Genomic DNA, 227011 nt, shown 5'->3' on the forward strand with positions numbered 1-227011 from the left:
GGCAGGGAAACGCCCGGTCCCATCCCGAACCCGGAAGCTAAGCCTGCCAGCGCCGATGATACTACCCACACGGGTGGAAAAGTAGGACACCGCCGAACACACATTAAGCCCCGGGCCCCCAATCACATTGGGGGCCCGGGCATTTGTGCGTTCAATTCTATTAATCGAAAAGCGCCGGTTCTCGGCGGCTTTTCTCCAATTCCAATAGTGCTCTTTTGCGGTCCAGCCCGCCGCCATATCCGGTGAGGCTGCCATTCGCGCCGATTACCCGATGGCACGGCACCACAATTCCAATGGGATTGTGCCCATTGGCCAAGCCGACCGCGCGAAATGCGCCCGGCGATCCGATTTCGCGAGCGATATCTCCATATGTGCAGGTCTCGCCGTACGGAATCGATTGCAGAGCGGCCCACACGCGCTGTTGAAAAGCCGTGCCGACCATGTGCAATTCCAGGTCGAATACGGTGCGCTCGCCGGCAAAGTACTCTGCCAACTGTTCGACGGCGTCGGGAAAGGCTGAGTCGTCGACCTCCCAACCGTCTCGGCTCGGCTCGTAGGTCTGGTCGACCATTCGAAGGTGCATCAATCGGCCATCGCGTCCTGCCAAGGTGAGCGGCCCGACGGGGCTGTCCACAGACCGGCATTGCAGTGTGGTCATCGTGTCTCCTGAACTGTCAGATCCTGCTGTTGGTGAGTCAGCGGCCACTCGTTGACTGCGTGGTCGAGGGTGGTCCACAGGTGCTGCGTCGCGTACGCCCGCCAAGGCCGCCAGCGGGCGCTGTAACGGGTCAGGGCGGTCTGCTCCGACGGCAGGCCGAGTTGTTCAGCGGCCAATCTCACGCCGAGGTCGCGGGCCGGGAAGGCATCAGGATCGCCGAGCCCGCGCATGGCGATCACTTCGGCACTCCACGGTCCGATCCCGGGCAGCGCCAACAGCTGCTCACGGGCTGCCGTCCAGTCGCAACCGGGGTCAAGGGCCAGGCGTCCGTCGGACAACGCATGAACCAGCGCACTGACCGTCCGGCGACGCGCGGCGGGCATGGCCAGGTGGGCCGGGTCGATTTCGGAGAGCTCCGCGACGTCGGGGAAGGCATGGGTCAGTCCGCCGTTGTCGTCGCGGATGGGCTGCCCGTAGGCCTTCACGAGCCGGCTCACGTGGGTGCGTGCGGCTTTGATGGATACCTGCTGGCCAAGCACCACCCTGATCGCCAACTCGGCTTCGTCGACGGTGCGAGGGATGCGTTGGCCGGGTGCCTTGGCCACCACAGTGGCCAGGTCCTGATCGGTGCTCAGCGCGTCGACCACCGCCTCGGGATCGGCATCGAGGTCCAGCAGCCGTCGGCACCGCGCGATAGCGGCGGCCAGGTCGCGGAAGTCGTCGAGCACCAATTGGCATCGGACATGATCGGGCTGCGGTTGCAGGCTGACGACGCCGTGGCCGTGTGGCAACCGCAGCGAGCGGCGTAGCCAGCCGTCGCGTACTTCCTCCAGTCCGGGCACCGCACTGGCCGCCAGGTGACCGAACAAGCCCTCGAACGCGAACGGCATGCGGACCGGCAGCCGCAGCGAGATCACCCCGGGTGCGGTGGGCTCGTCGCGGGCGAATCGGGTCGCCGCACGCCGGCGCAGTTCGGTGGGAGTCAGATCGCACACGGCCCTGACCGTGTCGTTGAACTGGCGGATACTGGCGAAGCCTGCCGCGAAAGCGACGTCACCGAAAGGCAATTCGGTGGTCTCGATCAGCACCCGCGCGGTCTGGGCACGCTGCGCGCGGGCCAGCGCCAGCGGGTTGGCGCCCAGTTCGGCCTGCAAGATGCGTTGCAGCTGCCGCGTGGTGTAGCCGACGCGTGCTGCCAGACCCGTGACGCCCTCGCGGTCGACGGTGCCGTCGGCGATGAGCCGCATGCACCGAGCGACTGCGTCGCCACGCACGTTCCATTCCGGGGATCCCGGTGATGCGTCCGGCCGACACCGTTTGCACGCCCGGAAGCCGGCAGCCTGTGCCGCGGCGGCGGTGGGGTAGAAGCGCATGTTGCGCGCCAGCGGCGGACGCACCGGGCAGCTAGGGCGACAATAGATTCCCGTGGTGAGCACCGCGGTGACGAACCAGCCGTCGAACCGGGCATCCTTCGACTGGACGGCCCGGTAACAGCGTTCGAAATCCTCGTGCACACCTGCAACGATGGCACGAGAAGGCCGACGGAACTAGCGGAAAAACGACATCGTCGTGGCGGTTGGGACTGCCCGGTTCAGACCGGAACCGCCAACTGGGTCGGTTCATCGAGGCCACGCAGCGTGACGGTGTCGCCCAACGACCAACGTGCCTTCTCGGCATCGGTGGCATTGGCAATGGTGTCCGATGACGCGACGAGCCGACCAGGCACGGATTTGGACAACTCGCACAGCCGGGCCGCCTCGTTGACCGGCTCGCCGATGACCGTGTACTCGAAGCGTTCTTTCGCACCCACATTGCCGGCGACCACCTGGCCCGCCGCCACGCCGATGCCGGCGGAGAGCTCTGGCACCGCGCTGCGCAGCCGCTCGGCGATGGCGCGGGCTGCGGCCAGTGCTTCGTCCTCGGCGCGCTCGAGGCGCACTGGGGCACCGAACACCGCGAGCACCGCGTCGCCCTCGAACTTGTTGACCAAACCCTGATGGCGGTCCACCTCGTCGACGATGACAGCGAAGAACCGGTTGAGCAGGGTGACCACCTCGGTCGCCGGCCTGCTCGTCACCAGCTGACTCGAACCGATCACATCCACGAAAATGACTGCGGCGTGCAGTTCTTCGCCGCCGAGCACCGGCTTCTGTTTTTCCGCCAGCTCGGCCACCTCTCGGCCGACGTGGCGGCCGAACAGATCGCGCACGCGTTCGCGCTCTCGCAACCCCTGCACCATGGAGTTGAAACCGCGTTGCATCTGACCGAGTTCGGTGCCGTCGAACACCACCAGGTTGGTGTTGAGATCGCCGTCCTCGACGCGTCGCAGCGCGGCCCGGACCACGCGGATGGGCGCCGCGGTCAGCCAGGTGGCAATCCACATCAGGATGAAACCGAACACCAGCGCGAACATTGCGAGCACCATGACGGCGACCGCGAACTGGGTGGGGGTGAGGTTCTGCAGCACCAGCGCGAACATCGCGGCCAGCAGAATGCCGAGGATCGGTACACCGGAGCCCAGTGCCCACACCACCATGGTGCGGCCCATGATGCCCGAGGACAGCCGTATCGGTGGCGGGCCGGCCTCGAGCGCCTGAGCGGCTACCGGACGCAGCGCGAACTCGGTGAACATGTAACAGCTGACTGACATGACGATGCCGGGAAAACTGATGCCCAGCAGGAACTTCGGGATGTAGTTGCTGTCGACCAGACCGTAGAGCGTGGTGAGCAGCGCGGTGCCGACGCCCCACAGGATCAACAGGACCGTGGTCAGGCGGCCGGGAGCGAGGAAGGTGTTGCGCTGGTCCTCACGGCTCGGTGGCCGTCCTTGCAGCGACCACCGCACATAGTTGATCACCCGGTTGGTCGCCCACACCACGCCGACGACCAACGCTGCGGCGACGTACGCCGGGGCGACGACGAAGGTGATCAACCGGACCTCCGGCGCGAACACGCTCGGGGTCGGGAACACCAGCGTGACGATCAGCAGCGAAACCCCGATGCCCAGCAGGTTCGCGACGATGACGAACGTCGTCAGGATGACCTGGATCCGCACGCGGCGCCGGCGCTGGCTCTCCGACACCCGGCCCAGGATCCACGATCCGTACGCCGGCTCGTCCTGGAGTCTGCTGCTCTGCCGGGTCAGGGTTTCCAGGACCCAGCCCAGCCGCTTCGCCACGGATTTGTCGGCCATCATTGAGGCGTCAGCCTAGTTCGTTCGTCGTGCCCTTAAGGTGGTTCGGGTGCGCCTCGTGATTGCCCAGTGCACTGTCGACTATGTGGGTCGGCTGACCGCACACCTTCCGTCCGCCCGCCGGCTGTTGTTGTTCAAGGCCGACGGTTCGGTGAGTGTGCACGCCGACGACCGTGCCTACAAGCCGCTGAACTGGATGTCTCCGCCATGTTGGGTCACCGAGGAAGACTCCGGCGGGGCGAACCTGCTGTGGGTGGTGGAGAACAAGGCCGGCGAGCAACTCCGGATCACCGTGGAGGACGTCGAGCATGACTCCAGCCACGAGCTCGGCGTCGACCCGGGCCTGGTCAAGGATGGCGTGGAGGCACATCTGCAGGCTCTGCTGGCCGAACACGTCGAATTGCTGGGCACCGGTTACACGCTGGTTCGCCGCGAGTACCCGACCGCGATCGGGCCCGTGGACCTGCTGTGCCGCGACGAACTCGGCGGATCGGTGGCCGTCGAGATCAAGCGGCGCGGCGAGATCGACGGTGTCGAACAGCTGACCCGCTACCTTGAATTGCTCAACCGCGACAGCGTGTTGGCGCCGGTGGCGGGGGTGTTCGCGGCCCAGCAGATCAAACCGCAGGCTCGCACCCTGGCGATGGACCGTGGAATCCGTTGTGTGACATTGGATTACGACCAGATGCGCGGCATGGACAGCACCGAGTACCGGCTGTTCTGATGGGACGGCGACGCAGAGAGCCTCGGAGGCTGCCGCCGACGTTGTCGACGCGTCGAATCGAAACGGGCCCTGACGGTTACGACTACGAAGTGCGCGTCGTCACCGCGTCACGCGCGGTCAAGGTGTACCGCTGCCCCGGATGCGACCACGAAATTCGTTCGGGCACAGCACATGTCGTGGTATGGCCCGCGGACATGGGAGAGGCCGCCGTCGACGACCGCAGACACTGGCATACGCCCTGCTGGGCGAACCGGACCAATCGGGGTCCGACGCGCAGATGGTCTTGAGGTCAGTGATCCGAGTCGGCGGCCGGCTCGACCAACTCGACCAGCACGCCGCCGGCGTCCTTGGGATGGACGAAGTTGATCCGTGAGTTCGCGGTGCCCTTGCGCGGGGCGTCGTACAGCAGACGCACGCCCTGGCTGCGCAGCCGCTCGCTCAATGCGTCGATATCGCTCGTGCGGTAGGCCAGCTGCTGCAGACCCGGACCGCGCTTGTCGATGAACTTGGCAATGGTCGAGTTCTCGTCCAGCGGCGACATCAGCTGGATCTGGGCGCTGCCCTTGGGGGCGCCGCGGACCGAGAGCATCGCTTCGCGTACGCCCTGCTCTTCGTTGATTTCCTCGTGCAGCACGATCATGCCGAGGTTGTCGTGGTACCACTTGATCGACGCATCGAGGTCGGGCACCGCGATACCGACATGATCGATCGCGGTCACCAGTGCGCTGGAGAGCGCCGGACGGGTATCGACATGTTCGGTGGTCATAACGCAACGGTAACCTTTACTTGAATGTTCGCGGAATGTGTGATCGGCCACACAGCTCTTTCAACCACCCACTGGAGGTAACAAATGACAACGTCGGTGATCGTTGCTGGAGCGCGCACTCCGGTTGGGAAATTGATGGGTTCACTCAAGGATTTCTCGGGGAGTGACCTGGGTGCGATCGCCATTCGCGGTGCGCTTGAGAAGGCCGGCGTCGACGCGTCGCTCGTCGAGTACGTGATCATGGGGCAGGTGCTCACCGCCGGTGCCGGGCAGATGCCTGCGCGCCAGGCCGCGGTGGGTGGCGGCATCGGCTGGGATGTGCCTGCCCTGACCATCAACAAGATGTGCCTGTCCGGCATCGATGCCATTGCGCTGGCCGATCAGCTCATCCGGGCCGGCGAGTTCGACGTCGTGGTCGCGGGTGGCCAGGAGTCGATGACGCAGGCTCCGCACCTGCTGCCCAAGAGCCGTGAGGGTTACAAGTACGGCGACGTCACCGTGCTCGATCACCTGGCCTACGACGGGCTCCACGACGTGTTCACCGATCAGCCGATGGGCGCTCTGACCGAGCAGCGCAACGAGGTCGACAAGTTCACGCGCGCCGAGCAGGATGAGTTTGCTGCACAGTCGCATCAGAAGGCCGCCGCGGCATGGAAAGACGGCGTCTACGCCGACGAGGTGGTGCCGGTATCCATCCCGCAGCGCAAGGGTGACCCGATCGAGTTCGCCGAGGACGAGGGCATCCGCGCCAACACCACAGCCGAGTCTCTCGCTGGGCTGCGCCCGGCCTTCCGCAAGGACGGCACCATCACCGCGGGTTCGTCGTCGCAGATCTCCGATGGTGCCTGCGCCGTCGTGGTGATGAACAAGGCCAAGGCCGAGGAGCTGGGGCTGAACTGGTTGTGTGAGATCGGCGCGCACGGTGTCGTCGCGGGTCCGGACTCCACGCTGCAGTCTCAGCCGGCCAACGCCATCAAGAAGGCGATCGCCCGCGAAGGCATCACGGCCGACCAGCTGGACGTCATCGAGATCAACGAGGCATTCGCTGCGGTATCGCTCGCGTCGACCAAGGAGCTCGGGGTGGACCCGGCGAAGGTCAACGTCAACGGCGGTGCCATCGCCATCGGCCACCCGATCGGCATGTCCGGTGCCCGCATCACGCTGCACGCCGCGCTGGAGCTGGCGCGCAAGGGTTCGGGCTACGCCGTCGCCGCGCTCTGCGGTGCCGGTGGCCAGGGCGACGCGCTCGTGCTGCGCCGCTGACAGCTATCAACGACGCCGTGTAGTAGCTGGCGGGCCGCTCGGGCACAATGGCGGCCATGACACGCTCCTTCGACCTGCGTACCGTCTCGGGCTGGTTCCGGCTCATCGCCCTCGCGGAGGCGGTGAGTTGGGCCGGCCTGCTGGTCGGCATGTACTTCAAGTACCTGGGCACCCCGCGCACCGAGGTCGGTGTCAAGGTGTTCGGGCCTATCCACGGCGGCATCTTCATCGCGTTCGTGGTGGCCGCCGTGCTGGTCGGGATCGCGCATAAGTGGGGCGTCGGCACCTGGATCCTGGCGTTGCTGGCCAGCATCGTGCCCCTCGGCAGTGTGATTTTCGTCATGTGGGCTGATCGCACGGCCCGTCTCACGCCGGCCGGTGGCTCGGCCGTGGTGCTGCAACCGGGAGGCGCAGTCCCCGAAACGACGTGACAGACTTGATGCCGTGACACGTCCACGTCCTTCCATTGGACCGGCGCTGGCCGGTGCGGTTGATCTGTCGGCACTCAAGCAGCGGCCCGCTGAGGGCACCGCGTCCGCGGCACCCGGTGGGGTCGAGGTCACCGAAGCCAACTTCGAGGCCGAGGTTCTGGTCCGATCCAGCCAGGTGCCGGTGGTGGTGCTGCTGTGGTCGCCACGGAGCGAGGCGAGCGCGGCGCTGGGCGATGCGCTGGCCGGTTTGGCCGCCGCCGACGGCGGTAAGTGGTCCCTGGCGGTCGTCAATGTCGACACCACGCCACGGCTCGCGCAGATGTTCGGCATTCAGGGTGTGCCCACGGTCGTCGCGCTTGCCGGTGGGCAGCCGATCGCCAGCTTCGAGGGTCCGCAGCGGCCCGAGCAGTTGCGTCGGTGGGTCGACTCGCTGCTGCAGGCCACGGCAGGCAAGCTCGAGGGCGGGCCGGAGGGGGAGGCCGAACAGGTCGATCCCGAGCTGGCGGCGGCCCGCGACCACTTGGACAACGGTGACTTCGCCGCCGCACTGACCGCCTACCAGGCCATCCTCGACTCCAACCCGAACCACGCGGAGGCCAAGGGCGCAGTCCGGCAGATCGCGTTTCTGCAGCGGGCCAGCGTGCAGCGCCCCGATGCGGTGGCCGTCGCCGACGCAAACCCGGCTGATATCGAGGCAGCGTTCGCCGCAGCCGACGTCGAGATCCTGCAGCAGCAGGTCTCGGCCGCCTTCAACCGGCTGATCGCGCTCGTCAAGCGGACGGCTGGAGATGAGCGCACCGCCGTGCGTACGCGGTTGATCGAGCTGTTCGACCTGTTCGACCCCGCTGACCCTGAGGTGGTCGCCGGCCGTCGTAACCTCGCGAACGCGCTCTACTGATTTCACCCGCGAGCAGACACTGCGGTCCCCGACACGCCGCTTGGATTCAGGCGGTGGCTGCAGCGAATGTGGACGGGTCTGAGAGTAGTCGGTCGAGTTCTTCGGCGGGAGTACGCCATTTGAGGCGTTTGCGTGGCCGGGCGTTGAGTTCGGCGGCGACTTGGTCGAGCCAGCCCGGCCCGTAGAACGACAGGTCGGTGCCCTTCGGGAAGTATTGGCGCAGTAGTCCGTTGGTGTTCTCGTTGGTTCCACGCTGCCAGGGGCTGTGTGGGTCGCAGAAGTAGATCGGCAGCCCGGTGGCCTCGGTGATCTTGGTGTGCAGAGCCATCTCTTTGCCTTGGTCCCAGGTCAGCGAGCGGCGCAGCACCTCGGGAATCTCGGGGACCTTGGCGCTCATGGCGTCAGCCAGGGTTTCGGCAGTGCGGTCGCCGGGCAGGTGCAGCAGCATCACGAATCCGGTGGTGCGCTCCACCATGGTGCCGATCGCCGAACCCGAGGCAGTGCTGCCCAAAATGAGGTCGCCCTCCCAATGCCCGGGGATCGCCCGGTCCTTGGCTTCGACCGGGCGCTCACTGATATTGATCATGCCTTTGAGCTTGCCCCGATTGGTTTCGTTGCGGCCCTGCGGTTTTCGCTGTGTACGGCCGGTCCGCAACGCGCTCTTGACCAGCCGGGCCAATTCCCCGCGCGGCTGAACATACATGGCCTGGTAGATCGTCTCGTGTGACACCCACATCTCCGGATCGTCGGGGAAATCCTGCCGCAGCCGCGCCGCGATCTGCGCCGGACTGTGCCGCTTCTTCAAGCGTGCCACCACCTCGCCCAACAGCGCAGGGTGCTCGTCAAGCTTGCGTTCCTTGGGTCGCCGCCGGTTGGCCTCGGCGACATCCTGGCCCACCCGCGCCCGATACCCCGAGTTGGTCACCCCCCGAGCGATCTCACGACAAACAGTGTCCTTGTGCCGGCTCAATAATTCGGCAGCCTGCACCGGGGTATGGCCGTCCTGCAGGATCTGTTCCAGTCGGCACCGTTCGAGAAACGACAACGGTCCCTTCGGCGGGGACAGGTCGGGCTCGATATCGGCAGGTCCAACCGTTCTAGGCACGTATCCAGCTTGTTTCACCCACCGCTTACCAGCATGCTCTGACACACCGGCGGTGACCGCAGCCGCCGACACAGTGGCGCCGGCGAACATCTGCTCCCAGAACACACCGCGGGCCGCCTGGGAATATCGGATCCCGCAATACACACGGTCAGCGCGATAACCAGCCTCCTGGGCCCACTGCTGCCCCTTCCGCTGCGACACTCCCGCAACAGTGGCCGCCGCCGTCACCGACAGCCCCGACCCCACCGACTCCCAAAACCGCTCCCGCACCGACTCCGGCACCGCCGAACCAGGCTCCCGAAACCCCACCGAACAACACCTCCAAACACAACAGGTGCTGCAACCACCGATTGAGTCTGAGCCGATGTTCGGGGACCGCAGTGTCTGCTCGGCGGATGAACTAGGCGGGCTCGAACCAGAGCGCGGACAGTGGCGGCAGCACCATGACCGCCGACGCCGGACGGCCGTGCCATGGCTCGTCGGTGGCCTCTACCGCGCCGTAGTTCCCGATGCCTGATCCGTTGTAGAGCGTGGCGTCGGTGTTGAGCACTTCCTTCCAGGTGCCTGCGTGCGGCAGACCCAGCCGGTATTGACTGTGCTCGGTGCCTGCGAAGTTGATCACGCAGGCCAGGATGGAGCCGTCCGCGCCGAACCGCAGGAAGCTCAACACGTTGTTGGCCGAATCGTTGGCGTCGATCCACGAGTAGCCCTCGGGCGAGGTGTCGCGGCTCCACAGCGCCGGGTGGCTGCGGTAGATCGCGTTGAGGTCGTGCACCAACCGTTGCACGCCGCCGGAGAAGCCCTGCTCGTCGAGCTGGAACCAGTCGAGGCCACGTTCCTCGGACCACTCGGCGCGCTGCCCGAATTCCTGGCCCATGAACAGCAGCTGCTTGCCCGGGTGGGCCCACTGGTAGGCCAGCAGGCTGCGCAGGCCGGCGGCTTTCTCGTGATCGCCGCCGGGCATCCGCCCCCATAGCGTGCCCTTGCCGTGCACCACCTCGTCGTGGCTGATGGGCAGCACGTAGTTCTCGCTGAACGCGTAGAGCATGGAGAACGTCATCTCGTGGTGGTGATAGCTGCGGTATATCGGGTTACGGCTGATGTAGTCCAGGGTGTCGTTCATCCAGCCCATGTTCCACTTCATCGAGAAACCAAGGCCACCAAGGTTTGTGGGCCTGGTGACGCCGGGCCACGAGGTGGATTCCTCGGCCACGGTGACGATGCCGGGGGCGGCTTTGTGCACAGTGGCGTTCATCTCCTGCAGGAACTGCACGGCCTCCAGGTTTTCCCGCCCGCCGTAGATGTTGGGCGTCCAACCACCTTCCGGCCGCGAGTAGTCGAGATAGAGCATCGACGCCACGGCGTCCACGCGCAGGCCGTCGACGTGGTACTCCTGCAGCCAGTACAGCGCGTTGGCGACCAGGAAGTTGCGCACCTCGGCCCGGCCGAAATCGAAAACGTAGGTGCCCCAGTCCAATTGTTCGCCGCGGCGAGGATCTGAGTGCTCATACAGTGCGGTCCCGTCGAACCGGCCCAGCGCCCACGCGTCCTTGGGGAAGTGCGCGGGCACCCAGTCCACGATCACCCCGATCCCGGCCTGGTGCAGGGTGTCGACCAGGTACCGGAAATCGTCGGGGGAGCCCAGGCGTGCTGTCGGCGCGTAGTACGACGTGACCTGGTAGCCCCACGACCCACCGAACGGATGCTCGGCCACGGGCAGTAGCTCGACATGGGTAAAGCCCTGTTCGACAACGTATTCGGTGAGCTGCTCGGCGAGCTCCCGATACGACAGGCCGGGACGCCACGACATCAGGTGCACCTCGTAGGTGCTCATCGGCTCGAACACCGGATTGAGCTCGGCGCGCCGCGTCATCCAGTCGGTGTCGTCCCACTCGTAGGAACTGGTGAACACGCGCGACGCGGTATGCGGGGGCACCTCGGTGGCGAACGCCATCGGGTCGGCACGGTCGGAGACCGACCCGTCGGCGCCGTGCACCCGCAGCTTGTAGAGCCCGTCGACCGGGAAGTCCGGCCAGAACAGTTCCCACACGCCCGTCGAACCCAGTACCCGCATCTGGGCTTCGTTGCCGTCCCAGTGGTTGAAGTCGCCGATCAGGCTGACGCCCTTGGCATTAGGCGCCCACACCGCGAACGACACGCCGTCCACGACGCCGTCCGGTGTGGTGAACGACCGGCGGTGCGCACCGAGAATCTCCCAGAGCCGTTCGTGGCGTCCCTCGGCGAACAGGTGCAGGTCGAGCTCGCCGAGCGTCGGCAGGAACCGGTAGGCGTCGGCGGTGGTATGGACGTCGACGGTGTCGTCGGCGCCCGGGTAGCCGATCTCCAGGCGATAGTCCACCAGGTTGGTGTAGGGCACCGCCACCGCGAACAGCCCGGATTCCAGGTGCTCGAACGGAAATCGCTCGCCACCGATCAGCGCGGTCACCGTGACGGCATGCGGCCGGTAGGCCCGGATGACGGTGTGATCACCCGATTCGTGCGCGCCCAGGATCGCGTGCGGATCGTGGTGTTCGCCGGCGAGGAGCCGGTGCACATCCGACGGGTCGGGCCGCAGCTGTGCATTGGTGAGTTGATTGCTTCGCGTCATCGTGCCCTCATTCCCTGCGTAGCAAGTCGAGTCGTTTGTCCTGCGGTATCAGCGGCATGTTCAACACGTGTGCCACCGCTTTGGCCGGATCGATGCGGATGTAATTGGACTGGCCCCATTGGTATTCCTCACCCGTGATCTCGTCACGCACCCAGAACCGGTCGTAGGACTCCATCCCGAGCGCCTCCATGTCCAGCCACAGTGTGGATTCCTCGGGGCCGAATGCGTTGAGCGTCACCACCACCAGCACCGTGTCGCCGGTGATCGGGTCGAACTTGCTGTAGGCCAGCAGTGCATCGTTGTCGATGTGGTGGAACGTCACGTTGCGCAGCTGCTGCAGCGCCGGGTGCAACCGGCGAATCTCGTTGAGCCGCGTGAGAAATGGCTCGAGTGATTCACCCGCGGCCAGCGCTGCCTCGAAATCGCGGGGACGCAGCTGGTACTTCTCCGAGTCCAGGTACTCCTCGCTGCCCTCGCGCACCGCCCGGTGCTCGTAGAGCTCGTACCCGGAGTACACCCCCCAGGTGGAGCTCAGCGTCGCGGCCAGCACCGCGCGGATGGCGAACATGCCGGGGCCACCGTGTTGCAGGCTCGCGTGCAGGATGTCGGGGGTGTTGACCCACAGGCTCAGCCGGGCGCAGTCGGAGTATTCGGCGACCTCCTTGCCGAATTCGGTGAGCTCCCACTTCGATGTGCGCCAGGTGAAGTAGGTGTAGGACTGCGTGAACCCCAGCTTGGCCAGCCCGTACAGGCGCGCGGGCCGGGTGAACGCCTCGGATAAGAACAGCACGTCAGGATCGTCGTTCTTGACCTCGGCGATCAACCACGCCCAGAAGTTCGGCGGTTTGGTGTGCGGGTTGTCAACCCGAAACACCTTGACACCGTGGGATATCCAGTACCGCACCACGCGCAGCACCTCGTGGTAGAGGCCCGCCGGGTCGTTGTCGAAATTGAGCGGGTAGATGTCCTGGTATTTCTTGGGCGGGTTCTCGGCGTAGGCGATCGTGCCGTCGGGCAGCACGGTGAACCATTCCCGGTGGGCCTTGGCCCACGGATGGTCGGGTGCGCACTGCAGGGCCAGATCCAGCGCCACCTCCAGACCCTGATCACGTGCGGCGGCGACGAACGCGTCGAAGTCGTCGATCGTGCCCAACTGCGGGTGCACGGCGTCATGGCCGCCTTCGTCGCTGCCGATCGCCCACGGCGACCCGACGTCGCCGGGCGCGGCCGTGACCGAGTTGTTGCGGCCTTTGCGGTGCACTTTGCCGATCGGGTGGATCGGGGGCAGGTAGACGATGTTGAATCCCATCCGCGCGATCCGGGGCAGGGCGTCGGCGGCGGTGGCGAAGGTGCCGTGCACGGGATGCCCATCGGCGTCCCAGCCGCCGGTGGAGCGCGGGAACATCTCGTACCACGAGCTGAACCGGGCCAGCGGCCGGTCCACCCACACCCCGTACCGCTCACCGCGCGTGAGCAATTCGCGCAGCGGGTACTGCGCCAGCAGCCCGGTGACCTCCTCGGACAACGCGGCACCGGCGCGGGTGAAGGGATCACCGGGTTCCCATAGCGCAGCCGCGGCCGACAGCAGTGGTTCGCGCAGGTCGTGCGGCATACCCGCGGCCGCGCGCTCCAGCAGCCGCGCGCCGACCAGCAGATCGTTGGACAGTTCGCCTTCGCTCTGGCCGGCCTCGAGCTTCGCCTCTACCGCGTGGCGCCAGGTCGCGATGGGATCACCCCAACCATCCACCCGGAACGTCCACAGGCCGACCCGGTCGGGGATGAACTGGCCGTGAAACACATCAGGCGTGCGGCCCTGCGACATCGGAAGCGCCTGCGGCTTGATCCGCGCGGCAGGGGCCACGACGTCCTGGATCGGTACGGGCGGCGGTGCCGGGGTGGGTCCGTCGGCCAGTCGCGGATAGTCCGTGCCGTGATAGCGCACGACCAGGGTGGCCGCCACCTTGTCGTGGCCTTCACGCCACACCGTCGCGCACACCGGCACCACTTCGCCGACGACGGCTTTCGCGGGGAAACGCCCACCGGATATCGCTGGCGCGACGTCATCGATTCCGATACGACCGGCCACCCGTCACTCCTCACGTTGGATAACGCTGTTCCTTTGAACTGCCCTGTCGCGTCCAGTACCCACCGTAGTGTCCGGTCGAACCTGGCGGGGAAGAAGCAGTGCAGGTGTTGATTTCCCTTTGCGCAGGCCTGCACGGGTGTGGTTTTGTGTGGTCCAATACTCATCGCCTGCGAGATCGCGATTTGTCAGTAAGGTGATGTCGCGTGAAAGCCCTCCGACGGTTCACTGTCCGCGCCCATCTGCCCGAGCGGCTGGCGGCTCTGGAGCGCCTGTCGATCAACTTGCGCTGGTCTTGGGACAAGCCCACGCAGGATCTGTTCGCCGATATCGACCAGGCGCTATGGAAGACCGCCGGCGGAGATCCGGTCGCGTTGTTGGGCGCCGTCAGTCCCAAGCGGCTCGACGAGCTGGCCGGTGACGAGTCCTTCGTCAGCCGTCTCGACGGATTGGCCGCGGATCTGGACAACTACCTGACCCGCCCGTTGTGGTACCAGCAGCAGGCCGACGAGGGTGTGGAGATGCCGAAGGGCATCGCCTACTTCTCGATGGAGTTCGGTGTTGCCGAGGTGCTGCCCAACTACTCCGGTGGTCTGGGCATCCTGGCCGGTGACCACCTGAAATCGGCGTCGGATCTTGGTTTGCCGCTGATCGCCGTCGGGCTGTACTACCGGTCCGGCTATTTCCGGCAGTCGCTGACCGCCGACGGCTGGCAGCACGAGAACTATCCGTCTCTGGATCCCCAGGGCCTGCCGCTGCGACTGTTGACCGACGCGGCAGGTGAACCCGTGACGGTGACGCTCGCCCTGCCCGATTCGCGTGAACTGGCTGCGCGGGTGTGGATCGCGCAGGTGGGCCGAATCCCGTTGCTGCTGTTGGACTCTGACATCCCAGAGAACGAGCATGACCTGCGTGGGGTGACCGACCGACTCTACGGCGGTGACCAGGAGCACCGGATCAAGCAGGAGATCCTTGCGGGTATCGGCGGAATCCGGGCGATCCGGGCGTTCATCGAGGCAGAGAATCTGCCCGCGCCCGAGGTGTTCCACATGAACGAGGGCCACGCCGGATTCCTCGGGCTCGAACGCATCCGCGAATTGGTCGCTGCCGGACTGGACTTCGACACGGCACTGACGGTCGTGCGGTCTTCGACGGTGTTCACCACCCACACGCCGGTGCCCGCGGGCATCGACCGGTTCCCGGTGGACATGGTCAAGCGGTACTTCGGCAGTTCATCCGATGGACAAGGCGATTCGCGTCTGCTGCCGGGGGTGCCGCTGGACCGCGTCATCGCGTTCGGCGCCGAGGACGATCCGTCGAAGTTCAACATGGCGCACATGGGTCTGCGGTTGGCGCAGCGGGCCAACGGCGTCTCATTGCTGCACGGGCGGGTGAGCCGCGAGATGTTCAACGACCTGTGGCCGGGATTCGATCCGAACGAGGTGCCCATCGGGTCGATCACCAACGGCGTGCACGCCCCGACGTGGGCGGCGCCGCAGTGGGTGGCGTTGGGCCGCGAGCTCATCGGGTCCGATGATCTCGGGTCGCTGCGCGAGCCGGCCCTGTGGCAGCGACTGCAGGAGGTCGACCCGGGGCACCTGTGGTGGATCCGGTCGCAGTTGCGCGAGACGCTCATCGCCGACGTGCGTGACCGGCTGCGCCGGTCGTGGCTGGAGCGCGGTGCCTCTGATGCGGAATTGGGCTGGATCGCAACGGCTTTCGATCCGTCGGTGCTGACCATCGGGTTCGCCCGCCGGGTGCCGACCTACAAGCGGCTGACATTGATGTTGCGTGATCCGGAGCGGCTGCAGGCGCTGCTGCTCGATGAGCACCGTCCCGTGCAGTTGATCGTGGCGGGCAAGTCGCATCCGGCCGACGACGGTGGCAAGGCGCTGATCCAGCAGATCGTCAAATTCGCCGACCGGCCCGAAGTGCGGCACCGCATCGCGTTCCTTCCCGACTACGACATGTCGATGGCCCGGTTCTTGTACTGGGGCTGTGATGTGTGGCTGAACAACCCGCTGCGGCCGTTGGAGGCATGTGGCACATCGGGTATGAAGAGCGCGCTCAACGGCGGACTCAACCTGTCCATCCGCGACGGTTGGTGGGACGAGTGGTACGACGGCGAAAACGGTTGGGAGATCCCGACTGCCGACGGGCTGCTCGACGAGGGACGCCGCGACGACCTGGAGGCCGCCGCACTCTACGACCTGCTGGAGAAAGCGGTCACCCCGAAGTTCTACGAGCGCAACGAACATGGGGTGCCGACGCGCTGGGTCGAGATGGTCCGCCACACCCTGCAGGAGCTCGGTCCGAAGGTGCTCGCGTCGCGGATGGTGCGCGACTACACCGAGAAGTACTACCTGCCTGCCGCCCAGTCGCTGCGCAAGACCGTCCAACCGGCCTCGGGCGAACCGTTCGGTGCCGCAGCCGAACTGGCCGACTACCGGCGCCGCGCGCAGCTGGCCTGGTCCAAGATCGAGATCACCGACGTGGACAGCTACGGGCTGCCCGATACGCCGCTGCTGGGGTCACAGCTCACGCTGACGGCGACCGTGCAACTGGCGGGCCTGGCACCCGACGAGGTGGTAGTCCAAGCCGTGCTCGGCCGCGTCGACGCCACCGACTCGATCACCGAGCCGGTCACGGTGTCGATGACCCACACCGGGACGGCCGACGGCGGCAATGAGGTGTTCTCGACCACCACGCCGCTGCCGGTGGCAGGGCCGGTGGGCTACACCGTACGAGTGCTGCCGCATCACCCCTTGCTGGCCGGTGACAACGAACTCGGACTGGTGACGCTGGCTTGAGCTCAGCACTCAAATTCGTTGTCGACGGCGGTCCTTACGCGCTGACGGCAGGCCGCGACGGCGCCATGTGGGTGACGCTGGTGCATGCCGGGGCCGTCGCACGGATATCCGCCGACGGCGAGGTGACCGTCCATGCGGTGGGTGAGGGTTCGCGACCGTCGATCATCACCGCGGGGCCCGACGGGGCGCTGTGGTTCACCCGCAGCGGGGACGACCGGATCGGTCGGATCACCGCTGCGGGTGACCAGTCGGAGTTCGAACTGCCGTCCGGCAGCGCCCCTTTCGGCATAGTCACCGGGCCGGACGACGCTTTGTGGTTCACGGCGATGACGTCCGGGGTGATCGGCCGGATCAGCACCGCCGGTGAGATCACCACCGAGGCGACCGTGGGTGGCGTGCCGTCGATGATCACCCGTGGCCCCGACGACGCACTGTGGTTCACCCTCAACGAGGGGAACGCGATCGGCAGGCTGACCCTCGCCCGCACGCGAGGAGGGCAAGGTAGCGGCACGCTCACCAAGCGTCAATTGCCCACGCCCGCAGCGGGTCCGGTCGGAATCGCGGCGAGCCACGACGATGCGGTGTGGTTCACCGAGATCCGCGCCGACAAGTTGGGGCGAATCCCGATGGACGATGCCATCCAGGAACTGGATCTGCCCGGCAAACCGCATGCCGTGGTCGCCGACCCGTCGGGCGGCGTATGGGTAAGCCTATGGGGCTCAGATCAATTGGCGAGAGTCAGTGACGACGGCGAGGTGATCACTTTCGACCTGCCGTCGGGCAGTGAGCCCCACGGTCTGTCGATCGGCCCGGACGGCGCGGCTTGGGTGGCGCTGGAGTCCGGCTTCGTGCTGCGCATGCCGAACTGAATCGTTCTCGGCCGTCAGTCGAATCGCTTGAAGCAGCGCTCGGCGTCGCCGAGCACACCGAGCCGGAACGCGTCGATGCGGGAGAAACCCGACGGCACCGATTCGCCGTTGACGTCACTGGCCACCAGGCCGTTGGTGAGGATGCCCGACACCGCTTCGTCGATGTCGCCCGCCGTCAGCACGATGCTGTCGCCGTTGCTCAGCGTCAGGTTCTTGCTGAGCTTCGCGTTGGCCACACCGGTCAGGCATGCGGTCCGCAGGGCGGCTTTCGCGTTGTTCAGCGGTACGCCACGTGCGCTCTGCAGGGACAGCATGTACCGCGACGTCAGGACCGAGAAGGCGGTGTTGTCCCCGTTGGCCGGCGCCATGGCGCCGTCGTCCTCGCTCTTGACGCCCATCGCCGCGAGATCGTTGAGGTCGACGACGATGGTGTTGGTGGCCGGGCAGTAGGAGGCCGGTGGACTGGGCCTGGCGTTGGGGCAGGTCGTCGCGTCGTCGGCCGAGAAGCTGAGCTGCGGCGGTTTGGCCGGTTTGAATATCGTGTTCAGCGCGTCGACCATCGCGCGCACCCACTTCTCGGTGATCGGCAGCTCGCCGGTCTGATCCTCCGGTAGCAGCACCGGGAGGTCTCCGCGGCGCTGCTTGATCTCCTTGACGTCGATCGCGGCGCAGGCCGACGGGCCATCGGTGAACCCGAACTGGAACGCCGAGACCCGCTCGAAGGCCGAGCCGTGTTCGTTGACGCCGGCTTGCGCGTCGTCCTCGCTCTGCAGCGGATCGCGGAACGCGATCACCGCGGCCAGGACATTGTTGAGCCCGTCGCCGGTGTTGAGCGTGAAGCGGGGCGAGTTGCCCTCGGCCACCCACCGCATGTACGTGCCTGCCAGGCAGTCGGCCTGCTGCTCGGACACCAGCGTCGGGGTTCCTCGGGTGATGAGCTTGGCCTGTTGCTGCACCGAATGGCCGTATTCGTGGGCCAGCACCAGCACCGCGGCCATGTCGCCGCCGTCCTTGCGCAGCGACGGCATCAGCACGCCGCGGTCCCAGCCGATGCTGCGGTCGAGCTTGCAGAACGCGGCGTTGACCAGCCCGTAGGTGCTCTCGCCACAGAACTGCCCTTCGTATCCGTGCGCGTCCCATGAGATCAGTTCGGACACCGGTTCGAACGACCCGTCGAACGAGTCGGAGTAGGCGCTGTGCCAGAAGTCCTCGATGTCGCTGACGGCATCGCCGGCCAGCTTGTCGACGTCGCCGTTGTCGGTGCCGGTGACGTCGCGCGAACCCGCCTCGGCGTTGGGCCGCAGCCCGCTGGGCCCGTCGGTCGCGGGCATGCCTGCCACCGAGAACGGATCGGCGAACACCGAGACGGGATTGCCCTGCAACACCGTCGAGCAGGACAGGACCGGCAACACCGCGCACGCGGCGGTCGCGATGCGGGCCAGGCGCCGTCGACTCATGGAGCTACAGGATAGTGAAAACGCGCAATCTCAGCTGGCGCCACGCAATCGGCGCAGGGCCTGGCGCACCCGGTCGCCGTCGGTGGTGGACCAGAACGGTGGCAGCGACGCGCGCAGGTACCCGCCGTAGCGGGCGGTCGCCAGCCGGGAATCGAGCACCGCGACCACGCCGCGGTCGTCGGTGTGGCGCAGCAGCCGGCCCGCGCCCTGCGCCAGCAGCAACGCGGCGTGATTGGCGGCGACCGCCATGAAGCCGTTGCCGCCGCGGGCGCTGATCGCCCGTTGTCGCGCGGTCAGCAGCGGATCATCGGGACGGGGGAACGGAATCCGGTCGATCAGCACCAACGACAGCGAAGGCCCTGGCACGTCGACGCCCTGCCACAGGGACAGGGTGCCGAACAGCGAGGTTTCGGGATCGGCCGAAAACTGTTGCACCAGAGCGGAAGTGGTGTCGTCTCCCTGACACAGCACCGGGGTGTCGAGGCGCTCGCGCATGACCTCGGCGGCGGCCTTCGCGGCCCGCATCGAGGAGAACAGGCCCAGCGTGCGTCCGCCCGCCGCGGTGATCAAACCCTCGATCTCGTCGAGCATGTCGTCGCCGGTGCCGTCGCGGCCAGGTGGCGGTAAATGCTTGGCGACGTAGAGGATTCCGGATTTGGCGTGCTCGAATGGCGACCCGACGTCGATGCCGCGCCAGCCCGGCGTCGTAGCACCCTCGGAATCGTCCGGCTTGGCCAGACCCCACGCCCTTGCCATGGCGTCGAAGTTGCCGCCGAGGCTCAGGGTGGCCGAGGTCAGCACGGCTGTGGTGTGGTCAAAGAGTCTGGTGCGCAACAACCCTGACACCGTCAGCGGGGCCACCCGCAGGACGGTCCGGATGCTTCCGCGCGATTCTTCATGGTCCAGCCACACGACGTCCGTGCGGTCCGGGATGGCCGGGACGAATGACGACAGGATGCGGGTGGCGGTGTCGTCGACGTCGGTCAGCGCGGTCACGGCCTCGTTGCGGGCGACCGCGGCCTTCGGATCGCTCGGCGCGGTGTCGATCGCCATCTTGGCCTTGCTGGCAGCATCGCGCAGGGCCGTCAGATAGGTGGCCAGCTCGTCGTCGAGCACGTCGATGCGGCCGGGCTCGGTGTCGTGCAGCAGTGAGGACAGCGTCGCGATGGTGGCCTCGAGTCGTTCTGCGAGTTCGGGATCCACCAGCCTGGCGGCTCGTCGATGCGCCACGGCCATCGACGTCGGGGAGAGTTCGGCAGTGGCGACCCCGGTGACCCGGTCGGCCAGCTCGTGGGCTTCGTCGACGACCAGCAGTTCGTACTCGGGCAGCACCGCGAAATCGGAGAGTGCGTCGATGGCCAGCAGGGCGTGGTTGGTCACCACCACGTCGGCGGCGCCGGCCAGGCCGCGGGCCCGTTCGGCGAAGCAGTCGGTGCCGTACTGGCAGCGTGACACGCCGACGCACTCCCGCGCCGAGACGCTGACCTGGCTCCAGGAGCGGTCCGGCACACCCGGAATCACCTCGTCGCGGTCGCCGGTCTCGGTGTCCGACGACCAGTCCAGCAGGCGCTGCACGTCACGACCCATCGCACTGATGGCCATGGGTGAGAACAACTCGTCCTGCGGACGGTCCTCCGGTTCGCCGGCACCGTTGTGGATCTTGTTGAGGCACAGGTAGTTTCCCCGGCCCTTCAGCAATGCGAAGGTGGGGCGGCGGGGGAGCGCACCGGCCAGCGACTCCACGAGCCGGGGCAGATCGCGATCCACCAGCTGGCGCTGCAGCGCGATGGTGGCGGTCGAGACGACGACCGGCTGCTCGGTGGCCAGGGCGTGCGCGATCGCCGGGACCAGGTAGGCAAGCGATTTGCCGGTTCCGGTGCCGGCCTGCACCGCCAGGTGCTCACCGGATTCGAAGGCGCGGGCGACAGCCTGTGTCATCTCGATCTGACCGGTGCGGCGGGCGCCACCCAGTCCGTCCACGGCGACCGCGAGCAGGTCGGTGACGTCCTTGGAAAAGTCGGATTCCGGCGTGGGAGCTCCTAACGATCCTGGGCGGGCACCATGCGGGTGCCGATGGCCGGTTCGCCGCGGGAGAGTTTGAGCCCGTCCCACGGCAGGCTGTGCAGCCCGTCAGCGACCCGCTCGCGCGCGGCGATGAGTTCCTCGGCAGGCGTCGCATCGGACACCGGCTCGCCGCCCGTCACCAACGGCACGGTGAGTGTGCGTGCAGTCAGGCCTGATGGAACCGGCGGGGGCTGCCCGTACGGATAGATGACCTCTTCGACGATGGTTCCGGAGGTCTTGGCCAGCCGCAGTGCCTGTTTGCGGCCGCCGTGCGACTCTTTGTGGCTGCTGCGTTTGGCCACGCCGATGCCGTCGACCTCGACGAGCTTGTAGACCATGCTCGCGGTGGGTGCACCCGAACCGGTGACCACCGAGGTGCCCACGCCGTAGCTGTCCACGGGTTCGGCGCGCAGCGCCGCGATCGCGAACTCGTCGAGGTCGCCCGAGACCACGATGCGCGTCGAGGCGGCGCCCAGCCCGTCGAGCTGTGTGCGGACCTGGCGGGCCAGCACACCGAGATCGCCGGAGTCGATGCGGACGGCGCCGAGCTCGGTCCCGCCGACTGCGATCGCGTTGGCAACGCCTGTGGTGATGTCGTAGGTGTCCACCAGCAACGTGGTGTCGGTGCCGAGGGCGGCCACCTGCCCGCGGAACGCGGCCTGCTCGTCGGAGCCCGACGCGGTCGTGTGCAACAGGGTGTAGGCGTGCGCCGCGGTGCCCATCGTGGGCACGCCGTAGCGGCGCTCGGCCTCGAGGTTCGACGTGCCCGCGAACCCGGCGAGATAGGCAGCGCGGGCGGCGGCGACGGCGGCCTGCTCGTGGGTGCGCCGGGAGCCCATCTCGATCATCGGCCGGCCCTCCGCGGCGCTGGTCATGCGGGCCGCGGCGGAGGCGATCGCCGTGTCGTGGTTGAAGATTGACAGTACGAGCGTCTCGAGGATCACGCACTCGCCGAAGCTGCCGTGCACCGAGAGCACCGGCGAACCGGGGAAGTACAGCTCACCCTCCGCGTAGCCGTCGACGTCGCCGCGGAAGCGGTAGTCGGCGAGGTACGCCAGCGTCGCGTCGTCCAGGAAATCCAGCGTCGCCAATGCGGTGTCGTCGAACCTGAACTGCCCCAAGGCTTCGACGAAGCGTTGGGTGCCCGCGACCACGCCGTAGCGGCGCCCTTCGGGCAGCCGGCGGGCAAAGACCTCGAACGTCGTCTGACGGTGCGCGGTGCCGTCGCGAAGCGCGGCGGCGAGCATGGTCAGCTCGTACTTGTCGGTGAGCAACGCGACCGTCACAGCAGCAACCGTAGCCGTTTCCGGGTTTGGGGATCGCGCCGGTATTGTGAGCCCATGGTTACACCGGCGAAGGCCCGTCCGGGTACCCGGGAAGAAGTTGACGTCGCCGGGGCCGAGGCCACCGACAGTCCATGGGTGACCATCGTGTGGGACGACCCAGTCAATCTGATGACGTACGTGACCTACGTCTTCCAGAAACTCTTCGGCTACAGCGAGCCGCACGCCACCAAACTCATGTTGCAGGTGCACAACGAGGGCAAGGCCGTGGTGTCTGCGGGCAGCCGTGAATCCATGGAGGTCGACGTGTCGAAACTGCACGCCGCCGGGCTGTGGGCGACCTTGGCGCAGGACCGCTGATCGACGGTGCGCAAGTGGAAGCGGATCCAAACCGCTGACGGCCCGCGGTTCCGCTCGTCGTTGGCTGCCCATGAAGCCGTATTGCTACAGAACCTGGTGACCTCCTTGCTGGGCATGCTCGAGGAACGCGAATCCTCGGTGCCCACAGACGAACTGCACGCCATCACCGGCATCCGGACCGGCAACCCGCAGCCCCCGCAGGACGACACCCTGCGCCGGCTGCTGCCCGATTTCTACCGACCCGCCACCGAGCACCCGGCCGGCTCCGGCACCGCCGAGAGCCTCAACAGCGCGTTGCGCGGCTTGCACGAGCCCGAGATCATCGACGCCAAACGCGATGCGGCGCAACGGTTGTTGGACACGCTGCCGGACGGCGGCGGCAAGTTCGAGTTGACCGAGAGCGACGCGCAGGCCTGGGCCGCCGCGGTCAACGACGTCCGTCTGGCGCTCGGCACCATGCTCGACATCAGGCCCGACGGTCCGCACCGGCTGTCGCAGGAGCACCCCATGGCCGGGCACCTCGACGTGTACCAGTGGCTCACGGTGCTGCAGGAGTACCTCGTGCTGGGACTCATGGGCAAGTAGATGGGCTCGATCACCGACGTCGGCGGCATCCTGGTCGGCCACCATCACCGCATCGACCCGGACGTCACGCTGGGTGCCGGCTGGGCCTCGGGCAGCACGGTCGTCCTGGCTCCGCCCGGCACGGTCGGTGCCGTCGACGGTCGCGGCGGCGCGCCGGGAACGCGCGAGACCGATTTGCTCGACCCGATCAACACCGTCCGGCACGTCGACGCCGTTGTTCTCTCCGGCGGCAGTGCGTACGGCTTGGCCGCCGCCGACGGCGTGATGACCTGGCTGGAGCAGCAGGGTCGCGGTGTCGCGATGGACGGCGGGGTGGTTCCCATCGTCCCTGCCGCGGTGATCTTCGATCTGCCCGTCGGCGGATGGGCGAACCGGCCGACCGCCGAGTTCGGCTACGCCGCCGCGGCCGCGGCAGGCGCCCAGTTCGGTCTCGGCACGGTCGGGGCCGGGGTGGGTGCACGGGCCGGGGTGCTCAAAGGTGGCGTCGGCACGGCGTCGACCGTGCTGCCCGACGGGGTGACCGTGGGCGCCCTGGTGATCGTCAATGCCGCCGGCGACGTCGTCGACCCCGCAACCGGGCTGCCCTGGATGACCGCACTGACCCACGAGTTCGGCCTCGTCGCGCCACCGGCGAATCAGCTCGCCGCCTACGCCGATCTGCATACCGAACTGAGCCCGCTGAACACCACCATCGCAGTCGTGGCGACCGATGCCGCGCTGAGCAAGGCGGCATGCCGCCGGGTTGCGGTGGCCGCTCACGACGGGCTGGCCCGCACGATCGCACCGTGCCACACCCCGCTGGACGGCGACACGGTGTTCGCGCTCGCTACCGGCGCGGTGACGGTTGAACCGGCCCCGAAAACCCCGGCGGCGATGTCGCCCGAGACCATGCTGGTGGCCCGCATCGGAGCCGCCGCGGCGGAGGTGTTGGCCCGGGCAGTGCTGGTCGGAGTGCTGGCCGCGGATGCGGTGGCAGGAATACCCACCTACCGTGACATGTTGCCGGGAGCGTTCGGATGAAGGGAGCCGTCCAGTGTTGGTGATTCGCCGTGACCTCGTCGAGGCCATGGTGGCCCATGCGCGGGCGGACCATCCTGACGAGGCGTGTGGAGTGATCGCCGGGCCTGAGGGCTCCGATCGGCCCGACCGATTCATCGCGATGGTCAACGCCGAGCGCTCGCCGACGTTCTACCGGTTCGATTCGGGTGAGCAGCTCAAGGTGTGGCGCGCGATGGACGAGGCCGACGAGGTGCCCGTCGTCATCTACCACTCGCATACGGCGACCGAGGCATATCCGAGCCGCACCGACATCGCGTACGCGTCGGAGCCCGATGCGCACTACGTGCTGGTCTCGACCCGCGACCCGAACGAGCACGAACTGCGCAGCTATCGGATCCTCGACGGCGTCGTCACCGAAGAACCCGTCCAGATCGTCGAGCAATACCACTGAGCATCAACAAGACGTAGAAGGAGACCGCATGTCTATCTCTGTCTCGATCCCCACCATCCTGCGCCCGCACACCGGCGGGCAGAAGCGGGTCAGCGCCTCCGGCGACACGCTGGCCGCAGTGATCAGCGACCTGGAGGCCAACTATTCGGGTCTCTCCGACCGGCTCGTGGACAACGGCAAGTTGCACCGCTTCGTCAACATCTACGTCAACGACGAGGACGTGCGATTCTCCGGCGGCCTGGACACCGTGATCGCCGATGGCGATTCGGTGACCATCCTGCCTGCCGTAGCCGGCGGATAGTCGATGGCTCGGCACGACTCACTGCTGCAGGCTCTCGGCGACACCCCGCTGGTCGGACTGCAGAATCTCTCGCCCCGCTGGGACGACGGCGCCGACGGAACCCCGCACGTGCGGCTATGGGCCAAACTCGAGGACCGCAACCCGACCGGCTCGATCAAGGACCGGCCTGCGCTGCGGATGATCGAGCAGGCCGAGCGCGACGGGCTACTAGAGCCCGGGGCCACCATCCTGGAACCGACCAGCGGCAACACCGGTATCTCGCTGGCGATGGCGGCCCTGCTCAAGGGCTACAACATGATCTGCGTGATGCCGGAGAACACCTCCATCGAACGGCGCCAGATCCTGGAGCTCTACGGCGCCAGGATCATCTTCAGCCCCGCCGAAGGTGGTTCCAATACGGCCGTCGCCACCGCCAAAGAGCTTGCGGCACAAAACCCGTCGTGGGTGATGCTGTACCAATACGGCAACCCGGCGAACTCCGACGCGCACTATTACGGCACAGGGCCCGAGCTGCTGGCCGACCTGCCGGAGATCACGCACTTCGTCGCGGGGCTCGGCACCACCGGCACCCTGATGGGCACCGGCCGCTTTCTGCGCGAGCAGGTGCCCGGTGTGCAGATCGTGGCCGCCGAACCGCGGTACGGCGAGGGTGTGTACGCGCTGCGCAACATCGACGAGGGGTTCATTCCCGAGCTCTACGATCCGGCGGTGCTGACCACGCGGTTTTCCGTCGGCTCGTACGACGCCGTGAAACGCACCCGCGACCTGGTGACCCGCGAAGGGATCTTCGCCGGCATTTCGACCGGTGCCGTGCTGCACGCCGCGCTGGGCATGGCCGCCAAGGCGGACAAGGCCGGTGAGCGCGCGGACATCGCGTTCGTGGTGGCCGACGCCGGATGGAAGTATCTGTCGACCGGTGCCTACGCCGGTAGCCTGGATGACGCGGAGGACGCGTTGGAAGGGCAGTTGTGGGCATAGAGGTGTGGGCATGAGCAAACCGGGTTTGCCCGTGCCGACCACGCCGAAGAAGTCACCGGCGTGGAAGGTCGGCGGCGCCACCATCCTCACCTTTGTCGCACTGCTCTACGTGGTCGAGCTGGCGGATCAGCTCTCGGGTGGGCGGCTGGACCGCAACGGCATCCGCCCGCTGGAGACCGACGGCTTGTGGGGCATCCTGTTTGCGCCGCTGCTGCACGCCAACTGGCAGCACCTGATGGCAAACACCGTCCCGGCGCTGGTCCTCGGATTCCTCGTGACGCTTGCCGGGATGAGCCGGTTCATCTGGGCGACGGCGATCGTCTGGATCCTCGGCGGCTTCGGCACCTGGTTGATCGGCGATGTGGGCGGATGTGCCCTGCCCACCAACCACATCGGCGCGTCCGGCCTGATCTTCGGGTGGCTGACCTTCCTGATGGTGTTCGGGTGGTTCACCCGGCACGTCTGGCAGATCGTGGTGGGCATTCTGGTGCTGTTCATCTACGGCGGCGTGCTGTGGGGCGCCATCCCCGAACTCAACACCTGCGGCGGGGTGTCCTGGCAGGGCCACCTCTGCGGGGCCATCGCCGGGATTTTCGCGGCCTATCTGTTGTCCGGGCCCGAACGCAAAGCCCGGCAGTCGCGCAGGCGGCCCAACCAGCTGACCTCATGAGAGATCAGCTCGCGCCGATCGGGATTTTCGATTCCGGGGTCGGGGGACTCACCGTCGCCCGCGCCATCATCGACCAGCTGCCCGACGAGGACATCGTCTACGTCGGCGACACCGGCAACGGTCCGTACGGGCCACTGACCATCCCGGAGATTCGGGCGCACTCGTTGGCCATCGGTGACGATCTCGTCGCCAGGGGAGTGAAGGCGTTGGTGATCGCGTGCAACACCGCGTCGTCGGCGTGCCTGCGCGACGCCAGGGAGCGCTACGCGCCCGTACCGGTGGTCGAGGTGATCCTGCCCGCGGTGCGGCGTGCGGTGGCGGCGACCCGCAATGGGCGCATCGGCGTCATCGGGACTGCGGCGACCATCGCGTCGCGGGCATACCAGGACGCATTCGCCGCCGCGCGCGACACCGAGATCATCGGCGTGGCCTGTCCACGGTTCGTCGACTTTGTCGAGCGTGGTGTGACCAGCGGACGGCAGGTGCTCGGCTTGGCGGAGGGCTATCTGGAGCCGCTGCAGCGCGCTGAGGTCGACACGCTGGTGCTGGGCTGCACGCACTATCCGATGCTGTCCGGGTTGATCCAATTGGCGATGGGCGACAACGTCACGCTGGTGTCCTCGGCCGAGGAGACCGCCAAGGATCTGCTGCGGGTGCTGACCGAGCTCGATTTGCTGAAGCCGCACGGAGTTTCCGCGGCGCACCGCGTCTTCGAAGCGACGGGCGATCCGGAGGCGTTCACCGCGCTGGCGGCCCGATTCCTGGGGCCGAGTCTCGATGGCGTACGACAGGTGGGGCGTCACGCCGGCGCCGGAACATGATCTCCGTCGCCCAAACCGGCCATGTCTTGGCGACATGCATGCCAGGCATGGCAAGCTAGGCACTGTGCGTTTGACCGTCCTGGGATGCTCCGGCAGCGTTGTCGGCCCAGATTCTCCGGCGTCGGGGTATCTCGTCACCGCGCCGGACACCGTGCCGATGGTGATCGACTTCGGTGGCGGCGTTCTGGGCGCACTGCAGCGCTACGCCGACCCCAACGCGGTCAACGTGTTGCTGTCGCATCTGCATGCCGATCACTGCCTGGACCTGCCGGGACTCTTCGTGTGGCGGCGCTACCACCCGATCCCGGCCACCGACCGCGGCATCATGTACGGCCCCGCCAACACCTGGGCCCGGCTGGGAGCGGCCTCCTCGCCCGAAGGCGGCGAGATCGATGACTTCACCGACATCTTCGATGTCCGCAATTGGGTGGATGGCGAGGCCATCGAACTGGGCACGCTGAACATCACCCCCCGTTTGGTATGCCATCCCACCGAGTCGTACGGCATGCGGTTCACCGACCCGTCCGGGGCGACGCTGGTGTACAGCGGCGACACCGGCTACTGCGATGCACTCGTGGATCTTGCGCGTGGCGCCGACGTGTTCCTGTGTGAAGCATCGTGGACCGACGACCCGTCTCGCCCGCCGCGCCTGCATCTGTCCGGCGCCGAGGCCGGTCGTGCCGCCGCAGCCGCCGGCGTCGGCGAGCTGCTGCTCACCCACATCCCGCCGTGGACGTCGCGCGAGGACGTGATCAGTGAGGCCAAGGCCGAGTTCGACGGCCCGGTGCACGCCGTGGTGTGCGGCGAGGTATTCGACATCACCCGATAGGGTTGGCGGGTGTCCAGACGAGAAGACGGCCGCCTCGACGACGAGCTGCGCCCGGTAGTCATAACCCGCGGCTTCACCAATCATCCGGCCGGCTCTGTGCTGGTGGAATTCGGCCAGACCCGTGTCATGTGCACCGCCTCGGTCACCGAGGGCGTGCCGCGCTGGCGCAAGGGTTCCGGGCAGGGCTGGTTGACCGCCGAATACGCCATGCTCCCCGCCGCCACCCACGACCGCTCTGACCGGGAGTCCGTCAAGGGCCGGGTCGGCGGCCGCACACAGGAGATCAGCCGGCTCGTGGGCCGCTCATTGCGGGCCTGCATCGACCTCGGGGCGTTGGGGGAGAACACCATTGCCATCGACTGCGATGTGCTGCAGGCCGATGGCGGTACCCGCACCGCAGCCATCACGGGGGCCTACGTCGCGCTGGCCGACGCCGTGACATACCTGGCTGCTGCGGGACGGCTCTCGGATCCGCGGCCGCTGTCGTGCGCCATTGCCGCGGTGTCGGTCGGCGTGGTCGACGGCCGCGTGCGGGTCGACCTGCCCTACACCGAGGATTCCCGGGCCGAAGTGGACATGAACGTCGTCGCCACCGACACCGGAACGCTCGTCGAGATCCAGGGCACGGGCGAAGGTGCCACGTTCCCGCGCTCGACGCTCGACAAGCTGCTGGACGCGGCGCTCGGGGCCTGCGAGCAGTTGTTCGTCGTTCAGCGCGAGGCTCTGGCGTTGCCGTATCCCGGTGTGCTGCCGGAAGGTCCGGCGCCCAAGAAGGCGTTCGGAAGCTGAGAGCCGATGCCTGAGCTGTTGGTGGCCAGCCGCAATCCGAAGAAGCTGGCCGAGCTTCGGCGGGTGCTCGATGCCGCTGGGGTGTCCGGGCTTTCGCTGCTGTCCCTGGCCGACGTCCCGCCGTTCGACGAGGCACCCGAGACGGGTGCGACCTTCGAGGAGAATGCGCTCGCCAAGGCGACGGACGGCTTTCGGGCCACCGGCTTGGCGTGTGTGGCCGATGACTCCGGGATCGCGGTCGCGGCACTGAACGGTATGCCCGGTGTGCTGTCGGCGCGGTGGTCGGGCAAGCACGGGGACGACGCCGCCAACACCGCACTGCTGCTGGGCCAGCTCGCCGATGTGCCCGACGAGCGCCGCGGGGCGGCGTTCGTATCGGCCTGCGCGCTGGTGTCGTCCGCGGGTTCGACGGTGGTGCGCGGCGAGTGGCCCGGGACGGTCACCCGCGAGCCGCGCGGAGCCGGCGGGTTCGGTTACGACCCGGTGTTCCTGCCGGACGGATCCGCGCTGACTGCCGCCGAGCTGTCACCCGCCGAGAAGGATGCGGCGTCCCACCGCGGGCGGGCGCTGGCGTTGTTGGTGCCCGCGTTGCGGGAGCTGGCCGGCTCTACAGGCTGAAGCGCTCTTTGATCGCGATGGTGTTGAAGTGCTCGGCGATGATGCCCAGCAGCGGGATGGTGCCGGCGAGCAGTGTGCCGATGGTCTTGCCGAGAGGCCAGCGGATCTTGACCGCGAGGTTGGCCGTGAACATCAGGTACACGAAGTACACCCAGCCGTGCACGATGCCGATCCAGCTCGGCGGATTGTCCACCTGAACGATGTACTTGAGCACCATCTCGTAGCAGAGCGCGATCAGCCACAGACCGGTAGCCCACGCCATCACGCGGTAGCCCAGCAGGGCCTTGCGGATGGTCTCCTTGGGCGTGGTGACCTCGGTGTCCGGTTCGGGTGCGGTCATCTATCGGTCCTGTCTTCCTTCTCGGCATCGCTCTTGGCCAGTTCGGCGAGGTACCTGTTGTACTCACTCAAGGCTTGATCGTCGTCGTCTTGTGCTGCCGGCCTGGGCCTTTCGGGCAGCAGCCCGGCAGGGATCTCGGTCTGTTTGGCCACCGGCTGCGGCGGCGCGTCCTCGTAACGGACGAACTTGTAGTACGCGTAGAAGCAGAACGCGGCGAACATCGGCCACTGCAGGGCATAGCCGAGATTCTGGAAGGAACCGGAGACCGACTCATACCGCGTCCACTGCCACCAGGCCAGCCCCATACAGCCGGCAGCGCCGAGACAGACCAGTGCGATGAGCGCTGGTCTCCTACGGCGTGTAGTGGACATCAGTCCACGGTACCGCGCGGTGCTGGGTCAGCTCACATCCGTCAGACCTTCGGGCCGATGAACTCATCGAGACGTGCGGTCGCCGCTTTGCGGTACACCGCCACGTCGTACTGACTGGGGCGGGTCCAGGGAATGCCGAGGTGATCGAGGGCGGCGCAATAGAGGCTCCGGATGTCCTCGGACCTGTTCGAGAAGTGATAGCGGATGCTTTTGACTCCGCGGTCGTCGGCGACGACACGGCAGCCGTCACTGTGAATCAGACCTCGCACGAACTGCTCGGTGGATTCCTTGACGAGTACCTCTTGCCACTGCTCCAACTGAATCGGCCTCAAGTGTTTCTTTCCGGGACCGAGCTGAGGGAGTAGGCATGGCCGGTGCTTGGAGCTCAGGGAGACATCGGCGCAGCCGTCAGGACGGCGCACGACGGCTGCACGTTGCCCAGGCATGAGCACGTCGATCGCTTCGCGGCACTGGTCGATGATTCGTGGATACTTCGTATCGAGCGTGATCCTCAGACGCCACGTACGGGGATACTTGGAGATGCACCCGTCCCCGAGATACATGCCGAGCACGTAGCAGTACGCATCGGCCGGAAGTGCCGCGAAGTCGTGGCTGCTTCGACACACCAATTGTTCGGAGGGGAATCGCGGTCTACAACTCGGCCTACATCGCCATTCCCACACGGTCTTACGAGGGATGCCCGTTTGCCGCGCGATGGCGCAGTCGTTCAGGCCTGCGGCGATCAGGCGCTGCACATTGTCGAACTCTTCCGCAGACCTCACGTCGCCCCCTTCGACCGATGCAGTTCTCAAGGTAGCCGGGGCCACCGACACTTATTGCAGTTGTGTGGCGGTAGGATCGGCACGCTGCGGGCGTGATGAAATTGGCAAACATGCGGGCTTTAGGTGCCCGTGCTCGGAAGAGTTTGTGGGTTCGAGTCCCACCGCCCGCACTGTTTAGCCCGTTTGGGAGTCCACCGGAGCCGCATTGGCTTTGACGGTGTTGAGGATCGCGACGATGTTGTCGACGTCGGCGTCGGGGAACACATCGTCGGGTCCCGTCGGCGCGTGATCGGTGTACGGGGATTCGTAGAGCCTGGCAGGTTCGACGACGCCGTTGCGGGTGAGCTCGGTGACGATGAGGTCGATGAAGCGGATCTGGTCGGCGCTAAATCGGGTGCCGTCCAGGTAGGTTCCGAAGGCCTCGACGGCGGCCTCACGGTCCAGACCGACCAGCCCACGGATAAACAGGCCCAGCCCGTGTGACTCCTCTTTCGCCAACGCGATGTCGTCGTCGCCACCGGTCCCGCTGTCGATGAGCATCTTCTCCAGTGAGACCAGATCGTCGGGGGTGAGTGCCTTGTTGCGTCTCAGACGTTGCAACGCGATGTGGTCCTGGTGCTGCTTGAGATATGCGGCGGCCTTGAGCCGGAAGCGTTCCCAATTGGTGCCGGGGGTGACGCCGGGCAGGTCGACGAGCGTGGACTCGCCCAGCTCGTCCTGGAAGTCGGTGTAGACGACGACCTTCTTGACCTTCTCCAGGAAGCGTACGAGGCCGCGCAACTTACGGCGGGCCAGTTCGAGCATGGGCAGCGTGACGTCCAACCACCACTCGTCGCCGGCGACTTCGTCGAGAAGAGCCTGCTCGGCGGCGACCGACGGGATCGCCGTCTGGTTCAGCAGTCCCGACGCGATCAGCTGAATCTGTTCCCGTAGCCGTTCGGCGGCGACCGCGTCGCCTTCGAGCTGGGCGAGTTGACGGCGCAGGATGAGCAGGTCGAACCGTTTGGCGTCCTCGTCGTCGTCCTTGTGCGTCGAGGGCAGTCCGGCGAGGTGCTCGGCAACGTCGCCCGCGGCTTCGGGCGTGACCACAGGCCAGGCGTCCCAGTTCGCATACCGTTCGACCAGTCGCCGATGCGGTCGGACCAGAAAGTTCTCGAGGTTCATGCCGACGACAGTGCGGTGCAGCGACCACGCGGTGTCGACGCGCAGGCCGCGGTCACTTTCGACGCCCTGTCCCTCAGGCGGGTCGGGATCATGTGGTGGCGCCGCATGATCCAGCGCGGTGATCAAGCCGAGTCGGGTCTCAAATAGCCTCTGGTTCAACGACTTCTGGAAGGAACCCTGTGAGTCGGGCAGATCCTGGCTGAAGAATTCCAGGTTGCCGCAGAAGTCGAAGACGTAGAAGTTCTGCTTGTGCAGGCCCGGTCCGTACAGGTCGGGCCGCAGCCGGGTACCCCGCCCGATCATCTGCCAGAACTTGGTCTTGGACCGCACCAGCTTGAAGAACACCAGGTTGACGACCTCGGGCACGTCGATGCCGGTGTCGAGCATGTCGACCGAGATCGCGATGTGCGGTGCCTTGTCGGGGATCGAGAAGTCGTCGATGAGACTCTGGGCGTATGGCGTGCTGTGGGTGATAACGCGCGCGAAATGCCCGGCGTATTCGGGGTATTGGCGGTCGAAGCGCTGGGCAATGAACTCGGCGTGGGCCTGGTTCTTCGCGAAGATGATCGTCTTGCCCAGGCGATCTCCGGACGCGACGCGATGGCCCTTCGCCATCAACTCGGCGAGCACCTTGTCAACGGTGTCTTCGTTGAACAAGAACTTGTTGAGCTCCTCGGAGGTCACCGCGTCGGGTGTCTCCTCGTCGCCCCAATCCAACGCGTCCCACTCGTCTTTCTCTTCGTCCGATAGGTCGGCGTAGCGGATACCCTCCTGCAAGAACTTTGTCCCGCAAGAGATTCCGATGGCGGGGACGAGAAATCCCTCATTGACCGCGTCGTCGAGACTGTAGGCGTCAGTGGGCACGCCGTCCTCGAGCTGGAACAGTCGGTAGGTGTTGTGGTCCACCTCGTCCTTCGGTGTCGCGGTCAGTCCGACCAGCAACGAGTCGAACCATTCGAAGATCGCCCGGTACTTCTGATACACCGACCGGTGGGCCTCGTCGATCACCACGAGATCGAAGTAGCCCGCTCCGAATTTCCTTACCCCGGAACCGGTGTCGTTGATGAGGTTCATCATCGTGGGGTAGGTGCTGACGTACACACGACCATCTGAGGTCTTCTCGGTCACCAGGTTCACGGTGGTCGCGTCGGGCAGATGTGTCTTGAAGGCGTTGACGGCCTGAGTAACCAGCGCGGTCCGGTCCGCCAGGAACAGCACCCGCTTGACCCAGTTCGCCTCCATCAGCTGCTTGACGAGTGCGATGACGGTGCGCGTCTTACCCGAACCGGTGGCCATCACCAGCAGTGCTTCGCGACGTTTGGCGTCGAAGCTGTCGTCGATCGCGCGGATGGCCCGATGCTGGTAGTGCCGTTCGACGATCTCCGAATCGATCGGCGCCTCAGACAGCGATTGGCGCGTCTGGCGACGTTGGATCAGCAGCTCCAGTTCGTCACGAGTGTAGAAGCCTTGGACCTCACGCGGGGGATAGCCGCCTGCGTCATCCCAGATCCAGTGTTCAAAACCGTTGGTGTAGAAGATGACTGGACGTCGACCCGTCGTCTGTTCGAGGCAGTCCGCGTACAGTTTCGCCTGTTGCTCTCCGAGGTGAGGGCTCTTGGTGGTGCGTTTGGCTTCCACGATCGCCAGGGGCAGGCCGTCCGCGCCCCACAGCACGTAGTCGACGTAGCCCTTGCCGCCGCCGGGCATACCGGTGACTTCGAACTCGCGGTCGCGGGACTCGGTCAGCGGCCAGCCGGCCTCGTTGAGCAGCAGGTCGATGAACGTATCGCGGGTCTCTGCTTCGGAGTAGTCGCGGTCATCGGGCTGGGTATTCGCCGCCTGGGCCTGCCTGATCTGTTCGCGCAGCGCGGCGATTTCGGCATCCTTGGCCTTGGCGAGCTCGTCCTTCTCGGCCAGGGCCTTGGCATGTGCCTCATCCTGGGCGGCGAACTTGGCCGCAAGCTGGGCGACTTCCTGCCGGCTCAGTGGGGCGGCCTTGGCCGCGAGCTTGGGATCGAAGGCCAACTTCAGTGGCGCGGCCTTCGGGTAGGCCGAGTGGTGGTAGACCGCCCACACCATGACGTGGTGCAGTTCGCGGAGGACGGCGAGGGCGATGGCCGGAGCGATCGGCTTCTGTTCGTGTACGGCCGCATTTCCGGCTTTGCGGATCAGGTTGAGTTTCTGCACGATTGCCGGGGTAACTGCGGCGCGGAACGGTTGCTCGTTGATACGCGCCGACAGATCGTTCTTGTAGGGCATCGGCAAAGCCAGGATGTCGTAGAGCAGATCGACGAGGTGCTCGATCGCTCGACGGCTGTAGAAACATGCCGAACGGGGATCGGAGCTGAGATAGCCTTCGGCACGGGCACAGTCGGTATGGATTTCCGGCCAGTCAGCCGCGCCGACGAAGGCGAAGTTGCTCACGGCGCATCCTTCCTTTTCTGGCCTCCGGCCGATGGTGGTGAACTTATCAAGATTTCTCGGCCGCCTGAGCCGAACCCGACTGTCTACCAGTTGGCTCCGACAAGTCATCCGGCATTGCGCTGCCGGGGAAGATGGAATGTGTTGGAAGGCTCGTGTGAGGAGGACTGATGATCGAAGTACTGCCCGATCTGCCGGACGGGGTGTTCGGGATCCGGGTGTCGGGTCACGTCAGCGGTGATGACTTGCGGCAGTTCCGACCGACCATGGACGATCTCTCGAAGAACGGTGAGATTCGGATCGTCGAGGTCATCGCCCCGGACTATGCGGGCTTCGGTCCGGGCGGACTGGTGGAGGACCTCAAGCTTGGGCTCGGCATGCTGGCGCACCACCACTCGGAGTTCAAGCGCATCGCTGTTGTGTCGGATAAGGACTGGGTGGCCCACGCCGTCCATGCATTCGCCTGGATGATCCCCGGCGAACTGAAGGTCTTTGGCCTCGACGAACTCGATGCGGCCAAGAAGTGGGCGGCGGGCCGAATGTAAGTCGTACGATTTTCCAGTACGATACCCGTACGGTAAACATGTACAGTTAGGGAGTCTGTCCGATGTCTATCAGTGCCAGTGAAGCCCGACAGCGACTCTTCCCGCTCCTCGAGCAGGTCAACGTCGATCACGAGCCTGTACGTATCACCTCCAAGGCCGGGGATGCGGTTCTCATGTCGGCCGACGACTACGACTCGTGGCAGGAAACCGTCTATCTCTTGCGCTCGCCCGAGAATGCCCGGCGACTTATGGAGGCGGTCGCCCGGGACAAGGGCAGCCGCTCTGCGTCAGCGGAGTACAGCAAGTCGATTGAGGAACTCGAGGAGATGGCCGGCGGTCGGGAGTGAGAAGTATCAACTTCGATCCCGACGCTTGGGAGGACTTTCTGTTTTGGTTGGCCTCGGATCGTAAGACGGCCCGCCGGATCACCAGACTCATCGCAGAGATTCAGCGCGACCCGTTCACAGGGATCGGGAAACCAGAGCCTCTGAAGGGCGAATTGTCCGGGTACTGGTCGCGGCGGATCGATGACGAACATCGACTCGTGTACCGCGCAGACGACACGGAGGTCAAGATACTCAAAGCCCGATATCACTACTGACGGATGGATCTGCCTCCGCGCATGGGCACGACGTCATTCGTCCTCTCTCCCGTGGGTCGGCAGATCAATCCGGATGTCCCACAGGTGCACATGGCCAGGAATCTCTTGCTCCATGAACCATTCCCAATCCTCGTACTTGTCCGCGTCGGCCTGCCACTGGTCTGCTTCAGAGTCGCGGCCGGCGCTACGCAGGACGCCGGCCACGACTCGCTGAAGCTTCTGGCTACCCTTGTGGAAGCAGATTCCGTCGAGCATCTCGATCGCTTGCCGCGCTACACCGTCGATCGCGTGATCCATCCTGTGCTGTGCCACTTCGGCGAACTTCAACTCGGCTATCGCCCAGTGGTAGGCGGCGTCGGCCGCGCGCATCGGGTGGTACGTCTCGCGGCGGTCGATCAAGTTGGCCACCATCTCCTGGGCAAGGGCCACCGATTCCTCTGAGGGAGAAAGGAAGTGGATGAGAGAACTGAACGCTGCGAGCATCAACTCGGGGTCGTCTGCATCGACCTGTCGCGCGAGCACTACGGCGCGTCGATAGGCTGACTCGGCGCCCTCTCGATCATTCAGCTCTTCGAGCGTCTCGCCGAGCCGGAAACCCGCGTGCGACGCATCAGCAAGGTCTCCCGTTGCCATCGCCTCATCCACGTTGGCGCGTAGTTCTCCAGCTCGCTCTGCCGCCGACTTTGGTGGTGGCTGCAGTTTGCGCCAGAGGTCGTCGGCCTTCGTGCCGACCCGGCTCAGATTGTCGGTAACTGTGCCCACCAGGTCGAAATCCGCCTCGTGGATCAGCGCAGGATCGAGCACGTCGAGGATAAGCGAGTGCGCCGCGCGGTAGTGGGCGAGTGCCTGTTCAAACTCTCCGGCGGCGAGTGCCTCGTCGCCGAGCTGCTCGAGTTCCTCGGCCGACACTTTCGATTGCTCGCTCATCGGGCGACCTCCGTACCATCCACTCCTGCGGCGCCCGGACTGGAATACAAGTTCTTGCTGAGCGCCGCGATCACGCCGCCCAAATTCACTCGAAAGTTCTGCTGCTCAAGCCTGGCCATCTCCGTCCCTCCTACGTCGGTTCGTTCGAGAACCGCATAGCGTCGCATGAGGTACCGACATGTCGAGGATTAGAACGCGCAACAGGTGCGGCGGGTTTCCCTCTCCCATGACAGTAACCACAGACCGGTTCGACAAAGGGATATGCGGTCAAGTCTGTTCGCTCGTGCACACGCCCAACTCGGCTTCGAGGCTTGCGTAGGTGGCGCGGCCGTTCTGGGTCGGCGTATCGACGGCGTGCATGATTGTCACCGATCATGTTGGTTATCAACATGTTTGGTGAGATCGCGTCAGTGAACGCGCTACCCGTCGTCGGCCGCGTCGGGTGGAGCCAGCAGTTCCTCAGGGCGGAAGTGATGGTTGAGGGTGTCCTGACCCGTGTTCATCAGGGGAGGCGGATGCCAGCGGATGCGGCCGGTGTCGGGATCGACGCTGGTCGTCCAGCCGAGGCTGACGAGGCGGTTATCGGGTCCGCAGCTCAATCCGAGGTCCGGGGCGTCGGTCTGCCCGCCATGTTGCCAGTCGGTTTTGGCGTGGTGGACCTGGCAGTGGTCGGCCGCTGCGGTGCATCCCGGCCGCGTGCACCCGCGGTCGCGGTCGTACAACAGCAGTCGTTGTGCCTTGGTGGCCAGCCGTTTGGTGCGGGCCATGTACAGCGGCTCTGCTGTGTGGTGCTTATAGATGGTGAGGTAGTGAAAGCTGTGGGAGGCCAGCCGAATGAGATCCTTCATCGGCATCCGTATGCCTGAGCCGGTGACCGCAATGCCCGCTGCGGACTCCAACTCGGACAGCGTTGTGGAGACGACCACGGTGACGGGTAGGCCGCCGTGGCGGCCGAGTCGTTTGGACATGAGCAGTTCGCGTAGCGCCGCTTTGAGCGCGTCGTGGTTGCGCTGGGTCTGAGTGCGGGTGTCTCGGGCTGCAGCTTCCGCTTGGGCCTGCTGCTGCTCTTGCTGGGAGGCGTCTGCTTGCGGCTGATGGTCAGCGCTCACCGAATCAGCGGCGTCGGGGGCAGCAAGGTCGGCAGCAGTGTCGGCAGCGGTGTCGTCGGTGTTGGGAGTGTCGAGTGGGTTGGGAGTGGGGTTGTGGATGGGGTGCGGGTCGTCGGGATTGTTGATGCCGGGCCGGGCCCAGACACTGTTGATCGTGGCGACATACGCTGCGGTTTCGGGATCGAGCCAGCCCTCGACGTGTACGTATCCGTCGGCATCCTGTCGACCCAGACGCAACCCTCGACGATGCGCGGCGAGATCGGGACTGTCACCGTCCTGATTGAGCAGAAACAGGAGTTTTTCCGCACCGGCCTTCAGTGTTTCAGGAGTCTCGCGGGTCGCCGCCGCCACCAGGTCCATTTCGACTTCGGCCAGTTCCGTCGCGTTGAGGTAGCTCGCGACCTTTTTCACCGTGTCGCTGATGATCGCGATGTGCTCAGCGCTGATCGTCCCGTCCAATAACGCCTGCGCGCAGGCAGGAAGCTCGGGCTCCAACACCTCGCCGACAACGGTGTATCGCGGTGCCAACTCGGTCGCTGCAGCTACCCGGCGGGAGGCTTCCTTGCGGCTGATTCGCATCCGGGTAGCCAGCACATCAATCCAGGACTTGCCGCCGATCTCGTGCGGGGTGGCCTGAGCCATCAACGCCGCCTGGATGCGGTGATCAATGAGCGCATGAGTGCGGGCACGCTGTTCCCGTTCGGACTGGATCGCCAACAACTCTGCGGTGTCGAACGTCGTGAAATCGACATCGGCCAGCGCCGTGGTCGAAGCTTGGTGCCCCGCCAGTGCACGCTGCACTGTGTCTCGGGCCTCCGCAGCGCCAACCGCCATGGTTCGAACATACATTCGAACTCTGACAGAATTTGCCGCGTTGAGACTGATGTGACCACAGTGGCCAAAGTTTTTGAGCCAGGCATGGGCCGGTGCCGGTGACTGCGAAAGCGTGGGCACCCCAGTGTGATTGGGCCTGAGGGCGTCAGGCCCCGACGCATCCGGTTCCACAATGTCTATGTCACGACCGAGGCCTGGTGCGTAGGTGTCGGCCATCGTCGATATCGGCTCCCGATTGCCCGAATCTGCTCGTAGCAGGCGTCAGTCGTCTTTGTGACGATCGGACAGATCAATCCGGATATCCCACAGGTGGACGTGCCCGGGAATCTCTTGGTCCATGAACCACTCCCAGTCCTCATATTTGTCCGCGTCTGCCTGCCAGCCATCTGCCTCAGCGTCGCGGCCGGCGCCACGTAGGACGCTGGCCACCAGGCGCTGAAGCGCCTGGCTCTTGTCGTGGACACAGATGTCGTCGAGCATCTCGATTGCCAGCCGTGCGATGCCGTCGACCGCATGATCCACCCTGTGTCGCGCCACTTCGGCGAACATCAGCTCGGCGACCGCCCAGTGATAGGCCGCGTCGGCGGCGCGCATCGGGTGGTACATCTCCTCGCGGTCGATCAAGTTGGCCGCCATCTCTTGGGCAAGGGCCACCGATTCCTCTGAGGGGCTGAGGAATTCGCTCAGTGCGCTGAATGCCCACAGCATCAACTCCGGCATGGTGGCGTCGACTTGCCGCGCGAGTGCGACCGCCTGTCGGTAGGCAGATTCCGCGCTGTCACGATCGCCGAGTTCCACAAGTGCCTCGCCCAGGTCAATGCTGATTCTCGCGGCATGGGCGAGGTCACCGGAATTGGTGGCGTCGGCCGCCAATGTTCGTAGTTCAGCTGCGCGCGGGGCCGGAGGCAGTAGTCTGCGCCGGATGTCGAGCACTTTCGCTCTGGTGCGGTTGAGGACTTGGACGATCCTGACGGATGTCTCGTCATCGAAGACAACATCTATCAACGGCAAGAGCAGGTTGTTGACCTCCTCGTAGTGATCGATTGCCTCATCGAGCCGCCCCGAGCACAGCGCACGGTCGCCGAGCTGTTCGCTGGCTTCCACGGCGTCGGCGATCAGTGCCGGTTGCTCGGTCATCGGGCGACCTCCGTACCGTCGACGCCTGCGGCGAGCACGATGATGTCGTCTAGTGCCTCCGAGAGCAGGGCGCGGTCGTCCGGACCATCGCACTGGCCGGCCATCCGGGCTTGAACGAACAGCAGCTGCATGAGCCGGCTGAACACCAGATCGTCCGTTGTGCGGGTCAGCGCACGCACGGCCCGGTTGTCCCAGTTCACCACCAGATGCGAGAGGTCGCCGTATCCCGGTGATGTCAGGTCGATCTGCCCGTGACCGATGAAGACGGCGGGAAGGTCCGGGGATGGAAACTGGCGCGCGACAACGCGGCACCCTGATGCGAGGAGCGCCTGACTACCGCGCTGCTCGAATGTCGGCACCTCACCGGCGTCGAGGGACGGCATCGTGAGGGCCGCTACTTCGGATGCCGGATAGGCGCGGGTGACCGTCACGCCGGAAATCACCTGCGGCAGCATGAGCAGCACCTCTTGGTCGAGGGTGTGGCCGGCGTTGATGACGATTCGCCCGCCCGGGTTGAAACTGGCGATGGTGCGAAACTCCTTGACCGACACGGCATACAGGATGTTCGGGTTACGGTCGATGACGTCGATCAACCGCATCTGCCCTTCCGTCGTTTGTACCGTCAGCATGGGCAGCACCACTTCGGCCAATGCGAGATTCTCGGCGTCGACGCCCTGCGTCGCCGCGGATCTGAGCTCCAACTCGTTGTCGGCGACAAATTCGGCGAACCGTTCGGGATCGGTGTCGGCGAGGGAACGCAGCCACGTGAGTGCTGTTTGACCGAGTTTGCGCCGTGTCATGGTCAGCGCCACATTGCTCATGATGGCTTCGCGGCTGGCGGTCGGCTCAAGTTTGGTGGAATTGATTGCGGCCCAGGCGAAGAAGGCCCACCCTGGCATCAGGGCGGCGTCCGCATCGTCGACCAACATGCCATTGACGTAGACGCGGTTACGAGCGGAGGGCTTGGACCTCCCCGCGGAACCGATATATACGACGCCCTGTAATCCCAACTCGTGGTCGACGACATCGATGGCGTCGAACTGCCTGCCAACGCCCATGCCGCCGTAAACCGGTGAAACACCTTGCCGCACAGCGGAATGATGCGCACCGAAATCGTGTATCCACGGAAACCTGCGCGAAACACTCTGCGGTGATTGGTTTGTCAGCACTGTGATATCGACGGGGAGGAATTCGGCGTACTTCTGAACCAACGGGCTCACCTGCTCGGCCCGAGCCCACCCGATCATCTCCGGGCGCGGCCGTAACCGCACCGTGGTTCCCACGGCGACGTCTTCGGGGACCCTTCGGGTCGTGTATGTGCCGTCGCTGCGGCCGACCCACTCGATCGGCTCGGCGCCGGTCGCGCTGCGGGAGACGACGGTGATCTCGTCGGCGACGAGAAAGCAACTCAGCAAGCCGATGCCGAATTGACCGAGGTAGGTCCGACGTCTCTGTTCCAGCTCCTCACTCTTGGAGCTGGCGCCGACCGTCGCGAGGAACTGCTCGACCTGCTCCGGGCTGATTCCGATTCCGGCGTCGGTGATCATGAACTCGCCGGCCGGTGAGTCCGGAGAGGCGATTCCGTACGGGGAGATCGAGATGACGCGCGGGGCCGCAGGGCCACCAAGTGCGTCGCGTGCCGTGATGGCGTCGACCGCGTTCTGGATCAGCTCCCGCACGTAAACGCTGGGGCTGGAATACAAGTTCTTGCTGAGTAGTGCGATGACGCCGCCGAGATTCACCCGAAAGTTCTGCGGCTCAAGCCCGTACATCTGTGGCCCCTTCTATGTCGGTTCATTCGAGAACCGCATAGCGTCGCACGGGGTACCGACAAATCGGGTTCGGTCAGCGGATGCTGTTAGGCGGACTCATCCTTCTCGATCTTGTCCGCGGCTTCGACCGCGGCCAGCGGCCCCTGTCGGCTCTGCAGCGCCTGCATCGCGGTGCGCGCGTAGATCATCTGGCTGGTGATGGCCATCTGGCCCCGACCGCGGCCCAGGAAGGTGATGAACCAGGTCACCAGTGTGGTCAACCGATTCTTGTAGCCGACCAGGTACACCAGGTGCAGCACCAGCCACGCCAGCCATGCCAACGGGCCGCCGAATTCGAGTTTCTTGGACGTTTTCGGGATCGGCACCTGGGCCACCGCGTCGAAGCGTGACACCGTCGCCATGCTGCCCTTGTCCCAGTATTTGAACGGCTCGCGGTTCGCCGGGTCATCCTGACCCGCCAGCGCGCGCTTGATGATGTCGGTCGCGTAGGCGGCGCCCTGGATCGCGCCTTGCGCCATCCCGGGGACATCGGGGACTGCCATCAGGTCGCCGACGACGAACACGTACGGGTGGCCTTTGACGGTCAGATCGGGTTCGACGATGACGCGGCCCGCCCGGTCGATCTGGCTCCCGTCGGACTGCTCGGCGATCAACTCGCCCAGCGGGCTCGCCTGCACCCCGGCCGACCACACCTTGCAGGCACACTCGATACGGCGTTCACTGCCGTCCTTGTCCTTGTCCTTGTCCTTGTCCTTGTCCTTGACGGTGATGCCCATGTAGTCCACGTTGGTGACCATGGCGTTGAGCTGGATCTCGACGCCGAGCCGCTCCAGTCGCTTCTGGGCCTTGAGGCCGAGCTTGCGACCCATCGGCGGCAGGACCGCGGGGGCAGCATCGAGCAGGATCACCCGGCAGTCCTCCGGCCTGATGCTGCGGAACGCACCGGCCAATGTCCGTTCGGCGAGTTCCGCGATCTGACCCGCCAACTCGACACCTGTGGGGCCGGCGCCCACCACCACGAACGTCAGCCGTCGCTCGCGTTCGGCGTGATCGGTCACCACCTCGGCGGCCTCGAACGCGCCGAGGATGCGGCCCCGCAACTCCAGTGCGTCGTCAATGGTCTTCATGCCCGGCGCGAATGTCGCGAAGTGGTCGTTACCGAAATACGACTGCTGGGCGCCGGCGGCCACGATGAGGCTGTCGTAGGGCGTGACGGTCTCCTGCGACATGAGCCGCGAGGTGACCGTCTTGGCTTGTAGGTCAATGCCTTCCACCTCGCCGAGGCGGACCCTGACGTTCTTCTGGTCGCGCAGTACGAGGCGCGTGGTGGGTGCGATCTCGCCTTCCGACAGGATGCCGGTGGCGACCTGATAGAGCAGCGGCTGGAACAGATGCGTCGTGGTCCGCGAGATCAAGGTGACGTCGACGTCGGCGTGCTTGAGGGATCTCGCCGCCTTCAAACCGCCGAATCCGGACCCGATGATCACGACTTGGTGGCGTTTGACGGTGGTCATGTTGCTCCTTCGGGCACGGCAGGATCGAATGACATCGGCAAACATACCGGCTGACGTCGCTGTGAGGGGTCGATGCGATGCGACTGCGGCAAAGTCAGTCCTGGTCGGCAACCACCGATAGCAGGCGTTCTCTGATTGCTGGCGTCTCAGCGGCGAGATCGACCGTGATAAACCGGTACCGGTGCCCGCCGATCACGGCGTACTCGTCGACATCGGCGTGGACCACGGGATAGAGCAGGACCCCTTCCGCCGTCGCACCGAGGAGGTCGCGATTATGTTGTGACTGCACATAGGCGTAGAGCTGGAACATGTGATTGCGCGAAAGCCTCGGTGTCCCAAATCGGTTGGTTTTGAGAGCATCAGCGAACTTTGTCTCGACGATGATGCGGCGGTCTGGTCGTTCGAGCATCGTGTCGGTGCGCATCACCGGCAGAATCGCCAGCGCGCCGGCAGATTGCTCATGTAGGGGCCAGGTGTGCACGGTTTCACCGGCGCGCACGCGCCAAGGCGGTTGCAGAGTTGCGCGGTAAAAGCCGCGGACAGCGGTTTCGTACAGGTGGCGGATGTCGGCGGCATCGCGTAGCGCTGACATCCGGTGTGCGGCACCGGTGTCCTCGCTGGGGATATCCATTCGCAGCAGCAGACGTGCGGCGTTAACCCCGTCTAGATCGGCAACCTGATTGCGTCCCAGGGTGATCGAGTCAGCGTCGGACCGGCTGGCCAGTGTTGCTGTCACGCCCTGCAGCCGCAACATCCCAGCAAGCTGGCGGCAGCGATGGGCGCGGTCTGTGTCCCGGGCGGTCGCCGCGGCGACGATCAGGCCGGCGTAGACGAGACGATTGACGGGGTTGTCGATCGCGAGCTCGGAGTACTTGCAGGCGATCTGCCCGCGGGAAAGTAGCTGCGCTGATTCTGTTTCGAGTACGTCGATGCGGCCTCTCACGCGTGTGAGCGGCTGACGCCGTCCGATGTAGGACCTGCTTAGACTGCGTTGCAGACGGCGTTCGACCGCCTGGGCGAGAATCTCTGCAACGAGATCGGGCAAGTCGTCCGGACGGTGCTCGGCTCCGGCGTCGCGTACGTCAGCGTTGCTGGCATAGAGCTCTGATGCGTAGAGCATGAGCAGCCAGAGATTGCGCACCGGAATCTCGGTCTTGCCACTGAAGACGACGCCGGTCACGTAGATTCACCGAGCAGGCGTGCGGTCTCCCTGTCGACGCGATCGGGTGCGTCGAACCAGTATTCGGCCAGCAGTGGCCGGATCTCGCGCTGCACAATCTGACGCAGCCAATCCCGGGTATTCGTGATCTTGCGGGTCGTTGGCGGGGTGAAGAAGCTGTGGCCGATTCGGTATTGCTCTCCCAACGATCGATCCGCGGTGATCGATGCGTTGATCTCACCGATACGGACGGCGATCGATGCCAGCTCATCAGTTGGGATCCCGCTGTGGATTGATACCCAGTGCTGCCAGGTGTTGTTGAACATGGGCTCCAGGTCTGCGAAGGCGAAGCGGCGCCGCAACGCGAAGTCGACGATCGCCAAGGATCGGTCTGCCAAATTCATCGTGCCGATGATGTACAGATTCTCCGGCACGTGCAGTGGCCCTTCGCCGTCGCGCCGGTACGTCAGGTCGATCGCCTCGGAGGGGACCCGCTTCTCGCTCTCCAACAGCGTGAGCAGTTCCCCGAAGATCTGGGCGAGGTTGCCGCGGTTGATCTCCTCGATGACCAGGACGTAGTTGTGGCCAGGGTCAGCCTGTGCGCTCTCCACGATGTCGAGGAACACTCCGTCGGCGAGGACCAGCTTGCCGTCGGCGCTCGGGCGCCAACCACGCACGAAGTCTTCGTAGGACGTCGAGGGATGGAATTGGATGATGCGCAGGTAGTTTCGGTTCTTCTCTCCGATCAGTGCATAGCCGAGGCGTTTGGCCAGCCACGTTTTCCCAGTGCCCGGCGGTCCTTGCAGGATCAGGTTTTTCTTGGATGTGAGGGCGTTGAGATACTCGTCCAAGGCATCTCGGGGGATAAAACAACCTTCGCTGATGATGTTGTCGACCGCGTAGATCTCGCTCTCGGACGGGTTTTCTTCTTCGGTACTGTCGGCGTGATCGTCATCTGGTGTTGCGGGTGTCGCGTCGTCGCCAAATCGCTCCCGCCAGTGCGGGGAATTGCGGAAGACATCGATGTCCTGATCGACCCCGTCAAAGGTGAAGTCGATCAGACCGTCCGTCTGCCAATCGCCGCGCAGGACCTTCCATACCGTTCGGCGGTTGGTGTAGAAGTACCATTCGCGAGGTCGCTCTTGTGGGTCCCACGCGACGTCGACCGTGCGGCCGTCGCCGTGGTTGCGGGTGATGGTGCCGGTAGCCTTGATGGCCATTACCGACACCCGCTGGCCCTTGTTGTCGAAGTCCAGGTCGTCGCGACGAGAACGTGTATAGGCAGCCTTGATCGCGATCCGCTCGTTCGGCTGCATCGAGTTTACTTCATCGAAGTATCTGTCGGAGTAGCCATTCCGCCAAATGCCCTGTTGGATAAACGATTCCGTTTGATCTCCACCATCGTTGTCACCGTAGTAGGCGCCGACGAACCACAATGGCGGGCCTTCTTCAGCTTCCGCCGCGGTGGGGCGGCGGGCCTTCGGTTGGTAGTTCTGGTACTCAGGGATCGCCTCCAGCGCTTCCTCGGTGATGTTGACTGGGTGCTCCTCGAGCAGTCGTCTCCCGAAGTCGGTGATGGTGGAGTAGCCGTTGCGGACTTTCGTCACCGCCTGGGCGCGCGTGAGGGCTGACAGTGCCCAACCCACGCGGTTTCGAGCACGCAGCTGTCCAGAACTGAGAGTCTCGGCACGCTGCGCGTCGGTGAGCTGCATTTCGTCAGCGACGGCCTCGAAAAGTTCTGCGGTGCGCCAAGTCTGGCCGTCGCTCAGCACGACCAGTGTGGGGCGCGCGAAGGCCGGCCAGCTTTCGAGCTGCGACGGTTCGGCCGTCATAGCTCGCCTCGGAATGCGCGGGATTGTAGGGAGGCGAAGACGGTGTCAACATCTACGAGTTGTGCTCGGGACCGGTCTATCTGCGAGCGAATACTGCTCAACACGGCGGCAAAGTTTCTTTGCAGTTGCAGCGGTGGCGACGGGATCGGTGCTTCCTTCACGTCACCGAGGTTGATCCCTTGGACGGCGGCGCCCTTTGTGCGGCGTGCCATCCAGTGCTGGAAGCTGGGCATCTCCATGGCTGCGCGGACATATGTGGCTGAAGCAGGCTCGGCTATCGCGAGCCGTGCCGAGTCCTGTGTGATATTGGCGCCTGCCAGAGATTCAGGAACGGAGGCGAAACGGCCAACGTGTCCGCGAATCGACATAAGAAGATCTCCCTGTTGCAGTAGTGATCTCTTGTATTGGTCGCTGATTGCTGGAGATGTTCTCCTCATCGCCTGTTCATCGATGCCGCCGTTCTTCATGTCGGCGACTCGGACATACGGGACTCCGTTGTCGACGTCGGGGCCCGGCTTAAGGATGCCGTACGTGATTGGCCTGTTTGGATCAATCCAATCTTGAAGCCGTCGGACGCGGAAATTCCGTTCATTGGTGATTGGATCGCCGAAGGTTGCGTGAAAGACTGCCTGCGACAATTCATCGAAGCCTGCGAGGACTTGACGGCGTTTCGTGCGAAGCGAATCCGCCTGGTCGAGGATGGCAGCGATGCGGCGTTGCTCGTCGAGTGGGGGTTTAGGAACTTGAATCTCTTTAAGGAACTTGAAATGGCGTGAATAACCAGCGTCCGGCAGGGAAACTGTACAGAGGTAGTGGTAGAGAAACTTGGGATCGAATCCGCCGCGGGCGCGAAGGACTTTTACACCGTCTGCACCCATTGCGAACGGAAAATCGATGTACTTGATTGTACGGGTGTGGTCACCAAAAATGATGTTTGGCCCATGATGTCTGAATGCGAGGCTGTTGTCATTTGTATAGCCGGAGATCAGGGCCTTGCCTTGGTCGACCACCGGCAGTTGTCCCAATTGGCGGTATTCGGAACGAGGTACCTTGTGGTTGCCGCCGGTGGCGTCCCCAAGGGCTTCAAGGAATGAAACCATTTTCACGATAGCATCGCCTTCAACTCGGCAAGTCCGGCAGCGATCTCGCCTTCCAGTTTCTCGATCTCAGCGATGATCTCCAATGGTGGTCGATGCTCGACCTCATCGTGCACGGTCTCCTTGTAGCGGTTGAGCGACAGGTCATAGTCCTGAGCGACGATGTCGGCTTTTGGCACGCAGAACGACTGCTCGGTGCGGGCCCGGTCCAATTCGGACGAAGAACGTAACGCCCACCGAGACAGTGCATCCGGAAGATCATTTGCCTCGACAGGGTTCCGCTTGTCATCGAGCGAATATCCGTCGGCGGTTACGTCATAGAACCACACATGGTCCGTGCCACCAGAGTTGGTCTTGGTGAACAGCAGAATTGCCGTCGAGACACCGGCATACGGTTTGAATACACCCGACGGCAGTTTTACGATGCCGTCGAGCTTCTGATCCTCAACCAGTGCGCGGCGAAGCTCCTTGTGCGCCTTGGATGATCCGAAGAGTACGCCGTCGGGCACGATGACGGCGGCGCGGCCGCCGGGCTTGAGCAGCTTCAAAAACAGTGCAACAAAGAGCAGTTCGGTCTTCTTGGTTTTGACCACCCGCTGGAGATCTTTCGAGGTGGCCTCGTAGTCAAGTGAGCCGGCGAATGGGGGATTGGCGAGAATCAGCGTGTATTTCTCGGCGTCCTCACTGGCGCCCTCAGAGAGGGAATCCCGGTAGCGGATGTCGGGGGACTCGATGCCGTGCATCAGCATGTTCATGCTCGCGATGCGCAACATTGTGTTGTCGAAGTCGTAACCGTGAAACATGCTGGCGTGGAAGTGCTTCCGCTGTGAGGCATCGGTCAGCACCGACGGATGCTGTTCGCGGACATACTCCGACGCCGCAACGAGGAACCCCGCGGTGCCACTCGCGGGATCGCAGATCTCGTCGGTAGGCTGCGGTGCGGTCATGTCGACCATCAGCTTGATGATGTGCCGGGGTGTGCGGAACTGCCCGTTCTGGCCCGCGCTGGCGATCTTCGACAGCATGTACTCATACAGGTCGCCGTTGGTGTCGCGATCGGCCATCGGGATGTCAGCGAGCATGTCCACGACCTTCGACAGCAGCGCCGGGGTCGGGATGGTGAAACGCGCGTCACGCATGTGCTCGGAGTACGTCGAGCCGTCGCCGCCGAGCGCGCGCAGGAACGGGAACACCTTCTCGGAGACCGTCCTGAACATCACCGCCGGCTCAGCGTTCTTGAAGTGAGACCATCGCAAGTCTTGCTGGTCGGCCCCGAACCGTAACTCCTCGGCTTTGCCGGTACGGCGAGCGCGATTCTCCGCGAGAGTGTCCAAGTCGTCGAGGCGTCGGATGAACAGCAGGTAGGTGATCTGCTCGATCACCTCCAGCGGATTGGAGATACCGCCCGACCAGAAGGCGTCCCAAACGCGGTCGACCTTGCTCTTCAACTCACCGGTGATCACTGCACTGCCCCTTGTCGCTCGCAACGAACTGAACCGAACTGTATATACGACGGCTCCGACAAACACCGGGATGCGGCGACGGGCGAGTCTTGTCGGTGGCCTCTGTCATTCTGTGCGGCTCGCATATGCGGGCGATTCGGACAGGTCAAGGAGGGCCGCAATGAACAAGCTCGCAGGTACCGGCGTTGTGATGGCCGCTGTCGCCGTCAGTGCAATCATCCCGATGGCTCTCGCCGCACCCGCCGGTGCTGACCAGTACGACTACGTGGCTCAACTCGACGATCGCGGCGTGTACTACTCGTCGATCTCCGATGTGATCGACACCGGAAAGATGACCTGCCGACTGCTGCGCAGTGGTGCCGGCGTGCCGACGGCGATGAACTTCGTCGCACGCAGCGGCTACGCGTCCTACGAGACCGCGATCGTCGTCGTTGCGGCGGCGCAGAACATGTGCCCCGACGTACTGCCCGTCCTGGATGCGTACGTCAACGCCAGCCCGTCCACGGGTGCTTAGCACCAACGGTGAATCGGCCGCCGCCGATCGGTCGCAGAACGTCGAAACGCGGCTGTCGAGCGTCGCGATGTTGCGGTACCGCTGAGCGAAAACAACGTTCGAGGCCTCCCCGAGGCTGATCTGTTCTCGTGTCGACGATCACCGCTCGCCGAAGCCTTCGAGAAGCTCATTTGCGCGGCCTGCCAACGGCTCCGGACCGGCGAACAGACCGCCTCGTGGTCGCGGCTTCTTTGTCGACACACTCACCCTGATCGACTCCCGGATCACCTCAGCCTCTGATACCCCGCGCTCCCGGGCAGCGCGTTTGACTGCCGCTTTGAGGTCATCAGGCAGGCGGACGGTCGTCTTCTCCACATGTGTACGGTACGTCCGACGGTGCCATATATCTGAAGAAGAGTTGCGCGACCATCGGCGCGGCCACGTGTTGCGGTAGCACCTCCCGCTAGGGTGTCGAACATGTCCAGCAAGGGTGGCAGAGGCAGCCGGCGGGGGCGCGCTGGTGACGGGCCCGACCTGCTCACCGATGTGGGCCGTGCCTTGGCTGACCCGGATCCGCTGAATCTGCTGTCGATGGCGAGCATGCTGCTGTGCGCCACTGACAAGCGTCAGGAGAATCCGTTCGCCCCGTCGGAGCGCAGCGGACCGACACTCGACGAGCTGGTCGAGTCATTCATCGGTGTCCCGTGTCCCGAGACGACGGCGCTGCTCGCTGTGATCGCGGAGATGTCTGCCGGCAACGATGTGTTGCGCGCTCGTATTCGGCGCGAACTCACTAAGCGGCCCGCTCCTGAAACCCCTTGGCTGGCAGAGCTTTCGTCGCCGACGGTGAGCCGAGTGGTCCGGATGAGTCACGAGCTCGGGGATGGCGATGACATCATGATCGCCGCACGGTTGGCCAGCGGGCACGAGTTCACGTGCGTCGTATACATCGACCACAACGTCGGCACCCTGGTCAAGGATGCGTTCGTGCTCCCCGTCTCAATGGACCAGATCATGTCAATGTCACGGCAGGCGGCCGAAGACGGCACTCGCTGGGACGATATGACCCTCGCAGATACTCGGGCCTGGGTCGACGAGGGAATCCAACGGGCGACCATGACGATCCCACCATTCGAATCTGAGAGCTGGCCGGGCTGCCGCGCCTTGGTCGAATGGGTAACCAGGACACTGCCGACCGGCGGGGTGGGACATCGCACCCCGGAATGGGATTCGCGAAAATCGAAGCGTTTGGCGCGCCAATTCTTTGCTTCCCCGTACGGACAGCGGTTCGATGACGACGAGCATCGGGACTTGTTGGACACGCTGTTGTGGTTCGGCACCGACTATGGTTCCGGGGACCCGTTGCGTTGGAGCAACGTCAAGGTCGAAATGCTGCTGGCCGATTGGCTTCCGCGCAAGGTCGTTGCTGCCGCGGACCACTTGGCCAAGGCGCCAAATCTGTTGCGGGCGTATGTAGCGTTCGCGCATACGGAGGCCGGCATCGGCCCACGATGGACCGATGAGGCGCTTGCTGCGATCGATGCCTTTGAACCGCAATACCAGCGTGAAGTCCGGAACCCTGGTCTGCAAGGCCCTGAGGCGTTGCTCGCCCAGCTCGGCATCGATATGGGGATGGACCACCGACAGCGGAAGCTTGATGAGCTCGCGGCATGCGTTGGAGGCTATGACGAGCTCGACCATCTCGATGACGCCCCGCTACCCGACGAACCGTTCCGCTGGGATGGAATCGCCGGCGAAGCGGCCTCGCGAGTGGGGGATATTCTCACGCTCACCGACCGCTGCTGCGAGCAGGTACTCGACGTCGAATACCGCACTGCATGCCGGCGGCTGCTCGCGCGCGTTGCGGCCAATGACCCGACCAGCTTTGGCCGCGGTCGGGTGGAAACTGTTGCCGGCGCCGTGGTGTGGATCATCGGCAAGGCCAACAACCTTTTCCGCTACCCGGCGGGTGGCATGCAGGTGAAGGATCTGATGGCGCATTTCGGGATCCAGCAGGGCGGCGTGTCACAGCGGGCCACGACGCTGCTGCGGGCCGGCGGATTCGACAGCGAAACTGTCGGCCTGCGGCTCGGCTCAGTCGACTACCTTGTCTCCGAGCGCCGACGTCAAATCAACGCTGCGCGAGACGCTTGTCGAGGCGAGTAAGCCTCGGCGCGTAAGCCCAAGGACCTAGCGGTCGAATCGGCCCGCCAAATACTCAGTGCGGCAAGCATTCCGGGCCAGCTTGCCGCTGGTCGTGCGGGGGATGACGCCGGCGGCGACCATCCGCACGTCGGCCACGCGGACCTGATGGTGGCGTGAGACCGCGGCGCGGACGGCGTCGACGATCGGGCCCGGCTCGGCGCGGCCGGCGCCCGCGGCGCGTTCGGCGACGACGACCAGCTCTTCGCCATGCGCACCGGGGACCGAGAACGCCGCGACGTAACCCGAGCGCACGGCACGCGATGCCTCGCTGACCGTGGTCTCGATGTCGGTCGGGTAGTGGTTGCGGCCGTCGACGATGATCATGTCTTTGATGCGGCCGGTCACGTACAGCTCGCCGTTGACGTACACGCCGAGATCGCCTGTGGCCAACCACAATCCGTTGTCAGGGACACCCTCGGCATGGCTACCCGCCACAAGACGGGTCTGCAGCTTGTTGCCGAACACCCGCTGCGACTCATCGGGCCTGCCGAAGTAGCCACGACCGATGTTGTTGCCGTGCAACCAGATCTCGCCGACGTGGCAGTCCGCCATCTCGTCACCGTCGGTGCCGGCGATCACCACCCACTGGTTGGGAATCGCGCGACCGCAGGACACATGCGCCACGGCACCGTCGGCATCGGCGTCGACCACAACAGCGTGCCCGGCGTTGAGCTGGTCGCGGTCCAGGTAGATGACGCTCGCTGTCTCATCGGGTGCGATGCTGGCGACCGACAGCGTGGCCTCGGCCATCCCGTAGGAGGGCTTCACCGTCGTCGCGGGCAGCCCGTACGGCGCGAACGCGGCGTTGAACTCCTCGATCGAGGACATGGTCACCGGCTCGGATCCGTTGAGCAGCGTGACGACATTGCTCAGGTCGATCGACTCGCCCTTGGGCGGCAGACCGCGCTGCGCGCACAGCTCGAACGCGAAGTTCGGCGCGGCGGCCAGTGTCGGGCCGGTGGCGGATTCCTCGGCGAGGCGCTTGATCCAGCGGTACGGCCGCCGCACGAACGCCATCGGGTCCATGAGCGTGATGTGGTTGCCGCACAACGCCGGGAACATGATCATGATCAGGCCCATGTCGTGGTACAGCGGCAGCCAGCTCACGCCGCGGATGCCCATTTCCAGATCGCCGGCCAGGATCATCTGCATCACGTTGGTGCACACGTTGCGGTGGGTGATCTCGACGCCGGCCGGGGTTCGTGTGGAGCCCGAGGTGTATTGCAGGTAAGCGACGTCGTCGGTATCGCGCGCTACCGCGGTGAACATCGCCGCGAGCGAATCGGGGACGGCATCCACCGCGATCATGCGGGGCCGCTCGTCAGCGGGCAGGGTGCGCAGGAAGCTCCTTACGGATTCCGACGCCGCAGTGGTCGTCAACACGACGGTGGGTTTGGCGTCGGCGAGCACCGCGGCCAGGCGTTCGGCATGACCCGCGAGGCTGGGAGCGAACAATGGGACGGCGATGTTGCCGGCATGCACCGCGGCGAAGAACGCCGACACGTAGTCGACGCCCTGCGGCGCCAGGATGGCCACCCGGTCTCCCGGCGAGGTCACCTGTTGCAGGCGGGCACCTATCGACCGCACCTGCGACCACAGGCCGTTCCAGCTCAGCTCGATGATTTTTCCGTCGGGATCCGACGAGTAATCGACGAATCGGTAGGCCGGTGCATCGCCGAACGCCGCTCGGTTGCCTTCCAGGAACGACGTCATCATCACGCCGTCGGGCACGACGATGGTGCCGTCGGCGAGGACGTAGTCCTCGATGCTGCCGCGCGACTGTTCGACGGCCGCCCGCACCGTGTCGCCATTCAGAGCTTCCCGACCCATAGCGCAAATAATAATAGTGACACTAAGTACCGTTTGCCTCCTGGACATATGACGGTTGTCACCGCCGTCGGGTGGTGTGGCCGCCGTCACATCACGGCAATGACAGCGGGAGCCCGAACCAGGGCAGCACACTGCTGTCGAAGCGCGTCATGGCGCTGATGCGGTCCCCGTCGAGCGTGAGTACCAGAAGCCCCGCGGCATGCCGGGCACCCCCCGCGCCCCGATGGTAGGAGCCGAACGCCAGCTGCCGGTTCGCGCGCGTCGGCACCAGGTCGTAGTGCCGCCCAGGCCGCATGACCGCGGCGTAGAAGCGGGCCACCACATCGCGGCCCTGGTATTCCAGCGGCACGGGCGGCATCGAGATCGTGACGTCTTCGGTGAGCAGCGCGACCAGACCGTCGACGTCACCGGATTGGTAGGCGCGCACGAACCTGTCCACCAACACCTGTTCGGCCGGGGACCCCGGTTTGGGCGGCGTGGTGGCGGACGGGAGCCCCTGGCGCAACCCCGCGCGGGCGCGTTTCAGCGCGCTGTTCACGGAATCGACTGTGCTGCTGAGAATCTCGGCAACCTCGTCGGCGTGATAGCCGAGCACGTCACGCAGGATCAGCACGGCGCGCTGGCGGGGTGCCAGTAATTGCAGGGCCGTCATGAAGGCCAGCGAGATGGTCTCTTGCTGTTCGTATGACGCCTCGGGTATCAGTGCGTCCGGATATGGCTCCAGCCAAACCACTTCGCTCAGCCGTGTCGGCTCGGGCGGTTCGATCTCGTTGATGTCCCACTCCTTGGCCGGGCGCCGCTTGGCCGTCCGCAGCGCGTTGAGACAGCGGTTGGTGGCGATCCGGTAGAGCCACGTACGGACCGACGACCTCTCTTCGAACCCGTCGAGGTTCTGCCACGCCGACAGCAGCGTGTCCTGCACGGCGTCCTCGGCGTCCTGCACCGAGCCCAGCATCCGGTAGCAGTGCACCTGCAGTTCCCGGTGGTGTGGCTCGGTGAGGTCCCGGAACGCCGCGCCATCACCGGCACGGGCCCGCGCGATCAGTTCCACATACATAGAGACACGCGGCGAGGCGAAAACTTGTCGCGGTCGCCGCGCCCAGTTTTCGGCGTTCCCGGCGTCTCAATAGATATGACGACATTCGATATCACCGCCACCACGGCGATCGTGACGGGTGCGGGCCGAGGATTCGGCCGCGGCGTCGCGACTGCTCTGGTCGGTGCCGGTGCTCACGTGATCGGCGTGGCCCGTGGCGCCGGACAACTTGCCGACGTCGGTGCACAACTCGGCGCCCGGTTCACGCCTGTGTGCGCAGACGCCGCCGACGCTGCGACCGCCGCCCATCTCATCGACCGGTACCACCCCGGCGTGGTCGTGTTGGCGGCCGGCGCGGCCCCGCGGATGGGCAGGCTCACCGAACAGACCTGGGAGAGCTTCAGCGAGAACTGGAATGTCGATGTGGCGCAGGCGTTTCACTGGATCCGCCAGGCACTGCAGCGTCCGCTGGCGCCGGGCAGCACGGTCATCGCCTTCTCCAGTGGCGCCGCGCTCAATGGCTCTCCGCTCAGCGGGGGCTACGCGGGAGCGAAGGCCACCGTCCGGTTCATCGCCGATTACGGCGCAGGTGAATCGGAACAGTCGGGGTTCGGCATCAATGTGGTGTCGGTGCTGCCGCAGTTGACGCCGGCCACCGACCTCGGGTTCGCGGCCGTTGCAGCGTACGCAGCGGCGGCGGGTGTCGACCCGGACACGTTCGTGGCGCGCCGGGGCGCGGTCCTCACTCCTGAGCAGGCCGGCAAGGCGATCCTCGAAATCCTCACCGCACCGCAGCACCGGTCGTATGGGCTCGGTGCCGAAGGACTTATCCAATTACCCTGAAGAGAAAGGATATTCAGAATGAACACACCTCCGATCGTGACAGCCGAGGAGTGGGACGCGGCGCGGCGGCGCCTGCTGGTGAAAGAGAAAGAGCACACCCGAGCCGGTGACGCGCTGGCCGCCGAACGGCGAAGGATGCCGTGGCTGGCTGTCGAGAAGCCCTATGTGTTCCGCGGGCCGGACGGCGAGCTCAGCCTGCTCGATCTGTTCGCCGGGCGACGGCAGCTGATCGTGTACCGGGCGTTCTTCGAGCCCGGCGTATACGGCTGGCCCGAACATGCCTGCCGCGGATGCTCGATGGTCGCCGACCATGTCGGAAACCTGGCGCATCTCAACGCACGCGATACGACACTGGTGTTCGCGTCCCGGGCGCCGCAGGCCGACATCGCACGGGTGCAGCAGCGGATGGGATGGGATATCCCGTGGTACACCATCACCGACAGTTTCGACTCCGACTTCGGCGTCGACGAATGGCACGGCACCAATGCGTTCATCCGCGACGGCGAGTCGGTGTTCCGGACTTATTTCGTGGACAACCGCGGCGACGAAGTGTTCGGCAACACCTGGAGCTACCTTGACATCACCGCGCTCGGGCGGCAGGAAGACTGGGAGGATTCGCCGGAGGGGTACCCGAAGACGCCGCCGTATCAATGGTGGAACTGGCACGACGAGTACGAGGATCCGCGGCCTCCTGACGAGTGGATCGCCCGGGCGACGGCCGCGCAGGAACTGTTCAAGTGAGTCGTTTCGGGCGCAGGCTCTGTGCGGTGCTCGCGGCGTGTTCGGCTGCACTGCACGGTGTTTCCCTGATTTCCGAGACGAGCGTCGCCGCGGTTCTCACTGCGGCGATGCTCGTCGGGTGTCTGTTCTGCGCCCGCGATCTGTGGGTGCGGGGAACGCTGCGGGCGTGGACGACGGTCGCGTTGATGAATCTCGCCATGATCGCGGTGCACCTGCCCATGCCGGCGGGTCATCACCATGGCGCGCCGGGCGGGACCACACACGCCGAGGCGATGACAGCTGCCACCTGGATTGCTCTGGTCGAGGTCACCGCCGCGGCGTCAGTATTGTTCTGGCGCACGCGGTCCCGCGAACTCCCTCTGGGGGAGTGTCACGGCGTCCATCAAGCATCGCGCTTCCAGGGTGCGGTCGCGGCACGTCGCGAGCAGGTCGCGCCGGTCGATCCGTGACCAATCGAGTTGGTAGCCCGCATGTTCGGCGAGGTACTGCAGGAACACCCGTTGGGTGCGGCCGTTGCCCTCCCGGAACGGGTGCAGCCGGTTGATCGCGGTGAAGTGTCGGCTGAGTCCTTCGACGAACTCGTCGCGGTCCAGGCCGCACAGGTAATTGTCCTCTTGGATCCGGACGAAGACGTGCGCTGCGGCGGCCACCAGCGTTCGCGCAGGCGCGAACTGGTTGGTACTGCCCGCCTTGAAGATGTCCACGGTCCGCAGCTGTCCGGCGAACGGATAGACGTCTCCGAACAGATGGCGGTGGATCGCCTTGAGGTGCTCCAGGTCGAAATCTCCGGGCAGCGGATGCTCCGACAGCTGGATGTGCCGGACGGTGACGAGATCGTGCTCGGCTGACACCAGTTCGGCGATGGTGCGGGCATGCACCAGGTTGGTCAGTATCCCCGTCGTGGGATCGACATAACCGGACCGACGGGGCATGACCTTCTCAGATCGCGGTGATCCGGGAAGCAGTGCGGCGCACGAGCTCATCGGCGTCGATCGCGCCGTGCTCGTAACTCTGAAGGTCGCCGCGGAGCTCTTCTGACGGCGCTCCGGCTTCCAGCCCCGCGGTGTGCACGGCGGCGTTGACCGCCGCGGTGCGGGCGGCAACCTGCTCGGCGAGCTGGCGTTCGATGAGCTTGCGGTGCCGGGTGAACAACCGCGGATTGTCCATCGAGAACACCGCCGTCGCGACACCGTCGCGTTCATAGAGCGCTACGAACGATGCTGCAGACGCGTCGCCGTCGACGAACCGGACGACGTCGCCCGGCTGCCGGTGTCCGGCGAACTGCAGTTGGCGCCCATACTGTTTGGACCAGAAGTACGGCGCGGCATGCGGGGCCGGCGGCGTGCCGAGGATCGCGGCGGCCACAATGCGGGCCTGCTGCGTGGCATTGGTCCAGTGCTCGCTGCGGTGGTGTGCCCCCAGGTGGACATTGAACGACGTCGCGCAGTCACCGACGGCATACACACCGGGTGCCCCGGTACGGCACAAGTCGTCGGTCCGGAAGCCGTTCTCGATGGTGATCTCCGAATGCGTCAACCACTCTGTATTGGGGACCGCGCCCACACCGACGACGACCACGTCTGCGGGCAGTTCGGTGCCGTCGTCGAGCAGCACGCCCGTCACCCGGTCCTTGCCGGTGACTCCGGACACGCAGACACCGGTCAACAAGGTGACGCCGTTCTGCCCGTGCAGCGCCGTGCACGCCGCCGCGACCTCTTCGCCCAAGATCCCGACGAGGGGCGCCGTGGACATCTCGACGACCGTGACGTCGATGCCGCGGCCGGCCGCGGTGCTGGCGACCTCTGCCCCGATGAAGCCCGCACCGACGACCACCAGCCGCTGCGCCCTCTCGAGGGAACTGCGGAGCGCGCGGGCGTCGTCGACCGTGCGCAGGGTGTGCACACCGGGCAGCGCCGGGCAACCCGGCAATGAGCGGGCCCGCGCTCCGGTGGCCAATACGACGGCGTCGGCGGACAAGGTGGCGCCGTCGTCGAGTGTCACGACATGCCCGCCGCTCGAATCGGAGGTCAGCCCGACTGCGGCGCGGCCCAGCACCCACTCGGCTCGCAGCGCGTCGATGTCAGCTGATTCGGCCAGCTCGAGCGACGGCTCGCCGGTCAGATACTCCTTGGACAGCGGCGGACGGTCGTAGGGCATGTGCGGCTCGTCGCCGACGACGGTGACCCGTCCTTCGTAGCCCGCGGCGCGCAGCTCTCGGACCGTGGACAGGCCGGCCAGGGATGCGCCGATCACGACGACCGATGTCGGGTGGCTCATGATGCGCTCGCTTCGAGCCAGATCTGACCGTCCTCGACGCCGACGCGGTGGGTGCGTACCGCGATTTTCGCGGGCGGTCCGGACACCTCTCCGGTGCGCAGGTCGAAGCAGGATTCGTGCAGCGGGCACTCGACGGTGCAATCCTCGACCCAACCGTCGGCCAGCGACGCATCCTGATGAGTGCACGTGTCGTCGATGGCGAACAGGCCGGAGTCCGTATGGAAGATCGTGATGGGGTCAAGGCCCTCTAACTGCACGGTGAGCACCTCGCCGACGGGCAGCGCATCGAGCTGTCCGACGACGGTACGGCCGGACGTCGACGCGCTGACGGGCTCGGTCGACGGCAGGGAAGACGCATCCACAGCCACAGTCCTTTCGTCGTTGCGATAGACGCAACATGTTCTTATTACGCAACAGTCTGCTCTTGTGAGCCGCCTCACGTCAACCCGTTGACATGACCTGGGCCATACGCAATCATTGATGCGGAGGACGCACGTGTTGCGTTGTCAGCAACAAAATACCTCGAATTGGAGGCCACTACGCGATGTGCGCAACGCAATGTGCATGTACTCCAAAACCCCCGACGAACATCTCGTGATCACGCGGCATCCGAACTACGCCAATGTCCTTGTGGCGTGCGGCTTGTCGGGTCAGGGAGCCAAATTCGTACGAGCGGTCGGCGAGATATCGGCCGATCTCGCCACACAGCCCATCCCATCGGACTCTTCGACACACGACGGTTGGTGAAATCATGACGACAATCGACAACCCCATACCTGCAGCCGCAGGAACCAATCCCGAAGGCGGGACCCTCGTTCGCACCCTGGGCGGCGAATACTACTGGGACCCGGAAATTTTCCGGGCGGAACAAGAGAACATCTTCGAGAAGATGTGGTTCTGCTCCGTGCGCAGCAGCGACCTGCCCGAACCGGGTGATTTCCGCAAGGTCCAGGTGGGCCGGGAGAGTGTGCTGATCGTCCGCGGCCGGGACAAGCAGCTGCGCGCATTCCTGAACATCTGCCGGCACCGCGGGGCGATGCTGTGCACCGAGGACTCGGGTGCGGTCAAGCGGCATCTGCGCTGCCCGTACCACGCCTGGACCTACGGGCTGGACGGCAAGCTGGTCGCGGCCCCCAACCTGGGCACGCTCAAGGGCGAGGACGGTGCGGACATCGACCGCACCGAATACGGTCTGGTGCCGGTCGCTCTGCGTGAGTGGCTGGGCTACGCGTGGGTCTGCCTGGCCGACGAACCGCCGTCGTTCGAGGACGACGTGATCGGTGCGGTCACCCAACGACTGGGCGACCCTGCCGCCATCGACCACTACCACATCGACGAGCTGGCCGTCGGCCGTCGGGTGGTCTACGACGTGGCAGCCAACTGGAAGCTGATCGTCGAGAACTTCATGGAGTGCTACCACTGCGCCACCATCCACCCCGAGCTGACCGAGGTGCTGCCGGAGTTCGCCGACGGTCTGGCCGCGCAGTACTTCGTCGGGCACGGCGCTGCATTCGGTGAGGACATCGACGGTTTCACCATCGACGGCCGCGCCGGTTTCGACACGATCGACGGGGTCACCGAAGACCAGGACCGCAAGTACTACGCGATCACGGTGCGGCCGACGGTGTTCATCAACCTGGTACCCGATCACGTGATCCTGCACCGGATGTTCCCGATGGCCCACGACCGCACCATCGTGGAATGCGACTGGCTGTACGTGCCCGATGTGGTTGCGTCGGGCAAAGACGTCGAGCATTCGATGGAGCTGTTCCACCGGGTCAACCAGCAGGACTTCGAAGCCTGTGAACGTACACAACCCGCAATGTCCTCACGGGCGTACCGAAATGGGGGTGTACTGGTACCCGCCGAGCACCACATCGGGGAATTCCACGAGTGGACGCTGGCCAAATTGGGCGACACCCAGTCGAAGGGGTAGCTGATGTCCGATATCGGGATGACGATGCAGCCCAGCCTTTACATCGACGGAAAGTGGGTGCATGCCGGCGGCGGCGGCACGCGCGACATCGTCAACCCGGCGGACAGCACGGTGGTCGCTGTCGTCGACGAGGCCACCGCGGCGGATGCGTCCGCCGCCGTGGCCGCGGCCCGGACGGCTTTCGACAGCGGACCGTGGCCGCACACGCCGATCGCCGAACGCGCGGCGGTGCTCGACCGGATCGCCGATCTACTGGCCCGCGACCGTGACGAGCTCGCCCGCATCGAGACCCTCGATACGGGGAAGACGTTGCGGGAGAGCCACATCGACATAGACGATGTGATCTCGGTGTTCCGCTACTACGCCAACTTGGCGGCGGTGGAGGCCGACCGGGTCGTCGACGTCGGCGACCCCACGGTGATCAGCAGGGTGGTGCGGGAACCGGTCGGGGTGTGTGTCCTGATCGCGCCGTGGAACTACCCGTTGCTGCAGATCGCCTGGAAGATCGCGCCTGCGCTGGCCGCCGGCTGCACCATGGTGGCGAAACCCAGCGAGGTCACCCCGCTGAGCACCATCGTGCTGGTCCGGCTGGCCGAGGAGGCCGGTGTTCCGGCGGGTGTGCTCAACCTGATCCAGGCCAGCGGCGCCGCAGTCGGCGCCGCTCTGACCGATACGCCCGAGGTCGACCTCATCTCGTTCACCGGCGGTGCGGCCACCGGTACGTCGATCGCCCGCACCGCGGCCGCCCACGCGACCCGCGTCGCACTGGAACTCGGTGGCAAGAATCCCCACATCGTGTTCGCAGACACCGATTTCGACATCGCCGTCGATCGGGTGCTGACCGGTGTCTTCATGCACTCCGGGCAGGTCTGTTCGTCGGGCACGCGGCTCATCATCGAGGAGTCCATCGCCGACGAGTTCGTCGCGGCGCTGGTCGCGCGGGCAGAGCGGATCCGATTCGGCGACGGTCTGGACGAGAGCAGCGAGACCGGGCCGTTGGTGTCGATGGCACACCGAGAGAAGGTGGAATCCTATGTGGCATTGGGGATTTCCGAGGGTGCAAAGTTGGTCACCGGGGGTGCGCGGCCAACCGATCCCAAGTACGCGGCAGGGAGTTTCTATCCACCCACCATCTTCGACCACTGTGATCGGAGCATGCGGGTGGTGACCGAGGAGACCTTCGGTCCGATCCTGACCGTCGAGCGGTTCAGCACCGAGGCCCAGGCGATCGAGCTGGGCAACGACACACCGTATGGCCTTGCCGCCGGTGTCCGCACCGCGGACCCGGCAAGGGCCGAACGCGTCGCGCGCGCATTGCGGGCGGGCACGGTGTGGATCAACGACTTCGGCTTCTACACTCCGGCCGCCGAGTGGGGCGGCTTCAAGAAGTCGGGGAACGGCCGCGAGCTCGGACCGACGGGGCTCGCCGAATACCAAGAGATCAAACACATCTGGAACAGCACCTCGCCGTCGGTGGCGGGCTGGTTCAACGGCGAATAACCCACCACTTCTCTCGAAGGATGCACCACCATGTCAATTCGGTCAGACAGTCAAGCCGATGAAAGTGGGATGGAGGACTTCGGCTACAAGGAGTCCCTCGACCGCAGTATCGGCAAGTTCGCGAGTTTCGCGGCCGGGGTCAGTTACATCTCGATCCTGACCGGCACCTTCCAGCTTTTCTATGTCGGCTTCGGCAATGCCGGTCCGGCTTATCTGTGGTCGTGGCCAATGGTTTTCGTGGGCCAGATGGCTGTCGCGTTGTGTTTCATGGAGCTCTCCGCCAAGTATCCGGTCGCCGGGTCGGTCTATAACTGGTCGAAGAAGCTCGGTAGCCGCATCGTCGGGTGGAGCTCGGGCTGGCTCATGCTGACCGCGTCCATCGTCACGCTGTCGGCGGTGGTGCTGGCATTGCAGTTGAACCTGCCCCGGCTGTGGAGCGGCTTCCAGATGATCGGTGACGGCACCGGAAAGTACGACTTCGCCGCCAACGCAATCATTCTGGGTGTCATCCTGATCGCCTTCACTACCACGATCAACGCCTTCGGCGTACGGCTGATGGCGATGATCAACAGCGCCGGTGTGTTCATCGAGCTGATCGCGGCGGTGCTCATCGCGGTCATCCTGGCGTTCAACATCAAGCGTGGTCCCAGTGTGTTCTTCTCCACCCACGGCTACGGTGCGGATCTGCCCGGCGGGTACATGGGTGCATTCCTGGTGGCGTCGTTGGCATCTCTGTATGTGATGTACGGCTTCGACACGGCCAGCTCGCTGGGCGAGGAGACGGTCGAACCGCGCCGCACCGCACCGAAGGCCATCCTGCGGGCGATCCTGGCGTCCTTCGTGATCGGTGGGGCCATCTTGGTGTTCGCCGTCATGTCCGCACCCGATCTCAACGACCCACTGCTGGGCAGCCCGGACGGCAGCCTGCAGTACATCGTCGAGAAGGTGATGTGGGGTCCGCTCGGCAAGATCTTCCTGATCTGCATCGTGGTGGCAGTGACGGTGTGTTCCCTGGCCGTGCACACCGCCGCGATCCGGCTCACGTTCGCGATGGCACGCGACAACGCTCTTCCGTTCGGCGAGAAGCTGGCTCGCGTCCATCCCAAGACGCAGGCCCCGGTGGTCCCGGCCGTCGTGATCGGTGTGATCGCCGCGTTGATCCTCGTGATCAACCTCGGTCAGCCCAAGGTGTTCACGGTGTTGACCTCGATCGCCATCATCATGATCTACCTCGCCTATCTGATGGTGACCGGCCCGATGCTCAAGAAGCGGCTGCAAGGTCAGTGGCCGCCGGCCGACCTCAAGGAAGGCAACTACTTCACCATGGGCAAGTGGGGTCTGGCGGTCAACATCTTCGCCGTGCTGTGGGGCGTCGGCATGGCCGTCAACCTGGCCTGGCCGCGCGTGGCCATCTACGGCGATCCCTGGTACAACACGTGGGGCGCGTTCGTCTACATCGGCGTCATCCTCGGCCTCGGCCTCGTGTGGTACTTCGTCAAGGGCCGTCATCACCTCGGCACCCTGGCCTCGCATGCGGCGGACAAACAGTAAGACCCAGTCTTTCAGCGTCCCACCATGTTCCGTGCGCTAGACGGCGGAGCCCACTGAACCCTGCGGGTCCGAGCGACCCGTGCTGCGACCGGACGGAATGTCGGCTCCTGCTCGCAGCATCCACCGACACACTTTTCACACCCGATTCCGGAAGGCACGACCGATGAGCGAGAACTCCACACCCGTTGCGACCTACGACTACGTCATCGCCGGCGGCGGCACCGCGGGATGTGTTCTCGCGGCCAGGCTGAGCGAGGATCCGTCGGTCACCGTGTGCCTCATCGAGGCGGGCCCCTCGGACGTCGGCGACCGCAACATCCTGGAACTGTCGGCGTGGATGCACCTGCTCGATTCCGGCTACGACTGGGACTATCCCGTCGAACCGCAGGAGAAGGGCAACAGCTTCATGCGGCACGCCCGGGCCAAGGTGCTCGGCGGGTGTTCGTCGCACAACTCCTGTATCGCGTTCTGGCCGCCGGCCGAGGGGCTCGCCGACTGGGAAGCGATGGGCGCCAAGGGCTGGGGCGCCGACGGACTGTGGCCGTTCGTCGCGAAACTGGAGACCAACGACGCCGAGGGGGATCACCACGGCCACAGCGGGCCGGTGCGGTTGCGCGACGTGCCACCGCTGGACCCGTGCGGCGCAGCGGTGCTGGAGGCCGCCGCCAAGGTCGGCCTGCCGACGGTGAAGTTCAACCGCGGCACCACGGTGACCAACGGTGCGGGCTGGTTCCAGATCAACGCCGCGGAGAACGGCAACCGCATGTCGTCGTCGCACGCCTTCCTGCACCCGATCCTCGAGACCCGCAAAAACCTTGAGGTACGGACGAATTCGTGGGTCAGCGAGATCCTGTTCGACGACGAGAACAACGCCACCGGGGTGCGCTACCAACGGCCCGACCTCACCGGGTACGACACGGTGTCCGCCCGGCGCGAGGTGGTGGTGACCGCAGGGGCGATCGACACCCCGAAGCTGCTCATGCTCTCGGGCATCGGGCCGGCCGAGCACCTGCGGGAGATGGGGATTGCGGTCCGGGTCGACTCCCCGGGCGTCGGGTCCAACCTCGACGACCACGTCGAAGGATTGGTGTTCTGGGAGGCGTCACGCCCGATGGTCACCAGCTCGACCCAATGGTGGGAGATCGGGTTGTTCACCACCACCGAGCCGGGTCTCAACCAGCCGGATCTGATGATGCATTACGGCAGTGTGCCGTTCGACATGAACACGCTGCGCTGGGGTTACCCGACCACGGACAACGGATTCTGCCTCACCCCGAACGTCACGCTGGGACGTTCACGGGGAACGGTGCGGCTGCGGTCGCGCGACTTCCGGGACCGTGCCAAGGTCGATCCCCGCTACTTCACCGACCCCGAGGGACATGACGAGCGGGTCATGCTGGCCGGTGTGCGGTTGGCCCGCAAGATCGCTGAGCAGGAGCCCTTGCGCGGCTGGATCGCCCGTGAACTGGCACCCGGGCCGGACGCCGTCACCGACGACGAGCTGCTGGACTACATCCACAAGACGCACAACACCGTCTACCATCCGGCCGCGACGGCGCGGATGGGATCGGTGGACGATCCGATGGCCGTGCTCGATCCCGAGTTGCGGGTCAAGGGCGTGCAACGCCTGCGGGTGGTGGATGCCTCGGCGATGCCGAAATTGCCTGCGGTGAACCCGAATATTACGGTGATGGCCATGGGCGAGAAGTGCGCGGACCTGATGAGAAAACAGTGATGTGAGCAACGCCGAGGACGTGGTCGCCTATCTGGGCGACCACGCACCGTTCCAGTCGATGGCGCCCGACGCCTTGGCTGAACTCGCCTCGGCGTCCACCACACATCATTTCGACGCCGGTGAGCTGATCACCGACTACACGATGCAGGTCCCCGACGAGGTCTGGATGCTGCGTGCCGGCCACGTCGTGTTGTTCGCCGGCGTGGGGGAGGGCGACGAGACCCTCGACACCGTCGAACCCGGCGGCATTTTCGGCGTCTATGCGTTGCTCACCGGCGGCAAGGTGCAATTCGCCGCGCGCGCAACCGAACCGAGCACGCTGTTGCGGCTGCCGGGAGAGCTGGTGCGGTCGGTGTTCGCCAATCCCGAGGGATTGTCGTACATCGCCTCCTCGGCGTGGGACCGGATCTCGGGCCGTAGCGTCGCGCAGCGGACTTCGCGCGCAGCGGTGGCCGATCTGGTGCGGGCCGAGCCGGTGCTCACCGCGGCCGAGACACCGATCCGCGATGCGGTGAAGTTGATGGCAGAGCGGCACTCCTCGTATGTCCTGATCCCGTTGCGGGACGGTGATTTCGGCATCTTCACCGACCGTGATCTGCGCACCCGGGTGGTTGCCGCAGGCATGGGTCTGGACACCCCGGTCGCGCATGCGATGAGCGCACCCGCGCACACCGTGACCGGTGATCGAGCCGGTGCGACCGTGCTGATGGAGATGCTGGAATTCGGCCTGCGGCACATGCCCGTGGTGGATCACGGCGGACGGGTGCTCGGTGTCGTCGAGGAGACCGATCTGGTCGCCTCGTCGACCCGGCAGAGCTTCGTGCTGCGCAGGGCCATCGCGTTCGCGACGAACACCGCCGAGCTGCAGGTCGCGGCACGGCGCATCACCGATCTCGGTGTCGACCTGTTTCGAGGTGGCACCGACGCCGCAGGTACGAGTGCGGTGATCTCGGTGGTGATCGACGCCGTCGTGCGCCGTGCGCTGGAACTGGAGATCGCCGATCAGACCGGGGCGTGGCGGCACCAGTTCGCGTGGCTCACCATGGGCAGCATTGCGCGGCGCGAGGCCATGCCCTCCTCCGACGTGGACAGCGCATTGTCGTGGTCGGACGAAATGTGTTCGGACAAAGGGCGGTTCCTGCGCATCGCGGCCGGTGTGCACACGACGCTGGACCACTGTGGGCTGCCCGCCGACACCAACGGCGCCGTCGCCTACAAGGCGCGCTTCGCGCGGTGCGCCTCGGAGTGGTCAACGGCAGCCGAAGGCTGGCTGGACAACCCGATGAAGGACCGCGGGCTGGTGATGTCGTCGTTGCTGCTCGATGCGCGCGTGGTCTGGGGCGACCCGGCGCTGCACACCGCGCCCGCGGCGTTCTCGCGGATGCCGGTCAACCATCCGCACGCGTTGCGGCTGCAGTTGCTGGATGCGCTGGCGGGCAAGGTGCGGCCCCGCTCGCTGCGCGATGTCGTCGCGCGCCGCGGCGGCACGTTCGACCTGAAGGCCCATGCGTTGACTCCGATCGTGAACCTCGCGCGGTGGGCCGGGTTGACCGTCGGGCTGGTGTCGGCCTCCACTCCGGCTCGACTGGCGGCCGGGGCCGGCAACGGGATCCTCTCCGAGGACGACGCAAACATCCTGCGCGAAGTGTTCGATCTGCTGCAGCGGCTGCGGATGGCCCATCAGATCGAACAGCTTGCCACCGGGTGCACCCCTGGCGACATCATCACCATGTCGGAGCTGTCGCCGCTGAACCGAAGTCTGCTCAACGACGGGGTCCGGGAGATCGCCGCGGTGCAGCGCCGGGTGCGCCAGACACTGTCCAATACGGTGTCGAGGTCGTCAGCAGGCTGACGGAAGACCCACATGCTCGCGCGGCACCTCTACACTGAACGTGTTATGAGTTTGCCCAGCACCAGCCGTCAGCCGGTCGCGGCCGTCCAGTCGGTGGACCGTGCCCTGCAGGTGCTGGAGATCCTGGCAAAGTTGCAGACGGCCGGGGTCACCGAGATCGCAGCCGAGATCGGCGTGCACAAATCCACGGTGTCGCGGCTGATCGCGGTCCTGGAATCGCGGGGTTTCGTCGAGCAGCTGACCGACCGCGGCAAATACCAGCTGGGCTTCTCGATCGTGCGGCTGGCGGGCTCGACCACCGCCAGGATGGACCTGGTCAAACAGTCCCAGGACATCTGCGATCAGGTCGCCGAGAAGACGGGCGAGACCACCAATATCGCGATCCTCGACGGCGACCGGATCATCAACGTCGTCGAATCCGTCGGCCGCGGTGAAATCGCGTTGCGCAGCTGGGTCGGCCAGAGCAACCCGGCGCACGCGACGTCCAGCGGCAAGATCCTGCTGGCGGCATTGCCGTCGTCGGAGGTGCGTGCGCGAGTAGGCCGCAAGCTGGAGTCGTATACCCCCGCCACCGTGACGGACTTCGGCCGTCTCTGTACCGAACTCGAGGCGGCGCGCGAACACGGTTGGGCGCCGACGCGCGAGGAACTGGAGACCGGGCTCAACGCGGTGGCTGCCCCCATTCGGGACCACAACGGATCGGTCATTGCCGCGCTGAGCATTTCGGGCCCGGCTTACCGGTTGGAGCAGTCGAGATTCGAAGAGGTCGCCCAGGTGGTCATGGGGGCTGCGACGCAGATCAGCCGCCGGATCGGCTATACCGGCTGACTGAGCCGCTCACGGAAAGCGTTGGTAGCACTGGTCTTCATCACCTTGCAGACCCGAGCGGTAGGCAAGGATGCGGGTGAAACCTGCGGGCAGCAATTTGCCGTTGACGTCGCTGGCGGCGAGGCCGTTCACCAGCAGCCCGGCGATGGCCTCGTCGGTGTCGCCGGGTGAGAGGGTGAGTTTTCCTCCGGGTTCGGCCATTTTGGCTTGGCCGACGCCCGTGAGGCAGCCGGTGCGCATCGCCGCGACGGGAGTATCCAGGCTCAGCCCCTTCTCGTGCTGAACGGCTAGTGCGTAGCGGGAGGTCAACACCGAGATCGCGGTGTTGTCGCCCTGCACCAACTGCTTCTGCTCTTCCTCGATCTTGGCCTGTCCCAAGGCCTGCAAGGCCGTGGTGTCGACGATGATCGTGTTGTTGGCCGGGCAGTACGACGCCGGCGGGGAGAGCTTGGCGTCGGGGCAGTCTTTGGCATCGGTGCTCAGGGTCGGCGGGTTCGACGGTGAGTAGATGTCGCCGAGCACCTCCATCAGGCTCTGGAGCGTGCCGGTATCCAGTGAGGTGTCGACCGGTTCGGTGTCGCCGTAGCTGTCGTACTCCAGGAAGTGCGGCAGGTCGCCCTGGCGCTTTTTGATCTCGTCCATGTCGATGGCCGCGCACTGGTCGCTGTTGCCGCTGAAACCGATTTGGAATGCACTGATCCGGTCCAGCGCCGAGCCGTGTCCGCGGGCCTTGCCGCCGCCTTCGTCCTCGGTCATCAGTGGGTCGCGCCCGTAGATGATGCCCGCCAGCACATGGTTGAGACCGTCCCCCGTACTGAGTTCGAAGCGGGGAGAGTGTCCCGCGGCCACCCACCGCAGATACACCCCGCCGAAGCAGTCGGCCTGCTGCTCGCGGACCAGGACCGGATCCTTGCGGCTCACGATGCCGGACTTGAACTGGATGGCGTGACCGTATTCGTGCGCGAGAATCCCGACGATTCCCATCGCGGTGAAGTACTGCAGTGCGACCGAGAACATCACGCCACGGTCCCAGGCGATCAGATCGTCGTTGTAGCAGAAGAACGCGTTGACTTTTCCGGCGGTCGCATTGCCGCACGTCTCCGGGGAACGGGGATCCTCCGAGTCGTAGGACACCAGTGCCTGCACGGGTTCGAAGGTTCCCGACAACGCCCCGGTGTAGTTCTTGCTCCAGAAATCTTCGATGTCGTCGACGGCCAGCGCCGCGATCTCGTCGATCTGACCGTGATCGCTGTTCTCGACGTCGCGGGTGGCCTGCGGGGCGTTCGGCCGCAGCCCGCTGTTGCCGTCGGTGACCGGCAGCCCGCCGACCCGATCCGGTTGAAACAACATCGATGTCGCCCGGCCCTGCACCACGTCGGCTCCGCACCCTGCGAGAAGCACTGTGCAGAAAGCCATCACGATCGTGGATCGCCACAGTGAGCGCAGCGTCGACAATTTCCCCGCCTTCCGAACGTCCGCTGATCCGGGTTAACGCGGACCGTCGACCGCGTAGGTGCCGCTGTCGTCGGTGAACTCGACGTTCACCTGTCGCGTCGCACCGTTGATCTGCACCTTGCACGTGAAACTGTTGTTGGTGGCGACCTTCGGATTCTGACCGTCGTTGCACTGGACCGAATCGACCTGGTTGGCTCCGTAGCCGTTGATGGGATCGCTGAGGATCTCCTTCACACCCGACTCGGCTTGTTTGACGTCGAGCACCTTGCTGCCGCCGAGAAGGTACTGCCACACCCCGAACCCTGCCCCGATCACCATGATGACGGCGACCGCCAGCCCTCCGATCAGCAGCCAGCGGTTGCCCGACGACTTGGTCGGTGCTGGTGCGGGATACGGCGGCTGGTTCTGTGGCTGGTTCGCCGGCTGGTTGTAGCCCTGCCCCCACGGAGCGGCCTGCGCGCCGTAGGGCTGCGGCGGTGAGCCGTACGGCTGTTGCTGCGGACTGTACGGCTGCTGCGGACTGTACGGCTGCCGGGGCGCACCATATGGATTGGCTTGTGCCGGTGCGGGATTCGACGGATTCGGATTCCAGTACGACTGCCCACCACCGGGGGCGGGTTGTTGTGGCGTCGACCCGGGCGCGGGGCTCGCTCCGCCCGGTTTGGCCCACCAAGGCTGGGGATCACTCATTGCATCTCCTTGTCAGAGGGTCGAACCGTCATGGGAAGCGTTGGTAGCACTCGTCTTCGGTGCCTTGCACGCCGGAGCGGTAGGCGAGGATACGGGTGAAGCCGGCCGGAAGCAGCGTGCCGTTGACATCGCTGGCGGCCAGTCCGTTGGTGAGCAGACCGGAGATGGCCTCGTCCGCATCACCGGGCGAGAGGGTGAGTTTCCCTCCGGGTTCGGCCATCTTGGCTTGGCCGACGCCGGTGAGGCAGCCGGTGCGCATGGCCGCGACGGGGGTGTCGATGCTCAGACCTTTGTCGTGCTGGACGGCGAGCGCGTAGCGGGAGGTGAACACCGAGATCGCAGTGTTGTCGCCTTGCAGCAGCACCTGCTGGTTGTCTTCATCCTTGGCTTGCGCCAGCTTCTTGAGCCCGGGAAGGTCGACGATGATGGTGTTGTTGGCCGGGCAGTAGGACGCCGGTGGCGAGAGTTTGGCGTCGGGGCAGTCTTTGGCGTCGGTGCTCAGGGTCGGCGGCTTCGACGGTGAGTAGATGTCGCCGAGGACGTCCATCAGGTTCTTGAGGGTGTCGGAATCGATCTCGGTGTCCACAGCTTGGGTGTCGCCGTACCCGTCGGGCTCGAGGAACTTGGGCAGGTCGCCCTGGCGCTTCTTGATCTCGTCCATGTCGATGGCCGCGCACTGGTCCACGTTGCCTGCGAAGCCGATCTGAAAGGCGCTGACCCGGTCCAGTGCCGAGCCGTGGGCGTTGTTCACGCCTCGGGTTGCTGCCGCCCGCTGGGTCTTGAGCTGATCGCGGATGTAGATCAGGCCGGCGAGCACGTGGTTGAGCCCGTCGCCGGTGCTGAGTTCGAAGCGTTTCGAATGCCCGGCGGCAACCCACCGCAGGTACACCCCGGCGAAGCAGTCGGCCTGTTGTTCGGCCACGAAGACAGGGTCGTTGTCGGTCAGGATTCCGGTCTTGTACTGGATCTCGTGGCCGTACTCGTGGGCCAGGATGCCAACCAGCGCCATCTCGCCGAAGTACTTGGATGCGGTCGGCACGATGACGCCGCGGTCCCAGGCGATCTCGTCCATGCCGGGGCCGTGACAGTAGCTCGCGTTGACCACCTTGTAGGACGGCGAGCCGCACATGTCCACGCTGTTGGGATCTCGGGAGTCGTAGGACAGCAGCGTCGTCACGGGTTCGAACCGCTTGGGCAGCGTCGAGTCGTTCTGACTCCAGAACTCTTCGATGTCGTCGATCGCCAGCAGCACCATGTGGTCGACGTCGCCGCCGTCGCTGTTGTCGGCCGATCGCTTGGGGTCGGGCGGATCGGGACGCAAACCACTGTGCCCGTTGGTGACGGGCAGACCACCGACCCGGTCGGGGTCGAACATCATCGACGTCGCGCGCCCCTGCACGACGGTGCCGCTGCACCCAGTCAGTAATGTCGCGCAACTCGCGAAGACGAGCAAAGGCCACCAGAACGAACGCCGAACCGACAACTGCCCCCCGCCTTCCCGACACGGTGTTCTCGTGCCCCTGGTGGGCAACGCAACGCCTCGAGTATCTCAGTATCGCGCCGGGTGGCGGGTCGGGTGTTTCGATCGCCCGCAAACGGCGACAATGGCGTCATCGAACACCACACATTGGATGATCTCGTCGCCCGCGTCGTCGCACACGCCGCGGGCCCGGGCACGTCCGTCGTCGGCATCGCCGGTCCGCCCGGTGCCGGCAAGACGACGCTCGCCGAGGCGCTTGTGGCGGCGGCCGCCGCGCAGCTGGGGAGCGCGGCTGTCGTGCACGTGCCGATGGACGGGTTTCACCTCGCCGATGTCGAGCTGCGCCGCCTCGGCAGGCTGGCCCGCAAGGGTGCACCCGACACCTTCGACGCCGCCGGGTATGCGGCACTGCTGCACCGAATCCGCCGGACCCGGACCGAGGTGGTCTATGCACCGGCTTTCGAGCGGGATCTGGAGCAGCCCATCGCCGGAGCCATCGGGGTCGGGCCCCAGGCCCGGGTGGTCATCACCGAGGGGAACTACCTTCTGCTCGACGCACCGCCGTGGCGGGCGGTGGCGGCGGAGATCGACGAGATCTGGTACTGCACAGTCGATGACGCCGTACGGGTGCGACGACTTGTCGATCGCCACGTCAGGTTCGGCAAGCCCGCAGAGGCGGCACGCCGCTGGGTGCGGGAGGTCGATGAGCCCAACGCCCGACTGGTCGCCGCCACCGCGAACCGCGCAGCCGGGGTCGTCAGCCTCGACATGCCACGATGACATCGTGAGCAGCGCCAGACCGACCAAAGCCGACGTCGCCCGGCTGGCCAAGGTTTCCACCGCGACAGTCAGCTATGTCCTGAACAACGTTGAAGGGCAGCGCATCTCGGAGCAGACCCGGGCCGCGGTGCGCAGTGCCGCCGCCGAACTGGGGTACCGCCCGAACCTCGCGGCCCGCAATCTCGCGGTCGGTGGCAGCGGGGTCGTGCTCTACGTCGTCGGTCGACTGTCGTTGGGCAATCTGCCGATCGAGGTCGGCAGCAAGCTAACCACCGCACTGGCGCGTCACGGGGTGGTGCTATCCCTGCAGTTCGAGACCGACGACGACCGTAATGTGGTGGACGCCATCGCCGATCTGAATCCGATGGCCGTCACCAGCACGTTCCCGCTGACCGGCGCTGCGCTGGCTGCGGTGACCGCGGCGGGCATACCGCAGATCCACCTGGGCAGTTCGCAATTGCACGCGATCGGCGAGCTGGACCGCAGCATCGGCGAGATGCGGGTCGGGCACCTGACGGAGCGTGGACATTCGCGGTTGGCGTTCGCCTACACCACCGAGGAGGAGCTGCGGCCGCTCGGCGACTACTGGCTCGTCGGGTTGCGTGCCGCGGCCGAGCGGCGTGCACTACCCGAGATCGAGGTCGCGAGTTTCGCGGCGGACGGATCGAACGCCGCGGACATCGTCGCCGGGTGGGCCGCGGCGGGGGTGACGGCGGTCTGTGCCCAGAGCGACGAGACGGCGTTCGTGGTGCTGCATGGTCTGCGTCGGGCCGGTCTGCGGTGCCCGCAGGACATGGCGGTGATCGGGGTGAACGCCATCGACTTGGGCGCGGTGAGCTTCCCGCCGCTGACGTCGGTCGCGTTCGACGCGAAGGCGATCGTCGACGTGGCGGTCGCGGCGATGATGTCCGAGCTGGGCTATCCCACCGACGTGGAGCCGAGCAGTGCGGGCGTGGCGATGCTGATCGAGCGCGACTCCACCTGACGCTCTGGACATGTCATGGTGAATGGGCGATGCTACTTACGCGCATAACCATCGCTATGTAAACTATGTTCTCGTAAACCGAGAGGTGTATTTCCGTGACAGCGAGTGCGACCCAGAAGGTGTACTTCGACCCCTACGACGTCGAGATCAACGCCAATCCGTATCCCACGTTCGCCCGGCTGCGCGACGAAGCGCCGCTGTACTACAACGAGCAGCATGACTTCTACGCGCTGAGCCGGTTTGCCGACGTCAACAAGGCGCTCGTCGACCATGAGACCTTCAGTTCGGCCCGCGGCGCCATCATCGAGCTGATCAAGGCCAACATCGACATCCCTTCGGGCGCACTGATCTTCGAGGATCCGCCGATCCACGACATCCACCGCAAGCTGCTGGCCCGCATGTTCACTCCCCGCAAGATCAATGCGCTCGAGCCGAAGATTCGTGAGTTCTGCGCGCAGTCCCTCGACCCGCTTGTGGGCGCGGGCAGGTTCGACTTCATCACCGACTTCGGAGCCATGATGCCGATGCGCATGATCAGCGCGCTGCTGGGCATTCCGGAGGGCGATCAGGAGATGATCCGAGACCACGGCAACGAGCAGCTGAGGACCGAGGCGGGCCAGCCCATGAAGGCCGCCAAGGAAGGGCTGGTCGACGGGTCGATCTTCGAGGCCTACATCGACTGGCGCAAGGACAACCCGTCCGATGACATCATGACCGACCTGCTCAACGTCGACTTCACCGACGAGCATGGCGTCACCCGCAAGCTCACCCGCGAGGAACTACTGATCTACATCAATGTGGTGGCGGGAGCGGGCAACGAGACCACCACGCGGCTGATCGGCTGGGCGGCAAAGGTTTTGGCCGAGCATCCGGACCAGCGGCGACAACTCGTCGAGAACCCGGGGCTGATCCCGCAGGCGGTGGAGGAGCTGCTGCGCTTCGAGCCGCCCGCCCCGCATGTGGCCCGGTACGTGACCCGCGACGTGGAGTTCTACGGTCAGACCGTGCCCGAGGGCAGCGTGATGATGCTGCTGATCGGCGCGGCGGTCCGCGACAGCCGCCAATTCCCGCCCGACGGTGAGGTTTTCGACATCCACCGCGAACAGCGTCAGCACCTGGCGTTCAGCGTCGGCACCCACTACTGCCTGGGTTCGGCGCTGGCCCGGCTGGAGGGCCGCATCGCGCTCGAGGAGATCCTCAAGCGCTTCCCGGTGTGGGAGGTGGACCTGGACAACGCCGCGTTGTCACCGACTTCCACGGTGCGCGGCTGGGATTCCATGCCCGCCTTCGTGGCGATCTAGTCGCTGGCGGGCAGCGGCTTCGCCTCCTTGAGATTCAGCACGGTGGTGCCGATCGACAGGGTGCCGGCGCCCGCCTTGGTGACCAGCACCTCGGCGCCGTCGTCGTCGACGTAGCGTTTGCCCATCAGATTCCCGTCGGCGAAAGCGGGGTCGAGCCTGGCGCCCGAATCCTTTTCGGCGTCAAGGGCGATCATCGGGACACCGCCTGCGCGCAGATCATCGAGGCTCGCGGCGCTGCGCACCACGATCACCTGGGTGTCGCACACCTGGCTCTGCAGGCGGGTGCCGTTCTTGATCATGTTGGCTCCTTGGTGGTTGGGCTGCCTGGACGCGAATGTGAATCCGCTGCGAGATTCTGGCCGATTCTTCGCCGACGATTCACGCTCGCGGAACGGGTGGTACCGGCTGAAGCTCGTCGACGAGCTGGCGGCGCAGCACCTTGCCGGTGGCGTTGGTGGGTAGTTCGTCGCGGAACACCACCCGGTCGGGGGTGCGGGAACCGCGCAGTTGCGCACGCACGTGCTCCCGCAACTCGTCGGGATCGGGCGAAGCGCCTTCGGCAGGCACCACCACAGCGACGATGATCTGCCCCCACTGCGGATCCTCCGGTCCCACCACGGCGACATCGCGCACCGCGGGATGCTCGACGAGCACATCCTCGATCTCGGCCGGGGCGATGTTCTCGCCGCCGCGGATGATGGTGTCGTCGGAGCGGCCGCCGATGAACAGGTAGCCGTCCTCGTCCAGCAGCGCAACGTCTTTGGTGGGAAACCAGCCTTCGGCGTCGAGCACCGAGCCGATGTCGGTGTAGCGGCCGGAAACCTGTTCGCCCCGCACGAACAGCTCGCCGGTCTCGCCGGGGCCGAGTACGGTGCCGTCGCCGGCGCGGATCTGCACCTCGATGCCTGGCACCACCTTGCCCACCGATCCGAGCCGCCGGGCCACGGCCGGGTCGTCGCTGGCCGCCGCCGCACGGTGGTCCTCGGGGCCCAGAACGGCGATGGTCGAACTGGTTTCGGTGAGTCCGTAGGCGTTGACGAACCCGACGTCGGGCAGCAGCTGCAACGCCTTGCGGACCAACGGCAATGCGACCTTGGAACCGCCGTAGGCCAGATTGCGCAGCGTCGTCAGTGTGCTGTCGGACGCCTCGAGGGCGGTGACGATGCGGTCCAGCATGGTCGGCACGACGGTCGCGGTGGTCACGCCCTCGGACCGCGCCAGCTCGACCCAGCGATTCGCGTCGAAGGTCCGCAGGTACACCATCTTGCGGCCGGCGTAGAGATTCGACATTGCTGCCCCGACGCCGGCGATGTGATATGGCGGTACGCAGATCAGTGCGGCGTCTTCCGGTGCGGCCGAGTCGAATTCGACTGTCCCGGTGATGTAGCTGGTGAGGTTGTTGTGGGTGAGCTCGACGGCCTTGGGACGCGACGTGGTGCCGGAGGTGAACAGCACCACCGCGACGGCGTCGGGATCGACGAATTCCGATACGGGCTCGGACTGGCCGGCCGCGGCGAGGAACTCCTCGGAGGTGACGACCTGTTTGCCTGCACCGGCCACGATGTCGGCATACTCGGCGTCGGCGACGACGAGCGGTTCGGCAAGCCGGTCGATGAGTTCGCGCAGACCGTCGGCGCTGAGTCGGTAGTTGAGCGGGGTGAACGGCACTCCGGCGCGCGCAGAGGCGAACAGTAAAAGGGGCAGGAGCGCGCCGCCGGTGCCGACGTAGGCCACGTGGGCCGCGCGGGACGCCGCGATGACGCCCGCGCCTCCGTCGGCCAGAGCGCTCAATTCCCCAGCGGTGAGGCGGATATCGTCGGATACCACCGCGGTGCGGTCCGGGTTGCCCGAGGCCGCCATCTCCAGCAGCAGCGAAATGCTCATAGGCCCTGACTCGGTGCGTCGGCGAAGAGATCGATGATCGCATCCTGCTCGCCCCGGTAACGGGACAGGTGGACGGCGGCGGTCGCGATGTGGGCCTCTGGCCATAGGTGGCTGAAACCGGTGAATGACTGCTGTTGGCTGGGCATGGGCCTCCTCGCGCACTGCCAGTCCTCTGATGGTATTGCCATTCTCATTTTTAGCAAGTCGCGTAATCGCGGCGTGATGCCGGTGGGCTGGGCGCGATCGGGGCGCCTCATGGCACTGCACGGGGGCAATTTCCTTGAGGCGGTATTGGCATTCTCATTTTTCGCAAGTACGTTATCCACTGATGAGCGATGACGTACAGACCCCGTCGGGCATCCCGCTGGCGCCCGTGTACGGACCGGAGGACCGGTCCGGCGAGCCACCGGCGCCGGGTGCCTATCCGTTCACCCGTGGCAACTTTGCTTCCGGATACCGCGGCAAGACCTGGACTTTCCGGCAGTACTCCGGCTTCGGCACCGCCGAGGAGTCCAACCGCCGATACCGCTACCTGCTCGACCAGGGCGGAACAGGCCTGTCCGTGGCGCTGGACTTGCCCACCCAATGTGGCTACGACTCCGACGACGACGAGTACGGAGAAGAGGTCGGCCGTGTGGGTGTCGCCGTGGACACCCTTGCCGATGCCGAGATCCTGTTCGACGGCATCCCGCTGGACGCGATCAGCACGAGCTTCACCATCAACGGCACCGCTGCGATTCTGTTGGCCTTCTACGTCGCCGCGGCCGAACGCAGGGGCGTGCCGCGCGCAAAGCTCACCGGAACCATCCAGAACGACATCCTCAAGGAGTACGCGTCGCGTGGCACCTGGATCTGGCCACCGGAACCGTCACTGCGGCTGATCGCCGACACCATCGAGTTCTGCGCGGCCGAGGTGCCGCGGTTCAATGCGATCTCGGTGGCCGGGGCCCACTTCCGCGACGCCGGAGCCAACGCGGTACAGGAGATGGCCTTCACCCTGGCCGATGGCGTCACGTACTGCGACACGGTGGTCGAGCGCGGCCGGATGAGCATCGACAAGTTCGCCCCGCAGATCTCGTTCTTCTTCTACACCCACGGCGACTTCTTCGAGGAAATCGCCAAATACCGTGCAGGCAGACGGCGGTGGGCCACCATCGTGCGGGAACGCTACGGCGCCACGACCGACAAGGCGTCGATGTTCCGATTCGGATGTGTGTCCGGCGGTGCCTCGTTGTACGCCCCGCAGGCGCAGAACAACCTGGTGCGCGTCGCCTACGAAGCTCTCGCGTCGGTGCTCGGCGGCGTGCAGTCGATGTTCACCGCGGCGTGGGACGAGCCGTTTGCGCTGCCCAGCGAGGAATCCGCGACGCTGGCCCTGCGCACCCAGCAGATCCTGGCCTACGAGACCGGCGTCACCAAAGTTGCCGATCCGCTGGGTGGTTCGTACTTCGTCGAAGCCCTGACCGATGCCACCGAGGCCAAGATCATCGACATCATGTCCGATCTGGAGGCGCACGGCGGCATGGTGCGCTGCATCGAAGACGGCTATCTGCAGGGCCTGATCGCCGACGAGGCCTTCAAGATTCACAACGAGATCGAGTCGGGCGAGCGGCCGGTTGTCGGGGTCAACAGGTTTGTCGTCGACGAGCCGGCTCCGGACCTCGCGACCTACGAGCTCGACGCCGAAGGGCGCGACCTGCAGCTCAAACGGCTCAGCAAGGTCAAGGCCGAACGGGATGCGGCAGCGGTCGCGGAAAGTCTTGCCGCGCTCAAGCGCTCCGCGGAAGGGACCGACAATCTGATGCACAAGCTGATCGACTGCGCCAACGCGTATTGCACGGTGGGGGAGATGGTCTCCGGGCTCAAAGAGGTGTGGGGCGAGTTCCGGCAGCCGGTGGTGTTCTAGGTATGGCTACCCGAGTTCTTGTCGCCAAACCGGGGCTCGACGGCCATGACCGGGGCGCCAAGATCGTGGCGCGCACCCTGCGCGATGCCGGGTTCGAGGTCATCTACACCGGTATCCGGCAGCGCATCGAGGACATCGTATCCATCGCCTTGCAGGAAGACGTCGCGTTGGTGGGTCTTTCGATCCTCTCCGGGGCCCATGTCGCGCTCACCGCTCGAACCGTCGAAGCGCTGCGGGCGGCCGACGCCGGCGACATCGCGGTCGTGGTCGGGGGCACCATCCCGCAGGGCGATGTGCAGAAACTGCTGGATGCCGGTGCGGCAGCGGTGTTTCCGACCGGCACCGCACTCGAGGAGTTGGTGACCGAGGTTCGCGCGCTCACAGAGAAGGTTTCAGGCTGATGCGTCTTGGCGTCATGATCGGGGCGGAGCGCGGCGACATGGCGCGCAAGGTCTCCAAGCTGGTCTCCGATATTCGATGGGCCGAATCGGCGGGTCTGGACAGTGCGTGGATGCCCCAGGTGCCCAACGACTTCGACTGTCTCACCATGGTCGCGTTGATGGCGGCGAACACGTCGCGCATCGAACTCGGCACCGCGGTGGTGCCCCTGCAGGCGCAGCATCCCGTTGCGTTGGCCCGCCAAGCCCTTTCGGTGCACGCCATGTCGGCGGGCCGGCTGGCCCTGGGCGTCGGCCCGTCACACCACTGGATCATTCGCGACATGCTCGGGCTGCCCTACGAGAAGCCGGCCGCCTACACCCGCGACTATCTGCAGGTGTTGAACGCCGCGCTCGCCGGGCCGGGAGATGTTGACGTGGAAAACGATTCGTTCACGGTGCACAACCCCACGGCGCTCGGGGCGGATACGCCGATGCCGGTGCTGGTGTCCGCGCTGGGCCCGGTGATGCTGCAGATCGCCGGCGAGTACGCCGACGGCACGTCGCTGTGGATGGCCGACGAGAAAGCCATCGGCGAACACATCGCGCCGAGGATCACCAAGGCCGCCGCCGACGCGGGTAGGCCTGCACCGCGCATCGTCGCAGGTATCCCGGTCACGCTGTGCGCCAACTCCGAGATCGAGACCGCCAAGGACCGGGCCAATCGCGTGCTGGCCGAGGCGGAGACATCGCCCAACTACCAGCGACTGCTGGACCGCGGGCAGGCCCGCAATGTCGGAGATCTGTGTGCGTCCGGTGACGAGGAGTCAATCCTGAAGCGGTTCAAGCGGTTCGCCGATGCCGGTGTCACGGACTTGTCGGTGCGGCTGTTGCCGATCGGAGAGACTCGTGACGAGTTGATCGCGTCGAAGCACCGTACACGCGATGTGATCGCCGAACTCGCGAAGCGCCTGCGATGAGTGCCGGCCCGCGCCGAAACTACGCTTTGTGGCGACTTTTCGGTCTTATCGCGGCAAAACCCGTAGTCTCGGCGACATGACAGCGCCGCTGGCGGGTGTCCGCATCATCGAGGTCGGCGTCATGCTGGCCGGCCCTTACGCGACCATGATGTTGGCGGATCTGGGCGCCGAGGTGATCAAGGTCGAGCCGCCCGGTGGCGAAATCTCCCGGCAGGTCAGCGATAGTTACTTCGCGAGCCTGAACCGCGGTAAGCGCAGTATCTGCCTGGACCTCGCGGCGGCCGACGGCAGAGCGAAACTGGCTGAACTGGTTGTCGATTCGCATGCCCTGCTGGTCAACATGAAGCCGTCGGTGATTCGCAGACTCGGTCTCACCTATGAGTCCCTGCGGCAGGTCAATCCCCAGATCGTCTGTGTGGCGATGACGGGCTTCGGGCTGGACGGGGGAGATGACCCGGCGTTCGACTACGTGATCCAGGCGGCCACCGGGGTGGCGGCTATGACAGGTGACCCTGACGGTCCACCCACCCTGCCCGGTTATTCGTCGGCGGACAATTCGACCGGGCTGACCGCTGCGCTGGGGCTCTTGGCGATGATCGTGGCCGGCCGGGGCGGCCAGGTGGACGTCTCGCTGCGCGACGTCATGCTCTCGCAGCTGAACTATCGCGCTGCGGCGTATCTCAACGACGGCACAGAGCCGCGGCGGTACCCGTTCGGTGCCCACTCGTATTATGTTCCCGCGCAGCTCTTTCCCACCGCTGATGGCTACCTGGCGCTGTTCGTCACGCACGACGGGTTCTGGAGATCGTTCGCGAACGAGGCAAAGGTCGACGGCTTCGCGACCATGGCCGAGCGCGCCGCGCGGCGCGACGAGGTCCTCAGTGTGGTGACCGCGGCGCTGGCCACCGACACCGCGCTCGGTTGGGAAGCGCGTCTCAAACCGCTGGGCATCCCGGCGGCGGCCGTGCGGACCCTGCCTGAGGCGTTGGCCCAGACGCCGCAGGCCGTGGTCACCGCCGGGGCTTTCCGATTGGTGGGCAGCCCTATTCGCATTACCGGATATGCGCCCGACTACCGCCCGGCGCCGGCGCTCGACGAGCGCTCGGCGGCTCAATCCTCGTCGTAGGAGACCGTGACCTGATCGCAGTCGGGGATCGCCTGGCAGGTCAGCACGTAGCCGTCGGCGACCTCGTCGTCGTCCAACGCGTCGTTGACCCGCATGGTCGCGGTGCCCTCGAGGAGTTTGGCCATGCAGGTGCCGCAGTTGCCCGCCTCGCAGGAGAACGGTGGCGTCATCCCGGCGCGGCGCGCGCTTTCCAGCAGCGTTTCGCCCGGTCGCCGCGGTACGGACGCCTGTTCGCTGTCGAACATGATCGTCACCTGGCCTCCGGTTTCGCTGGCGGCCGTGGCGGACATCGGTTCTGCCGTCATGTGACTCCCTGTGCACTATCATTCTGACCCAGCGAGAATATCATTCTCAATAAATGATAGTATCTTCTCAACCGTCCGGCAGGACGATCTAACTACGGAGAGGTCGGCGAAGGTGTCCGATGGGTCGAGTCGTGGCTGACGCCGTCGCGCTCGCGTACGGAGACCGCGTGTACACCCGCGCCGAACTTGCCGCGCACACCGGCGCAGCGGCTCAGACGTTGCGCCGCCGGGGAGTCGCCCGCGGCGACCGCGTGGCGCTGATGTCGGCCAACCGACCAGAGTTCGTGACCGCCTTGCAGGCCATCTGGACCCTCGGCGCCGCCGCGGTGTTGCTCAGCCCGGCCTGGAAAGCCGGCGAGGTGGCCCACGCTCTGGCGCTGACCGCTCCCGGACGTGCGCTGGGCGACCACGATGTACTGGCTGCGCAGATGCCGATGCTGCCACTCGATGAACTGATCGGCGCACCAGCAGACGCCGAGCCCTGGGCGTACGAGGGGCCCGAACCCGACGCCGACGCACTGTTCGTGTTCAGCTCCGGCACCACGGGCATGCCCAAGGCGGTACGGCACACCCACCGCGGTTTCGCCGCGGCGATTCGGCACTGGCGGTCAGCGCTGGGCCTGACTGCCGCCGACCGGCTGCAGATCATGACGCCACCGTCGCACATCCTGGGACTGCTCAACATCGCGACCGCACTCGACACCGGGGCCTGGATCCGGCTGCATCAGCGCTTCGATGTCGAAACGATGTTGAGCCACATCGAATCCGACCGGATCACGATCGAAATGGCCGTGGCACCGATTGCCTTGGCGCTCGCCGCGCATCCTCACCTGGAGCGCTATGACCTGTCGTCACTGCGCTACCTCATGTGGTGCGCCACGCCGCTCGCCCGCAGCGTCGCCGACACGGTCACCGCCCGGTGCGGGGTCAATTGGGTGACCGCTTACGGTGCGACCGAGCTTCCGGTCATATCGTGTAATCCCTTGCGTGGTGGGCGCATTGACACCGTGGGACGGCCCGCAGCCGGGGTCAGCGTCCGGATCGGCGACGGCGGGGAGATACAGGTGTGCTCCGATTCGGTGATGGCCGGTTACCTGCCTGCCGAGGCCGGCGCCGACGCGTTCTGCGATGGGTGGTATCGCACCGGCGACATCGGCCACCTCGATGACGGCTTTCTCCACATCACCGACCGCAGCAAGGAAATGGTCAAGGTGCGGGGATTTCAGGTCGCTCCCGCCGAGGTCGAGGCCGCTCTGCACGGCCATCCGGCGGTCGCGGAATGCGCCGTGTTCGGCGAATCCGATCCGGTCGACGGAGAGGCCGTCGTCGCTGTCGTGGCAGTCACGTCCGCGGTGACAGCCGCGGAACTCATCGAGCATGTCGGGGACCGGCTGGCGTCGTACAAACGGCCCGCCCGGGTGGAGTTCGTCACCGAAATACCCCGATTACCGTCCGGAAAGGTATTGCGACGAGTGTGCAAGGAGCGGCATGGACGTCCGTCTGACGGCTGAACAGCAGCAGCTGCGCGAGGCCGCAGCCAAGCTCGCCGACGATCTCGGACCCGGTGCGGTCCAGGAGTTGTCGGATGACGGGCGGATCGCCCGGCTGGAGAGCACCGTGGCCGCCACCGAATGGCGGTCGCTGCGTTCCGACGGAGCCTCCGGGGTCGAGGTGGCGATCGTCGCCGAGGAGTTCGCGCGCGGGCTGGTCGATGTGCCGTTCCTCGGACCGGTCCTCGCCGACGATCTGTCGCGCCGGCTCGGGCGGGCGGTGCCGGTCTCTGCAGGCGTCGCAGGCACCGCGGGGGTGGATCTGACCCGCAGCAGCGCCGGGGTGATCGAAACACCTGGCGAACTCGGCGAATTGGCCGCCGAGGATTCGCAGCGGTGGTATGCGCTGGCGTTGGCGGCCAGCGCGGCCGACCTCCTCGGAGCGGCTCGCGGCGCCCACGCTCTGGCCTGTGATTACGCGAAAGTTCGTGAGCAGTACGGCTCGACGATCGGCTCATACCAAGCGATCGCGCACATGCTGGCCGAAGGGCTGGCGCTGATCGAAGGGTCCATCAGCGTGCTGCGACATGCCGCGTGGGGCGTCGACGAACTGCCGGCGGACGAGGCCGTGCAGGCCGCGCGCATCGCCAAGATCTATTGCGCGCGGGCCGCCCGCACGGTGTGTGAGACCGCGATCCAGGTGCACGGCGGCATCGGAAACACCTGGGAATGCCTGGCGCACGTGTATCTGCGCCGCGTTCTGACATCGACCGGACTGTGGCCCGTCGGACTGGAGGATATCGATCTTGGACTTTCGTGATTCACCCGAAGAAGCGGCCTTCCGGGACCGACTCCGCACGTGGCTGGCCGACAACGCCGCGTCGTTCAAGGCCTCCGGCGACGAGTACTGGGCGCAACAGGGAACATGGCACCAAGCCCTTTATGCCGCAGGCTTTTTCGGAACATCGTGGCCCAAGGAGTTCGGCGGGCAGGAGCTGGCGCCGGTCTACGACGTCATCGTCGACGAGGAACTCGCCCGCGCAGGCGCCCCACCACGGCCCAGCCTCGGCTACCTGGTGGTGGGGTTGGGACATCACGGCAGCAAGGAACTGCAGCAGCGGTTCCTGCCAGGGATGATCAAGGGCACCGAGCGCTGGTGCCAAGGATTCTCCGAGCCCGGAGCCGGGTCTGATCTGGCGTCGTTGATCACCACGGCAACCCGCGACGGTGACAACTACATCATCAACGGGCACAAGATCTGGACCAGTTACTCCGATGTCGCGGACTGGTGCCTGGTGCTGGCGCGCACGGACATGGATGTGGCGCGGCACAAGGGCATTTCGGCGTTCATCGTGTCGATGCACCAGGACAGCATCGAGCAGCGCCCGCTGCAGATGATCAACGGTGTCACCACCGAATTCGGTCAGGTGACCTTCGATGGTGCGGTCGTGCCCGCATCGCACATGGTCGGCGAGCCGGGTGACGGGTGGCGCCTTGCGATGACGGTCGTCAGCCACGAGCGGGAGCCGTCGACGCTGGGATACTCCGCGCGGTACGGAAAGCTGTTGCGGGAGATGGCGTCTCGCACGGGTGGCGAGGTTCCGGACGAGCTGACGTGGGCTGCGGTCCAAGCCGAGATGCTGCGCCTGCACGTCCGTCGACGGCTGTCCGAACAGCTCGACGGCATCAACCACGGGCCGCAGGGGTCGTTGGACAAGCTGTTGATGACCTGGGTGGAGCAATCCGTCGGCCATGCCGCGCTGGCCGTCAGCGGCACCCGTGATCCCGAACTGCTCAGCGCCTATCTCTACAGCCGCGCGCAGAGTGTCATGGGTGGCACATCGCAGATCCAGAAGAACATCATCGCGTCGCGAATTCTCGGATTGGGGGTCTGACACATGTACGGAATGCCGGACGAAATCGACGTGCAGGCCGACGGCGGCCTGCGCATCATCACGCTGAATCGGCCCGGTGCGCTCAATGCCGTCAACGACAACCTCCATGTCGGGCTGGCGCGGTTGTGGGAGGCGCTCAACGAGGATGCCGATGCGCGTGCTGCGGTGATCACCGGTGCGGGCCAGGCGTTTTCGGCAGGCGGTGACTTCCACTACCTCGATGAGTTGCGCCGCGACGAGGCCTTGCGGCAGAAGACGATCAAGCACGGACGCGATCTCGTCATCGGTATGGTGCGTTGCCGCATCCCGGTGATCGCCGCCGTCAACGGACCGGCGGTGGGGCTCGGCTGCAGCCTGGCTGCGCTGTCCGACATCGTCTACATCGCCGAGAATGCACATTTCGCGGACCCGCACGTGCAGATCGGGCTGGTGGCCGCCGACGGTGGCCCGCTGGTGTGGGGTTCGCAGATCAGTCTGTTGCAGGCCAAGGAATTCGCGTTGACCGGCGTGCGAATCAAACCCCAGCGTGCGGTGGAACTCGGCCTGGCCAACCATGTCGTGGAGGATCCGCTGGCCGAGGCGATCGCGTGTGCGAAGAAGCTCATGGACCTGCCGAGGCAGGCGGTCGAGGCCACCAAGCGGCTGATGAACATCCAGCTCGAGCAACAGGTGATGGCATCCCTCGACTACGCCAACCTTGCGGAGTACGTATCGTTCGGCACCACTGATTTCAACCGGATCGTTGACGGCCTCATCACCTAGCTAGCGGTGGCTAGCTAGCACCGCGAGCGTGCGTGTCTGCTGCCCGACACGCCTTGTCTGGTCAGCATTTCACGCACGCTCGCGCAGCGTCAGCGAGCGAGCTCTTCGGAACGCTGCACAGTACCGGTGATTCCCGCGGCGTCCTGGCCGGCCAACAACACCGCGGCCCGCGCCATGGCCTCGGGCGGTTCCACCATCTCGGGTGGAACCTGCATGCCTGCGCTGCCGGCGTGCCAGCCTTCGGTCAGCACCACCCGCGACGGGCTCAGGCAGTTGACCGCGATGTTGTCGCAGCGCAGGTCTGCGGCCAGCCCGAGATACAGGCGCTCGGCGGCGGCCTTCGAAACCCAGTAGGCGTTGGCGCCGGGCATGTCGACGCCTGTGGTGGTGATGGCGATCAATGAGCCGCCACCGCGAGCCCGGACGTGCGGAATGACCGCCTTGGTCACCAGGAATACTCCGGTGAGGTTCACGTCGAGGCAGAGCTGCCAACGCTTCAGCGGCGTGGTCTCCACGGGCCCGAGCCAGAGCACGCCGGCATTGGCCACCAGGATGTCGATGCCGCCGAACTCCGAAACCGTCGCGGCGACAGCATGGTTCACGGAAGCCTCGCTGGTGACGTCGCAAGGCACGGCAACGGCCCGCCCGCCGGCCTCGACGATCTCCGCAGCCACCGACCCGATGGTGCCCGCAAGCTTGCCCGGTTGTTCGGAGCGTGCCGCGACCGCGACGGCCGACCCCTCGGCGGCCAACGCGCGAGCGATCGTCGCCCCGATGCCACGGCTGGCGCCTGCGACGAACGCGACCTTCCCCGCGAGCGACCCGTGCGGCGCTTCACGCACGCTCATGACCTGTCGAGCGTGCGTGAACTGCTGACAGATACCGGCGTGTCGTGGGACAGACACGCACGCTCGCGGTGCAAGGGGGGCACCCGGTGCAAGGGGGTGCACGCGGTCACTTCGGAGGGAACCGGAGTGCCCCGTCGAGGCGAATGACTTCGCCGTTGAGGTAGTCGTTTTCGATCACGCTCTGCGCCAGCTGCGCGTATTCCACCGAACGGCCCATGCGCTTGGGGAACGGCACCTGCGGACCCCAGTACTGCTCGAGTTGGTCGGCCGCCTTGCCGTATGCCGGGGTGTTGATGGTGCCGGGCGCGATGGTCACGACGCGTATGCCCAGCGGGGACAGATCCCGCGCGGCGACGAGGGTCATGCCCAGCACACCGCCCTTGGCCGCGGAGTAGGGCAGTTGGCCGATCTGACCTTCGTACCCGGCGATGGAGGCCGTGTTGACGATGACTCCACGGCCACCCTCGTCGAGAGGCTCCATCTTGGCGATCGCCGCCGCCGACAGCCGCATCACGTTGAACACCGCGGTCAGATAGAACTCGATGGTCTTCTTGAAGCCGTCGAGGTCCAGAGGCGAGCCGTCCTTACCGACCAGCCGGCCACCGCTGGCCGGGCCGCCGTGCGTGTCGACGGAGATGCGCAGCGGCCCAAGTGATTCCGCCTCGGTTATGGCGGCGAGCACCGAGTTCTCCGAGGTGGCGTCGGTGGGGACGTAGCGAATGCCCAGCTCCCTCTCCAGTGCGGCGCCTTTGTCGTCGGCAAGGTCGGCGACGACCACCTTGGCGCCTGCGCCGTGCAACCGGCGGACGGTCGCCTCGCCCAGTCCGCCCGCCCCGCCGACGACGATCGCGGAGCTACCGGCGATCTGCATAGGGTTCCCCTTCTTGCAATTAGTACTCTCAGTGACTGAGAATAACATTCTCATGCCGGGTGAACCAGTACGACCTTCGACTGTCGAAGAGCTCATCGCCGCCGCGCGCAGCGGATCGTTGCGCGCCACCGGCCGGTTGCTGAGCCTGGTCGAAAGTGACTGCCGGAGCCAGGTTTTGGCGGCCATCGGTACTCGGACACCGGCCCCCCGCGTCATCGGAATCACGGGTCCGCCCGGGGCGGGCAAGTCGACCACCGTCGCAGCGATGGTCGGCGCCTACCGTGCCACGGGCTTGCGCGTGGCGGTGCTGGCCGTCGACCCGTCCTCTCCGTACAGCGGCGGCGCCCTGTTGGGTGATCGCATCCGGATGGCTGCCCACATCAACGATCCCGACGTGTTGATCCGTTCGGTGGCTACCCGCGGGCACCTGGGCGGTCTGGCCGCCGCGGTGCCTGCTGCGATCCGGTTGCTGGCGGCGTTGTCGTACGACCTCGTCGTGTTGGAGACGGTCGGCGTCGGGCAGTCCGAGATCGAGATCGCCGCCGTCGCGGATCCCACGGTGGTGATCCTCAATCCCGGTGCCGGGGATGCCGTGCAAGCCGCCAAGGCCGGTCTGCTTGAGGTCGCCGATCTGGTGGTGGTCAACAAAGCCGACCGCGACGGCGCCGACCAGACCGTGCGCGACCTGCGCGCCGAGACGACTGTTCCGGTGCTCAAACTCGTTGCCGCACAAGGGGAGGGGCTTGCCGGATTGGTGCAGGCGATCGATGCCCACCACCGCGCCGACACCTCCGAGCGGCGCACCGCCCGGGCCCGCGCACAGATCCTGTCGCTGGCTCAGACCCTGTTGCGCAACCACGCCGAGCTGGACCGGTTGGCGCTCGCGGTGGCCGACGGCAGCAGCGATGCCTACACCGCGGCGGCGCGGTTGATCGCGGATTCAGGCGGGTAGCGCGACGATACGCCGCATGGTCTGCAGCAGCTCGGTGCGCAGCGTCTCGTCGTCGATATCGGCCACGAGCGGGTGCATGACCGCGACACTGATCACCCCGGAGAGCATGGCGGCATGTACGCGCGCCGTGGTGCCCGAACCGCCGCCGAGCAGTGCGGCGTAGAGCCGCTCGATGAACTGCTGAAACGGTTGGTGTTCGGCGAGCAGTCGTACGACGACCGGATCGAATTGCAGTGTGCTAGCTGCCCGCCGGCGCGCGACGGCCATCTCGATGATCCGGGTCAGCAGGACCTCCCGGGCCCGCACGGGCGAGCCTTGGGCCTCGGCCGCCTCCAGGGCGTCCTCCAGCTGACCGAGTTCACGTTCGGTCAGCGCGATGACGATGGCTTCTTTCGTCTTGAACTGGTGGTATACCGCGGCTTTCGTGACGCCGATGGTGTCGGCGATCATCTGCAGCGACGTGCCGCCGACACCGTGCTCGGAGATGAGCTCCAGCGCCGCATCGAGGATGCGGGTCTGTGCAGCACTGCGTGGCGTCCCGAGCATCCACCGAGGGTAGCCGACCGGCTATATGTCAGGAGACGGACTTACCTGTCGCTGCCGTGTAGCCGCTGCGGAACCCGAACACCATGGCGGGCCCGAGAGTTCCGCCCGCGCCGCCGTAGGCCTTGCCCGTCACACCGGCCATGGCATTACCCGCGGCGAACAGGCCGGGGATCGGCGCCCCGCTGACATGCAGGACGCGCCCGTCCCGGTCGGTGCGCGGGCCGCCTTTGGTGCCCATCGCTCCGATCGTGACCGGCACTGCGTAGTACGGGGCGGTGTCGATCGGGCCGAGTGTCCGACTGGCCGGCGTCGGCGCCGACGTGTCACCCCAGTAGCCGTCGTAGGCGCTGGAACCACGCCCGAAGTCCGGATCGACCTCGCGCGCGACGTTCTCGTTCCAGGACTGCAGGGTGGCGGCCAGGCCTTCTGGATCGATGCCCGTCTTGGCGCCGAGTTCGCTCACATCGGCCGACGGCGAAAACCATTCGGGCACCGGCTCGCCCGGGGAGACACCCAGGAAACCGTAGCGATGCAGGTGGTTTGAGTCGAAGACGATCCAGCCGGGATCGTTGGCATATCCGGTTGTCGGATCCAGGTATTGGAACGGCCCTGCCATCGAGTTGTATTCGCCTGCCTCGTTGAGGAAGCGCCTGCCCGCGCGGTTGACGATGATGCTGCGCGGCCGCGTGCGTTCCAGCCGCACGCTGCGGCTGCGTGGGTGACCATCGATGGTGTCGCCGGGAATCTGCACGACCGGCACCCACCAGGCTTCGCCCATGTTCGCCAGATCCGCGCCGTGTGCCATCGCCATCCTCAGCCCGTCCCCGGTGTTGTTGGGTGGCGATACCGGACCGTGCATCGGCCCGCGCAGGTACGCCTCGACCAGCCTTGGGTCCCACTCGAACCCGCCGGTGGCCAGCACCACGCCGCCCCGCGCACGCACGCGAATGTCTGTGCCGTCAACGGTGATTCGGGCTCCCGCGATCTCTGTGGAGTCGCCGATCAGCTCGACTGCGCGGGCGCCGGTGATCGGCTGCACGCCCAAATCGACCAGGCCGCGGACCAGGCCGGCGATCAACGCCGTACCCGCTACGCACAAGTCGGCATCGGGGTCGTCATGGCCGGCGTGGATACGCGCGCGGGTCTCGGCGTCGATGCCGACGTTGCTGAAATCGGCTGGGAACGATGTGATCCGGTCCCGCCACGGGCCGAGCCGGGCGAGGTCGACGGGTCCCGCACTCAACGAGCGTCCGCCGCCGGGCCGCCCGCCGGGCAGCTCCGGTTTGTAATCGGGAAAGCCCTCGGCGACGGCGAACCGCAGCTCGCTGTGTTCCTCGACGAAATCGAGCATGCCGGCGCCGGTGCGCACGAAGGTCTCGACCAGTTCGTCGTCCATGTAGCCCAGTGCCTGCGCGCGCAGGTAGGCGAGTGCGTCGGAGACCGGAAGCGGGCCGTCGGCGCTGCGGTCGTGGGCGGGGATCCAGACGATGCCACCCGATACCGCCGTGGTTCCGCCCACGGTGGCGGCCTTCTCGTAGACGGCGACTGTGGCGCCGTTGACGGCGGCGGCCAGGGCTGCCGTCAGACCGGCGCCTCCGCTGCCCAGTACCACGACATCGGCCTCGTCGTCCCAATCTGTCATCGCTGCATGGCCTTTCAGTACAGGATTGCGGACAGTTCATGTGCGGCGCGCACCACCGCGTCCTTACCGCCGAGGACGACGTCCTCGCGGTGCGAGATCAGGTTGACGCACGTGGGTGGTGACGGCGCGCGCCTGCGGACCGGCACCGCCAGCCCGAAGGTGTTCGGCTCGATCTCGCCGTGGGTGATGACCCAGCCTTGTTCGCGGGTCTGGCGAACCAGGTCGCGTTCCCCGGGGCGCGGTGCCATGCTGGCCAGCAACGCCACGCCTGCGGCACCCAGTTCCAGCGGATGCCGGCTGCCCTCGTGGAACGAGAGTTGGTAGAAGACCTGGGTCGGCGTGAGCACCGCAACCGCCACCTGCTGGTCGCCTTCGGCCACCAGGAGCGACACCGTGGTGCCGAGTTCGTCGGCCAGTGCGCGCAGCGTCGGCACGCACAGCTGACGCAAGTTGTTGTCGAACGACGAGCCGAGCACCGCCAGTGCCGCCGCGGGGCGGTATCTGCCGTCGTCTCCCTTTGCGACGTAACGGAATTGACTCAATGTCGCCAGCAGCCGGTAGGCGATGGTGCGGTGGGCGCCGAGATGGTCGGCGACCTGTTGAACGGTCAATCCGCCAGGGGCGTCGGCGATCGCCTGTAGGGCACTCAAACCGCGGGCCAGCGTCTGTGATCCGGGGACGCCGTTGGGTGCAGCGTCGGTCGTGGGATGACTGACCCGGTTCGGCATCGTGCCCCTCCTTGACAGAGATGTCGTCGAGAGTAATGCTCTGACAATAATGCACAAGCATGTGCGGTAAATGAGCACAGTGCTTACCGAGATAGAGAACGAGGTTCTCGTCAGCTCCAGAGAGGGGATCATGACAAGCACTGCAGCGGTGCCGGTGACCCGTCCTGCCGAGTTCGAGAGCGTATGGAGCGATCTCCAGGGTGTCGCGTTCTCCCAGGGCTATCTCGACGTCGCAGGCGTGCGTACGCGCTACCTCCATGCCGGAGACGAGGCATTGCCGGCGCTGGTCCTGCTGCACGGGTCGGGTGGTCACGCCGAGGCCTACGTGCGCAACCTCGCGTCGCACGCCGAGCACTTCTCGACGTGGTCGATCGACATGCTCGGGCACGGCTATACCGACAAGCCCGGCCATCCGCTCGAAGTGGCGCACTACGTCGAGCATCTGATCGGCTGCCTCGACACGATCGGCGCTCGGCGGGCCCACATCTCGGGCGAATCACTCGGCGGCTGGGTGGCGGCCCGGGCAGCCGTCGACCATCCCGACCGGGTCGACCGGCTGGTGCTCAACACCGCCGGTGGTTCCCAGGCCGACCCCGCGGTGATGAAGCGCATCGTCACCTTGTCCATGGCCGCAGCTGAGAATCCGACCTGGGAAACGGTGCAGGCCCGCATCAAGTGGCTGATGGCCGACAAGACCAAGGATTATGACGACATCGTGGCCAGTCGCAGGCGCATCTACCGCCAGCCGGGCTTCGTCGCCGCGATGAGCGACATCATGGCGCTGCAAGATCCCGCCATCAGGGCTCGAAACCTCCTGGGGCCCAAAGAATACGGTTCGATCACCGCGCCGACGCTGGTGGTGTGGACCAGTGACGATCCGACCGCCGATGTCGCCGAGGGGCGCCGCATCGCCGACATGATCCCCGGCGCCCGGTTCGAGGTGATGCCGGGATGCGGACACTGGCCGCAGTACGAGGACCCCGACACCTTCAACCGGCTGCACCTGGATTTCCTGTTGGGGCACTAGTGGCCGACGAACTTGCACCCGACTACGACGTTGTCATCGTCGGCGCAGGCCCGGTGGGCCTGACGCTGGCGAACATCCTTGGTCTGCAAGGTGTTCGAACTCTCGTAGTCGATGAGCGCGACACGCTCATCGACTACCCGCGCGGAGTCGGACTGGACGACGAGTCACTGCGGACGTTCCAGTCGATCGGCCTCGTCGAGGCGATCCTGCCGCACACGGTGCCCAACCAGATCCTGCGGTTCTACGACGGCAAACGACGGCTGCTGGCCGAAATGTCACCTGCCGACGCGCGGTTCGGATGGCCGAAGCGCAACGGCTTCGTGCAGCCGATGGTCGATGCGCAGCTGCTGGCCGGCCTGGACCGTTTCGACCATGTTCAGGTGGCATGGAGCCGGCGGATGGATTCGGCCACCCAGACCGACGACGGCGTGACCGTGCACCTCGGCCCCGACACCGTGCAGGCGAGGTACCTGGTCGGGTGCGACGGCGGACGCAGCGCCACCCGGCATCTGATGGGCGTGTCCTTCGACGGCACCACCTCGGCCACCCGCTGGGTGGTCATCGATCTGGCCAATGACCCACTGGGACACCCGAACAGCGAAGTGGGTGCCGACCCCGGGCGACCCTACGCGTCGATCTCCATCGCGCACGGCATCCGGCGCTTCGAGTTCATGATCCATGCCGACGAAACCGATCAGCAGGCCGAAGATCCCGCGTTCATGGCGAGGCTGCTCGCGCCGTTCGTCCCACATCCCGAGCGGGTCGACGTGATCCGGCAGCGCGTCTACACCCATCATTCCCGCATCGCCGGTGCGTTCCGGGCCGGGCGGTTGCTGCTCGCCGGGGACGCCGCCCACCTGATGCCGGTCTGGCAGGGGCAGGGCTACAACAGCGGCATCCGCGACGCGGCCAACCTCGGCTGGAAGCTGGCCGCGGTGGTCAACGGGCAGGCCGCTGACCCGCTGCTCGACAGTTACGACGTCGAACGGCGCAAGCACGCGCGCGCCATGATCGACCTGTCCACGATGGTCGGCCGTGTCATCTCGCCCACCAATCGGCGTGTCGCGGCAGTACGGGACCGGCTGATCCGCGGTGCCTCGGTGGTGCCCGCGCTCAAGCGCTATGTGCTGGAGATGCGGTTCAAGCCGATGCCGCGCTACGACCAGGGTGCGGTCCACCACCCGAAGCCACCGAGCCCGACCTCCCCGGTGGGCACCTTGTTCATCCAGCCCCGCGTCGATACCCGCGAGCAGTGCGATGTGCTGCTCGACGACGTGATCGGACCGGGTTTCGCAGTGCTGTGCTGGAACAACAACCCGCAGGCGGTGCTGGGTGCAGAGGCGTTCGGCCAGTGGAAGGCGCTGGGCGCCACCTTCATTGCCGCGCGGCCTCAGACGCAGCTGCACTGGGACGCCGATCACGAACAGGCCGATCCGAACGTCGTGATCGTCGGCGACCGCACCGGCGCGCTCAAGTCCTGGTTCGACGCTCGCACCGAATCGGTACTGGTGATCCGCCCCGACCGGTGCATCGCCGGAGCCGACATCGCCCAGCGCGCACCAGAACTGAGCGCCGCCGTGTTCGACGTGCTGCACGTGACGCGGATGGGAGGTGACGATGCCGATCGCCCTGTGCTGTATGTCCCACAGCCCGCTGCTGAATCTTCCGGGGCCGCCGCAGGATCTGCTTGACGACATCGCGTCCGGGCTCGACGCAGCTCGCTCGTTCGTCGCCGACTTCGACCCGCAACTGGTCGTCACGTTCTCGCCCGACCACTACAACGGCTTCTTCTACCGGCTGATGCCGCCGTTCTGCATCGGTACCGCCGCTTGCGGTGTCGGTGACTATGGAACCCATGAGGGCCCGCTCGACGTCGCCGCGGACGTCGCCGAGGCGTGCGCGCAGGCCTGCTGGGAAGCCGGTGTGGACGTTGCCGTTTCGTCGAGTATGGACGTCGACCACGGCACCGTGCAGCCGCTGCAGGAACTGTTCGGCGATGCGTCGGCGCACCCGGTGGTGCCGATCTTCATCAACTCGGTGGCCACTCCGCTGGGCCCGTTGGCGCGGACCCGGGCGCTGGGCGCTGCGGTAGGGACTTACCTCTCGACCCTGGACCTGCGCGTGTTGGTACTGGGATCCGGTGGGCTCTCCCACGATCCACCGGTGCCGACGCTGGCGACCGCGCCTGCCGCGGCGCTGGAGCGGATCGTGCACGGGGCCGCGATGACGCCCGAGCAACGGCTGGCGCGGCAGGCCGCGGTGTGCCAGGCCGCGGAGGACTTCGCCCGCGGTCAGAGCCCGTTGCGCCCGCTCAACCCGGACTGGGATCGCAGTCTGCTCGACATCTTCGACGACGGCAGGCTCGCTGATCTGGACGGCTGGTCCAACACGTTCATCGCGGCGGAGGGCGGCAACTCGGCCCACGAGATCCGCACCTGGCTGGCCGCGTTCGCCGCGCTCGCCGCCGCCGGACTCTATCGGACCGGTAACCACTTCTACCGGGCGGCACCGGAATTGATAGCAGGCTTCGCGATCAGGACGGCGGTACCCAGCGCATCATGACCTCAGAACAGTTCGACCACACCGTGGATCTGCTGGTGATCGGCTCCGGCGCGGGCGGCATGACCGCTGCGCTGACCGCCGACGCGAGCGGGCTCGACACGCTCGTCGTCGAAAAGTCGCCCCAGTTCGGCGGATCCACCGCCCTGTCCGGCGGTGGTATCTGGGTGCCGGGCGCACCCGCACAGCGTCGAGCGGGGTACGCGCCGTCGCCGGATGGTGTGTTCGACTACCTCAAGCAGATCACCGAGGGAACGGTCAGCGACGCTCGGTTACGTCAGTACGTGAGCGCCGCACCCGAGATGATGGATTTCCTGGAGCGCACCAGTCACTGGTTCGAGTTCGTCTGGAAGCCCGGCTATGCCGATTATTACCCGGAGCTGCCGGGCGGGTCCGCACAGGGCAGCACCATCAACGTGCCCGCCATCGACCTGCGCAAGCTCGGTGCCGACGAACGCCACCTGCTGACCCCGCTGGCCCTGGCACCGGAAGGAATCTGGTTCGCCCCCAAGGACCTTCGGCTCTTCTACCAAATCCGGCAGAACTGGCGCGGCAAGGCCGTGTTGATGAAGCTGATCTGGCGGATGTTTCGCGCCCGGGTGTTCGGCGACCGGATGGCCGCCATCGGCCAGTCACTGGCCGCCCGGATGCGGCTGGCCATGAAACAGCATCACATCCCACTGTGGCTCGACACGCCGATGACCGACCTGATCACCGGCCCGGACGGCGAAGTGCTCGGCGCGGTCGTGCAACGCGATGGGCAGCCGCTGCGGATCCGGGCCCGCCGCGGAGTGGTCCTGGCCTCGGGCGGTTTCGATCACGACATGGCCTGGCGCAAAGAGCATCTGTCGGTCCTGGAGAAGGATTGGAGCTTCGGCAACCCCGCGTCCACCGGTGACGGCATCCGGGCCGGGGAAAGGATCGGTGCGGCAACCGATCTTCTTGACGAGGCGTGGTGGTTCCCGGCGATCTGCTGGCCCGACGGACGGCTGCAGTTCATGCTCAACGAGCGGATGATGCCGTCACAGTTCGTCGTCAACGGTGAGGGCAAGCGATTCATCAACGAAGCGGCGCCGTATATGGATTTCGCGCACGCGATGATCGCTGGTCAGCAGGGCGGGGTCACCCACATCCCGTGCTGGCTGATCACCGACATCGCCTCGTTCCATCGCTATGTGGTGGCCGGGCACCTGCCGATCCCCAAGATCCCGTTCGCGCCGGTGCCCACCGGACGCAAGGTCCCGCAGTCGTGGCTGGACTCCGGTGTGGTGATGCAGGCGCACAGCTGGGACGAGTTGGCCCGCAGGATCGGTGTGCCACCGGACAATCTGCGGGCCACGGCCGAGCGATTCAACCGGTTGGCGCGTGCGGGTCACGACGACGATTTCAACCGGGGTGACAGTGCCTACGACAACTACTACGGCGACCCGACGCTGCCCAACCCGAATCTGCGCCCACTCGGCAAACCGCCGTACTACGCGTTCCAGATCATCCTGGGTGATCTCGGCACCTCCGGCGGGCTGCGCACCGATGAACACGCCCGGGTGCTGCGGACCGACGGCACGGTGATCGACGGGCTCTACGCGGTGGGCAATGTGTCCGCGGCGGTGATGGGCCGCAGCTACGCCGGTGCCGGGGCCACCATCGGGCCGGCCATGACGTTCGGGTACGTCGCGGCCAGGCACGCGGCCGCAGCCGCCGCAGCCGCCGAAAGCTCACTGCAGCAACAGATTTCCTAAGAGGAGAAGGACAACATGAAGATCTCGCTGTTCTATGAGTTCCCGCTGCCCCGACCCTGGTCGGAGGATGACGAACATCAGCTGTTCCAGCACGGTCTGACCGAGGTGGAGGCCGCCGATAAGGCCGGGTTCTCCACGGTGTGGCTCACCGAGCACCACTTCCTCGAGGAGTACTGCCACTCGACGGCGCCGGAGATGTTCCTGGCCGCGGCGAGCCAGCGCACCAAGGACATCCGACTCGGCTTCGGTGTCATGCACCTACCGCCGCCCATCAACCACCCTGCCCGCATCGCCGAGCGGGTCGCCACGCTGGATCACCTGTCCAACGGGCGCGTCGAATTCGGCACGGGTGAGGGTTCCTCGGTCGCCGAACTCGGCGGCTTCGACATCGACCCGGCCGACAAGCGCACCATGTGGGAAGAAGCGCTTGAGGTGTCGATTCGCTGTATGACGGAGGCGCCGTTCACGGGCTTCAAGGGCGAACACGTCGAGATGCCTGCCCGCAATGTCATCCCGAAGCCGCTACAGAGCCCGCATCCACCCGTGTGGGTGGCCTGCACCCGTCCCTCGTCGGTGCAGATGGCTGCGCAGAAAGCCATCGGCGCCCTGAGTTTCGCGTACACCGGGCCCGAAGCGCTCAAAGAACGCGTGGCCGGCTATTACCGGGAATTCGAGGACAAGGGCACCCCGGTGACTCCGGCGATCAATCCCAACGTGCTCGCCATCGGCGGTGATCTGTCGATGATGGTCGCCCGCAGCGACGAAGAGGCGCTCAAACGGCTCGGTATCGGCGGCGGCTTCTTCTCGTTCGGAATCATGCACTACTACCTGACCGGCATGCACACCCCCGGGCGCACCAAGGTCTGGGAGCGTTACGAGCAAGCGGTCAAAGAAGATCCGACGCTGGCGTACGGGCCGGGCCGCGGTGCCATCGGCTCTCCGGACACCGTGCGGGAGTTCCTCCGCGGCTACGAGGACAGTGGAGTCGACGAGATCATCCTGCTGCTCAACCCCCGCAGCCACGAGGGCACGATGGAATCCATCGAGATCATGGGCAGGGAGATCTTGCCCGAATTCATCGAACGGGACGCCAAAGCCGTTGCCGCCAAGGCCAAGCGGCTGCAACCCGTGATCGAGAAGGTGCAGGCCCGCAGGCAACCCTCCGAAGCGCCGCTGTTCGACGAGACGTATTCGTTCGGTGGTCTGCCGACCGGTCGCGGTGGCAAGTTCACCGCAGGGGAGATCCCCGAGGCCATGGCCGAGATCAACGAAGGGCGGGTGAAGGCGGCCCAGGCCGAGAAAGCTGCCCGCGACGCGGCACGTTGACCACCGACATGTGGCGCTATGACGGCCGCCGCGTCGTCGTCACCGGATGCGCGTCGGGGATCGGCGCGCATCTCGCGGCACAGCTGACCCAGCTGGGGGCGCACGTCACGGGCCTGGATCTGCGCCGGCCCGAACATCTTCCGGCACGCTTCGTCGAGGTCGACTTCGCCGATGCAGAGTCCATCGATGCCGCCGTCTCGGCCGTGGACGGTCCCGTCGACGCGCTGTTCAACGTCGCCGGGGTGTCTTCCGGGATCGGCAAACCGGTGCTGGTGGTCACCGTCAACTTCCTCGGCATGCGGCACTTCACCGAGGCGCTGTTGCCCAAGATGCCCGATGGTGCGGCGATCGCCAACGTGTCGTCCCTGGCGGCCGCGAACTACCGGGAAAACGCGGACCAGACGGCGGGCCTGTTGGCCACCACGTCGATGGCGGACGGCATCGCCTGGTGCGAGGCTCATCCCGACGCGCTGGCAGACGGTGGTTACCGGCTGTCGAAGGAGGCGATCATCCTCTACGGGATGACGCGGGCACTCGCCTTGGGAAACCGCGGTATCCGGATCAACTGCACCGGGCCGGGTGTCACCGACACCCCGATCCTGGACCAGCTGCGCGGTGCGTATGGCCAGGACTATCTGGACGCGTTTCCCAAACGTCTGGGCCGCGTGTGCCGTCCCGACGAGCAGGCATCGGTCCTGGCCTTTCTCAACAGCCAAGCCGCAAGCTACATTTCCGGGCAAGTCATCTGGGTCGACGGTGGAACCCTCGCCGGCAGGATCGCGGCAACCCTGAAGGGGGAGCACCAGTGGCCGACATGACCGAGTTTCGCCGCGTCGCCGACGATGTTCGTAACTGGGGACGCTGGGGCGACGGGGACGAACTGGGCACGCTGAACTTCATCACGGCCGACAAGGTCGCCGAGGCGGCCGGCCTCGTCAAGCACGGCAAGGTGTTTCCGCTCGGCGTCGACTTCGGTTCGTCGGGCCCGCAGGGGGCGTTCCATTTTCGGCAGAACCCCACCCACGTGATGACCGTCGACGGGGGTGACACCAACACGCTGTTGGAGTACGGGCCCAAATGGCTGCAGAACCCGGCGGCCGGACAACTGGCGGGCTATTTCGCCGGTAACCCGATGCGGTTCAACGACGACCTGATCATCATGCCGCTGCAAGCCGCCACCCAGTGGGACGCCTTGTCGCATGTGTACTACGAAGAGCAGCTGTACAACGGTTTTCCGGCGAAATCGGTGACGAGTGCCGGGGCCTTCCACTGTGGCATCGACAAGGTGGACGGCAAGGGCATCACCTCGCGCGGTGTCCTGCTGGACATCGTGCGCTTGCGCGGTGCCGACACATACTGCCCGTTGGGTGACCCGATCATGCCGGGTGAGCTCGACGCGGCTGCCCGCAGCCAGGGTGTGCAGGTGCGGCGCGGCGACATCGTTCTGGTCCGAACTGGCTGGTGGGCAAGGTTTTTGCAGACCGGCGACGGGGCCGAACCGGGGGCCGGGCTGGACTGGACGTGCGCCTCGTGGTTGCACGATCACGAGGTGGCGGCCGTGGCTGCCGACAATCTGATGGTCGAGAACCCGGCGTCCGGGGTCGACGGTGCGTTCCTGCCGATGCACATGCTGTGCCTGCGCGACATGGGCCTCATGCTCGGCGAGTACTGGGACCTCACCGCACTGGCCGCCGACTGCGCCGCCGACGGGGTATACGAATTTCAACTCGTCGCGCCGCCACTGCGCGTCACCGGAGCGGTGGGTTCTCCGGTGAATCCCATTGCGATCAAATGAGGAGAGAGCATGACGCCGACCGACAGAGCACCGTTTGTCGTAGGTCTCGGCGGCACCTTGCGCGCCCGGTCCTCGACTGAACGCGCACTGCGATACTGCCTGGAATCGGTACAGCGCCATGGCGGTGAGGTCAGGATGTTCGCGGGCCCCGACCTGGAGTTGCCGATGTACGAGCCGCAATCGCTGGCCCGCACGCCCGCCGCACTGGAGCTCGTGAAAGCGCTGCGCGACGCCGACGCCGTGGTGGTGGCATCACCGGGCTACCACGGCGCTGTCTCGGGTCTGGTCAAGAACGCGTTGGACTACATCGAAGACCTCCGCGAGGATCCCCGCGTCTATCTGGACAACACCCCCTGGGGCTGTATCAGCTGTGCGTACGGCTGGCAGGCCGCGGTCGGCACGTTGGGCCAGCTGCGGTCCATCGGCCACGCCTTGCGCGCCTGGCCGACGCCGCTCGGCGTCGCGATCAACTCCGCCGAGCAGATCTGGTCCGACAGCGGGGAACTGACCGATGGCCCCGTGCGCGACCAGCTCGACCTGCTGGCCACTCAGCTGCTCAACTTCGCTGTTTCCGGCACGGGTGCCCAATGACCTACCGGCGACGCAGCATCGAGGTCGACGGGCTCGTCACCAGCTATCTGGAGGCGGGCAGCGGCGATCCGGTGGTGCTGCTGCACGGCGGAGAGTTCGGGGCGAATGCCGAACTGGGCTGGGAACACACCATTGCCGCCCTCGCCGAGAACCACCGGGTGCTGGCGCCGGACATGCTGGGCTTTGGGGAGAGCGCCAAGGTTGTCGACTTCACCGACGGGCGCGGCATGCGGATCCGGCACATCGCCCGGTTCTGTGCCGAATTGGGCATCGATTCCGCGCATTTCGTGGGCAACTCGATGGGAGCCGTCAATCTGCTGGTCGATCTGACCTCGACCCACCCCAGGCTTCCCGCGCGATCTTTGGTGGCGATCTGCGGGGGCGGGGACATCCAGCGCAACGAGCACAGCAGCGCGCTCTACGAGTATGACGCCACCTTCGACGGCATGCGGCGCATCGTCGCCGCGTTGTTCGCCGACCCCGCCTATCCGGCCGACGATGCGTATGTGCGGCGACGGTATGAATCGAGCATCACTCCGGGAGCCTGGGAAGCCCTGGCGGCGGCCAGGTTTCGCCGTCCCGGTCTTGAACCGCCACCGCCACCGTCGTCGCAGCGGGCCTACGATCGTATCGGCATCCCGACGCTGGTCGTCGAGGGCGCCTGCGACAAGCTGCTTCCCGCGGGCTGGGCCGCCGCGACCGCCGGTCACATCGCCGGGGCCCGCAGCACGGTGATCCCCGAAGCGGGGCACTGCCCGCAGATCGAACGACCCGCGGCGCTCAACGCGGTGCTGGTGAACTTCTTGAAAGAGGTGTGATGAACGAGCTGGCGCGAAAGGTCGCGGTGATCACCGGCGGCGCGGCGGGACTCGGCGAGGGGCTGGTGCGCCGGTTCGCCGCCGAAGGCGCACGGGTGATGATCGGTGATGTCGAAAAGGACCGCGGCGCAGCGCTGGCGGCCGAGCTGGGGGACGGCACGTCATTCCTGACCACCGACGTGGCAGACCCCGAGCAGGTCGGTGCGTTGATTGCCGCCGCGGTCGAGCGGTTCGGCGGCCTGGACATCATGGTGAACAACGCCGGGGTGTCGGGCACGATGCACCGGCGCTTCATGGACGACGATCTCGCGGACTTCCACCACGTGATGGGGGTCAACGTGCTGGGCGTGATGGCAGGCACCCGTGATGCGGCCCGGCACATGTCTGCCCACGGCGGCGGCTCGATCATCAACCTGACGTCGATCGGCGGGATCCAGGCCGGAGGCGGCGTGATGACCTACCGGGCCTCCAAGGCCGCCGTCATCCAGTTCACCAAATCCGCGGCGATCGAACTGGCACACCACGAGATTCGCGTCAACGCCATCGCGCCGGGCAATATTCGCACGGCCATCGTGGCGAAATCTGCCTCGGCCGAGGATCGAGAACGCATCGAGCAGTTCGAAGAGGGGATCCGGGCACAGATGCGAGCGGATCGTCCGCTCAAGCGAGAGGGGACCGTCGACGACGTCGCCGAGGCGGCGCTGTACTTCGCCGGCGACCGGTCACGTTACGTCACTGGCACCGTGCTGCCGGTCGACGGCGGCACCGTGGCGGGCAAGGTCATCGTCCGCAAGGAGAAGCCTTGAGGCCGTCTCAGTGAATTAAATCAACTGCTTGACTTAGTGACACTATGGGCGTTGACTGTAACGGTGACCACAGCCAGTCGGACGGCTCGGGCCGAGCGGGTCAGCTCCACGCAGGAGGCCATCCTCAAAGCGGCTGAACGGCTTTACGCCGAGCATGGCGTGTTCGCGGTGTCCAACCGTCAGGTCAGTGAGGCGGCAGGGCAAGGCAACAACGCCGCGGTCGGCTACCACTTCGGCACCAAGACCGACCTGGTCCGGGCCATCGAGCACAAGCACCGCGGCCCCATCGAGGAGATTCGCGAACACATGGTCGCCGACTTGGGCGGCTCGCCGGATCTGCGGGACTGGGTGAGTTGCCTGGTGCGTCCGCTCACCGATCATCTCGCCGCGCTGGGTAATCCGACCTGGTACGCGCGCTTTGCCGCTCAGGTGATGACGGACCCGGCCTACCACGACATCATCGTCAGGGACGCATTGAGCAGTCCGTCGCTGGTTGAGGTGATCGACGGCATGACGAACTGCCTGCCCGAGCTACCCGCCGACGTCCGCGCCGAACGCAACATCATGGCGCGAAACCTGTTGATGCACAGCTGCGCAGACCGTGAACGCGGCCTGGCCCGGGGGGCGAGTGTGCCGCGGGCATCGTGGTCGGACGCAGCCTCGGGGCTCGTCGATGCCATCGTCGGACTCTGGCGGGCTCCGGTCACCCAGGAAGGCTGAACCGCGTGAAAATCTCTGTGGACCAAGACAAATGCGTCTCGTCCGGACAGTGCGTGCTCAACGCTCCCGAGCTGTTCGACCAGCGTGACGAGGACGGCGTCGTCGTCCTGGTGCAGCCCAGCCCGGGTCCCGAACACGTCGACGGTGCGCGGCGCGCCGCGGCGTCCTGTCCCGCCCTGGCCATCGCGATCGAGGAATGAGATCACCTGTATGTCCGAAACTCTGACTGAAGTCGACATCCCTGACTACCCGATGGAGCGCGATGCGCGGTGCCCGTTCGCGCCGCCGCCGCAGATGCTGGGCCATGACAGTGGGCTCTGGCGGGTGCGGATCTGGGACGGCAGCACCCCATGGCTGATCACGGGCCACGAGGAGGCCCGCGCATTGTTCGCCGATTCGCGGGTCAGTGTCGACGATCGTCGTGCGGGCTTCCCGCACTGGAACGAGCACATGCTCTCCACCGTCGACAAGCGACCGCGCTCGGTGTTCACCTCCGACGCCGAAGAGCACACCCGATTCCGGAGGATGCTCTCCAAGCCGTTCACCTTCCGTCGCGTCGAGGCGCTGCGGCCGGCGATCCAGAAGATCACCGACGAATGCATCGACGCGATCCTCGCCGGCCCGCAGCCTGCCGACCTCGTCGCCAAACTCGCGCTGCCGGTCCCGACCGTGGTGATCAGCGAAATGCTCGGTGTCCCTTACGAAGACCACGAGTTCTTCCAGCATCACGCCAATGTCGGACTGGCGCGCTATGCGAGCGCGGAGGACGGTCAGAAGGGTGCGATGAGCCTCGCGCAGTACCTGATCAATCTGGTCGAGGCCAAGCGGAAGAACCCCGCCGAGGACGCGGTGTCGGATCTGGCCGAGCGGGTCAACGCGGGCGAAATCAGCGTGAAAGAGGCTGCGCAGCTGGGCACAGGTCTGCTCATCGCCGGGCATGAGACCACCGCGAACATGATCGGCATCGGCGTGCTGGCATTGCTTGAGAACCCCGAACAGGCCGACCTGTTGCGCAACACCGAGGATCCGAAGGAGATCGCCAACGCCGTCGAGGAGCTGATGCGTTACCTGTCCATCATCCAGAACGGCCAGCGGCGCATCGCCGTCGACGACATCGAGATCAGCGGCGAGACCATCCGCGCCGGCGAAGGCATCATCATCGACCTGGCCCCGTCGAACTGGGACGCCAAGGCTTTTCCGCAGCCGGACAAACTGGATCTGAGCCGCGACGCCGGGCAACAGCTGGGCTTCGGTTACGGCCGCCATCAATGCGTGGGCCAACAGCTCGCCCGCGCCGAACTGCAGATCGTGTTCCACACCCTGGTGCGCCGCATTCCCACGCTGCGGCTGGCCATTCCGTTCGACGAGGTGCCGTTCAAGCACGACCGCCTCGCCTACGGCGTCTACGAACTTCCTGTCACCTGGTGACCCGATCGGAGAAACCCATGTCTAGTGTGACCGCCACGCTCTATCCGTCGGAAGGCTTTGGCGCGCCGAAAGATCGGCGTGGCCACGCGACGGAGGGAGGCCTGACGGGACTCCCTGAGGGCACCGAGGTGTTCTCGGCCGACAACCACATCTCGGTGGCCGACGACATCTTTTACGACCGGTTCCCCGACGAACTCAAGGGTGCTGCGCCGCGCATCTGGTACGAGGACGGCGCCTACATGGTCGGGATGAAGGGAAAGGCCTGGACCGGTGGCGATTTCGGCCGTGTGCTCATGCAGTACGACGATCTGGCCGGGGCGGCGACCAACAACATCGATGCCCGGATCCGTCAACTCGGCGAGGACGGTATCGACAAGGAGCTGGCGTTCCCCAACGCCGTGCTCGCGCTGTTCCACTACCCGGACAAGGGCATCCGTGAGCGCGTATTCCGCATCTACAACGAACACATCGCCGATCTGCAGGAGCGGTCGGGTGGACATTTCTACGGCGTCGGGCTGATCAACTGGTGGGATCCGAAAGGGACCCGCAGCACGCTCGAGGAACTCAAGTCGTTGGGACTCAAGACCTTCCTGCTACCGCTCAACCCGGGCAAGGACGACGAGGGCAACATCTACGACTACGGCAGCACCGACATGGACGCGGTGTGGGACGAGATCGAGGCCTCCGGGGTGCCGGTCAGCCACCACATCGGTGAGACTCCGCCCAAAACACCATGCCAGAACAACAGCGTCGTGGTCGGCATGATGGTCAACGTCGACTCGTTCCGCGAGCAGTTCGCCAAGTATGTGTTCTCCGGCATCCTCGACCGGCATCCCGCGTTGCGGATCGGCTGGTTCGAGGGCGGTATCGCGTGGGTGCCGACGGCCCTGCAGGACGCCGAACACATGCTCGCGTCATACCGGCACATGTTCAATCACGAACTGCAGCACGATATTCGGCGCTATTGGAACCAGCACATGAGTGCATCGTTCATGGTGGACCCCCTAGGGCTGCGGTTGATCGACGACATCGGCGTCGACAACGTGATGTGGTCCAGCGACTACCCGCACAACGAGTCCACATTCGGCTATTCGGAGAAATCCCTGAAAGCCGTCGTCGACGCGGTCGGCCCCGATGCCGCCACCAAGATCGTCAGCACCAATGTCCAGAAGTTCCTGGGGCTGCACACGCGGGGAGCAAAAGGGTGAGGGGCATGACCACGTTCGCCACACGGGACACCGCCGCGATCGACATCCCGGACGAACCCGACTTCGCCCGGATGCGGCGCGAAGTCGGTGCGCGGTTGCGGACCGCGATGCGCGAGCAGGGCGTCGATGCACTGATCCTGCTCGGCAACGGCAGTGTCGTCTACGCGACCGGTGCGAGCTGGCCGCTGCTGGATGCGGGTCTGTCGCACGTCGAGCGCCCTGTTGCCATCGTGCTGGCCGATGACCAGTACCCTCACCTGTTCATGCCGGCCCGCGAGGGCGCGCCGCTGGAGACCGATCTGCCCGACGATCACCTGCACGGCCCGCTGTTCCTCGAATTCGACCAGGGTGTCGAGCATTTCGGCAAGGTGGTGGCGGAGCTGATCCCGCCGGGTGCCACGGTGGCGGTCGACGAACTGACCGGCGCGATGCGACGGGCGACGGGCCGGCTGTTCCCCGGCGGCACCCCGCTCGACGCCGCGCCGGTGGTCGGTGCGGCCAAGCTGGTCAAGACACCGGACCAGATCTCAGCGGTGCGGCGCGCCTGCCGCATCACCGAAGAGGCCATGGTCGACGTACAGAAGGCGCTGGTGCCCGGCGTGCGACAAATCGACCTGTCGGCCCAATTCGTCCGGCGCGCTTTCGAACTGGGTGCGACATCCAACATGCTGGAGGCCATCTGGCAGGTGATGCCGTCCACCAAGGCCGAGGGCACCTGGACGACGCACGGCGATCTGGCACTGCCGCTGCTGACCACCGAACGCGAACTGGTCAAAGGCGATGTGCTGTGGACCGATGTGTCGATCACCTACGGCGGCTACTGCTCGGACTTCGGCCGCACCTGGGTGGTGGGGCAGCAGCCCACCGCCCGTCAGCATGACCAGTTCCACCAATGGCGCGACATCCTCGATGCGGTGTTGGCGGTCACGAAAGCCGGTGCCACATCGGGAGATCTGGCCCGTGCGGCGATCAAGGCCGCGGGCGGTCGTAAACCGTGGCTGCCGCACTTTTACATCGGTCACGGGATCGGCACCAACGCGGCCGAGATGCCGATGATCGGGACCGATCTGGGCGAGGAGTTCGACGACAATTTCGTGTTCCCGGCCGGCATGTTGCTGGTTCTGGAGCCGGTGGTCTGGGAAGACGGCACCGGTGGTTATCGAAGTGAGGAGATCGTGGTGATCACCGAGGGCGGCTGGATGTCGCTGACCGACTACCCGTACGAGCCTTACCTGTGAGCGCCGGCCTGCACGCCGTGGCCCGCACCGAAATAGAGGCGGACCCACATGACCTGCGTCATGGGCGGCGCAACCGTGTTCTCGAGCAGATGGATGCTCACGACCTGGACATCCTGGTACTCGGTCGGCAGGCCAACGTGCGGTACGTCACCGGGGCCCCACAGCTGTGGGTCGCGGGCACCCGGCCGTTTGGCCCGATCTGCACGTTCGTACGAGCCACCGGCGCGATCCACCTCAACAGCACCTGGGACGAAGGCATGCCCGAGGAGATCGGACACGATCACCTCTACGGTCTGGCCTGGAACCCCATGACCCTCATCGGGGTGTTGCAGGACATCGCCGGGGCCGACACCGCCACGCGAGTCGGAACCGACGCTCTCACACCGAATTTCGCGAAGCTGTTACCGACGGCGTTTCCGAACGCCGAGTTGGTCGACGGCGAGTCGGCCATGCGGGCTGCGCGACGGATCAAGACGGCCGCCGAGGTGACGGCGCTACGCGCCTCGGTGCGCGTGGCCGAAGACGGCTTGGCGTCGGCTGTGGCCGAACTGATGCCGGGGACCACGGAACGAAACCTGGCCGGTGCGTTGATGGAAGCCGAGGCGGCCGGCGGTGTGAGCACCCCCGCGACCCAGGACTCGGCATGGATCACGAGCAAGGACACGCCGTGGCGGCGCGCTGCCGGCGACGGCCGCCTGCGCGACGGCGATCTGGTGGTGATCTCCGCCGGAGTGCTCGCCGACGGTTACGTCGGTGAGGTGGCCCGTACGCTGCCGGTGGGGGATATCGGCGATCCCGTTGCGGTGCAGGCTCTTTACGCCCGCCGAGATACACTGTGGGAGCGGCTGGTGGCGGCCTGTAAACCGGGCAATCCGGCCAGTGCACTGTTGGATGCCTACGGCGGCGCCGGTGAGCCGGTGCCGCCGGCGCCGGTGGCTCACGGCCTGGGGCTTGGCTTCGATCCGCCCGTGGTGTCACCACACCTGCGTGCGACATCCGATGCGGAGATCCTGGCCGAGGGCATGGTTTTGGCGGTCACCGCGCACGTGTGGCAGCCGGGCATTGGTGCGGTGTTCAGCCGCGACGCGGTGCTGATCACCGCCGACGGTGCCGAGGTGCTCTCCACCAGCCCGTCCTGGAATGAGGTCCGCAATGGCTGACCGACCCAAACCCGAGGAGATCATCCTCTACGACAAGGATCCCAAGACCAAGATCGCCACCATCACGTTCAACCGGCCGGAATACCTCAATGCGCCGACGTCGATGGCGCGGCTGCGGTACGCCGATCTGCTGCGCGGAGCCAACGCCGACAACGACGTCAAGGTTGTCGTCATCCGCGGCGTCGGCGACAACCTCGGCAGCGGCGCCGACCTACCGGAGTTCATGGAGGGCAACGACAATCCAGCGGCCCGACTGGCCGAGTTGCGGCTCGAGGACGACGGCATCGGCGAAGTGACCTACCCGCCGAAAGGCACCTTCCGCAACGGTGCCACTATCTCGGCCTGGTACGCCAACTCGCAGGCCGGCAACCGCGCGTTGCAGGACTTCAAGAAGATCAGCATCGTGGAGGCCAAGGGCTACTGCTACGGCTGGCACTTCTACCAGTGCGCGGACGCCGATCTGGTGATCTCCAGTGCCGACGCGCTGTTCGGCCATCCGTCGTTCCGCTACCACGGTTGGGGCCCGCGGATGTGGACGTGGGTGCAGATGATGGGGCTGCGCAAGTTTCAGGAGATGGTGTTCACCGGCAGGCCGTTCACCGCCGCCGAGATGTACGACTGCAACTTCCTCAACAAGGTGGTAGCGCGGGACCAATTGGAAGCAGAAACCGAGAAGTACGCGCTCGCCTGTGCACGGAATCGGCCGGTGGACACCGTCTTTCAACAGAAGATGTTTTTCGAAATCTTCAAGCAGCAGCAGGGCGAATACATGGGTAGCCTGCTCAGCGCGTTCTTCGAGTCGATGGGCAACGGGGTGGCCAACGACAGCGACGACGATCTCGACATGTTCGAGTCGATCGATTCCGGGTTGTCGGCCGCGGTCAACGACAACGACAGCAAGTTCCCGCCGGATTTCCGGCTGTCCAAGAAGAACAGGGCCAAGCCCGAATAGGCCTATGACCGCACCACTATCCGGGTACACCGTCATCGACCTGTCCACCGGGATCGCGGGTGGGTACTGCACGAAAGTCCTGGCCGACGGCGGCGCCGACATCATCAAAGTCGAAGCGCCTGAGGGCGATCCGCTGCGCCGCTGGTCCGCATCGGGAGCATCGATCCCGCCGGACCGCGACGGCGCGCTGTTCGGTTTCCTTGCCGGCGGCAAGCACAGCGTGGTGATCGATCCCGAACAGCACGCCGATCTCGACCTGCTGGACCGATTGGTCGCTTCCGCCGATGCCGTCGTGTGGTCCCCGGAATCGCCGGTGGCGCACCGTGTCACCCCCGAGGAGCTGCACGGCAGGTATCCGCACTTGATCGTCACCGCCATCACCGCGTTCGGGCTGGATGGCCCGTGGTCCGACCGACCCGCCACCGAGTTCACCCTGCAGGCCTGGTCCGGCGGAGCCATCGGGATCGGCCGCGGCTCGCAGGATCGCCCGCCGGTGACCATCGGCGGGCAGGTGGGGGATTGGGTGACCGGCGCCTATGCCGCGGCGATGACCCTGGCGCTGCGGGCGCGGGCGCTGCGCGACGGGCACGGCGAGCTCATCGATCTCTCCATGCTCGAGGCCCAGATCCTCGGTCTCACGTACTATCCCGTGACCTACTTCCAGATGCTGGGCCACCCGTGGCGCACCGAGCGGCGGCCTACCGTACCGGGTGTGGCCGAGGCCGCCGACGGGCTGGTCGCGCTCGGCTGCGGCACCGCGCAGCAGTGGTGGGATCTGTGCGCGATGTCGGGTCATGACGAATGGATCGACGAGAACACCGAGCTGACCATCACCGAGCAGGCCAACCTGCATGCCGAGGAGCTGTACCGCTGGATCCGCGAGCAACGAGCGGATGAGCTCCGCGATCTCGCCGCAGCCTTCCGGATCCCCACCTCACCGGTCGGTAACGGCGAGAACGTCGTTGGCATGGATCATTTCGTCGCCCGCGGCTCCTTCACCACCAACCCACGCGACGGCTTCACGCAGCCCACACCGCCATACCGACTCACCGATTGCCCGTTGCGGCGACCCGCGCCGGCACCGCGGCTCGGTGAGCATACCGAGGTCCACCGCGCTGCCCCGTCGACACCGCGGGCAGCGCCTGCCGGGGAACCGGACAGCAATCGGCTGCCGCTCGCCGGATTGCGTGTGCTCGACATGACGACTTTCTGGGCCGGTCCGTCGTGCACGCATGCGCTCGGCATGCTCGGCGCCGAGGTGATCCACCTGGAGTCCACTGCGCGTCCGGATGGCACCCGGCTCATCGCCGGGATCCCCGCGACCGTCGAGCAATGGTGGGAACGCTCACCGATCTTCAGCGCACTGAACACGAACAAGAAGTGTCTGACACTGGATTTCCAGACCGAGCACGGCAGGGACGTACTGCGTCGTCTCATCGCAACCTGCGACGTGGTCGTCGAGAACTTCACCCCGCGCGTAATCGACCAGACCGGCCTGGATTTCGCCTCGATGCGGGCGCTGCGTAACGACATCATCATGGTCCGGATGCCGGGCTTCGGCTTGGACGGTCCGTGGCGGGACAACCCTGCGTTCGCTTACATCATCGAAGACGCGACCGGATTGAGTTGGCTCACCGGGTTTCCCGACCGTACGCCCTACGAGCCGTATTCGGTGGGAGATCCCAACGCCGGTGTGCACGCGCTCAACGCCCTGCTGTTGGCACTGGAACACCGACGCCAAACCGGACAGGGCGTGTTGGTGGAGGCCGCCATGGCCGACGCTGCGCTCAACATCGCGGCGGAGCAGGTCATCGAGTACTCGGCGTACGGAGCGCTGTTGCAGCGCGACGGCAACCGCGGTCCAACGGCCGCACCGCAGAACCTGTACCGGACCGCTGAGGTCGACGAATTCGGCCGTGACGACAGCTGGGTGGCTGTGGCCGTACAGACCGATGCGCAGTGGGAGGCCTTACGTGACGCGCTGGGCCGGCCTGATTGGGCGATGGCCGCCGAGCTGACGACTGCCGCGGGCCGCCGCGCCGCCCACGATGTCATCGATGAGCACCTTGGTGACTGGTGTGTGACCCGCGCCGGAGACGAGGTCGTCGAAACCCTCTGGGCAGCCGGAATTCCGGTGGCCAAGGTGATGCAGCCGCATCGGCAAACCGAACTGCCTCAGCTGCACCACCGCAGGTTTTTCGAACAGGTGCGGCACCCGGTGAACGACCCGGCCCCGCACAGCACGCTGCCCGTCAACCTCGCCGACGGCCCGTCGCTCTTCCACCGTGAGCCCGCGCCTTTGCTCGGTGAGCACAACCACGAAATCCTGACCGCACTCGGATTGACCGACGCAGAGATCGCCGAACTGTCCGAAGACGGAGTCATCGGGACCGTGCCCGGGGTCGGCGGGCGACGAAAAGCTGTGCGTTAACCCGCCGAGCAGACGGGAAAGTCCGCGACACACCGGGTTTCGCGGACCTTGACGTCTTCTCGGCAGGAAAAGGTGGGCTACTTCAGGCAGCTGCCCGCGTCGACGGGCAGGGTCACGCCGGTGATGTAGCGCGCCTCGTCGGAGGCCAGGAACAGCACGGCGTTGCTGATGTCGACGGGCTCCACCCACGGGATCGGCAAGGTGTGGAACAGCTGGCAGATCGGCGCCATGTCGTCGGGGCCCGGGTTTTCGAGGTCCGGCCGGAACATCTTGAAGGTGCCCTCGTTGTGCAGCATGGGTGTCGCGACATGGGTCGGGTGCACGGTGTTGACCCGAATGTTGTGCTGGCCCAACTCGACTGCGAATCCGCGCATGAGTCCGACGACACCGTGCTTGGCGGCCACGTAATTACCACACTGCGGGTAGGCCTTGAGTCCGCCGACCGAGCTGGTCAGGATGATCGAGCCGCCACGTCCACCGGAGATGAGATGGGGGACACCGGCTTTCACCGACTTCCAGACCCCCGAGAGGTTGATGTCGATCATCTCGTCCCAGTCCAATTCGCTGGTCTTGTCCAGCGTGTCGCCACCGTTGCCGATGCCGGCGTTGGCCACGATGATGTCGAGCCGGCCGAGCTGCTCGACACCGCTGTCGACGGCGGCTTTCACCGCGGCGGCATCTCGGATGTCTACCTCAGCGGTGACGATGCGCCGGTTGAGACCTTTGACCAGATTGGCGGTTTCGGCCAGATCATCGGAGGTCGAGGCCGGGATGGCGGTTTCCACGCCGGGGCGGATGGGCCCGCAGATATCGATCGCGATGATGTCGGCGCCCTCCTGGGCCAACCGCACCGCGTGGCTGCGGCCCTGACCACGAGCCGCGCCAGTGACAAAAGCGACCTTGCCTTCCACCCGTCCCGTCATTGCGTACCTCAGTTCTGATCGTGGTGAATTGTGCGTCTTCGGCGATTTTCTGTGCACCTGCTCAGCACTCTGTCACCGCGCACGGCACGATGTCAACGACGGACTCGTATCCGACAATTTATACTCTTCGCTTAGAAGAACTTGATTCTCAACGCGGCGAGAAGATCCACTTCAGGGGCGTGCGGGGTAGGGAATCGTCCCTGGAGGGCTCGGAGAGTCCACGCGCATTGATATGGCCGGCGCTATGGATTGGACGACATGCGTCGTCACTCTCAATAGGTAATGCGTACCCGTGGCGAGAACGTAGTTCTCGTCACTCGGCGGCGAAACCGTGGGCGCAGAAATCCCAGACCTCGTCGGCGGTGATCGGATGGGGTGCGGCCTCGTCGGCGCCTCCACTCGACTGTGCGACGAACATCACCGTCTGCATGGTCATTGCGGCCATCCGGCGGGGATTGATGCCCTTGCGCAACAACCCGGCCTCCGATGCCTCTTCCATGAGCTCGGTGAGCAGAGTCAACAGCGGCGCGTGGGCAACCTTCACTTCAGAGGGGTGAGATACCAGCAGGCGCGGCGCGAAATCTGTGAACAACGGCCGCTTGGCGGCAGGGTCGGGCCGCGACGATTCGAACAGCAGTTGGACGGCGACCTTGAGCCGTTCAAGGGGATCGGTGTGACTGGCCGTGGCGGCGCGGATCTGGTCGGCGGAGCGGCTCAGCGCATCCTCGAACAGGGCCAGCAGCAGCTCGTGTTTGCCGTCGAACTGCAGGTAGAAGCTCCGCAACGACTGACGCGAGCGGTCGACGACCTCTTGCACCGTGAAGTCGGTGCTGCCTTTTTCGATGATGATCGCCTGCGCGGCATCGAGGAAGCGCTGAACGCGCTGTGCTGCTCGCAGCTTGGCGGTTTTGATCGACCGCTCGACCGCCCGTTGCTTCCAGGCGGGTTCATCGCCGGCGGTGGTCACCGGCGGCTGAGATGGGTGTCGAGTCGGGAGAACATGAACTGACTGTACCGGAGAACGCCTTGCCATTGTGGTGCCAGACCCCCTCGCGGCCAACGTGTCGGAGATTGTAACTTTCTTGCGACGAGAATAGTATTCTCATCAGTGGAATTATAGAAGTGCTTCGGGAAGAAGGATGCCGCGGCTCATCCGGTCCCCGCCGTTCTTTGGCCGCAATCGTCGAGGAGTGCCGTGTACATCGATTACGACGTCGCCGATTCCATCGGCACCATAACCCTCAACCGGCCCGAGGCCGCCAACGCGCAGAATCCCGAATTGCTCGACGAACTCGACGCCGCGTGGACCAAGGCCGCCGAGGATCCCGAGGTCAAGGTGATCGTGTTGCGGGCCAACGGCAAACACTTCTCGGCGGGGCACGATCTGCGCGGCGGCGGCCCGGGGCCGGACAAGATCACCCTGGAATTCATCATCGAACATGAATCGCGCCGCTACCTGGAATACACACTGCGGTGGCGCAATGTGCCCAAACCGTCGATCGCCGCGGTGCAGGGCCGGTGCATATCCGGCGGGCTGCTGCTGTGCTGGCCGTGTGACCTGATCCTGGCCTCCGAGGATGCGTTGTTCTCCGATCCTGTGGTGTTGATGGGCATCGGAGGTGTCGAATACCACGGGCACACTTGGGAACTCGGTGCCCGCAAGGCCAAGGAAATCCTGTTCACCGGCCGGGCGGTGACCGCTGAGGAAGCCGAACGCACCGGCATGGTGAACCGCGTTGTGCCGCGCGACGAACTCGACGCCCAGACCCGCGAACTGGCCGCTCAGATCGCCGCGATGCCGTCGTTCGCGCTGCGGCAGGCCAAGCGGGCGGTCAACCAGACGCTCGACGTCCAGGGCTTCTACGCCGCGATCCAATCCGTGTTCGACGTGCACCAGACCGGTCACGGCAACGCGCTGAGCGTCGGCGGATGGCCGGTTCTGGTCAACCTCGACGACATGAAGGCGAACATCAAGTAGCTCCGCGATATGGGCGCGATCCGGCTCAGTGTGCGGTACGCGACTGGGCAGACCTACGCACAGATCACCGCCGCCGCGGCCGTCACGCTCGTGGTGCTGGCGCTCAGCCGCAACACCGTCGGCGATGCGCGTCAGCTGCTGACCCAGGCCAATCTGGTCGCGTTGGTCGCGCTGATGGTCGGTGCCGGGGTGGTCGACACGGTCGTCGGCTACTTCAACGTGTATCCCACCTTCGCCTGGTTCGCGTCAGGGACGCCGCCGACGCCGGCGCAACAGCGGGCAGCGATGCGGATAGGTCCGCGCCAAGCGGTCATTCAGTTCGGTACCTGGGCCGTGAGCGCCGCGGTCTACACCGTGGTGAATCTCGGGGCCGGTGGCGGGGTGGCGTATGTGATGGGTGGGGCCATCCTGTTTGGTGGCGTGGCGGCGGCCTGCATGGGATTCCTGGTGACGCAACGCATGTTGCGACCGATCGTCGCGGCCTCACTCACCGGAGCGTCGGCGACGAGCGCGACGATGCCTGGCATACAGGGCCGGCTGCTGACCATCTGGACGCTGTTCAGCGGCCTGCCGACCGTCGGGATAGCGTTGATCGTGCTGGCCCGTTCCAACGGCTGGTTCGTGCAGAAGACCGCGCCGGTGGAGGCCGCTGTGCTGGTGCTCGCCGGAATCTCGTTGGTTTTCGGGCTGCGGTCGATGGTACTGGTGGCCCGTTCGATCGCCGACCCGGTGCACGACGTGGTGCTCGCGATGAAAGCGGTCGAGCGCGGGTGGTCGGGCGTATCGGTCAAGGTGTACGAGCCATCGGAGATCGGCAGGTTGCAGTACGGCTTCAACCGGATGGTCGCGGGGTTGGCCGAGCGAAACCGGTTGCGGGAGTTGTTCGGTCGCTATGTCGGCGTCGACGTGGCACGGCACGCGCTGCAGCAGGATGATGCAGTGGGTGGCGATGTCCGCGAGGCGGCCGTGCTCTATGTGGACCTGGTGGGCTCCACGGCGCTCGGCGCATCCCGCCCGCCGCAGGAGGTGGCAGAGCTGCTCAATGGCTTCTTCAAGATCGTCGTCGACACGGTGGAACGACATCGCGGACTGATCAACAAGTTCGAGGGCGACGCGGTACTCGCAGTGTTCGGTGCGCCGCTGCCATTGGACAATCCGGCCACTTCGGCACTTGAGGCCGCCCGGGCCCTGGTGCCCGGCCTGAATGCCCTGCCCGACATCGAATTCGGTGTCGGGGTGTCCTGCGGTTCGGTGTTCGCCGGCAACATCGGTGCCGAGAACCGGTACGAGTACACCGTGATCGGCGATGCCGTCAACGAGGCGGCACGGCTCGCCGACCACGCCAAGGACTGGGATTCCACCGTTCTGTGCTCGGGCGCGGCATTGGCTCGCGCCGACGCCGGTGAAAGCAGGCGCTGGGCGGTGCGAGGGTCGACCGTGCTGCGTGGGCGTAGCACCGCCACCGTGTTCGCCGAGCCCCTCTAGCGTGCCCCTCGTGCCCCTTTTGCACCGCGAACGTGCGTGTCTGTTGGCCAACACGCGGGCGGCGAGCCCAATTTTGCGCACGCTCAGCTGGCGCGAGGGTGCGCGAACGGCTGGCAAGTACCGGCGTGTTGACCAACAGACACGCACGTTCGCGGTGCAGGGGTTGCCGCGGGTGCTGAGGTTACAGCTGCGCCAAACGTGGAGCCGATCCACGGGCCCGCAGCCCTGCTCCGGCTTTGCGCGTGAGTTCCCGTGAGCTGCCGAGTAATCCGTCGAGCACCAGGGCACGTTTCACATGCCGGTGCAGCTCATGTTCGGCCGTGAAGCCGATGCCGCCGAGCACTTGTTGGCAGTGTTTGGCAGCGGTCAACGCGGCCTTGCCTGCCGCCGCTTTGGCCAGCATGGCCGTGAGATCCGGGTTGTCGGTGCCGGGCAGGATCAACGTCGCCTCGGCGCCTTCGATGGTCACGAGGGTCTCGGCCAGCCGATGCCGGACGGCCTGGAACGCCGCGATCGGCTTGCCGAACTGCACGCGGTCCACCGCATGACGGCGAGCCAGGGCCAGCATGGCGCGGGCCGAACCCACGAGCCACCAGCCCACCGCGCGACGCGCTTCGCCCATCCTCATGAGCTCGCCGTCAGGGACAGGCCGTAACGGCAGTCCGCCCAGGGTCGGACAGTCATTGGGCCGGCGTTCCCACACCACCCAACTACCCCCGGCGTAGGGCATCGGCGGGGTTCCGCCCGGCAGCCCGCCGATGGTCTCCAGCATCACGTCATTGAGAATCGAAGCGTGCGAGCCGGTTTCGCCGAGCAGGCGGAACACCAGCGGTATCGCGACGTCGGGCATGTCGGCGAGCATGTCGGCCCAGCCGAGTTCGGCCAGCGCAGCGTCCAGCTCGGCCCCCGAGACCGAGAGCATCGTTTTGCGCAACGCGTCCTCGAGCAGGTCGAGGGACTCTTGATCCACCGGTCAATCCTTCCCGAGATCCAGCAGACGGCGCGCGATGATGTTGCGCTGCACCTCGGCCGTGCCGCCGTAGATGGTGGCCGCCCGCGAATACAGGTACTCGGTGCGCCAGTCGGTGTCTTCGAGTTCGATGACGCCGGGCAGCAGATCGCGGGCGGTGTCGTAGAGCTGTTGCTCGGCGCTCGCGAGCAGCACCTTGTCGATGGAGGTGTCGGGCCCGAGCGTGTGCCCGTCCGCCAGTCGGTGCTGCGTGGCCCGTGACCGGCAGCGCAGCGTGTGCAATGCCAAATAGGCTGCACCCAGATCGGAGTCGGACACGGCACCAAGGTTTTTCGCCTCGCCGATCAGCGCGTCGAACCGCGCGTACAGGTAAGCGATGCGCTGCCAGAAACACGTCGACCGCTCATAGGGCAGCAGATCCATCGCAAGCTGCCAGCCGTCGCCGGGCCTGCCCAGCATCCGGCCGGCGTCGACCACCACGTCGTCGAAGTACACCTCGCAGAACTCGTCGACGTCGTGCATGGTGCGCAGGGGACGCACGGTGATGCCCGGGCTGTCGGTGTCGACGAAGAAGGCCGTGATGCCTTGGTGGTCGGGGGTTTCCGCGTCACCGGTGCGCGCCAGCAGGATGCAGCGGTGTGAGTACTGCGCGAAGCTGGTCCACACTTTCTGGCCGTTGATGACCCACTTGTCGCCGTCGATCACCGCGCGGGTGGTCAATGACGCCAGGTCGCTGCCCGAACCTGGTTCGGAGAACCCTTGGCACCATTGCTCTTCGCCGGACAGCAGCTTCGGCACCATCTCGGCGGCCAATTCGGTGGGCGCGTAGTGGATCATGGTCGGCGCCAAGACTTCCAGCATCGAGTACGGTCCGGGTTCGACGAGTCGGCGCCCCACGACCTCCTCGCCGACGATGGCCCGCAACATCGCCGGGCCGCCGAGCCCGCCGGCACTCTCGGGCCAGCCGTAGCGGCTCCAGCCTGCGTCGTAGAGCGCGTTCTGCACCCGGGCGAACTGCCGCATGTGGCCCGCGAGGGTGTGGTCATCGAGAGGCGTCAGATCATTGTCGGCCAGCCAAGTCTGTAACGCCGTTCGGAAGGTGGCGGGCTCGTACAGTTCGGTCACGATGAGGGCCGGCCGATCGCGTGTGGTTTGCCGTGGTCATGCACGCCGCTGCGGCGGATGAAGGTCATGGCGCGGGTCTTCAGTCGCCAGCCGTTCTCGGTGCGCACGTAGGTGTCGTTGTAGTACCCGATGCGCATATCGTGCGCGGAGTGCTCGATGAAGCACAGCGGCTGGGTTCCGGTGGCGGCATCGGGATTGTCGGGGTCGAAGGTCACCAGCGCCGTCCCGGTCATGAACAGCCCCTTGGGGGCTGCGTCGACCAGCGCCGGGAACCGTTGCAGCGCATAGGTTTCGCCGAAAGCACTGTAGCTGCCATCCGGTGTGAACACGGTGATCAAGCCGTCGATGTCACCTTGGGTGATGGTGACGGCATAGCGGGCCAGTAACTGCTGGATCTCGACGAGGTCGTCAGTTCGTGGCGTACTCATTGCGGTAGACCTTACCTCCCTTCATTACAAAGTTCACTGTCTGTGTAACGCGAATGTCCTCCAGCGGATCGCCGGGTACCGCGATGATGTCGGCGAGGAGACCTTCGGCGAGTCGGCCGCGGTCGTCGGTGTTGATCAGCTCTGCGGCGACCACGGTGGCGGCACGCAGTACCGCCGCGGGCGGCATGCCCCATTCGACCAGGGTGACGAGTTCATCGGCGTTGCGGCCGTGCGGGATGGCCGGGGCATCGGTGCCCACGGCGATCTTCACGCCGGCCTCGTAGGCGGCCTTGATGGATGTCTCGGCCTTCGGGAACATCTCGGCCGCCTTGTCCTGCAGCACTTTCGGTGCCGTGGACACATCCATGGCCTGGGCCAGTCGTCGGGTGGTGACCAGGAAGCGGTCGTTGGCGACGAGCATCTTGATGGCCTCGTCGTCCATCAGGAAGCCGTGTTCGATGCAGTCGATTCCGCAGGCCACCGCGTGTTTGACCGCCTCGGCGCCATGAGTGTGCGCGGCGACCCGCAGGCCGCGGCGGTGGGCCTCGTCGACGATGGCCCTCAGCTCCTCGTCCGAATAGTGCTGGGCCCCGGCCTCGCCGGTCAGCGACATGACACCTCCGGAGCAGCACACCTTGATCAGCTGGGCGCCGTGCTTGATCTGATAGCGCACCGCCTTGCGAATCTCGTCCACGCCGTTGGCGATGCCTTCCTCGATGGTCAGCTCGAGCACACCCGGCATGAACGCAGCGAACATCGTCGGGTCGAGATGGCCACCGGTCGGCGTGATGGCGTGCCCGGCGGGCACGATGCGCGGACCGTCGATCCACCCGGCGTCGATCGCTTTGCCCAGGGCGACATCCAACAGGTACCCGCCGGTCTTGACGAACAGGCCCAGGTTGCGGACGGTGGTGAACCCGGCACGCAGCGTGCGGCGGGCATTGCCGACTGCCCGTAGTACCCGCGTCGGGGGATCGTCCTGCACCTGGGACAGGCCAGGGTTCTCTCCACGGCCGCCCATCAGCAGATTGACTTCCATGTCCATCAGGCCGGGCAAGAGGATCGAGTCACCCAGATCGATGACTTCGGAATCGTCCGGAATGGGATCGCCGATCCCGACGATGCGGTCGTCCTCGACACGGACGATGCCAGGGCGGACGATCACCCCGGCATCGACGTCGAGCAGCCCGGCCGCCTTGAGCGTGATCACGGGTCAGACCACCGGCTCCCGCACGAGCTCGACCCACGCCGCGCCGCTGTCGAGCACACGCGGCTGCTTCCACACCTCGACCGGGAAGCTGACCATCACCACCGACTGCATCAAGTGCATGAGCCGCTTGGCGTCGTCGGGCATGGCGTGCAACGGGAACCGCGCGTCGAGGTAGACCATGACCTCTTCCAGGCGGGCCATGCCCACGTCGTAGAGCTCCTGCATCTCGGCCATGGTCGAGGCCAGCCGCTTGGCGTAGCGTTCCGGCTCGGTGGGCAGGATCCAATCGGAAAACCGCTCCAGATCGGCGAATTCGGCGGGCAGCAGGGCCTGCGTGGTCTCAGACATGCGCTACCTCTCCGTTGGTGGCGGCCTTGGCGGCCTGCCGCAGCTTGTACTCGTCGACGTATTTGTGTGCGGTGTGATGCAGGTGTCGCAGCAGGATCTCCTGATCGCACAACGGGAATTCGGTGACCGCCCGGGTGCCGATCTGGGTCTGGGTGGCCTCCAGGGTGTTGGCGTCCTGCAGCGCGTACTCCTTGAACGTGACAGCGGCCAGTTCCTGGCTGAGCCGCTGGCGGGTGTTCTTCGGCGGGACGAAGTACAGGTTCGCCTCGAAGATGTGGGTGTCGACGCCGGTCGGCCAGTAGTTGTACGTGAGGTACCAGCCCGGAACCCACAGCAGCAGGGTGAAATTGGGGAAGAACTCGAACGAGTCCTGGCCCCAGGTTTTCTGGCGTGCCGGGTTGACGGCGGGCGGCAATTCGTCGGGCAGGATGCCTTTGATGTCCGGGCGATCCCACGGTCCGAACAGTCCACTGTGCAGGATCCGCTCGATGGGCTTGACCATGCTGAGATCCTTCGGCGGGCTCATGCCACCCCATGACGAGATCATCGAATGCTGATCCTTGATGTCGTAGTGCAGCGCTTCGAAGCCGACCTTGGCCAATTTCGCGGCTTCTTCCGGCGTCGCCTGCTTCATGTGCAGGATCGGCGCATGGTAGAACTCGACGAACGCGTCGATGAACAGCTTCCAGTTGGCCTTGATCTCGGACCGGTAGCTGTACACCTCGGTCATCTCGTGGAAGGGATAGCCCTCCAAGCCTTTTGCGAAGTCGCCGAGATAATCTCGCAGCGGCTCGGCGTCGTCGTCGAAGTTGACGAAGATGAAGCCTTCCCACACCTCGCAGCGCACCGGCTTGAGCGGGTAGTCGGCCTTGTCGACGTCGAAGAACTCCTGTTCCTGCTGGATGAATGTCAGGTCACCGTTGAGTGCATAGCGCCACGCGTGGTACTTGCAGGTGAACTGCCGGCAGCTGCCCGATACTTCCTGGCCCGGATAGTCGTTCCAGACGAGCTTGTTACCGCGGTGCCGGCACATGTTGTAGAAGGCTCGAACAGTGCCGTCTTTGTCCTTGTTGACGATGATCGAGGTGCCTGCACCGACCGACGGCATTTCGCGGGTGAAGTAGCTGCCGGTCTTGGGCAACCGTTCGACCCGGCCGACGTGCAGCCAGAGCCTGCGGAAGATGGCCTGCTGCTCCAGCTTCCACTGTTCGGGATCGATGGAATCGGTGTAATCGACGGGCGCCGTGCCGAGCTCGGGCCAGTTCTCGGTCCAGCTGCCGACATCCGGCTTCGGGAAGTGTGCCAACTGTCTACCCTCTTTCTTCAGGTTCGGTGCCGGATTCCGGCTCGATACCAAAGGTGTTGTAAGCCATGGCCATCAGGCCGTAGCCGCCGACGGTGAAAACCAGGTCCATGCGTTGGCGCTCATCGAATCGCCGGCTGAGCGCCGCCCAGGTCTCGTCGGTGATGCGCGAATGTTCGTCGAGTTCGTCGACGGCGTCGAGCACGGTCTGGTCGAAGGGGTCGGCGGCTTCTCCGCGCCGGACGGCCGCGATCTCGGCGTCGGTGAGCCCTTCGGCCTTTCCGATGAAGGCGTGGTGGGCCCATTCGTATTCGCAGTGCCTGCGGTGGGCGATCCGCAGGATCGCCAGCTCGCGCAGTCTGGGGTGCAACGTCGACCGGAACAGCAGGTGATTGCTGAATCGCAGGAACGCCTTGGTCAGCTGCGGGTGGCGCGCCAGGGTGGACAGTGCGACGCCCGCGCCCCGGGGATTGAGCCGTTCCGCGGGGAGCATGACCGACAGCGCGCGGAGCACCTCGTCGTCCCACTGATCGGCGGGCAATGGGGGCAGGCGCACGTACCGTCTCCTGTCATCGGCTCGCTATGAGAATCACATTCTCATTTCTGACCAACAGATTTCCATCTTTCCCGCGCTCGGTCAATGGGAAGGCCTCAACTCGGCCACTGGCGGGGACGATTCGGCTTGTCAACTATCTCGGACATTGATTCTCGTCAGAAGAGAAGATAGTTTTCTGATCTAGAGAACCAGTTGTCGGAGGGAACGAGACGCCATGAACAAAGACGACATGATTCTGATCAGCGTGGATGACCACATCATCGAACCGCCGAACATGTTCGCCAATCATCTGCCCGCCAAGTATCGGGACGAGGCGCCGCGATTGGTGCACAACCCCGACGGCTCGGACATCTGGCAGTTTCGCGACACCGTGATCCCCAATGTGGCGCTCAATGCGGTCGCGGGCCGGCCCAAGGAGGAGTACGGCCTGGAACCGCAGGGGCTCGACGAGATCCGCAAGGGTTGCTACGACCCCGACGAGCGAGTCAAGGACATGAACGCCGGCGGGGTGCTCGCGACGATGAACTTCCCGTCGTTCCCGGGATTCGCCGCGCGTCTGTTCGCAACCGATGATTCGGACTTCTCTCTGGCGCTGGTCCGGGCCTACAACGACTGGCACATCGACGAGTGGTGCGGGTCGAATCCGGGCAGGTTCATCCCGATGGCGCTGCCGGCCATCTGGGACCCCCAACTATGTGCCGACGAGGTGCGCCGCGTGTCGAAGAAGGGTGTGCACTCACTGACCTTCACCGAGAATCCGTCGACCCTGGGCTATCCCAGCTTCCATGATCTGGAGTACTGGAAACCGTTGTGGGAAGCGCTGTGTGACACCGACACCGTGATGAACGTGCACATCGGATCGTCGGGCAAGCTCGCGATCACCGCGCCCGATGCGCCGATGGACGTGATGATCACGCTGCAGCCGATGAACATCGTGCAGGCCGCTGCCGACCTGCTCTGGTCGGCGCCCATCAAGGCGTACCCGGACCTCAAGATCGCGCTGTCGGAGGGTGGCACCGGCTGGATCCCCTACTTCCTGGACCGGGTAGACCGGACCTATGACATGCACTCGACGTGGACGCATCAGAACTTCGGCGGCAAGCTGCCCTCGGAGGTGTTCCGGGAACATTTCATGACGTGCTTCATCTCCGATCCGATCGGCGTGAAGAACCGCCACGAGATCGGCATCGACAACATCTGCTGGGAAATGGACTACCCGCACTCGGACTCGATGTGGCCCGGTGCGCCGGAAGAACTGGCCGCGGTGTTCGACACGTACGACGTGCCCGACGACGAGATCAACAAGATCACCCACGAGAATGCGATGCGGCTCTACCACTTCGACCCGTTCGCGCATGTTCCCAGAGACCAAGCCACCGTCGGCGCGCTGCGTAAGGCTGCCGAGGGCCATGACGTGTCGATCCGTGCGCTGAGTCACAAGGAGAAGACCGGCACGACGTTCGCCGATTTCCAGGCGAACGCCAAAGCCGTTGCCGGCGCGCGGGACTGAAGGGGCAACCGCAACGTGTCGGGTGGGATGAACTTCGCACTGACCGAGGACCAGCAGCTCATCCGGGCGTCTGTCGCGGAGCTGGCGGCCAAGTTCGACGACCACTACTGGATGGAAAAAGACCAGGCGCACGAGTTCCCGCAGGAGTTCTACGACGCCATCGCCGGGGGCGGCTGGCTGGGCATGACCATCCCCGAGGAATACGGCGGCCACGGTCTCGGCATCACTGAGGCGACCATCCTCGCCGAGGAGGTGGCCCGGTCCGGCGGTGGGATGAACGCCGCCAGCTCCATCCACATGTCGATCTTCGGCATGCAACCGGTAGTGGTGTTCGGCTCCGAGGACATGAAAGCCGCGACCCTGCCGCGCATCGTCAACGGCGATCTGCATGTGTGTTTCGGTGTCACCGAACCCGGTGCAGGCCTGGACACTTCGCGTATCACCACGTTCGCGAAACGGGACGGGGACAGTTACGTCGTCAACGGGCGCAAGGTGTGGATCTCCAAGGCGCTCGAGTCCGAGAAGATCCTGCTGCTGACCCGTACGACGCCGCGTGAGGACGTGCAGAAGCCGACGGACGGGCTGTCGTTGTTCCTCACCGACCTGGACCGCGATCACGTCGAGATCCGGCCGATCCGCAAGATGGGGCGCAATGCCGTCAGCTCCAACGAACTGTTCATCGACGATCTGCGCATACCCGTCGAGCACCGGATCGGCGAAGAGGGCAAAGGCTTTTCGTACATCCTGCACGGGCTCAACCCCGAGCGGATGCTCATCGCCGCCGAAGCCCTGGGCATCGGGCGGGTGGCTCTGGCCCGGGCCGTGCAATACGCCAGCGAGCGTGTCGTGTTCGACCGGCCCATCGGCATGAACCAGGGCATCCAGTTCCCGCTCGCTGACTCGTTAGCCCGCCTCGACGCCGCCGAGTTGATCCTGCGCAAGGCGACGTGGCTCTACGACAACGGCAAGCCGTGCGGCAAAGAAGCCAACATGGCCAAATACCTGTGCGCCGACGCAGGATTCGAAGCTGCGGACCGCGCACTGCAGACCCACGGCGGGATGGGCTATTCGGAGGAATACAACATCTCCCGGTTCTTCCGCGAGTCCCGGCTGATGAAGATCGCGCCGGTGAGCCAGGAGATGATCCTGAACTTCCTCGGCGCAAATGTCCTCGGCCTGCCCAAGAGCTACTAGGGAGACAACTCGTCCGATGCGAACCTACTTCAACCTGACCGGACGGTCGGCACTGGTGACCGGGGCGGGCGCCGGCATCGGGGCTGCCGTGGCCGAGGCGCTGGCCGCGGCCGGTGCGGCGGTACTCGTCACCGACATCAGCGGTGAGGCGGCCGCTGCGGTCGCCGAGCGGATCACCGCTGAAGGAGGCAAGGCGGACAGCGCCCCGCTCGATGTCAGCGACCGCGACGCCGCGGTCGCCGCCGCGGCGCAGGCAGCCGGGTTGGGTGAGGGTCACCTGCACATCGTGGTCAACAACGCCGGCGTCACATCCCCGGCGATGTTCCCGAAGCTCACCGACGCGACCTTTCGGCTGACATTCGACATCCATGTCATGGGCACCTTCCACGTCACTCAGGCCGCGCTGTCCCATCTTCCGACCGACGGCACGGGGCGCATCATCAACGTGACCTCCGCGGCGGGCATCACCGGGACTCTCGGGCAGGTCAATTACTCGGCGGCCAAGGCCGGCATCATCGGGTTCACCAAATCCCTGGCGCGGGAACTGGCGCCCAGGAACGTCATGGTCAATGCGCTTGCCCCGTTGGCGGCGACGCCGATGACCGAGACGATCCGCACCAACGAGAAGTTCGCGGCGAACATGATGAACCGGATTCCGCTCAAGCGGTGGGCCGAGGCTGACGAGGTGGCCGGCGCGTTCGTCTTCCTGGCCTCCGATGCCGCGTCGTACATCACCGGGCAGGTGCTTCCGGTCGATGGCGGCATGGTTATGTGAGCCTGTGAGCGAATCTCAGACCGCACCGCTGGCCGGGATCAGGATCGTTGCGCTCGAACAGGCGGTGTCCGCGCCGATGTGCACCCGCGTGCTGGCCGATTTCGGTGCGCGTGTCATCAAGGTGGAGAACCCGAACGGTGGCGACTTCGCCCGTGATTACGACGATGTCGTGAACGGCCTTGCAGCGCACTTCGTTTGGGCCAACCGAGGCAAGGAGTCCATCACCCTGGACCTGAAGACGGCCGGGGGACTGGACGTCCTGCACCAGCTACTCGACGGCGCCGACGCACTGGTCTCGAATCTGGCTCCTGGCGCGACCGCCCGCATGGGCCTGGCGCCTGCGGACCTGGCCCAGCGTCATCCGCAGCTGATCCCCGTCGAGATCGACGGATACGGCACCGGCGGCCCGCTGTCGCACAAGCGGGCCTACGACCTGCTGGTGCAAGCCGAATCCGGAGCGTGCGCGGTGACCGGCCACCCGAACATGCCTGCCAAACCCGGTCCGCCCGTGGCCGATATCTCGACGGGCCTATATGCCGCGCTGTCGATCATGGCGTTGCTCATCGGCCGGGCCCAGCGGCCGACCGGGGCTTCGGCACCCGCCGTCGCGGTCAGCCTCTTCGACACCATGACCGACATCATGGGTTACCCGCTGACATACACCCAGCACTCCGGCATCGACCAGCAGCCGCTGGGCATGAGCTCGCCGGCCGTCGCTCCATACGGGGCGTTCACGACGCGTGACCATCAGACGGTGGTGCTGGGCACCACCAACGACCGGGAATGGCAACGGCTGGCCCGGGACATCATCGACCGACCGGACCTGGCCGACAATGACCGGTTCGCCACCAATTCCGACCGCTGCGCGGGCCGCGACGTCCTCAACCAAGCGATCGGATCCTGGTGCGCACAACACGATCTCGCCGAGATCCAGCGGATCGCCGACGCGGCCGGAATCGGCAACTCGCGATACAACCGGCCCAGCGAAGTGATCAGCCACCAACACCTCAAGGACCGGGACCGGTGGCGCCCCGTCACCACCCCAAACGGGGAGATCAGTGCGCTGCTGCCGCCGCCGGTGATCACCGGATTCGAACAACCGATGGGCGCGGTTCCTGGCCTGGGCGAGCACACCGATGCCATCCTGACCGATATGGGTCTGTCCGCCGCCCAGATCGACGTCCTGCGCCAACAGGGCGCGATCGGCCCGGCCTACCCGAGCACCAGAGATCGGAGCAATTGATATGCGTGAAGCCGTCATCGTCGAAGCCGTACGCACTCCCGTCGGCAAGCGCAACGGCGGGCTGTCCGGTTTCCATGCCGCTGACCTCTCCGCACTCGTGCTCGACGCACTCGTCGAGCGCGCGGGTATCAGCCCCGACATCATCGACGACGTGGTTTGGGGCTGCGTCTCGCAGGTCGGTGATCAGTCGAGCAACATCGGTCGTTTTGCGGTGCTCGCGGCCGGCTGGCCCGAACACATCCCGGGGACGACGGTCAACCGGGCCTGCGGATCCAGCCAGCAAGCGCTGGATTTCGCGGTGCAGGCGGTGATGTCGGGCCAACAGGACGTCGTGGTCGCCGGCGGGGTCGAGGTGATGAGCCGCGTCCCGCTGGGCGCGGCACGCGCCACCGGGCAACCGTATGGACCGAAGGTGCTCGACCGGTACAAGGGATTCGCGTTCAACCAGGGCATCTCGGCTGAAATGATCTCGCAGAAGTGGGATTTCAGCCGGACGCAGCTCGACGAGTATTCCGTCTCGTCGCATGAGCGGGCCGCCGCCGCGCAGGACAGCGGCGCTTTCGAGACGCAGATGATCACGGTGTTCCCCGATGACGGTGACCCCGTAGTGGACGACGAGGGTGTGCGGCGGGGGACCACCGTTGAAAAGCTGGCGGGACTCAAGCCCGCGTTCACCGACGACGGTGTGATCCACGCCGGCAACTCGTCGCAGATCTCCGACGGGGCGGCGGCGCTGCTGGTGATGACCGAGGAAAACGCTGTGGCGATGGGACTTTCACCGATCGTGCGGTACCGGGCCGGCGCCGTCACCGGCGCTGATCCGGTCTTGATGCTGACCGGCCCGATTCCGGCGACCGAGAAGGTGCTGCACAAAGCGGGCGTGCGGTTGGACGAGGTCGGGGTGTTCGAGGTCAACGAAGCGTTCGCACCCGTGCCATTGGCCTGGCTCGCCGAAACCGGTGCCGACGAGGCCAAGCTCAATCCGCTCGGCGGAGCGATCGCGCTGGGCCATCCGCTCGGAGCGTCGGGTGCGGTCCTGATGACTCGGATGATCAACCACATGCGCGACAACGGAATTCAATACGGGTTGCAGACCATGTGCGAAGGCGGCGGTACCGCCAACGCCACGCTGGTCGAACTCGTCGGCTGAGGAGATCGAGTGCAGCGGAACCTGTTCACCGACGACCACGAGGCGTTTCGGGCGCTGGCACGGGATTTCGTCGAAAAGGAAGTCGTCCCGTCCTATCCCGAATGGGAGAAGGCCGGCCGCATGCCGCGCGACGTCTTCAAACAGATGGGCGCACTGGGCATGCTGGGTATGGCCATCCCCGAGGCATACGGCGGAGCGGGGATCACCGACTACCGCTACAACGTCGTGCTGCAGGAGGAGGCGGCCCGGGCGCTCGTCACGCTATCGACGGTGCGCACCCAAACCGAGGTGATCCTGCCGTACTTCCTGCGCTATGCGAACGACGAACAACGCCAGCGCTGGTTTCCAGGGCTGGCCGACGGGTCGCTGCTGACCGCGGTGGCGATGACGGAGCCGGGCACAGGGTCGGACCTCGCCGGCATGCGGACCACGGCCGTGCGCGACGGGGACGAGTATGTGCTCAATGGCGCCAAGACGTTCATCACCGGAGGCTCCCAGGCCGATCTCGTCATCGTCGTCGCGCGCACCTCGACCGACCCGGAGAACCGGCGCAGGGGATTGACGCTGCTGGTCGTCGAGGACGGGATGCCCGGCTTCACGCGGGGTCGGGAACTGGAAAAGATGGGCTGCAAGGTCCAGGACACCGCTGAGCTGTCTTTCGCCGATGTGCGGGTGCCGGCAGCCAACATGCTCGGTGCGGAAGGGGAGGCGTTCAGCTATCTGGGACACAACCTGCCCCAGGAACGGCTGACCGTGGCGGTCGGGTCGGTGGCCCAGGCCCGCTCGGCCATAGCCGCGGCGATCGACTACACCAAGGATCGCAAGGCGTTCGGAACCCCGGTCGCGTCGTTTCAGAACACCAAGTTCGAACTCGCGGCCTGCTCGACGGAGGTCGAAGCGGCCCAGGCGATGCTGGACCGTGCGGTTGCTCTGCATGTCGACGGCGAACTGTCCGGCGCCGACGCGGCACGCGTCAAGCTCTTCTGCACCGAGATGCAGGCCCGGGTGATCGATCGATGCCTGCAATTGTTCGGCGGGTACGGCTACATGTTGGAGTACCCGATCGCCCGGCTGTACACCGATGCACGCGTGGCCCGGATCTACGCCGGGACCAGCGAAGTGATGAAGGTGATCATCGCCAAATCGCTGGGCCTCTAGGTACGGGCCAGCAATCGCGCGTTACACATTGTGAGATAGGCGTCACGAAAGTATTCCCGGTGAGACCCTTGTCACAGTCGAAAAACCTACCTACTGTGTGTTCACTAGGTTGGTTTTGGCCGGAGTGTCAGGGAGTTCGGTGGCATCGGTTTCTGAGGGTCCAGCGGCGCGGCCGTACGAGTCGCTGCTCGCGAAGGGCGAGGACCGCAAACAGCGGATCCTTTCCGTCGCAGAGAGGCTGCTGGCCCGCAACGGATGGCGCAACACGTCCCTGGCTCAGATCGCCAAAGCGGCCGGTGTCACGCCGGCGGGCCTGCTGCACCATTTCGAATCCAAGGAACAACTGCTCAATGCGGTGCTCGACGCCCGCGACTACGACGACGATATTCACGCCGACCGGTCAGGTGACCTCGCGGAGGAGATCACCAGGGTCGCAGAACGTTTCGAGCGAGCGCCCGAGCTGGTAGGCACCTTCACCGTGCTTCTCGTGGAGAACATCCAGCCCGATGCACCGCTGCACGACCGGCTGCTCAAGCGCCAGCAGGACGCCCGAGCCATCGTCGCCGACATCCTCCGCCGCGGCCAGGACAGCGGCCGTTACCGCCCAGATTTCGACGCGGCCAACAAGGCCGTGGAGATTCTCGCCTTCGTAAACGGAATGGAGACCTCGTGGTTACTCGATCCCTCACTACCGCTGGTGGACGTATTCAAGGGCTACGCGCAGATGCTGGCCCGGGAGATCGAGGCGCCCGGCACAGCGGCCGACCAGTGAGAGCCGAGGACGATATGCGGTATCGGCTCGATGTGGTGGCTCCCCGCGTCGTCGATGCGGTGAAGTTCGCCGGAGGCTGGCTCGTCGACCGGGTGATGGCCGGCTGGGACGTCACGGTACTCATCGGCATCGACGAGGATGTCCGTCCGCTGGATATCCTCGGCGTCGAAACCTTGGATCTGGAAAGCGTGCTGGAATCGTGGGATGACCGGCCGCATCCCCATACCGTCGCAGTCGCCGCCGAGTTGTTCAACACCGACGACCGGGTGCGTCAAGGGGTGCTCAACGCCCTGGAACAGGGCCGCACCGAGGTGACCCTGTGGGGTGACGGTTGTCCCGATGAGTTGAGTGTCAGCCCCGTACTTCACGAATTATCCGCGGCCGCACGTGCTTTCAAGGCACAAGCGTTGACGGCGGTCGACGCCCGCGATGCGGTCGTGGGCAGCACCGAGGCATTCCGGTGCGGCGTCATGTCGATCCGGTCGGTGCCGGCCGACCTGATCGCGGTTGGCTGACATGGGGGCCCGCTGGGCAGCTGCTGAGTGCTTTCGGCCAACTCGCTGAAAAGTAGCTACTGACAACTACTTTGGCGGCCACAAGGCTCGCAATAGGTGTTTTGGATAATCTCTGAGGGCAATCCTTGGAGTATGAATACCGTCAAGATGACAAGACCGTGGGTCCGGGCCTGCGCCACCGCGCTGGCTGCCGGGGCTCTGGGATTGTCCGGCCTCGGACTGACCACCGGTATCGCTCAGGCCGTCCCTGCTCCGGCCCCGACAGACCACCATCACTGGTGCCCGGGTGATCGGTGGGACCAGGGCTGGGGTAACAACTCGGACTGGAACAACTGCCACGATTGGGACGACAACTTTGCCGGCGCGCCATACGGATACGGCGTACCGGACTGGGCGCCGCCGCCACCGCCGCCGCCGTTCTGGGCGCCGTGGGCTCAGGTGGTCTGGAATCCCAATGTGAATGCGTGGGGCTTCTGGAACGGGCCCGGAATCTGGATCCCGCTGTAGAGCTTGAATTTGTAAAGCCTTGCACCACAAGGCCTCAGTGAGCGACGCCTATGTGGAAACCGCGAAAGAAGGCTCAGCTGAAGCGCGCCGCCGGCCAGCGTCGAGTCAGGACGTCGGTGCCATCGCACCAGCGACTGCTTGTCGCCGGTGACAGTGGCAGGCTGCCGTGGCTTGGATAGGTCCTGTCATGTGTTCTCCACGGCAGGGTCACGGTTGGCTGCAGCGTGTATGTGGTGGGCCATCGCGGCGGCGGCGGCGTCGGGATCGCCGGCGGCGATGGCATCGATGATGGCATCGTGCTGTTCGGACACTGCCGCGGCCCATTCAGGATCAGTCAGATTGGACACCGCTGACACGGCGATTCGGTCCCACGCCCGCCCTAGGAAGTCGTGCAGCATCGGATTGTCGGCCGCCTCGGCGATTTGGCGATGCAACTCGAAGTTGCGCTGGGCGACTTCGCGCGGTTCCCCGGCGGCGACGGCTTCGTTGATCGCCTCTGCTTTGAGTCGCAGGTTTTTCAGCACCACGGGAGCGAGTTCACCCTCGGACTGTCGTTGGGCTGCTGACCTCGCGGCCAACTGCTCAAGTACTTCGCGCACCTGGTAGAGATCGCGTCGTTCCTTTGTCGATAGGCCGGCCACCACGGCCCCACGTCCCGCGCGTGAGACCAGGCCGTCGGCGTGAAGCCGTTGGAGCGCTTCTCGAACCGGGGTTCGGGAGACGCCGAGTTCCTCGGCTAGTTCGACCTCGGTCAGCCGATCACCAGGCGCGTACCGGCCGGCTGACAGTCGATGCCGCAGTGCGACGTAGACGGTCTGGGCGCTGTCTGCTGCAGCGGTCGGAGGCATGGGCCGACTGTACACAGCCCCCGAAAGGCCGGAGGGGCTATTGACGTTTTCTGCATGCATTGCATACAGTGCATGCCGTGACGGTGACGAGTACCACACCCTTCCAGTGGGCAATACTGCTGGCAGCCGGGCTGCTCGCTGGAGCGGTCAACACGATCGCGGGCGGCGGGTCGTTGATTTCCTTTCCTGCGCTGATCGCCCTCGGCTACAACCCCCTCATCGCCAACGTCACCAATGCCGTCGCCACCGTCCCCGGGTACGTCGGAGGTTGCATAGGATTTCGCGCCGACCTGGCCGACCAAAAGCCCGTGTTGGCTCGGTTGGGAGCCGTGACCGTTCTTGGTGCGCTGGCGGGCTCAGCACTGCTGATGGCGTTGCCGGCCCGCAGTTTCCAGGACATCGTGGGTTGGCTTGTCCTGGGTTCGGCAGTCCTCATGCTCATCCAGCCCAGAATCCGGAGCCTCGTTGAACGCCGTGCCGAGTCGACCTCGCGCGTGGCCACAGCCACCCGTGTGCTCCCTTTATGCGCTGCCCAGTTCGGTGTCGCGCTGTACGGGGGATATTTCGCCGCCGGCCTGGGCATCATGATGCTCGCTGTACTCGGTGTCTTCCGGCACGACTCCCTGCGCCGGTTGAATGCCTTGAAATCGGGGCTGTCGCTGGTCGTCGGCGCAGTATCGGCTGCCTTCTTCGCCGTCAGTGCCCCGATCGCATGGATTCCGGCGCTCATCCTGGCCGCGTCGGGGCTGGCTGGTGGGCTCCTCGGGGCGCGCTTCGCGCGCATCATTCCCCCAGAAGGATTGCGAAGAACCGTAATTGCCGTCGGGTTCGCCGCCGGACTACTGCTACTCGTAAGGAAGTGATCGCGATGACCCTCGACCGCACGCAGGACCTCCCAGACCGTCAGACGCTGCTGATACGCGATGGCCTGGTTGTGGCGATGGATGATCACGACCCGCAACCGGTCGACATTCTGATCGACGACGGCGCCATCGTCGAGATTGGGCCAAACGTGCACAGCAACAACGCAACTGTCATCGATGCAAGCAGTCACTTCGTGCTGCCGGGGTTCATCGATACGCATTGGCACTTGTGGAACTCGCTGCTGCGGGGCACGGTCGGCGATGCGCCAGACCGTGACTACTTCACGGTCAAGCGATCGTTGGCGCCGCATCACGACGTGTCAGACTTCTACTGGGCAGCACGGTTCGGGCTAGCCGAAGCAGTCGACGCTGGGTTTACCACGGTCCACAACTGGGACCACAACGTCCGCAACGCTGACGACGTGGACGCCAATATCAGCGCACATCTCGACGCCGGTCTGCGCGGTCGATTCTCCTATGGTCCGCGGGACAACAGTGGCAGCGAAGAACCGATGGACCTGCATGGCGTGCAATCCATGCTCAGGCGCTGGACCCCGGATCTCCTCGACGGTCGGATCACCTTCGGAGTCGCCTTGCGCGGCCCCTACCGGACTACTCCAGAGGTCTATCGCGAAGAATGGCGGTACGCGCGTGCAGCCAAGCTACCCATCACCATGCACTGTGACCGATGCCTACGTGAAAGAGGCTGCAAAAGCTGCGGATTGACGCTGCTCGACAGCGAAGGGCTCCTCGGTCCCGACGTCCAGATCGTCCATGCGGTACATGCCTCAACCGAAGACCTCGCCGCGTTGACACGCACCGGAACCACCGTCTCGCTGAGCCCCGTCACTGAACTGCAGACGATGGGCTTTCCCCAAGTCTCCGAGCTCATCGCCGCGGGTATCCAGACGAGCTTCTCGATTGACACGCTGGCCATGCCCACCACCGCAGACGTATTCACCGCCCTGCGCACCGTGTTGTCGGTCGAACGCGCCCGTACCGGATCCACCGACATCACTGCCCGAAAACTACTGCGCATGTTCACGATCGAAGCCGCCGACGGGCTGGGCCTGGCTGACTCTACTGGCTCCATCGCCATCGGAAAACGTGCCGACATCATCCTGATTCGTCAAGATCCGAACCTGCTCCCCGTCGGCGATCCCTTCGAAACGCTTGTCTACAACGGCAGGACAGACAACGTGAAAACCGTCATCGCCGACGGACGGATTCTCAAACATGACGGTGCGTTGACCCAACCGTCGGTGCGTGACATCGGCTCGATTGCACAATCACGCCGCGACGCCATCGTCGCACGGGCCGCCGCAGCCGGTCACTGGCAGAGCTGAACCGACCACACGGAAGTGACCATGCGCAATATCACCCGCAACGCCGCGGACATGACACCGCTGTCCAGCACAACAGCATGGACCATGTTCGCCGCAGTTCTGCTGGCTTACTCGGTCAATGCCATGGACCGGATGATCTTTCCAGTACTACTCACAGACATCCGCACCGAATACCAATTCGAACTGTCCCTGGCCGGCTTGCAGTCCACCATGTTCGCGCTGGGTATGGGGCTCACCGGCGTCCCCCTCGGATACGCGCTGCAGCGCTACGGCCGAAAAAGCACCATTATCGCGGGTACGGCGCTGTTCTCGCTGGCAACTCTGCTGACGGTCGTCAGCTTGGGATTTGCCGACATGCTGCTGTGGCGTGTGGCTTCCGGTGTCGGCGAAGCGATGCAGCTGGGCGCCATTCTCACCGTTGCCTCCACCGCCTTTCCCCAGCGACGCGGCGTGGCGATCGGAGCGGTCAATACGGCCTTTGCCCTCGGTTCTGTCGTGGGACCACTTCTGGGCGTCGCGCTGCTGGAGCGCTACCACACGTGGCGTGCTCCGATGATCTGTTTTGCGATGCTTGGCCTGGCGTTGGCCGTGATGGTCGCGTTTGTAGTGTCCCCGCGGCTCACCGAGCTCAACCCTGAGCCGACCGACGACGCACAACCACGCGGCGGAGACGGTCCATCACTTCGAAGCCGAAACCCGCTCATCCTCGCCGGCGTGACCGCGCTGTTCGGCCTCATCGACTTTGGCTACATCGGCATGTACGCGACTTTTCTGCGCGAGCACCACGGATTCAGCGCAGGCGATGCCGGCCTGGCAGTGAGTCTGTCCGGTCTGGCTGCCTTCGCATCGCCCCTAGGAGGATGGTTGACCGACCGCTTGAATCCGAAAGTCTTCATCACCGCCCTCTGTTTGATGCAGGCCGTGGCCGGTGCAGCGCTGTTCGCCGGACCCGCAGAAGTGTGGTGGCAGTGCGCCTGGTCTCTCATCTTCGGACTCATCGCCAGCAGCGGGCTGTACGTCGCTCTCGCCGCATCGTTGGTGAGAAGCGTCGACCCTTCGCGAACCAGTCAAGCATCGGGCCTGTTCATCACGTGCATCTATATCGCCGCGGCATTCGCAGGCCTGCTCTACAGCGACCTGGTGGCCGCAATCTCATGGATCGCAGCCGGGCTTGTCCAAATCAGCGGCCTATCGCTGATCTGCGCCGGACTCACGCTTCTGCTGAACAACTGCACCGTCAATCACCACCGCACCGCAACTTCAAGGAGTCTGCAACACCCATGACTGCAACACTATGGCCGTCCATTTCCCCAACAATCCCGGTGCTGGGCAACGACATACAGTTTCCCGTTCGTCGAATCTATTGTGTCGGAAGGAACTACGTCGATCACATTCTAGAAATGAAAGAAGGCGATGAACGTGACGATCCCTTCTTCTTCCAGAAACCGACCGACGCCCTCGTAGGATCCGGTGACACCGTGAACTACCCGCCGGACACCGAGGAACTCGAGTTCGAAGGCGAGCTTGTCGTCGCGATCGGGGTCGAGGGTTCGGCCGTGTCGGCCGAGACCGCACTGGATCTGGTCTACGGCTACGCCGCGGGCGTTGACCTGACGCGGCGTGACCGGCAACGCGAATGTCGCGCGCAAATGCGCCCTTGGGAAGCAGGCAAATCCTTCGATCACTCCGCACCGTGCGGTGTGATCACCCCGGCCGGCGGGTGGAACGGCAACGCGAACTCGACACTGACATTGTCCGTCAACGGCGTTGAACGACAACGGACCACACTCGGGCTGATGATCTGGAACGTCCCCGAGATCATCGCCCAACTGTCACGTCAATACGTCCTCAAGCCTGGCGACCTCATCTACACAGGGACACCCGCAGGCGTCGGGATGTTGACACCGGGCGACATCGTCACCGTACGCATCGACGGCCTGCAGACGCTCACCTTTTCCGTTGACTGACAACCCCAGGAGAATCATGTTGCCCTACGAACGTATCAGCTACAGCGCTATCACCGATCGCCCCGCACGTCGCCTCCCTGATGGCAAGCGCATGGCGGTGTGGCTGATCGTCAATGTTGAGGAATGGTCGCCCACCGAACCGATGCCGCGCACAGTGTTGTCGCCTCCGGCGGGTGGTGTACCGACCCCTGACATACCCAACTGGTGCTGGCACGAATACGGTAACCGCGTCGGATTTTGGCGACTACTCAACGTGATCGACAAACACGAAATCCCAGCAGTTCTGGCGATCAACGGTAGCGCCATCGAGGCCTACCCGTCGATCACCGATGCCGCGCTGCATCGCGAGTGGGAGTTCATCGGGCATGGCTTCACCCAGAAGAACATGCAGAAGGTAGCCGACGAACGTGCAGACATCCAGGCCACCACAAAGGCCATTCTCGGCGTAACCGGCCGCGCACCGCGTGGCTGGCTGGGCCCGGGACTCACCGAAACATGGGAAACACCGGACCTCCTCGCCGAAGAGGGCTACGAATACGTCTGTGACTGGGTGCTCGACGACCAGCCGACCGCGCTGAAAACACGAACCAAGCCGATCACCAGCATCCCCTATACGCAGGAATGCAATGACGTGGCGATGATGCTGATCCAGCACCACCCGGCCTCTGAATACCGGCAACGCGCGATCGACCAGTTCGACCAGCTCTACGCGGACTCCGCGGATTCAGCGCGAGTCATGGCATTGGTGGTCCATCCCTACATCATGGCTGTACCGCACCGACTGAGATACCTCGATGAAGCACTGGCCCATATCCGCAGCCACGACGACGTCGCGTTCATGACCGGCTCTCAAATTTTGGACTGGCACTTGTCCAGCGTCGGCGATCTCGCGTGATCCAAGGGTTATGCAGGAGAGGATGTTTCATGCAGGATTCAGCGTTGCCTACCGTGGTGTGATCCCCGCGCTCAAAGCTGCCCCCGCGATGAGCATCGTGGCGGCGGTGGTTGCCCGAGGGTAGATCCACGAGTTTGCCGCGGAGCCCGCTCAGAGGTGCGCACGCCGCCGCTTTTCGCGGCGCGGCAGCGCATCATTTCTGCCAGCCGCAGATCAATTTCTGCCACCGGAATTATCCCGCTGACCTCCATGTTTGATGTGTCAGATCGGCAAGATGCACCACCTAACCGCCGACCGAAGGCGTCCGGGCCGCACGACTCGAACACCGCCCGACGAATATGGAAGAAGGCACCAAAATGAAGAAGATCGGATTTGGCACTCTGATCGCCAGTGGGATGGCCGCAGCGGTGTTCGGCTTCGCAGCGCCGGCTCAGGCACAGCCCGTGTCGCCAGTCGGACCGCACTACACCGTCGACAATCACGACGAGACCAACACCACAGGCGGTTTCGTCGACCTGCCTTTCTGATGCGCGGCCGCAAGCCCGCTCGACGTCCGCCCTGGACGGCACCACAGTGCGCCGGCCAGGGCGGATTTTGTTGTGCCGATCAGGAGACGAATGTGGGCATCGCGGCCCACCCGCGGACCGCGGCGGTTTCCGACGCTACCGCGTTCGACCAGTCGACCTCCCACTCCGGGAATCGCTTGAGGATCTCTTCCATGGCGATGCGCAGCTCCAATCGAGCCAGCGCATTGCCCATACAGAAATGCGTGCCCGCGCCGAATGTCAGATGCGAGTGATGTTCCCGGTAGATGTCGAAGACGTCCCCGTCGGGCGCAAACCTGCGGTGGTCGCGGTTGGCTGCGCCGACCAACAGCAGCATCGCCGAACCTTCCGGCACGGTGTGGCCGTAGTACTCGACGTCACGGCTGACGTAGCGGGCGAGCTGCAGCGCCGGTGGTTCCCAGCGCAGAATCTCCTCGATCGCCTGGGGTATCAGTCCAGGGTTCAGGGCTAGGTCGCGCCGTTGATCCGGCACTTCGGCCAACGTCTTACCGGCCCAGCCGAGCAGCCGGGTGGTGGTTTCAGAGCCGGCAGTGGCGATGACAGTCAGATACAGGAGCAACTCGTCGCGGCGAAGCTTGCGCATCGTGCCGGTCTCGTCGGTGAATTCGGCATTGAGTAGGTCGGTTATGATGTCGTCCGACGGATGTTCGGCCCGCCAGTCGATGAACTCTGCGAACACTTCACCGGTGGCCAGCGATTCGACCGTCTTGCCCTGCAGCGTCTGCTCGCCGTGGGCGGTGATCTGCTGCTGACGATCTTCGGGGATGCCGAGCAACATGCCGATGACCCGCATCGGCATCTGCTCCCCGAGATCGTTGACGAAGTCGAACTTGCCCGTCCCGACCAGCGGATCCAGGCAGCGCGTGGTGAACTCGCGGATCTGCGGTTCGAGCGCGAGCACCTTACGCGGCGTGAACACCCGTGACAGCAGGTTGCGGTGGATGTTGTGGATCGGTGGATCTTCGAAGATCAATGTGCCCGGCGGGATTTCCATGCCGGACTTGATGAGTTCCAGCAGGGCACCGCGACCCGAGATGAACGTGTCGTGGTCGATCACGCCCTTGTTGACGTCCTCGTAGCGGCTCAGCGCGTAGAAGTCATGCTGTTCGTTGAAGTAGAGCGGGGCTTCTTCCCTGAGCCGGGCGAACACCGGGGAGGGATTCATGTTGAGGTCGATGTTGTAGGGGTCGTAGTACAGATCGGCTTCGGTTGTCGTGGGCACAGCTGATCTCCTGACCGGATTGAAGGTGCTGTGCATCTGCTTAGCAGGCTGGGGATTGCCCGGTCAAGGGGCGACCGCGAGGTGCGCGACGACAAGATCACGGCGTGATGGGAGTACTGCTATCAGCCGAAAGCGCGATGAGCACCTTGCCCACGGCGCGCCCGTCGGCGACATGCCGCAGTGCGGCGGCGACCTCGGACAGGGGATATACCGCGCCGATGTGCGGCGCGATGGTCCCGCTCGCCAACAGGCCACGCAGCTCAGCCTCGTTGCGGGCGAATTCCTCGCCCGGCACGTCCTGGAACTGGAAGCCGAGAACGTGAACACCCTTGACCAGCACCAGATTCAGCGGAATTCGGGGGATGACGCCGGAGGCGTACCCGACGGTGACGAACCGCCCTCCGCGCCGCAGCGATCGCAACGCCGGCTCGGACAATTCCCCGCCGACCGGGTCGATGACGGCATGTGCACCGTCGGGCGCGGCCTCCAGCAGCGCAGCGCGAAGGTCACCGCTGCGATGGTTGACGACGGCGGCGGCGCCGTAACGCCGTGCCACGTCGAGCTTTTCGTTCGACGACGCGACGGCAGTGACCCGGGTGCCCAAGGCCGCGGCGAGTTGGACCGCGGCCAATCCGACACCGCCGCCCGCGCCGAGAATCACGACGCCATCGCCGGACTGCACGCGAGCCATCGAGCGCAGGGCGTGATAGGCGGTTCGGTGTGCCACGCCGGACGCCGCGGCACTACGGTCGTCGACGCCGCCGGGGACCCGTGCCAGTGAGCCCGCGGGCACGCACACCTCCTCGGCGAACGCGCCGAACATTGCGGAGCCGGTCACTTTGGCGCCGATCTCGAAATCTCCTTCCGGACTGCATATCTCGGTGATCGTGCCGGAGAACTCGCTACCGGGGATGAACGGTGGCGGCACATGCACCTGGTAGCGGTCGGCCACCAAAAGCACGTCGGGATAGTTCACCGCCGCGGCGGCGACCTGAACGCGTACCTGCCCGGGTTGCAGTGCGGGGGAGGGCAACTCCTCGACTCGTACCGCCTCCGGGGGGCCGTACCGCGGGCAGACGGCGGCCTTCACCGGTAGTCGCTGGACTCGGCGAGGTCTGCCGCCGAACGCATCAGCTCGGTGACCACCGGGCCGAACGCGAGCAGTTTCGCGTCGTCGCCGGCACGCTGAAAGCCCTGCTCCAGCACGATTGCCAACTTCCACTTGGCCAGCACCAGGTAATAGTCGAGATCGTCGACCTGACGGCCTGACACCTCGGCATAGTGTTCGACCACCTGATCGCGTGACGGCATTCCGCGCATGTCCACGTAAGTCATGTCGGACTCGCTCGATTCACCTGCAGGCCAGCTGTGCACCATCCAGGCGAGGTCCAGTTTCGGATCGCCGACGGTGCCCATTTCCCAGTCGACGATCGCGGCCAACCGCGCGGGTGCGCCGTGCCGGTACATGACATTGGCGAACTGGTAATCCCCGTGCATGAGGCCCGGTACGAAGTCGAGAGGCCGGTGGGCACGCAGCCATGCGGTGGCGACCTCGAGCCCCGGCAGGTCGCGGTTCTTGATGCGGTCGAGGAAGCCGATCCAGCGGTCCACCTGGCGTTCGTGAAAACCATCGGGCCGGCCCAGATCGCCGAGACCGTGTTCCTGCCAATCCACGCCTGCCAGCAGCGCGATACCCTCGGCGAGTTGATAGCTCAAGCCGGGCCGGGTGGCCAGATCGCTGTCGAACGGTTCGGGCCAGCGGCCGCGGTGGTCCATCGGCGACCAGCCGTCGACGAATCCCATGAGATAGAACGGCCGTCCGAGGATCTCGGGATCGGCGCAGACCCCGACTGCCGCGGTGTGCGGAACGTCGGTGCCGTCGAGCGCCTCGATGATCCGCCACTCCCGCAGGATGCCCTTGTCGCGGTCGGGCGGGGCACCCGTCGGCGGCATGCGCAGCACACAGCTCTGCTCGCCACGGCGGATCTCGTAGATCACGTTCTGAGTGCCGCCGGACAGAAACCGCGCCTCAACCGGTTCGCCCTTGCCGGGCATACCTGCGGCATCCATCCAATCGGCAAGGCGCACAACGTCTATCTCGCTCACAGGTTTCCTACCTCAGCGTCGAGGTACTCCGCAAACTTGGCCCGCGCGGCCTCGCGCTTGCCGGGGATCCACTCGGTCGGCCAGGTGCCCTCGGTGGGTTGGTAGTCGCGCAGCACCTGGCGGGCCACGGTGGTCTTGTGCACCTCGGTGGGGCCGTCGGCCAGCCCCATCACGGCCGCACCGGTGACCATACCCAGGAATGGCATCTCATTGGTGACGCCCAGCGCACCGTGGATCTGCATTGCCCGCCAAGCGATATCGTGCAGCACGGTGGGCATCACCACCTTGACCGCGGCGATGTCTTTTCGGACTTTCTTGTAGTCGTTGTACTTGTCGATCTCCCACGCGGTGTAGAGCACCATCAGCCGGAACTGCAGCAGCTGCGCGTAGGAGTCTGCGATGTAGCCCTGCACGAACTGCTTGTCCGACAACCGGCTGCCCTGCGTCTGGCGGCTCAGGGCCCGCTCACACATCATGTCCAACGCTTTCCGGGCCAACCCGATGGTGCGCATGGCATGGTGAATCCGCCCGCCCCCCAAACGGGTTTGCGCGATGACGAAGGCCTTCCCTTCACCGCCGAGCAGGGCGTCGCCGGGCACCCGGACGTTGTCGTAGTGGATCAACGCATGCGAACCCTCGTTGTCCCGCTCGCCGTACAGGCCGACATTGCGGACGATCTTCACCCCGGGAGTGTCGGTGGGCACCAGGAACATCGACATGCCCTGGTAGGCACTGACATCGGGATCTGTGACCACCATGACGATGAGGAACGACGCGGTTGCGGCGTTGGAAGAGAAGAACTTCCACCCATTGATAATCCAGTCGTCGCCATCGCGTACGGCCCTGGTGGTGAACAGCGTCGGGTCGGCTCCGGCATGGGGCTCGGTCATCGAGTAGCACGAGAACAGCTCGCCTTCGAGCAGTGGACGCAGATAGCGTTCCTTCTGTGCGTCCGTGCCGTAGTGCGCGATGATCTCCGCGTTGCCGGTATCGGGTGCCTGGCATCCGAAAACGATGGGCGCCCACTGCGAGCGGCCGAGGATCTCGTTGAGCAGCGCGAGTTTGAGTTGGCCGTAGCCCTGCCCACCGAGTTCGGGCCCGAGGTGGGTGGCCCACAGGCCCTGACGGCGGACCTCGGCTTTCAGGGGATCCACGGCATCGCGCCGGCCGCCCGCCAGCGGGGTGAACTGCTGGTGCGGCCATACCAGGTCGAGCGGCTCGACCTTGTCACGGACGAATTCGTCGGCCCAGTCGAGCAGCTTCTGGTACTCGGGGTCGGTCTCGAAATCCCAAGCCACGGTTGGGCCTCCTACTGGTGGTTGAATCCGGCGATGAGTGCGGCGATGTCGCACGTGACGACGTCGGCGAACGAGCGCTTTCCGTAGCTGCCGCCCGCCCAGTGCCGTACGCCCTCGCTGACGAGGATCTGCGCCAGGTGCGACAGGTGGGCGACATCGACGTGGCCGGCCAGTCGGCCGTCGGACTGGGCCCGGGCGAACAGGGCGCCGAACATGTCGGCAGCGGCCGCATCGGGTGCCGAGACGCCGGCCAGGATGCGGTGCTCGTGCCGGTAGCCCTCGAGGATGGTTTCGATGATGAGTTCCGGAGGGTTGCGGGCCATGGACCGTTCCAAACTGCGCAGCCCTTGAGCGATCACCTCCACCAAGTCGTAGTCGGCGCCGACCAACGACTCCATGCGCCGCTGCGCTGAACGGGTGGACAACAGCCCGACCTCGAACAGCACATCCTCTTTGGCCGGGAAGTAGAAGTAGAACAGCGCGCGGGATACCCCCGCGGCGCGGCAGATGTCGGCGACCGTGGTCTTGGCGTAGCCGTTGGTCCGCCACAACGCCATCGCGGCCTGCACCAACTCGCGCTTGGTCCGGTGCGATCGGGCCCGCTGAAATGATGCTCGGCGCTGACTACCGTCAGCTATGGAAGGCGTGTCCGAGCGGGGCATATCGGGACTGTAACAGGGCATTGAGCTGGTGGAAATAGTCGACGTTCGTCTAACTAACTGTTGAATCGTGACCGCGGAACATCGTCGGCCCGCGCCCTACGTTGACGAGCAACCGACGCTGTGGAAATGTAATGTTCAAAGATGAGAGCCGCATTCTCACGATCGTGCGGCTGGAACGGGAGCTACGCATGGCGATCGACCCAACGGGTATCGATTTCTTCCGCGATGAACGATTGGTCGATGACCCGTATCCGTTCTTCGAGGCGCTTCGTGACCAGTGCCCGGTCAGTCGAGAGGGCCACTACGGCGTGACCATGGTGACCGGCTGGGATGAAGCGGTCGCGGTCTACAACGACGAAGAGACCTTCTCGTCGTGCATCTCGGTCACGGGACCCTTCCCTGGATTTCCGGTGCCGTTGGAAGGCCGCAGTGCCGACGAAGTGACCGCGCTGATCGAAAAGCACCGCAACGAACTGCCGTTCAGTGATCAGCTGCCGACCCTGGACCCACCGACCCACACCGATCACCGTTCACTTCTGATGCGGCTCATCACGCCGAAGCGCCTCAAGGAGAACGAGGACGCAATGTGGCAGCTTGCCGACGAGGTGCTCGACACGTATCTGGCGCCTGGCGAAGGCGATTTCATCAAAGGGTTCGCGAGCCCGTTCACCCTGCTGGTCATCGCCGATCTGCTCGGCATCCCTGAGGAGGATCGACAGGGGTTCGTGGACGGCATCAAACAGCATTCCGGCGGAGGGGTCGGCAGCACCAGCAAGGCATCGCTGGCGCACAGCCCGCTGGAATTCCTCTACGGGCAGTTTTCCGACTACGTCGCCGACCGCCGCGCCCACCCGCGCGACGACGTGTTGACCGGGCTTGCCGAAGCCACCTTCCCCGACGGCTTGGTTCCCGATGTCGGCGACGTGGCCCGCGTGGCCACCAACGTGTTTTCCGCCGGACAGGAAACCACGGTGCGGCTGTTGAGCACCGCGCTCAAGGTGCTCGCGGAGCAGCCCGACATTCAGCGGCGACTGCGCGACGACCGCAGCCTCATCCCGAATTTCATCGAGGAGACATTGCGCATCGAGAGCCCCGTCAAAGGCGACTTCCGGCTGTCGCGCTGCCCGGTCACCGTCGGTGAGACCGAATTGAGCGCAGGCACAACGGTAATGGTGCTCAACAGCGCTGCGAATCGCGACCCGCGCCGGTTCCAGGACCCCGACACGTTCGACCCCGCCCGCAAGAACGCCCGCCAGCACCTGGCCTTCGGTCGCGGCATCCACAGCTGTCCAGGCGCGCCGTTGGCACGCGCGGAGACCCGCGTCGGCATCGAGCGACTCCTCGACCGCACCAACGACATCCGCATCTCCGCGGACCGGCACGGACCGCCCGGTGAGCGGCGCTACACCTACATCCCGACCTTCATCCTGCGCGGCCTCACCGAATTGCACCTGGAGTTTGACGTCCGATGAAGGTGACCGTCGACGAGGACCGCTGTCGTGGACACGGCATGTGTCTGACGATGTGCCCCGAGATCTTCAGCCTGTCCGACGACGGCTACGCAGTGGCCGACCCCGAGGATGTTCCGGCGGAGTTGCAGGATTCCGCTCGTGAGGCCGTCGTGAACTGCCCCGAACAAGCAATCATCGAAACGAATGACTAGTCAAGGAGATTCGTCCATGTCCGGTGGGCCCAAGGGGTATGTGATCATCACCGAGGATGTCAAGGACCCGGCCGGTATGGCCGAATACGGCAAGCTCTCGATGCAGGCGATGGCCGGTGCGACCATCGTCGCCGTCGCTCAGAAGCCCGAAGTGATCGAGGGTTCGTGGCACGGAACCCAAACGGTGGTGCTGGAATTCGACTCGGTGGATGCGGCGCGCGAGTGGTACTACTCCGACGCGTACCAGGCGGCCGCGAAGGTGCGAGCACGCGCCGCCGAGTGCAACGGCGTGATCTTCTCGGGATTCCCGACCTGAAATTCCATGCGCCGACTCTGCGCACAGGGTGCCCGCCACTCGCACATATGCGCCCTGGGCGCAGACTCAACGGAGAGAGATGGCCTGCCGCGGGCATTGGCGCACCGCCTCGCGGATCTGCGCTTCGTTCTCCGGCGTCACGTCGTCTTGCAGTATGTGCAGATAGTCTTGATCGTCGAGGTCGAACACCTCGGGGATGATGCCCATGCAGACCGCGTTGCTTTCGCACAGGCCGAAGTCCACGTGCACCTTGCTCACGAAAGTCTCCTCACCGGTACATGCGAGTAGCCTGCCACGTTCTGCATGTGAACTCGTTGCAGGCCATCCCACTTGACTTCGTAGCGTGGCATGAAGTCGAGCAGTTTCTCCAGGGCGATGCAGCTTTCCATCCGCGCCAGCGCGGCACCCAGACAACTGTGGATGCCGTACCCGAGGCCGAGGTTCTGTGCCTGCGTGCGGTCGCGGTCGATGTCGAAGGCGTCGGGATCGGTGAACGCGTCGGGATCGCGGTTGGCCGCGGCGCTGATCAGGAACACCGCCTTGCCTGCCGGGATGGTGCCGCTGGGTACGTCGGCCTCCTTGAGCGTGTAGCGCACGTTGTACTGAACGGGGCCCTCATAGCGCAGCAGCTCTTCGACGGCGGCCGGGACCTTGTCGCGATCATCGAGCAGCTTCTGCCACTGCTCGGGATGACGAGCGAACAAAACCATCGCCGTGCCGACGAGCTTGGTGACAGTCTCGGCTCCGGCCCCGCCGAGAAGGGTTGCGAAGCCAGTGATCTCGATGTCGTCGAGCCGTCGGAGCTGACCGTCCTCGCCTGGGATCTCGGCGGCGATGAGCCGGCTGATCATGTCGTCCTGCGGGTCTTCGCGACGCTTCTGCACCAGCGAGTAGTAGTAGATACCGGTGTCGATGGTGGCTTGCATGCCTGCTTCGGTGAAGCCGATCTGGCCGGGTTCGCGCGACAGGCTGGTGTCGATCCAGTGCCGAACCTGCTGGCGGTATTCCGGATCCACCCCCGCCATCCGGGTGATGACCTCTACCGGGAACGGGCCCGAGAAGTCCTGTACGACATCGAATTCGTCGGAGTCGATCTGCCCGAGGAAGTGTTCGATCTGCTCGATCACGGTGTCCTTCTGAGCCTGGATCGCCCGCGGAGTGAACGCTTTGTTGAGCAAGCTGCGCATGTGCCGGTGCTCGGGCGGATCCATGAAGATGATCGATTTCTGCGGCGGCTCGTCGCTTTGCACCATGGCCAGATCGCAGCCGCGAGACGACGAGAATGCGTCGTGATTCTTGAGGGCGGCCGCGACGTCGTCGTGCCGAGTCAGTGCATAGAAGTCGAGCTCGGCGTTGTAGTACAGCGGTGCGTCCTGGCGCATCCGTCGGTAGATGTCGAACGGATCGTTGAAGAACTCCACGGAGAACGGATCGAAAATCACCTGAGGCTTGGTCATTCACACTCCTCCTTCACGGCTGGCTGCTGCCGGGAGCGCCGCAACGAACGTTACGGGGAACTGATGAACTGTAACGGTAACAGTAACGGTCCTCGGTGTCGTTGAAAAGGGAAATCAGCGCAGCCCGGCGTCGACGACACGGTCCAACAGCCCAAGGTCTGTGTGCAGATCGGCCGCGGCGCGGCGCACCACGGCCACGTCCTTGCCGATGAACTCGCCGACCCTGGCGATGAACGCATCCGCCGAACCCGTTGCGGCGACGCCACTGAGGGCGCGACTGCCCGCACTGCCGTTGACCAATGCGTTGAGCAGGGTAGGTTCGTCGATGCCGAGCCGCCTGCCGAGCCGCACCCCTTCGGCCACAAGGCCGACCTGGGCGGCGAACAGTGCGTTGTTGATCAGCTTGACGCGCTGCCCTGCCCCCAGCGGGCCGACGTGGAGTACCGGGTCGGCGTAGCTCTCCAACGCCGGCCTGGCATGTGCCACCGCTTGGTCGTCGCCCCCGGCGAACACTGTCAAATGGGCGGCGGCGATATCGTGTGGACCGCCGCTGACCGGAGCATCGACGACCCCGACGTGGCGTGGCGCGGCCAGCGCCGCGACCTGCTCCGCGGTGTGCGGACTTCCCGTGGTGTGCAGAACCAGCACCGCTTCCGCACTCATGGCGGCCGTGAGGTCAGCCGCGACGCAGATCTCGCGGACCTGTTCGTCGGTGAACACGCAGACGATGACCACGTCCGCCCCGTCGGCGACCTCGACGTGATCCGAGGCCGCCGACGCGCCCAGTTCCGTGACAGCGTCCCGCTTTTCAGGGGACCGGCCCAGTGCGGTGACGTGGTGTCCGGCAGCAACCAACCGGCTGATCATGGGGACGCCCATGCGGCCGGCCCCGATGACGCCGACGCGCATCAGCGGGCGTGGTTCATCAGGCGCAGTGCGGCGTCCGCAGCGTCGAAGACCGCTCCCTCCGGGGCGGATGCGGCACCGGCCAGGCTCGCGGCATGGCGGCAATCTTTCTGCAGCAATGCCCCCGCGATCGGAGCGAGATTGTTCAAGGTGCCTCCGAACATCGCGATACTGTTGAGCGCCTTGCTGGTGGCCGAGCCGCGGGTGATCACCTCACAGAGCCGCTCGCGCGAAACGCCCAGTGCCTCACCGAGTTCCAGGGTGCTCATTGCGGCACCGAGGTTGGCGCTGAACAAGAGGTTGTTCAAGATCTTCGCGACCTGGCCGCTGCCCACCGCGCCGAGGTGCACCACGGGGTCGGCGTAGGTGGCGAACACCGGCCGGACCCGCTCGACGACGTCGTCGTCGCCACCCACCATGACCAGCAGAGTACCTGCTTTGGCTGCGGGCTCGCCGCCGCTCACGGGAGCGTCGATCACCGAGATGTCTTGCTGTGCAGCCAGAGCCGCGATCTCGCGGCAGGTGTCGGGGTGCACCGTGGAATGGATGGCGATGATGCCGCCGGGCGCGAGACCGGCCAAGACCCCGGTATCGCCGCCCAGCACTTCTTTCACGTCGTCGTCGCCGACCACGCACAGGCACACCAGATCGCTCGCTGCGGCCAACTCGGCGGGGGAGCCGGCGGCCTTGGCCGCGGTGTCGGCGAACGGCTCGAGCGACGCGGGACGACGTGCCCACAGCGTGGTCTCGTAGCCACCGTCCACGATCCGTCGTGCGATAGGGGCGCCCTGGCTGCCCAATCCGATGAAACCGACACGCATCAACCTGTCTCCACTTCCATATCGGTGTGGCCACGGGTGGCCACGCAATCTCCGGCGAACGACAACACGCGGCGGTGATAGCTCGCAGCGGTCAGCCCGACGCTGAGGTTGTGCCCGGATTCTGCGACCTCGCCGACGTCGACGTGCGGTGCGGAGCTGAACATCGCGCCGATCGCCGCCAGCGCCGCGGCATCCGACTCCCACACTTTCTCGTGGTCCCCGGCGAGGAACTGCACCGGGCTGGTGATCTTGGCTGCGAGTTCAGGAAAGTCCTGTGTGGCCCAGGTTTTGATGACATCGGCCTCGTAGCTGCTCCCGGCCGACGAGAGCCCGTTGCCGATGACGTCAGGGGGATACAGTCGCGCCGGCTCCCACAGCAGATCACGGAGCCCCGGGGGCCGATGGTCGGTGGCCGCGTTCTTGAGGATCTCCTGGGCGGCGGCCTGATATCGGCGGCCCGTGCCGGCCAGCGAGATGCCCAACACGTCGGTGCGGGAGGCGGCGGCCATGCGGACCGCCAACTCGCATCCCATCGAATGGCCCAGGACGAACAGCGCACCCGGCCCGACCATGCGGTGGACCGCGCCGAACACCAGTGCCACGCGTTGGTCGGGATGGGCCATGGCGTCCGGGTAGGCCGCTGACGCGCCGTATCCGGGCCGGTCGAGGCCGATCACGGTGTAGCCGTTGGCCACTCCCGCGCGCAGGAGCGAAAGTTCCGGGTGTCCGGGGCAATCGAAGTACGCCGACGTGGTGGCTCCGCCGTGCAATGCCACGATGACGGCCCGGGGTTCGGCGGCCTCGGCGACGAGCGCCGACATCGGGACTCCGTCGACCATCACGACGCGGGGGTGCGGAATCGCCTTGTCCATGACGATCACTCGTCCGTCCGCAACAGAAGGACACCACTGGGAGTCAGGCCACCCGAACTGGCCACGGCAACCTTGGCATCGATGACCTGGCGATCGCCGGCCTCGCCGCGCAGCTGACTGACTGCCTCGTGGATCAGCCCCATGCCGTGGGTGCGGCCGTGCGACAGCTGCCCGCCGTGGGTATTGAGAGGCAGTACACCGTCGCGGGCGATGTTGTGGCCGCCGTCGAGGAAGTCCTTGGCCTCGCCGATGCCACAGAAGCCGAGGGCTTCGATCCAGGACAGGCAGTTGAAGCTGAAGCCGTCGTACAGTTCGGCGACGTCGACATCGCCGGGCCGTAACGAGGTTCGCGACCACAGGTGTGCAGATTGGCCCAGCACCTGCGGTTCGTGGGTCATGGTGGTCTGATCCCAGTCGGTGCGCTCGATGATCTGGGTTCCCACCGCCTCGAACCGGATCGGCGGTTTGGCGAGGTCGCGAGCCGCGTCGACGGCCGAGACGATCACCGCCACCGCGCCGTCGCACGGCACGTCGCAGTCATAGAGTCCGAACGGGGTGGTGATGGTGCGTGCCGAGAGGTAGTCCTCCATGGTGAGCGGGTCCCGGTAGATGGCTGTCGGATTCAATGCGGCGTTCGCCCGCTGGTTCAGCGCGATCCAGCCCAGGGTTTCACGGGTGGTGCCGTACCGGTGGAAATGGCGTCCGGCGGTCTGCGCCAAGGTATGTGCGGCCGAGACGGCGCCGTAGGGGTGTTGCCAGCTGGTGGTGCGGCCGCCCATCGGTGGAGCGAGCTTGCCCTCCTTGACCAGCTGGCCGAACGTCGCCTCCCACAGGGTGCGAAAGCACAACACGTGCCGGGCCATGCCGGTGGCGACGGCCATCATCGCCGCGATCACCGAGCCGCCCGGCCCGAAAGTGTCCATGCCGCCGTTGATCCATGTGGGCCGCAGGCCGAGAGCGCCTTCCAGCGCGGTCACGCCGCCCTCACCCATGCCGGCGACATCGAGTCCTGGATATGTGGACAGGCCGTCGATGTCGTCGAGGGTGAGGCCGGCGTCAGCGGTCGCGGCCTCGCAGGCCTCGATGGTCAGCGCCAGCGGTGGCACCATCAACCGGCGGCCCAGCCGCGAAGCACCGATACCGGTGATGGCCGAGTGGTCCTCGAACTTCTGGGTGCTCAGCATCGGCCGGACATGTTTGGCGAAGTCCTCGGGCGCGATGAGGTCGACCGGCGCGGGAGCGGGTGTGAGGTCTGCCGCCGGGCGGAAGACGGGCAGCCAGACATCGTGGCGTTGCTGGAAGGCGACCTCTACCGGCTGCCCCAGTTCGAGGTCGTCAGGATCGGCGTCGATGATGTTGGTGGTCAGCCGAACCCGGGGATCTTCGGCGATGGCCACTTCGGCAACCACATACGGCGGCGGCAGGTCGGGGAAACCGAACCGGTGATTGACGGTGAAGCCCGCCAACGAACCGCGGCCGCAGACGTCGCGAGGTCCGAGCTTGTGGCTCCGGCAGTACCGGCATACCGGTTGCGGTGGGTGGATGAGCGCGTTGCAGTCCAGACATTCCTGGATGCGCAGCACGCCATCGGCGCCCGCGGTCCAGAAGAACTCGTTCAGCGCGGTGACCGTGGGTAGCGGCCGGCCCGGTATCTCGGACAACGCGACTCCCTACCCGGCTTCGATGACGGATCGGTGTTCGGCCAATTCGATGATTGCATGCACCGGACAATCCAGCAGCGCACGCTTGACCGCGTCATGATCAGCCGCCGGGATCGTGCCGTCGCCCGCAAGCGACGCGTATCCCCAGTCGTCGAGTGGGAAGTATTCGGGCGCGTGCTTGGCGCACAGCCCGAATCCGTCGCACATCGTGCGGTCCAGCTTGATCCTCATACCCCCACCACATCGTCGAGTCGCTCCACCTCGTAGGGCCGCACCGCGCGGTAGGCGTCGGAACGGCAAGCAGGACAATTATTCTCGAGGTGCCTGTGCACGAGGTCGGGAAACTGGGCCAGCAGGCTGGCCGCCACATTCGCCGCACCGTCGAGGGTGGCGCACGCACCCCGGCCCCGCAGCACCACCGACCAACGCCGCAGCCGGGCCACGTCGTCCTCGCAAGCCAGGCCGTCGCGCAACGCGGTCGCCACGGCCGCCATGGCCGCCGTGCCGTTGAAACAGGACCCGCACTGTCCGGCATTCTCGCGATCGAAGTAGGAGAGCACCGACGCAGCGACCGCCACCGGGCAGTCGTCGGTGAGGACAGTGACTGCGCCGCATCCCAGCCCGCTGCCGAGCGTGCGGATTGTCTCGTGATCGAGGGTGGCCTCGAGAATGCGCCGATCGAGCAGCCCGGCGAAGTACCCACCCATGAGTGCCCCGGTTACGTGCTGCGCGGCAATGCCATGCAGTGTCAGCAGATCCGCCATCGCGATGCCGTGCGGCAGCTCGTAGAGGGCGGCCGGGCGCCCCGCGCCGGTGATGGTCGCCAAGAAGGTGCCCGGTGAGGCCTCGGTGCCGACGGTGCGGAACTGCTTCGCCCCGTGGATGTTCAGGTACGCCAGCTGAGCCAGGGTCTCGACATTGCTCACCAGTGTCGGTAGCCCATCGACGCCCTGCTCGAATGGCCGTGGCGGCTTGTCGGTGGGTTTGGCCGGACCACCGTTGACGACGTGGACCGCCGCCGTTTCCTCACCCGCCACGTAACCCGGTGCGACGACGACCAATTCGATGCTCAGCGAGCCGAGTTCACCGCTGAGATCGCCGAGCGCGGCCTGCACCCGCTCGGCGGCCTGGCGGTCGGACACATACAGATAGCCGCGCGGCGCGCCGATCACCGCGGCCGCCAGCCTCAGGCCGTCGAGAACCACATGGGGCCGGTTGCGCAGCAACCAGCGGTCCTTGATGGACGTCGGTTCACCTTCTTCGCCATTGGCGACCGCGACGGCGCCGCCCGCGTCGCGACCGTTGTCACGTACCGTACGCAGCTTGACCGCGAGCGGGAACGCCGCGCCACCACGGCCGAGCAGCCCGCTGGCCCGCACCTCGTCGAGCAGCCGGGTTGGATCGTCAAGGGAGGCATAGCCGCCGGCTTGCGTGTATTCGGCGAGTGTCTGCGTGCACAACAGGCGGGGCGTCATACCCGGCCACACCGCGACGGCGAGATCGGCTGTCATGGTCACATCCCGTCCCCGGCTACGCTAACCGGCATGAGAACTGCTGTGGTGCGCGTCGGCGTCGACCCGGCCGGCAAGCTCGGTCCGCAGCAGCTGGCCGACGGCGTGGCGATGCTGCGCGACATGGTGGTCGAACGCGGCGCGCAGGTGCTGGACAACCAGCTCGCCGGTCTGTCCGCGCACCGGCGTGAAGTGGAGGTTCTCATCGCGGGCGACGACGCACAGCTGCTTCAACAGCTCGTGATCGAACTGTGTGCCAAGGCTTTCGGTACGGATCCTGCGGCAGGCGTGGTCACCTTCGTCAGCCGTGGCACCGACGACGACGCGCGCGGTGTGCTGGCCGGTTTCGGGTTGTCCGGCGAGGTCGAGCGGACGGTCGACGCAGACGGGTGGGATGTGGTGGTCGTTACCCTGCGCAAGGCCGATCTGGAGCGCGTCCCCGAAAGCCGGGTCCATACCGCACTCGAGGCATCGCTCAACTGTGAGGTGCACATCCGCACGGTGTGAGCCCGTCATTTGCCGAGAAAGTCCAGGATCGCCGGCGCGGCCTGCACCCAGGTGTCGAACATGTTGAACCGCTTGACTTTACCGGAGGCGCGATCCTCCCCGGCGCGTTCCCAGGCGTCCTCGGGCCATGGCGGGTCGATCAGGGTCGAACCCTTGATCAGGCAACTCACTTCCAGAGAGGTGCGCTTGGGGTGATCGAGATCGTTCTCCCCGCCGCGGATGATCAACGTCGGAACTTTGATGTTGTCGAACATCTCGTCCTCGACCCCGGGGATGGTCTGTCCGGGCTTGGGTACGAACGCGTTGAGCCAGCGCAGCATCAACTTGAGAAACGCGTCCGCGTCCTGCGCCAGGATGCGGGCCTCGTTCGCTGGGTTTTCTCCGATCCGGTCTTTCCATTCATCAATGCGGGCAACGGCTTTCATGCCCGCACCACGAACCGCCAGGATGCTCGGGACGATGTAGTAGGAGCCCAGCACGAACGAGCCGTACACGCCGCCGACGATGTTCCACACCACGAGTTTGGTGACGATCTCGGGGTAGAGCATCGTCGTCAACATCGAATCCCGGGCACCGCCAGATCCACCGGCCAGGATGCACGGGCCGATGCCCAGCTGGGTGATCAATCGGTGCAACGTCTCGGCCCGCATATGGGATTCGCTGTATCCGTAGAACTGCACGTCGGACTTGCCACAGTTCGGGCGGTCCCACAGCAGTACCCGGTAGCCGCCCTTGACCAGTTCATCGGCCAGCGGCCGCAACCCGGGGATGTCCTTGCTGAATCGCCCTCCGGGCGTCAGCGCGATGAAATCACCCTCTGCACCCAGGATTTCATAGACCACGTTGCCGCCGTTGATCTCGATGACCTTTTCGTCCTGCTCGAGTACCACCGTCACGCCATCACCAACACTTCGTCGTTAACGATCCGCACCGGGTAGGTGCGGATACTCCACTCCGGCTTGACCGCGGTCGTGCCGGTCGCCAGTTCGAAACCCCACTGGTGCCACGGGCAGTAGATGAACTCTTGATCGCGCACCATCGCCGCGCCGCCAGGGGCGGTTTCGTCGACGACGGTGCGACCGCGTGCCCGCCCCGAACACAACGGGCCACCCTCGTGCGGGCAGTAGTTCGCGATGGCGTAGAAGGTGCCGTTGACGTTGTAGACGCCCACGCCATGGCGCCCGATCGGCACCAGTTTGTGCGTGCCGGGCGGAATCTCGTCGACAGTGGCGACAACGTGCTCGCGCCCCTGCGCAAGCCGGGGGCGCTTGTCCCGGGTCGCTTCGCTCCTGCCCTCCGGTGCTACTTCCCGGGTCGCTTCGCTCCTGCCCTCCGATGCCACTAGAACACCCGCACCTGACCCTCGAGCACCGGCACGGTCTCGGGCAGCTTGTAGGTCTCGATGCCGTTGCGGAACATGATCGCCTCTCGGGTGTGCTCGGGCAGGTGTTTGACCAGCCAGCGCGGATCGTCGAAGGTCCAGTGCGGGTAGTCGCTCGAGTACAGCAGGATCTTCTCGCATTCCATCCACTCGAAGGCCCGGGACAGCTCGGTCTTGTCTTCGGGGTAGTCCAGTGGTTGGGTGGTGAATTTGATGTGGTCCTTGACGTAGTCGCTGGGTTTGCGCTTGATGTCCAGCCAGCTCTTGCGCTTTTCGTAGATGGCGTCCATGCGCCACATGAGCGGCAGGATCCAGGTGAATGCGTGCTCGACGAACACGATGCGCAGCGTCGGGAAGCGGTCGAAGACCCCGTCGAAGATCAGGCTCATCACCTGGTTGGCCGCCAGTAGCGAGTACGTCACCATGAAATCGTGGTTGTAGCTGGGCAATCCGACCGGGGGCAGCGGCAAGGTGTCGAATTCGCCACGCGACAGATGGCAACTCACGGTGATGTCGTGCTTGGTGGCCGCCGCCCACACCGGGTCGTACTTCGGATCACCCCACGACGGCCGGGGTTCGGCCTTGATGAGAACCTGCGCCATGTACGGGTGCTCGGCCCATTTCTCGATTTCGGCCACCGCCAGGTGCGGCTCTTCGATGGCCACACAGACCGAACCGCGCCAGCGTTCATGCCAGTTGTTGTGGCTGTCGAGCCAGTGATGGGCCAGCCATTCGTTGGTCGCGGTGCAGTAGGCGGCCGTGGCCTCGCCCAGCCGGCTCTCGGAGTGCGTCGGCTCCAGGATGGCGATGTCGGAGCCGGCTTCCATGATCAGCTGGCGGAGCGCCATATCCGGATCACTGCAGGCGAATTCACCGTCCGGCGGAAAGGCATCGACGCGCATCGCGTAGGAGTGCGCGTAATCCGGTGCGTCGTAGTAGATCTGCTCGCCGACCGGGTGATTGAGGAAGTACTTGCTGCGCCATGGCTCGGGGATGTACTCGACGAGCGCGCCGCGTTTGGGCATGGGGTGGACGTCGGAATCGACGCAGCGGACCGCGATGCGTTCGGTCGCGGGTACTCGTGGATTCGCTGTGACGGACATGAAATCCTCCCTCGCGTACTTTTACTGCGCCGCAACGGCGGACGGTATGACGGCGTTGTGCAGCCCGTAGAGCTCCGCGGCGTTGCGCCACAACAGCTTGTCCCGCTGCTCTGCGGTGAATGCGGAAGGCACCGTCGGTTCGTTGAGTTGCCAGTGCGGGTAACTGGACCCGAACATCACCATGTCTTCCTTGCCGGTGAATGCGAGCCATTGCCCGGCGAATTCGACGTCGCCAGGCCCGTCGAGTGCGCCCTGCACGAAGTAGACGTGACCGGGCAGGTAGTCACTGGGCATCTTGGGCGCCCACGGTGTCTGCTCCAGATGCGGCCGCCCGAAACAGTCCATGCGCCACATGAACGGGGTCAGCATGTCGGCCGCGCCGTCGGCCCAGACGAACTTGAGTGCCGGTGTGCGCTCGAAGACGCCCTCGGCGATCATGTTCATCAGGTGGTACAGGTAATTGAGCGCCATGAAGCCGAGATACTGTTCGTAGGTGCGGGTTTTGCCCGACGGCGTCGGCGGGAACTGCACTCCCGCACCGCCTTCGATGTGCACAGCCACGGGTAGACCGGCATCGGCGGCGGCATCCCACAGGGGCCAGTACTGCGGCTTACCGTACAGCTCACGGGATTGCAGCGGCACGCCGATCTGCACGACGCGCGGATGGTCTTTGTACTTGTCGATCTCGCGCAGCGCGCCGGCGATGTCGTCCGGATTCACCCGGATGGTGCCGCGGAACCGCGTGTCGTGGTCGAGCCAGCGCGTCACCATCATTTCGTTGTGCGCGTTGGCAAGTGCGGTACCCAGGTGGCGGTCCGGCATGATGCCACGGGTCATCGGATGCAGGATGGCGATGTCGACACCGCGGTCGGCGAACAGATGCTGGGCAGCGATGTCGGGGTCAGAGCCCGGGTACTGGCGGTCGGGACCCTTGGTGCCCTTTGCGTACTCGCCGCCCGGTGCGCCATACCAGTTCATTTCGTAATCGGGGAAGCCGCGGCTGGCGAACGGCTCGCGCAGAAAGTTCTGTCTCAGGTCTTTGTTCGACCCGAAGAAAACGTGCACGCTGGCGTCGATGACCGGGGTGCTGGTCCCGTCGGGGTGCTGCACTGCCAAGACTGACCTCCGATGTTCGTCCGGTGCGCACGGTGTCGACGGTGTGACCGCGACACCGGACCTTTTGTCAGTTTAGATCCTTATTCTTCAATAGCAAGAATATTGTTCTCCATATGACGGCTGGTCCCTGCGCAGGTAGAGGCAGCTGCTGGTCAGTCGCCCAGCAGGCCCTGGCAGAGAACCTATCCTCCTTTGTGGAGAATAGATAGTCGGATGAAGAGAATGATATTCTCGCCGGGATGTGACAGCCCACAGGAGGCGGCGGGTGCTTCTCGAGTTCGATGCCGATCAGCGGCTATGGCAGGAAACCGTGCGCGATGCGGTCGGCAAGCAGTGTCCGGCGACCCTGGTCCGCGAGGTCGCGGAGCAGGGGGTCGACCCAGCGTCGCTGTGGCAGAGCTACACCGACCAGGGCTGGACCGAACTGACCGATCCGCAGAATGCGGTCGAGCTCGCCATCGTGCTCGAAGAGCTGGGACGCGCCACCGACCTGACCCCGTACCTGGCGACCATGACGCAGTACGCGCCGCTCGCCGGGGACCGGTTCGACCCCACCACGGCGGGTACCGCGGTGTACGGCGGGGTCACCGCGCGGCGCGACGACGCGGGCTGGATGCTCAGCGGCACCGCACACCATGTGCTCGATGGTGACCGCGTGCCGGCGCTGGCCGTGCTCACCGATGCGGGAGTGTTCCTGGTGCAGGCCGCGGCGGTGAACGCGCGTCGCACACCGGTTTTCGATCCGGTGCTGCACATTGCCGAGGTCACCTTCGACGGGGTGCACGTTTCAGACACGGATCGCGTGCATGTCGATACCGAGAAGGCACGGCATCTGGCATTGACAGGCATGGCGGTGACGACTGTCGGTGCCTGCCAACGGGTTTTGGATCTCGCCCTCGACCACGTCAAGCAACGCCATCAGTTCGGTGTGCCGATCGGATCGTTCCAGGCGGTGCAGCACAAGGCCGTCGATATGCACATCGCCATCGAACGGGCCCGGGCACTGTCGTACTTTGCCGCGCTGACCATCGCCGCCGACGACCCACGACGACGACTGGCCGCGGCGATGGCCAAAGCCGCGGCGGGGGAGTGTCAGGCGGTGGTGTTCCGCCATGGACTGCAGTTGTTCGGGGCGATGGGATTCACCTGGGAGAACGATGTCCAGTTCGCGCTCAAGCGCGCGAAGGCCGGTGAACTGCTGCTGGGCGGGGCCGCCGAGCATCGCGCGGTGATCGCCGCCGAGTACCGCACGACGTACAGGGGGCTGTAGATGCAACTCACTTTCGATCCCGACGTCGAGGCGTTCCGGGCCGAGTTCGCCGCATTTCTCGACGCGCATCTGCCCTCCGAGGCACAGACGCTGGAGCGGCCCCGCTCGGTATCCCACATGCCGCAGTGGGCCCGTGACTGGCAGCGGCTGCTGTTCGACACCGGGTGGTTGCTGCCCGCTCAGCCGCCGGAGTTCGGTGGCCGCAACGCCACCGTCGTGCAGCAGTTCGTGCACCTCGATGAGCTGTGCCGCAGGCGGATCTACCACAGTTTCAACCCTCAGGGCGTCAATATCATTGCCGCATCGCTGCTTTCGTTCGGATCCGAGGAACAGAAGCACCGCTGGGCAGTGCCCGTGCTGCGCGGTGAGCGCACGGCGTCGCTGGGAATGAGTGAACCGAGCGCCGGTTCGGATCTCGCGTCCCTGCGCACCCGGGCAGTCCTGGTGGATGGCCGGTTCGTCGTCAACGGACAGAAGGTGTGGACATCGGGCGCACACGACGCCGACTTCCTGCTGACCTTCGTCCGTACCGATCCGGACGTGCCCAAACACAAGGGCATCAGCGTGCTGATCATCCCGACCGACACCCCGGGCGTGGTGTGCCGGCCGTTCGCCGACATGACCGGCGAGGAGAACCTCGACTTCAACGAGGTCTTCTTCACCGACGCCAAGGTGCCGGCCGAGAATCTCGTCGGCCCGCTCAACGGTGGCTGGGCGGTCGCCAACGGCTCGCTCGGCCACGAGCGGACCATGATGTGGCTGGGTTTCGCGGATCGTATCGACAACATGCTCGCCGATTTCCATCCCCGCACGGCGCTCGAACGGGACCAGTACGCCACCACGGTCATGGACTATCAGGCGCTGCGGGCCATGGGCTCCGCGGCGTTGGCCCGGGCGTCGCGTGGCGAGATGGACACCGCGTCGGTATCGGTGTTGAAGCTCTTCGGTTCCGAGGCCGAGCGCAACGCCTGCGAGAACGCATTGACCGCCGCGGGACCCGACGGACTGGTGCACCCGTCGACGACCGGCCCCTACGAGCACATGAACCTCGACCACTACTTCGCCAGCTGGTTCGAGCGTTACGCCCGCAGCTTCGGCGGAACGATCGCCGGCGGCACGTCGGAAATCCAGCGCAACATCATCGCGACCCAGGTGCTGGGACTGCCACGGCGCTGACTTTCTCCCGGCGCTGACTTTCTCCGGCGAGCAGACGCGGCGGTACGCCAAACGCGGCGTGTCGGGTACAGCCACGCCTGCTCGCGGGTGAAGTGGGGCCGGACATGACAGCCGGAGATGACAAACGGCGGCAGGCCGATGCCTACCGCCGTCTGTCGTTACAGCAGAGAAGAGCGCGGGCTCAGTAGTTGTTGCAGCTACTCGCGATCGAGGTGATCGGCCCGAAGTACTGCGCAGCTGCCGGGCTGCCCTGCAGCTGTGTCACCGTCTGCTGGCGCTGGGCCGGCGGCGACGCCAGGAAGCTGCGCAGCGCGCCCTGCGCGAACGGCGACGCGTTGAACTCCTGGGCCAGGTCCGGCCGCTGCGCGTTGAGCGCCGCGACGACCTGCTCGTAGGTACACGTGGTGTTGACCACCGCGTCGTACGGCGCAGCAGCTGCGACGCCGACCGAGGCGGGGATGGCGACTGCGAGGCCGCCGACGGCCAACGCGAGTTTCGCGCACGACAGCTTGATCATGGCTTCATACCCCCATCTGGTTCCGCCGGCACGGCGGCGAGTTTGCTCACACGTCTGTAGAAGTGACCTCAATCGAGGTTAACAGGACTATCGACGTAGGGGGCCGTCCTGTTACTGGTGTGAATGCACGAATCAGTCGATGACGGCTGTTTCCTTGCGCTCGGTGATCGGCCGCGCGAGTTCCTGCTCGTTGCAGATGCGCTGCAACTTCTCCAAAGTCTCGTCCAGGCCGGGGCCGAGACGTTTGCCCGGAGTGAATGTGGCCGGCAGGTTCCGCATGCCCTGGATGACGCCGATGGTGTCGTAGTGCACGGTGCCCTCGGGGTCGCACACGTAGTCGGGCATGCGGTCGAGCACCGCGGTGAGCATCGACTTGAACACCGTCCGCGCCACGTTCGAACCGACGCAGCGGTGCACCCCGATACCGAAGCTGAAGTGCCGATTGCCCTTGCGATCGAGCACGACCTCGTTGGGTTCGTCGAACACCGACGGATCCCGGTTGGCCATCGCCCAGGACAGCCACAGGCGCTCGTGCTGCTTGAAGTGCTGGCCTTCGACGACGACGTCCTCGGAGAACGTCCGGCCGTCCCCGGGGGCGGGCGTGAAGAAGCGCAGAAACTCTTCGGTCGCCGGGTCGAGAAGCGTCGCCCGCTCGGTGCTGAGCCGGGTGCGCTCGGCGGGGTGTTGGCCGAGCCATTCCAGAGCGTGCGCAGTCAACGCGGTAGTGGTGTCGAATCCGCCGCCGATGACCAGACCGAGGTTGCCCAGGATCTCGATGTCGGGCGCAGGTTCACCGTCGATGCGCAACTGCAGCATCGCATTGACCAGACCGGGCCGCGGGTTCTGCCGGATCTCCATCATGTTGTTGATGATGTCGATGCCCATCTCGCGGTGTTGCTCGTTGATCTTCTCGCGGTCGGGCGAATGCTCCGGGGTGTACACCGAAGCGTGCGTGGGCTCGCTGTAGACGTTCCACTTCTTGAGCTCGATGCCCATCATGGCGAGGGTGAACACCGCGGGTACGACGTTGGCCAGATGCTCGACGAAATCGATCCGGCCGGACTCGATGTGCTCATCGAGCGCCGCGCGGGTGATCTCGTCGACGAACGGCACCCACCGCTTGACGGCGGCGGGGGACAGATACGGGTTGAGCGCCCCGCGGTAAGCGCTGTGCTCGGGCTCGTCCATCTCCAGAATGCCGCCCCGAACAACGGTGGCGCGGCTGGCCTTCGGGACGGTGATTCCCTGGTAGGGGGTGTTCCCGCTGATGTCGTGGTGGTTGGACACCGCGGGACAGCGGGCCAGCTCGAACACGTGCTTGCTGTCGGCGGCCACCCAGTGACCGTCATAGGTATCGGTCCACGCTATGGGGCAGCGGGATTGCATCTCCTCGGTGATCTTCTCGAACTGCCCGCGGTATTCCGGGGTGTGCCGGTCGAAGTGGTAGGTGTTCTTCTTGCGGTCGTCGTCGGTCGCGGTATTTTGGCCTGTCGCTCTGCGCGCAAGCGGCTCATCGGCGACGTTCATGGCGTTGTCTCCCTCGGTGTTTGGGTCAGTCCTCGATGACGATGGCCTGCTCGGGGCAGGAGTGCGCGGCCTCGCGGACCGCATCCTGCCGGTCGGCCGGCACCACATCCGTCACCGCTGACGCATGACCGTCCACATCGTCGAGTACGAACGAATCGGGTGCGATCATCGAGCACAGGGTGTGCCCCTGGCATCGACTGGCATCGACCGAAACCTTCACTACGCCAACCCCTTTCGAGTCAATCGGCTCATACGTGGTAGTCGTACCACTTGAGGTAGCCGCCCGCGTCGACGCGCAGCTGCATACCGGTGACGTACCGGGCCTCGTCGGAGGCGAGCCACAGCACGGCGTTGCTGATGTCGACCGGCTCTATCCACGGCACTTTCATGGCCTGCTGGACGTAGAACACCGGCTCGGCGTCGGCCTGCGTCGGATGCTCCAGGTCGGGACGGAAAGATCGGTACATCGGTTCGCTCTGCAGCATGTTGGTGTTGCAGTTGGTCGGGTGGATGACGTTGGCCCGGATCCCACGCGGTGCGAGTTCGGTCGCGATGTCGTGAACGTACTGCGACAGAAGGCGCTTGGACGTCATGTACGCCATGCCGCCCGGATCTGCGCCCGGGTTCGGCTTGTTGTGCGCGTCCATCAGCGCGGCGGCCGACGCGGTCGCGACGATCGCCGCGCCCTCGGTCAGGTGCGGCAGCGCCACCTGAATCGCGTTGATGGTGCCGACCAGGTTGGTGTTGATGACGTCGGTCCAGGCCTGCAGCGGTGGAGTGCCCTTCATCCCCGCGACGCCGGCCTGGGCGACCACGATGTCGACCTTGCCGAATTCGGCGAGACCTGCCTCCAACGCGTCCTTGAGTTGGTCGGCCACCCGCACGTCAGCCTGCGCGGTCACGATGCGCCCGCCCGCCTTCTCGACGAACCGCGCGGTCTCCTCGAGGTCCTCGGGCGTCGCCATCGGGTACCCGATCGAGTCGACGTTGCGGCAGAGGTCGACCGCGATGATGTCGGCACCCTCCTCGGCCAGTCGGACCGCGTGGCTGCGTCCCTGCCCGCGTGCGGCGCCGGTGATGAAAGCAACCTTGCCGGCCACCCGGCCTTCTGAATTACCCACTGCCCGCAGTCCTTTCGTTAGGTATTACGGCCGCCGTTGACGCCGAGGATCTGGCCGGTGATGTAGCCGGCTTCCTCCGAGACCAGGAAGGCGCAGGCCGCGGCGATGTCCTCGGGTCTGCCGATCCGCCGCACGGGCGTCGCTTCGATGGTCTTCTCGATATCGCCGAGGTAGCCCTTGTCCGCCGCGGCGCGCAGCATGGGGGTGTCGATGAAGCCCGGCGGCACCGCGTTGACCGTGATGCCCGCCGGCCCGTATTCCAGGGCCAAGGTCTTGGTGAGTCCGTTGACCGCCGACTTCGCGGCGACATACGGCGCCATGTAAGGAGCGCCGGAGTGGGTGCTGGACGATGAGATGTTGACGATGCGGCCCCAGCCGGCGTCGATCATCTCCGGTAAGACCGCCTGGATGCAGTGGAAGACGCCGTTGAGGTTGACATCGACGACGCGCTGCCACCGCTCGAACGACACCTCGGTGAACCGTTTGAAGCAGTCCAGTCCGGCGGCGTTGACCAGCACCGAGATCGGTCCGAGCTGTGTGCGCACGGCGTTGAGCGCAGCATCGACCGCGGCGCGGTCTGTCACGTCGGCGACATGGGCGAACTCGTCGTCGGACGGTTGCAGGTCGAGGATGGCGACGTTGAGTCCGTCGGCTCGGAGGCGCGCGACGATTGCCGCGCCGATACCGGAGCCTCCGCCGGTGACCACGGCATTCTTCACAGCGGCACCCCTCGAGCCAGGTCGGCCGCGCGTTTATCACCGATCAAGAATCTTCCTTCCGATTATGAGAACCGTACTCTCGCCATTGTGCACATCGCAAGATCCGAGTTGTCGCCAGATCAACGGGCGCCGATGGCGTCGCCCGGGCCCCTATGGGCGATGACGAGCCAATCTGGTTTTTGCTTGAGTTCTCATGAAGCGAATGTATTATTCGCCGGTGATGAGAATGAAATTTCCGTCACAGTCTGCAAATCGCCGAGGAGGATGATGCAGGACACGCCCACGATCACGGATCTCAAGCGGGCCGACCGGAAGATGTTGATCGGCGGTGAACTGCGCGAGACGCCGCGGACGTTTCCTTCCGTCAACCCCGCGACCGGCGAGGTGCTGGGATATGCGCCGGACGCCACTGTCGCGGATGCCGAAGCCGCAGTCGCCGCCGCGCGCGAGGCCTTCGACACCACCGAGTGGGCGACCGATACGGCGTTGCGCGTGCGCTGCCTTCGACAGTTCCATCAGGCCCTGATCGACCATCGTGCCGAACTGGCCGCTCTCACCACGGCAGAGGTGGGCGCGACGGCGGCGCTGTGCGCGGGTGCGCAACTCGACCAGCCGATCGACATCGTCCGGTACTACGCCGAACTCCTGGCCACGTACCCACTGACCGAAGACCTCGGCAACATCGAAAGCCGTGGCATGCAGCACCACCGGTGGGTCGAAAAGGAAGCCGCAGGCGTGGTGGCGGCCATCATCGCCTACAACTATCCGAATCAGCTGGCACTGGCCAAGCTGGCCCCGGCCCTGGCCGCGGGCTGCACGGTGGTGCTCAAGGCCGCCCCGGACACCCCATTGATCACGCTGGTGCTCGGCGAGTTGATCGCCGCCCACACCGACATTCCTGCCGGTGTCGTCAACGTCATCAGCGGCGCCGATCCGGCGGTGGGCGCGGTGCTCACCACCGATCCGGCTGTCGACATGGTCACCTTCACCGGCTCGACGCCGACCGGGCGCGCCATCATGGCCGCCGCGAGCGCCACGCTCAAGAAGGTGTTCCTCGAGCTCGGCGGCAAATCGGCCGCCATCGTGCTCGACGACGCCGATTTCGCCACCGCTGCATTGTTTTCCGCGTTCAGCATGGTGACGCACGCCGGCCAGGGCTGTGCGCTGACCTCGCGACTGCTGGTGCCCGCCCGGCACCGCGACGAGATCGTCGAGCTGGTCAAGAACAACTTCGGCCTGGTGCGCTTCGGAGATCCGACCGACCCGCAGACCTACATGGGGCCACTGATCAGTGAGAAGCAGCGCGACAAGGTCGACAGCATGGTCCAGCGGGCCGTCGCGGCCGGGGCGACGTTGGTGACCGGTGGCGAAAAGGTCGACCCCGGATTCTTCTACACGCCAACCCTGCTGACCGATGTCGATCCCGACAGCGAGATCGCGCAGGAGGAAGTCTTCGGACCGGTGCTCGCTGTCATTGCCTACGAAGACGACGACGACGCGGTGCGCATCGCCAACAACTCGATCTACGGTCTGTCCGGCGCGGTGTTCGGCAGTGAAGAGCGTGCGCTTGCTGTCGCGCGGCGGATCCGCACCGGAACGTTCTCGATCAACGGCGGCAATTACTTCAGTCCCGACAGTCCGTTCGGGGGATTCAAACAGTCCGGAATCGGCCGCGAGATGGGCCGGGCCGGACTCGAGGAGTTCTTGGAGTACAAGACGTTTGCGACGGTGGTGTCGTGATCGGGAATGCACCGGGTCCGCTTGACGGCATCCGGGTCCTCGAGGCCGCCATGTACGGTTTCGTGCCGTCGGCCGGCGCGGTGCTCGGTGAGTGGGGCGCCGACGTCATCAAGGTCGAACACGCCGTCACCGGTGACCCACAGCGCGGGCTGCGCCAGACCGGTCCGCTGCGGGTGGACGGCGACCCGAATCCCAACATCGAGCATGCCAACCGTGGCAAGCGCAGTATCGGCTTGGACATGTCGGTGCCCGAAGGGCGTGAGGTTCTGCTGGAGCTGGCGCGCCGGGCCGACGTATTTCTCACCAGCTTCCTCCCCGGGCACCGCCAGAAGTTCGGTATCGATGTCGACGACATCCGCGCGGTGAACCCGAAGATCATCTACGCGCGCGGCAGCGCACTGGGGCCCCGCGGTGAGGAGTCGGTGAAAGGCGGTTACGACATGACCGCCTTCTGGTGCCGCGCGGGCACCGCAGCGACCATCACCCCGCCCGGGATCGAAGGCATGATCGGCCCGCCCGGCCCCGCGTACGGCGACACCATCTCGGGCACGAACCTGGCCGGGGGTATCGCGGCGGCGCTCTTCAAACGGGAACGCACCGGCGAGCCGTCGGTCGTAGACGTATCGCTGCTCGGCAGTGGACTCTGGTCCATGGGCCACACGTTCGCGCTCACCGGCCACCTCAATCAGCTGATGGTGCAACCACCTCCGGGCGTGCACGGCTCGCCGATCAACCCGCTGGTGGGTCTCTACGCGACCGCGGACGACCGCTACATCTCGTTCGTGATGATGCAGCCGACGAAGTTCTGGGCCGACGTGTGCCGACATATGGACCTCGAGCGCTACCTCGACGATCCTCGATTCGCGACGCCCGAATCGTTCGCCGAGCACACCCCGGCTGCCGTCGAGATCCTCAGCGAGGCCATGAAGAAGCGGACCCTTCCGGAATGGAGTGAGCGCTTCGCGACCCTGGCCGGGCCGTGGGCCCCGGTGCAGGACACGCTGCAGGCCGCGCAGGACGCCCAGATCCGGGCCAACGAATACCTGGTGCAGGCCGGCGAACTCGAGCTCGTCGCGAACCCGGTGCAGTTCGATGTCGCCGCGCCAACGACGGGGCCGGCACCCGGATTCGCCGAGCAGACCGACGACATCCTGGTCGAACTGGGGCTGGACTGGGACCGCATCATCGAGCTCCGGTCTCTCGGCGCCGTCACCTGAGCGGCGGACACCATGCCTCATCTCGCATCCATCGGGACCCGCCTGCCGTGTTTGGCGCACGGGATCAGTTCGACAGCATCGGCCCGGACTGCCGATCGGTGCGCGCGTGTGGGCATTCTCCGTTGGGGGACAGCCGAATTCGGCGCTGTTTCACCGGCCGGTGCGCGAATCAGCTTGTCACACAATGCCGGCGGCTCAGCCGTGGCGTCGACGGTGGCGATCCGGGACCGGAGGGCAGATGGCGGATAGATGGTCGTCGGGCATAGCGCTCGGCCGCAGCCTGGCGGGTCCCATGCATGCGGTCGGAGCGTTGTTCTCCATGTCGCTGGACGCTATCCGGTTCGCTTTCCGGCGGCCGTTTCAGGGCCGCGAGTTCCTGGAGCAGTGCTGGTTCATCACCCGGGTGTCGATGGCTCCCACGCTGTTGGTGGCGATCCCGTTCACGGTCCTGGTGAGCTTCACCCTGAACATTCTGTTGCGTGAGCTCGGTGCCGCCGACTTGTCCGGCGCCGGTGCGGCATTCGGCGCGGTGACCCAGATCGGGCCGATGGTCACGGTGTTGATCGTCGCCGGTGCCGGCGCCACGGCGATGTGCGCCGACCTGGGATCGCGGACCATCCGCGAAGAGATCGACGCGATGGAGGTGCTCGGGATCAACCCGGTGCAACGGTTGGTGACCCCGCGGATCCTGGCCTCCGGTCTGGTGGCTCTGCTGCTCAACAGTCTGGTCGTTATCATCGGAATCCTCGGCGGCTACACGTTTTCGGTGTTCATCCAGGATGTCAACCCGGGCGCGTTCGCGGCCGGGATCACCCTGCTGACGGGTGTGCCCGAAGTGATCATCTCGTGTGTCAAGGCTGCACTGTTCGGGTTGATCGCCGGATTGGTCGCCTGTTACCGCGGGTTGACGATCACCGGCGGTGGCGCCAAGGCAGTGGGTAACGCAGTCAACGAAACCGTGGTGTACGCCTTCATGGCCTTGTTCGTCATCAACGTGGTGGTCACCGCCATCGGTATCCGCATGACGGCGCACTGAGGCGGGCAGGGACACATGGGAACCTTGACGATCCTGCGGAGTACGTATCCGCGGTTGACCCGCCAGATGAACAAGCCCGTATCCCTGTTGGGGCGCATCGGCGATCACACGCTGTTCTATGTGAAGGCCCTTGCCGGAACCCCGCATGCGGCGTTGCACTACCGCCACGAGGTGATCCGGCTGATCGCTGAGATCTCCATGGGCGCGGGCACATTGGCGATGATTGGCGGCACGGTGGTGATCGTCGGATTCCTCACCCTGGCCACCGGCGGGACGCTGGCCATCCAGGGCTACTCGTCGTTGGGCAATATCGGCATCGAAGCACTCACCGGCTTCCTGGCGGCCTTCATCAACGTGCGCATCGCCGCTCCCGTCGTCGCCGGGATCGGGTTGGCGGCCACCTTTGGCGCCGGGGTCACCGCACAGCTGGGGGCGATGCGGATCAACGAGGAGATCGACGCGTTGGAGTCGATGGCCATCCGGCCCGTGGAATACCTGGTCTCGACGCGGATCGTGGCTGGCATGGTCGCCATCACCCCGCTGTACTCGATCGCGGTGATCCTGTCGTTCTTGGCATCCCAGTTCACCACCGTGGTGTTGCTCGGGCAGTCGGGCGGCCTGTACGACCACTACTTCTACACCTTCCTGAATCCGATCGACCTGCTGTGGTCGTTTCTTCAGGCGATCCTGATGGCCATCACGATCCTGCTGATTCACACCTATTTCGGATACTTCGCCAGTGGCGGCCCGTCGGGTGTCGGTGTCGCCGTAGGCAATGCGGTGCGCACCTCGCTGATCGTCGTGGTGTCGGTAACGCTGCTGATCTCACTGGCCATCTACGGCTCCAACGGCAACTTCAACCTGTCCGGATAGGGAGAAGAGTTGACACAGAACATCGGCCCGGGCCCGGTCCACCGGTCCGAAACCACCAGTGCGGCAACGCCGGTGGCCGCGCGTCCCGGACGCAGCTTCGGCGTGGGCGGTCACGTCCGCCCGCTGGCCGGTCTGGCCACCGTGGTCGCACTGGGCTTGGTGGTGCTCGTGGCCATCGGCATGTTCCGGGGCAGCTTCACCTCCACCGAGCCGATCACCCTGATCTCGGACCGGGCCGGGCTCGTGATGAACCCTGACGCCAAGGTCAAGATGCGCGGCGTACAGGTCGGAAAGGTCGCCTCGATCGACTACCGGTCCGACGGCAAAGCTGTGCTGCACCTGGCGATGGATCCGTCGCAGATGCGCCTCATCCCACAGGATGTCCGGGCGGACATCGCCTCCACCACAGTGTTCGGCGCCAAGTACGTGCAACTGGTCGTGCCGCCGAACCCCTCCACCGACACCCTGCGTCCCGGGCAGGTGCTGCAGGGCCAGCACGTCACGGTCGAGATCAACACGGTGTTCCAACAACTCACGCGGGTGCTGGACAAGATCGATCCGGCCAAGCTCAACGAAACCCTCGGTGCCATGTCGGCGGCCTTCGGCGGCCGGGGCAAGCAGATGGGGCAGACTCTGACGGACTTCGAGGCCCTGCTGGCCAAGCTGGAGCCCAGCCTGCCGAACCTCTCGCACGACATCGAGTCGATGGCCCCGGTGGCCAACGCGTACGGCGATGCCGCGCCGAACCTCCTGCGCACGGTCGACAACACGAACCACATCAGCGACAGCATCGTCGATGAGCAGACGAATCTCGATGCGTTCCTGGTCAGCTCGATCGGGCTGGCCGACATCGGCAACGACGTCGTCGGAACCAACCGGCCCGCGGTGACCGACGTGCTGCACCTTCTGGTGCCCACGACAGACCTGCTCAACAAGTACGCGCCGAGCCTCAACTGCGCGCTCGAAGGCATGAACTTCATGCGGTTGCAGCCACCGCAGATGGATCCCGGTGTGCTGGTCAACGTGGCGTTCACGCTCGGTATCGAGCGGTACCGGTACCCGCAGAATCTACCCAAGGTGGCTGCCAAAGGCGGTCCGAACTGCATGGGGTTGCCCTACATCGGATTCGGCAACCGGGCGAAATACCTCGTCACCGACACCGATGCGAATCCCTGGCAGTACGGAAACCAGGGGATCCTGCTCAACTCCGACGGACTCAAGCAGATTCTGTTCGGCCCGCTGGACGGCCCGCCGCGTAATACCGCACAGATCGGACAGCCGGGATGACGCGCGGCAGAACCACTTTCATCAAGTTCGCGGTCTTTGCCGTGGTGATGGTCGTGCTCACCGCGTTTCTGTTCATGACGTTCTCGCAGTACCGCGGCGGCTCGTACAACACCTATTCGGCGGTGTTCGGCGACGCGTCCCGGCTGAAAGCCGGCGACACCGTGCGGGTTGCGGGTGTTCGGGTGGGAACGGTCAAAGACGTTTCGCTGCAGCAGGATCGGTCGGTCCGCGTCGACTTCGAGGCCGACCGCAACATTGCCCTGACGACGGGAACCAAGGCCGCGGTGCGGTATCTGAACCTGGTCGGCGACCGTTATCTGGAGCTGATGGACAGCCCGGGGTCCACCAAGCTGCTGCCGGCCGGATCGCAGATACCGAAAGACCGCACCGCCAGTGCGCTCGACCTCGACCTGCTGCTGGGTGGCCTGCGCCCGGTGATCCAGGGCCTCAACCCGCAGGACGTCAACGCGCTGACGTCGTCGTTGATCCAGATCCTGCAGGGCCAGGGCGATTCGCTGGACTCGCTGATGAACCGGACCTCGTCGTTCTCGAACACGCTGGCGGACAACGATCAGGTGATCCAGCAGCTGATCGACAATCTCAACACCGTGGTCGGGACACTGGGCAAGGACGGGAGCAAGTTCTCCACCACGGTCGACCGGCTCGAGCAGTTGGTCAGTGGGCTGTCACAGGACCGTGATCCGATCGGCACCGCCATCACATCGCTGGACAACGGGACTGCGTCCATCGCGAGCTTGCTCACCCAGGCCCGGCCCCCGCTGAAGGGCAGCGTCGAGCAGCTCAACCGGGTGGCCACCGTGCTCGACGACCAGAAGGCGACGCTGGACAGTGGGTTGCAGAAGGCTCCGGACAATTACCGCAAGCTTGCGAGGCTGGGATCGTACGGCAGCTGGATCATGTACTACATCTGCGGAATCTCGCTCCGGGTCACCGATTTGCAGGGCCGCACCGCAGTGTTCCCCATGATCAAACAAGAAGGCGGAAGGTGCGGGGAGCCCTGATGCTGAAGTACCGGGAATCCAATCTCGTCAAGGCCGGCTTCATCGGCACGGCGCTGATCATTCTCGTCATTGCGGTCGGGCTGCAGCCGGAGCGACTGATGCAGTGGGCCACGTCGTTGCGCCATCAGGCGTTGTTCACCGAGGCCGGCGGCATCGCGGTCGGCAATGACGTCACACTGTCGGGTATCAAGGTCGGCAAGGTCACCGATGTGTCCCTGCGCAACGGTGATGCGCTGGTCACTTTCACCACCGACGGCAAGTATCCGTTGGGTTCTTTGACCACGGCGCACATCCGCACGGGCTCGCTGCTCGGTGAACGGGTGCTGACGCTGCAGAGCGACGGCAGCGGGACGCTGCGCACCACCGACGTGATCCCGACCTCGCGCACGTCCTCGCCGTACTCGCTGACCGACGCCGTCAGCGATCTGACGACCAACTCGGCAGGCACCGACACGGCGTCGCTGAATCAGTCGCTGGACACTCTGTCGGCGACCATCGACCAATTGGCGCCCCGGCTCGCTCCGACCTTCGACGGGCTGAGCCGATTGTCCCGTTCGATCAACAGCCGCAACGAGAGCCTGTCGGCGCTGCTCAAGAGTGCCGGCGATGTCACCGCCGTGCTTGCGCAGCGCAGCGACCAGCTCAACACCTTGATCCTCAACGCCAACGATCTGGTCGGCGTCCTCAACGAACGTCGTGAGGCGATCATCGACCTGCTGGCCAACACCGCCGCGGTGTCCCAACAACTCACGGGATTGGTGGCCGACAACGAGGCGCAGCTGGCGCCGACGCTGGAGCGGCTCAACCGGGTCACCGCGGTGCTCGAGAACAACCGGGACAACATCGCCAAGGCGCTGCCGAACATCAAGAAGTTCATGCTGTCGCAAGGTGAAACCCTGGCCAACGGACCGTATTACAACGCCTATGTGCCCAACCTGCAGCCGGCTCAGCTCTTGCAGCCGTTCCTCGACTACGCGTTCGGTTTCCGGCGCGGGGTCAATGCCGGTCAGCCGCCGGACAATGCGGGCCCGCGAGCCGAGTTGCCCTTGCCGTACAACGGGATTCCTGGAGGTTCGCGCTGATGGGCCGGAACAGGCTGGTCAAGATCCTGGCCGTCATGTTGGTGGCGATGCTCGCAGTCGGCGCCGGATTCCTGGTCCGCCAGGCGTATTTCGCCCCGAAGACGATATCGGCGTTGTTCACATCGGCGACCGGCATCTACCCCGGTGACGATGTCCGGGTCTCCGGAGTCAAGGTGGGCACCATCGAGTCCATCTCGCCCGAGGGCACCCAGACCAGGCTGACGCTCACGGTGGACCGCGATGTGCCGGTCCCGGCCGACGCCAAGGCCGTGATCGTCGCGCAGAACCTCGTTGCCGCGCGCTACGTGCAATTGGCGCCGGCCTACCGGTCGAGCGGGCCGACGCTGCCGGACAACGCGGTGATCGGCCTCGACCACACCGCGGTGCCGGTGGAATGGGACCAGGTCAAGGAGCAGCTCATGCGACTGGCCACCGACCTGGGGCCCAAGAGCGGCGTCGGCGGCACCTCGGTGTCGCGGTTCATCGACAGCGCCGCCAATGCGATGGACGGCAACGGAGACAAGTTGCGCCAGACCATAACCCAGCTCTCGGGCGTGGCGCGCATCCTCGCGGAGGGCAGCGGCAACATCGTCGACGTCATCAAGAACCTGCAGACGTTCGTCACGGCGTTGCGCGACAGCAACGAACAGATCGTGTCGTTCCAGAACCGGATGGCGACGCTCACCAGCGTCATCGACGGCAGCCGGTCCGACCTTGACGCAGCACTGAAAAACCTGTCGGTCGCGGTCGTCGAGGTGCAGCGATTCGTGGCCGGTACGCGTAATCAGACCTCCGAGCAGGTCCAGCGGTTGGCCAACGTGACGCAGAACCTTGTCGACCACAAGATGGACGTCGAGAACATCCTGCACATCGCGCCCAACGCGTTCATCAACGGCTACAACATCTACAACCCGGACACCGGCAGCGCCGTGGGACAGTTCGTGCTGAACAACTTCTCCAACCCAGTCCAATTCATCTGCGGCGCAATCGGAGCCATCGAGAACACCACCGCACCGGAGACATCCAAACTGTGCTCGCAATACCTGGGGCCGGCCCTGCGGCTGCTGAACTTCAACTATCTGCCGTTCCCGATCTCGCCGTACCTGATGCCGTCGGCCAACCCCGCCAACATCCTCTACTCAGAGCCAGGGCTGGCGCCGGGGGGAAGCGGTGGCGTACCGGGACCGCCGGAAACACCACCGTCGCTCTCCGCGTACAACCCGGGTCCGCCCCCACCGCCACCGTTCACCGGCCGGCCCCCGGGAACGCCTCCACCCGGCGCGCAGCAGATGCTGCCCGAAGGGCGTCCCGTCGTGCAGCCCAGTGTGCCGTCCTCCGTACGGGACATGCTGACCCCGGCGGGGCCGGCGGACGGCGCGACGACGGGTCCGGCGCCCGGCCCCGAAAACCCGTCGACCGGTGCGCCGTTGCCTGCCGAAGCGCCGCAAGCGGCAGAAGGGACGCCACCAGCATGAGCAGGGCAAATCCCGTGCGGCTTGTGGTCGCCGTCGCCTCGTGTGTCGCGCTGACCGCGAGCGGTTGCGCCTTTCAGGGAGTGAACTCGCTTCCGCTGCCGGGTGCGGTCGGCCGGGGTTCCGAAGCCACCGTCTATCACGTCGAGATCGCGAATGTGGCGACGCTGGAGCCGAACTCGCCGGTCATGATGAACGATGTCGTGGTGGGCAGCGTGCGCTCGCTGGGGGTCAGCAATTGGCACGCCGACGTCGAGTTCTCGGTGCAGCCGGGCACGGTGGTGCCCGCCAACGCCATCGCCAGCATCGGGCAGACCAGCCTTCTCGGCTCGATGCACTTGGCGCTCAACCCGCCCGCGGGTCAAGCGCCGGAAGGCAAACTCCCGGCAGGAGCGACCATTCCGTTGAACGACTCGTCGACCTATCCGACCACCGAGCAGACCCTGGGGTCACTCGCCGCGGTGGTCAACGGCGGCGGACTCGGGCAGATCGGCGACGTCATCCACAACTTCAGCGCCGCGCTGAACGGCCGCGAGGGCGACATCCGTTCTCTGATAACGCGGTTGGATACGTTTGTCGGCACCCTGGATGCTCAGCGGGACAGCATCGTCGCGAGCATTCAAGGGCTCAACCGACTGGCCGCGACGTTCGCCGGTCAGCGCGATGTCATCACCCGTGCGTTGGACAAGATTCCGCCGGCGCTCGACGTGTTGATCAGAGAACGGCCCCGACTGACCACCGCTTTGCAGAAGCTGGGGACGTTCAGCGACACCGCGAACCGCTTCGTCAACGATTCGCAGGCCGATCTGGTGGCCAATCTGAAGAACCTGGAGCCGGCGTTCAAGGCGCTCGGCGACGTTGGCCCCGACCTCGCCGCCGTCCTGGAGTACGCGGTGCACTTCCCGTTCACCCAGAGCTTCATGGACCGTGCCATCCGCGGCGATTACTACAACCTGTTCGCGACCATCGACCTGACCATCCCGCGGTTGAAGCACAGTCTGATGCTCGGTACCCGCTGGGCGCAGGAGGATACGACTCTTGTTCCAGCGCCTGGTGATCCGTCATACCTGAACTACACCTACGATCCGCTCAAGACCGGGGTGAACCCGCCACCGCCGGGCGCCTTCCCGCCGGCTCCTGACGCGCCGCCACCCGGTGAAGCGCCACCACCGCCGCCGCCGCCGGTCGCGACCGGACCGATCCTGCCGGTGACACCGCCTGCGCCGCTGGCGATCCCCGGCAGCCCGGCTCCGGACACGGCGCCGGCCCCGGGTGCGCCTGCCCCGATATTCGCCGGACCGTATGGGGGACACTGATGCTCACACGTTTCGTCCGCACCCAGCTGGTCCTCTTCACGGTCGCATCGATCGTCGGTGTCGCGGTGATGCTGTTCGGTTACATGCAGGTACCCACTCTGTTGGGCGTCGGCCGGATCACCGTCAAGGTGGAACTGCCTGCCACCGGGGGGCTTTACCAGTTCAGCAATGTCACGTACCGCGGTTCCCAGATCGGCAAGGTCACGTCGGTCGATCTGACCGACAAGGGCGCAGTGGCCACGTTGTCGCTCGACCGGTCACCGAAGGTGCCCGCCGATCTGCAGGCGCAGGTCCGCAGCATGTCGGCGGTAGGGGAGCAGTACATCGACCTGCTGCCCCGCACCGACTCGCCGCCCTACCTTCAGGATGGATCGGTTGTCGCGATGTCCGACACCACCGTTCCGCAACAGGTCGGCCCGATGCTGGATCAGCTCAGTGCGCTCGTGGACACCATTCCCAAGGACAAGCTCAGCCAGCTGCTCGACGAGTCGTTCAACGCCTTCAACGGCACCGGCTACGATTTCGGCTCGCTTTTGGACTCGGCGGCGACCATCACCCGGGACTCCAACGCGGTGTCGGATCACACGCGCACGCTGATCGACGACTCGGGCCCGTTCCTCGATGCGCAGGCGCAGACCACGGATTCGATCCGGACGTGGGCGGCGAGCCTCGCGGGCGTCACCGACCAGGTGGCCACCAACGACCCCCAGTTCCGGTCGATCCTGCGCAACGGCCCGGGTTTCGCCAATGAGACATCGCAACTGCTGCAGCAGATCAAGCCGACGCTGCCGGTGCTGCTGGCTAACCTGTCCACCTTCGGTCAGATCGCGGTGACCTACAATCCGTCGCTCGAGCAGATCCTGGTGCTGTTGCCGCCGTACGTCGCCCAGATACAGACCTACGCGCCGACCAACACTCCGACCGGTCTGCCCAATGGCGACTTCTCGTTGGGCCTCGGTGACCCACCGGCCTGCACCGTCGGCTTCCTCCCCCCGTCGGCGTGGCGCTCACCATCGGACACGTCAGTCATCGATACGCCCGACAACATTTACTGCAAGTTGCCGCAGGATTCGCCGATCGGGGTTCGCGGTGCGCGTAACTACCCCTGCATGGGGCACCCGGGCAAACGGGCACCCACCGTCGAATTGTGCGACGATCCAAGGGGATTCCAGCCTCTGGCGCAGCGACAGCATGCGCTCGGCCCGTATCCGCTGGATCCGAACCTGATTTCGCAGGGGATTCCGACCGATCAGCGAGTGCTGCCCGACGACAACATCTTCGGGCCGCTCGGAGGCACTCCGCTGCCGCCGGGGGTATCCGCGCCGCCGCCCGGCGCGGCGCCCGAGCCGCAGCCACCTGCCAGCTTCCCGGGCATGCCTCCGGGTCCGCTGCTGCCCGGTCAGCCGATCTACACCGAGCCCCCGGTGCCCGGACAGCCGGCACCGCCTGCACCTGACCCGAATGCGGTCCCGCTTGCGCCTGCGCAGCGGCCTGAGGCATCGGAGGTTCCGGTGCCGCATGGACCGGCGCTGCCCCCGGAGCCCGATGCCGGGGCACCGGCCGCCGCGCCGAGTGCGTTCCACGGCGGCGGCTCGGCAGGGCCGTCGGTGGCAATCGCGAAGTACGACCCGCGCACCGGTCAGTACATGGGCAGCGACGGCAAGCTGTACCAGCAGGCCAACCTCGCCACGACGCCGAAGTCGTGGCAGGACCTCATGCCCAATTGATCGGTGGGTGTCAGAGTTTTTTCATGTAGAACGGCATCCGGATGGTCGGCCATTGGTTGCGGCCGCACGAGCCGCTGGCGCCCACGGTGATGCTCTCCCCGGTGTACTCGGTGGAAGCGAGGTCCACGTGCGCGTCGGTGCCGACGGGGTAGAGCTTATGCGTCTGCAGACCCTCGATGGGTGTGCCGTCTGCGCAGAATCGCCATTGGGGCACAACGTGTTTGACATACCACAGGCCGTTGGTGGTGTAGATCGGTGCGGTCCAGCCCTCGTCGCTGGTGACGGTGCCCGCGCAGTCGGTGGGTGACGTGCACGACGTGCTCACGGTCCACGTGCTCCGTACCGAAGGTTGGTTCTCGTAGCGCTCGTTGATCTTGGCCCAGTCTCCATTGGCCGACGTCGCGAACGTGCCGTTGATGCCCCGCCCGGCCGATGCGCCGGCCGGTGCGGCCCCGATGAGGCCGACCCATGCTGTCGCGGCCACCACCGCAGCGACCGCGTGTACCTTCGACGCCGACATGGAGTCACTCCTTGCGGTGGAAGTGATGTTCTCAGTAAGTGAGAATAACACTATCAATCGCGGAGCAATCGGCGATTTTTCGCGGCTGGCCGTAGTAATATTCTCGCAAACCGAGAGTTTCGTTTTCACCTTGCGAGGGTAGTGACGTGCGTGTGACCGTGATCGCGGCCGCTTCGGCAATGGTCGCCGCGACAATCATTGCGCCGCAGGCGAATGCGGGGCCGCAGACGTGCAACGACGCCTTCTGCGTGCCGGGGATCGATGGAAATGCCGAGCTCGGCGCGCCGTGCGGGAACACGTCTTATTACGTCTTCGGTGTCGACGGCCGCAACGGGTGGGGGCGGTTGCTGTTCTGTGGTTCGCCGCGGCGGTATGACCCCCGGTGGTTCCGCTCGCCGCCGATGGCCGGCATTCGTGACGAGGGCAGCCTCTGCACGACCGAGATGGACCAGGTGGCGCAGGCCCCTGACGGTCTGTTCCTGACTTGTGTTCCGATGAACGGTGATTCGCGTTGGCGGCGCGGGGACGCCTAGCCGCGCCCGGTCACCAGTTGCGAATCGAGCACAGCACGCCCTTGGGGCCGCTGCTGGTCTTGACGACGGTACCGTCCACGGCCAGTTCGCAATTGAAGCCGGGCGTGGGAGTGTTGGGCGACTCGCCACTTTGCACCAGCACCATCGCCCACAGATCAGGATCGGCGAGCATCGCGTCGAACACCCAGGGCTTGTTCGGCGCGAGGTCGGCCTCGGCTCTCGGGCTGAATTCGTAGGGATTATGGCTGTAGTCCGACCACGTCGGCGGATCGGTGTCGCGATAGTAGATGTGGGCGAAGAACGGGGCATTCGCCGTCACGGTGTAGCGGACGTGGTGCAGCACGGGATTGTCGTCGGCCGCTGCCGGGGCCGCGGTGGCTCCCACGGCGAACGAAAGTGCTGTTGTCACGGCCCATATCGCGCGCATCGTCACATCCTGGTCAGGGTGAACGGGTAGGTGAGCGTGCCACCCGGCGCGCCGTCGCACCCGGTGTCGAAGGTCGACACCATCTCGCCGGCGAGGGTGTCGGCATCCCAGCTGTAGACGTCATGAGTTGGGATGGTCGGCCCGTAATAGATGTCGCCGCAACGCAATCCGAACGGGTCGTCGATGACCATCGTGTACCGGCCGTCCGCCAGGGTCGCTTGGGAGTGAGTATTCGCGGCTTTGGCGACCGGCTGAGGGATCGAAAGGACGCTGAGGCAGTTGAATCTTTCCGGGCCGCCGGTTGTGAGGCACGGCGCCAACGCCGACCAGATCCAGGTGTGGAAGTCTCGCCGGTCCGGAATGTTGAGCATGTAGTTGCCGTAGTACATGGCCGAGGCCGGGGGAGCCAGGGTGATCGCCACCGCCACGCCCAGCGCGGCCGTCGTCGCCGTGATCAACGAACGGGACTTCACAGGCTCCTCCACGCGTTCGGCACTGCTCGGGTCACTATAAGACGAGACCTGCCCTCGGCGTCCGGAAATCGGGAATCTCGCCCTCGTTTGGCGAGATTGATATTCTCATTGTTGAGAATACTGGATTGACCGTCAGTGAACCGGAGTGAACCTGATGTTCAACGCGGTGAGCCCGCGCAGGATGAAGGTCGGCTCGTACGTGTAGCGACGGTCGCCTGCAGGGCCGTGGTGCTCCTCGTCGATGGTGATCTCACTCATCCGGTCGAGGATCCGCTCGAGGGACACGCGCCCCTCCACGCGGGCCAGGGGGCCGCCCGGGCAGCTGTGGACGCCTCGACCGAAGGCGATGTGCTCCCGGACGTTCTTGCGGTCGAGGCTGAACGTGTGGGGATCCTCGAAGCGCACCGGATCGCGGTTGACCGCACCCGGGCACACCATCACCGTGGTGCCTGCCGGCACGTCGACCCCGCCCAGCTCGGTGTGCTTCTTCGCGAGCCGGAACTGGCTCTTGACAGGCGCATCCATGCGCAATGCCTCCTCGACGAACGTCGGGATGCGGCTGCGGTCCTGGCGCAGGGCGGCCTGCACATCCTGACGGTCACCCAGCACGCGCAGCGACGCGGACAGCAGCTTGGTGGTGGTCTCCTGGCCGGCGGCGAACAAGAAGGTCGCCGAGCGGACGACGTCGATGACCTCGGGCGTCGACCCGTCCGGGTACTTCGCGGTCGCCAGCGCCGTCAGCACGTCGTCGCGCGGGTTCTCGCGCCGATCCTGCAGGTAGCCGACGAACTTCTCGTCGAGCCAGGCCAAGGGGTTCATCGCGAGCTGGTCACCGTCGAGCGAGCCGACGATGGCGCCCGGCCGCGGCGCGCCGAGCACGTGGCGGAACTCGTCGTGGTCCGACTCCGGCACGCCTAGCAGGTCGGCGATCACCAGCAGAGAGAACGGCTTGGCGTAGGCGGACAGGAACTCGCAGCGCCCGTCGGCCAGGAAATCGTCGAGGCACTCATCGGCGAGCCGCCACATGAAGTCCTCGTTCTCCTTGAGCCGGCGCGGTGTCAGCAGCCGGTTGAGTAGCGACCGTGCGTCGGTGTGCTGTGGCGGATCCATGGTGACCATGTGCTCGAACATCGGCAGCGCAGATCGGTGGGCCTCGATCTGGGCGGTGATGTCTTCGCCCTCGGGCGTGAACGGCAGTGGCGGGAAGGGGCCACCGACCGCGATGCACGACGAGAACGTGTCGGTGTCCTTGAGGACCGTGGTCGCCTCGTCGAAGCTCGTGACGGCCAGGACGCCGTAGTGAGGTTCACGGACGACGGGGCATTTGCTGCGCAGGTGGTCGAAGTACGGATGCGGGTCGGGCACCAGGGACTGGTCGGTGAAGTAGTCGACGGTGTCGAAGTCGGTCGTCGGTGAATCGGCCATGGTGTGCGCTACCTCCCGAAATCAATGTGCGCGCTGATGGTTTCGCGGCAGGCTGGGCCGCGCGACGAGATGGGCCAAAGTGCTGAGCACTTGCTTAGCATGGCGGTAGAGTCGTGGTCAAGATCACTCGGCGCGGCGCGGTTACGATTTGCGTGCCGTTTTTTGTGGTGGGAAAGGAGCCTGGCATGGCATCGGCGCGGAGGATCGGGGCGCCGGACGCGAAGAACCGCCTCGTGCTGCTGGAGGCTGCCGAACAGCTGATGGTTGAAGAGGGCTACGCCGCGGTGACCTCGCGCCGGGTGGCTGACAAGGCCGGCCTCAAACCGCAGCTGGTGCACTACTACTTCCGGACCATGGACGATCTGTTCCTCGCGGTGTTCCGCAGACGCGCCGAGGAGGGCCTGGCCGAGCAGGCGCGCGCACTGGATTCCGCACAGCCGTTGTGGGCGCTGTGGCGGTTCGGCACGGATCCCGCCGCCACCCGCCTCACGATGGAGATCATGGGGCTGGCCAATCACCGCAAGGCGTTGCGGGCGGAGATCGCGCACTATGCCGAGCGGTTCCGGGAGGAGCAGACCAAGGCGATGACGGCGGCACTGCATCGGTACGGTGTCGACGCCTCCGAGGTCCCGCCCATCGTCTGGACGGTCTTCGCCACCAGCGTCTCGCGGGTGTTGGTCATGGAGCAGGCGCTCGGGATGTCCTCGGGCCACGACGAGGTGATCGCGTTCTGTGAGGGCTGGCTGCGACGCCTGGAAGGTGAGCCGCAGCCGGTCGAGGCATCCGCCTGACGCCGTCACCCGATCGGCACTCGCAGGATCGAAAACATCACTTTCAAATGATAGAACGCCGTTTCCGCGTTTGAAGATGCCTTCGACGGACGAGTGTGCTCAGACCGTTGACGTCCGCTAGCCGTCCGGCTACCGTCGCCAGGGTAGCCGATCGGCTAGTTCGATCCCTTGGGCGGAAGGGCGTGCGATCCGATGAACACCAGGGCGCAGTGGATCAGCCTCTGGATCACGCCGTTCTTCGCCGGCCTGCTGCTCGCCGCGCTGATCGCGTTTCCCGGCTTCTGGCCGCCGATGTCACCGAACCTGAGTGCCGAGCAGGTCGCCGAGTTCTACCGGCACAACGGCGCGATGGTCCGGTTCAGCATGATCACGGTCAACCTGTGCGCGATCATGCTGGTCCCGTTCTTCATGGTGATCGTGGTGCAGATGAAGCGGATGGCCACATCGAGTCACGTGTTGGCGTACTGCTACCTGGCCGCGGCCGCCAACGGCGCGACGCTTTTGGCCATCGCCGACATCTTCTGGCTGGTCGCCGCGTTCCGTCCCGAGCGTAATCCGCAACTGACGCAACTGCTCAACGATCTGGCCTGGCTCGTCTTCATCGCGCCGGTGGGCATGGTCGTCGTCGCGAATCTCTGCCTGGCACTGGCAGTGTGGCTCGATGCGCGGACCCCACCCGTGTTCCCCCGGTGGGTGGCGCCGTTCAGTCTGGTGACCGCCGCCGCCATGGCGCCCGCGGCGTGCGCCGTCGTCTTCCGGACCGGCCCCCTGGCATGGGATGGCGCCATCTCGTTCTGGTTGCGCAACAGCGCTTTCGTGCTCTACGTCGCGGTGATGTTCGTCGTCGTGCGCTCCGCCATCGCCGGGCAGGCCGCAGAGTCGAGCACCGAGCCGGCGATATGAGCAGCACGACAACGGTATTGGACACGCGGTCGGCCACGCCGGCCTGGACCCGGCGCCCCAAAATCGACCAGTGGATCTGCTGGTGGACCATCCCGGTTTTCTACCTCATCTTCGGGCTGATCTTCGTGGTGCTCACCCGGGTGATGCCACCGCCGCGGCCCGACGCCCGGCCGGATCAGATCGTGTTGTTCTTCGCCGAGCACTCGCTGAGCATCCGGATCGGTTTCGGCCTGCTGATGATCTTCATCGGCTTCACCGGATTCGCCAACGGCCTCATCGCCTTTCAGATCAAGCGAATGTCCGTCGCGCCGGTGTTCGCGTATTCCTACATCGCGTCGCTGGCGGTCGGAGCGGTACCGGGGTGCTTGTTCGCTGCGTTCGCCTTCGTCGCCGCGGCATACCGCCCGGACCGGGATCCGGACCTCATCGCACTGCTCTACGACCTGGGGCTGCTGTCCTTCGTCGGTTCGCTGGGGTGTTTCGCCACGCAGAACATGGTGCTGGCCCTGGCGATCTTCCTGGACCGCAACGATGTGCTCCCGAAATGGCTTGCGTACATGTCGATCTGGATGATAGTCACCGAACTGCTCGCCGGCCCGGTGTTCGTGTTCAAATCCGGTCCGCTGGCCTGGAACGGTTCCATCAGCTTCTACGTCGGGACGGTGGTTTTCGTGGTGTGGGAGACCTGCATCATCTACCTGCTGTACCAGACGATCACCAAGCAGGCGCCGGATGCGCGGGTGCAGGACTGATGGCACTGCGCGAGCGGGCCGCGGCCGCACCGCATTTGCCTGCCGACGGTGGCATGTGGGTCTTCGTGCTCGGCGACCTCGTCATCTTTACCAGCTATTTCGTCATTTTCATGATTTACCGGGCGCGGCAGCCCGAGCTGTTCCTCGCCTCCCAGCAACACCTGAGCATCAATTTCGGCGTGGTCAACACCCTGACGTTGCTCGCCAGTTCGTGGTTGATCGCCCGCAGTGTGCTCGCTGCCAGGGCGGGCGACAGTGCCCGCGCCATGAAACTGACCGTCGGTGGCGGCTTGTGCGGTGTGGTGTTCATCGTGATCAAGGCGTTCGAGTGGTCGGCGAAGATCGGCCAGGGACTGACCTTCTCCAGCAACGACTTCTTCATGTTCTATTACATGCTCACGGGTGTGCACCTGTTTCACGTCGCACTCGGCCTGGTGTTTTTGGGCGTCAACTACTTTGAGCTGCGCAACCCGCAGTATCGACGCATCGCGATGGTGGAGACCGGAGCCATGTACTGGCACTTGGTCGACATGCTCTGGATTGTCATTTTCACGTTGCTCTACGTGCTGAGGTGAGGCTGTGACAGCGACCAATACCGCGTCGGCTGTGCGACGCGGCGGCAGGGTGCTCACGTGGGTGTGGTTGATCCTGAGCGTGCTGACGGTGATGTCGTGGTGGATCGGGCCGGTCCGGTCGCCGGGTATCCCGCACGCCAGCGTGCCCATCACTGTTGTGGTGCTGGCGCTGGGGGCGATCAAGTGCCGCATGGTGATTCGCTACTTCATGGAAGTGCGGTCCGCACCGATGTGGCTACGCGTCGTGACCGACGCGTGGCTGGTCCTGCTCTGGGGTGCCGTGCTCGCCATCTATGCGTGGTGACATTTCCCTGGCGAGCAGACATGTGGGTGCGCGAACCGCGGCGTGTCGCGTACCGCCACGTCTGCTCGCGGGAGAAGTCTAGAGCGACAGGATGGTTGCCGACGCGGTGCCGGGTGCGCCGTATACCTGTGCCAAGCCGACGCGAGGTTTGCCGGGCACTTGGCGGGCACCGGCCTCACCGCGCAATTGCCGTACCAGCTCGTGCATCTGGCGCAGGCCGGAAGCGCCGATCGGCTCACCGTTGGCGATCAAGCCACCGTCGGTGTTGACGGGGATGGACCCGTGGATCGCCGTGGCCCCGTCGGCCAGCAGCTTTTCCTGCTCACCGTCGGCGCACAGGCCCGTCTCGGCCATGTGGATGACCTCGGCACCGGCGTCGGTGTCCTGCAGCTGTGCGATGTCGACATCCTCGGGGCCGATACCGGCCGACTCGTAGGCGGCCTTGGCCGCGTACACCGTCGGCGACGGATCTTCGTCGAGCGGTGCCGAGGTGGCGTGCACCTCGTAGGCGCCGAACGTCCGCGTCCGGATCTCACTGGCCCGCACGTAGACCGGTTTGTCCGTATAACGGTGGGCGATGTCGGCGCGGCACATGATGACGGCTGCGGCGCCTTCGTCGGGGGCGCAGAACATGTACTGGGTCAGCGGATAGTTGAGCACCGGCGAACCCAGGATCTCATCGACGGATATCTCCTTGCGGCGGAACGCATTCGGGTTGAGCGCTCCGTTGCGGAAGTTCTTGTTGGCCACCCGCGCAAGCGTCTGCCGCGAGATGTTGTGTTTGTGGATGTAGTGATTGGCCTTCATACCGAAGAACTTGGTGGTGACGAACTGACCGTTCTCGGCGTACCACTGAGGCAGCGCGAGCTTGGCCGGGTCGTCGGTGAACGCCCCCCGCGGATGCTTGTCCAGGCCGATCGCGATACCGATGTCGTACTTGCCCAGCCGGATGGTGTCGGCAGTCTGCTGGATGGCGCTGGCCGCGGTGGCGCAGGCATTGAAGACATTGGTGAACGTGATGCCGGTCAGGCCGACGAGCCTGGTGACGGCATCCGGGTTGGACACCTCATAGCTGCCGCCGAAACCGAATTGGATGTCTTTCCAGGCGATTCCGGCGTCGTCGAGGGCGAGCTGGATGGCCTCGGCGCCCATCTGCATCGCGGTCTTGTCGAACCGGCCGAACGGGTGCAGACCCACGCCGATGATGGCTACGTCGTTCATGTGGCTCCTCAGACGGGCTGGAAGGCGAAGGTGACCAGTTCCACAGACTCCCCGTTGTCATCGGTGACCGTGGTGAACGGGATCATGGTGAGTTCGACGTCCTGCCCGAATTGCAGTTTCGCCGGATCGTTTTCGGTGAGCCTGCCCTCGACGCGGATGACGTCTCCGAGTTGGATCAGCCCGACGCCGAACGGCACGAAGTCTTTTCCGGTTGGGCCTTTGTACGGTGCGCCGGGCGGGAAGCCCTGGGTGGTCCAGGCGACCAGGGTGCCGCGACGGGGCAGCAGCTGTTCGGAGGTGTTGGCGCCACTGCACTTGGGGCAACGCGCCTGAGCCGGGAAGGTGGTGGCCTGGCAATCGGCGCAACGGCTGCCGATCAACTGGGGATCGGCCGCAGGCCATGTCGAGATCTCCGGCGCGAGAGCGGTCTGTGTTGGCACGTCGCTGACAGTAACCGGAAATATGATTCTCGTCTAGCGAGAATAGAATGCAGACAAGTAGCCGACTATGGACCCCGCCCTGCTCGGGGCGCGTTCCAGCGGGACGGCGACGATGCGATTCGTGAACCGAGCCGGGCTATTTGACCTTGTTCATGACGGCCTCGGCTGCCGCCCAATGCTCGTCGGACGCCCAGAGGCGGGCGAACGCGCTGACGGCTTCGGTCGCCGGAACGCCGCTCAGTACCCGCTTGATCTCGCCGCCCGGTCGACGGGCCAGTAGTGCCGCAGTCCTGCGCCAGCTTTCGGCGAACTCGGCGCGCGGCACCACCTGATCGACAAGGCCGATCTGCAGAGCCGCGTCGGCGTCGAGGACTTGTCCGGTCCCCGCCAGGAGTAGTGCTCGGCTCCGGCCCACCAGTGCGCCAAGGCGTTCGGCGCCACCCCAGGCCGGCATGATCGCCAGCGACACCTGGTTGAAGCCGATCCTGATGTCGTCGGCCGCGATCCGGATGTCGGCGGCGACTGCAACTTCGGCACCACCGCCGAGGGCGTGCCCGTTGAGCGCCGCGACCACGGGGCCGGGGAAGCCGGTGATGCGATCGCAGATCGTCCGCATCCGCCAGGCCATCTGCGATGCCTCGAGCTCGGTGCGGAGCGCGGCGAGCTCCTTGAGGTCTCCGCCCGAGACGAACGCGCGGTCGCCGCCGCCGGTCACGACGAGAGCGGACGCCCCGGCAGCGCCGTCCAATGCCTTGTCCAGCTCGTCCATGGTGTCCAGCGAGATCGCGTTGCGCGCGTGCGGCCGGTCGATGGTGATGACGGCCAGGCCGTCGACGATGTCCAGGTCGACCATAACCGCTCTCCACTTTTGATATTGGCATTCTCGCTGATCGAGAATAACATCACCGACGTGCGCAACATCCCCGTTGAGCTGACCAAACGCTACGTCGAGGAAGGGTGGTGGCGGCCGGAGACGCTGGGGCAGATGCTCGCGGACGGCTTGGCGGCCAGTCCTGACGCAGGCTTTCACGTGCATTCCGAGGTGCGCCCGTACGCGGGCACCTTCGCCGATGTCGAGCGGGTCGCGCGGCGTCTGGCCGCGGGCCTGGCGGCGCGGGGCGTCGGCCCCGGTGACGTGGTGGCATTGCAGTTGCCCAACTGGATGGAAGCGGCGGCAGCGTTCTGGGCGTCGGCATTCCTCGGCGCCATCACCGTACCGATCGTGCACTTCTATGGCCGCAAGGAACTCGCGCACATCATGGCGACGGCGGAACCGAAAGTCTTCATCACCACAGAACACTTCGGCCGCATGACTTTTCAGCCCGATCTGGTCGCCGGGGTGCCGATCGTCGGGCTGGTGGGCGCACCGAGTTTCGACGAGCTGCTGGCCGACGAACCGCTGACCGCCACGCTGCCGGCCGACCCGGCCGGCCCCGCGCTCATCGCCTTCACGTCGGGCACCACCCGAGCGCCCAAGGGGGTCATCCACAGTCACCAGACGCTGGCATTCGAGACGCGCCAGCTGCTGGAGAACTACCCGCCGGGCCGGGGCCGTCAGCTCACCGCCACCCCGGTCGGGCACTTCATCGGCATGGTCGGGGCGTTCCTCATTCCCGTGCTCGAGGGCGCGCCCATCGACCTGTGCGATGTGTGGAATCCGGGAAAGGTGCTGAAACTCCTTGAATCGGAAGGGATGTCGATCGGTGGGGGACCGCCGTACTTCGTCACCAGCCTGCTCGACCATCCGGACTGCACCGAGGCGCACCGGTCGCGGTTCACGACCGTCGGGTTGGGCGGATCCACCGTGCCCGCCGCGGTCACGCGCCGGCTGGCCGACCTGGGCATGTTCGTCTTCCGCGCGTACGGCAGCACCGAGCATCCCTCGATCACTGGGTCGGGGCCGTCGGCGCCGGAAGCCAAGCGACTGTTCACCGACGGCAACCCGAGGCCCGGCGTCGAGATCCGGCTCGCCCCGGATGGCGAGATCTTCAGCCGGGGACCGGATCTGTGCCTGGGCTACACCGATGACGAGCTGACGGCCAAGTGCTTCGATGCCGACGGCTGGTATCGCACCGGCGACATCGGCGTGCTCGACGACGACGGCTACTTGACCATCACCGATCGTGCTGCCGACCTGATCATTCGCGGCGGCGAGAACATCAGCGCCATCGAGGTCGAGGACGTGCTGCTGACGCTGCCCGAGGTGGCCGAGGCGGTGGTCGTGGCCGCGCCCGACGCCCGGCTCGGCGAACGCGTCGCCGCCGTGCTGCGGGTCCGGGCCGGGCATGCCATGCCGACCCTGGAGCGGGTCCGCGTCCACTTCGAACGGGCCGGGGTGGCGCGCCAGAAATGGCCGGAGGAACTCCACGAGGTGCCCGGCGGGCAGGACTATCCGCGCACGGCGAGCGGCAAGGTGCAGAAGTTCGTGATCCGGCGTGACCTCGCGCGCGCCGTTGCGATGGGCGGCATTGCGACATCCGCAAAGGGAGAATAATATTCTCATGAACTGAAAAGGAGCATTCCATGGGGCAACTGTCGCACCGCGTCGACATTCCGTTTCCGCTGTTCGATGCGGACAACCACCTCTATGAGCCGCCCGAGGCGCTGCTGACCCACCTGCCCAAGGAGTACCAAGACGTCGTCCAGTACGTCGAGGTCAAGGGCCGCACCAAGATCGCGATCAAGGGTCAGATCAGCAATTACATCCCCAACCCGACGTTCTCGGTCGTCGCCAAGCCGGGTGCATGGGAGGAGTACTTCAAGTTCGGCAACCCCGACGGCAAGAGCAAGCGCGAGTTGTTCGGTGAGCCGATGAAGTCGATCCCGGCGTTCTTCGAGCCGGCTCCCCGCCTGGAGTTGATGGACCAACTGGGGGTCGATCGCTCGCTGATGTTCCCGACCCTGGCCAGCCTCATCGAGGAGCGGCTGCGCGACGATCCGATCGCGATCCACGTCCTGATCCATTCGCTCAACCAATGGCTCGACGAGGTCTGGGGATTCAACTACAAGAACCGCATCTTCACCACGCCGGTCATCACGCTGCCGATCGTGGAGAAGGCCATCGAGGAGCTTGAGTGGGCGGTCAAGCGCGGCGCCCGTGCCATCCTGGTCCGCCCGGCGCCGGTGCCGGGCTTCCGTGGGCCGCGGTCTTTCGCGCTGCCCGAGTTCGACCCGTTCTGGCAGAAGTGCGTCGAATACGACGTCTTCGTCGGCATGCATTCGTCCGACAGCGGCTACTCGCGTTACACCTCGGAATGGGACGGCGCCGCACAGGAGATGCTGCCGTTCCAGACCAACGCCATGTCGATCCTCAACGAATGGCGTCCGATCCAGGACGCGGTGGCCTCCTGGGTCATTCACGGCGCGCTCTTCCGGTTCCCCGAGCTCAAGGTCGGCATCGTCGAGGCCGGCTCGAAATGGATGTTCCCCCTGTTTGATTCGATGGCCGAGGTGTACAAGAAAGCCCCCGAGGCGTTCTTGGGCAACCCGATGGAGGAGATCAAGAACCGCATCTTCGTCAGCCCGTTCTACGAAGAGGGCATCGACGACCTGATCAACCTCATCGGTGTGGACCAGGTGCTCTATGGTTCGGACTGGCCGCATCCCGAGGGTCTCGCCGAGCCGACGCACTACGTGACCGCACTCGAGCACCTGTCGATGGAGGATCAGGCCAAGATCATGGGCGGCAACCTCGGTCGGCTCGTCACGGTGTGACGCAACACCACGCCATCAACGGCGCCCGTTGAGAGCAGCGTGACGTGCTGGCGGACCATCCCCGAGATGGTCCTGAGTGCGGCGGACCGGTTCGGCGACGTCGAGGCCGTTGTCGACGGTCCGCTGCGCCTGTCCTTCGCCGAAGTCGCCGAACGCATCCGCACCGCCGCCGGTGCCTTCTCCCGATTCGGGGTCGGCAGAGGAGACCGGGTTGCGCTGTGGGCGCCGAACTCCGCGGAGTGGATCGTCGCGGCGTTCGGCCTGATGACCGCAGGCGGGGTGCTGGTCCCGGTCAACACCCGGTTCAAGGCCGATGAGGCCGCCGACGTCGTCGCCCGCAGTGGTGCCAAGGCTGTACTGGTCCAAAAGGGTTTTCTCGGACAGGATTTCGACATCCCAGGTGTTCCGTCGATCGATCTGAAGTCGGACTTCCTCAGTGCCGGTGAGCCATTCGAGTATGCGGTCGACAGCGACGACATCGCCGACGTGATCTACACCAGTGGCACGACCGGGCGCCCGAAGGGGGCCATGATGAATCACGGCCAGACGCTTCGGATGTACGAGGAATGGGCGACACTGGCAGACCTGCGCGAGGGTGATCGCTACCTGATGATCAACCCGTACTTCCACACCTTCGGGCTCAAGGCGGGTCTGGTCGCGTCGTTCCTGCGGGGTGCGACGATGCTGCCGGTCGCGGTCTTCGACATCGACCGTGTGGTGGATCTCATTGCCACCGAACAGATCACGATGCTTCCCGGGCCGCCCACTCTGTACCACTCGCTGCTGACGGTCGGTGACAAGGGCAGGCTGGCGACGTTGCGGGCAGGGGTCACCGGCGCCGCCGACATCCCGGTCGAACTCGTCCGCCGGATCCATGACGAGTTGCCGTTCCAGACGCTGATGACGGGATACGGGCTCACCGAGGCCGGCAATGTCACGCTGTCGCGGCCAGGAGACTCCTCGGTCGATGTCGCGACCACGGCGGGGTTGCCGTGTGAAGACGTCGAGGTGCGAGTGGCCGACGACGGTGAGGTGCTGGTCCGCGGGTACGGCGTGATGCAGGGGTACCTCGACGATCCTGTCGCGACGGCCGAGGCGATCGACGCCGACGGCTGGCTGCACACCGGGGACCTCGGTGAATTCACCGACTCCGGCCGGCTGAGGATCGTCGGACGTAAGAAAGACGTGTTCATCGTCGGCGGCTTCAACGCCTACCCGGCGGAGATCGAGGGATGCCTGTTGCGACATCCCGCCGTCGCGCAGGTCGCCGTCATCGGCGTCGACGACGCCAGGCTGGGGCAGGTCGGCAAGGCGTTCGTCGTGCTCAGCGAAAACCCCGGTGCCACAGCCATTTCCGCCGATGAGTTGCTCGCCTGGAGTCGTGAGCGCATGGCCGGCTACAAGGTGCCTCGCTATCTGGAGTTCCTCGATGAGCTGCCCCTCAATGCGACAGGGAAAGTCATGAAGGATCGGCTCGAGACGCGCCTGGGCACAGTTTAAGCACCGCGCTGACACAGCTCGTAAACACCGTTTCCGCAGATAAATAGGCATTTATCTAGCCTCATCAGATGAGGTACTGTCGGTGCACTACCCAAAACTGATAACGTGATTCTCGTTAAGCAGGCTGCTGAACGGACAGGAGGCCGACATGCCGTCCCGCAAGCCTTCATCGTCGCTACTCGATGATGGACCGGACGACCCGTCTCCCGGGCACGTATTGGCGCTGGCCGAACAGGCCGAGGCCGAAGCTGAAGAAGCCGAGGCCGTCGCCGCAGCTGCGCGCGCCAGAGCGCGTGCGATCCGGCTCCGCAACCAGGCTGCCGCGCGGGAGCTGCTGATCGGCGACCATGCCGAGGTCGAGATCCCGTCCGTCGAATCGACCGCGGCCGAGCCGGCCGAGGGCGACGTCGCGGGAGACGCCGCAACAGATGCCGAAGAAACCCCGCGGCGTCCACGCCGTCTGCACGTCCCGCCACTGTTCTGGAAAGTCCTGGCGAGCTGCCTGGCGATCATCGCCATCTGTGCGCTGCTGGGGGCGTGCGGGTTCATGATCTGGAAGCGCGGTCAGGCCGATCATCGGCGCGCGCTCACGGCGGAGTTCACCGCGGCGGCCCGGCAGAGTGTCGTGACGCTGATGTCGCTGGACTTCAACCATGTTCAGGACGACGTGAAGAACATCCTGGACAACTCCACCGGAGATTTCAAAAAGGACTTCGAAGCCCAGCAGAACGACTTCGTCAAACTTGCTCAGCAATCCAAGGTCGTGACCGAGTCGACCGTGAACGCCGCAGCGGTCGACACCATGAGCGACGACAATGCCGTGGTCCTGGTCGCCGCCACCACCCGCGTCACCAACACCGCGGGCGCCCAACAGCAGCCGCGGTCCTGGCGGGTTGCGGTGAACATGACCAGGGAGGGCGGCCAGATCAAGCTGGCGAAAGTCGAGTTCGTACCGTGACCATGAAGACCGACACAGAAGAAGTCGACGTTTTCGACCTGGCCTCAATGGAGGATGTCGAAGACGGAGACGTCGAGGCAGGCAAGCGCCGATGGTGGACACCCCTGGTGCGCCGCTGGTTTCCGCTGACGCTGACGTTCGCACTGGTGCTCTCGGCGGCGTTGGCCGGCTGGCTCTACTTCGCGCAGTACCGACCGGACCGCGCGACCGATCAGGGCGTGCAGCAGACGGTTCTCAAGGCTGCGACGGACGGCACCGTGGCGCTGCTGTCGTACAAACCGGACAGCCTCGATCACGACTTCACCACCGCCAAGGCACATCTGACGGGTGACTTCCTGTCGTATTACAACAAGTTCACCCAGGAGATCGTCACACCTGCCGCCAAGCAGAAGGCGGTGTCCACCTCAGCGGCCGTGGTGCGCAGCGCGGTCATGGAGATGCACCCCGATTCGGCGGTGGTGATGGTGTTCGTCAATCAGGCGACCACGAGCAACCAGAATCCGGACGGCAGCTTTGCGGCCAGCACGGTCAAGGTCGGGCTGACGAAGGTCGACGGTAGCTGGCTGATCTCGTCCTTCGACCCGGTCTGAGCGGCGCCGCCACGCGGTGGAATGCCGGTCGCCCCGGTACCGTCAGCGTCGACACCGACCGGGAGGACGCTGATACGTGACCGAGGGCGATTCGAATTCGCCGGTGCAGACCCACCGGATCCGCAGGATGTCGGGACGCGATCCCCGTGAACCGCACCGCGTCTCTTCGCCGCTGGAGCTGTTGTTCGACCTGACGTTCGCCATCGCTTTCGGGGTGGCGGCCTCACAGTTCGCGCATCTGCTGGCCGAGGGACACGTGGGCGACGGGCTGTTGGGCTTCGGCTTCGCGGTGTTCGCCATCTGGTGGGCGTGGATGAACTTCAGCTGGTTCGCGTCGGCCTACGACACCGACGACTGGATCTACCGGCTGACGACCATGGTGCAGATGGTCGGCGTCATCATCCTGGCGCTCGGCCTGCCGCAGACCTTCGCCTCCATCGAGCACGGCGGCCACGTGAACAACACCGTCATGGTCGCCGGCTACGTGGTGATGCGAATTGCCATGGTGACGCAATGGTTACGGGCCGCCCGTCAGGATCCGGACCGGCGGGCCGCCAGCCTGACGTATGCGACCGTGATCGTCGTCGCGCAAATCGGCTGGATCGCCCAGATCCTGGTGAGCACGTCGGTGTGGGTGTTCGCGGCGGGCGCCCTGGTGCTGATGGCCCTGGAGATATCCGGACCGTTCCTCGCCGAGCGCCGCATGGGTGGCACGCCGTGGCATGCCCACCACATCGCCGAGCGGTACAGCCTGCTGGCCATCATCGCGCTCGGCGAGGGTGTGGTCGGTACGGTGGCATCGCTGTCGGCCGCGGTCGGTGAACACGGCTGGTCCACTGACGCGGTCGTGCTCGCCGTGGCAGGCACGGGCCTCACCTTCGGTATGTGGTGGGTGTACTTCCTGGTGCCCGCCGCCGAGTTGCTGCACGCCCACCGCGAAGTCTCGTTCCTGTACGGGTATCTGCACCTGTTCGTGTTCGGCGCGATCGTGGCGACCGGCGCCGGGCTGCACGTCGCCGCGTACTACTTCGAAGAACAGTCGCAGTTGAGCACCGTGGCCACCGTGCTGTCCGTCGCGATCCCGGTCGCCGTCTACATCACCGCGATGTTCGTCATCTATTCGATGCTGGTCGGCACGGTCGACGTCTTCCACACGGGTCTGCTGGTGGGTGCCGGCGTGGTGTTGGCCGCCGCCGTGGCGATGGCTGCCGCAGAGATCTCGTTGGCGCCGTGCCTGCTGGTGGTGACGGCGGCGCCGATGGTCATCGTGGCGGGCTTCGAACTCGTGGGCCACCGGCACGCCAGGGAGATCGTCGCCAGACGGCTGGCCGATCAGCGCGGCGGGTGAGCCTCGAAGCCTTCCAGCAACATTCGCTCCTGCTCGACTCGCATGAGCTTTCTGGCCTTGCTGCGCGTGATGAGAATGCCGACGGTGGCCAGCACCCAGACGGCGTACTGAACGGCCCAGGCCATCCGGAACGAGGCGGCCGAATAATCGCCGGCATGGGCCAGGATGAGTCCCATGGCCTGCATGACCAGCAGTGCGGCCAGGAAGCCGCCCATGTTCACCATGCCCTGAGCGGTCCCGAGGGTGGCGCTCGGATTGAAGGTTCGGGCGAAGTCGAAGCCCACCATCGAACCCGGCCCGCCCACCGAGATGATCACGATGAGCGTCACCAGCAACCACAGCGGGGCACGGCCGGGTAGCGCGAGAACGACTGTCCAGATCAGTGCATTGCTCGCGATGATGGCGAGCACCAGACGTGATCGCCGGTGCGGGTGGCGGCCCGTGAAGATCCCGATCGCGATGCCCGCGGTGATCGCGACGACGACCGAGACCGTCAACAGCGAGCCGGCGACGGTGGTCGAGAGCCCCTGGGCGACGGTCAGATACGGCACGCCCCACATGAGCGCGAACACCGTCACCGAGAACTGGGTGCCCATGTGGGTGAAGAAGCCCAGCCTGGTGCCGGGGCGCAGCCACACCGTTTTCACGCTCGCCAGGATGTCCCGGACGGTGGTGGTTTCGTCCGCGGCGACCCGCCCGTGCGGATTGTTGCGGACGAGCGCGAGGGCGAGCACCATCGCAACGACGCCGAAGACGGCAACGGACAGATATGCCGGTGTCCAGCCGGAGCCCGTGAGCAATGCCAGGAACGGCACCGCGGACAACACCTGGCCGAGCTGCCCACAGATGCCGGTCAACTGGGTGACCAGCGGGACTTGCGAGGGCTTGAACCAGTGCGGCACCAACCGCAGTACCGATATGAACGTCACCGCGTCGCCGAGTCCCACGACCGCGCGTGCGGCGAAGGCGGCGGGGAGGGATTCGCTCAGCGCCAGCACCAGTTGTCCGGTGGCCATCAGCCCCGCGCCGGAGACGATGAGTATGCGCGAGCCGAACCGGTCGAGCAGCAGCCCGGCGGGCACTTGCGCGCCGGCGTACACGATCACCTGCAGCACGACGAAGCTCGACAGCACACTCGGATTGGCGGCAAACCGGTCGGCGGCCTGCAAACCGGAAACGCCGAGAGTGGTGCGGTCGAGCACCGCGACGATGTACGCGAGCAGTCCGGTGGCCCAGACGATCCAGGGACGCACTCGCGGCCTTTCGTCGATCGGATTGTCTTAATGTCTTGCACCATGGTCGCGCACCTGGGCTGTTGCTTTCCAATTCGGGTCGGGTGAATTGACTCACCGCACCCCGATGCCGTCGCGGTGGTAGTTGGCTGTGATTGCAGGGGCGGGTGTGGATTCTTGTCGCTCGACCGATATATCTGCAGATGAAAGCTTTAATAGCTCATTCAACAAATGACTCTGCGGGGACACGTAAACTTCGCTCTGAGCTGTTCGGCCGGGGTAGGGTGGAGAAATGTATCGCTGTCCGGTTCGGTGCGGGGACGGCCAGATTGACTGAGTATCGGTTGGACGATCTGGCGCGAATCTCCGGCATCAGCGCCCGGAACATCCGCGCCTACCGTGAGCGCGGGCTGCTCGATCCGCCTCGCCGCGTCGGTCGTTCGGCGTACTACGGGGAGGCCCACCTGGCGCAACTGGCGGCGGTCAGCCAGCTCCTCGGCAAAGGCTTCAGCTCCGCACACATCGCCGAGTTCTTCGCCGGACTGCGGGGCGGCCGCAGCCTGGCCGACGTGCTCGGTATCCCACCGACAGCGGTAGGCCAACAGATTCGTCGGCTGCAGATCGCGCCGTCGCATCCGGACGTCGCAACTCTCGTCTCGCACGGTCTGGCGCGCGTCGTCGACGGCTCCGTGGCATTGACCGACCCGGTGCTCGCCGAGGTCGTCGACCGGGTAGCTGATCAACCGCTCTGGGTGCACACCATCGCGCAGGTGGTCGCCACGACCGACGCGGCGATCGATGCACTCGCCGAATCGGCGGTCGGGACCGTCACCGAGAACCTGACCGCCCAGCCGGAGTCGGACAACCGCGAGCTGTCACGCGCCGTGCTGTCGAGCCTGCTCGATCAAGCCGTCAAACAGGCTGCCGCGATCGCCTGAGCGGTTCACACCCGCGACGTGGCGGGATCGCCGCCGAAGCGCCCGGCCAGCCACACCGGGATGATGGCCAGCACGGTCAGGGCGGCGGCAACCACATTGATGACCGGAGCCTGATTGGGCCGGAACAGGTTGGCGAAGATCCAGATCGGCAGTGTCTGCACCGTCGGGCCCGCGGTGAACGTGGTGACGACGATCTCGTCGAACGACAGCGCGAAAGCCAGGATCGCCCCGGCCAGCAGCGCACCGCGCATCAGCGGGAAGGTGACGAGCCGGAACGTCTGCCAGTCCGAGGCGCCGAGGTCGGCGGACGCGTCTTCGAGATTGGTGCCCATCTGGCGCAGCCTCGCCTGAACGTTGTTGAACACGATGACGATGCAGAACGTGGCGTGGCCGATGATCACCGTCGCCAGCCCGAGCGTCATCCCCAGGGTCGAGGTGAACGTCGCGTTCAACGCGATGCCCGTGACGATGCCGGGCAGCGTGATCGGCAGCACCACAAGGAAACTCACCGTGTTGCGGCCGAAGAAGCGGTACCGCTGAACCGCGAACGCCACCATGGTGCCGAGCACCAGCGCGATGAGCGTCGCGACCAGGCCCACCACGACGGAGTTGGCGAGCGCCTGCCACATGCCTGTGCTGTGTGCGGTGGCCGACCACCACGCCAAGGTGAAACCGGTGGGAGGGAACGCGAACGTGCGTGAGGCGTTGAACGCGTTGATCACCACCAGAACCAGTGGGGTGTAAAGGAACACCATGACCGCGACGGTCCAGATGCGAAGTCCGCGTCGCCCGGCGCTGGAGAACATCACACGTTCTCCAGCGCGCCCGTGCGTCGCATCGCCAGCAGGTAGGCGACGATCGCTACCAGCGGGATGGCAGACAGCGCCGCCGCCAGCGGCTGGTTGTTGGCGGTGACGAGTTGCCCGTAGATGATGTTGCCGAGCATCTGGGTCTTGCCGCCGACGATGGTCACCGCAATGTAATCGCCCAGCGACAGTGAGAAGGTGAAGATCGAACCTGCCGCGATGCCGGGGAACACCAAGGGCGCCAAGATCAGTCGCAGCGTCGTCAGATCGGAGGAGCCGAGATCGGAGCTGGCGTCGATGAGGGAGTCCGGGACGCGTTCGAACGCCGCATAGACCGGCATCACCATGTACGGCAACCACAGGTAGGTCAGTGTGATGACCGTGGCCACCAACCCGTAGCCGGGGGTGAAGCCCGTCGCCCACGACAACGGGCCTGCCGGCGACAACAACATGCGCCAGGCGTAGGCCTTCACCAGATAGCTCGCCCACAGCGGGGTGGTCACGGCGACCACAAGGGCCAGCCGCACCGTGCGGGAGGCGACCTTGGCCATGTAGAGCGCCAGCGGGACAGCGAGCACCGCACACAGGACGGTGACCGTGGCGGCCACCGCCAGGGTGCGCAACGTCGCGATGCGGAACACGTCGTCGGTCAGCACCCGCACGATGTTGTCGCCGGTGAAGGTGCGCACCACCGCGCCGGTGAACTCGTCGGTGCTCCAGAACGCCGAAACCAGAAGGACGGCAAGCGAACCCAGGTAGGCCACCACCAGCCAGGTGAGCGGCGGCGCCAGCAGGAACGCCAGCCGCACCCGCCGGGTCAACCCTTGATCTGCTGCCACTTGTCGACCCACTGGCTGTAGGCCGTGCAGTTGTTGCCGCTGCCGTCGACGCACTGGGTCTGCGGGGTGGTCCAGTAGTGAATCTGCGCGGCGTAGTCGGCGTCGGTGGCGTGGTAGATGTCGCAGAAGTCCTTCTGAGTGGTGTGCTCGCAGGCCTTCGTCTGCGCCGGCGCCTCACCGAAGTACTCCGCCACCTGGGCGTTGACCTCCGGCGAGGTGATCCAGTTCATCCACTTGTACATGCAGTTGGGGTGCGCGGCCTTCGACGAGATCATCCAGGTGTCCGACCAGCCCGTGGAACCTTCCTTGGGCAGCACGGTGTTGACCTGAACCTTGTTGTCACCGCCGATGGTGTTGGCGATCACCTGCCACGTGGTGCCGATGACCGAGGTGCCGGATTCGAAGGCCTGTACTTCCTTGGTGTAGTCCGACCAGTATTCGCCGATGTTCTCGCGCTGAGCCTTCAGCAGATCCGTTGCGGCGTCGAGCTGTTCGGAGGTCAGCGAGTACGGGTCCTTGATGCCCAGCTCCGGTTTGGTCTTGGACAGGTACAGCGCGGCATCGGCGATGTAGATCGGATTGTCGTACGCGGTCACCTTGCCCTTGTACTTGCCCGCGTCGGTGAACACCGCGGCCCAGGAGTTCGGGGCGTCGCGCACGGCATCGATGTTGTACATCAACAGGTTTGCGCCCCAACCGTGGGGGATCCCGTACATCTGGTTGTTCACGGAATTCCACGGCTTGTCCTTGAGGAACGGGGAGATCGTCGCGTAATTGGGCACCAGATCGGTGTTCACCGGCGACACGTCCCCGGCGTAGATGAGCCGCAACGTGGCGTCCCCGGACGCCGAGACGCCGTCGTACTGGCCGCTGCGCATCAACTGCACCATCTCGTCGGAGGTGTTGCCGATCTTGACGTTGACCTGGCAGCCGGTCTGCTGTTGAAACGGCGTGACCCAGTCGACTTTCTTGTCGTTCGAGCCGTTTTCGGCGTAGCCGGCCCACGCGATGAGGTTCAGCTGCCCTTCGCCGTTGCCGACCGAACTCAGCGGTTCGAGCTTCGGTGGGGCGTTCCCGGTGGTTCCCGGGGTCTTGGACCCGGAGCATGCGGCGATCAGCGTCACGCACGCGGCGATCACCAATCCCGCACGCAGAGCTCGGATTCTCTGAGTTCTCATCGTCGGCTCCTTGATCTCGTGACTCAACCGTCGAGGTGGTGGACTGCGGATTCCGGCCAGGTCAGGGTGATGGCCGAACCGTGCGCCAGATCGCCGGGCAGGCCGGCGCTGGCCGTGAGGACGTTGGCCGCCAACGAGACTCCGGTGGCGGTTCGTGCCGCGACGCGGGTCAGGGGACCGGCATAGATGATCTCGGTCACCGTGGCGTCGACGGCGCGATGCCCCGCTGCTGCGGGTGTGTTGTTGTGCTGCACAGAGATTCGTTCGGGCCGCACCGCGAGCGTCCCGGACCTGCCGAATACGGTCTCGGCGTCGACGCCTTCGAGGACGTTGGAGGTGCCGACGAAATCGGCGACGAACCGGTTGACCGGCCGCTCGTAGACGTCGCGCGCGGCTCCCACCTGCTCGATGCGGCCGGCGTTGAACACCGCGAGCCGGTCGCAGAGCGTGAGGGCCTCGTCCTGGTCGTGGGTGACGATGACGAAGGTGATGCCGACCTCGCGCTGGATCGCCTTCAGCTCGACCTGCATCTGTTCGCGCAGCTTGAGATCCAGCGCACCGAGCGGCTCGTCGAGCAGCAACACGCGTGGTCGGCCGACAAGGGCCCGGGCCAGTGCCACCCGCTGGCGCTGGCCGCCGGACAACTGGGCGGGCCTGCGCGGCGCCTGGTCTGTCAGGCGCACCATGTCCAGCGCATCGGCGGTGCGCCGGCGCCGTTCGGCCTTCGGCACGCCCTTGACCCGCAGGCCGTACTCCACGTTCTGGGCGACGGTCAGATGGGGGAACAGGGCGTATTCCTGGAACACCGTGTTGACGTCGCGTTTTCGCGCCGGCACCGAGGTGACGTCGAGGCCGCCCAGCCGGATGCTGCCTTCGGTGGGTTCCTCGAACCCGGCGATCATCCGCAGCACGGTCGACTTTCCGGAACCGGACGGGCCGAGGATCGCGAACAGCTCTCCGTCGGTGATCGTCAGGTCGGCCGACTCGACCGCGACCACGGGATGTCGGGCATCGCCGAACACCTTGCGTACGCCGACGAGTTCGATGCGAGGTTCGGAGCCGGAGGGGGCGCCGGGGGTATCGGGCGGTGAGCTGACCATCCCCGAGGACATGGTGGGTCATCGTAGGGATTCGTCGGTCGTGGCGGGGTGCCATTGCCGATTTCGTCTCTGTGCGCCCTCGCTGCGACGGATTCGGTGTGCCCAGGACTGGAGTGAATATTGATGGTCGTGTGGCTAGTGGCGTTGGCGTGAATAGTGGGACAACTGTCGTAATCTCGCATGCGTGTCGATGTCCCGGCGCGAGCTGCTCAGATGCGCCGCCGCTGCACCTGCGCTGCTCGGGCTGGGGGAGCTGGCCGCGGCGCCACCTGCTGCCGCTGCGCCGCTGGGTGTGCTGCTCGACTACGCGGCCGGCGTTCTCAAGGCTTCCGACATCCGGTCGGCAGGTGCTCTCGGCGCGATCCGCTACGTGTCGGATCGCCGCCCCGGCGGGGACTGGATGCTCGGCAAGCCGATCCAGCTGCCCGAGGCGCGGGACCTCTATCAGGGTGGTCTGAAGATCGTGTCCTGCTATCAGTACGGCAAGCAGGACAGCGCCGACTGGTTGGGCGGGCAGGCCGCGGGCGTGCAGCACGCCAAACGGGGTTGGCAGCTACACGTTGCTGCGGGTGGTTCGTACGGCGCGCCGATCTACGCGTCCATCGACGACGATCCGACACCGCAGCAGTACAAACAGCAGGTCGCGCCCTATTTGCGGGGCTGGGAGTCGGTGGTCGGACACCAGCGCACCGGGGTCTACGCGAACTCCAAGACCATCGAGTGGGCGTTGCAGGATGGCCTGGGCTCGTACTTCTGGCAGCACAACTGGGGCTCGCCCGGAGGCGTCGTGCACCCGGCGGCGCATCTGCATCAGATCGAGATCGACAAGCGAAGTGTGGGGGGAGTTGGTGTCGACATCAACAACATTCTCAAGCCCCAGTACGGCCAGTGGGACTAAACATTACTGACTGGTAAGGTTTTCCAGCAAACTTTTTGCCCGCAGCCGTACGCTCCGCATGACAGATTTTGCGCCATTGTCGACTGGCAACGTGCCGCTCGACGGCGCTTCGCGAGCCGCAAATTTCAGATTACGATTTGGTAACAATACTGCTTTGATCTGCACTGTTGGCCCTACTCGGCCGTAACCACCCGCCAACAGGATGTTTGTACCGAATACCTTCTGCCACTGTCGGACGCGGTGTTACGTAGCCGACGGTTACCCACGCGTAGAACTCGCCAGTAACCGATCTGCGGAGGAAATGCCCGTGGATTCTTATGACAGTCTTAGTACGGCAGGGATGCACGCCCACCGTCCGGGTGCGAATCGGACGGAAGGCCATCCCTGGCCGGATTCGACGCTGAATCGCCGATGGCCTGACGCCCGGGGGACACCCTCTGGGACCCCGACAGACATGGCAGGCATACGGCCACCCGTACGCGACAACACCCCAGCAGCACCGAGGAGATAGCGCCAGTGACGATCTACGAACACGACCGAGTGTCCGCCGACCGGAACGACGAGTCTGGATCCGACGGACGCGCGGCCGACTCCGCTCAGGCACTCGTCGACCGTCTCAACGCTGGCGAGCCCTACGCGGTCGCCTTCGGTGGCCAGGGCAGCGCCTGGCTGGAGACCCTTGAAGAGTTGGTGTCCTCTGCCGGTATCGAGGCCGAGTTGGCGACCCTGGCCGGCGAGGCCGAGCTGTTGCTCGAGCCGATCGCCGCCGAACTGGTCGTGGTCCGCCCCATCGGCTTCGAGCCCTTGCAGTGGGTGCGTGCGCTGGCTTCCGAGGAGCCGGTGCCGTCGGCCAAGCAGCTGACGTCGGCCGCGGTATCCGTGCCGGGCGTCCTGCTGACCCAGATGGCCGCTATCCGTGCGCTCGCCCGTCAGGGTATGGACCTGACCGCCACGCCGCCTGTGGCGGTTGTGGGGCACTCCCAGGGCGTGCTGGCTGTCGAGGCCCTCAAGGCCGCCGGTGCCAAGGACGTCGAGCTGCTGGCGCTGGCCCAGCTGATCGGTGCCGCGGGCACGCTCGTGGCGCGTCGGCGCGGCATCACCGTGCTGGGTGACCGCCCGCCGATGGTCTCGGTCACCAACGCCGAGCCCGAGCGCATCTACGAACTGCTCGAGGAGTTCTCCCAGGACGTCCGCACCGTGCTGCCGCCGGTGCTGTCCATCCGCAACGGCCGTCGTTCGGTCGTCATCACCGGCACGCCCGAGCAGCTGTCGCGGTTCGAGCTGTACTGCAACCAGATCGCCGAGAAGGAAGAAGCCGAGCGCAAGAGCAAAGTCCGCGGCGGCGCGGTCTTCGCCCCGGTCTTCGATCCGGTACAGGTCGAGGTCGGCTTCCACACCCCGCGCCTGTCCGACGGCATCGAGATCGTCGGTCGCTGGGCCGAGGCCGTCGGCCTCGACGTCACGCTCGCCAAGCAGATGACCGAGGCCATCCTCGTCGAGCAGGTGGACTGGGTCGACGAGATCACCGAGGTGCACGAGGCAGGCGCCCGCTGGATCCTCGACCTGGGCCCCGGCGACATCCTCACCCGGCTCACCGCTCCCGTCATCCGCGGCCTCGGCGTCGGCATCGTGCCCGCCGCCACCCGCGGCGGCCAGCGCAACCTGTTCACCATCGGCGCGGTGCCCGAGGTGGCCCGCCCGTGGTCCAGCTACGCCCCGACCCTGGTGTCGCTGCCCGACGGCTCGGTCAAGCTCGACACCAAGTTCACCCGGCTCACCGGACGCTCGCCGATCCTGCTCGCCGGCATGACCCCGACGACCGTCGACGCCAAGATCGTCGCGGCCGCCGCCAACGCAGGCCACTGGGCCGAGCTGGCCGGTGGCGGTCAGGTGACCGAAGGCATCTTCAACGACCGCATGACCGAGCTCACCACGCTGCTGGAGCCCGGCCGCGCGATCCAGTTCAACACCCTGTTCCTCGACCCCTACCTGTGGAAGCTTCAGGTCGGCGGCAAGCGCCTGGTCCAGAAGGCCCGGCAGTCCGGCGCCCCGATCGACGGCGTGGTCGTCAGCGCGGGCATCCCCGATCTGGAAGAGGCCGTCGAGCTGATCGACGAGCTCAACGACGCGGGCATCAGCCACGTGGTCTTCAAGCCCGGCACCGTCGAGCAAATCCGCTCGGTGATCCGCATCGCCGCCGAGGCCCCCACCAAGCCGGTGATCGTGCACATCGAGGGCGGCCGCGCCGGTGGCCACCACTCGTGGGAGGACCTCGACGACCTCCTGCTGACCACCTACTCCGAGCTGCGCAGCCGGTCCAACATCACCATCTGCGTCGGCGGCGGCATCGGCACGCCTGAGCAGGCCGCCAACTACCTGTCCGGCCGCTGGTCGGCCGGCCACGGCTACCCGCTGATGCCGGTCGACGGCATCCTCGTCGGGACCGCCGCGATGGCGGCCCTGGAGGCCACCACCAGCCCGCAGGTCAAGGAGCTGCTGGTCGCCACGCAGGGCACCGATCAGTGGGTGGGTGCCGGAAAGGCCCAGGGCGGCATGGCATCCGGGCGCAGCCAGCTCGGTGCCGACATCCACGAGATCGACAACACCGCGTCCCGGTGCGGCCGGCTGCTCGACGAGGTCGCCGGTGACGCCGACGCCGTCGCGGCCCGTCGCGACGAGATCATCGCGGCCATGGCCAACACCGCCAAGCCGTACTTCGGCGATGTCGCCGAGATGACCTACCTGCAGTGGCTGCGCCGCTACGTGGAGCTGGCCATCGGTGACGGCAACAGCACCGCCGACACCAAGCGTGATCACTCGCCGTGGCTCGACATCACCTGGCGGGACCGCTTCGAGCAGATGCTCAAGCGCGCCGAGGCCCGTTTGCACGCACAGGATTTCGGTCCGATCGAGACGCTGTTCGACAACGAGGCGCTGCTGGAGGATCCGAAGGGTGCGCTGGCCGCTCTCGTCGGCGCCTACCCGGATGCCGCGTCGGTGCAACTGCACCCGGCCGACGTCCCGTTCTTCACAGAGCTGTGCAAGACGCTGGGCAAGCCGGTCAACTTCGTGCCGGTCATCGACAAGGACGTGCGCCGCTGGTGGCGCAGCGACTCGCTGTGGCAGGCGCATGACGCCCGCTACTCGGCCGATCAGGTCTGCGTCATCCCCGGCACTGCCGCCGTCGCCGGCATCACCCGCGTCGACGAGCCTGTCGGCGAACTGCTCGACCGCTTCGAGCAGGCCGCCGTCGACGAGGCACTGACCGCAGGCGCCCAGCCGGTGCCGGTGCTGTCCCGCCGCGCTCATCGCGCCGGCGTCAGCGGCCCGCTGGCCGTGCTGCTCGACGCCCCCGACGTGCTGTGGGCCGGGCGTACCGCCACCAACCCGGTGCACCGCATCGCCCCGCCCGCCGACTGGCAGGTCAACGAAAACCGTTCGGCGACAAACGCTTCGACCGGTGCACGGCTCGAGGTCGTCGACGATACGCACGTCGTGCTCTCTGTGCCGCTTTCGGGTACCTGGATCGAGATCAAGTTCAGCCTGACCGACGCCGTGCGCAGCGGCGGCGCCCCGATCGTCTCGGTCGAGGACGCCTCGACCGCGATGCGCTCGGTGCTCGCCATCGCTGCCGGTGTCAGCGGCCCCGACGCGCTGCCGCCGGTCGTCGACTCGACAGCCACCGTGACGGTCACCTGGGATCCCGAGACGGTCGCCGACCACACCGGCGTGACCGCGACCTTCGGCGCCCCGCTGGCCCCGACCCTGACCGTGGTTCCCGACGCGCTGGTGGGCCGCTGCTGGCCCGCGGTGTTCGCCGCCATCGGATCGGCGGTCACCGAGGACGGATTCCCCGTCGTCGAGGGTCTGCTGAGCCTGGTGCATCTGGACCACGCCGCGCAGCTGCTCGCTCCGCTGCCGACCGAGAACGCCGAATTGACCGTTTCCGCAACGGCTTCGGCTGCCTACGACACCGAGGTCGGCCGGGTTGTCCCGGTTTCGGTGGTGGTGAAGTCGGCCGACGGGACCGTCCTGGCCACGCTGGAGGAGCGCTTCGCCATCCGCGGTCGGACCGGCGACGCCGAGCTGACCGACCCGATCAAGGCCGGTGGCGCGATCTCCGACAACGCCACCGACACCCCGCGTCGTCGTCGCCGCGACATCACCATCGGCGCGCCGGTCGACATGCGGCCGTTCGCCGTGGTCTCCGGTGACCACAACCCGATCCACACCGATCGGGCTGCCGCGCTGCTCGCCGGGCTGGAATCGCCCATCGTGCACGGCATGTGGCTCTCGGCCGCGGCTCAGCACGTGGCCACCGCCACTGACGGCAAGCCGGCTCCGCCGGCCAAGCTGATCGGCTGGACCGCCCGCTTCCTGGGCATGGTCAAGCCCGGTGATCAGGTCGACTTCCGCGTCGACCGCGTCGGAATCGACGTCGGCGCAGAGGTTCTCGAAGTGCAGGCGCGCATCGGCTCCGATCTGGTGATGTCGGCGACCGCACGGCTGGCCGCACCCAAGACCGTCTACGCGTTCCCCGGCCAGGGCATTCAGCACAAGGGCATGGGCATGGAGGTCCGGGCCCGGTCCAAGGCGGCCCGCAAGGTGTGGGACTCGGCGGACAAGTTCACCCGCGAGACCCTCGGCTTCTCGGTCCTGCACGTCGTGCGGGACAACCCGACCAGCCTCATCGCCTCCGGCGTGCACTACCACCACCCGGATGGCGTGCTGTTCCTGACACAGTTCACCCAGGTTGCCATGGCCACGGTGGCGGCGGCTCAGGTCGCCGAGATGCGTGAGCAGGGCGCCTTCGTCGAAGGTGCGATCGCCTGCGGTCACTCCGTCGGTGAGTACACCGCGCTGGCCTGTGTGTCCGGCGTGTACGAGCTCGAAGCGTTGCTCGAGGTGGTGTTCGCCCGCGGCGGCAAGATGCACGACATCGTCGAGCGGGACGCACAGGGTCGGTCGGACTACCGGCTGGCCGCGATCCGGCCGTCGCAGATCGATCTCGACGACGCCGACGTCAAGGACTTCGTCGCCGAGATCGCCGAGCGCACAGGTGAATTCCTGCAGATCGTGAACTTCAACCTGCGTGGTTCGCAGTACGCGATCGCCGGTACGGTGCGCGGTCTGGAAGCCCTCGAGGAAGAGGTCGAGCGGCGTCGCGAGATCTCCGGCGGTCGCCGGTCGTTCATCCTGGTTCCCGGCATCGACGTGCCGTTCCACTCCAGCGTGCTGCGGGTGGGCGTCGACGACTTCCGCCGGAGCCTGGAGCGCGTCATGCCGCGCGACAAGGACCCCGAGCTGATCATCGGCAAGTACATCCCGAACCTGGTGCCGCGGCCGTTCACCCTGGACAAGGACTTCATCCAGGAGATCCGCGATCTGGTCCCGGCCGAGCCGCTCGACGAGATCCTCGCCGACTACGACACCTGGCGGAACGAGAAGCCCAAGGAGCTGTGCCGCAAGATCGTCATCGAGCTACTGGCCTGGCAGTTCGCCAGCCCGGTGCGCTGGATCGAGACGCAGGACCTGCTGTTCATCGAGGAGGCCGCAGGCGGTCTCGGTGTCGAGCGGTTCGTCGAGATCGGCGTGAAGTCGGCCCCGACGGTCGCCGGCCTGGCCACCAACACGCTCAAGCTGCCGGAGTACTCGCACAGCACCGTCGAGGTGCTCAACAGCGAGCGTGACGCGGCCGTGCTGTTCGCCACCGACACCGATCCGGAACCGGAACCTGAGGTGGACGAGGCCCCCGCGGCTGCGGCCGCCGCATCGGCTCCTGCTGAAGCAGCTCCGGTTGCTGCGGCGGCTCCGGTCGCCGCATCCGGTGGCCCACGGCCCGACGACATCACCTTCGATGCCGCCGATGCGACCGTGGCGCTCATCGCGCTCTCGGCCAAGATGCGCATCGACCAGATCGAGGCGCTGGACTCCATCGAGCAGATCACCGACGGTGCCTCGTCGCGCCGCAACCAGCTGCTGGTCGACCTGGGCTCCGAGCTGAACCTCGGCGCCATCGACGGTGCGGCCGAAGCCGATCTGGGCGCGCTGAAGGGACAGGTGAGCAAGCTCGCCCGTACCTACAAGCCGTTCGGTCCCGTGCTCTCGGATGCCATCAACGACCAGCTGCGGACCGTCCTCGGGCCGTCCGGTAAGCGTCCGGCTTACATCACCGAGCGGGTCACCAAGACCTGGGAACTGGGACCCGGCTGGGCCAAGCACGTCACCGTCGAGGTCGCGCTGGGAACCCGCGAGGGCAGCAGCGTGCGCGGTGGCGATCTGGGTGGTCTGCACCCGGGTGCGCTGGCCGACGCCGCCAGTGTCGACAAGGTGATCGATGCGGCCGTGGCCGCGGTCGGTGCCCGACGCGGTGTGCCGGTGTCCCTGCCGTCGGCAGGCGGTGCCGGTGGCGGCGTGGTGGATTCGGCCGCGCTCAGTGAGTTCGCCGAGAAGGTCACCGGACGTGACGGCGTGCTTGCCGCGACGGCCCGGACCATCCTGGGGCAGCTCGGACTCGACAATGCCGTCACCGCCCCGGAGACGGCCACCGATGCCGAACTGATCGACCTCGTGACCACCGAACTCGGTTCGGACTGGCCGCGATTGGTGGCTCCGGCGTTCGACGCCAAGAAGGCCGTCGTGTTCGACGACCGGTGGGCCAGCGCCCGCGAGGACCTGGTCAAGCTGTGGCTGGCCGACGAGGGCGATATCGACGCGGATTGGCCGCGACTGTCCGAGCGCTTCGAAGGTGCCGGGCATGTGGTTGCCACGCAAGCGAATTGGTGGCAGGGCAAGGCCCTCGCCGCGGGCCGCAACGTGCACGCGTCGCTGTTCGGTCGCATCGCGGCCGGCGCCGAGAACCCCGGTCTGGGTCGCTACCGCGACGAGATCGCGGTCGTGACCGGTGCGTCGAAGGGTTCGATCGCCTCCGCGGTGGTCGGGCAGCTGCTCGACGGCGGTGCCACCGTCATCGCCACCACCTCGCGTCTGGACGACGACCGGTTGGCCTTCTACAAGAAGCTCTACCGCGACAACGCCCGCTTCGGTGCCACGCTGTGGGTGGTCCCGGCCAACATGGCGTCCTATTCCGACATCGACAAGCTGGTGGAGTGGGTCGGTAGCGATCAGGTCGAAAGCCTTGGGCCGCAGTCCATTCACCTCAAGGACGCGCAGACCCCGACGCTGCTGTTCCCGTTCGCCGCGCCCCGCGTGGCCGGGGACCTGTCGGAGGCCGGTTCGCGCTCCGAGATGGAGATGAAGGTGCTGTTGTGGGCCGTGCAGCGGCTCATCGGCGGCCTGTCGACGATCGGTGCCGAGCGCGACATCGCCTCGCGGCTGCACGTGGTGCTGCCGGGCTCGCCCAACCGCGGCATGTTCGGTGGTGACGGGGCCTACGGCGAGTCCAAGGCGGCACTCGACGCGCTGGTCAACCGCTGGAGCGCCGAGAAGTCGTGGGCCGAGCGGGTCACCCTGGCGCACGCGCTGATCGGCTGGACCAAGGGCACGGGCCTGATGGGTCACAACGACGCCATCGTGAGCGCTGTCGAAGAGGCAGGCGTGACCACCTACACCAGCGCGGAGATGGCGGCCATGCTGCTGGACCTGTGCACGGTGGAATCCAAGGTGGCCGCGGCGAATGCGCCGATCAAGGTCGACCTGACCGGTGGTCTCGGCGACATCAAGATCGACATGGCCGAGCTGGCCGCCAAGGCTCGCGAGGAAATGACCTCTGCCGCAGTCGATTCCGATGACGACGCGGCACCTGGCACGATCGCCGCACTGCCGTCGCCGCCGCGCGGATACGCCCCGGCGCCCGCGCCCGTGTTCGAAGACCTCGACGTGGATCCGGCGGATCTGGTGGTCATCGTCGGCGGTGCCGAACTCGGCCCGTACGGGTCCTCGCGTACCCGCTACGAGATGGAGGTCTCCGGCGAGCTGTCGGCGGCCGGCGTGCTGGAGCTGGCGTGGACGACCGGACTGGTCAAGTGGGAGGACGATCCCAAGGCGGGCTGGTACGACACCCAAACCGGTGAGCTGGTCGACGAATCGGAGATCGTGGAGCGTTACCACGACACCGTCGTCGAGCGCTGCGGCATCCGCGAGTTCGTCGACGACGGTGCGATCGATCCCGATCACGCCTCGCCGTTGCTGGTCAGCGTCTTCCTGGACAAGGACTTCTCGTTCGTCGTGTCCAGCGAGGCCGACGCCCGGGCGTTCGTGTCCTTCGACCCCGAGCACACCGTGGCCCGGCCGGTGCCGGACTCCGGTGACTGGCAGGTGATCCGCAAGGCGGGCACCGAGATTCGGGTGCCGCGCAAGACCAAGCTGTCGCGGACCGTCGGCGCCCAGATCCCCACCGGGTTCGACCCGACGGTGTGGGGCATCACCCCGGACATGGCGAGCTCCATCGACCGGGTGGCGCTGTGGAACATCGTGGCGACCGTCGATGCGTTCCTGTCGTCGGGCTTCACGCCGACCGAGCTGATGCGTTGGGTGCACCCGAGCCTGGTGGCCAGCACGCAGGGCACCGGCATGGGCGGCATGACCTCGATGCAGACCATGTACCACGGCAACCTGCTGGGCCGGGCCAAGCCGAACGACATCCTGCAGGAGGTGCTGCCGAACGTTGTTGCGGCGCACGTCATGCAGTCCTACGTCGGCGGCTACGGCGCGATGGTCCACCCGGTCGGCGCCTGCGCCACCGCGGCCGTCTCGGTCGAGGAGGGCGTGGACAAGATCCGCCTCGGCAAGGCCGACCTGGTGGTGGCCGGCGGCTTCGACGATCTGACCCTGGAAGCCATCATCGGCTTCGGTGACATGGCGGCCACCGCCGATACCGAGATGATGCGGGCCAAGGGCATCAGCGACTCGAAGTTCTCGCGGGCCAACGACCGGCGCCGGCTCGGGTTCCTGGAGGCACAGGGTGGTGGCACCATCCTGCTGGCCCGCGGTGACCTGGCCGCCAAGATGGGTCTGCCCGTGCTGGCCGTGGTCGGCTACGCACAGAGCTTCGCCGACGGTGTCCACACCTCGATCCCGGCCCCCGGCCTGGGTGCCCTGGGTGCGGGCCGCGGCGGCAAGGACTCGGCGCTGTCGCGTTCGCTGGCCAAGCTGGGTGTGGGTGCCGACGACATCGCGGTGATCTCCAAGCACGACACCTCGACGTTGGCCAACGATCCCAACGAGACCGAGCTGCACGAGCGGCTGGCCGATTCGATGGGCCGCTCGGCGGGTGCGCCGCTGTTCATCGTCAGCCAGAAGTCGCTGACCGGGCACGCCAAGGGCGGCGCTGCCGTGTTCCAGATGATGGGTCTGTGCCAGATCCTGCGCGACGGCGTCATCCCGCCGAACCGCAGCCTGGACTGCGTCGATGACGAACTGGCCACCTCCGGCCACTTCGTCTGGGTGCGCGAGCCCCTGGATCTGCGCGGCAAGTTCCCGCTCAAGGCCGGTCTGGTGACCAGCCTCGGGTTCGGTCACGTGTCGGGCTTGGTCGCGCTGGTCCATCCGGAGGCGTTCATCGCGTCGCTGGACCCGGCCGAGCGGGAGAGCTACCGCAAGCGTGCCGAGCAGCGCACGCTGGCCGGTCAGCGCCGGTTGGCTTCGGCCATCGCCGGTGGGCGTCCGATGTACGAAAAGCCCGCCGACCGCCGGTTCGACCACGACGGTGCAGAGAAGCCTCAGGAAGCGGCGATGTTGCTCGACGCGGACGCCCGGCTCGGCGAAGGCGATGTGTATGTCCGATGAGCGCTTGCGCGAAGAGCAAAGGGCGTGAGCTAAGTTTCCTCCCATGGCGATAGTCGGAGTAGGCATCGATCTGGTTTCCATACCGGATTTCGCCGAGCAGGTTGATCGGCCAGGCACGGTTTTCGCCGAGACGTTCACACCAGGTGAGCGCCGGGACGCCGCGGACAAGAGTTCGTCGGCGGCCCGGCACCTGGCGGCCCGGTGGGCCGCCAAGGAAGCGGTGATCAAGGCCTGGTCGGGTTCGCGGTTCTCCAAGCGGCCGGTGCTGCCGGAGGACATCCACCGCGACATCGAGGTGGTCACCGACATGTGGGGCCGTCCGAAGGTCCGGCTGTCCGGTGAGATCGCCCGGCACCTGGAGAACACGACCATCCATGTGTCGCTGACGCACGAGGCGGACACCGCCGCCGCCGTCGCGATCATCGAGGAGCCCTAGCACCCGCCGCTCTAGCACCGCCCTAGCACCGCGAGCGTGCGCGTCTGTTGCCCGACACGCCGTGTCTGGTCAGCATTTCGCGCACGCTCGCTGGGCTCGACGGTGCCGCTAGTGTCATCACCATGAGTGGCGTGGTGCAGCGGGTACAGCAGGTGTTGCCGTCGGTGCGGGCCGATCTGGAGGATCTCGTCCGCATCCCTTCGGTGTGGGCCGACCCGGCCCGCCGCGACGAGGTGGCCCGCAGCGCCGAAGCCGTCGCAAAGCTGTTGTCCGACGCGGGTTTACCCGACGTCAAGATCGTCAGCGAAGGCGGCGCGCCCGCCGTCATCGCCCACTACCCGGCGCCGGCCGGAGCCCCCACGGTGCTGCTGTACGCCCACCATGACGTGCAGCCCGAAGGCGATCCCACTCAATGGAACTCCGCGCCGTTCGAACCGCAGGAGCGCGACGGCAGGCTCTACGGTCGCGGCACCGCCGACGACAAGGCCGGTATCGCAACGCATCTGGCCGCCATCCGGGCCTTCGACGGCACACCGCCGGTCGGCGTGACCGTGTTCGTCGAAGGCGAAGAAGAATCGGGTTCCCCGTCACTGGGAGCCCTGTTGGACGCGCATCGTGACGCCTTGGCCGCCGACGTCATCGTCATCGCCGACTCGGACAACTGGAGCACCGAAACCCCGGCATTGACCGTGTCACTGCGAGGGCTCGCGGATTGCGTCGTCGAGGTCGCCACCCTGGACCACGGATTGCATTCGGGCCTGTGGGGCGGCGTGGTGCCGGACGCGCTCAGCGTGCTGGTGCGGCTGTTGGCCAGCCTGCACGACGACGCAGGCAACGTCGCGGTCGCCGGCCTGCACGAGGCGTCCGCCGCGGACGTCGACCGCGGCGAGGGCTGGGTCCGCGAAGAATCCGGACTGCTCGACGGAGTGTCCGAAATCGGTTCCGGCTCAGTGGTCCAACGCATGTGGGCCAAGCCCGCCATCACGGTGATCGGCATCGACACCACGCCGATCGACAAGTCCTCCAACACCCTCATCCCGCGCGCCCGCGCCAAGATCAGCATGCGGGTGGCGCCCGGCGGCGATGCTCGTGCGCACCTCGACGCGTTGACGCGTCATCTGGAGAAGCACACCCCGTGGGGCGCGCAAGTGACGGTCACGCCCGGTGATGTCGGACAGCCGTACGCCATCGACGCCACCGGTCCGGTATACGACGCGGCCCGCGCCGCGTTCCGGCAGGCATGGGGCACCGATCCGGTGGACATGGGCATGGGCGGCTCGATCCCGTTCATCGCCGAGTTCGCCGCGGCGTTCCCCGCCGCGACGATCCTCGTCACCGGCGTCGAAGACCCCGCCACCCAGGCCCACAGCATCAACGAGAGCCTGCACCTAGGCGTGTTCGAGAAAGCTGCCACCGCCGAGGCGCTGCTGCTGGAGCGGCTCGGGCAGCTAGACCGATAGGTCGCGGCGCAGTTTGGCGACGTGGCCGGTGGCCCGCACGTTGTACTGCGCAACGGCGATCTTGCCCTTTTCGTCGACGACGAACGTCGAGCGGATCACGCCCTGAACGGTCTTGCCGTACATGGTCTTTTCGCCGTAAGCGCCCCAGGCGGTCAACACCTTGCGGTCCGGATCCGACAGCAGCGGGAACGTCAGGCCCTCGTTGTCGCGGAACTTGGCTAGCTTCTCCGGTTTGTCCGGCGAAATCCCGATCACGTCGAGACCGGCGCCGTTGAGCTCGGCAAGGCTGTCACGGAAATCGCAGGCCTGCTTGGTGCAGCCCGGCGTGGACGCCGCAGGGTAGAAGTACACGATGACCTTGCGGCCCTTGTAGTCGGAGAGCTTGACGACGTTGCCATCGGCGTCGGGCAGGCTGAACGCGGGGGCGGTGGCACCCACCTCGAGACGCGGGGTTGGCGGCATGCGCGAAATTCCCTTCTGGTCGACCGGTGCCGTTCATACAGAGCAGGCTGATCTAGGGTAGTTCGGCAGGGCAGCACGACACGGAGCGGCTTGGAGGAGCACAGTGGCGAACCGGGACCCGGAGAGCATCAAGCGCGAGATCGATCAGGCTCGCGATCAGTTGGCGCTGACTGTCGACTCCCTGGCCGAGCGCGCCAATCCGCAACGGCTCGCCGACGACGCCAAAGCCGCGGTGATCGGCTTCCTGCGTAAGCCCGCCGTGACGGCTTCGCTGGCCGGCGCCGGCCTGCTGGTGGTGTTCGTCGTCATCCGCCGAGTCAAGAACCGCTGACGGGCCGCTCGGCCCAGCTCACGCACCGCCTCGCGGTGCGTGAGTTCGCTGTTGAAGGCTTACCGCCGCTCAGCGGCCCATGCCTGATGCGCCGCTCAGCGGCTCAAGCTGATGCGCCGCTCAGCGGCGGCGGCCCGGCAGGAGCCAGCCCGGCAACGAAAAACCCGGCGGATTGGCGGTGCGGCCGAGGCGGCTGCAGCTGTGCACCATCAGCGGACGTTGCGCAGCAACATCGGCGCGAGGCGACGGGTGAGCGTTGTCCGGACCGACACTCGGGGGCATAGCTAACACCTCGCTTTCTCGCAATCAGCGCCTGAGTCCTGTGATCTCGGCAATACAGCTAATTGCAGAGTATCAGCATTCCTACCCTCTGACCAGCGAATCAATGCACTGACCATTACCAATCAGTAACTATCGTCAGCGTAAACGTCTTGCGGTATGTGCTGGCGCAAGGTGACGTTCGTCCTCCGTTAGCACATTCGCGACGTCGGGCGGTGCATCAGATTTCGGGCCGGCCGAAGCGGCTAATCGCAATCGCCAGCTGATTGCTGACACCTATCGCGCGGGTGGCGCGACTGATCCGACCACCGTTTCGCCCATCGTGATCGATTTTGCTGTGAGATTGCTCTGGGTCTGATGATGGAGTTCAGAATTCATCCTTCAGCTACGCAAAATCCGCTGCGTCGATTCGCGTTTCTGCTGTTGCACAACGTAATTCCGCTGCCTCTCCGGCGAATCGTGCGGAGCGCTCGAACCGAGGTCCGAGTGGGTCGTGATCGGCTCTTATTGTCCCAGTGGTTGCTACCGCATGGGTCGCCAGCTAAGGTCACAAGCGGATCTTGGCCGGGGGAGACGCGCCGGGATTCGAGCGGAATCGCAACACGGACGAGCCGTGTGACAAGGGGAGATCTGCAATGCAGCAAACATATTTGAGATTTGCCGGCATCATCGCAGTTGCCGCTACTGGCGCTCTTGGCGTCGGGTGTTCGAACAATTCCACGGGGTCGGGCAGCGAGACCAGCCGGCCGGCCAGCGAAGCAACCACCGGCGCCGAATCCGGCGCAGCAACACCGGGCGAGTCGGTTGCTCCGGGCGCCGACGGAACCGCCGCCCCAGGTGCGCCCGCCGAACCTGGCGCGCCCGGCAACGCGGGAGCTCCCGGTGCCCCTGGGGCTCCAGGCGCTCCCGGAGCTCCCGGTGCGCCCGGCGAACCGGGCGCCCCCGGCGGGCCTGCGCCCGGCGCACCGAACACCGGCCCGGCGGACAGCACCACGATCGTCACGCCCAGCGGGTCGTTCGTCGTGCAGGGCATCATCCTGCAGAAGTACAACGCGACCGGCGGCGCGAGCAGCCCGCTCGGCCTGCCGACTGCGAGTGAGGCTCCTGCGCCGGGTGGCGGGCAGTTCAGCACCTTCAACGGCGGCGCGATCTACTGGACGCCGCAGACCGGGGCTCACATCGTGTGGGGCGGTATCCGAGACGCGTGGGAGCGCGACGGGGGCGCGGGCGGCCGCCTGGGATATCCGACGTCGGACGAGGAGACGATCCCCGGCGGATGGCAGTCGCAGTTCCAACACGGAACCATCACCTACACCGACGGTCAGGCCAAGGTCGAGGCTCGCTGACCGTCTTCTGACACCTTCCGACGACTCGCATCGGCGCGCCAGTGGTGCCGGTGCGAGTCGCCGTTCACCCACCCATCTGGAGGTCACATGGCTCACGTGAGTGACGAAACCCTTAACGAGCTACGCCGAGAGCTCAACCGGTTCAAGAGTGAGCAGTACCGCGACCGCGGCTATGCCGCAGCCCATCTCGCAGGCGCTGTGGAAATGCTGCTGGAGGAAGCCGAGCAGAGTATCGGAGAGCGCTATCAGGCCGGCTGATGTCCGCAAACGAAAAAAGCCCCAGGGTCACTGGGGCTTTTCGTTGTGCGCCGTCAGGGTTTCGAACCCCGGACCCGCTGATTAAGAGTCACTGGGTGGTACGCTGCACACCAGGCATAAGCTCGTCAAACTCCCTGGTAGAGCCGACGGATTGCCAATATTGATCGGTATTGATCAACACCTTAGGGTTAACCCATAGGGTGAACTCGAGTTAGTTAGGTGGTCTACCAAATATGGCGAAGGCAGGCACCCGCCGGACGCGTGGCGACGGCGCGTTCTTCCAGCGTGGCGACGGCAAGTGGATGGGCCGCGTGGAACTCCCGATGAAGGATGGCAAACGCCGCTACAAGTGGGTGTCGTCGGTCGACCGCAACACCGCGCTCAAGAAACTGCAGCAGCTCCGCAAGGACGTCGACGAGGGCCGCATTGCCACCACGGCGACCACCACTCTGGCGAAGTGGCTGGATCACTGGATCGAGAACATTCACGCCAAGCGCAAGGTGCGGCCGGGCGTCCTCGACGACTACCGGGGCTGCATCCGCAACCACATCACCCCGGCGATCGGCAACAAGCGGATCGACAAGCTCACCCCTCAGCACGTGCGCGACCTACACGCCGCGATCGGTCCGCGCCGTACCGCCGAGCTCGCGCACGTCATTCTCCAGAAGGCGCTCAAGGACGCTGTGCGCGAAGGTGTCGCGGTGCGCAACGTCGCCGAACTCGTCGACAAACCGGTCTACCTGAAGAAAAAGCGCGACGGGTTCGAGGCCGACGTCGCCAAGCACATCATCGCCACCGCATTCAAGACGTGCGACGAGGTCGACGCCACCCGCATCGCGGCCGGGTTCCTGACCGGTGCGCGCCGCGGGGAGTTGCTCGGCCTGCGGCGCCCATACGTCGACAACCCGGCAAAGCCGCTGCTGACGTTCGCGTGGCAACTCCAGTCGCTCACGCAGGATCACGGCTGCGGCGAGCCCCTGGCCGAGCCGTCGCCGCTGAGTCGATCCGATCGCAAGCCGACCAAGCCGCCCTACTGGCCGTGCGGCAAGACTCGAGCGTGGGCGTGCCCGCAGCGACGCTGGGACCTGCCCGCGCACTTCGAATACGAGGTGTGCGAGGGCTCGTTGTTGTTCACCCGGCCGAAGACCGAGGCCGGTTACCGTGTGGTCCCGGCGATCCCGCCGCTGCACGTCGCGATACAACAACTGCTCGCCAAGTCGGGACCCAACCCGCATGATCTGGTGTGGCACCGCAACGGCAAGCCGATCGACCCGCGCGACGATTACGACATATGGCGCAACGTATTTCGCGCCGCCGGTGTCATCGGACCGACTGAGTCACTGCCGCCGCACAACTCACGGCACACCACGGCGACGCTGCTGCGCGCGGCCGGCGTCGACGAGCAGACGCGCATGGAGATCCTGGGCCACGCATCGGTGGACGCACAGCGGAACTACGCGCACGCCGACCGGACCCGGCACATGGAAGCGATGGGTACCCTGGCCGAACTGATGGCTTAGCCGGCCGATGGAATCTTGGACTGGTCCCACGAGCAGTACGCCCCAATGGCGATGCCGACCGCCTCATATGCCTGTATGACGCTGATGTAGTCACCTGCGATGCCCTTGAGCTTCTGCGCAGCCTCGACGGGGCTGTCACCGTTGACATCGATGTCGTAGCAGATGGACCTCCCGACGTGCGTCAGGGTTGAGTCGTCGTCGCATTTGATCGCGCCTTGGCCGCATCCGAGGCCGTGTTGATTCATCGCATCAACAAACACGATGTCGGCGGTGTCAGCATGCGCCGGTGCGGCGGCGGCGATTGTCATTGCTGCGACTGCTACGCACAGGCTGAGCGCTCGCATAGCGGCGTCCTCTCATCGATATACCGACGGGTGAGTCCCATCTGCGGGAATGTTATGCCGCACTTGACATTTGCGCGAATCAACTGACCGTTTGCTGTGGGGTTGCTGTGGCATTGCATGTGTGAAGTGTTGCGAAACGCCAAATTCTTTGGGAACAGTCTCCCAAAGTTGGGACAGCAGGTTTAACGTGTGTTCAGCGGTCACGAGGGGTGGCCGCTTTTCCTTTGAAATCCCAGGAACGCAACGTGTTTGACGATGAATTGTGCCGCGTCCTCCGGCGTATCGCCGAAGAGATGGACATTATTGCCCCCGAAACCTGGACGTTCCCAGAGGCGTCGCTAGTCCTCGCGGATCTTGTGCGCATCCGTCGCGCGCGAAATATGGGAGCGAATGCGTGCCACGGACTGGCTCGCATCGTCGGACGGCGGCGACGGGTGCGCCCGATCCCCTGACGGCGGGTGGCGGCTGCTCGATGGGCGCCTGGACGCCTCCGCATCGTCCTGATCGTCGCCTACCTCCTGGATTTGGTTGCCTTCCGGCGGTGTTCCCGACGACGGGGTTTGATCACGATCATGAATGTTGGCATTGTGTTCTTCCTTCTGTCGTAGCAGTTGGTCGGCTCGATCTCTCCTGCGAAACAGTTCGGCCATCGCTTCGTCGCGTTCGGCGCGGGGTGCCGCCAGGCCGGTTATCTCCTCGGCCAGGTATGCCCCAAACCCTCGTACCAAGCTTCGGATCCGATGCAGAAACGATTCGGGTAAGTCCAATTCCATCGCTTGATTGACTACGGCTTCGGCCCTCAGCCAGTTCGCGTTGACGATGTCAACCAGTCTCACAACAGGATCGTCTTCGGGGGCCGGTTCGACATGCGATGGCCGTGGCGGCACGTCCGTGAGATTCTCCGGGTGCCCCCCGGCCAGGGTGCGCTGAGCCGATCCGTCGCGCCAGCGCAACCCGACATCGAGCTTTCGGAGAGTGGTCTTCCGATTTCCGGGAGTCCACTCACCGTTCTCGATCTTGCCGAGGGTCGTGTCGGTCGGTCCTCCATTTCTCTCCACTTCCTCCTGTGTCAGCCCTAGTTCGATGCGACGACTGAGGACGATCCGGCCGAAGCGCTCCAAGTCCATAGGGCTAACAATGCCCAATTTTTTAGGCAAACAACAGCCCATCACGGCAAACATCTCAATCTGCCCACGTCCAGCGGCAAGGCTTACACCGATGTCGTTTTGCTGCTAGAGATATGTTTGCCCCAATTATCTGTTGATTGGGAGCGTTGTTTGCCCTATAGTTGGGCCATGGCCCCAAACCGGTCCCAATCGCGATCCAAGTATCGAAATCAGCGGAAGCCTGTTTCAGTCCCCGTCATCCCACTCGCGTTGGGTAGGAAGTTGGCGGGGAAGACCCTTCAGGACGTCTGCGATCACATCAACGCGGAGTTCGAGTTCCCCAAGAAGGTGGAACGCGGCACCATCAGTGCGATCGAGAACGGCCTTCGTGGTGCGAGCGCCGAGATGTTGGTCGCAATCGCCAGCGCTCTCGGGGTCTCCGCTGACGAGATAGACACCGAGTACGAGCCCCGCCGTGCGCGCCACCCGAAGGTGGTTGCGTAGTGTCCACAGACGTCGCCCTTGCGGATGACGGCCTGACCGTCGAGTTCGAGGACTGCGACGATCGCCCGGACCTCACCGCCGACGAGGCCGAAGCTGTCACCGGCCGTATTCGCCAGTGGGTGAACGACTTTCCGATCGCCGACGTGGTGTTGGCATTCCGGGGCCGCGTGTGGGTCGCGCTGGCATATTCCTCATGGGCCGAGTGGTGCGAATGCGAACTGGGCGGACTGAAGCTGCCCGCACCAAAGCGGCGTGCGGTTGTCGCCAAACTGGCTGACGCGGGCATGTCAGGTCGGGCCATCGCGGACACGCTCGGAGTCAACCAATCAACAGTGGCGCGGGACCAAGCAACTGATGCAAATGCATCAGTTGACCCCAACCGAAAGACCCTCGGTCAAGACGGGCGCGAACGTCGGCAACCGCAGCCGAAGCCAGATGCGCCGCAGCTGGACTCGGTTATCGACGCCGAGATCGTCTGCCGCGACTGCGACGGATTTGGCTGCGAGACATGCGTTCCGGCAGACGATTCCGCCGCCACCGACGAACAGATCGCCGAGATGGCTGAACTGTCGGATGAGCAGTTCGAATCCGCGACGGCTCCCAACTCGGAGAGCCGCCCTGCGGCGCAGTCTCCGCGTCGTCGGCCATTACCAGATGCTTTCGGCTCGGCCAGCTACGAGCTGCGCAAGTCAGTCGAGAGGGTTGTTCGCCTCACCGGGGACGACCGCATGAAAAAGAACAAGGACCAGATCGTCGGCGCCAACCTGAGCGATCTGATCCGTGCCCGGGACGCCCTCGCGGGCGTCATCCAACAACTCGAAGGGTAACACCCCATGACTGTTCATAACATCAACGATCGGTTTCCCGAGAAGCCCTCGCAGTCGATCATCTACGTCGACCCCGCAATGGCACGCCGGGTGCTTGCGAAGAACACTCGCAACCGACCAATTTCCGAACTGCACGTACAACGCTTGATGGCCGAAATGCGCGCCGGTCGTTGGCAGTACAACGGCGAAGCCATCAAGTGGAGCGTCGATGACGTTCTGCTCGACGGCCAGCATCGGCTCACCGCGCTATCGCGGATGCCCGACGATTTTCCCGCAATCCCGTTCCTGGTCGTCCGTGGACTCCCGACGAAGACTCAGGACACGATGGACCAAGGCAGGAAGCGTTCTGCCGGCGATCAGCTCTCGCTCGATGGCATTGTCAACAGCTCATCATCTCGGGTCATCGTCGGAGCAATCCGCGTCTACATCGAATGGTCCGCCGACCACTTCTTCACGGACCGCGTCATCAACAACGTCAGCAACCCGCAGGTGATCGAGTGGGCAGCCACCCACCCGACCGAAATCGGGCTGATGGAGCAGATTTGCACGGGTCGACTTAGCCGCGTCAAGTGCCGACCGAGCCTGACTCTCGCCGTTCTGCTGAGGCTGTACTTGATCGACGGCGAAGCCGCGCGGGAATTCGCCAGCGGTTTGATCACCGGCGTCGGTCTGGATGCTGGCGATCCCATTCTCACACTGCGCGAGCGATTCGAGCGGATCCGCGAGCAGAAGCTGAAAGTGTCTGATCGCGATTACATCGGGTTCTTCATCATGGCGTGGAACGCATGGCGAGAAGGTCGCAAGCTCACCAAGTTTCAGCGCCCACCCGGCGGATCTTGGACTCGCGACACCTTCCCGAAGGCGGTCTAACCCATGGCCGACACGTTCACGCACTACGCACAGTTGACCGACGTCGTCGCTGACGGAACGCGCCGGGTTCATGTCTCCCTCGGTGAAGTTGGAGGCTTGGATCTGGTGCACCTTGGCGTGACGAATACGGGCGATCACACAGATGTCGTTCTGACGCTTGATGAAGTGCGCAACCTCGTCAAGGTCCTGCAGGGGATCGACCCCGAGCATCGGCCGTCCTCGCGCGGTTACTACCTGTACCGCGTCGAGATCGTGAAATACCCCGAAGGCGCCTGGATATTCGAGGATGTCGACGGCGAGGAATATAGCTGGATCAACGAGGACTGGCAGCCCGAAGGCTGGGACCCCGACGAAGAATGGGTTGCCCGATACGGAAGCAAGTTCTTCTGGCCGTCCACCAAGCGTGAGTACCGATCGAAGTCGTCGGCGCGAGAACGAGCCAAGCTGATCGAGTTCTTCGGGGCGACAGCAGTTGTCGTGCGCTCAAGTCTCATCACGTGGCCGGAGCCAGCATGACCGCCGACGAGCCCGTCCACCCGAGGTGGGCAACACCGCGTCGGGCCGCGGAGCATATCGAACTCAAGTCCGATGCCCTGATCAAGCAGTTGGTGAAAGACGGTGAGCTTCCGGCATATCCGATCGGCAAGGGCCGCGAATACCGAATAGACCTCAATGAGCTTGACGCGCTGATGAAGTCCAAGAGCTACGAGCCGAAGTCAGCGTGATCACCGCAAATCTCATCGTCTCCAGCCTGTCGCTGCTCGTTCTGCTGGCCTACGGATGGCGGGCGGCAGGCGTCTCCAGGCAACTCAAAACGGTTGTGGGCGTGGTGCTCACGATCATTCAACAGGCTGCGGCCAACGCACAGAAAGAGCAGGGCAATGCAGGTAACTAGCCATCAGCCAAGGGTTACCAGGATCGTCACCCTTGGCGATCCGGGTTGCGAATTCCAAGCCATCCACACTGAGGACTCCAGCGGTGGACACCTGGTCCTCTTCATCGACGACGACTGGAAGCAGTGGGACGCCATGGTGGCCGCGGTCGGCTTGTATCGCGCCGAGCAGGCAGCGGCCCGGCGTAACGGCGTCGGCGTGCCGGTCGCCGCCGAGCGTGCCGGAGCCGAGCAGTGACCGCGGCGGGAGGCGCAGGCGGCGGGCTCGGCGGAACGACCACGTTTGCCACGGTGTTTGGTCCGGGCACCATCATCCCCGCGTTCGAGTCGCTGCCACTGCACGAGCGCGCCCGCGCGGCCGCCAAGGTTCTCCGCGACGTCAACGACCGGGCCAAAAACCCATTAGGCACGGCGTACACCGCGAGCCGACTTGAGATCCTGGCCGAGGACTGGGCAGCCCAATTCGACAGGAATGCCAAGCGCGAGACCGAGATCGAGGCATTCGCACGCGATCTTTTCGCGACCCGGCACCCCGGGGCGTCTTGGGAGGCAAACCCCTGCACGGTCGCTGACACCAAGGTTGCTGCCCGCAAGCTCTACGACGCCGGCTACCGCAAGAGCGGAGACGGCCAGTGATCGACGTTCTCCACTACCGCGGCGACCACACCGCGTTTGATCCCGACGTCACGATGGGACCCGACTGGGGTGGTGGCTGCTGGGCGGTGAAGTCGGCGACCTATGACGCCGATGCGGACCTGACCACGTTGGCCATGCGTCCGCTGCCACGCGCCGAGCTGCTGGCCCGGGCAGAGGCTGTGCACGGTCGGATGCAGATGCCGAAGCGTCTCCGGCTCGCCACGCTGTTCGGTGGCCGACTGTGACCACGGCTGTCCTGTTCATCACCGGCGCGACGGCCCTCGTGGTGGTCTCCAGCGTCCATGCGGCACTGAGGATCTACCTGATGCAAACCGACGCCGAGCCGTCCGAATGACCGCCGTGCTTAACGTCGCCACTCTCGTCATCGCCCTGGCGCTCGCGCTGTTCGGCGCCTGGCGCGCAGTGGTCGACCACAGGGGAAGCAAGCCGAAGCCCGTCCAACCACCCACCGGAGGCGAATCACATTGAGCGATAACGACAGCACGGAACAAGGGACCATCGCGGCCGCCGAACTGGGCCGCATCATCGACGACGCTGCGCTGTTCGCCTGCCGCGATAGCACGTTGCCGATGCTCAACGCGATCAGGCTGGAGTCGACGCCAAAGAACCTGATCGCCGTCGCAACCGACCGATTCACCATCGGCGCATCGATGGCCGACTACAGCGGTCCTGGGCCTGAGTTCCAATTGCTGCTCGAATTGCCACGGGCGCAGATGGTTTCGAAGCTGGCCAAGTCGTGCAAGGCAGTATTCTCCGAGGTCACCATCACTGCTACCGACGATAAGGTGACGTTCGGTTTCACGGGCGGCGAGTCGCTGACCGTCCCGAGGCTCAACGGCTACCAGTTCCCGGATTGGCGCAAGTACGTCACTGGCCACTCCAACGGAGAAGGTGACAGCGCATCGCCGCGGACTATCGGCGTCAACCCGTCCTATCTGGCCCGACTTGGGCGCGTGCACAACGCGCGACAAATGGTCATGAAGACGACTGCGCCCACCAAACCGATCCTGGTATCGGTCGGCACCAGCTTCATCGGCGTCATCATGCCCGTGAGGATCGACACCGAGACGCCGCCGTTATGGGAGTCGTCCCGGTGGTTCCCGAAGCCAGAACCCGAGGTGGATCCGACGCCCGAGTCGGCGATCGTATCCACCGTGAACCGCTTGGTAGTTCCGACCGAAGCGGCCAAACCGGCGAAGCGCGCACCCGTCAAGCGGACCACCGCGCGCAAGCCCCGGAAGACCGCGGCACGCCAGGCGGTGCCCGCATGACGAGATACCTCGAACCGGTCACCGACTGGCCGCCAACAACGGAGATGGGTCCGCCGATGCGCGGCCACTCGGAACTGCCGCACTTCTGCGGACAGGCGACGTGTGGCACGAACATTCCCGGCGCGGTCAACCCGCTTTGCGGAGATCGTGGACCATACAAGCACTTTGGGGATGATCTGCACGTTTCGTGCGCTCGCGTCAAGGATCACGACGGCAGCCACTCGGCATTCGTCTTCTCGATCAACGAACCGGAGGAATGGTGATTCGACTGATCGAGAGCCTGATCGCCCAACGCAAACTGTGCGGCGGCGACGACTGCAGGCGCCGAAAGTGCAAGCGCTGCGCCCGGTATGGGATCTGGCGTAGAAAGCACGCCGCGTGAACCTGATATGTGGACTGTTCCGCGCCATCGCGGGCGGGATCGACCTGGCGGCCGAGGTGCTCTGCCCGATGGACCACACGGGCGCTCGACGTGCCGCCGCCACCATGGGCGCGGCGGCGGCTGGCGGGGCGGTGGTGGGTGATCCTGCCGCCCCGCGCGATCGGCCCTGCGCGTGCGGTGCGGGGTATTCAGCTGCGGCCGATTGCCCATGGTGCCGCAACACCAACGACGAGGACCCGTCGCCCGAGCCGGAGCGACCCGCATGGATCGCCGAGATGATCCGGGAGGGGCAGGAGGGGATCGCCCGGCTGGCGGTGCAGATCCGACGGTTTGAGCCGCACTACGTCCTGCCGGTCAATGACTGGATCCGGCCGAACGAAAACGTGTTGTGCCCCAAGTGCAATGACCAAACCTGGACGGTCGCGACCATGAACGGCCAATACGTGATCTGCGCCGAGCACGGCCAGATAGCTCACCGATAGCAGTCGGCCCCGGCTGGTCAGAGCCGGGGCCAACGGAAAGGAAAACCAAATGTCCGCAAGCATCTTCGCACAGTTCATCGGATCGACGGAAGTTCTGACGCCCATGAAATCGCCGTTCCACGCACCGCGACGCATCAGGAACCGGATCACGTTCAAGATGAAGCCGTTGGACCCGAGCAACCCGCACGTGGTCGGCAGGCACTCGAGCGGCATGGAGATCGATCCGGGCTGCCACAAGGCACGGCACGCAGCGCCGGAGGGTCGACCAGGATTCACGCTCGACATGGTCGCGATCGATGAGCCCATCGACCTGTGGCCGGTCTCATGCTGACGCCCGAGCAGGACGCCCAAGTAGTCGACCTGACATTGGCGGGCCGATCCAGGGCCGAGATCGCCCGGGAGATGCGGATTTCGGTCAATCAGGTGGACTACGCGAGAAGACGCGCCCATACCGCGAGGTTCACGAAGTTCTCCATAGAGCGCGTCGTCGAACTCACCAAGCAGAACTACTCGGCACCCCAAATCGCCACGATACTCGGCTGCACCACGCGCCACGTCGTGCGGTTGCGAGCCAAAGCGGGCATTGCGAAGCCGGCCCCACTGCCGCTGAACGCCGAACAGGTTGTCATCGCGGAACGGCTTCTCGACGACGGCGCATCGCTCACCGAGGTTGCGCGCACCATCGGCCGCAGCCCCCGAACTGTGCAAGCGCGTTTCAGAGGCCGCGGGTTCACTCACTCGCAGATAGGACAGTACTCACAGCTCATGCGTGCGATGCGCAGGCGTGGACTCAGGGAGCTAATTGCGTGAGCGGTATTGCTGGAGCACTCACACTGAACGTCGCCGAGGACTGGATGCGGCGAAAGGCCTGCGCGACAGAGGATGCCGACGATTGGTTTCCCGAGGAAGGCGACGCCCGCAAGGCTCGGCTGATCTGCGTAGGCTGCCCCGTTCGCGAGGAATGCCTCGCCTACGCCATCGAACACGACGAGCGGTTCGGCATCTGGGGAGGCCTGGCGCCCAAGCAGCGGGCACGCATCAAACAGGGGCAGGCTCCGACGTACCGATTCCTCGAACCCGATGAGCGGCCATGCAAGCGGTGCAGCAAGGACTTTAAGCCAGCCCACGGCAGGAATATCTATTGCTCGACGGCCTGCCGCAAACTGAGTGAGGCGGACCGCTACCGAAAGGGCAGCAGCACATTCGAGGCGCGCCCGTGCAAGCGCTGCGGGGCCGAATTCATGCCGCCACACGGGCTATCCACCTACTGCTCACCGGCATGCCGAAAGGCCGCAGAAATCGACCAGCGCCGAGCCAAGCGGGCAGGTGCGGCATGACCGACAGCCGAACCAACCAACTCCGCCAGATCTTCCGGCAGATGCGAGCCATGGCGCGCGGGCTCGAATCGCAGGCACACGAGGCCATCGCCATCGCCAAGACGCTCTCCGATGAGCTTCCGAGGGGGACTGCCGCCGACCTGTCACACAAGGTCAGCGACAAGACAGAACGCATTCTCGCCGAGATCGACACCATGCAAATCCTCATTATCGAAGACATCGGCGCCACAACGAAATTGGGAGAAATGCTGTGACCGAACCACTTCCCGAGCCGCTGGCGCAATGCGACGTGTGCACACCCAAAGGCATCGACCATCACCAGGAGCCCGACGAGGAGGCCGTCTGGGATGACAACCGGCGCGAATGGTTGTGCAAGCACTGCGCCGACCGACCCAGCGGCATCCCGCAGACTGACGGCCTACATCGCCACGTGTCAGAGGACGCCTACCACGCCGACCTGGGCAGCCTGTCCGTGTCGTCAGCCAAGCTGCTGCTACCGCCATCGAGTCCCGAGAAGTTCAAGGAATACCGCGACAACCCGCGTAAACCCAAACGTGAGTGGGACTTCGGGCACGTCGCACACCGCAAAGTGCTCGGCAAGGGCGCCGAGTTTGTGGTACTCGACCCGCGCGTCTGCGGGCTCACCAAGGACGGCAGCGTGGCCGCCAACCCGCGCGCCACGACGATGTGGAAGGACGCCGAGAAGGGGGCGCGGTCGCTCGGCCTGGTGCCGATCCACATCGACGACGCGGACAAGGCCGATGCGATGGTTGCCAAACTGTTCGCCGATCCCGTGTCGCAACGGTTCTTTCGCGAAGGTGACGCCGAAGTCGCGCTCTACCACACCGACCCGGAGACCGGGATCCGGTTGCGGGGCCGTTGCGACTGGATCGAGAGCAACGGCGATATCGACGACTACAAGACCGCGAAAACGGCGAATCCCGAAGAGCTGCACCGTGATTTCTACAAGCTCAAGTACTTCATGCAAGCTGCCTGGTATATCGACCTCGCGAAAGCTGTTGGCGCGGCCGATAACCCGGTGTTCCGGTTCATCGTCCAGGAGAAGGAACCACCCTACGCCGTCAGTGTGGTGCGCTACGACGAGGAATCGCTCGAGGAGGGCCGTAGGCGCAACCGCGACGCCATCCGCCTGTTCGCCGACTGCTTGGCTTCCGACCGCTGGCCCGGCTACGCCGACGCCGAAGTGGTGATCACCATCCCGGGTTACGGATTCAGCCACGGCCCGACTGTCGGTGACCTGATCACCGATGACTACCTGTACGACGTTGACCCGCTATCCGAGGAGTACTACGCATGACCGAGACCGCCGTCGCGAAGCCGGAGCAGCGACCCACGACCATCTCCCAAGTCCTCCAGGTGATGATCCCGGAACTGACCAGGGCGATTCCGAAGGGCATGGACGCCGACCGTCTGGCCCGGATCGTGCAGACCGAGATCCGCAAGAGTCGCAACGCCAAAGCCGCCGGGATCACGCGCCAGTCGCTCGACGACTGCACGCAGGAATCGTTCGCCGGTGCACTGCTCACCGCATCGGCGCTCGGACTCGAGCCCGGCATCAACGGGGAGTGCTACCTGGTGCCCTACAGGGACACCAGGAGGCGAGTTGTCGAGTGCCAGTTGATCATCGGATATCAGGGCATCGTCAAGCTGTTCTGGCAGCACCCGCGCGCCCGTGGCATCAAGACCGACTGGGTCGGCGCCAACGACCATTTCGAGTATGAAGACGGGCTCAACACCGTGCTCGTGCACAGGAAGGCGGCCGACCGCGGCGAGCCCATTGCGTTCTGGGCTGTCGTCAAGGTGGCCGACGCCGACCCGCTCGTCACGGTGCTGACCGCCGACGAGGTCAAGGAACTCCGCAAGGGCAAAGTCGGATCCTCCGGCGACATCAAGGACGTGCAGCACTGGATGGAGCGGAAAACCGTTCTCAAGCAGGGTCTGAAGCTGGCACCCAAGACGACACGGCTCGACGCCGCCATTGTCAACGACGACCGCGCGGGCACCGACCTGTCCCGCTCGCAGGCCCTGATGCTTCCGCCCGGCGTGCAGTCCACGGCGGACTACATCGACGGCACGGTTGACGAGGAGCCGCAGGGTTACGAGGAGATCGCCGAGACCGAAGCGCAGGTGCAGTAATGACCGCGATCGACCGATACCCGACCGAGGAACTCAGCACCGACGAGGACGACGGCACGATGCCCGACAACGTCGAGGAGCTGCGCCAGGCCGTCGTGGGCCACCGCATCGTCTCAGCCACCAAGGGTCGCACGAAAGCTGTTGTCAACAGGTACGGCGTCGAGGGACTCGAGGACGTCTATGGGTTCATCATCGAACTCGATGACGGCACAAAGGTTGTCATGCAGGACACTGACGACTGCTGTGCCCACACGACGCTCGAAACGTTCCTACTGAGCCCCGAGAGTGTTGACCACATCATCACCGGCGTCGGCACCACGGACGGGTACGAGACGTGGCACATCTTCGCCGACATGGGCGACGTGCTGAAGCTCAAAATTGGCTGGTCGTGCGGTAACCCGTTCTACTACGCCTACGGGTTCGGTATCCACGTCAGCCGAATCGTCGACGGCGAAGTGATACCCGAGCGCAAGGCGATCGAGCAGTGAGCTTCATCGTCACGTGTTGCCAGTGCCCACCGCACGTGCAATCCGAATTCCCGGACGTCGTCGGCGCCGAGGAATACATCAAGCGGCACAACGGAATCACTGGACACGAGGCGGAGGTCGAACCGTGACCCATTTCAACACGCTGGACGCGATCGAGGAAGGCGCGGCGCTGGGCATCCTGTCGGCCGCTGACAAGGTGATGGCCACCACGCAGTTCGTCGAACGCCAGACGCGGGGGATCGCGGCGGTTCGGGAGCTGCACAAGCCGGAGGAGCTGGACGTCACCTGCAGCGAGGACTGCGAAGAACACGAGGATGACCACCCGATAGTCGCCAAACTCACGGTCTGCAATCACTGCTACGGCCTCGCGATCGAGGTGGACGACTACTACGGCGAGAACGGGATCGCTCGCGAATTCCTGCACCCGTGCCAGACCGTCCGCGCACTCGATGAGGCCGGCGCATGACGCATTGGCGCGACCAGGCGGCGTGCCGCGACATGGATCCCGAGCTGTTTTTCCCGCTGCCGAGTGACCTCGCGGGCCGAGAGGCGGCCTTCCAGGTCTGCGACAGGTGCCCAGTTCGGGTCGAATGCCGCGCAGTGGCACAGCGGTTCGGCGTCTGGGGCGGTGAGTACTTCGATCCCAACGCGGGCGAATTCCCGATGAAACGAGGCAGGCCCGCGGCGCCGCGCGAACACGGCACACCGCGCGGGTACTACCAGCACGTCCACGCGAAAGAACCGGTGTGCGAGGCATGCCGTGCGGGCCGTGCTGCGTCGCGTAGCACGAAGCGTCAGCCGGAGGGGGTACCCGCGTGACGCTGACCCTCACCGACCTGTTCTGCGGCGCGGGCGGATCCAGCACCGGCGCCGCGATGATTCCCGACGTCGAGGTGGTTGTCGCCGGGAACCACTGGCAACTGGCCGTCGACACCCACGCGGAGAACCACCCCACGACCGACCACAGGTGTGCGGACCTGTCGCAGGTGGATCCGCGCATGTTCCCGACCACGGACATAGCTTGGCTGTCGCCGTCGTGCACGAAACACTCCATCGCCCAAGGAATCAAGCGGACCGACAAGCAGCCTGACCTGTTCGGCGAGACGCTGCCCGACGCCGCGGCCGAACGGTCCCGGGCCACCATGTGGGACGTCGTGCGGTTCGCCGAGTTCCACCACTACAAGGCGGTCATCGTCGAGAACGTCGTCGACGTCTACTACTGGCCACCCTTCCAGGCGTGGCTGGCTGCGATGGAATCCATCGGCTACGCGCACCGCATCGTCTATCTGAACTCCATGCACGCGCAGGTGTTCGGCGAAGGCGCACCGCAGAGCCGAGACCGGATCTACATCGTGTTCTGGCGCAAGGGCAATGCGGCGCCAGCGCTCGATCGGATCACCCGCCCGTACGCCGTCTGCGCGACGTGCGGCCCCGTCCGGGCCGTGCAGGTATGGAAGCAACCCGACCGCGCACCATGGGGTCGCTACCGGGCGCAGTACGTCTACCGCTGCCCGTCGGTGAAGTGCCGCAATCAGATCGTCGAGCCGACGTTCCGCCCGGCCGCCGACATCATCGACTGGTCACACCTCGGCCAGCGCATCGGCGACCGAGAGAAGCCGCTGGCCGACAAGACGATCGCGCGGATACGCGCCGGTATCGACCGCTACTGGAAGCCGCTGTTGGTTCCGGTGGAGGGGCGCACCGGTAAGCAGTCCGCGCCCGTGGACCAGGCCGCCCGCACGATGACCACGCGCGCTGAGACGGGGCTCGCGTTCATCGCCGAGCTGCGCGGTGGCGGCAGCAAGCATCGCCCGGTGGAGGATCCACTGGCCACGGTCACGGCGTCGGGCACGCACCACGGTCTCGTGACCACGTATTACGGCAACGGTGGGATCGTGCCCACCGGGAAGGCCCTCCCTACGTGCACCACAGTGGAGCGGCACGGGCTGCTGATGCGGAACAACACCGCGCGCGGTAATCCCGCGCAGCTCGTCAACCCGGTGTCCGAGTACGCCCGGACGATCACCACGGCTGGACATCAGTCGCTGCTCACCGCGGAACGGCCGACCATCGACGTCGACGATGTGTTGTTCCGCATGCTGGAGCCGCGAGAGATCGCACGCGCCATGGACTTTCCGGCGGATTACACGATCCTCGGCAACCGGCGCGAGCAGGTTCGGCAGGCTGGCAACGCTGTCACACCGCCAGCCGCGCGGGATCTCGTCGGCGTCGTGGCCGAGTCGCTGGGAGTGGTCGCATGAGCGACGGCATCGCCTTCAAGGCGAACCACCACAGCGCACCGGTGACGGTCGAAATTCGCGTCGGCTGGGCTGAAACCGCGACAGAGGACCAGATCATCGAGGCACTCACGCTGGTCTACGCCGAAGCCAGCCTTCGGGCATCGAAACGCAAGGCCGGTGACTACTCATGACCGCCGAACTCATGCTCTGGTGCCGGGCACGACGCCGCAACCGGGGCTCGATGTGGAGGACGCGATGAGCCACTTCCCGACTCTGGCCGAGGTCGCCGCCGAGCACTGGTGGTTCACATCGCGCGACGGTGAGGCTGGCTGCAACTGCAACTGGAGCCACGGCGTCGACATGACCCGCGAACAGTGGGCCGAGCACGTGCAGGCCGAGTGGGTAAAGGCCCGCACGATCGAGACGGCCGAGCAGCTCATCGGACTGCCCCACGGCTCTCTTGTGGTGTACCCGTACGTGTCTCGCGCGGGGCGCAAGCTCC

The 227011-nt window shown here is 65.6% G+C and carries 229 protein-coding genes, 1 tRNA gene, 1 rRNA gene and 1 pseudogene (1 of these 232 cut by a window edge); 144 read left to right on the top strand and 88 right to left on the bottom strand.

All coding sequences use genetic code 11. From position 1 onward, the window contains the following. Window positions 1-98 (top strand): 5S ribosomal RNA (gene rrf / locus RMCB_RS32715); the annotation flags it as partial. A 62-nt stretch (window positions 99-160) separates the two neighbouring features. On the opposite strand, the gene RMCB_RS32720 is transcribed toward rrf, so the two are convergent. The 3 genes from RMCB_RS32720 to RMCB_RS32730 all read right to left on the bottom strand — a co-directional run bounded on the left by RMCB_RS32720 (window position 161) and on the right by RMCB_RS32730 (window position 3854). Next, window positions 161-658, bottom strand: coding sequence for a methylated-DNA--[protein]-cysteine S-methyltransferase (locus RMCB_RS32720; RefSeq protein WP_062832035.1), 498 nt, complete (start codon window positions 656-658; stop codon window positions 161-163). Next, entirely contained in the window at window positions 655-2172 is a 1518-nt protein-coding gene (locus RMCB_RS32725) for a DNA-3-methyladenine glycosylase 2 family protein (protein WP_062832036.1), read from the bottom strand. Before RMCB_RS32725 ends, RMCB_RS32720 begins: the two co-directional genes overlap by 4 nt. A gap of 77 nt (window positions 2173-2249) precedes the next feature. Beyond that, window positions 2250-3854 carry an adenylate/guanylate cyclase domain-containing protein gene (locus tag RMCB_RS32730; RefSeq protein WP_062832037.1) on the bottom strand — a complete coding sequence of 535 codons (1605 nt, stop codon included), beginning with the start codon at window positions 3852-3854 and terminating at the stop codon, window positions 2250-2252. A gap of 46 nt (window positions 3855-3900) precedes the next feature. On the opposite strand from RMCB_RS32730, the gene nucS reads away from it, so the two are divergent. Together nucS and RMCB_RS36740 are read left to right on the top strand one after the other, a co-directional pair. Then, window positions 3901-4575: an endonuclease NucS gene (gene nucS / locus RMCB_RS32735; RefSeq protein WP_062832038.1), complete on the top strand. Its 675-nt coding sequence runs from the start codon at window positions 3901-3903 to the stop codon at window positions 4573-4575. After that, window positions 4575-4862, top strand: coding sequence for an Rv1322 family protein (locus RMCB_RS36740; protein ID WP_072278587.1), 288 nt, complete (start codon window positions 4575-4577; stop codon window positions 4860-4862). The genes nucS and RMCB_RS36740 overlap by 1 nt, the downstream gene beginning before the upstream one ends. A gap of 2 nt (window positions 4863-4864) precedes the next feature. Here RMCB_RS36740 and mce read toward each other — a convergent pair whose 3' ends face one another. Then, window positions 4865-5341, bottom strand: a complete 477-nt coding sequence (gene mce / locus RMCB_RS32745) for a methylmalonyl-CoA epimerase (RefSeq protein ID WP_062832039.1) — start codon at window positions 5339-5341, stop codon at window positions 4865-4867. A gap of 84 nt (window positions 5342-5425) precedes the next feature. Between mce and RMCB_RS32750 the strand changes: the two genes are divergently transcribed. From RMCB_RS32750 to RMCB_RS32760, 3 genes are read left to right on the top strand one after another with little or no spacing between them, the layout of a single operon-like run. Next, a complete protein-coding gene (locus tag RMCB_RS32750) occupies window positions 5426-6604 on the top strand; it encodes an acetyl-CoA C-acetyltransferase (RefSeq protein ID WP_062832040.1) in 1179 nt (392 codons plus the stop codon). 47 nt (window positions 6605-6651) lie between these two features. Further along, window positions 6652-7035 carry a DUF3817 domain-containing protein gene (locus tag RMCB_RS32755; RefSeq protein ID WP_062832041.1) on the top strand — a complete coding sequence of 128 codons (384 nt, stop codon included), beginning with the start codon at window positions 6652-6654 and terminating at the stop codon, window positions 7033-7035. Window positions 7036-7048: 13 nt separating this feature from the next. Beyond that, window positions 7049-7933, top strand: coding sequence for a tetratricopeptide repeat protein (locus RMCB_RS32760; protein ID WP_062832042.1), 885 nt, complete (start codon window positions 7049-7051; stop codon window positions 7931-7933). A gap of 46 nt (window positions 7934-7979) precedes the next feature. Here RMCB_RS32760 and RMCB_RS32765 read toward each other — a convergent pair whose 3' ends face one another. The 3 genes from RMCB_RS32765 to RMCB_RS32775 form a co-directional block, all read right to left on the bottom strand. Continuing rightward, the gene (locus tag RMCB_RS32765; protein WP_109784507.1) at window positions 7980-9128 is read right to left on the bottom strand and encodes an IS30 family transposase; all 1149 of its coding nucleotides are present in this window, start codon (window positions 9126-9128) and stop codon (window positions 7980-7982) included. A gap of 310 nt (window positions 9129-9438) precedes the next feature. Continuing rightward, window positions 9439-11646, bottom strand: coding sequence for a 1,4-alpha-glucan branching protein GlgB (glgB, locus tag RMCB_RS32770; protein ID WP_062832044.1), 2208 nt, complete (start codon window positions 11644-11646; stop codon window positions 9439-9441). Between the two features lie 7 nt (window positions 11647-11653). Beyond that, window positions 11654-13732, bottom strand: a complete 2079-nt coding sequence (locus tag RMCB_RS32775; protein WP_062832045.1) for an alpha-1,4-glucan--maltose-1-phosphate maltosyltransferase — start codon at window positions 13730-13732, stop codon at window positions 11654-11656. A 203-nt stretch (window positions 13733-13935) separates the two neighbouring features. Between RMCB_RS32775 and RMCB_RS32780 the strand changes: the two genes are divergently transcribed. Together RMCB_RS32780 and RMCB_RS32785 are read left to right on the top strand one after the other, a co-directional pair. After that, complete coding sequence (locus RMCB_RS32780) at window positions 13936-16539, top strand: glycosyltransferase family 1 protein (protein ID WP_062832046.1); 2604 nt, start codon at window positions 13936-13938, stop codon at window positions 16537-16539. After that, on the top strand, window positions 16536-17408 hold the full coding sequence (locus RMCB_RS32785; protein ID WP_062832047.1) for a Vgb family protein: 873 nt from the start codon (window positions 16536-16538) through the stop codon (window positions 17406-17408). Before RMCB_RS32780 ends, RMCB_RS32785 begins: the two co-directional genes overlap by 4 nt. A gap of 14 nt (window positions 17409-17422) precedes the next feature. On the opposite strand, the gene RMCB_RS32790 is transcribed toward RMCB_RS32785, so the two are convergent. The 3 genes from RMCB_RS32790 to RMCB_RS32800 are packed head-to-tail and all read right to left on the bottom strand — an operon-like array spanning window position 17423 to window position 22215. Then, window positions 17423-18865, bottom strand: coding sequence for a neutral zinc metallopeptidase (locus tag RMCB_RS32790; RefSeq protein WP_062832048.1), 1443 nt, complete (start codon window positions 18863-18865; stop codon window positions 17423-17425). 30 nt (window positions 18866-18895) lie between these two features. Beyond that, a complete protein-coding gene (locus tag RMCB_RS32795) occupies window positions 18896-20860 on the bottom strand; it encodes an ATP-dependent DNA helicase (protein ID WP_062832279.1) in 1965 nt (654 codons plus the stop codon). Window positions 20861-20904: 44 nt separating this feature from the next. Beyond that, on the bottom strand, window positions 20905-22215 hold the full coding sequence (locus RMCB_RS32800) for a nicotinate phosphoribosyltransferase (RefSeq protein ID WP_062832049.1): 1311 nt from the start codon (window positions 22213-22215) through the stop codon (window positions 20905-20907). A gap of 54 nt (window positions 22216-22269) precedes the next feature. On the opposite strand from RMCB_RS32800, the gene clpS reads away from it, so the two are divergent. The 11 genes from clpS to RMCB_RS32855 all read left to right on the top strand — a co-directional run bounded on the left by clpS (window position 22270) and on the right by RMCB_RS32855 (window position 29613). After that, window positions 22270-22572 carry an ATP-dependent Clp protease adapter ClpS gene (clpS, locus tag RMCB_RS32805; protein WP_029371899.1) on the top strand — a complete coding sequence of 101 codons (303 nt, stop codon included), beginning with the start codon at window positions 22270-22272 and terminating at the stop codon, window positions 22570-22572. Between the two features lie 6 nt (window positions 22573-22578). Further along, window positions 22579-23157, top strand: coding sequence for an oxidative stress transcriptional regulator AosR (aosR, locus tag RMCB_RS32810; RefSeq protein ID WP_029371901.1), 579 nt, complete (start codon window positions 22579-22581; stop codon window positions 23155-23157). Continuing rightward, window positions 23158-24177: a P1 family peptidase gene (locus RMCB_RS32815; protein WP_062832050.1), complete on the top strand. Its 1020-nt coding sequence runs from the start codon at window positions 23158-23160 to the stop codon at window positions 24175-24177. A 13-nt stretch (window positions 24178-24190) separates the two neighbouring features. After that, window positions 24191-24607: a M67 family metallopeptidase gene (locus RMCB_RS32820; protein ID WP_062832051.1), complete on the top strand. Its 417-nt coding sequence runs from the start codon at window positions 24191-24193 to the stop codon at window positions 24605-24607. A 28-nt stretch (window positions 24608-24635) separates the two neighbouring features. Beyond that, window positions 24636-24908 (top strand): MoaD/ThiS family protein, encoded by a 273-nt coding sequence (locus RMCB_RS32825; RefSeq protein WP_062832052.1) that lies wholly within the window; start codon window positions 24636-24638, stop codon window positions 24906-24908. 3 nt (window positions 24909-24911) lie between these two features. Next, a complete protein-coding gene (locus RMCB_RS32830; protein ID WP_062832053.1) occupies window positions 24912-25886 on the top strand; it encodes a cysteine synthase in 975 nt (324 codons plus the stop codon). A gap of 10 nt (window positions 25887-25896) precedes the next feature. After that, window positions 25897-26556: a rhomboid family intramembrane serine protease gene (locus RMCB_RS32835; protein WP_062832054.1), complete on the top strand. Its 660-nt coding sequence runs from the start codon at window positions 25897-25899 to the stop codon at window positions 26554-26556. Continuing rightward, window positions 26553-27377, top strand: coding sequence for a glutamate racemase (murI, locus tag RMCB_RS32840; protein WP_029371909.1), 825 nt, complete (start codon window positions 26553-26555; stop codon window positions 27375-27377). The genes RMCB_RS32835 and murI overlap by 4 nt, the downstream gene beginning before the upstream one ends. A gap of 64 nt (window positions 27378-27441) precedes the next feature. Further along, window positions 27442-28206, top strand: a complete 765-nt coding sequence (locus RMCB_RS32845) for a cyclic nucleotide-degrading phosphodiesterase (protein WP_029371911.1) — start codon at window positions 27442-27444, stop codon at window positions 28204-28206. A 9-nt stretch (window positions 28207-28215) separates the two neighbouring features. Continuing rightward, window positions 28216-28995: a ribonuclease PH gene (rph, locus tag RMCB_RS32850; protein WP_029371913.1), complete on the top strand. Its 780-nt coding sequence runs from the start codon at window positions 28216-28218 to the stop codon at window positions 28993-28995. Window positions 28996-29001: 6 nt separating this feature from the next. Further along, window positions 29002-29613, top strand: coding sequence for a non-canonical purine NTP pyrophosphatase (locus RMCB_RS32855; protein WP_062832055.1), 612 nt, complete (start codon window positions 29002-29004; stop codon window positions 29611-29613). Here the strand turns inward: RMCB_RS32855 and RMCB_RS32860 are convergent. From RMCB_RS32860 to RMCB_RS32870, 3 genes are read right to left on the bottom strand one after another with little or no spacing between them, the layout of a single operon-like run. Then, window positions 29603-29953, bottom strand: coding sequence for a DUF3817 domain-containing protein (locus tag RMCB_RS32860; protein ID WP_029371915.1), 351 nt, complete (start codon window positions 29951-29953; stop codon window positions 29603-29605). The genes RMCB_RS32855 and RMCB_RS32860 overlap by 11 nt on opposite strands. After that, window positions 29950-30324, bottom strand: coding sequence for a hypothetical protein (locus tag RMCB_RS32865; RefSeq protein ID WP_029371917.1), 375 nt, complete (start codon window positions 30322-30324; stop codon window positions 29950-29952). Before RMCB_RS32865 ends, RMCB_RS32860 begins: the two co-directional genes overlap by 4 nt. A 41-nt stretch (window positions 30325-30365) precedes the next feature. Beyond that, window positions 30366-31157 (bottom strand): hypothetical protein, encoded by a 792-nt coding sequence (locus RMCB_RS32870; protein WP_234792329.1) that lies wholly within the window; start codon window positions 31155-31157, stop codon window positions 30366-30368. A gap of 35 nt (window positions 31158-31192) precedes the next feature. Between RMCB_RS32870 and RMCB_RS32875 the strand changes: the two genes are divergently transcribed. Further along, a tRNA-Leu gene (locus tag RMCB_RS32875) sits at window positions 31193-31276 on the top strand. Window positions 31277-31280: 4 nt separating this feature from the next. Here the strand turns inward: RMCB_RS32875 and RMCB_RS32880 are convergent. Continuing rightward, window positions 31281-34694 carry a DEAD/DEAH box helicase family protein gene (locus RMCB_RS32880; RefSeq protein WP_062832057.1) on the bottom strand — a complete coding sequence of 1138 codons (3414 nt, stop codon included), beginning with the start codon at window positions 34692-34694 and terminating at the stop codon, window positions 31281-31283. A gap of 167 nt (window positions 34695-34861) precedes the next feature. Here RMCB_RS32880 and RMCB_RS32885 point away from each other — a divergent pair, with 167 nt between their 5' ends. From RMCB_RS32885 to RMCB_RS32895, 3 genes are all read left to right on the top strand, one after another. Beyond that, window positions 34862-35236: a SpoIIAA family protein gene (locus tag RMCB_RS32885; RefSeq protein ID WP_062832058.1), complete on the top strand. Its 375-nt coding sequence runs from the start codon at window positions 34862-34864 to the stop codon at window positions 35234-35236. 62 nt (window positions 35237-35298) lie between these two features. Continuing rightward, window positions 35299-35583 (top strand): type II toxin-antitoxin system Phd/YefM family antitoxin, encoded by a 285-nt coding sequence (locus tag RMCB_RS32890; protein ID WP_062832059.1) that lies wholly within the window; start codon window positions 35299-35301, stop codon window positions 35581-35583. Beyond that, window positions 35580-35837, top strand: a complete 258-nt coding sequence (locus tag RMCB_RS32895; RefSeq protein WP_062832060.1) for a Txe/YoeB family addiction module toxin — start codon at window positions 35580-35582, stop codon at window positions 35835-35837. Before RMCB_RS32890 ends, RMCB_RS32895 begins: the two co-directional genes overlap by 4 nt. Before the next feature lie 33 nt (window positions 35838-35870). On the opposite strand, the gene RMCB_RS32900 is transcribed toward RMCB_RS32895, so the two are convergent. From RMCB_RS32900 to RMCB_RS32940, 9 genes are all read right to left on the bottom strand, one after another. After that, the gene (locus RMCB_RS32900; RefSeq protein ID WP_131805598.1) at window positions 35871-36764 is read right to left on the bottom strand and encodes a hypothetical protein; all 894 of its coding nucleotides are present in this window, start codon (window positions 36762-36764) and stop codon (window positions 35871-35873) included. 419 nt (window positions 36765-37183) lie between these two features. Further along, window positions 37184-38707, bottom strand: a complete 1524-nt coding sequence (locus tag RMCB_RS32905; protein WP_062832062.1) for an HNH endonuclease signature motif containing protein — start codon at window positions 38705-38707, stop codon at window positions 37184-37186. A gap of 261 nt (window positions 38708-38968) precedes the next feature. After that, on the bottom strand, window positions 38969-39811 hold the full coding sequence (locus tag RMCB_RS32910) for a hypothetical protein (protein WP_131805599.1): 843 nt from the start codon (window positions 39809-39811) through the stop codon (window positions 38969-38971). A 29-nt stretch (window positions 39812-39840) separates the two neighbouring features. After that, window positions 39841-41616, bottom strand: coding sequence for an ATP-binding protein (locus RMCB_RS32915; RefSeq protein ID WP_062832064.1), 1776 nt, complete (start codon window positions 41614-41616; stop codon window positions 39841-39843). Window positions 41617-41702: 86 nt separating this feature from the next. Beyond that, complete coding sequence (locus tag RMCB_RS32920) at window positions 41703-43130, bottom strand: type II NADH:quinone oxidoreductase NdhA (RefSeq protein WP_062832065.1); 1428 nt, start codon at window positions 43128-43130, stop codon at window positions 41703-41705. A gap of 94 nt (window positions 43131-43224) precedes the next feature. Further along, window positions 43225-44310, bottom strand: coding sequence for a 5-methylcytosine-specific restriction endonuclease system specificity protein McrC (gene mcrC, locus RMCB_RS32925; protein ID WP_234792330.1), 1086 nt, complete (start codon window positions 44308-44310; stop codon window positions 43225-43227). Beyond that, on the bottom strand, window positions 44307-46121 hold the full coding sequence (locus tag RMCB_RS32930) for an AAA family ATPase (RefSeq protein WP_062832067.1): 1815 nt from the start codon (window positions 46119-46121) through the stop codon (window positions 44307-44309). The genes mcrC and RMCB_RS32930 overlap by 4 nt, the downstream gene beginning before the upstream one ends. Further along, on the bottom strand, window positions 46118-47221 hold the full coding sequence (locus tag RMCB_RS32935) for a restriction endonuclease subunit S (RefSeq protein ID WP_072278588.1): 1104 nt from the start codon (window positions 47219-47221) through the stop codon (window positions 46118-46120). Before RMCB_RS32935 ends, RMCB_RS32930 begins: the two co-directional genes overlap by 4 nt. 2 nt (window positions 47222-47223) lie before the next feature. Further along, a complete protein-coding gene (locus RMCB_RS32940; protein ID WP_062832069.1) occupies window positions 47224-48681 on the bottom strand; it encodes a type I restriction-modification system subunit M in 1458 nt (485 codons plus the stop codon). A gap of 160 nt (window positions 48682-48841) precedes the next feature. Between RMCB_RS32940 and RMCB_RS32945 the strand changes: the two genes are divergently transcribed. Beyond that, entirely contained in the window at window positions 48842-49195 is a 354-nt protein-coding gene (locus tag RMCB_RS32945) for a DUF732 domain-containing protein (RefSeq protein WP_062832070.1), read from the top strand. A 138-nt stretch (window positions 49196-49333) separates the two neighbouring features. Here RMCB_RS32945 and RMCB_RS32950 read toward each other — a convergent pair whose 3' ends face one another. After that, the gene (locus tag RMCB_RS32950; protein ID WP_072278589.1) at window positions 49334-49549 is read right to left on the bottom strand and encodes a ribbon-helix-helix domain-containing protein; all 216 of its coding nucleotides are present in this window, start codon (window positions 49547-49549) and stop codon (window positions 49334-49336) included. Window positions 49550-49765: 216 nt separating this feature from the next. Between RMCB_RS32950 and RMCB_RS32955 the strand changes: the two genes are divergently transcribed. Next, window positions 49766-51340, top strand: coding sequence for a DUF6398 domain-containing protein (locus tag RMCB_RS32955; RefSeq protein ID WP_131805601.1), 1575 nt, complete (start codon window positions 49766-49768; stop codon window positions 51338-51340). A 24-nt stretch (window positions 51341-51364) separates the two neighbouring features. Here the strand turns inward: RMCB_RS32955 and RMCB_RS32960 are convergent, their stop codons facing one another. Further along, on the bottom strand, window positions 51365-53209 hold the full coding sequence (locus RMCB_RS32960) for a fatty acyl-AMP ligase (protein WP_062832072.1): 1845 nt from the start codon (window positions 53207-53209) through the stop codon (window positions 51365-51367). A gap of 91 nt (window positions 53210-53300) precedes the next feature. Next, window positions 53301-54266 carry a sigma-70 family RNA polymerase sigma factor gene (locus RMCB_RS32965; RefSeq protein ID WP_062832073.1) on the bottom strand — a complete coding sequence of 322 codons (966 nt, stop codon included), beginning with the start codon at window positions 54264-54266 and terminating at the stop codon, window positions 53301-53303. Between the two features lie 75 nt (window positions 54267-54341). Here RMCB_RS32965 and RMCB_RS32970 point away from each other — a divergent pair, with 75 nt between their 5' ends. Then, window positions 54342-55088, top strand: a complete 747-nt coding sequence (locus RMCB_RS32970) for an SDR family oxidoreductase (protein ID WP_062832074.1) — start codon at window positions 54342-54344, stop codon at window positions 55086-55088. A gap of 18 nt (window positions 55089-55106) precedes the next feature. After that, on the top strand, window positions 55107-55829 hold the full coding sequence (locus RMCB_RS32975) for a DUF899 domain-containing protein (RefSeq protein ID WP_029371926.1): 723 nt from the start codon (window positions 55107-55109) through the stop codon (window positions 55827-55829). A 320-nt stretch (window positions 55830-56149) separates the two neighbouring features. Here RMCB_RS32975 and RMCB_RS32985 read toward each other — a convergent pair whose 3' ends face one another. Genes RMCB_RS32985 through RMCB_RS32995 form a run of 3 tightly spaced genes read right to left on the bottom strand, consistent with a single transcriptional unit; the run spans window position 56150 to window position 58453 of the window. Continuing rightward, window positions 56150-56761 carry a Fic/DOC family protein gene (locus RMCB_RS32985; protein ID WP_165606358.1) on the bottom strand — a complete coding sequence of 204 codons (612 nt, stop codon included), beginning with the start codon at window positions 56759-56761 and terminating at the stop codon, window positions 56150-56152. A gap of 7 nt (window positions 56762-56768) precedes the next feature. After that, complete coding sequence (locus RMCB_RS32990) at window positions 56769-58106, bottom strand: FAD-dependent oxidoreductase (protein ID WP_201028382.1); 1338 nt, start codon at window positions 58104-58106, stop codon at window positions 56769-56771. Beyond that, on the bottom strand, window positions 58103-58453 hold the full coding sequence (locus RMCB_RS32995) for a bifunctional 3-phenylpropionate/cinnamic acid dioxygenase ferredoxin subunit (RefSeq protein WP_036425331.1): 351 nt from the start codon (window positions 58451-58453) through the stop codon (window positions 58103-58105). The genes RMCB_RS32990 and RMCB_RS32995 overlap by 4 nt, the downstream gene beginning before the upstream one ends. A 208-nt stretch (window positions 58454-58661) precedes the next feature. Between RMCB_RS32995 and RMCB_RS36750 the strand changes: the two are divergent. The 7 genes and pseudogenes from RMCB_RS36750 to RMCB_RS33030 form a co-directional block, all read left to right on the top strand. Then, a pseudogene (locus RMCB_RS36750) lies at window positions 58662-58861 on the top strand (N-methyl-L-tryptophan oxidase); the annotation flags it as partial. Next, complete coding sequence (locus RMCB_RS33005; RefSeq protein ID WP_029371933.1) at window positions 58858-60042, top strand: aromatic ring-hydroxylating oxygenase subunit alpha; 1185 nt, start codon at window positions 58858-58860, stop codon at window positions 60040-60042. The pseudogene RMCB_RS36750 and the gene RMCB_RS33005, both read left to right, overlap by 4 nt. A gap of 3 nt (window positions 60043-60045) precedes the next feature. Further along, window positions 60046-61542 (top strand): aldehyde dehydrogenase family protein, encoded by a 1497-nt coding sequence (locus RMCB_RS33010; protein ID WP_407662167.1) that lies wholly within the window; start codon window positions 60046-60048, stop codon window positions 61540-61542. Between the two features lie 30 nt (window positions 61543-61572). Further along, on the top strand, window positions 61573-63093 hold the full coding sequence (locus RMCB_RS33015) for an APC family permease (RefSeq protein WP_062832077.1): 1521 nt from the start codon (window positions 61573-61575) through the stop codon (window positions 63091-63093). A gap of 163 nt (window positions 63094-63256) precedes the next feature. After that, window positions 63257-64828, top strand: a complete 1572-nt coding sequence (locus RMCB_RS33020) for a GMC family oxidoreductase (protein WP_062832078.1) — start codon at window positions 63257-63259, stop codon at window positions 64826-64828. Between the two features lie 58 nt (window positions 64829-64886). Further along, window positions 64887-66680, top strand: coding sequence for a putative nucleotidyltransferase substrate binding domain-containing protein (locus RMCB_RS33025; protein ID WP_051244162.1), 1794 nt, complete (start codon window positions 64887-64889; stop codon window positions 66678-66680). Window positions 66681-66725: 45 nt separating this feature from the next. After that, the gene (locus RMCB_RS33030; protein WP_084388668.1) at window positions 66726-67508 is read left to right on the top strand and encodes an IclR family transcriptional regulator; all 783 of its coding nucleotides are present in this window, start codon (window positions 66726-66728) and stop codon (window positions 67506-67508) included. A 9-nt stretch (window positions 67509-67517) separates the two neighbouring features. Here RMCB_RS33030 and RMCB_RS33035 read toward each other — a convergent pair whose 3' ends face one another. The 3 genes from RMCB_RS33035 to RMCB_RS33045 form a co-directional block, all read right to left on the bottom strand. Then, complete coding sequence (locus RMCB_RS33035; protein ID WP_062832080.1) at window positions 67518-68924, bottom strand: neutral zinc metallopeptidase; 1407 nt, start codon at window positions 68922-68924, stop codon at window positions 67518-67520. 72 nt (window positions 68925-68996) lie between these two features. Continuing rightward, complete coding sequence (locus tag RMCB_RS33040) at window positions 68997-69653, bottom strand: DUF4333 domain-containing protein (protein WP_062832081.1); 657 nt, start codon at window positions 69651-69653, stop codon at window positions 68997-68999. 28 nt (window positions 69654-69681) lie between these two features. Next, on the bottom strand, window positions 69682-71052 hold the full coding sequence (locus tag RMCB_RS33045; protein WP_234792331.1) for a neutral zinc metallopeptidase: 1371 nt from the start codon (window positions 71050-71052) through the stop codon (window positions 69682-69684). 177 nt (window positions 71053-71229) lie between these two features. Between RMCB_RS33045 and RMCB_RS33050 the strand changes: the two genes are divergently transcribed. The 3 genes from RMCB_RS33050 to RMCB_RS33060 all read left to right on the top strand — a co-directional run bounded on the left by RMCB_RS33050 (window position 71230) and on the right by RMCB_RS33060 (window position 74199). Further along, window positions 71230-71913 (top strand): nucleoside/nucleotide kinase family protein, encoded by a 684-nt coding sequence (locus RMCB_RS33050; RefSeq protein ID WP_407662168.1) that lies wholly within the window; start codon window positions 71230-71232, stop codon window positions 71911-71913. Window positions 71914-71917: 4 nt separating this feature from the next. Further along, window positions 71918-72898, top strand: coding sequence for a LacI family DNA-binding transcriptional regulator (locus tag RMCB_RS33055; protein WP_062832083.1), 981 nt, complete (start codon window positions 71918-71920; stop codon window positions 72896-72898). A gap of 95 nt (window positions 72899-72993) precedes the next feature. Next, on the top strand, window positions 72994-74199 hold the full coding sequence (locus tag RMCB_RS33060) for a cytochrome P450 (protein ID WP_062832084.1): 1206 nt from the start codon (window positions 72994-72996) through the stop codon (window positions 74197-74199). Here RMCB_RS33060 and RMCB_RS33065 read toward each other — a convergent pair. From RMCB_RS33065 to RMCB_RS36175, 3 genes are all read right to left on the bottom strand, one after another. Further along, window positions 74196-74498 (bottom strand): hypothetical protein, encoded by a 303-nt coding sequence (locus RMCB_RS33065; RefSeq protein WP_062832085.1) that lies wholly within the window; start codon window positions 74496-74498, stop codon window positions 74196-74198. The two genes, RMCB_RS33060 and RMCB_RS33065, sit on opposite strands and share 4 nt — an antisense overlap. A gap of 79 nt (window positions 74499-74577) precedes the next feature. Beyond that, the gene (locus RMCB_RS33070; RefSeq protein ID WP_062832086.1) at window positions 74578-76083 is read right to left on the bottom strand and encodes a class I adenylate-forming enzyme family protein; all 1506 of its coding nucleotides are present in this window, start codon (window positions 76081-76083) and stop codon (window positions 74578-74580) included. Then, window positions 76080-76229, bottom strand: a complete 150-nt coding sequence (locus tag RMCB_RS36175; RefSeq protein ID WP_165606359.1) for a hypothetical protein — start codon at window positions 76227-76229, stop codon at window positions 76080-76082. Before RMCB_RS36175 ends, RMCB_RS33070 begins: the two co-directional genes overlap by 4 nt. 182 nt (window positions 76230-76411) lie before the next feature. On the opposite strand from RMCB_RS36175, the gene RMCB_RS33075 reads away from it, so the two are divergent. From RMCB_RS33075 to RMCB_RS33090, 4 genes are all read left to right on the top strand, one after another. Then, entirely contained in the window at window positions 76412-77989 is a 1578-nt protein-coding gene (locus RMCB_RS33075) for a methylmalonyl-CoA mutase family protein (RefSeq protein WP_062832087.1), read from the top strand. A gap of 2 nt (window positions 77990-77991) precedes the next feature. After that, the gene (locus tag RMCB_RS33080; protein ID WP_062832088.1) at window positions 77992-78390 is read left to right on the top strand and encodes a cobalamin B12-binding domain-containing protein; all 399 of its coding nucleotides are present in this window, start codon (window positions 77992-77994) and stop codon (window positions 78388-78390) included. Then, window positions 78390-79346 carry an LLM class F420-dependent oxidoreductase gene (locus RMCB_RS33085; protein ID WP_062832089.1) on the top strand — a complete coding sequence of 319 codons (957 nt, stop codon included), beginning with the start codon at window positions 78390-78392 and terminating at the stop codon, window positions 79344-79346. Before RMCB_RS33080 ends, RMCB_RS33085 begins: the two co-directional genes overlap by 1 nt. 76 nt (window positions 79347-79422) lie before the next feature. After that, complete coding sequence (locus RMCB_RS33090) at window positions 79423-80472, top strand: CaiB/BaiF CoA transferase family protein (protein ID WP_062832090.1); 1050 nt, start codon at window positions 79423-79425, stop codon at window positions 80470-80472. Here the strand turns inward: RMCB_RS33090 and RMCB_RS33095 are convergent. Further along, window positions 80457-80777, bottom strand: a complete 321-nt coding sequence (locus RMCB_RS33095) for a 2Fe-2S iron-sulfur cluster-binding protein (RefSeq protein ID WP_062832091.1) — start codon at window positions 80775-80777, stop codon at window positions 80457-80459. The genes RMCB_RS33090 and RMCB_RS33095 overlap by 16 nt on opposite strands. A gap of 119 nt (window positions 80778-80896) precedes the next feature. Between RMCB_RS33095 and RMCB_RS33100 the strand changes: the two genes are divergently transcribed. The 4 genes from RMCB_RS33100 to RMCB_RS33115 are packed head-to-tail and all read left to right on the top strand — an operon-like array spanning window position 80897 to window position 84924. Continuing rightward, on the top strand, window positions 80897-82288 hold the full coding sequence (locus RMCB_RS33100) for a class I adenylate-forming enzyme family protein (RefSeq protein ID WP_062832092.1): 1392 nt from the start codon (window positions 80897-80899) through the stop codon (window positions 82286-82288). Beyond that, on the top strand, window positions 82266-83087 hold the full coding sequence (locus RMCB_RS33105; protein WP_062832282.1) for an acyl-CoA dehydrogenase family protein: 822 nt from the start codon (window positions 82266-82268) through the stop codon (window positions 83085-83087). Before RMCB_RS33100 ends, RMCB_RS33105 begins: the two co-directional genes overlap by 23 nt. Then, complete coding sequence (locus RMCB_RS33110) at window positions 83074-84162, top strand: acyl-CoA dehydrogenase family protein (protein WP_062832093.1); 1089 nt, start codon at window positions 83074-83076, stop codon at window positions 84160-84162. The genes RMCB_RS33105 and RMCB_RS33110 overlap by 14 nt, the downstream gene beginning before the upstream one ends. 3 nt (window positions 84163-84165) lie before the next feature. Then, window positions 84166-84924 carry an enoyl-CoA hydratase/isomerase family protein gene (locus tag RMCB_RS33115; RefSeq protein WP_062832094.1) on the top strand — a complete coding sequence of 253 codons (759 nt, stop codon included), beginning with the start codon at window positions 84166-84168 and terminating at the stop codon, window positions 84922-84924. Window positions 84925-85013: 89 nt separating this feature from the next. Here the strand turns inward: RMCB_RS33115 and RMCB_RS33120 are convergent, their stop codons facing one another. Then, window positions 85014-85772, bottom strand: a complete 759-nt coding sequence (locus RMCB_RS33120; RefSeq protein ID WP_062832095.1) for an SDR family NAD(P)-dependent oxidoreductase — start codon at window positions 85770-85772, stop codon at window positions 85014-85016. A gap of 106 nt (window positions 85773-85878) precedes the next feature. Next, the gene (locus RMCB_RS33125; RefSeq protein ID WP_062832096.1) at window positions 85879-86643 is read right to left on the bottom strand and encodes an SDR family NAD(P)-dependent oxidoreductase; all 765 of its coding nucleotides are present in this window, start codon (window positions 86641-86643) and stop codon (window positions 85879-85881) included. A 52-nt stretch (window positions 86644-86695) separates the two neighbouring features. Here RMCB_RS33125 and meaB point away from each other — a divergent pair, with 52 nt between their 5' ends. After that, window positions 86696-87595, top strand: coding sequence for a methylmalonyl Co-A mutase-associated GTPase MeaB (gene meaB / locus RMCB_RS33130; protein ID WP_062832097.1), 900 nt, complete (start codon window positions 86696-86698; stop codon window positions 87593-87595). Here the strand turns inward: meaB and RMCB_RS33135 are convergent. The 3 genes from RMCB_RS33135 to RMCB_RS33145 are packed head-to-tail and all read right to left on the bottom strand — an operon-like array spanning window position 87584 to window position 90511. Further along, entirely contained in the window at window positions 87584-88141 is a 558-nt protein-coding gene (locus tag RMCB_RS33135; protein ID WP_062832098.1) for a TetR/AcrR family transcriptional regulator, read from the bottom strand. The two genes, meaB and RMCB_RS33135, sit on opposite strands and share 12 nt — an antisense overlap. Window positions 88142-88169: 28 nt before the next feature. After that, window positions 88170-89783, bottom strand: coding sequence for an FAD-dependent oxidoreductase (locus RMCB_RS33140; RefSeq protein ID WP_062832099.1), 1614 nt, complete (start codon window positions 89781-89783; stop codon window positions 88170-88172). A 14-nt stretch (window positions 89784-89797) separates the two neighbouring features. Continuing rightward, the gene (locus RMCB_RS33145) at window positions 89798-90511 is read right to left on the bottom strand and encodes an IclR family transcriptional regulator (RefSeq protein WP_062832100.1); all 714 of its coding nucleotides are present in this window, start codon (window positions 90509-90511) and stop codon (window positions 89798-89800) included. Between the two features lie 130 nt (window positions 90512-90641). On the opposite strand from RMCB_RS33145, the gene RMCB_RS33150 reads away from it, so the two are divergent. The 18 genes from RMCB_RS33150 to RMCB_RS33235 all read left to right on the top strand — a co-directional run bounded on the left by RMCB_RS33150 (window position 90642) and on the right by RMCB_RS33235 (window position 110309). Continuing rightward, window positions 90642-91538 (top strand): alpha/beta fold hydrolase, encoded by an 897-nt coding sequence (locus RMCB_RS33150; RefSeq protein ID WP_062832283.1) that lies wholly within the window; start codon window positions 90642-90644, stop codon window positions 91536-91538. Then, window positions 91538-93229 carry a bifunctional 3-(3-hydroxy-phenyl)propionate/3-hydroxycinnamic acid hydroxylase gene (locus tag RMCB_RS33155; protein WP_062832101.1) on the top strand — a complete coding sequence of 564 codons (1692 nt, stop codon included), beginning with the start codon at window positions 91538-91540 and terminating at the stop codon, window positions 93227-93229. The genes RMCB_RS33150 and RMCB_RS33155 overlap by 1 nt, the downstream gene beginning before the upstream one ends. Beyond that, window positions 93156-94100, top strand: coding sequence for a 3-carboxyethylcatechol 2,3-dioxygenase (locus RMCB_RS33160; protein WP_072278590.1), 945 nt, complete (start codon window positions 93156-93158; stop codon window positions 94098-94100). Before RMCB_RS33155 ends, RMCB_RS33160 begins: the two co-directional genes overlap by 74 nt. Beyond that, complete coding sequence (locus RMCB_RS33165; protein WP_062832103.1) at window positions 94097-95836, top strand: FAD-binding protein; 1740 nt, start codon at window positions 94097-94099, stop codon at window positions 95834-95836. The genes RMCB_RS33160 and RMCB_RS33165 overlap by 4 nt, the downstream gene beginning before the upstream one ends. A 15-nt stretch (window positions 95837-95851) precedes the next feature. Then, window positions 95852-97162: an LLM class flavin-dependent oxidoreductase gene (locus RMCB_RS33170; protein ID WP_062832104.1), complete on the top strand. Its 1311-nt coding sequence runs from the start codon at window positions 95852-95854 to the stop codon at window positions 97160-97162. Between the two features lie 8 nt (window positions 97163-97170). Continuing rightward, window positions 97171-97980 carry a coniferyl-alcohol dehydrogenase gene (locus tag RMCB_RS33175; RefSeq protein ID WP_062832105.1) on the top strand — a complete coding sequence of 270 codons (810 nt, stop codon included), beginning with the start codon at window positions 97171-97173 and terminating at the stop codon, window positions 97978-97980. Further along, window positions 97968-98957 carry a cyclase family protein gene (locus RMCB_RS33180; RefSeq protein ID WP_062832106.1) on the top strand — a complete coding sequence of 330 codons (990 nt, stop codon included), beginning with the start codon at window positions 97968-97970 and terminating at the stop codon, window positions 98955-98957. The genes RMCB_RS33175 and RMCB_RS33180 overlap by 13 nt, the downstream gene beginning before the upstream one ends. 9 nt (window positions 98958-98966) lie before the next feature. Next, window positions 98967-99548, top strand: coding sequence for an NADPH-dependent FMN reductase (locus RMCB_RS33185; protein WP_062832107.1), 582 nt, complete (start codon window positions 98967-98969; stop codon window positions 99546-99548). Then, a complete protein-coding gene (locus RMCB_RS33190; protein WP_062832108.1) occupies window positions 99545-100366 on the top strand; it encodes an alpha/beta fold hydrolase in 822 nt (273 codons plus the stop codon). Before RMCB_RS33185 ends, RMCB_RS33190 begins: the two co-directional genes overlap by 4 nt. Then, a complete protein-coding gene (locus RMCB_RS33195; protein ID WP_165606360.1) occupies window positions 100363-101172 on the top strand; it encodes an SDR family NAD(P)-dependent oxidoreductase in 810 nt (269 codons plus the stop codon). Before RMCB_RS33190 ends, RMCB_RS33195 begins: the two co-directional genes overlap by 4 nt. A gap of 63 nt (window positions 101173-101235) precedes the next feature. Next, window positions 101236-101892, top strand: a complete 657-nt coding sequence (locus RMCB_RS33200) for a TetR/AcrR family transcriptional regulator (protein WP_201028383.1) — start codon at window positions 101236-101238, stop codon at window positions 101890-101892. A 5-nt stretch (window positions 101893-101897) separates the two neighbouring features. Beyond that, window positions 101898-102092 (top strand): ferredoxin, encoded by a 195-nt coding sequence (locus RMCB_RS33205; RefSeq protein ID WP_062832111.1) that lies wholly within the window; start codon window positions 101898-101900, stop codon window positions 102090-102092. A gap of 10 nt (window positions 102093-102102) precedes the next feature. Next, window positions 102103-103320: a cytochrome P450 gene (locus RMCB_RS33210; RefSeq protein WP_062832112.1), complete on the top strand. Its 1218-nt coding sequence runs from the start codon at window positions 102103-102105 to the stop codon at window positions 103318-103320. A gap of 17 nt (window positions 103321-103337) precedes the next feature. Beyond that, window positions 103338-104528 (top strand): amidohydrolase family protein, encoded by a 1191-nt coding sequence (locus RMCB_RS33215; protein WP_062832113.1) that lies wholly within the window; start codon window positions 103338-103340, stop codon window positions 104526-104528. 5 nt (window positions 104529-104533) lie between these two features. Next, window positions 104534-105766, top strand: a complete 1233-nt coding sequence (locus RMCB_RS33220; RefSeq protein WP_062832114.1) for a M24 family metallopeptidase — start codon at window positions 104534-104536, stop codon at window positions 105764-105766. 17 nt (window positions 105767-105783) lie between these two features. Continuing rightward, window positions 105784-106926: a M24 family metallopeptidase gene (locus RMCB_RS33225; protein WP_062832284.1), complete on the top strand. Its 1143-nt coding sequence runs from the start codon at window positions 105784-105786 to the stop codon at window positions 106924-106926. Beyond that, window positions 106919-107878, top strand: coding sequence for an enoyl-CoA hydratase/isomerase family protein (locus RMCB_RS33230; RefSeq protein WP_062832115.1), 960 nt, complete (start codon window positions 106919-106921; stop codon window positions 107876-107878). Before RMCB_RS33225 ends, RMCB_RS33230 begins: the two co-directional genes overlap by 8 nt. A gap of 4 nt (window positions 107879-107882) precedes the next feature. Further along, on the top strand, window positions 107883-110309 hold the full coding sequence (locus tag RMCB_RS33235) for a CaiB/BaiF CoA transferase family protein (RefSeq protein WP_062832116.1): 2427 nt from the start codon (window positions 107883-107885) through the stop codon (window positions 110307-110309). A gap of 77 nt (window positions 110310-110386) precedes the next feature. Here the strand turns inward: RMCB_RS33235 and RMCB_RS33240 are convergent, their stop codons facing one another. Beyond that, complete coding sequence (locus RMCB_RS33240; RefSeq protein WP_062832117.1) at window positions 110387-111232, bottom strand: mycofactocin-coupled SDR family oxidoreductase; 846 nt, start codon at window positions 111230-111232, stop codon at window positions 110387-110389. A gap of 313 nt (window positions 111233-111545) precedes the next feature. Beyond that, a complete protein-coding gene (locus RMCB_RS33245) occupies window positions 111546-112265 on the bottom strand; it encodes a TetR/AcrR family transcriptional regulator (protein ID WP_072278591.1) in 720 nt (239 codons plus the stop codon). A gap of 162 nt (window positions 112266-112427) precedes the next feature. Between RMCB_RS33245 and RMCB_RS33250 the strand changes: the two genes are divergently transcribed. Continuing rightward, window positions 112428-113210, top strand: a complete 783-nt coding sequence (locus RMCB_RS33250; protein WP_062832119.1) for an enoyl-CoA hydratase — start codon at window positions 112428-112430, stop codon at window positions 113208-113210. Between the two features lie 9 nt (window positions 113211-113219). Beyond that, window positions 113220-114695 (top strand): adenylate/guanylate cyclase domain-containing protein, encoded by a 1476-nt coding sequence (locus RMCB_RS33255; RefSeq protein ID WP_062832120.1) that lies wholly within the window; start codon window positions 113220-113222, stop codon window positions 114693-114695. A 181-nt stretch (window positions 114696-114876) separates the two neighbouring features. On the opposite strand, the gene RMCB_RS33260 is transcribed toward RMCB_RS33255, so the two are convergent. The 7 genes from RMCB_RS33260 to RMCB_RS33290 are packed head-to-tail and all read right to left on the bottom strand — an operon-like array spanning window position 114877 to window position 120635. Next, window positions 114877-115665, bottom strand: coding sequence for an acyl-CoA dehydrogenase family protein (locus RMCB_RS33260; protein ID WP_062832121.1), 789 nt, complete (start codon window positions 115663-115665; stop codon window positions 114877-114879). A 3-nt stretch (window positions 115666-115668) separates the two neighbouring features. Beyond that, a complete protein-coding gene (locus RMCB_RS33265) occupies window positions 115669-116793 on the bottom strand; it encodes an acyl-CoA dehydrogenase family protein (RefSeq protein ID WP_109784503.1) in 1125 nt (374 codons plus the stop codon). Then, entirely contained in the window at window positions 116787-117218 is a 432-nt protein-coding gene (locus tag RMCB_RS33270) for a nuclear transport factor 2 family protein (protein WP_062832123.1), read from the bottom strand. Before RMCB_RS33270 ends, RMCB_RS33265 begins: the two co-directional genes overlap by 7 nt. Next, on the bottom strand, window positions 117199-118428 hold the full coding sequence (locus tag RMCB_RS33275; RefSeq protein ID WP_062832124.1) for a metal-dependent hydrolase family protein: 1230 nt from the start codon (window positions 118426-118428) through the stop codon (window positions 117199-117201). The genes RMCB_RS33270 and RMCB_RS33275 overlap by 20 nt, the downstream gene beginning before the upstream one ends. A 3-nt stretch (window positions 118429-118431) precedes the next feature. Further along, window positions 118432-118776: a hypothetical protein gene (locus tag RMCB_RS33280; protein WP_062832125.1), complete on the bottom strand. Its 345-nt coding sequence runs from the start codon at window positions 118774-118776 to the stop codon at window positions 118432-118434. After that, on the bottom strand, window positions 118769-120082 hold the full coding sequence (locus RMCB_RS33285) for an SRPBCC family protein (RefSeq protein WP_062832126.1): 1314 nt from the start codon (window positions 120080-120082) through the stop codon (window positions 118769-118771). The genes RMCB_RS33280 and RMCB_RS33285 overlap by 8 nt, the downstream gene beginning before the upstream one ends. Before the next feature lie 4 nt (window positions 120083-120086). Next, window positions 120087-120635 (bottom strand): carboxymuconolactone decarboxylase family protein, encoded by a 549-nt coding sequence (locus RMCB_RS33290; protein ID WP_062832127.1) that lies wholly within the window; start codon window positions 120633-120635, stop codon window positions 120087-120089. A gap of 214 nt (window positions 120636-120849) precedes the next feature. Here RMCB_RS33290 and RMCB_RS33295 point away from each other — a divergent pair, with 214 nt between their 5' ends. The 9 genes from RMCB_RS33295 (at window position 120850) to RMCB_RS33335 (ending at window position 129459) form a co-directional block, all read left to right on the top strand. Then, on the top strand, window positions 120850-122145 hold the full coding sequence (locus RMCB_RS33295; protein ID WP_062832128.1) for an amidohydrolase family protein: 1296 nt from the start codon (window positions 120850-120852) through the stop codon (window positions 122143-122145). Window positions 122146-122172: 27 nt separating this feature from the next. Further along, window positions 122173-123339, top strand: coding sequence for an acyl-CoA dehydrogenase family protein (locus tag RMCB_RS33300; RefSeq protein ID WP_062832129.1), 1167 nt, complete (start codon window positions 122173-122175; stop codon window positions 123337-123339). Window positions 123340-123355: 16 nt separating this feature from the next. After that, window positions 123356-124114 carry an SDR family NAD(P)-dependent oxidoreductase gene (locus tag RMCB_RS33305; RefSeq protein WP_062832130.1) on the top strand — a complete coding sequence of 253 codons (759 nt, stop codon included), beginning with the start codon at window positions 123356-123358 and terminating at the stop codon, window positions 124112-124114. A gap of 4 nt (window positions 124115-124118) precedes the next feature. After that, complete coding sequence (locus tag RMCB_RS33310) at window positions 124119-125357, top strand: CaiB/BaiF CoA transferase family protein (protein ID WP_234792332.1); 1239 nt, start codon at window positions 124119-124121, stop codon at window positions 125355-125357. 1 nt (window position 125358) lies between these two features. Further along, the gene (locus tag RMCB_RS33315; RefSeq protein WP_062832132.1) at window positions 125359-126507 is read left to right on the top strand and encodes a thiolase family protein; all 1149 of its coding nucleotides are present in this window, start codon (window positions 125359-125361) and stop codon (window positions 126505-126507) included. Window positions 126508-126516: 9 nt separating this feature from the next. Then, on the top strand, window positions 126517-127665 hold the full coding sequence (locus tag RMCB_RS33320; protein ID WP_062832133.1) for an acyl-CoA dehydrogenase family protein: 1149 nt from the start codon (window positions 126517-126519) through the stop codon (window positions 127663-127665). A gap of 139 nt (window positions 127666-127804) precedes the next feature. Then, window positions 127805-128437: a TetR/AcrR family transcriptional regulator gene (locus RMCB_RS33325; RefSeq protein WP_062832134.1), complete on the top strand. Its 633-nt coding sequence runs from the start codon at window positions 127805-127807 to the stop codon at window positions 128435-128437. A 14-nt stretch (window positions 128438-128451) separates the two neighbouring features. Next, window positions 128452-128952 carry a hypothetical protein gene (locus RMCB_RS33330; protein ID WP_062832135.1) on the top strand — a complete coding sequence of 167 codons (501 nt, stop codon included), beginning with the start codon at window positions 128452-128454 and terminating at the stop codon, window positions 128950-128952. 132 nt (window positions 128953-129084) lie between these two features. Further along, on the top strand, window positions 129085-129459 hold the full coding sequence (locus RMCB_RS33335; RefSeq protein WP_062832136.1) for an Mtp family mycobacterial-type pilin: 375 nt from the start codon (window positions 129085-129087) through the stop codon (window positions 129457-129459). Window positions 129460-129644: 185 nt separating this feature from the next. On the opposite strand, the gene RMCB_RS33340 is transcribed toward RMCB_RS33335, so the two are convergent. Continuing rightward, on the bottom strand, window positions 129645-130307 hold the full coding sequence (locus RMCB_RS33340; RefSeq protein ID WP_062832137.1) for a GntR family transcriptional regulator: 663 nt from the start codon (window positions 130305-130307) through the stop codon (window positions 129645-129647). Window positions 130308-130384: 77 nt separating this feature from the next. Here RMCB_RS33340 and RMCB_RS33345 point away from each other — a divergent pair, with 77 nt between their 5' ends. The 6 genes from RMCB_RS33345 to RMCB_RS36180 all read left to right on the top strand — a co-directional run bounded on the left by RMCB_RS33345 (window position 130385) and on the right by RMCB_RS36180 (window position 135905). Next, entirely contained in the window at window positions 130385-131170 is a 786-nt protein-coding gene (locus RMCB_RS33345) for a sulfite exporter TauE/SafE family protein (protein ID WP_062832138.1), read from the top strand. A gap of 5 nt (window positions 131171-131175) precedes the next feature. After that, entirely contained in the window at window positions 131176-132516 is a 1341-nt protein-coding gene (locus RMCB_RS33350; RefSeq protein ID WP_131805602.1) for an amidohydrolase family protein, read from the top strand. Window positions 132517-132537: 21 nt separating this feature from the next. Further along, complete coding sequence (locus RMCB_RS33355; RefSeq protein WP_063979700.1) at window positions 132538-133800, top strand: MFS transporter; 1263 nt, start codon at window positions 132538-132540, stop codon at window positions 133798-133800. Then, window positions 133797-134483, top strand: coding sequence for a fumarylacetoacetate hydrolase family protein (locus RMCB_RS33360; RefSeq protein WP_062832141.1), 687 nt, complete (start codon window positions 133797-133799; stop codon window positions 134481-134483). The genes RMCB_RS33355 and RMCB_RS33360 overlap by 4 nt, the downstream gene beginning before the upstream one ends. A 16-nt stretch (window positions 134484-134499) precedes the next feature. Beyond that, window positions 134500-135378, top strand: coding sequence for a polysaccharide deacetylase family protein (locus RMCB_RS33365; RefSeq protein ID WP_062832142.1), 879 nt, complete (start codon window positions 134500-134502; stop codon window positions 135376-135378). Window positions 135379-135734: 356 nt separating this feature from the next. Continuing rightward, window positions 135735-135905, top strand: coding sequence for a hypothetical protein (locus RMCB_RS36180; protein ID WP_165606361.1), 171 nt, complete (start codon window positions 135735-135737; stop codon window positions 135903-135905). A gap of 79 nt (window positions 135906-135984) precedes the next feature. On the opposite strand, the gene RMCB_RS33375 is transcribed toward RMCB_RS36180, so the two are convergent. The 5 genes from RMCB_RS33375 to RMCB_RS33395 all read right to left on the bottom strand — a co-directional run bounded on the left by RMCB_RS33375 (window position 135985) and on the right by RMCB_RS33395 (window position 141232). Beyond that, the gene (locus tag RMCB_RS33375; protein ID WP_062832144.1) at window positions 135985-137202 is read right to left on the bottom strand and encodes a cytochrome P450; all 1218 of its coding nucleotides are present in this window, start codon (window positions 137200-137202) and stop codon (window positions 135985-135987) included. Window positions 137203-137263: 61 nt separating this feature from the next. Next, window positions 137264-138256: an NADPH:quinone oxidoreductase family protein gene (locus RMCB_RS33380; protein WP_062832145.1), complete on the bottom strand. Its 993-nt coding sequence runs from the start codon at window positions 138254-138256 to the stop codon at window positions 137264-137266. Continuing rightward, window positions 138253-139236, bottom strand: coding sequence for a phosphotransferase family protein (locus RMCB_RS33385; RefSeq protein ID WP_062832146.1), 984 nt, complete (start codon window positions 139234-139236; stop codon window positions 138253-138255). Before RMCB_RS33385 ends, RMCB_RS33380 begins: the two co-directional genes overlap by 4 nt. A gap of 32 nt (window positions 139237-139268) precedes the next feature. After that, window positions 139269-140570, bottom strand: a complete 1302-nt coding sequence (locus RMCB_RS33390) for an acyl-CoA dehydrogenase family protein (protein ID WP_062832147.1) — start codon at window positions 140568-140570, stop codon at window positions 139269-139271. Window positions 140571-140581: 11 nt separating this feature from the next. Next, entirely contained in the window at window positions 140582-141232 is a 651-nt protein-coding gene (locus RMCB_RS33395) for a TetR/AcrR family transcriptional regulator (RefSeq protein WP_084388672.1), read from the bottom strand. A gap of 188 nt (window positions 141233-141420) precedes the next feature. On the opposite strand from RMCB_RS33395, the gene RMCB_RS33400 reads away from it, so the two are divergent. From RMCB_RS33400 to RMCB_RS33410, 3 genes are read left to right on the top strand one after another with little or no spacing between them, the layout of a single operon-like run. Beyond that, a complete protein-coding gene (locus tag RMCB_RS33400) occupies window positions 141421-142704 on the top strand; it encodes a cytochrome P450 (protein WP_062832285.1) in 1284 nt (427 codons plus the stop codon). Then, a complete protein-coding gene (locus RMCB_RS33405) occupies window positions 142701-142895 on the top strand; it encodes a ferredoxin (RefSeq protein WP_062832149.1) in 195 nt (64 codons plus the stop codon). Before RMCB_RS33400 ends, RMCB_RS33405 begins: the two co-directional genes overlap by 4 nt. Before the next feature lie 16 nt (window positions 142896-142911). Further along, complete coding sequence (locus RMCB_RS33410; protein WP_062832150.1) at window positions 142912-143211, top strand: DUF1330 domain-containing protein; 300 nt, start codon at window positions 142912-142914, stop codon at window positions 143209-143211. A 66-nt stretch (window positions 143212-143277) separates the two neighbouring features. Here the strand turns inward: RMCB_RS33410 and RMCB_RS33415 are convergent, their stop codons facing one another. From RMCB_RS33415 to RMCB_RS33450, 8 genes are all read right to left on the bottom strand, one after another. Next, window positions 143278-143469, bottom strand: a complete 192-nt coding sequence (locus tag RMCB_RS33415; protein ID WP_062832151.1) for a ferredoxin — start codon at window positions 143467-143469, stop codon at window positions 143278-143280. Then, window positions 143466-144668, bottom strand: a complete 1203-nt coding sequence (locus RMCB_RS33420; RefSeq protein WP_062832152.1) for a cytochrome P450 — start codon at window positions 144666-144668, stop codon at window positions 143466-143468. Before RMCB_RS33420 ends, RMCB_RS33415 begins: the two co-directional genes overlap by 4 nt. A gap of 114 nt (window positions 144669-144782) precedes the next feature. Continuing rightward, window positions 144783-145577, bottom strand: a complete 795-nt coding sequence (locus RMCB_RS33425; RefSeq protein ID WP_062832153.1) for an NAD(P)-dependent oxidoreductase — start codon at window positions 145575-145577, stop codon at window positions 144783-144785. Next, complete coding sequence (locus RMCB_RS33430; protein WP_062832154.1) at window positions 145577-146395, bottom strand: NAD(P)-dependent oxidoreductase; 819 nt, start codon at window positions 146393-146395, stop codon at window positions 145577-145579. Before RMCB_RS33430 ends, RMCB_RS33425 begins: the two co-directional genes overlap by 1 nt. Next, the gene (locus RMCB_RS33435; RefSeq protein WP_062832286.1) at window positions 146395-147267 is read right to left on the bottom strand and encodes an alpha/beta fold hydrolase; all 873 of its coding nucleotides are present in this window, start codon (window positions 147265-147267) and stop codon (window positions 146395-146397) included. The genes RMCB_RS33430 and RMCB_RS33435 overlap by 1 nt, the downstream gene beginning before the upstream one ends. Window positions 147268-147272: 5 nt before the next feature. After that, entirely contained in the window at window positions 147273-148928 is a 1656-nt protein-coding gene (locus tag RMCB_RS33440) for a thiolase C-terminal domain-containing protein (RefSeq protein ID WP_062832155.1), read from the bottom strand. 9 nt (window positions 148929-148937) lie between these two features. Continuing rightward, complete coding sequence (locus RMCB_RS33445; RefSeq protein ID WP_062832156.1) at window positions 148938-149159, bottom strand: ferredoxin; 222 nt, start codon at window positions 149157-149159, stop codon at window positions 148938-148940. Then, window positions 149156-150439, bottom strand: coding sequence for an NADH-ubiquinone oxidoreductase-F iron-sulfur binding region domain-containing protein (locus RMCB_RS33450; protein WP_062832157.1), 1284 nt, complete (start codon window positions 150437-150439; stop codon window positions 149156-149158). The genes RMCB_RS33445 and RMCB_RS33450 overlap by 4 nt, the downstream gene beginning before the upstream one ends. A gap of 33 nt (window positions 150440-150472) precedes the next feature. On the opposite strand from RMCB_RS33450, the gene RMCB_RS33455 reads away from it, so the two are divergent. Next, window positions 150473-150946, top strand: coding sequence for a hypothetical protein (locus tag RMCB_RS33455; protein WP_062832158.1), 474 nt, complete (start codon window positions 150473-150475; stop codon window positions 150944-150946). Window positions 150947-150951: 5 nt separating this feature from the next. On the opposite strand, the gene RMCB_RS33460 is transcribed toward RMCB_RS33455, so the two are convergent. From RMCB_RS33460 to RMCB_RS33475, 4 genes are read right to left on the bottom strand one after another with little or no spacing between them, the layout of a single operon-like run. Continuing rightward, the gene (locus RMCB_RS33460) at window positions 150952-151842 is read right to left on the bottom strand and encodes an alpha/beta fold hydrolase (protein ID WP_062832159.1); all 891 of its coding nucleotides are present in this window, start codon (window positions 151840-151842) and stop codon (window positions 150952-150954) included. Continuing rightward, window positions 151839-152288, bottom strand: coding sequence for a Rieske (2Fe-2S) protein (locus RMCB_RS33465; protein WP_062832160.1), 450 nt, complete (start codon window positions 152286-152288; stop codon window positions 151839-151841). Before RMCB_RS33465 ends, RMCB_RS33460 begins: the two co-directional genes overlap by 4 nt. Then, window positions 152288-153430, bottom strand: a complete 1143-nt coding sequence (locus RMCB_RS33470; protein WP_062832161.1) for an amidohydrolase family protein — start codon at window positions 153428-153430, stop codon at window positions 152288-152290. The genes RMCB_RS33465 and RMCB_RS33470 overlap by 1 nt, the downstream gene beginning before the upstream one ends. A 21-nt stretch (window positions 153431-153451) precedes the next feature. Continuing rightward, the gene (locus RMCB_RS33475) at window positions 153452-154546 is read right to left on the bottom strand and encodes an amidohydrolase family protein (protein WP_062832162.1); all 1095 of its coding nucleotides are present in this window, start codon (window positions 154544-154546) and stop codon (window positions 153452-153454) included. A 265-nt stretch (window positions 154547-154811) separates the two neighbouring features. Between RMCB_RS33475 and RMCB_RS33480 the strand changes: the two genes are divergently transcribed. Both RMCB_RS33480 and RMCB_RS33485 read left to right on the top strand, forming a co-directional pair. After that, entirely contained in the window at window positions 154812-155816 is a 1005-nt protein-coding gene (locus RMCB_RS33480; RefSeq protein ID WP_062832163.1) for an acyl-CoA dehydrogenase family protein, read from the top strand. Further along, window positions 155817-156992 (top strand): acyl-CoA dehydrogenase family protein, encoded by a 1176-nt coding sequence (locus RMCB_RS33485; protein WP_062832164.1) that lies wholly within the window; start codon window positions 155817-155819, stop codon window positions 156990-156992. Between the two features lie 181 nt (window positions 156993-157173). On the opposite strand, the gene RMCB_RS33490 is transcribed toward RMCB_RS33485, so the two are convergent. From RMCB_RS33490 to RMCB_RS33510, 5 genes are all read right to left on the bottom strand, one after another. Further along, the gene (locus RMCB_RS33490; RefSeq protein WP_062832165.1) at window positions 157174-157509 is read right to left on the bottom strand and encodes a hemophore-related protein; all 336 of its coding nucleotides are present in this window, start codon (window positions 157507-157509) and stop codon (window positions 157174-157176) included. Window positions 157510-157641: 132 nt separating this feature from the next. Next, a complete protein-coding gene (locus tag RMCB_RS33495; protein WP_062832166.1) occupies window positions 157642-159036 on the bottom strand; it encodes a cytochrome P450 in 1395 nt (464 codons plus the stop codon). Between the two features lie 25 nt (window positions 159037-159061). Then, window positions 159062-159256 carry a ferredoxin gene (locus RMCB_RS33500; RefSeq protein WP_062832167.1) on the bottom strand — a complete coding sequence of 65 codons (195 nt, stop codon included), beginning with the start codon at window positions 159254-159256 and terminating at the stop codon, window positions 159062-159064. A gap of 28 nt (window positions 159257-159284) precedes the next feature. Continuing rightward, a complete protein-coding gene (locus tag RMCB_RS33505; RefSeq protein ID WP_062832168.1) occupies window positions 159285-160157 on the bottom strand; it encodes a mycofactocin-coupled SDR family oxidoreductase in 873 nt (290 codons plus the stop codon). Between the two features lie 17 nt (window positions 160158-160174). Beyond that, complete coding sequence (locus RMCB_RS33510) at window positions 160175-160876, bottom strand: SDR family NAD(P)-dependent oxidoreductase (protein WP_062832169.1); 702 nt, start codon at window positions 160874-160876, stop codon at window positions 160175-160177. A gap of 267 nt (window positions 160877-161143) precedes the next feature. On the opposite strand from RMCB_RS33510, the gene RMCB_RS33515 reads away from it, so the two are divergent. From RMCB_RS33515 to RMCB_RS33560, 10 genes are all read left to right on the top strand, one after another. Beyond that, a complete protein-coding gene (locus RMCB_RS33515) occupies window positions 161144-162616 on the top strand; it encodes an aldehyde dehydrogenase family protein (protein ID WP_062832287.1) in 1473 nt (490 codons plus the stop codon). Beyond that, window positions 162616-163833: a CaiB/BaiF CoA transferase family protein gene (locus RMCB_RS33520; protein ID WP_267887354.1), complete on the top strand. Its 1218-nt coding sequence runs from the start codon at window positions 162616-162618 to the stop codon at window positions 163831-163833. Before RMCB_RS33515 ends, RMCB_RS33520 begins: the two co-directional genes overlap by 1 nt. Window positions 163834-164071: 238 nt before the next feature. After that, entirely contained in the window at window positions 164072-164869 is a 798-nt protein-coding gene (locus tag RMCB_RS33525; RefSeq protein WP_062832170.1) for an MlaE family ABC transporter permease, read from the top strand. 15 nt (window positions 164870-164884) lie between these two features. After that, window positions 164885-165742: an MlaE family ABC transporter permease gene (locus RMCB_RS33530; RefSeq protein ID WP_062832171.1), complete on the top strand. Its 858-nt coding sequence runs from the start codon at window positions 164885-164887 to the stop codon at window positions 165740-165742. A 9-nt stretch (window positions 165743-165751) separates the two neighbouring features. Continuing rightward, window positions 165752-167029, top strand: coding sequence for an MCE family protein (locus RMCB_RS33535; protein ID WP_062832172.1), 1278 nt, complete (start codon window positions 165752-165754; stop codon window positions 167027-167029). Then, window positions 167026-168051 carry an MCE family protein gene (locus RMCB_RS33540; protein WP_062832173.1) on the top strand — a complete coding sequence of 342 codons (1026 nt, stop codon included), beginning with the start codon at window positions 167026-167028 and terminating at the stop codon, window positions 168049-168051. Before RMCB_RS33535 ends, RMCB_RS33540 begins: the two co-directional genes overlap by 4 nt. Next, window positions 168051-169133 carry an MCE family protein gene (locus RMCB_RS33545; RefSeq protein WP_062832289.1) on the top strand — a complete coding sequence of 361 codons (1083 nt, stop codon included), beginning with the start codon at window positions 168051-168053 and terminating at the stop codon, window positions 169131-169133. The genes RMCB_RS33540 and RMCB_RS33545 overlap by 1 nt, the downstream gene beginning before the upstream one ends. Continuing rightward, entirely contained in the window at window positions 169133-170608 is a 1476-nt protein-coding gene (locus RMCB_RS33550; RefSeq protein WP_062832174.1) for an MCE family protein, read from the top strand. The genes RMCB_RS33545 and RMCB_RS33550 overlap by 1 nt, the downstream gene beginning before the upstream one ends. Then, a complete protein-coding gene (locus tag RMCB_RS33555) occupies window positions 170605-171921 on the top strand; it encodes an MCE family protein (protein WP_062832175.1) in 1317 nt (438 codons plus the stop codon). The genes RMCB_RS33550 and RMCB_RS33555 overlap by 4 nt, the downstream gene beginning before the upstream one ends. Beyond that, a complete protein-coding gene (locus RMCB_RS33560) occupies window positions 171921-173648 on the top strand; it encodes an MCE family protein (protein WP_062832176.1) in 1728 nt (575 codons plus the stop codon). Before RMCB_RS33555 ends, RMCB_RS33560 begins: the two co-directional genes overlap by 1 nt. Window positions 173649-173658: 10 nt before the next feature. Here RMCB_RS33560 and RMCB_RS33565 read toward each other — a convergent pair whose 3' ends face one another. Next, window positions 173659-174168: an Rv2253/PknI dimerization domain-containing protein gene (locus RMCB_RS33565; protein WP_062832177.1), complete on the bottom strand. Its 510-nt coding sequence runs from the start codon at window positions 174166-174168 to the stop codon at window positions 173659-173661. A gap of 146 nt (window positions 174169-174314) precedes the next feature. Between RMCB_RS33565 and RMCB_RS33570 the strand changes: the two genes are divergently transcribed. Continuing rightward, window positions 174315-174701, top strand: coding sequence for a hypothetical protein (locus RMCB_RS33570; RefSeq protein ID WP_407662171.1), 387 nt, complete (start codon window positions 174315-174317; stop codon window positions 174699-174701). Window positions 174702-174711: 10 nt separating this feature from the next. Here the strand turns inward: RMCB_RS33570 and RMCB_RS33575 are convergent, their stop codons facing one another. The 3 genes from RMCB_RS33575 to RMCB_RS33585 form a co-directional block, all read right to left on the bottom strand. Next, window positions 174712-175128 carry an Rv2576c family protein gene (locus RMCB_RS33575; protein WP_062832179.1) on the bottom strand — a complete coding sequence of 139 codons (417 nt, stop codon included), beginning with the start codon at window positions 175126-175128 and terminating at the stop codon, window positions 174712-174714. Window positions 175129-175130: 2 nt separating this feature from the next. Next, entirely contained in the window at window positions 175131-175601 is a 471-nt protein-coding gene (locus tag RMCB_RS33580) for a hypothetical protein (protein ID WP_234792335.1), read from the bottom strand. A gap of 132 nt (window positions 175602-175733) precedes the next feature. Beyond that, window positions 175734-177026, bottom strand: coding sequence for a cytochrome P450 (locus RMCB_RS33585; RefSeq protein ID WP_062832181.1), 1293 nt, complete (start codon window positions 177024-177026; stop codon window positions 175734-175736). A 185-nt stretch (window positions 177027-177211) separates the two neighbouring features. On the opposite strand from RMCB_RS33585, the gene RMCB_RS33590 reads away from it, so the two are divergent. From RMCB_RS33590 to RMCB_RS33610, 5 genes are all read left to right on the top strand, one after another. Continuing rightward, on the top strand, window positions 177212-177817 hold the full coding sequence (locus tag RMCB_RS33590; protein WP_062832182.1) for a TetR/AcrR family transcriptional regulator: 606 nt from the start codon (window positions 177212-177214) through the stop codon (window positions 177815-177817). Between the two features lie 192 nt (window positions 177818-178009). Then, window positions 178010-178720, top strand: coding sequence for a hypothetical protein (locus tag RMCB_RS33595; protein WP_062832183.1), 711 nt, complete (start codon window positions 178010-178012; stop codon window positions 178718-178720). After that, entirely contained in the window at window positions 178717-179472 is a 756-nt protein-coding gene (locus RMCB_RS33600) for a hypothetical protein (RefSeq protein WP_062832184.1), read from the top strand. The genes RMCB_RS33595 and RMCB_RS33600 overlap by 4 nt, the downstream gene beginning before the upstream one ends. Next, the gene (locus RMCB_RS33605; RefSeq protein WP_062832185.1) at window positions 179472-180047 is read left to right on the top strand and encodes a cytochrome c oxidase subunit 3; all 576 of its coding nucleotides are present in this window, start codon (window positions 179472-179474) and stop codon (window positions 180045-180047) included. Before RMCB_RS33600 ends, RMCB_RS33605 begins: the two co-directional genes overlap by 1 nt. Window positions 180048-180051: 4 nt before the next feature. Then, window positions 180052-180351: a cytochrome C oxidase subunit IV family protein gene (locus tag RMCB_RS33610; RefSeq protein ID WP_234792336.1), complete on the top strand. Its 300-nt coding sequence runs from the start codon at window positions 180052-180054 to the stop codon at window positions 180349-180351. A gap of 78 nt (window positions 180352-180429) precedes the next feature. Here the strand turns inward: RMCB_RS33610 and RMCB_RS33615 are convergent, their stop codons facing one another. The 3 genes from RMCB_RS33615 to RMCB_RS33625 all read right to left on the bottom strand — a co-directional run bounded on the left by RMCB_RS33615 (window position 180430) and on the right by RMCB_RS33625 (window position 182865). Beyond that, window positions 180430-181572, bottom strand: a complete 1143-nt coding sequence (locus tag RMCB_RS33615) for a thiolase family protein (RefSeq protein ID WP_062832186.1) — start codon at window positions 181570-181572, stop codon at window positions 180430-180432. Window positions 181573-181580: 8 nt separating this feature from the next. Beyond that, the gene (locus RMCB_RS33620) at window positions 181581-182012 is read right to left on the bottom strand and encodes a Zn-ribbon domain-containing OB-fold protein (protein ID WP_407662172.1); all 432 of its coding nucleotides are present in this window, start codon (window positions 182010-182012) and stop codon (window positions 181581-181583) included. Window positions 182013-182148: 136 nt separating this feature from the next. After that, entirely contained in the window at window positions 182149-182865 is a 717-nt protein-coding gene (locus RMCB_RS33625; protein WP_062832188.1) for an enoyl-CoA hydratase/isomerase family protein, read from the bottom strand. Window positions 182866-182922: 57 nt separating this feature from the next. Here RMCB_RS33625 and RMCB_RS33630 point away from each other — a divergent pair, with 57 nt between their 5' ends. The 6 genes from RMCB_RS33630 (at window position 182923) to RMCB_RS33655 (ending at window position 190122) form a co-directional block, all read left to right on the top strand. Then, window positions 182923-184506, top strand: a complete 1584-nt coding sequence (locus RMCB_RS33630) for an AMP-binding protein (RefSeq protein ID WP_062832291.1) — start codon at window positions 182923-182925, stop codon at window positions 184504-184506. Window positions 184507-184535: 29 nt separating this feature from the next. Beyond that, the gene (locus RMCB_RS33635; RefSeq protein ID WP_062832189.1) at window positions 184536-185726 is read left to right on the top strand and encodes an amidohydrolase family protein; all 1191 of its coding nucleotides are present in this window, start codon (window positions 184536-184538) and stop codon (window positions 185724-185726) included. Between the two features lie 39 nt (window positions 185727-185765). After that, on the top strand, window positions 185766-187226 hold the full coding sequence (locus RMCB_RS33640) for a FadD3 family acyl-CoA ligase (protein ID WP_072278593.1): 1461 nt from the start codon (window positions 185766-185768) through the stop codon (window positions 187224-187226). A 148-nt stretch (window positions 187227-187374) separates the two neighbouring features. Then, a complete protein-coding gene (locus tag RMCB_RS33645; RefSeq protein ID WP_062832191.1) occupies window positions 187375-188184 on the top strand; it encodes an Rv1363c family protein in 810 nt (269 codons plus the stop codon). Window positions 188185-188186: 2 nt separating this feature from the next. Further along, window positions 188187-188774 (top strand): hypothetical protein, encoded by a 588-nt coding sequence (locus RMCB_RS33650; RefSeq protein WP_062832192.1) that lies wholly within the window; start codon window positions 188187-188189, stop codon window positions 188772-188774. A gap of 76 nt (window positions 188775-188850) precedes the next feature. Beyond that, entirely contained in the window at window positions 188851-190122 is a 1272-nt protein-coding gene (locus RMCB_RS33655) for a low temperature requirement protein A (protein ID WP_062832193.1), read from the top strand. Here RMCB_RS33655 and RMCB_RS33660 read toward each other — a convergent pair. After that, window positions 190107-191375: an MFS transporter gene (locus RMCB_RS33660; protein ID WP_029371961.1), complete on the bottom strand. Its 1269-nt coding sequence runs from the start codon at window positions 191373-191375 to the stop codon at window positions 190107-190109. The two genes, RMCB_RS33655 and RMCB_RS33660, sit on opposite strands and share 16 nt — an antisense overlap. Window positions 191376-191683: 308 nt before the next feature. On the opposite strand from RMCB_RS33660, the gene RMCB_RS33665 reads away from it, so the two are divergent. After that, a complete protein-coding gene (locus RMCB_RS33665; protein ID WP_234792338.1) occupies window positions 191684-192292 on the top strand; it encodes a MerR family transcriptional regulator in 609 nt (202 codons plus the stop codon). Window positions 192293-192297: 5 nt separating this feature from the next. Here RMCB_RS33665 and RMCB_RS33670 read toward each other — a convergent pair whose 3' ends face one another. From RMCB_RS33670 to RMCB_RS33685, 4 genes are read right to left on the bottom strand one after another with little or no spacing between them, the layout of a single operon-like run. Further along, the gene (locus tag RMCB_RS33670) at window positions 192298-193098 is read right to left on the bottom strand and encodes an ABC transporter permease (protein ID WP_029371964.1); all 801 of its coding nucleotides are present in this window, start codon (window positions 193096-193098) and stop codon (window positions 192298-192300) included. Next, window positions 193098-193937, bottom strand: a complete 840-nt coding sequence (locus RMCB_RS33675; RefSeq protein ID WP_062832195.1) for an ABC transporter permease — start codon at window positions 193935-193937, stop codon at window positions 193098-193100. The genes RMCB_RS33670 and RMCB_RS33675 overlap by 1 nt, the downstream gene beginning before the upstream one ends. After that, on the bottom strand, window positions 193916-195115 hold the full coding sequence (locus RMCB_RS33680) for an ABC transporter substrate-binding protein (protein ID WP_036425318.1): 1200 nt from the start codon (window positions 195113-195115) through the stop codon (window positions 193916-193918). The genes RMCB_RS33675 and RMCB_RS33680 overlap by 22 nt, the downstream gene beginning before the upstream one ends. Before the next feature lie 23 nt (window positions 195116-195138). Then, complete coding sequence (locus RMCB_RS33685; RefSeq protein WP_062832196.1) at window positions 195139-196227, bottom strand: ABC transporter ATP-binding protein; 1089 nt, start codon at window positions 196225-196227, stop codon at window positions 195139-195141. Window positions 196228-196399: 172 nt separating this feature from the next. On the opposite strand from RMCB_RS33685, the gene RMCB_RS33690 reads away from it, so the two are divergent. From RMCB_RS33690 to RMCB_RS33705, 4 genes are all read left to right on the top strand, one after another. Continuing rightward, window positions 196400-197113 carry a DUF1906 domain-containing protein gene (locus tag RMCB_RS33690; protein WP_072278594.1) on the top strand — a complete coding sequence of 238 codons (714 nt, stop codon included), beginning with the start codon at window positions 196400-196402 and terminating at the stop codon, window positions 197111-197113. Between the two features lie 516 nt (window positions 197114-197629). Next, window positions 197630-206860 carry a type I polyketide synthase gene (locus tag RMCB_RS33695; RefSeq protein ID WP_062832198.1) on the top strand — a complete coding sequence of 3077 codons (9231 nt, stop codon included), beginning with the start codon at window positions 197630-197632 and terminating at the stop codon, window positions 206858-206860. Window positions 206861-206903: 43 nt separating this feature from the next. Beyond that, window positions 206904-207296, top strand: a complete 393-nt coding sequence (gene acpS / locus RMCB_RS33700; RefSeq protein WP_029371973.1) for a holo-ACP synthase AcpS — start codon at window positions 206904-206906, stop codon at window positions 207294-207296. A 122-nt stretch (window positions 207297-207418) separates the two neighbouring features. Then, window positions 207419-208756: a dipeptidase gene (locus RMCB_RS33705; RefSeq protein ID WP_062832199.1), complete on the top strand. Its 1338-nt coding sequence runs from the start codon at window positions 207419-207421 to the stop codon at window positions 208754-208756. Here the strand turns inward: RMCB_RS33705 and bcp are convergent. Next, a complete protein-coding gene (gene bcp, locus RMCB_RS33710) occupies window positions 208745-209218 on the bottom strand; it encodes a thioredoxin-dependent thiol peroxidase (protein WP_029371976.1) in 474 nt (157 codons plus the stop codon). The two genes, RMCB_RS33705 and bcp, sit on opposite strands and share 12 nt — an antisense overlap. Before the next feature lie 103 nt (window positions 209219-209321). On the opposite strand from bcp, the gene RMCB_RS33715 reads away from it, so the two are divergent. The 4 genes from RMCB_RS33715 to RMCB_RS33735 all read left to right on the top strand — a co-directional run bounded on the left by RMCB_RS33715 (window position 209322) and on the right by RMCB_RS33735 (window position 212952). Then, on the top strand, window positions 209322-209549 hold the full coding sequence (locus RMCB_RS33715) for a DUF3618 domain-containing protein (protein ID WP_029371977.1): 228 nt from the start codon (window positions 209322-209324) through the stop codon (window positions 209547-209549). Window positions 209550-210463: 914 nt separating this feature from the next. Further along, window positions 210464-211174 carry an LGFP repeat-containing protein gene (locus RMCB_RS36325; RefSeq protein ID WP_062832200.1) on the top strand — a complete coding sequence of 237 codons (711 nt, stop codon included), beginning with the start codon at window positions 210464-210466 and terminating at the stop codon, window positions 211172-211174. A gap of 87 nt (window positions 211175-211261) precedes the next feature. After that, window positions 211262-211432: a hypothetical protein gene (locus tag RMCB_RS33730; protein WP_165606362.1), complete on the top strand. Its 171-nt coding sequence runs from the start codon at window positions 211262-211264 to the stop codon at window positions 211430-211432. A 233-nt stretch (window positions 211433-211665) separates the two neighbouring features. Continuing rightward, window positions 211666-212952 (top strand): tyrosine-type recombinase/integrase, encoded by a 1287-nt coding sequence (locus RMCB_RS33735; RefSeq protein WP_062832201.1) that lies wholly within the window; start codon window positions 211666-211668, stop codon window positions 212950-212952. Here the strand turns inward: RMCB_RS33735 and RMCB_RS33740 are convergent. Beyond that, window positions 212949-213260 carry a DUF732 domain-containing protein gene (locus RMCB_RS33740; protein ID WP_062832202.1) on the bottom strand — a complete coding sequence of 104 codons (312 nt, stop codon included), beginning with the start codon at window positions 213258-213260 and terminating at the stop codon, window positions 212949-212951. The two genes, RMCB_RS33735 and RMCB_RS33740, sit on opposite strands and share 4 nt — an antisense overlap. 374 nt (window positions 213261-213634) lie before the next feature. After that, window positions 213635-214423: a helix-turn-helix domain-containing protein gene (locus tag RMCB_RS33745; RefSeq protein WP_062832203.1), complete on the bottom strand. Its 789-nt coding sequence runs from the start codon at window positions 214421-214423 to the stop codon at window positions 213635-213637. Window positions 214424-214684: 261 nt separating this feature from the next. Here RMCB_RS33745 and RMCB_RS33750 point away from each other — a divergent pair, with 261 nt between their 5' ends. The 26 genes from RMCB_RS33750 to RMCB_RS33850 all read left to right on the top strand — a co-directional run. Then, window positions 214685-214906, top strand: coding sequence for a helix-turn-helix domain-containing protein (locus RMCB_RS33750; protein ID WP_234792341.1), 222 nt, complete (start codon window positions 214685-214687; stop codon window positions 214904-214906). Beyond that, window positions 214906-215733, top strand: a complete 828-nt coding sequence (locus tag RMCB_RS33755) for a helix-turn-helix domain-containing protein (RefSeq protein WP_062832204.1) — start codon at window positions 214906-214908, stop codon at window positions 215731-215733. Before RMCB_RS33750 ends, RMCB_RS33755 begins: the two co-directional genes overlap by 1 nt. Before the next feature lie 147 nt (window positions 215734-215880). Further along, window positions 215881-216603: a hypothetical protein gene (locus RMCB_RS33760; RefSeq protein WP_062832293.1), complete on the top strand. Its 723-nt coding sequence runs from the start codon at window positions 215881-215883 to the stop codon at window positions 216601-216603. A 3-nt stretch (window positions 216604-216606) separates the two neighbouring features. Next, window positions 216607-217119: a hypothetical protein gene (locus RMCB_RS36755; protein WP_062832205.1), complete on the top strand. Its 513-nt coding sequence runs from the start codon at window positions 216607-216609 to the stop codon at window positions 217117-217119. Continuing rightward, on the top strand, window positions 217116-217328 hold the full coding sequence (locus tag RMCB_RS33770; protein WP_062832294.1) for a helix-turn-helix domain-containing protein: 213 nt from the start codon (window positions 217116-217118) through the stop codon (window positions 217326-217328). Before RMCB_RS36755 ends, RMCB_RS33770 begins: the two co-directional genes overlap by 4 nt. Then, window positions 217325-217498: a hypothetical protein gene (locus RMCB_RS36195; RefSeq protein ID WP_165606363.1), complete on the top strand. Its 174-nt coding sequence runs from the start codon at window positions 217325-217327 to the stop codon at window positions 217496-217498. Before RMCB_RS33770 ends, RMCB_RS36195 begins: the two co-directional genes overlap by 4 nt. Further along, the gene (locus tag RMCB_RS35925) at window positions 217485-217733 is read left to right on the top strand and encodes a hypothetical protein (RefSeq protein ID WP_131805603.1); all 249 of its coding nucleotides are present in this window, start codon (window positions 217485-217487) and stop codon (window positions 217731-217733) included. Before RMCB_RS36195 ends, RMCB_RS35925 begins: the two co-directional genes overlap by 14 nt. Further along, on the top strand, window positions 217730-218131 hold the full coding sequence (locus RMCB_RS33775; protein WP_062832206.1) for a hypothetical protein: 402 nt from the start codon (window positions 217730-217732) through the stop codon (window positions 218129-218131). Before RMCB_RS35925 ends, RMCB_RS33775 begins: the two co-directional genes overlap by 4 nt. Beyond that, window positions 218128-218376 carry a hypothetical protein gene (locus RMCB_RS33780; RefSeq protein WP_062832207.1) on the top strand — a complete coding sequence of 83 codons (249 nt, stop codon included), beginning with the start codon at window positions 218128-218130 and terminating at the stop codon, window positions 218374-218376. The genes RMCB_RS33775 and RMCB_RS33780 overlap by 4 nt, the downstream gene beginning before the upstream one ends. A 106-nt stretch (window positions 218377-218482) precedes the next feature. Further along, on the top strand, window positions 218483-218620 hold the full coding sequence (locus tag RMCB_RS36200; protein ID WP_165606364.1) for a hypothetical protein: 138 nt from the start codon (window positions 218483-218485) through the stop codon (window positions 218618-218620). Then, a complete protein-coding gene (locus RMCB_RS33785) occupies window positions 218617-219423 on the top strand; it encodes a hypothetical protein (RefSeq protein WP_062832208.1) in 807 nt (268 codons plus the stop codon). Before RMCB_RS36200 ends, RMCB_RS33785 begins: the two co-directional genes overlap by 4 nt. Next, window positions 219420-219686, top strand: coding sequence for a hypothetical protein (locus RMCB_RS33790; RefSeq protein ID WP_131805604.1), 267 nt, complete (start codon window positions 219420-219422; stop codon window positions 219684-219686). Before RMCB_RS33785 ends, RMCB_RS33790 begins: the two co-directional genes overlap by 4 nt. A gap of 115 nt (window positions 219687-219801) precedes the next feature. Further along, window positions 219802-220287: a hypothetical protein gene (locus tag RMCB_RS33795; protein ID WP_062832210.1), complete on the top strand. Its 486-nt coding sequence runs from the start codon at window positions 219802-219804 to the stop codon at window positions 220285-220287. 49 nt (window positions 220288-220336) lie between these two features. Further along, window positions 220337-220618 carry a hypothetical protein gene (locus RMCB_RS33800; RefSeq protein ID WP_062832211.1) on the top strand — a complete coding sequence of 94 codons (282 nt, stop codon included), beginning with the start codon at window positions 220337-220339 and terminating at the stop codon, window positions 220616-220618. Beyond that, a complete protein-coding gene (locus RMCB_RS36330; RefSeq protein WP_062832212.1) occupies window positions 220600-221097 on the top strand; it encodes a helix-turn-helix domain-containing protein in 498 nt (165 codons plus the stop codon). The genes RMCB_RS33800 and RMCB_RS36330 overlap by 19 nt, the downstream gene beginning before the upstream one ends. Further along, entirely contained in the window at window positions 221094-221624 is a 531-nt protein-coding gene (locus RMCB_RS33810; RefSeq protein ID WP_062832213.1) for a WhiB family transcriptional regulator, read from the top strand. The genes RMCB_RS36330 and RMCB_RS33810 overlap by 4 nt, the downstream gene beginning before the upstream one ends. Beyond that, on the top strand, window positions 221621-221878 hold the full coding sequence (locus RMCB_RS33815; RefSeq protein ID WP_062832214.1) for a hypothetical protein: 258 nt from the start codon (window positions 221621-221623) through the stop codon (window positions 221876-221878). The genes RMCB_RS33810 and RMCB_RS33815 overlap by 4 nt, the downstream gene beginning before the upstream one ends. Next, a complete protein-coding gene (locus RMCB_RS33820; RefSeq protein ID WP_201028385.1) occupies window positions 221875-222942 on the top strand; it encodes a PD-(D/E)XK nuclease-like domain-containing protein in 1068 nt (355 codons plus the stop codon). Before RMCB_RS33815 ends, RMCB_RS33820 begins: the two co-directional genes overlap by 4 nt. Beyond that, a complete protein-coding gene (locus RMCB_RS33825) occupies window positions 222939-223781 on the top strand; it encodes a phage-derived integrase/recombinase RecT (RefSeq protein WP_084388677.1) in 843 nt (280 codons plus the stop codon). The genes RMCB_RS33820 and RMCB_RS33825 overlap by 4 nt, the downstream gene beginning before the upstream one ends. Then, window positions 223781-224269 (top strand): DUF7448 domain-containing protein, encoded by a 489-nt coding sequence (locus RMCB_RS33830; protein WP_062832215.1) that lies wholly within the window; start codon window positions 223781-223783, stop codon window positions 224267-224269. The genes RMCB_RS33825 and RMCB_RS33830 overlap by 1 nt, the downstream gene beginning before the upstream one ends. Further along, window positions 224266-224397 carry a hypothetical protein gene (locus tag RMCB_RS36875; protein ID WP_264028715.1) on the top strand — a complete coding sequence of 44 codons (132 nt, stop codon included), beginning with the start codon at window positions 224266-224268 and terminating at the stop codon, window positions 224395-224397. Before RMCB_RS33830 ends, RMCB_RS36875 begins: the two co-directional genes overlap by 4 nt. Next, on the top strand, window positions 224394-224735 hold the full coding sequence (locus RMCB_RS33835) for a hypothetical protein (protein WP_062832216.1): 342 nt from the start codon (window positions 224394-224396) through the stop codon (window positions 224733-224735). The genes RMCB_RS36875 and RMCB_RS33835 overlap by 4 nt, the downstream gene beginning before the upstream one ends. Then, window positions 224732-225088, top strand: a complete 357-nt coding sequence (locus RMCB_RS33840) for a WhiB family transcriptional regulator (RefSeq protein WP_062832217.1) — start codon at window positions 224732-224734, stop codon at window positions 225086-225088. The genes RMCB_RS33835 and RMCB_RS33840 overlap by 4 nt, the downstream gene beginning before the upstream one ends. Beyond that, window positions 225085-226530, top strand: a complete 1446-nt coding sequence (locus RMCB_RS33845) for a DNA cytosine methyltransferase (RefSeq protein ID WP_062832218.1) — start codon at window positions 225085-225087, stop codon at window positions 226528-226530. Before RMCB_RS33840 ends, RMCB_RS33845 begins: the two co-directional genes overlap by 4 nt. Beyond that, window positions 226527-226700 carry a hypothetical protein gene (locus tag RMCB_RS36205; protein ID WP_165606365.1) on the top strand — a complete coding sequence of 58 codons (174 nt, stop codon included), beginning with the start codon at window positions 226527-226529 and terminating at the stop codon, window positions 226698-226700. Before RMCB_RS33845 ends, RMCB_RS36205 begins: the two co-directional genes overlap by 4 nt. Next, window positions 226687-227011: the 5' portion of a hypothetical protein gene (locus tag RMCB_RS33850; protein ID WP_131805605.1), read on the top strand. It continues 128 nt past the right edge of the window; 325 of the gene's 453 nt are visible here — the first part of the coding sequence; it begins with the start codon at window positions 226687-226689; the stop codon falls past the right edge of the window. Before RMCB_RS36205 ends, RMCB_RS33850 begins: the two co-directional genes overlap by 14 nt.

The sequence above is a fragment of the Mycolicibacterium brisbanense genome (assembly GCF_001570425.1).
GTDB classification, from domain to species: domain Bacteria; phylum Actinomycetota; class Actinomycetes; order Mycobacteriales; family Mycobacteriaceae; genus Mycobacterium; species Mycobacterium brisbanense.

What these genes read in the sequence shown, in the direction of transcription:
- RMCB_RS32720 (WP_062832035.1), bottom strand. Translation starts at nt 658, where the DNA reads ATGACCACACTGCAATGCCGGTCTGTGGACAGCCCCGTCGGGCCGCTC.
- RMCB_RS32730 (WP_062832037.1), bottom strand. Translation starts at nt 3,854, where the DNA reads ATGATGGCCGACAAATCCGTGGCGAAGCGGCTGGGCTGGGTCCTGGAA.
- RMCB_RS36740 (WP_072278587.1), top strand. Translation starts at nt 4,575, where the DNA reads ATGGGACGGCGACGCAGAGAGCCTCGGAGGCTGCCGCCGACGTTGTCG.
- mce (WP_062832039.1), bottom strand. Translation starts at nt 5,341, where the DNA reads ATGACCACCGAACATGTCGATACCCGTCCGGCGCTCTCCAGCGCACTG.
- RMCB_RS32750 (WP_062832040.1), top strand. Translation starts at nt 5,426, where the DNA reads ATGACAACGTCGGTGATCGTTGCTGGAGCGCGCACTCCGGTTGGGAAA.
- RMCB_RS32755 (WP_062832041.1), top strand. Translation starts at nt 6,652, where the DNA reads ATGGCGGCCATGACACGCTCCTTCGACCTGCGTACCGTCTCGGGCTGG.
- RMCB_RS32765 (WP_109784507.1), bottom strand. Translation starts at nt 9,128, where the DNA reads ATGTTCGCCGGCGCCACTGTGTCGGCGGCTGCGGTCACCGCCGGTGTG.
- glgB (WP_062832044.1), bottom strand. Translation starts at nt 11,646, where the DNA reads ATGACGCGAAGCAATCAACTCACCAATGCACAGCTGCGGCCCGACCCG.
- RMCB_RS32790 (WP_062832048.1), bottom strand. Translation starts at nt 18,865, where the DNA reads ATGAGTCGACGGCGCCTGGCCCGCATCGCGACCGCCGCGTGCGCGGTG.
- clpS (WP_029371899.1), top strand. Translation starts at nt 22,270, where the DNA reads ATGGTTACACCGGCGAAGGCCCGTCCGGGTACCCGGGAAGAAGTTGAC.
- RMCB_RS32815 (WP_062832050.1), top strand. Translation starts at nt 23,158, where the DNA reads ATGGGCTCGATCACCGACGTCGGCGGCATCCTGGTCGGCCACCATCAC.
- RMCB_RS32825 (WP_062832052.1), top strand. Translation starts at nt 24,636, where the DNA reads ATGTCTATCTCTGTCTCGATCCCCACCATCCTGCGCCCGCACACCGGC.
- RMCB_RS32830 (WP_062832053.1), top strand. Translation starts at nt 24,912, where the DNA reads ATGGCTCGGCACGACTCACTGCTGCAGGCTCTCGGCGACACCCCGCTG.
- RMCB_RS32835 (WP_062832054.1), top strand. Translation starts at nt 25,897, where the DNA reads ATGAGCAAACCGGGTTTGCCCGTGCCGACCACGCCGAAGAAGTCACCG.
- murI (WP_029371909.1), top strand. Translation starts at nt 26,553, where the DNA reads ATGAGAGATCAGCTCGCGCCGATCGGGATTTTCGATTCCGGGGTCGGG.
- RMCB_RS32855 (WP_062832055.1), top strand. Translation starts at nt 29,002, where the DNA reads ATGCCTGAGCTGTTGGTGGCCAGCCGCAATCCGAAGAAGCTGGCCGAG.
- RMCB_RS32860 (WP_029371915.1), bottom strand. Translation starts at nt 29,953, where the DNA reads ATGACCGCACCCGAACCGGACACCGAGGTCACCACGCCCAAGGAGACC.
- RMCB_RS32865 (WP_029371917.1), bottom strand. Translation starts at nt 30,324, where the DNA reads ATGTCCACTACACGCCGTAGGAGACCAGCGCTCATCGCACTGGTCTGT.
- RMCB_RS32885 (WP_062832058.1), top strand. Translation starts at nt 34,862, where the DNA reads ATGATCGAAGTACTGCCCGATCTGCCGGACGGGGTGTTCGGGATCCGG.
- RMCB_RS32890 (WP_062832059.1), top strand. Translation starts at nt 35,299, where the DNA reads ATGTCTATCAGTGCCAGTGAAGCCCGACAGCGACTCTTCCCGCTCCTC.
- RMCB_RS32900 (WP_131805598.1), bottom strand. Translation starts at nt 36,764, where the DNA reads ATGAGCGAGCAATCGAAAGTGTCGGCCGAGGAACTCGAGCAGCTCGGC.
- RMCB_RS32905 (WP_062832062.1), bottom strand. Translation starts at nt 38,707, where the DNA reads ATGGCGGTTGGCGCTGCGGAGGCCCGAGACACAGTGCAGCGTGCACTG.
- RMCB_RS32915 (WP_062832064.1), bottom strand. Translation starts at nt 41,616, where the DNA reads ATGTACGGGCTTGAGCCGCAGAACTTTCGGGTGAATCTCGGCGGCGTC.
- RMCB_RS32920 (WP_062832065.1), bottom strand. Translation starts at nt 43,130, where the DNA reads ATGACCACCGTCAAACGCCACCAAGTCGTGATCATCGGGTCCGGATTC.
- RMCB_RS32930 (WP_062832067.1), bottom strand. Translation starts at nt 46,121, where the DNA reads ATGACGGCCGAACCGTCGCAGCTCGAAAGCTGGCCGGCCTTCGCGCGC.
- RMCB_RS32935 (WP_072278588.1), bottom strand. Translation starts at nt 47,221, where the DNA reads ATGGTTTCATTCCTTGAAGCCCTTGGGGACGCCACCGGCGGCAACCAC.
- RMCB_RS32945 (WP_062832070.1), top strand. Translation starts at nt 48,842, where the DNA reads ATGAACAAGCTCGCAGGTACCGGCGTTGTGATGGCCGCTGTCGCCGTC.
- RMCB_RS32955 (WP_131805601.1), top strand. Translation starts at nt 49,766, where the DNA reads ATGGCGAGCATGCTGCTGTGCGCCACTGACAAGCGTCAGGAGAATCCG.
- RMCB_RS32960 (WP_062832072.1), bottom strand. Translation starts at nt 53,209, where the DNA reads ATGGGTCGGGAAGCTCTGAATGGCGACACGGTGCGGGCGGCCGTCGAA.
- RMCB_RS32965 (WP_062832073.1), bottom strand. Translation starts at nt 54,266, where the DNA reads ATGTATGTGGAACTGATCGCGCGGGCCCGTGCCGGTGATGGCGCGGCG.
- RMCB_RS32970 (WP_062832074.1), top strand. Translation starts at nt 54,342, where the DNA reads ATGACGACATTCGATATCACCGCCACCACGGCGATCGTGACGGGTGCG.
- RMCB_RS32975 (WP_029371926.1), top strand. Translation starts at nt 55,107, where the DNA reads ATGAACACACCTCCGATCGTGACAGCCGAGGAGTGGGACGCGGCGCGG.
- RMCB_RS32985 (WP_165606358.1), bottom strand. Translation starts at nt 56,761, where the DNA reads ATGCCCCGTCGGTCCGGTTATGTCGATCCCACGACGGGGATACTGACC.
- RMCB_RS32990 (WP_201028382.1), bottom strand. Translation starts at nt 58,106, where the DNA reads ATGAGCCACCCGACATCGGTCGTCGTGATCGGCGCATCCCTGGCCGGC.
- RMCB_RS33005 (WP_029371933.1), top strand. Translation starts at nt 58,858, where the DNA reads ATGACGACAATCGACAACCCCATACCTGCAGCCGCAGGAACCAATCCC.
- RMCB_RS33010 (WP_407662167.1), top strand. Translation starts at nt 60,046, where the DNA reads ATGTCCGATATCGGGATGACGATGCAGCCCAGCCTTTACATCGACGGA.
- RMCB_RS33015 (WP_062832077.1), top strand. Translation starts at nt 61,573, where the DNA reads ATGTCAATTCGGTCAGACAGTCAAGCCGATGAAAGTGGGATGGAGGAC.
- RMCB_RS33020 (WP_062832078.1), top strand. Translation starts at nt 63,257, where the DNA reads ATGAGCGAGAACTCCACACCCGTTGCGACCTACGACTACGTCATCGCC.
- RMCB_RS33025 (WP_051244162.1), top strand. Translation starts at nt 64,887, where the DNA reads ATGGCGCCCGACGCCTTGGCTGAACTCGCCTCGGCGTCCACCACACAT.
- RMCB_RS33030 (WP_084388668.1), top strand. Translation starts at nt 66,726, where the DNA reads ATGAGTTTGCCCAGCACCAGCCGTCAGCCGGTCGCGGCCGTCCAGTCG.
- RMCB_RS33035 (WP_062832080.1), bottom strand. Translation starts at nt 68,924, where the DNA reads ATGGCTTTCTGCACAGTGCTTCTCGCAGGGTGCGGAGCCGACGTGGTG.
- RMCB_RS33040 (WP_062832081.1), bottom strand. Translation starts at nt 69,653, where the DNA reads ATGAGTGATCCCCAGCCTTGGTGGGCCAAACCGGGCGGAGCGAGCCCC.
- RMCB_RS33065 (WP_062832085.1), bottom strand. Translation starts at nt 74,498, where the DNA reads ATGATCAAGAACGGCACCCGCCTGCAGAGCCAGGTGTGCGACACCCAG.
- RMCB_RS33070 (WP_062832086.1), bottom strand. Translation starts at nt 76,083, where the DNA reads ATGAGCATTTCGCTGCTGCTGGAGATGGCGGCCTCGGGCAACCCGGAC.
- RMCB_RS36175 (WP_165606359.1), bottom strand. Translation starts at nt 76,229, where the DNA reads ATGCCCAGCCAACAGCAGTCATTCACCGGTTTCAGCCACCTATGGCCA.
- RMCB_RS33075 (WP_062832087.1), top strand. Translation starts at nt 76,412, where the DNA reads ATGAGCGATGACGTACAGACCCCGTCGGGCATCCCGCTGGCGCCCGTG.
- RMCB_RS33080 (WP_062832088.1), top strand. Translation starts at nt 77,992, where the DNA reads ATGGCTACCCGAGTTCTTGTCGCCAAACCGGGGCTCGACGGCCATGAC.
- RMCB_RS33085 (WP_062832089.1), top strand. Translation starts at nt 78,390, where the DNA reads ATGCGTCTTGGCGTCATGATCGGGGCGGAGCGCGGCGACATGGCGCGC.
- RMCB_RS33090 (WP_062832090.1), top strand. Translation starts at nt 79,423, where the DNA reads ATGACAGCGCCGCTGGCGGGTGTCCGCATCATCGAGGTCGGCGTCATG.
- RMCB_RS33095 (WP_062832091.1), bottom strand. Translation starts at nt 80,777, where the DNA reads ATGACGGCAGAACCGATGTCCGCCACGGCCGCCAGCGAAACCGGAGGC.
- RMCB_RS33100 (WP_062832092.1), top strand. Translation starts at nt 80,897, where the DNA reads ATGGGTCGAGTCGTGGCTGACGCCGTCGCGCTCGCGTACGGAGACCGC.
- RMCB_RS33105 (WP_062832282.1), top strand. Translation starts at nt 82,266, where the DNA reads ATGGACGTCCGTCTGACGGCTGAACAGCAGCAGCTGCGCGAGGCCGCA.
- RMCB_RS33115 (WP_062832094.1), top strand. Translation starts at nt 84,166, where the DNA reads ATGTACGGAATGCCGGACGAAATCGACGTGCAGGCCGACGGCGGCCTG.
- RMCB_RS33120 (WP_062832095.1), bottom strand. Translation starts at nt 85,772, where the DNA reads ATGAGCGTGCGTGAAGCGCCGCACGGGTCGCTCGCGGGGAAGGTCGCG.
- RMCB_RS33125 (WP_062832096.1), bottom strand. Translation starts at nt 86,643, where the DNA reads ATGCAGATCGCCGGTAGCTCCGCGATCGTCGTCGGCGGGGCGGGCGGA.
- meaB (WP_062832097.1), top strand. Translation starts at nt 86,696, where the DNA reads ATGCCGGGTGAACCAGTACGACCTTCGACTGTCGAAGAGCTCATCGCC.
- RMCB_RS33135 (WP_062832098.1), bottom strand. Translation starts at nt 88,141, where the DNA reads ATGCTCGGGACGCCACGCAGTGCTGCACAGACCCGCATCCTCGATGCG.
- RMCB_RS33140 (WP_062832099.1), bottom strand. Translation starts at nt 89,783, where the DNA reads ATGACAGATTGGGACGACGAGGCCGATGTCGTGGTACTGGGCAGCGGA.
- RMCB_RS33145 (WP_062832100.1), bottom strand. Translation starts at nt 90,511, where the DNA reads ATGCCGAACCGGGTCAGTCATCCCACGACCGACGCTGCACCCAACGGC.
- RMCB_RS33150 (WP_062832283.1), top strand. Translation starts at nt 90,642, where the DNA reads ATGACAAGCACTGCAGCGGTGCCGGTGACCCGTCCTGCCGAGTTCGAG.
- RMCB_RS33160 (WP_072278590.1), top strand. Translation starts at nt 93,156, where the DNA reads ATGCCGATCGCCCTGTGCTGTATGTCCCACAGCCCGCTGCTGAATCTT.
- RMCB_RS33165 (WP_062832103.1), top strand. Translation starts at nt 94,097, where the DNA reads ATGACCTCAGAACAGTTCGACCACACCGTGGATCTGCTGGTGATCGGC.
- RMCB_RS33170 (WP_062832104.1), top strand. Translation starts at nt 95,852, where the DNA reads ATGAAGATCTCGCTGTTCTATGAGTTCCCGCTGCCCCGACCCTGGTCG.
- RMCB_RS33175 (WP_062832105.1), top strand. Translation starts at nt 97,171, where the DNA reads ATGTGGCGCTATGACGGCCGCCGCGTCGTCGTCACCGGATGCGCGTCG.
- RMCB_RS33185 (WP_062832107.1), top strand. Translation starts at nt 98,967, where the DNA reads ATGACGCCGACCGACAGAGCACCGTTTGTCGTAGGTCTCGGCGGCACC.
- RMCB_RS33190 (WP_062832108.1), top strand. Translation starts at nt 99,545, where the DNA reads ATGACCTACCGGCGACGCAGCATCGAGGTCGACGGGCTCGTCACCAGC.
- RMCB_RS33210 (WP_062832112.1), top strand. Translation starts at nt 102,103, where the DNA reads ATGTCCGAAACTCTGACTGAAGTCGACATCCCTGACTACCCGATGGAG.
- RMCB_RS33215 (WP_062832113.1), top strand. Translation starts at nt 103,338, where the DNA reads ATGTCTAGTGTGACCGCCACGCTCTATCCGTCGGAAGGCTTTGGCGCG.
- RMCB_RS33220 (WP_062832114.1), top strand. Translation starts at nt 104,534, where the DNA reads ATGACCACGTTCGCCACACGGGACACCGCCGCGATCGACATCCCGGAC.
- RMCB_RS33230 (WP_062832115.1), top strand. Translation starts at nt 106,919, where the DNA reads ATGGCTGACCGACCCAAACCCGAGGAGATCATCCTCTACGACAAGGAT.
- RMCB_RS33235 (WP_062832116.1), top strand. Translation starts at nt 107,883, where the DNA reads ATGACCGCACCACTATCCGGGTACACCGTCATCGACCTGTCCACCGGG.
- RMCB_RS33240 (WP_062832117.1), bottom strand. Translation starts at nt 111,232, where the DNA reads ATGACGGGACGGGTGGAAGGCAAGGTCGCTTTTGTCACTGGCGCGGCT.
- RMCB_RS33245 (WP_072278591.1), bottom strand. Translation starts at nt 112,265, where the DNA reads ATGGCAAGGCGTTCTCCGGTACAGTCAGTTCATGTTCTCCCGACTCGA.
- RMCB_RS33255 (WP_062832120.1), top strand. Translation starts at nt 113,220, where the DNA reads ATGGGCGCGATCCGGCTCAGTGTGCGGTACGCGACTGGGCAGACCTAC.
- RMCB_RS33270 (WP_062832123.1), bottom strand. Translation starts at nt 117,218, where the DNA reads ATGAGTACGCCACGAACTGACGACCTCGTCGAGATCCAGCAGTTACTG.
- RMCB_RS33280 (WP_062832125.1), bottom strand. Translation starts at nt 118,776, where the DNA reads ATGTCTGAGACCACGCAGGCCCTGCTGCCCGCCGAATTCGCCGATCTG.
- RMCB_RS33295 (WP_062832128.1), top strand. Translation starts at nt 120,850, where the DNA reads ATGAACAAAGACGACATGATTCTGATCAGCGTGGATGACCACATCATC.
- RMCB_RS33300 (WP_062832129.1), top strand. Translation starts at nt 122,173, where the DNA reads ATGAACTTCGCACTGACCGAGGACCAGCAGCTCATCCGGGCGTCTGTC.
- RMCB_RS33305 (WP_062832130.1), top strand. Translation starts at nt 123,356, where the DNA reads ATGCGAACCTACTTCAACCTGACCGGACGGTCGGCACTGGTGACCGGG.
- RMCB_RS33315 (WP_062832132.1), top strand. Translation starts at nt 125,359, where the DNA reads ATGCGTGAAGCCGTCATCGTCGAAGCCGTACGCACTCCCGTCGGCAAG.
- RMCB_RS33330 (WP_062832135.1), top strand. Translation starts at nt 128,452, where the DNA reads ATGCGGTATCGGCTCGATGTGGTGGCTCCCCGCGTCGTCGATGCGGTG.
- RMCB_RS33335 (WP_062832136.1), top strand. Translation starts at nt 129,085, where the DNA reads ATGAATACCGTCAAGATGACAAGACCGTGGGTCCGGGCCTGCGCCACC.
- RMCB_RS33340 (WP_062832137.1), bottom strand. Translation starts at nt 130,307, where the DNA reads ATGCCTCCGACCGCTGCAGCAGACAGCGCCCAGACCGTCTACGTCGCA.
- RMCB_RS33350 (WP_131805602.1), top strand. Translation starts at nt 131,176, where the DNA reads ATGACCCTCGACCGCACGCAGGACCTCCCAGACCGTCAGACGCTGCTG.
- RMCB_RS33355 (WP_063979700.1), top strand. Translation starts at nt 132,538, where the DNA reads ATGCGCAATATCACCCGCAACGCCGCGGACATGACACCGCTGTCCAGC.
- RMCB_RS33360 (WP_062832141.1), top strand. Translation starts at nt 133,797, where the DNA reads ATGACTGCAACACTATGGCCGTCCATTTCCCCAACAATCCCGGTGCTG.
- RMCB_RS33365 (WP_062832142.1), top strand. Translation starts at nt 134,500, where the DNA reads ATGTTGCCCTACGAACGTATCAGCTACAGCGCTATCACCGATCGCCCC.
- RMCB_RS36180 (WP_165606361.1), top strand. Translation starts at nt 135,735, where the DNA reads ATGAAGAAGATCGGATTTGGCACTCTGATCGCCAGTGGGATGGCCGCA.
- RMCB_RS33375 (WP_062832144.1), bottom strand. Translation starts at nt 137,202, where the DNA reads ATGCACAGCACCTTCAATCCGGTCAGGAGATCAGCTGTGCCCACGACA.
- RMCB_RS33385 (WP_062832146.1), bottom strand. Translation starts at nt 139,236, where the DNA reads ATGGATGCCGCAGGTATGCCCGGCAAGGGCGAACCGGTTGAGGCGCGG.
- RMCB_RS33395 (WP_084388672.1), bottom strand. Translation starts at nt 141,232, where the DNA reads ATGCCCCGCTCGGACACGCCTTCCATAGCTGACGGTAGTCAGCGCCGA.
- RMCB_RS33400 (WP_062832285.1), top strand. Translation starts at nt 141,421, where the DNA reads ATGGCGATCGACCCAACGGGTATCGATTTCTTCCGCGATGAACGATTG.
- RMCB_RS33405 (WP_062832149.1), top strand. Translation starts at nt 142,701, where the DNA reads ATGAAGGTGACCGTCGACGAGGACCGCTGTCGTGGACACGGCATGTGT.
- RMCB_RS33410 (WP_062832150.1), top strand. Translation starts at nt 142,912, where the DNA reads ATGTCCGGTGGGCCCAAGGGGTATGTGATCATCACCGAGGATGTCAAG.
- RMCB_RS33420 (WP_062832152.1), bottom strand. Translation starts at nt 144,668, where the DNA reads ATGACCAAGCCTCAGGTGATTTTCGATCCGTTCTCCGTGGAGTTCTTC.
- RMCB_RS33425 (WP_062832153.1), bottom strand. Translation starts at nt 145,577, where the DNA reads ATGCGCGTCGGCGTCATCGGGGCCGGCCGCATGGGCGTCCCCATGATC.
- RMCB_RS33430 (WP_062832154.1), bottom strand. Translation starts at nt 146,395, where the DNA reads ATGCGTGTCGGTTTCATCGGATTGGGCAGCCAGGGCGCCCCTATCGCA.
- RMCB_RS33435 (WP_062832286.1), bottom strand. Translation starts at nt 147,267, where the DNA reads ATGGACAAGGCGATTCCGCACCCCCGCGTCGTGATGGTCGACGGAGTC.
- RMCB_RS33445 (WP_062832156.1), bottom strand. Translation starts at nt 149,159, where the DNA reads ATGAGGATCAAGCTGGACCGCACGATGTGCGACGGATTCGGGCTGTGC.
- RMCB_RS33450 (WP_062832157.1), bottom strand. Translation starts at nt 150,439, where the DNA reads ATGACAGCCGATCTCGCCGTCGCGGTGTGGCCGGGTATGACGCCCCGC.
- RMCB_RS33455 (WP_062832158.1), top strand. Translation starts at nt 150,473, where the DNA reads ATGAGAACTGCTGTGGTGCGCGTCGGCGTCGACCCGGCCGGCAAGCTC.
- RMCB_RS33470 (WP_062832161.1), bottom strand. Translation starts at nt 153,430, where the DNA reads ATGTCCGTCACAGCGAATCCACGAGTACCCGCGACCGAACGCATCGCG.
- RMCB_RS33485 (WP_062832164.1), top strand. Translation starts at nt 155,817, where the DNA reads ATGCAACTCACTTTCGATCCCGACGTCGAGGCGTTCCGGGCCGAGTTC.
- RMCB_RS33490 (WP_062832165.1), bottom strand. Translation starts at nt 157,509, where the DNA reads ATGATCAAGCTGTCGTGCGCGAAACTCGCGTTGGCCGTCGGCGGCCTC.
- RMCB_RS33495 (WP_062832166.1), bottom strand. Translation starts at nt 159,036, where the DNA reads ATGAACGTCGCCGATGAGCCGCTTGCGCGCAGAGCGACAGGCCAAAAT.
- RMCB_RS33515 (WP_062832287.1), top strand. Translation starts at nt 161,144, where the DNA reads ATGCAGGACACGCCCACGATCACGGATCTCAAGCGGGCCGACCGGAAG.
- RMCB_RS33525 (WP_062832170.1), top strand. Translation starts at nt 164,072, where the DNA reads ATGGCGGATAGATGGTCGTCGGGCATAGCGCTCGGCCGCAGCCTGGCG.
- RMCB_RS33530 (WP_062832171.1), top strand. Translation starts at nt 164,885, where the DNA reads ATGGGAACCTTGACGATCCTGCGGAGTACGTATCCGCGGTTGACCCGC.
- RMCB_RS33540 (WP_062832173.1), top strand. Translation starts at nt 167,026, where the DNA reads ATGACGCGCGGCAGAACCACTTTCATCAAGTTCGCGGTCTTTGCCGTG.
- RMCB_RS33545 (WP_062832289.1), top strand. Translation starts at nt 168,051, where the DNA reads ATGCTGAAGTACCGGGAATCCAATCTCGTCAAGGCCGGCTTCATCGGC.
- RMCB_RS33550 (WP_062832174.1), top strand. Translation starts at nt 169,133, where the DNA reads ATGGGCCGGAACAGGCTGGTCAAGATCCTGGCCGTCATGTTGGTGGCG.
- RMCB_RS33555 (WP_062832175.1), top strand. Translation starts at nt 170,605, where the DNA reads ATGAGCAGGGCAAATCCCGTGCGGCTTGTGGTCGCCGTCGCCTCGTGT.
- RMCB_RS33560 (WP_062832176.1), top strand. Translation starts at nt 171,921, where the DNA reads ATGCTCACACGTTTCGTCCGCACCCAGCTGGTCCTCTTCACGGTCGCA.
- RMCB_RS33565 (WP_062832177.1), bottom strand. Translation starts at nt 174,168, where the DNA reads ATGTCGGCGTCGAAGGTACACGCGGTCGCTGCGGTGGTGGCCGCGACA.
- RMCB_RS33575 (WP_062832179.1), bottom strand. Translation starts at nt 175,128, where the DNA reads ATGCGCGCGATATGGGCCGTGACAACAGCACTTTCGTTCGCCGTGGGA.
- RMCB_RS33585 (WP_062832181.1), bottom strand. Translation starts at nt 177,026, where the DNA reads ATGGCCGATTCACCGACGACCGACTTCGACACCGTCGACTACTTCACC.
- RMCB_RS33590 (WP_062832182.1), top strand. Translation starts at nt 177,212, where the DNA reads ATGGCATCGGCGCGGAGGATCGGGGCGCCGGACGCGAAGAACCGCCTC.
- RMCB_RS33595 (WP_062832183.1), top strand. Translation starts at nt 178,010, where the DNA reads ATGAACACCAGGGCGCAGTGGATCAGCCTCTGGATCACGCCGTTCTTC.
- RMCB_RS33600 (WP_062832184.1), top strand. Translation starts at nt 178,717, where the DNA reads ATGAGCAGCACGACAACGGTATTGGACACGCGGTCGGCCACGCCGGCC.
- RMCB_RS33605 (WP_062832185.1), top strand. Translation starts at nt 179,472, where the DNA reads ATGGCACTGCGCGAGCGGGCCGCGGCCGCACCGCATTTGCCTGCCGAC.
- RMCB_RS33615 (WP_062832186.1), bottom strand. Translation starts at nt 181,572, where the DNA reads ATGAACGACGTAGCCATCATCGGCGTGGGTCTGCACCCGTTCGGCCGG.
- RMCB_RS33625 (WP_062832188.1), bottom strand. Translation starts at nt 182,865, where the DNA reads ATGGTCGACCTGGACATCGTCGACGGCCTGGCCGTCATCACCATCGAC.
- RMCB_RS33635 (WP_062832189.1), top strand. Translation starts at nt 184,536, where the DNA reads ATGGGGCAACTGTCGCACCGCGTCGACATTCCGTTTCCGCTGTTCGAT.
- RMCB_RS33645 (WP_062832191.1), top strand. Translation starts at nt 187,375, where the DNA reads ATGCCGTCCCGCAAGCCTTCATCGTCGCTACTCGATGATGGACCGGAC.
- RMCB_RS33650 (WP_062832192.1), top strand. Translation starts at nt 188,187, where the DNA reads ATGAAGACCGACACAGAAGAAGTCGACGTTTTCGACCTGGCCTCAATG.
- RMCB_RS33670 (WP_029371964.1), bottom strand. Translation starts at nt 193,098, where the DNA reads ATGTTCTCCAGCGCCGGGCGACGCGGACTTCGCATCTGGACCGTCGCG.
- RMCB_RS33680 (WP_036425318.1), bottom strand. Translation starts at nt 195,115, where the DNA reads ATGAGAACTCAGAGAATCCGAGCTCTGCGTGCGGGATTGGTGATCGCC.
- RMCB_RS33685 (WP_062832196.1), bottom strand. Translation starts at nt 196,227, where the DNA reads ATGTCCTCGGGGATGGTCAGCTCACCGCCCGATACCCCCGGCGCCCCC.
- acpS (WP_029371973.1), top strand. Translation starts at nt 206,904, where the DNA reads ATGGCGATAGTCGGAGTAGGCATCGATCTGGTTTCCATACCGGATTTC.
- RMCB_RS33705 (WP_062832199.1), top strand. Translation starts at nt 207,419, where the DNA reads ATGAGTGGCGTGGTGCAGCGGGTACAGCAGGTGTTGCCGTCGGTGCGG.
- bcp (WP_029371976.1), bottom strand. Translation starts at nt 209,218, where the DNA reads ATGCCGCCAACCCCGCGTCTCGAGGTGGGTGCCACCGCCCCCGCGTTC.
- RMCB_RS36325 (WP_062832200.1), top strand. Translation starts at nt 210,464, where the DNA reads ATGCAGCAAACATATTTGAGATTTGCCGGCATCATCGCAGTTGCCGCT.
- RMCB_RS33730 (WP_165606362.1), top strand. Translation starts at nt 211,262, where the DNA reads ATGGCTCACGTGAGTGACGAAACCCTTAACGAGCTACGCCGAGAGCTC.
- RMCB_RS33735 (WP_062832201.1), top strand. Translation starts at nt 211,666, where the DNA reads ATGGCGAAGGCAGGCACCCGCCGGACGCGTGGCGACGGCGCGTTCTTC.
- RMCB_RS33740 (WP_062832202.1), bottom strand. Translation starts at nt 213,260, where the DNA reads ATGACAATCGCCGCCGCCGCACCGGCGCATGCTGACACCGCCGACATC.
- RMCB_RS33745 (WP_062832203.1), bottom strand. Translation starts at nt 214,423, where the DNA reads ATGGACTTGGAGCGCTTCGGCCGGATCGTCCTCAGTCGTCGCATCGAA.
- RMCB_RS33760 (WP_062832293.1), top strand. Translation starts at nt 215,881, where the DNA reads ATGGCCGAAATGCGCGCCGGTCGTTGGCAGTACAACGGCGAAGCCATC.
- RMCB_RS36755 (WP_062832205.1), top strand. Translation starts at nt 216,607, where the DNA reads ATGGCCGACACGTTCACGCACTACGCACAGTTGACCGACGTCGTCGCT.
- RMCB_RS33770 (WP_062832294.1), top strand. Translation starts at nt 217,116, where the DNA reads ATGACCGCCGACGAGCCCGTCCACCCGAGGTGGGCAACACCGCGTCGG.
- RMCB_RS35925 (WP_131805603.1), top strand. Translation starts at nt 217,485, where the DNA reads ATGCAGGTAACTAGCCATCAGCCAAGGGTTACCAGGATCGTCACCCTT.
- RMCB_RS36200 (WP_165606364.1), top strand. Translation starts at nt 218,483, where the DNA reads ATGACCGCCGTGCTTAACGTCGCCACTCTCGTCATCGCCCTGGCGCTC.
- RMCB_RS33790 (WP_131805604.1), top strand. Translation starts at nt 219,420, where the DNA reads ATGACGAGATACCTCGAACCGGTCACCGACTGGCCGCCAACAACGGAG.
- RMCB_RS33800 (WP_062832211.1), top strand. Translation starts at nt 220,337, where the DNA reads ATGTCCGCAAGCATCTTCGCACAGTTCATCGGATCGACGGAAGTTCTG.
- RMCB_RS33815 (WP_062832214.1), top strand. Translation starts at nt 221,621, where the DNA reads ATGACCGACAGCCGAACCAACCAACTCCGCCAGATCTTCCGGCAGATG.
- RMCB_RS33825 (WP_084388677.1), top strand. Translation starts at nt 222,939, where the DNA reads ATGACCGAGACCGCCGTCGCGAAGCCGGAGCAGCGACCCACGACCATC.
- RMCB_RS33830 (WP_062832215.1), top strand. Translation starts at nt 223,781, where the DNA reads ATGACCGCGATCGACCGATACCCGACCGAGGAACTCAGCACCGACGAG.
- RMCB_RS33840 (WP_062832217.1), top strand. Translation starts at nt 224,732, where the DNA reads ATGACGCATTGGCGCGACCAGGCGGCGTGCCGCGACATGGATCCCGAG.
- RMCB_RS36205 (WP_165606365.1), top strand. Translation starts at nt 226,527, where the DNA reads ATGAGCGACGGCATCGCCTTCAAGGCGAACCACCACAGCGCACCGGTG.